At 73.4% G+C, this 229,971-nt stretch carries 205 protein-coding genes and 3 pseudogenes (2 of these 208 running past the window's edge); 127 read left to right on the top strand and 81 right to left on the bottom strand.

Annotated features, from left to right (window positions below):
• A protein-coding gene (locus OG335_RS04455; protein ID WP_405009664.1) for an aldo/keto reductase crosses the window boundary here: on the top strand, positions 1-199 show its 3' end. It extends 848 nt beyond the left edge of the window; 199 of the gene's 1,047 nt are visible here — the last part of the coding sequence; its start codon lies beyond the left edge, outside the window; the stop codon is at positions 197-199.
• Between the two features lie 130 nt (positions 200-329).
• On the opposite strand, the gene OG335_RS04450 is transcribed toward OG335_RS04455, so the two are convergent.
• The gene (locus OG335_RS04450; protein WP_405009663.1) at positions 330-983 is read right to left on the bottom strand and encodes a DUF1326 domain-containing protein; all 654 of its coding nucleotides are present in this window, start codon (positions 981-983) and stop codon (positions 330-332) included.
• Between the two features lie 250 nt (positions 984-1,233).
• Here OG335_RS04450 and OG335_RS04445 point away from each other — a divergent pair, with 250 nt between their 5' ends.
• Positions 1,234-2,034 carry a DUF2182 domain-containing protein gene (locus tag OG335_RS04445; RefSeq protein ID WP_405009662.1) on the top strand — a complete coding sequence of 267 codons (801 nt, stop codon included), beginning with the start codon at positions 1,234-1,236 and terminating at the stop codon, positions 2,032-2,034.
• Between the two features lie 506 nt (positions 2,035-2,540).
• Here the strand turns inward: OG335_RS04445 and OG335_RS04440 are convergent.
• From OG335_RS04440 to OG335_RS04425, 4 genes and pseudogenes are all read right to left on the bottom strand, one after another.
• Positions 2,541-2,712 (bottom strand): annotated as a pseudogene (locus OG335_RS04440) (pirin family protein); the annotation flags it as partial.
• Between the two features lie 56 nt (positions 2,713-2,768).
• Entirely contained in the window at positions 2,769-3,599 is an 831-nt protein-coding gene (locus tag OG335_RS04435; protein WP_405009661.1) for an SCO6745 family protein, read from the bottom strand.
• Positions 3,596-4,138, bottom strand: coding sequence for a YbhB/YbcL family Raf kinase inhibitor-like protein (locus OG335_RS04430; protein WP_405009660.1), 543 nt, complete (start codon positions 4,136-4,138; stop codon positions 3,596-3,598). The genes OG335_RS04435 and OG335_RS04430 overlap by 4 nt, the downstream gene beginning before the upstream one ends.
• A gap of 97 nt (positions 4,139-4,235) precedes the next feature.
• A pseudogene (locus OG335_RS04425) lies at positions 4,236-4,954 on the bottom strand (IS5/IS1182 family transposase).
• Positions 4,955-5,083: 129 nt separating this feature from the next.
• Between OG335_RS04425 and OG335_RS04420 the strand changes: the two are divergent.
• From OG335_RS04420 to OG335_RS04375, 10 genes are all read left to right on the top strand, one after another.
• Entirely contained in the window at positions 5,084-5,773 is a 690-nt protein-coding gene (locus OG335_RS04420) for a GntR family transcriptional regulator (RefSeq protein WP_405015305.1), read from the top strand.
• Between the two features lie 296 nt (positions 5,774-6,069).
• The gene (locus OG335_RS04415; RefSeq protein ID WP_405009659.1) at positions 6,070-6,639 is read left to right on the top strand and encodes a GNAT family N-acetyltransferase; all 570 of its coding nucleotides are present in this window, start codon (positions 6,070-6,072) and stop codon (positions 6,637-6,639) included.
• 45 nt (positions 6,640-6,684) lie between these two features.
• On the top strand, positions 6,685-8,814 hold the full coding sequence (locus OG335_RS04410) for a WD40 repeat domain-containing protein (RefSeq protein WP_405009658.1): 2,130 nt from the start codon (positions 6,685-6,687) through the stop codon (positions 8,812-8,814).
• A 346-nt stretch (positions 8,815-9,160) separates the two neighbouring features.
• On the top strand, positions 9,161-9,862 hold the full coding sequence (locus tag OG335_RS04405; RefSeq protein ID WP_405009657.1) for a WXG100 family type VII secretion target: 702 nt from the start codon (positions 9,161-9,163) through the stop codon (positions 9,860-9,862).
• Positions 9,863-10,002: 140 nt separating this feature from the next.
• A complete protein-coding gene (locus OG335_RS04400) occupies positions 10,003-12,096 on the top strand; it encodes a hypothetical protein (RefSeq protein ID WP_405009656.1) in 2,094 nt (697 codons plus the stop codon).
• A gap of 39 nt (positions 12,097-12,135) precedes the next feature.
• The gene (locus tag OG335_RS04395) at positions 12,136-12,867 is read left to right on the top strand and encodes a hypothetical protein (RefSeq protein ID WP_405009655.1); all 732 of its coding nucleotides are present in this window, start codon (positions 12,136-12,138) and stop codon (positions 12,865-12,867) included.
• A 4-nt stretch (positions 12,868-12,871) separates the two neighbouring features.
• Positions 12,872-21,478 carry a hypothetical protein gene (locus OG335_RS04390; RefSeq protein WP_405009654.1) on the top strand — a complete coding sequence of 2,869 codons (8,607 nt, stop codon included), beginning with the start codon at positions 12,872-12,874 and terminating at the stop codon, positions 21,476-21,478.
• 53 nt (positions 21,479-21,531) lie between these two features.
• Positions 21,532-21,837 (top strand): transposase, encoded by a 306-nt coding sequence (locus OG335_RS04385; RefSeq protein ID WP_405009653.1) that lies wholly within the window; start codon positions 21,532-21,534, stop codon positions 21,835-21,837.
• Positions 21,750-22,745 (top strand): IS3 family transposase, encoded by a 996-nt coding sequence (locus OG335_RS04380; protein WP_405015304.1) that lies wholly within the window; start codon positions 21,750-21,752, stop codon positions 22,743-22,745. The genes OG335_RS04385 and OG335_RS04380 overlap by 88 nt, the downstream gene beginning before the upstream one ends.
• Before the next feature lie 341 nt (positions 22,746-23,086).
• Complete coding sequence (locus OG335_RS04375; RefSeq protein ID WP_405009652.1) at positions 23,087-30,364, top strand: toxin glutamine deamidase domain-containing protein; 7,278 nt, start codon at positions 23,087-23,089, stop codon at positions 30,362-30,364.
• An 82-nt stretch (positions 30,365-30,446) separates the two neighbouring features.
• Here OG335_RS04375 and OG335_RS04370 read toward each other — a convergent pair whose 3' ends face one another.
• Positions 30,447-30,851 (bottom strand): integrase core domain-containing protein, encoded by a 405-nt coding sequence (locus tag OG335_RS04370; protein ID WP_405009651.1) that lies wholly within the window; start codon positions 30,849-30,851, stop codon positions 30,447-30,449.
• 611 nt (positions 30,852-31,462) lie between these two features.
• Between OG335_RS04370 and OG335_RS04365 the strand changes: the two genes are divergently transcribed.
• Positions 31,463-32,140, top strand: a complete 678-nt coding sequence (locus OG335_RS04365; RefSeq protein ID WP_405009650.1) for a DUF4232 domain-containing protein — start codon at positions 31,463-31,465, stop codon at positions 32,138-32,140.
• A gap of 336 nt (positions 32,141-32,476) precedes the next feature.
• Here the strand turns inward: OG335_RS04365 and OG335_RS04360 are convergent, their stop codons facing one another.
• The 11 genes from OG335_RS04360 to OG335_RS04310 all read right to left on the bottom strand — a co-directional run bounded on the left by OG335_RS04360 (position 32,477) and on the right by OG335_RS04310 (position 40,987).
• Positions 32,477-33,436 (bottom strand): pirin family protein, encoded by a 960-nt coding sequence (locus OG335_RS04360; protein ID WP_405009649.1) that lies wholly within the window; start codon positions 33,434-33,436, stop codon positions 32,477-32,479.
• Positions 33,429-33,974 carry an OsmC family protein gene (locus OG335_RS04355; RefSeq protein ID WP_405009648.1) on the bottom strand — a complete coding sequence of 182 codons (546 nt, stop codon included), beginning with the start codon at positions 33,972-33,974 and terminating at the stop codon, positions 33,429-33,431. Before OG335_RS04355 ends, OG335_RS04360 begins: the two co-directional genes overlap by 8 nt.
• Before the next feature lie 21 nt (positions 33,975-33,995).
• Complete coding sequence (locus OG335_RS04350; protein ID WP_405009647.1) at positions 33,996-34,301, bottom strand: GNAT family N-acetyltransferase; 306 nt, start codon at positions 34,299-34,301, stop codon at positions 33,996-33,998.
• Between the two features lie 63 nt (positions 34,302-34,364).
• Positions 34,365-34,931: a flavoprotein gene (locus tag OG335_RS04345; protein WP_405009646.1), complete on the bottom strand. Its 567-nt coding sequence runs from the start codon at positions 34,929-34,931 to the stop codon at positions 34,365-34,367.
• Between the two features lie 251 nt (positions 34,932-35,182).
• Positions 35,183-35,629 (bottom strand): nitroreductase family deazaflavin-dependent oxidoreductase, encoded by a 447-nt coding sequence (locus OG335_RS04340; protein ID WP_405009645.1) that lies wholly within the window; start codon positions 35,627-35,629, stop codon positions 35,183-35,185.
• Between the two features lie 228 nt (positions 35,630-35,857).
• Positions 35,858-36,862 (bottom strand): YdcF family protein, encoded by a 1,005-nt coding sequence (locus tag OG335_RS04335; RefSeq protein ID WP_405009644.1) that lies wholly within the window; start codon positions 36,860-36,862, stop codon positions 35,858-35,860.
• A 63-nt stretch (positions 36,863-36,925) separates the two neighbouring features.
• Positions 36,926-37,162, bottom strand: a complete 237-nt coding sequence (locus OG335_RS04330; RefSeq protein ID WP_405009643.1) for a hypothetical protein — start codon at positions 37,160-37,162, stop codon at positions 36,926-36,928.
• Between the two features lie 146 nt (positions 37,163-37,308).
• Complete coding sequence (locus OG335_RS04325; protein WP_405009642.1) at positions 37,309-37,623, bottom strand: hypothetical protein; 315 nt, start codon at positions 37,621-37,623, stop codon at positions 37,309-37,311.
• A 71-nt stretch (positions 37,624-37,694) separates the two neighbouring features.
• On the bottom strand, positions 37,695-38,390 hold the full coding sequence (locus OG335_RS04320; RefSeq protein WP_405009641.1) for a VanZ family protein: 696 nt from the start codon (positions 38,388-38,390) through the stop codon (positions 37,695-37,697).
• A gap of 66 nt (positions 38,391-38,456) precedes the next feature.
• Positions 38,457-39,284, bottom strand: a complete 828-nt coding sequence (locus OG335_RS04315) for a hypothetical protein (protein WP_405009640.1) — start codon at positions 39,282-39,284, stop codon at positions 38,457-38,459.
• A gap of 239 nt (positions 39,285-39,523) precedes the next feature.
• Positions 39,524-40,987, bottom strand: coding sequence for an MFS transporter (locus OG335_RS04310; protein WP_405009639.1), 1,464 nt, complete (start codon positions 40,985-40,987; stop codon positions 39,524-39,526).
• A gap of 209 nt (positions 40,988-41,196) precedes the next feature.
• On the opposite strand from OG335_RS04310, the gene OG335_RS04305 reads away from it, so the two are divergent.
• Positions 41,197-41,913, top strand: coding sequence for a TetR/AcrR family transcriptional regulator (locus tag OG335_RS04305; protein WP_405009638.1), 717 nt, complete (start codon positions 41,197-41,199; stop codon positions 41,911-41,913).
• 105 nt (positions 41,914-42,018) lie between these two features.
• Here OG335_RS04305 and OG335_RS04300 read toward each other — a convergent pair whose 3' ends face one another.
• The gene (locus tag OG335_RS04300) at positions 42,019-42,429 is read right to left on the bottom strand and encodes a hypothetical protein (RefSeq protein ID WP_405009637.1); all 411 of its coding nucleotides are present in this window, start codon (positions 42,427-42,429) and stop codon (positions 42,019-42,021) included.
• A 172-nt stretch (positions 42,430-42,601) separates the two neighbouring features.
• On the opposite strand from OG335_RS04300, the gene OG335_RS04295 reads away from it, so the two are divergent.
• Positions 42,602-43,261: an HAD family hydrolase gene (locus OG335_RS04295; RefSeq protein WP_405009636.1), complete on the top strand. Its 660-nt coding sequence runs from the start codon at positions 42,602-42,604 to the stop codon at positions 43,259-43,261.
• Positions 43,262-43,429: 168 nt separating this feature from the next.
• A complete protein-coding gene (locus OG335_RS04290) occupies positions 43,430-44,632 on the top strand; it encodes a saccharopine dehydrogenase family protein (RefSeq protein WP_405009635.1) in 1,203 nt (400 codons plus the stop codon).
• 35 nt (positions 44,633-44,667) lie between these two features.
• Here OG335_RS04290 and OG335_RS04285 read toward each other — a convergent pair whose 3' ends face one another.
• Positions 44,668-45,363 carry a peptidoglycan-binding protein gene (locus OG335_RS04285; RefSeq protein ID WP_405009634.1) on the bottom strand — a complete coding sequence of 232 codons (696 nt, stop codon included), beginning with the start codon at positions 45,361-45,363 and terminating at the stop codon, positions 44,668-44,670.
• A gap of 310 nt (positions 45,364-45,673) precedes the next feature.
• Here OG335_RS04285 and OG335_RS04280 point away from each other — a divergent pair, with 310 nt between their 5' ends.
• Positions 45,674-47,005 (top strand): hypothetical protein, encoded by a 1,332-nt coding sequence (locus tag OG335_RS04280; RefSeq protein ID WP_405009633.1) that lies wholly within the window; start codon positions 45,674-45,676, stop codon positions 47,003-47,005.
• A 57-nt stretch (positions 47,006-47,062) separates the two neighbouring features.
• Here the strand turns inward: OG335_RS04280 and OG335_RS04275 are convergent, their stop codons facing one another.
• Positions 47,063-47,329, bottom strand: coding sequence for a hypothetical protein (locus OG335_RS04275; protein WP_405009632.1), 267 nt, complete (start codon positions 47,327-47,329; stop codon positions 47,063-47,065).
• A gap of 255 nt (positions 47,330-47,584) precedes the next feature.
• Between OG335_RS04275 and OG335_RS04270 the strand changes: the two genes are divergently transcribed.
• The 3 genes from OG335_RS04270 (at position 47,585) to OG335_RS04260 (ending at position 49,628) form a co-directional block, all read left to right on the top strand.
• On the top strand, positions 47,585-48,100 hold the full coding sequence (locus tag OG335_RS04270) for a hypothetical protein (protein WP_405009631.1): 516 nt from the start codon (positions 47,585-47,587) through the stop codon (positions 48,098-48,100).
• Positions 48,101-48,246: 146 nt separating this feature from the next.
• A complete protein-coding gene (locus tag OG335_RS04265) occupies positions 48,247-48,708 on the top strand; it encodes a hypothetical protein (RefSeq protein WP_405009630.1) in 462 nt (153 codons plus the stop codon).
• Between the two features lie 176 nt (positions 48,709-48,884).
• On the top strand, positions 48,885-49,628 hold the full coding sequence (locus tag OG335_RS04260; RefSeq protein WP_405009629.1) for a class I SAM-dependent methyltransferase: 744 nt from the start codon (positions 48,885-48,887) through the stop codon (positions 49,626-49,628).
• 385 nt (positions 49,629-50,013) lie between these two features.
• Here the strand turns inward: OG335_RS04260 and OG335_RS04255 are convergent.
• Positions 50,014-50,475: pseudogene (locus OG335_RS04255) on the bottom strand (SRPBCC family protein); the annotation flags it as partial.
• 161 nt (positions 50,476-50,636) lie between these two features.
• On the bottom strand, positions 50,637-53,909 hold the full coding sequence (locus OG335_RS04250) for a LamG-like jellyroll fold domain-containing protein (RefSeq protein ID WP_405009628.1): 3,273 nt from the start codon (positions 53,907-53,909) through the stop codon (positions 50,637-50,639).
• A 1,052-nt stretch (positions 53,910-54,961) separates the two neighbouring features.
• Here OG335_RS04250 and OG335_RS04245 point away from each other — a divergent pair.
• The 9 genes from OG335_RS04245 (at position 54,962) to OG335_RS04205 (ending at position 63,993) form a co-directional block, all read left to right on the top strand.
• On the top strand, positions 54,962-56,053 hold the full coding sequence (locus OG335_RS04245) for an ABC transporter substrate-binding protein (RefSeq protein WP_405009627.1): 1,092 nt from the start codon (positions 54,962-54,964) through the stop codon (positions 56,051-56,053).
• A 92-nt stretch (positions 56,054-56,145) separates the two neighbouring features.
• Positions 56,146-57,786 carry a sugar ABC transporter ATP-binding protein gene (locus OG335_RS04240; protein ID WP_405009626.1) on the top strand — a complete coding sequence of 547 codons (1,641 nt, stop codon included), beginning with the start codon at positions 56,146-56,148 and terminating at the stop codon, positions 57,784-57,786.
• Positions 57,783-58,751, top strand: coding sequence for an ABC transporter permease (locus OG335_RS04235; RefSeq protein ID WP_405009625.1), 969 nt, complete (start codon positions 57,783-57,785; stop codon positions 58,749-58,751). Before OG335_RS04240 ends, OG335_RS04235 begins: the two co-directional genes overlap by 4 nt.
• Positions 58,748-59,803 (top strand): ABC transporter permease, encoded by a 1,056-nt coding sequence (locus tag OG335_RS04230; RefSeq protein WP_405009624.1) that lies wholly within the window; start codon positions 58,748-58,750, stop codon positions 59,801-59,803. Before OG335_RS04235 ends, OG335_RS04230 begins: the two co-directional genes overlap by 4 nt.
• Positions 59,804-59,899: 96 nt before the next feature.
• A complete protein-coding gene (locus OG335_RS04225; RefSeq protein ID WP_405009623.1) occupies positions 59,900-60,916 on the top strand; it encodes a LacI family DNA-binding transcriptional regulator in 1,017 nt (338 codons plus the stop codon).
• Positions 60,917-61,022: 106 nt separating this feature from the next.
• Positions 61,023-62,093, top strand: coding sequence for an aldose epimerase family protein (locus tag OG335_RS04220; protein WP_405009622.1), 1,071 nt, complete (start codon positions 61,023-61,025; stop codon positions 62,091-62,093).
• Between the two features lie 166 nt (positions 62,094-62,259).
• On the top strand, positions 62,260-62,550 hold the full coding sequence (locus OG335_RS04215) for a hypothetical protein (protein ID WP_405009621.1): 291 nt from the start codon (positions 62,260-62,262) through the stop codon (positions 62,548-62,550).
• Positions 62,547-62,939, top strand: coding sequence for a hypothetical protein (locus OG335_RS04210; protein ID WP_405009620.1), 393 nt, complete (start codon positions 62,547-62,549; stop codon positions 62,937-62,939). The genes OG335_RS04215 and OG335_RS04210 overlap by 4 nt, the downstream gene beginning before the upstream one ends.
• 277 nt (positions 62,940-63,216) lie before the next feature.
• Entirely contained in the window at positions 63,217-63,993 is a 777-nt protein-coding gene (locus OG335_RS04205) for a DUF6585 family protein (protein ID WP_405009619.1), read from the top strand.
• Between the two features lie 119 nt (positions 63,994-64,112).
• Here the strand turns inward: OG335_RS04205 and OG335_RS04200 are convergent, their stop codons facing one another.
• The 8 genes from OG335_RS04200 to OG335_RS04165 all read right to left on the bottom strand — a co-directional run bounded on the left by OG335_RS04200 (position 64,113) and on the right by OG335_RS04165 (position 73,380).
• Positions 64,113-65,360 carry a hypothetical protein gene (locus OG335_RS04200; protein ID WP_405009618.1) on the bottom strand — a complete coding sequence of 416 codons (1,248 nt, stop codon included), beginning with the start codon at positions 65,358-65,360 and terminating at the stop codon, positions 64,113-64,115.
• A gap of 260 nt (positions 65,361-65,620) precedes the next feature.
• Entirely contained in the window at positions 65,621-67,777 is a 2,157-nt protein-coding gene (locus OG335_RS04195) for an FUSC family protein (RefSeq protein ID WP_405009617.1), read from the bottom strand.
• Positions 67,778-67,872: 95 nt separating this feature from the next.
• Positions 67,873-68,259 (bottom strand): hypothetical protein, encoded by a 387-nt coding sequence (locus tag OG335_RS04190; protein WP_405009616.1) that lies wholly within the window; start codon positions 68,257-68,259, stop codon positions 67,873-67,875.
• Positions 68,256-68,570: a hypothetical protein gene (locus OG335_RS04185; protein ID WP_405009615.1), complete on the bottom strand. Its 315-nt coding sequence runs from the start codon at positions 68,568-68,570 to the stop codon at positions 68,256-68,258. Before OG335_RS04185 ends, OG335_RS04190 begins: the two co-directional genes overlap by 4 nt.
• 337 nt (positions 68,571-68,907) lie before the next feature.
• Positions 68,908-69,699: a GNAT family N-acetyltransferase gene (locus OG335_RS04180; RefSeq protein ID WP_405009614.1), complete on the bottom strand. Its 792-nt coding sequence runs from the start codon at positions 69,697-69,699 to the stop codon at positions 68,908-68,910.
• 91 nt (positions 69,700-69,790) lie between these two features.
• Positions 69,791-70,636 carry a phosphatase PAP2 family protein gene (locus tag OG335_RS04175; protein WP_405009613.1) on the bottom strand — a complete coding sequence of 282 codons (846 nt, stop codon included), beginning with the start codon at positions 70,634-70,636 and terminating at the stop codon, positions 69,791-69,793.
• A 30-nt stretch (positions 70,637-70,666) separates the two neighbouring features.
• Positions 70,667-71,617, bottom strand: coding sequence for a YihY/virulence factor BrkB family protein (locus OG335_RS04170; RefSeq protein ID WP_405009612.1), 951 nt, complete (start codon positions 71,615-71,617; stop codon positions 70,667-70,669).
• Complete coding sequence (locus OG335_RS04165; RefSeq protein ID WP_405009611.1) at positions 71,617-73,380, bottom strand: diacylglycerol kinase family protein; 1,764 nt, start codon at positions 73,378-73,380, stop codon at positions 71,617-71,619. Before OG335_RS04165 ends, OG335_RS04170 begins: the two co-directional genes overlap by 1 nt.
• A 213-nt stretch (positions 73,381-73,593) precedes the next feature.
• On the opposite strand from OG335_RS04165, the gene OG335_RS04160 reads away from it, so the two are divergent.
• A complete protein-coding gene (locus tag OG335_RS04160) occupies positions 73,594-74,118 on the top strand; it encodes a bacterioferritin (RefSeq protein ID WP_405009610.1) in 525 nt (174 codons plus the stop codon).
• Positions 74,119-74,183: 65 nt separating this feature from the next.
• On the opposite strand, the gene OG335_RS04155 is transcribed toward OG335_RS04160, so the two are convergent.
• A complete protein-coding gene (locus OG335_RS04155) occupies positions 74,184-75,188 on the bottom strand; it encodes an aldo/keto reductase family protein (protein ID WP_405009609.1) in 1,005 nt (334 codons plus the stop codon).
• A 161-nt stretch (positions 75,189-75,349) separates the two neighbouring features.
• Here OG335_RS04155 and OG335_RS04150 point away from each other — a divergent pair, with 161 nt between their 5' ends.
• Positions 75,350-75,706, top strand: a complete 357-nt coding sequence (locus tag OG335_RS04150) for a DUF6204 family protein (protein WP_405009608.1) — start codon at positions 75,350-75,352, stop codon at positions 75,704-75,706.
• Positions 75,707-75,878: 172 nt separating this feature from the next.
• Positions 75,879-76,691 carry an alpha/beta fold hydrolase gene (locus OG335_RS04145; RefSeq protein WP_405009607.1) on the top strand — a complete coding sequence of 271 codons (813 nt, stop codon included), beginning with the start codon at positions 75,879-75,881 and terminating at the stop codon, positions 76,689-76,691.
• Positions 76,692-76,952: 261 nt separating this feature from the next.
• Here the strand turns inward: OG335_RS04145 and OG335_RS04140 are convergent, their stop codons facing one another.
• Positions 76,953-78,302 carry an MFS transporter gene (locus OG335_RS04140; protein WP_405009606.1) on the bottom strand — a complete coding sequence of 450 codons (1,350 nt, stop codon included), beginning with the start codon at positions 78,300-78,302 and terminating at the stop codon, positions 76,953-76,955.
• 208 nt (positions 78,303-78,510) lie between these two features.
• On the opposite strand from OG335_RS04140, the gene OG335_RS04135 reads away from it, so the two are divergent.
• Positions 78,511-78,813, top strand: coding sequence for a hypothetical protein (locus OG335_RS04135; protein ID WP_405009605.1), 303 nt, complete (start codon positions 78,511-78,513; stop codon positions 78,811-78,813).
• 53 nt (positions 78,814-78,866) lie between these two features.
• A complete protein-coding gene (locus OG335_RS04130) occupies positions 78,867-79,721 on the top strand; it encodes a hypothetical protein (RefSeq protein ID WP_405009604.1) in 855 nt (284 codons plus the stop codon).
• A gap of 27 nt (positions 79,722-79,748) precedes the next feature.
• Here the strand turns inward: OG335_RS04130 and OG335_RS04125 are convergent, their stop codons facing one another.
• The 3 genes from OG335_RS04125 to OG335_RS04115 all read right to left on the bottom strand — a co-directional run bounded on the left by OG335_RS04125 (position 79,749) and on the right by OG335_RS04115 (position 81,647).
• Positions 79,749-80,312: a YbaK/EbsC family protein gene (locus tag OG335_RS04125; protein WP_405009603.1), complete on the bottom strand. Its 564-nt coding sequence runs from the start codon at positions 80,310-80,312 to the stop codon at positions 79,749-79,751.
• A gap of 247 nt (positions 80,313-80,559) precedes the next feature.
• Positions 80,560-81,159, bottom strand: a complete 600-nt coding sequence (locus tag OG335_RS04120) for a DUF3618 domain-containing protein (protein ID WP_405009602.1) — start codon at positions 81,157-81,159, stop codon at positions 80,560-80,562.
• Positions 81,156-81,647 (bottom strand): phage holin family protein, encoded by a 492-nt coding sequence (locus tag OG335_RS04115; RefSeq protein WP_405009601.1) that lies wholly within the window; start codon positions 81,645-81,647, stop codon positions 81,156-81,158. The genes OG335_RS04120 and OG335_RS04115 overlap by 4 nt, the downstream gene beginning before the upstream one ends.
• 234 nt (positions 81,648-81,881) lie before the next feature.
• Here OG335_RS04115 and OG335_RS04110 point away from each other — a divergent pair, with 234 nt between their 5' ends.
• From OG335_RS04110 to OG335_RS04075, 8 genes are all read left to right on the top strand, one after another.
• The gene (locus OG335_RS04110; protein WP_405009600.1) at positions 81,882-83,042 is read left to right on the top strand and encodes a damage-control phosphatase ARMT1 family protein; all 1,161 of its coding nucleotides are present in this window, start codon (positions 81,882-81,884) and stop codon (positions 83,040-83,042) included.
• Between the two features lie 181 nt (positions 83,043-83,223).
• Positions 83,224-85,821: an ATP-binding protein gene (locus OG335_RS04105; RefSeq protein ID WP_405009599.1), complete on the top strand. Its 2,598-nt coding sequence runs from the start codon at positions 83,224-83,226 to the stop codon at positions 85,819-85,821.
• On the top strand, positions 85,818-86,501 hold the full coding sequence (locus tag OG335_RS04100) for a response regulator (protein ID WP_405009598.1): 684 nt from the start codon (positions 85,818-85,820) through the stop codon (positions 86,499-86,501). The genes OG335_RS04105 and OG335_RS04100 overlap by 4 nt, the downstream gene beginning before the upstream one ends.
• A 219-nt stretch (positions 86,502-86,720) precedes the next feature.
• Positions 86,721-87,656, top strand: coding sequence for an ATP-binding cassette domain-containing protein (locus tag OG335_RS04095; protein ID WP_405009597.1), 936 nt, complete (start codon positions 86,721-86,723; stop codon positions 87,654-87,656).
• Positions 87,653-88,501 carry an ABC transporter permease gene (locus OG335_RS04090; protein WP_405009596.1) on the top strand — a complete coding sequence of 283 codons (849 nt, stop codon included), beginning with the start codon at positions 87,653-87,655 and terminating at the stop codon, positions 88,499-88,501. Before OG335_RS04095 ends, OG335_RS04090 begins: the two co-directional genes overlap by 4 nt.
• A gap of 220 nt (positions 88,502-88,721) precedes the next feature.
• The gene (locus OG335_RS04085; RefSeq protein ID WP_405015303.1) at positions 88,722-90,023 is read left to right on the top strand and encodes a sensor histidine kinase; all 1,302 of its coding nucleotides are present in this window, start codon (positions 88,722-88,724) and stop codon (positions 90,021-90,023) included.
• Positions 90,020-90,694 carry a response regulator gene (locus OG335_RS04080; RefSeq protein ID WP_405009595.1) on the top strand — a complete coding sequence of 225 codons (675 nt, stop codon included), beginning with the start codon at positions 90,020-90,022 and terminating at the stop codon, positions 90,692-90,694. Before OG335_RS04085 ends, OG335_RS04080 begins: the two co-directional genes overlap by 4 nt.
• A 157-nt stretch (positions 90,695-90,851) precedes the next feature.
• The gene (locus OG335_RS04075; RefSeq protein ID WP_405009594.1) at positions 90,852-91,664 is read left to right on the top strand and encodes a phosphatase PAP2 family protein; all 813 of its coding nucleotides are present in this window, start codon (positions 90,852-90,854) and stop codon (positions 91,662-91,664) included.
• On the opposite strand, the gene OG335_RS04070 is transcribed toward OG335_RS04075, so the two are convergent.
• From OG335_RS04070 to OG335_RS04055, 4 genes are all read right to left on the bottom strand, one after another.
• Positions 91,594-92,547 carry a M48 family metalloprotease gene (locus OG335_RS04070; protein ID WP_405009593.1) on the bottom strand — a complete coding sequence of 318 codons (954 nt, stop codon included), beginning with the start codon at positions 92,545-92,547 and terminating at the stop codon, positions 91,594-91,596. The genes OG335_RS04075 and OG335_RS04070 overlap by 71 nt on opposite strands.
• A complete protein-coding gene (locus OG335_RS04065; protein ID WP_405009592.1) occupies positions 92,544-92,933 on the bottom strand; it encodes a BlaI/MecI/CopY family transcriptional regulator in 390 nt (129 codons plus the stop codon). The genes OG335_RS04070 and OG335_RS04065 overlap by 4 nt, the downstream gene beginning before the upstream one ends.
• A gap of 261 nt (positions 92,934-93,194) precedes the next feature.
• Positions 93,195-93,779 (bottom strand): TMEM165/GDT1 family protein, encoded by a 585-nt coding sequence (locus OG335_RS04060; RefSeq protein ID WP_405009591.1) that lies wholly within the window; start codon positions 93,777-93,779, stop codon positions 93,195-93,197.
• 411 nt (positions 93,780-94,190) lie between these two features.
• Positions 94,191-94,595, bottom strand: coding sequence for a DUF5997 family protein (locus tag OG335_RS04055; RefSeq protein WP_405009590.1), 405 nt, complete (start codon positions 94,593-94,595; stop codon positions 94,191-94,193).
• Between the two features lie 58 nt (positions 94,596-94,653).
• Here OG335_RS04055 and OG335_RS04050 point away from each other — a divergent pair, with 58 nt between their 5' ends.
• From OG335_RS04050 to OG335_RS04040, 3 genes are all read left to right on the top strand, one after another.
• Entirely contained in the window at positions 94,654-95,541 is an 888-nt protein-coding gene (locus OG335_RS04050; protein WP_405009589.1) for a LysR substrate-binding domain-containing protein, read from the top strand.
• Positions 95,542-95,697: 156 nt separating this feature from the next.
• A complete protein-coding gene (locus OG335_RS04045; protein ID WP_405009588.1) occupies positions 95,698-96,018 on the top strand; it encodes a hypothetical protein in 321 nt (106 codons plus the stop codon).
• A 194-nt stretch (positions 96,019-96,212) separates the two neighbouring features.
• The gene (locus OG335_RS04040; protein WP_405009587.1) at positions 96,213-96,635 is read left to right on the top strand and encodes a hypothetical protein; all 423 of its coding nucleotides are present in this window, start codon (positions 96,213-96,215) and stop codon (positions 96,633-96,635) included.
• A 42-nt stretch (positions 96,636-96,677) separates the two neighbouring features.
• On the opposite strand, the gene OG335_RS04035 is transcribed toward OG335_RS04040, so the two are convergent.
• Both OG335_RS04035 and OG335_RS04030 read right to left on the bottom strand, forming a co-directional pair.
• Entirely contained in the window at positions 96,678-97,205 is a 528-nt protein-coding gene (locus tag OG335_RS04035; protein ID WP_405009586.1) for an NUDIX domain-containing protein, read from the bottom strand.
• Positions 97,206-97,233: 28 nt separating this feature from the next.
• Positions 97,234-98,526 (bottom strand): helix-turn-helix domain-containing protein, encoded by a 1,293-nt coding sequence (locus tag OG335_RS04030; protein WP_405009585.1) that lies wholly within the window; start codon positions 98,524-98,526, stop codon positions 97,234-97,236.
• 69 nt (positions 98,527-98,595) lie between these two features.
• On the opposite strand from OG335_RS04030, the gene OG335_RS04025 reads away from it, so the two are divergent.
• The 13 genes from OG335_RS04025 (at position 98,596) to OG335_RS03965 (ending at position 108,755) form a co-directional block, all read left to right on the top strand.
• A complete protein-coding gene (locus OG335_RS04025) occupies positions 98,596-99,153 on the top strand; it encodes an ATP-binding protein (protein WP_405009584.1) in 558 nt (185 codons plus the stop codon).
• Positions 99,150-99,377: a hypothetical protein gene (locus OG335_RS04020; RefSeq protein ID WP_405009583.1), complete on the top strand. Its 228-nt coding sequence runs from the start codon at positions 99,150-99,152 to the stop codon at positions 99,375-99,377. The genes OG335_RS04025 and OG335_RS04020 overlap by 4 nt, the downstream gene beginning before the upstream one ends.
• 361 nt (positions 99,378-99,738) lie before the next feature.
• Complete coding sequence (locus tag OG335_RS04015; RefSeq protein ID WP_405009582.1) at positions 99,739-100,776, top strand: hypothetical protein; 1,038 nt, start codon at positions 99,739-99,741, stop codon at positions 100,774-100,776.
• Positions 100,770-102,806 carry a hypothetical protein gene (locus OG335_RS04010; RefSeq protein WP_405009581.1) on the top strand — a complete coding sequence of 679 codons (2,037 nt, stop codon included), beginning with the start codon at positions 100,770-100,772 and terminating at the stop codon, positions 102,804-102,806. Before OG335_RS04015 ends, OG335_RS04010 begins: the two co-directional genes overlap by 7 nt.
• Positions 102,800-103,855, top strand: a complete 1,056-nt coding sequence (locus OG335_RS04005; protein ID WP_405009580.1) for an enolase C-terminal domain-like protein — start codon at positions 102,800-102,802, stop codon at positions 103,853-103,855. Before OG335_RS04010 ends, OG335_RS04005 begins: the two co-directional genes overlap by 7 nt.
• The gene (locus OG335_RS04000) at positions 103,852-104,292 is read left to right on the top strand and encodes a hypothetical protein (RefSeq protein WP_405009579.1); all 441 of its coding nucleotides are present in this window, start codon (positions 103,852-103,854) and stop codon (positions 104,290-104,292) included. Before OG335_RS04005 ends, OG335_RS04000 begins: the two co-directional genes overlap by 4 nt.
• Positions 104,293-104,417: 125 nt before the next feature.
• Positions 104,418-104,954, top strand: a complete 537-nt coding sequence (locus OG335_RS03995; protein WP_405009578.1) for an HAD family hydrolase — start codon at positions 104,418-104,420, stop codon at positions 104,952-104,954.
• The gene (locus tag OG335_RS03990; protein ID WP_405009577.1) at positions 104,951-105,742 is read left to right on the top strand and encodes a class I SAM-dependent methyltransferase; all 792 of its coding nucleotides are present in this window, start codon (positions 104,951-104,953) and stop codon (positions 105,740-105,742) included. Before OG335_RS03995 ends, OG335_RS03990 begins: the two co-directional genes overlap by 4 nt.
• Positions 105,739-106,575 (top strand): creatininase family protein, encoded by an 837-nt coding sequence (locus OG335_RS03985; protein ID WP_405009576.1) that lies wholly within the window; start codon positions 105,739-105,741, stop codon positions 106,573-106,575. The genes OG335_RS03990 and OG335_RS03985 overlap by 4 nt, the downstream gene beginning before the upstream one ends.
• On the top strand, positions 106,556-107,320 hold the full coding sequence (locus tag OG335_RS03980; RefSeq protein WP_405009575.1) for a phytanoyl-CoA dioxygenase family protein: 765 nt from the start codon (positions 106,556-106,558) through the stop codon (positions 107,318-107,320). The genes OG335_RS03985 and OG335_RS03980 overlap by 20 nt, the downstream gene beginning before the upstream one ends.
• 93 nt (positions 107,321-107,413) lie before the next feature.
• Positions 107,414-108,061 carry an L-threonylcarbamoyladenylate synthase gene (locus tag OG335_RS03975; protein WP_405009574.1) on the top strand — a complete coding sequence of 216 codons (648 nt, stop codon included), beginning with the start codon at positions 107,414-107,416 and terminating at the stop codon, positions 108,059-108,061.
• A gap of 171 nt (positions 108,062-108,232) precedes the next feature.
• Positions 108,233-108,397 carry a 50S ribosomal protein L33 gene (gene rpmG, locus OG335_RS03970; protein WP_405009573.1) on the top strand — a complete coding sequence of 55 codons (165 nt, stop codon included), beginning with the start codon at positions 108,233-108,235 and terminating at the stop codon, positions 108,395-108,397.
• 58 nt (positions 108,398-108,455) lie between these two features.
• A complete protein-coding gene (locus OG335_RS03965) occupies positions 108,456-108,755 on the top strand; it encodes a type B 50S ribosomal protein L31 (RefSeq protein ID WP_405009572.1) in 300 nt (99 codons plus the stop codon).
• 183 nt (positions 108,756-108,938) lie between these two features.
• On the opposite strand, the gene OG335_RS03960 is transcribed toward OG335_RS03965, so the two are convergent.
• The 4 genes from OG335_RS03960 to OG335_RS03945 form a co-directional block, all read right to left on the bottom strand.
• The gene (locus tag OG335_RS03960; protein WP_405009571.1) at positions 108,939-109,772 is read right to left on the bottom strand and encodes a serine/threonine-protein kinase; all 834 of its coding nucleotides are present in this window, start codon (positions 109,770-109,772) and stop codon (positions 108,939-108,941) included.
• 219 nt (positions 109,773-109,991) lie between these two features.
• A complete protein-coding gene (locus OG335_RS03955; protein WP_405009570.1) occupies positions 109,992-110,681 on the bottom strand; it encodes a response regulator in 690 nt (229 codons plus the stop codon).
• Positions 110,678-111,949, bottom strand: a complete 1,272-nt coding sequence (locus OG335_RS03950) for a sensor histidine kinase (protein WP_405009569.1) — start codon at positions 111,947-111,949, stop codon at positions 110,678-110,680. Before OG335_RS03950 ends, OG335_RS03955 begins: the two co-directional genes overlap by 4 nt.
• A gap of 88 nt (positions 111,950-112,037) precedes the next feature.
• Entirely contained in the window at positions 112,038-114,236 is a 2,199-nt protein-coding gene (locus tag OG335_RS03945; RefSeq protein ID WP_405009568.1) for an MMPL family transporter, read from the bottom strand.
• 445 nt (positions 114,237-114,681) lie between these two features.
• On the opposite strand from OG335_RS03945, the gene OG335_RS03940 reads away from it, so the two are divergent.
• Complete coding sequence (locus OG335_RS03940) at positions 114,682-115,287, top strand: SGNH/GDSL hydrolase family protein (protein WP_405009567.1); 606 nt, start codon at positions 114,682-114,684, stop codon at positions 115,285-115,287.
• A gap of 130 nt (positions 115,288-115,417) precedes the next feature.
• Here the strand turns inward: OG335_RS03940 and OG335_RS03935 are convergent, their stop codons facing one another.
• Positions 115,418-116,101 (bottom strand): NADPH-dependent F420 reductase, encoded by a 684-nt coding sequence (locus OG335_RS03935; protein WP_405009566.1) that lies wholly within the window; start codon positions 116,099-116,101, stop codon positions 115,418-115,420.
• A 197-nt stretch (positions 116,102-116,298) separates the two neighbouring features.
• Between OG335_RS03935 and mgrA the strand changes: the two genes are divergently transcribed.
• The 9 genes from mgrA (at position 116,299) to OG335_RS03890 (ending at position 123,041) form a co-directional block, all read left to right on the top strand.
• Positions 116,299-117,339 carry an L-glyceraldehyde 3-phosphate reductase gene (mgrA, locus tag OG335_RS03930; protein WP_405009565.1) on the top strand — a complete coding sequence of 347 codons (1,041 nt, stop codon included), beginning with the start codon at positions 116,299-116,301 and terminating at the stop codon, positions 117,337-117,339.
• A 221-nt stretch (positions 117,340-117,560) separates the two neighbouring features.
• Positions 117,561-117,803: a chaplin gene (locus OG335_RS03925; protein WP_405009564.1), complete on the top strand. Its 243-nt coding sequence runs from the start codon at positions 117,561-117,563 to the stop codon at positions 117,801-117,803.
• Positions 117,804-117,870: 67 nt separating this feature from the next.
• Positions 117,871-118,419, top strand: coding sequence for a hypothetical protein (locus OG335_RS03920; protein ID WP_405009563.1), 549 nt, complete (start codon positions 117,871-117,873; stop codon positions 118,417-118,419).
• A 210-nt stretch (positions 118,420-118,629) separates the two neighbouring features.
• Positions 118,630-119,004, top strand: a complete 375-nt coding sequence (locus OG335_RS03915) for a hypothetical protein (RefSeq protein ID WP_405009562.1) — start codon at positions 118,630-118,632, stop codon at positions 119,002-119,004.
• 135 nt (positions 119,005-119,139) lie between these two features.
• Entirely contained in the window at positions 119,140-119,676 is a 537-nt protein-coding gene (locus tag OG335_RS03910) for an ATP-binding protein (protein ID WP_405009561.1), read from the top strand.
• A gap of 88 nt (positions 119,677-119,764) precedes the next feature.
• The gene (locus OG335_RS03905) at positions 119,765-120,058 is read left to right on the top strand and encodes a fasciclin domain-containing protein (protein ID WP_405009560.1); all 294 of its coding nucleotides are present in this window, start codon (positions 119,765-119,767) and stop codon (positions 120,056-120,058) included.
• A gap of 393 nt (positions 120,059-120,451) precedes the next feature.
• Positions 120,452-121,375: an ABC transporter substrate-binding protein gene (locus OG335_RS03900; protein ID WP_405009559.1), complete on the top strand. Its 924-nt coding sequence runs from the start codon at positions 120,452-120,454 to the stop codon at positions 121,373-121,375.
• Positions 121,372-122,268 (top strand): amino acid ABC transporter permease, encoded by an 897-nt coding sequence (locus OG335_RS03895; RefSeq protein ID WP_405009558.1) that lies wholly within the window; start codon positions 121,372-121,374, stop codon positions 122,266-122,268. Before OG335_RS03900 ends, OG335_RS03895 begins: the two co-directional genes overlap by 4 nt.
• Positions 122,265-123,041 carry an amino acid ABC transporter ATP-binding protein gene (locus tag OG335_RS03890; protein ID WP_405009557.1) on the top strand — a complete coding sequence of 259 codons (777 nt, stop codon included), beginning with the start codon at positions 122,265-122,267 and terminating at the stop codon, positions 123,039-123,041. Before OG335_RS03895 ends, OG335_RS03890 begins: the two co-directional genes overlap by 4 nt.
• A 111-nt stretch (positions 123,042-123,152) precedes the next feature.
• On the opposite strand, the gene OG335_RS03885 is transcribed toward OG335_RS03890, so the two are convergent.
• From OG335_RS03885 to OG335_RS03875, 3 genes are all read right to left on the bottom strand, one after another.
• The gene (locus OG335_RS03885) at positions 123,153-124,823 is read right to left on the bottom strand and encodes a SpoIIE family protein phosphatase (protein ID WP_405009556.1); all 1,671 of its coding nucleotides are present in this window, start codon (positions 124,821-124,823) and stop codon (positions 123,153-123,155) included.
• A 415-nt stretch (positions 124,824-125,238) separates the two neighbouring features.
• Entirely contained in the window at positions 125,239-125,799 is a 561-nt protein-coding gene (locus OG335_RS03880) for a cysteine hydrolase family protein (protein ID WP_405009555.1), read from the bottom strand.
• A gap of 110 nt (positions 125,800-125,909) precedes the next feature.
• Complete coding sequence (locus OG335_RS03875; RefSeq protein ID WP_405015302.1) at positions 125,910-127,328, bottom strand: amidohydrolase family protein; 1,419 nt, start codon at positions 127,326-127,328, stop codon at positions 125,910-125,912.
• 483 nt (positions 127,329-127,811) lie between these two features.
• On the opposite strand from OG335_RS03875, the gene OG335_RS03870 reads away from it, so the two are divergent.
• From OG335_RS03870 to OG335_RS03845, 6 genes are all read left to right on the top strand, one after another.
• The gene (locus OG335_RS03870; protein ID WP_405009554.1) at positions 127,812-130,400 is read left to right on the top strand and encodes a bifunctional FO biosynthesis protein CofGH; all 2,589 of its coding nucleotides are present in this window, start codon (positions 127,812-127,814) and stop codon (positions 130,398-130,400) included.
• A 143-nt stretch (positions 130,401-130,543) separates the two neighbouring features.
• The gene (locus OG335_RS03865) at positions 130,544-130,936 is read left to right on the top strand and encodes a hypothetical protein (RefSeq protein ID WP_405009553.1); all 393 of its coding nucleotides are present in this window, start codon (positions 130,544-130,546) and stop codon (positions 130,934-130,936) included.
• 31 nt (positions 130,937-130,967) lie between these two features.
• Entirely contained in the window at positions 130,968-131,606 is a 639-nt protein-coding gene (locus OG335_RS03860; RefSeq protein ID WP_405009552.1) for a class F sortase, read from the top strand.
• A gap of 185 nt (positions 131,607-131,791) precedes the next feature.
• The gene (locus OG335_RS03855) at positions 131,792-132,637 is read left to right on the top strand and encodes a hypothetical protein (protein WP_405009551.1); all 846 of its coding nucleotides are present in this window, start codon (positions 131,792-131,794) and stop codon (positions 132,635-132,637) included.
• Positions 132,634-133,362 (top strand): two-component system response regulator CseB, encoded by a 729-nt coding sequence (gene cseB, locus OG335_RS03850; RefSeq protein WP_405009550.1) that lies wholly within the window; start codon positions 132,634-132,636, stop codon positions 133,360-133,362. The genes OG335_RS03855 and cseB overlap by 4 nt, the downstream gene beginning before the upstream one ends.
• The gene (locus tag OG335_RS03845) at positions 133,359-134,588 is read left to right on the top strand and encodes a sensor histidine kinase (protein ID WP_405009549.1); all 1,230 of its coding nucleotides are present in this window, start codon (positions 133,359-133,361) and stop codon (positions 134,586-134,588) included. The genes cseB and OG335_RS03845 overlap by 4 nt, the downstream gene beginning before the upstream one ends.
• A gap of 198 nt (positions 134,589-134,786) precedes the next feature.
• On the opposite strand, the gene OG335_RS03840 is transcribed toward OG335_RS03845, so the two are convergent.
• The 4 genes from OG335_RS03840 to OG335_RS03825 all read right to left on the bottom strand — a co-directional run bounded on the left by OG335_RS03840 (position 134,787) and on the right by OG335_RS03825 (position 143,206).
• On the bottom strand, positions 134,787-138,167 hold the full coding sequence (locus OG335_RS03840; protein WP_405009548.1) for a CARDB domain-containing protein: 3,381 nt from the start codon (positions 138,165-138,167) through the stop codon (positions 134,787-134,789).
• Positions 138,168-138,922: 755 nt separating this feature from the next.
• On the bottom strand, positions 138,923-139,417 hold the full coding sequence (locus OG335_RS03835; protein WP_405009547.1) for a peptidylprolyl isomerase: 495 nt from the start codon (positions 139,415-139,417) through the stop codon (positions 138,923-138,925).
• Between the two features lie 97 nt (positions 139,418-139,514).
• Entirely contained in the window at positions 139,515-142,229 is a 2,715-nt protein-coding gene (locus tag OG335_RS03830) for a cation-translocating P-type ATPase (protein WP_405009546.1), read from the bottom strand.
• A gap of 20 nt (positions 142,230-142,249) precedes the next feature.
• Positions 142,250-143,206, bottom strand: coding sequence for a polyphosphate kinase 2 family protein (locus tag OG335_RS03825; RefSeq protein ID WP_405009545.1), 957 nt, complete (start codon positions 143,204-143,206; stop codon positions 142,250-142,252).
• 530 nt (positions 143,207-143,736) lie between these two features.
• On the opposite strand from OG335_RS03825, the gene OG335_RS03820 reads away from it, so the two are divergent.
• On the top strand, positions 143,737-144,075 hold the full coding sequence (locus tag OG335_RS03820) for a carboxymuconolactone decarboxylase family protein (RefSeq protein ID WP_405009544.1): 339 nt from the start codon (positions 143,737-143,739) through the stop codon (positions 144,073-144,075).
• Between the two features lie 139 nt (positions 144,076-144,214).
• On the opposite strand, the gene OG335_RS03815 is transcribed toward OG335_RS03820, so the two are convergent.
• From OG335_RS03815 to OG335_RS03805, 3 genes are all read right to left on the bottom strand, one after another.
• On the bottom strand, positions 144,215-144,538 hold the full coding sequence (locus OG335_RS03815; RefSeq protein ID WP_405009543.1) for a plasmid stabilization protein: 324 nt from the start codon (positions 144,536-144,538) through the stop codon (positions 144,215-144,217).
• Positions 144,539-144,581: 43 nt separating this feature from the next.
• Positions 144,582-144,824 (bottom strand): hypothetical protein, encoded by a 243-nt coding sequence (locus OG335_RS03810; RefSeq protein ID WP_405009542.1) that lies wholly within the window; start codon positions 144,822-144,824, stop codon positions 144,582-144,584.
• A 237-nt stretch (positions 144,825-145,061) separates the two neighbouring features.
• Positions 145,062-145,532 (bottom strand): ATP-binding protein, encoded by a 471-nt coding sequence (locus OG335_RS03805; protein ID WP_405009541.1) that lies wholly within the window; start codon positions 145,530-145,532, stop codon positions 145,062-145,064.
• A gap of 273 nt (positions 145,533-145,805) precedes the next feature.
• Between OG335_RS03805 and OG335_RS03800 the strand changes: the two genes are divergently transcribed.
• On the top strand, positions 145,806-147,059 hold the full coding sequence (locus OG335_RS03800) for a PP2C family protein-serine/threonine phosphatase (protein ID WP_405009540.1): 1,254 nt from the start codon (positions 145,806-145,808) through the stop codon (positions 147,057-147,059).
• Positions 147,060-147,208: 149 nt separating this feature from the next.
• On the opposite strand, the gene OG335_RS03795 is transcribed toward OG335_RS03800, so the two are convergent.
• Positions 147,209-147,886 (bottom strand): macro domain-containing protein, encoded by a 678-nt coding sequence (locus OG335_RS03795; protein WP_405009539.1) that lies wholly within the window; start codon positions 147,884-147,886, stop codon positions 147,209-147,211.
• 231 nt (positions 147,887-148,117) lie between these two features.
• On the opposite strand from OG335_RS03795, the gene OG335_RS03790 reads away from it, so the two are divergent.
• Positions 148,118-149,734: an ADP-ribosyltransferase domain-containing protein gene (locus tag OG335_RS03790; RefSeq protein WP_405009538.1), complete on the top strand. Its 1,617-nt coding sequence runs from the start codon at positions 148,118-148,120 to the stop codon at positions 149,732-149,734.
• Between the two features lie 112 nt (positions 149,735-149,846).
• On the opposite strand, the gene OG335_RS03785 is transcribed toward OG335_RS03790, so the two are convergent.
• The 4 genes from OG335_RS03785 to OG335_RS03770 form a co-directional block, all read right to left on the bottom strand.
• Positions 149,847-150,287: an SRPBCC domain-containing protein gene (locus tag OG335_RS03785; protein ID WP_405009537.1), complete on the bottom strand. Its 441-nt coding sequence runs from the start codon at positions 150,285-150,287 to the stop codon at positions 149,847-149,849.
• A gap of 129 nt (positions 150,288-150,416) precedes the next feature.
• A complete protein-coding gene (locus OG335_RS03780; RefSeq protein WP_405009536.1) occupies positions 150,417-150,755 on the bottom strand; it encodes an ArsR/SmtB family transcription factor in 339 nt (112 codons plus the stop codon).
• Complete coding sequence (locus OG335_RS03775) at positions 150,752-151,216, bottom strand: SRPBCC family protein (protein WP_405009535.1); 465 nt, start codon at positions 151,214-151,216, stop codon at positions 150,752-150,754. The genes OG335_RS03780 and OG335_RS03775 overlap by 4 nt, the downstream gene beginning before the upstream one ends.
• Before the next feature lie 219 nt (positions 151,217-151,435).
• Positions 151,436-152,089, bottom strand: coding sequence for a TetR/AcrR family transcriptional regulator (locus tag OG335_RS03770; protein ID WP_405009534.1), 654 nt, complete (start codon positions 152,087-152,089; stop codon positions 151,436-151,438).
• Between the two features lie 85 nt (positions 152,090-152,174).
• Here OG335_RS03770 and OG335_RS03765 point away from each other — a divergent pair, with 85 nt between their 5' ends.
• The 4 genes from OG335_RS03765 (at position 152,175) to OG335_RS03750 (ending at position 154,670) form a co-directional block, all read left to right on the top strand.
• On the top strand, positions 152,175-153,116 hold the full coding sequence (locus OG335_RS03765; RefSeq protein ID WP_405009533.1) for an aldo/keto reductase: 942 nt from the start codon (positions 152,175-152,177) through the stop codon (positions 153,114-153,116).
• A gap of 75 nt (positions 153,117-153,191) precedes the next feature.
• Entirely contained in the window at positions 153,192-153,506 is a 315-nt protein-coding gene (locus tag OG335_RS03760) for a DUF2316 family protein (RefSeq protein ID WP_405009532.1), read from the top strand.
• 212 nt (positions 153,507-153,718) lie between these two features.
• Positions 153,719-154,279, top strand: coding sequence for a hypothetical protein (locus OG335_RS03755; protein WP_405009531.1), 561 nt, complete (start codon positions 153,719-153,721; stop codon positions 154,277-154,279).
• Positions 154,280-154,382: 103 nt separating this feature from the next.
• Positions 154,383-154,670: a DUF1905 domain-containing protein gene (locus OG335_RS03750; RefSeq protein ID WP_405009530.1), complete on the top strand. Its 288-nt coding sequence runs from the start codon at positions 154,383-154,385 to the stop codon at positions 154,668-154,670.
• Between the two features lie 106 nt (positions 154,671-154,776).
• Here OG335_RS03750 and OG335_RS03745 read toward each other — a convergent pair whose 3' ends face one another.
• Together OG335_RS03745 and OG335_RS03740 are read right to left on the bottom strand one after the other, a co-directional pair.
• Positions 154,777-155,424: a dihydrofolate reductase family protein gene (locus OG335_RS03745; protein WP_405009529.1), complete on the bottom strand. Its 648-nt coding sequence runs from the start codon at positions 155,422-155,424 to the stop codon at positions 154,777-154,779.
• Positions 155,425-155,629: 205 nt separating this feature from the next.
• Positions 155,630-156,433, bottom strand: a complete 804-nt coding sequence (locus tag OG335_RS03740; protein WP_405009528.1) for an exodeoxyribonuclease III — start codon at positions 156,431-156,433, stop codon at positions 155,630-155,632.
• A gap of 261 nt (positions 156,434-156,694) precedes the next feature.
• Here OG335_RS03740 and OG335_RS03735 point away from each other — a divergent pair, with 261 nt between their 5' ends.
• A complete protein-coding gene (locus OG335_RS03735) occupies positions 156,695-157,471 on the top strand; it encodes a GntR family transcriptional regulator (RefSeq protein ID WP_405009527.1) in 777 nt (258 codons plus the stop codon).
• Positions 157,472-157,582: 111 nt separating this feature from the next.
• Here OG335_RS03735 and OG335_RS03730 read toward each other — a convergent pair whose 3' ends face one another.
• On the bottom strand, positions 157,583-158,743 hold the full coding sequence (locus OG335_RS03730; RefSeq protein ID WP_405009526.1) for an ROK family protein: 1,161 nt from the start codon (positions 158,741-158,743) through the stop codon (positions 157,583-157,585).
• A 335-nt stretch (positions 158,744-159,078) separates the two neighbouring features.
• A complete protein-coding gene (locus OG335_RS03725) occupies positions 159,079-159,750 on the bottom strand; it encodes an enoyl-CoA hydratase-related protein (RefSeq protein ID WP_405009525.1) in 672 nt (223 codons plus the stop codon).
• 354 nt (positions 159,751-160,104) lie between these two features.
• Between OG335_RS03725 and OG335_RS03720 the strand changes: the two genes are divergently transcribed.
• From OG335_RS03720 to OG335_RS03700, 5 genes are all read left to right on the top strand, one after another.
• On the top strand, positions 160,105-161,028 hold the full coding sequence (locus OG335_RS03720; protein ID WP_405015301.1) for an NADP-dependent oxidoreductase: 924 nt from the start codon (positions 160,105-160,107) through the stop codon (positions 161,026-161,028).
• Between the two features lie 458 nt (positions 161,029-161,486).
• A complete protein-coding gene (locus OG335_RS03715; RefSeq protein ID WP_405015300.1) occupies positions 161,487-162,869 on the top strand; it encodes an alpha-amylase family protein in 1,383 nt (460 codons plus the stop codon).
• Between the two features lie 323 nt (positions 162,870-163,192).
• A complete protein-coding gene (locus OG335_RS03710) occupies positions 163,193-165,328 on the top strand; it encodes an MMPL family transporter (protein WP_405009524.1) in 2,136 nt (711 codons plus the stop codon).
• Between the two features lie 205 nt (positions 165,329-165,533).
• A complete protein-coding gene (locus OG335_RS03705) occupies positions 165,534-165,824 on the top strand; it encodes a hypothetical protein (protein ID WP_405009523.1) in 291 nt (96 codons plus the stop codon).
• Between the two features lie 84 nt (positions 165,825-165,908).
• Positions 165,909-166,628 carry a class I SAM-dependent methyltransferase gene (locus OG335_RS03700; protein WP_405009522.1) on the top strand — a complete coding sequence of 240 codons (720 nt, stop codon included), beginning with the start codon at positions 165,909-165,911 and terminating at the stop codon, positions 166,626-166,628.
• Between the two features lie 71 nt (positions 166,629-166,699).
• Here the strand turns inward: OG335_RS03700 and OG335_RS03695 are convergent, their stop codons facing one another.
• Positions 166,700-167,872: an RNA-guided endonuclease InsQ/TnpB family protein gene (locus OG335_RS03695; protein WP_405009521.1), complete on the bottom strand. Its 1,173-nt coding sequence runs from the start codon at positions 167,870-167,872 to the stop codon at positions 166,700-166,702.
• 11 nt (positions 167,873-167,883) lie between these two features.
• On the opposite strand from OG335_RS03695, the gene tnpA reads away from it, so the two are divergent.
• Together tnpA and OG335_RS03685 are read left to right on the top strand one after the other, a co-directional pair.
• On the top strand, positions 167,884-168,312 hold the full coding sequence (gene tnpA, locus OG335_RS03690; protein ID WP_405009520.1) for an IS200/IS605 family transposase: 429 nt from the start codon (positions 167,884-167,886) through the stop codon (positions 168,310-168,312).
• Positions 168,313-168,460: 148 nt separating this feature from the next.
• Positions 168,461-168,964, top strand: a complete 504-nt coding sequence (locus OG335_RS03685; protein WP_405009519.1) for a GNAT family N-acetyltransferase — start codon at positions 168,461-168,463, stop codon at positions 168,962-168,964.
• A 13-nt stretch (positions 168,965-168,977) separates the two neighbouring features.
• Here OG335_RS03685 and OG335_RS03680 read toward each other — a convergent pair whose 3' ends face one another.
• Complete coding sequence (locus OG335_RS03680; protein WP_405015299.1) at positions 168,978-169,460, bottom strand: helix-turn-helix domain-containing protein; 483 nt, start codon at positions 169,458-169,460, stop codon at positions 168,978-168,980.
• Between the two features lie 169 nt (positions 169,461-169,629).
• Here OG335_RS03680 and OG335_RS03675 point away from each other — a divergent pair, with 169 nt between their 5' ends.
• Both OG335_RS03675 and OG335_RS03670 read left to right on the top strand, forming a co-directional pair.
• Complete coding sequence (locus tag OG335_RS03675) at positions 169,630-170,346, top strand: AzlC family ABC transporter permease (protein ID WP_405009518.1); 717 nt, start codon at positions 169,630-169,632, stop codon at positions 170,344-170,346.
• The gene (locus OG335_RS03670; protein ID WP_405009517.1) at positions 170,346-170,654 is read left to right on the top strand and encodes an AzlD domain-containing protein; all 309 of its coding nucleotides are present in this window, start codon (positions 170,346-170,348) and stop codon (positions 170,652-170,654) included. Before OG335_RS03675 ends, OG335_RS03670 begins: the two co-directional genes overlap by 1 nt.
• Before the next feature lie 16 nt (positions 170,655-170,670).
• Here the strand turns inward: OG335_RS03670 and bioD are convergent, their stop codons facing one another.
• Genes bioD through bioB form a run of 3 tightly spaced genes read right to left on the bottom strand, consistent with a single transcriptional unit; the run spans position 170,671 to position 173,956 of the window.
• Positions 170,671-171,411: a dethiobiotin synthase gene (gene bioD / locus OG335_RS03665; protein WP_405009516.1), complete on the bottom strand. Its 741-nt coding sequence runs from the start codon at positions 171,409-171,411 to the stop codon at positions 170,671-170,673.
• The gene (locus OG335_RS03660; protein WP_405009515.1) at positions 171,408-172,703 is read right to left on the bottom strand and encodes an adenosylmethionine--8-amino-7-oxononanoate transaminase; all 1,296 of its coding nucleotides are present in this window, start codon (positions 172,701-172,703) and stop codon (positions 171,408-171,410) included. Before OG335_RS03660 ends, bioD begins: the two co-directional genes overlap by 4 nt.
• The gene (bioB, locus tag OG335_RS03655; protein ID WP_405009514.1) at positions 172,703-173,956 is read right to left on the bottom strand and encodes a biotin synthase BioB; all 1,254 of its coding nucleotides are present in this window, start codon (positions 173,954-173,956) and stop codon (positions 172,703-172,705) included. The genes OG335_RS03660 and bioB overlap by 1 nt, the downstream gene beginning before the upstream one ends.
• Positions 173,957-174,165: 209 nt before the next feature.
• Between bioB and OG335_RS03650 the strand changes: the two genes are divergently transcribed.
• On the top strand, positions 174,166-175,035 hold the full coding sequence (locus tag OG335_RS03650; protein ID WP_405009513.1) for a hypothetical protein: 870 nt from the start codon (positions 174,166-174,168) through the stop codon (positions 175,033-175,035).
• 193 nt (positions 175,036-175,228) lie between these two features.
• On the opposite strand, the gene OG335_RS03645 is transcribed toward OG335_RS03650, so the two are convergent.
• The gene (locus OG335_RS03645; RefSeq protein ID WP_405015298.1) at positions 175,229-177,727 is read right to left on the bottom strand and encodes a DEAD/DEAH box helicase; all 2,499 of its coding nucleotides are present in this window, start codon (positions 177,725-177,727) and stop codon (positions 175,229-175,231) included.
• Between the two features lie 325 nt (positions 177,728-178,052).
• Here OG335_RS03645 and OG335_RS03640 point away from each other — a divergent pair, with 325 nt between their 5' ends.
• From OG335_RS03640 to OG335_RS03625, 4 genes are all read left to right on the top strand, one after another.
• Entirely contained in the window at positions 178,053-178,895 is an 843-nt protein-coding gene (locus tag OG335_RS03640) for a nitrilase-related carbon-nitrogen hydrolase (RefSeq protein ID WP_405009512.1), read from the top strand.
• A 14-nt stretch (positions 178,896-178,909) separates the two neighbouring features.
• Positions 178,910-180,313 (top strand): dihydropyrimidinase, encoded by a 1,404-nt coding sequence (hydA, locus tag OG335_RS03635; protein WP_405009511.1) that lies wholly within the window; start codon positions 178,910-178,912, stop codon positions 180,311-180,313.
• Between the two features lie 8 nt (positions 180,314-180,321).
• Positions 180,322-181,338, top strand: coding sequence for a TIGR03842 family LLM class F420-dependent oxidoreductase (locus tag OG335_RS03630; RefSeq protein WP_405009510.1), 1,017 nt, complete (start codon positions 180,322-180,324; stop codon positions 181,336-181,338).
• 101 nt (positions 181,339-181,439) lie between these two features.
• Positions 181,440-182,933 (top strand): NCS1 family nucleobase:cation symporter-1, encoded by a 1,494-nt coding sequence (locus OG335_RS03625; RefSeq protein WP_405009509.1) that lies wholly within the window; start codon positions 181,440-181,442, stop codon positions 182,931-182,933.
• 333 nt (positions 182,934-183,266) lie between these two features.
• Here OG335_RS03625 and OG335_RS03620 read toward each other — a convergent pair whose 3' ends face one another.
• A complete protein-coding gene (locus OG335_RS03620; protein ID WP_405009508.1) occupies positions 183,267-184,781 on the bottom strand; it encodes a glycoside hydrolase family 43 protein in 1,515 nt (504 codons plus the stop codon).
• 611 nt (positions 184,782-185,392) lie between these two features.
• On the opposite strand from OG335_RS03620, the gene OG335_RS03615 reads away from it, so the two are divergent.
• The 8 genes from OG335_RS03615 to OG335_RS03580 all read left to right on the top strand — a co-directional run bounded on the left by OG335_RS03615 (position 185,393) and on the right by OG335_RS03580 (position 194,097).
• The gene (locus OG335_RS03615; RefSeq protein WP_405009507.1) at positions 185,393-185,887 is read left to right on the top strand and encodes a MarR family winged helix-turn-helix transcriptional regulator; all 495 of its coding nucleotides are present in this window, start codon (positions 185,393-185,395) and stop codon (positions 185,885-185,887) included.
• Complete coding sequence (locus tag OG335_RS03610) at positions 185,884-186,333, top strand: MarR family transcriptional regulator (RefSeq protein WP_405009506.1); 450 nt, start codon at positions 185,884-185,886, stop codon at positions 186,331-186,333. The genes OG335_RS03615 and OG335_RS03610 overlap by 4 nt, the downstream gene beginning before the upstream one ends.
• 565 nt (positions 186,334-186,898) lie before the next feature.
• Positions 186,899-188,311, top strand: coding sequence for a family 2B encapsulin nanocompartment shell protein (locus OG335_RS03605; RefSeq protein ID WP_405009505.1), 1,413 nt, complete (start codon positions 186,899-186,901; stop codon positions 188,309-188,311).
• Between the two features lie 324 nt (positions 188,312-188,635).
• Entirely contained in the window at positions 188,636-189,985 is a 1,350-nt protein-coding gene (locus tag OG335_RS03600) for a family 2 encapsulin nanocompartment cargo protein terpene cyclase (RefSeq protein WP_405009504.1), read from the top strand.
• Positions 189,986-189,999: 14 nt separating this feature from the next.
• Positions 190,000-190,881 (top strand): geranyl diphosphate 2-C-methyltransferase, encoded by an 882-nt coding sequence (locus OG335_RS03595; RefSeq protein ID WP_405009503.1) that lies wholly within the window; start codon positions 190,000-190,002, stop codon positions 190,879-190,881.
• 448 nt (positions 190,882-191,329) lie between these two features.
• Positions 191,330-192,421 (top strand): vWA domain-containing protein, encoded by a 1,092-nt coding sequence (locus OG335_RS03590; RefSeq protein WP_405009502.1) that lies wholly within the window; start codon positions 191,330-191,332, stop codon positions 192,419-192,421.
• 224 nt (positions 192,422-192,645) lie between these two features.
• A complete protein-coding gene (locus OG335_RS03585) occupies positions 192,646-193,293 on the top strand; it encodes a class I SAM-dependent methyltransferase (RefSeq protein ID WP_405009501.1) in 648 nt (215 codons plus the stop codon).
• Positions 193,294-193,395: 102 nt separating this feature from the next.
• Entirely contained in the window at positions 193,396-194,097 is a 702-nt protein-coding gene (locus OG335_RS03580) for a 2-phosphosulfolactate phosphatase (RefSeq protein ID WP_405009500.1), read from the top strand.
• An 84-nt stretch (positions 194,098-194,181) separates the two neighbouring features.
• On the opposite strand, the gene OG335_RS03575 is transcribed toward OG335_RS03580, so the two are convergent.
• On the bottom strand, positions 194,182-195,297 hold the full coding sequence (locus OG335_RS03575; RefSeq protein WP_405009499.1) for a hypothetical protein: 1,116 nt from the start codon (positions 195,295-195,297) through the stop codon (positions 194,182-194,184).
• A gap of 197 nt (positions 195,298-195,494) precedes the next feature.
• On the bottom strand, positions 195,495-196,610 hold the full coding sequence (locus OG335_RS03570; RefSeq protein ID WP_405009498.1) for a hypothetical protein: 1,116 nt from the start codon (positions 196,608-196,610) through the stop codon (positions 195,495-195,497).
• A 682-nt stretch (positions 196,611-197,292) separates the two neighbouring features.
• Here OG335_RS03570 and OG335_RS03565 point away from each other — a divergent pair.
• The 3 genes from OG335_RS03565 (at position 197,293) to OG335_RS03555 (ending at position 200,003) form a co-directional block, all read left to right on the top strand.
• Entirely contained in the window at positions 197,293-197,496 is a 204-nt protein-coding gene (locus OG335_RS03565; RefSeq protein WP_030918248.1) for a cold-shock protein, read from the top strand.
• A 361-nt stretch (positions 197,497-197,857) separates the two neighbouring features.
• On the top strand, positions 197,858-199,447 hold the full coding sequence (locus OG335_RS03560) for a DEAD/DEAH box helicase (RefSeq protein WP_405009497.1): 1,590 nt from the start codon (positions 197,858-197,860) through the stop codon (positions 199,445-199,447).
• A gap of 163 nt (positions 199,448-199,610) precedes the next feature.
• Positions 199,611-200,003 (top strand): CBS domain-containing protein, encoded by a 393-nt coding sequence (locus tag OG335_RS03555; protein WP_405009496.1) that lies wholly within the window; start codon positions 199,611-199,613, stop codon positions 200,001-200,003.
• A 660-nt stretch (positions 200,004-200,663) separates the two neighbouring features.
• Here the strand turns inward: OG335_RS03555 and OG335_RS03550 are convergent.
• The 3 genes from OG335_RS03550 to OG335_RS03540 all read right to left on the bottom strand — a co-directional run bounded on the left by OG335_RS03550 (position 200,664) and on the right by OG335_RS03540 (position 203,474).
• Positions 200,664-202,355, bottom strand: a complete 1,692-nt coding sequence (locus OG335_RS03550; RefSeq protein ID WP_405015297.1) for a dolichyl-phosphate-mannose--protein mannosyltransferase — start codon at positions 202,353-202,355, stop codon at positions 200,664-200,666.
• Between the two features lie 175 nt (positions 202,356-202,530).
• The gene (locus tag OG335_RS03545; protein WP_405009495.1) at positions 202,531-202,938 is read right to left on the bottom strand and encodes a cellulase; all 408 of its coding nucleotides are present in this window, start codon (positions 202,936-202,938) and stop codon (positions 202,531-202,533) included.
• Positions 202,939-202,949: 11 nt separating this feature from the next.
• The gene (locus tag OG335_RS03540; protein ID WP_405009494.1) at positions 202,950-203,474 is read right to left on the bottom strand and encodes a SigE family RNA polymerase sigma factor; all 525 of its coding nucleotides are present in this window, start codon (positions 203,472-203,474) and stop codon (positions 202,950-202,952) included.
• 536 nt (positions 203,475-204,010) lie between these two features.
• Here OG335_RS03540 and OG335_RS03535 point away from each other — a divergent pair.
• From OG335_RS03535 to OG335_RS03460, 16 genes are all read left to right on the top strand, one after another.
• Entirely contained in the window at positions 204,011-204,691 is a 681-nt protein-coding gene (locus OG335_RS03535) for a GntR family transcriptional regulator (protein ID WP_405009493.1), read from the top strand.
• 601 nt (positions 204,692-205,292) lie between these two features.
• Entirely contained in the window at positions 205,293-205,868 is a 576-nt protein-coding gene (locus OG335_RS03530) for a VOC family protein (RefSeq protein WP_405009492.1), read from the top strand.
• 13 nt (positions 205,869-205,881) lie between these two features.
• A complete protein-coding gene (locus tag OG335_RS03525) occupies positions 205,882-206,841 on the top strand; it encodes a dihydrodipicolinate synthase family protein (protein ID WP_405009491.1) in 960 nt (319 codons plus the stop codon).
• A 97-nt stretch (positions 206,842-206,938) separates the two neighbouring features.
• Entirely contained in the window at positions 206,939-207,478 is a 540-nt protein-coding gene (locus tag OG335_RS03520) for a flavin reductase family protein (RefSeq protein WP_405009490.1), read from the top strand.
• Between the two features lie 28 nt (positions 207,479-207,506).
• Positions 207,507-208,718 (top strand): acyl-CoA dehydrogenase family protein, encoded by a 1,212-nt coding sequence (locus tag OG335_RS03515; RefSeq protein WP_405009489.1) that lies wholly within the window; start codon positions 207,507-207,509, stop codon positions 208,716-208,718.
• Positions 208,719-208,879: 161 nt separating this feature from the next.
• Positions 208,880-210,493 (top strand): sugar ABC transporter ATP-binding protein, encoded by a 1,614-nt coding sequence (locus OG335_RS03510; protein ID WP_405009488.1) that lies wholly within the window; start codon positions 208,880-208,882, stop codon positions 210,491-210,493.
• Positions 210,494-210,536: 43 nt separating this feature from the next.
• Entirely contained in the window at positions 210,537-211,595 is a 1,059-nt protein-coding gene (locus OG335_RS03505; RefSeq protein WP_405009487.1) for an ABC transporter permease, read from the top strand.
• A 67-nt stretch (positions 211,596-211,662) separates the two neighbouring features.
• Positions 211,663-212,871, top strand: coding sequence for a sugar ABC transporter substrate-binding protein (locus OG335_RS03500; protein WP_405009486.1), 1,209 nt, complete (start codon positions 211,663-211,665; stop codon positions 212,869-212,871).
• A gap of 110 nt (positions 212,872-212,981) precedes the next feature.
• Complete coding sequence (locus OG335_RS03495; RefSeq protein WP_405009485.1) at positions 212,982-213,836, top strand: oxidoreductase; 855 nt, start codon at positions 212,982-212,984, stop codon at positions 213,834-213,836.
• 75 nt (positions 213,837-213,911) lie between these two features.
• Positions 213,912-214,472 carry a VOC family protein gene (locus OG335_RS03490; protein WP_405009484.1) on the top strand — a complete coding sequence of 187 codons (561 nt, stop codon included), beginning with the start codon at positions 213,912-213,914 and terminating at the stop codon, positions 214,470-214,472.
• 179 nt (positions 214,473-214,651) lie between these two features.
• Positions 214,652-215,497, top strand: coding sequence for a fumarylacetoacetate hydrolase family protein (locus OG335_RS03485; protein WP_405009483.1), 846 nt, complete (start codon positions 214,652-214,654; stop codon positions 215,495-215,497).
• Positions 215,498-215,585: 88 nt separating this feature from the next.
• Complete coding sequence (locus tag OG335_RS03480) at positions 215,586-216,047, top strand: hypothetical protein (RefSeq protein WP_405009482.1); 462 nt, start codon at positions 215,586-215,588, stop codon at positions 216,045-216,047.
• A gap of 97 nt (positions 216,048-216,144) precedes the next feature.
• Complete coding sequence (locus OG335_RS03475; protein ID WP_405009481.1) at positions 216,145-216,789, top strand: NAD(P)-dependent oxidoreductase; 645 nt, start codon at positions 216,145-216,147, stop codon at positions 216,787-216,789.
• Between the two features lie 123 nt (positions 216,790-216,912).
• Positions 216,913-217,776, top strand: coding sequence for an SDR family oxidoreductase (locus OG335_RS03470; protein WP_405009480.1), 864 nt, complete (start codon positions 216,913-216,915; stop codon positions 217,774-217,776).
• Positions 217,777-218,009: 233 nt separating this feature from the next.
• Entirely contained in the window at positions 218,010-219,218 is a 1,209-nt protein-coding gene (locus tag OG335_RS03465) for an acyl-CoA dehydrogenase family protein (protein WP_405009479.1), read from the top strand.
• Between the two features lie 173 nt (positions 219,219-219,391).
• Entirely contained in the window at positions 219,392-220,249 is an 858-nt protein-coding gene (locus OG335_RS03460; RefSeq protein ID WP_405009478.1) for an SDR family oxidoreductase, read from the top strand.
• Between the two features lie 81 nt (positions 220,250-220,330).
• Here OG335_RS03460 and OG335_RS03455 read toward each other — a convergent pair whose 3' ends face one another.
• A complete protein-coding gene (locus tag OG335_RS03455; protein WP_405009477.1) occupies positions 220,331-221,029 on the bottom strand; it encodes a GntR family transcriptional regulator in 699 nt (232 codons plus the stop codon).
• A 385-nt stretch (positions 221,030-221,414) separates the two neighbouring features.
• On the opposite strand from OG335_RS03455, the gene OG335_RS03450 reads away from it, so the two are divergent.
• The 3 genes from OG335_RS03450 (at position 221,415) to OG335_RS03440 (ending at position 225,338) form a co-directional block, all read left to right on the top strand.
• Positions 221,415-221,993 carry an NADPH-dependent FMN reductase gene (locus tag OG335_RS03450; protein ID WP_405009476.1) on the top strand — a complete coding sequence of 193 codons (579 nt, stop codon included), beginning with the start codon at positions 221,415-221,417 and terminating at the stop codon, positions 221,991-221,993.
• Positions 221,994-222,156: 163 nt separating this feature from the next.
• Positions 222,157-222,795 (top strand): nuclear transport factor 2 family protein, encoded by a 639-nt coding sequence (locus OG335_RS03445; protein WP_405009475.1) that lies wholly within the window; start codon positions 222,157-222,159, stop codon positions 222,793-222,795.
• Positions 222,796-223,013: 218 nt separating this feature from the next.
• Positions 223,014-225,338, top strand: coding sequence for a SpoIIE family protein phosphatase (locus OG335_RS03440; protein WP_405015296.1), 2,325 nt, complete (start codon positions 223,014-223,016; stop codon positions 225,336-225,338).
• A gap of 175 nt (positions 225,339-225,513) precedes the next feature.
• Here the strand turns inward: OG335_RS03440 and OG335_RS03435 are convergent, their stop codons facing one another.
• The 3 genes from OG335_RS03435 to OG335_RS03425 all read right to left on the bottom strand — a co-directional run bounded on the left by OG335_RS03435 (position 225,514) and on the right by OG335_RS03425 (position 228,976).
• Positions 225,514-226,149 carry a CoA transferase subunit B gene (locus OG335_RS03435; RefSeq protein WP_405009474.1) on the bottom strand — a complete coding sequence of 212 codons (636 nt, stop codon included), beginning with the start codon at positions 226,147-226,149 and terminating at the stop codon, positions 225,514-225,516.
• Positions 226,149-226,928, bottom strand: coding sequence for a CoA transferase subunit A (locus OG335_RS03430; RefSeq protein ID WP_405009473.1), 780 nt, complete (start codon positions 226,926-226,928; stop codon positions 226,149-226,151). Before OG335_RS03430 ends, OG335_RS03435 begins: the two co-directional genes overlap by 1 nt.
• Before the next feature lie 1,526 nt (positions 226,929-228,454).
• Positions 228,455-228,976 (bottom strand): Lrp/AsnC family transcriptional regulator, encoded by a 522-nt coding sequence (locus OG335_RS03425; protein ID WP_405015295.1) that lies wholly within the window; start codon positions 228,974-228,976, stop codon positions 228,455-228,457.
• A 159-nt stretch (positions 228,977-229,135) separates the two neighbouring features.
• Here OG335_RS03425 and OG335_RS03420 point away from each other — a divergent pair, with 159 nt between their 5' ends.
• A protein-coding gene (locus tag OG335_RS03420) for a transketolase-like TK C-terminal-containing protein (protein ID WP_405009472.1) crosses the window boundary here: on the top strand, positions 229,136-229,971 show its 5' portion. Its footprint extends 1,507 nt past the window's final position; 836 of the gene's 2,343 nt are visible here — the first part of the coding sequence; its start codon is at positions 229,136-229,138; the stop codon falls past the right edge of the window.

Below are 229,971 nucleotides of genomic sequence, written 5' to 3'. Positions count from 1 at the left end.
CCCCGGCACCCGATCCGTCGCGCACCTGCGGGAGAACCTGTCCACGCTCCACCTCGACCTGCCCGGCGAGGTCCTCGACGCGGCAGGCCGGCTGCTGAACGCCGCGACCGTCCACGGGGCGCGCTACAACGAGGCCACCCTGGCCGAGATCGACACGGAGCGGTGCGTGCCGGGTACGGCCGACGGCTCCGGCCCGTGATCGGTGGTGACCGACCCCGTGATCGGCGGTGACCGACGGTGGCGGCTTTCGCCGGCCTGGCGTGCGCGACGTCAGGGGGTGGTTCCGCCGGTGAGTCCGCGGGGCGAATCCAGCCGTACAAGTCGGCGGTTCAGTCAGGGCCGATCCAGTCGAACGGGAAATGCTTGCTGGATCTGCCGCTGCGGTTCCAGCTGAAGCCGAAGGCGTCGGCACGGTCGGTGGTGGCGCGACCCCAGGTGGCGATCCGGCCCGGCCCGACCTCGGCACCGGGGGCGTTGTGGACCTGCACGCGTCCGCCCTCGGGGGTGGTGGGGCCGGTGAGGGCTTCGGCGCGGGCGGTGACCCGGCCGGGGATCTCGACGCTCCACGCCCCGAGGTCGTCACTGATCTCAACGGTGATGGGGGCGACATCCATGCCGCGCACCTCGGTCGTGGTGAGCTCGCCGAACCGCTTCGGCCACCCGCCCACCTGACCGCTGAAGATCGTGCCGAGTGCGGCGCGCTGTTGGTCGTCGGCGCGCTCGTCGATGAAGAAGGCGGCACGCGAGTCCGTGGCGGCACCCGCCCAGATGTTGCCGGTGAAGGACCCGAGCATCACGAAGTTCAACCCGTCGAGCGGGACGTCCCCGTACCGGCCCTCACGGATGTGCCAGACGAGCACGCCCTCGCAGTCGCCCTCGGTCGGGGGCTGGGCGAAGGTGCAGGGGCAGGGTATGGCGCACTTGCAGGTGTCGAACCAGTCGCCGACCAGGTGCCAGGCCGGGCTGGTGGTCACGTCGGTCATCTCTCCGACCTCCTCACCCCCCGTTGTCGCACGGTTCCAGGAGTGACGGGGCTGTCCGCACGAAAGCCCGCAGGCCACGTCGGCGGAGCGGCCTCATCTCCAGCGTGCACCAATTCGGCATCGCCCGGTATCCCTGCGCGGCCCGCCGCCCGTGATCGGTGCTGTCCCGTGTGTCGCCGCGCGGGATCGCGACCGGGTTTTGCCGTCGGCGCACGTGTGCTGTCCTGGAAGGACCAGGCAGGAGAGCAGCATGCGTACCGTCACCGTGGAGAAGCAGCCGCTGCGCACCGGGGTGCTGATGCCCGTCAGGGATCTGGCCCTCGCCTGGGGCCTGATCGTGGTGATCGCGGCCCTGGCCTGGCTGTTCACGGTCGGGCAGGCCCGGGGCATGGGGATCGAGCCCGGCACGATGGGGATGGCGCTGCCGCTGTTCCTGGTGCTGTGGCTGGCGATGACGGCCGCGATGATGCTGCCCTCGGTGGCTCCGGTGGCGGTGACCTGGGCCCGCGCCATCGGCCGGCGGTCGAGCGGCGCCGAGCGGGTGGTACGCACGACGGAGTTCCTCGGCGGCTATCTGCTGGTGTGGACGGCGTTCGGGCTGCTCGCGTATGCCGGCCTCGCGCTCACCGGCCACCTGGTCGAGCGCGATCCGGACGCCGGGAAGTGGATCGGCGCGGCGGCGTTCGCCCTGGCCGGGCTGTACCAGCTGGGCCCGCTGAAGTACGTGTGCCTGCGGCACTGCCGCAGCCCGATGGCGCAGCTGATGCGCTACGCGGGTTACCGGCCGCCGCTGCGGGACCTGCGGGTCGGGCTGCACCACGGCGGGTACTGCCTGGGCTGCTGCTGGGCGCTGATGGTGGTGCTGGTGCCGCTCGGCGTGATGAACGTGGCGGCGATGGCGGGGATCGCGGTGGTGATCTTCCTGGAGAAGCTGTGGCGACGCGGGCCGCTGCTGGCCCGGGTCGCCGGGGTGGCGTTCCTCGTGCTCGCCGTGCTGGCGCTGTTCCAGAGCTGGCTGCTGCCCGGGCTCACCCCGAGCGACATGATGTAGCGCTCACGGCCGGAGGGGCGGGCGCCGTAGAAACCGGCGCGGGAGACACGGAACGGCGCCAGGCGGTGCACCGGCGCCGCCCTGCTGGTTCCTGGGCCGGGCGTCCCTCGGCGTCGAGCCGCCGAGGCGTTCCGCCTTCCCGAGCACGCTGCCCGGCGTGCCCGGCGTGCCCGGCGGGGAGATCGCCGGCGTGGTCGGCCGTCCGGGCGGTGCCGCCGTCGCGCGCGCGGACCTTCGGACCCGGGCGGTGCCACTCGGCGCTCGTGGGGGAGGTTGGCGGGGCCGCCGTAGCGGCCGGCTCCCTCCATATGGGGGTGGAGGTCAGCACTGATACAGCCGGACCCTGTGAAACCCGGTCACACGTGAGACCGGACGCGCCTTGCGGGGTACGCGTCTCAGTCAGGCTGCGGGGTCGTAGGGCGGTCGGCGCGGCCATCGTGCGGTGCTTCCTGGCCGGTCGTTCCTGCGACCCTTCACGCGTACCTCGATGGGGGAGTACTTGCAGGTCAGCGCGCCCGTCCGCGCGGTTTCAGGGAGCGGGGGGAGCTCGGGGGCGGCGAGGCGGTGGCCGTCGTAGCCGTGGACGTCGCCGAAGTGGTCGCCCTGCCTCCAGTCGCGGCGGGCCTCGGCGATCTCGTCGTGGGTGCGGCCGATGAAGTTCCACCACATCGAGAGCTCGCCACCTTCCCGGTGTTCGATCGCCGTGGCGCCCACTTCTCGCGGATGGATCGTGATCAGCTCAGTTGCGCGTAGGTCCCGGCCGCAGTGAACGCCTCGTCGATGGGCTTGAGGAGCTCGGCCAGGCGGCGGGCGCCGGTCGCGCCGATCGGCGCCCAGAGCCCGGCGCAGTGTTCGTCGGTCTCGACCTCGATCCGCTCGCGCGCCGCGGTGCCCGCGTCGGTCGCGGTCCCGTCGGTCTCCAGCCAGCCGCGGGTGACGAGGCGTTCGGTGGCCGCTGCCCATTCCCCGTCGTCCCATTGCCGGGTGGCGCGCACGATCGGCGTCGGGAGCCGGCCGGTGGCGGTGTGGATGACGTTGCAGTCGCACGGTCCGAGGCGGTTGCCGGCGAGGACGACGAGGTGCGCGTCTCCGCGCCACTCGCGCAGCACGGTGACCTGCTGCCACAGTGCGGTCAGCGGGTGGGATGGCAGGGGGACGGATGCGTTGGCCGCGGCCAGCGGTTTGCCGGCGTAGTCGGCGGCGGTGACGACGGGGTCGATCAGCGATCGCGCCTCGGCTATCTGATCGCTCGTCAGGTCCACTCCGGCGCGCCGTAGCGCGTGCTCGGCGGCCGTGTAGCGGGCGGCCTGCCACCGCTCGGGCGGCGCGGCGTCCCATACGCCTGTCATCGATCGCACCGCCCGAGGGCTGAAGTTGTAGAAGGTCGCGAGAGTGACCTGCCACGCGACCGCGCCCATCGGTGCCGAGCGGAACGCGAAGTAGGCCGGTGCGCGGTCGGTCACGCCGAGATCGGCGGCCTGCTGGGCGGATTCCGGGACGAGGTAGATGAACCGGTGGGCCGCGTTGACGGCGAGGCTGATCTCGCGGACAGCTGTGATGTTCATGTGTACGGCTCTCGGCTCGGGGGTTCGGCGGTGGCGGTCGGCATCGTCCGGCCGAGGGCGTGGCCGGACATCGTGAAGCCCGGATGGGCCGGTGTGGATTCGGCCGGGATGCCGATGTGTTCGAGGTCCGGCGCGTGCGCCACGACGAAGTAGCGGTGCGGGCCGTGGCCGGCGGGCGTTGCGGTGCAGAGGAGGCGGGCCGCGCGGGCGTCGTCCGGCAGCCGGATGGCGCCTTCGGGAAGGCCCGAACCGGCATCGTCGCCGGCGCTTTCCGGGAGCCCGGCGACTGTGGCGGGGATGCCGGCCGCGGCCCGATGCCAGAAGCCGGTCGGGGCGTCCGGGGCGTGGACGGTCGCGGCGAAGATTCCGGTGCCCCCGGGGGCACCGCTCCAGGACGGCTGCGGGCATGCGTCCTTGCCGCCGGGGAGACGGGCGGACATCTGCCCGGGGCGCAGGGCCGCACCCTCGGGCACGATCGTGCTGGTGACGGTGAAGTTCGCCGCCCCGGGGCGGCGGGCGAACGGGTCGTTGACGCTCATCGATCATTCCCCTTCACTGGGGCAGGCTCCTCAGATATTAGATCATAGCAAGGATAATCGATTATCTTGCTTTCAGGTGGACCGACCGACAAATGGATCACGTGAGGCGTCGGGTGGTGGAGCGGCCGTCCCGGCGGTAGCGGCTCGTCGAACGCCTGATGAGCGTGCGGAGCGTGACGAGGTGGCGGCGAGGCGGAGGTGGAAGTCCACGACCTCGCCGTTTCTCCCAATGCGGCGCCGGAGCTTGCCGTAGTCGTTCATCCATGAGTGCGTTCGATCGCCCAGCGCTTGCCGGCCTGCTCCCCGGCCACTACCGGGGTGGGGCCGAGCCGAGCAGTGGTGAGCCGTGGCAGTGCACGCCGTCGGACACGATCCCCAGCGGGACCCCGCATGCGTCGGAGGCGGCCGAGCGCTTCAGCCCCTGCTCGCCCGGTCGACGGGCGAGCGTCCTGCCTTCTCCCCGCCGGACGGAGCCTTGGTGATGCAGCCGTCGACCGGGATGTCGCCGAGGTCGAGACCGATCACGCGGTCGGAAGCCCTCAGGTCGATCCGGTGCAGACTCCGCGTCATTCCCATCTGAGCCCAGAGTTTGACGTGGTGCCTGATGGCGCGGTCGGAGCATCCGGGCGAGGAGATCCGCTCGTACCCGGAGCCGTGGACCAGCGCCTGGACGACGCGGTCGAACACGACATGGTCCGGGATGCGCTGCCGATGGCAGCCGAGCGGATGGCCGGGGTCGAACTCGGTCCGACCGGGCAGCAGGGCCCTGAACCGGCCCCAGGCGGGTTCGAGCAGGCAAGAAGGCAGCGCGGGCACAGTCGTCCTTCGAGATCACAGAGCGTAGGGAGCTCAATGATCACGCGGGCCCTGGGCCCGTTCTGCCGCCACTTTCCGTCATGGCCGCCCCCCGCGCCCACTGCCGGTCGCTCATAGACTGTAGCCGTGATGCAGACGACCGATGGCCCCGACCGGGCGGGCAAGCAGATGCTTTCCGAACGGGTTTACGACCGGCTTCGCAAGGACGTGCTGCACGGGGTGTTCGCTCCCGGGGATCCCCTCAAGCCGCAGGAGTTGGCGAAGCAGCAGGGTGTCAGCCTGGCCGTGGTGCGGGAAGTCCTGGTTCGACTGGTCGGGGAGGGGCTCGCCACCCGGCTGCCCAACCGCGGCTTCGCTACACCGGCCCTCTCCGACCGCCGCTGGCAGCAGCTCACCGAGGCCCGCTTGACCGTCGAACCGGACATGCTGCGCATGGCGATCGAGCGCGGCGACCTCGAATGGGAGACTCGCGTGCGCGCCGCGCACCACAGACTGGCGCGAACCGCGGAATTCGACCCCGAACAGGGCGAGTACTACAGCGACGCCTGGGCCGAGGCCCACCGTGGCTTCCACCGCACGCTGCTGGAAGGCTGCGGAAACTCCATCCTGCTGGAGACCTTCGACCGGTTGTGGACGGCGAGCGAGATGGCCCGCCGTCTGGCCAGCCACCACACCCCCGACCGCTCGGCTCCTGATGAACACGGAGACCTGGAGCAGGCCGCCCTCGCCCGCGACCCCGCCGCTGCCACCGACACGCTGGTTCGGCACCTGAGCCGCACCATAGCGGCCCTGTCTCCGGCCACGGGCACCTCGATCTGACACGCACGGATTCGCCATGGGTCACAAGCCGCTGCCCGGGCTGCTCCCCGCACCGCCGCACCGCCGCACGGCCGCACCACGAGGAGTACGCGAACGAGCGGGCCGGGTGGGCGGCGGACGTGGAGCGGCGAACCCCGCGACAGAGTCTGCGCGGCCCCGCCCACGGTCGGCCGGCGTCCCGCTGACGTGCACGAACGCCCGACGCCCATGGTTGACTTGACGGACGGTCGAGCGGCGGGGGAGGGTACGCCCGGCGGCCCGGGGAGGGCGGTCCGAGCAGACGGACAGGGGGAGCGATGCTGGCGCTCGCCGGAGTGCGGGACGAACCGATGGCGGCCGACGGGCTGGTGCTGCGGAGACCGCGCCCCACCGACGCGGCCCTCGTGCACCGTGGCACCCACGACCCGCTGGTACGGGAGTTCCTGCAGGCCGTGGTCCCGCACCGGGACACCGCCGCCGCCGAACAGTGGCTGGCCGAGATCCCGTCGATGCTGTGGGAGACCGGCCGCGCCGCGTACTTCACCGTCGAAGCCGCGGACGCGGGCGAGCCCGTCGGGTGGGCCGAGCTGGTCAACCTCGACCCGGAGCAGGAGCGTGCCGAGGTCGCCATCTGGCTGCTGCCCGAACACCGCAGGCTGCGCACCGCCAAAGCGGCCCTGCGGCTGGTCTGCCGCTTCGGCTTCGAACGGATCGGCCTGCGCCGGATCGACGCCTACGCCGCCGCCGACAACATGCCCAGCCAGCTCACAGGCGCCGCGATCGGCTTCCGCCGGGCCGGCTACCGCCCCGCGCTGTTCCGCAGCTCCCGCACCCACCGGCTGCACGACGCCGTGCACGCGACCCTCGTACCGGAAGACCTCTGCTGATCCACGAGGCTCCCAATCTCCCTGCACCGAAATAGGAGTGACGACATGTCAGGAACCGTACGGCTGGAAGACGGCAGCGGCGCCGAACTGCTGATCACCGCCGACGGCGGGTTCCGCGCCACCCGGGAGGACCGGGAGCGGACCGGGCGGATCGACCCGGCGCTGATCCGCCGGGTGCTCGGCGGGACCGGACCGGCCGCCACCCCCGTCGAGACCTCCGCCGGCGCGCGCCGGCTCACCGTCCAGGGCCAGCCCGGCCAGGCCGACCGGCAGTGGACCGACGGCACCGCCGAGCCCGTCCCGGCCTCCGCCGCCGTGCTCGGCGCTCTGCTCGACCAGGTCCTCGGCGAGCCCGGCGACCCCGCCGCGCTGGCCACCGCGCTCGCCCGCACCGACCCGTCGGCCGGGACCGCCCGCAGCGCCGCCGCCGTCGGCACCGTCGCCGGCCGGGCCGCGTATGCGCTTGTCGAGGCCGACGGCGCGTTCGGCCTCACCGCGCTGGACGACGCCGCCCCGCTCGGCGGCTCGGACGCCGACGCCGGGCTGGCCCCCACCGCGGTCGCCCTCGGCGAGGCCGGCGGGCGCTCGCTGTTCGCGGTCGGCAGCACCGACGGCTCGGTGCAGGTCTGGGACGCCGCCACCGGCCACGTGGTGCACGGCACCACCGGCGGCGAGGGCACCCAGGCCGTCGCCGCGCTGGTCTGCCGGGACATCCCGGTGGTGTTCTCGGCCGGCCAGTCCGGCGACCTGCGGGCCGTCCGTGCCGACGACGGCCGGGTGCTGGGCACCCTGTCCATCGGCGGCCACGGCGCCACCGCGCTGCGCGCCGCGCACTGCGCCGGCGTCGACCTGCTGGCCGCGGCGTCCCCCGACGGCACCGTCCGGGTCTGGGACGCGGGCACCGGCGAGCAGCTGCACCTGCTGGTCGGCCACCGCGGCGAGGTGCAGGCCCTGGCCGTGCTCACCGTCGAGAACCAGGCCGTCCTCGCCTCCGCCGGCCAGGACCGCCGGATCCGCCTGTGGGACCTCGCCACCGGCCAGTCGGTCGCCGAACTCGACGGCCACACCGGCACCGTGACCGGCCTCGCCTTCACCACCCTCGCCGACCGCCCCGTGCTGGCCTCCTGCGCGCTCGACGGCACCGTCCGCACCTGGGACGTCTACGACGGCCGCCCGCTGCACGGCTGGCCGGCCGGCGAGTGGCTCACCGCCCTCGCCGCCATCGAGGACGTGCTGTACACCGGCGACGAGACCGGCCGGATCACCGTCTGGGAGGCCGCCACCGGCAAGCCCGCCGCCACGGCGGTGCCGGCCGGGCGCCCCGGCAGCCCGCTCACCGCGCTCGCCGCCGGCCCGCTGCACGGCCGCCCGGTGCTGGTGGCCGGGTTCGGCGACGGCGTCGTCGCCGGGTGGGACGCCGCGACGGGCGGCCAACTCCTCGACCTGGCCGGCGAGGGCGGCCCCGTCCACACCCTCGACCTCACCGCCGACCTGCTGGTGTGCGGCACCGCCGCGGGCGCCGTCCGCAGTCACCGCCTCGCCGACGGCACCGCCCACCCGCTGCCCGTCCCGCACGCCGGGCCGGTCGCCGGGATCGCCTTCACCCCCGGCGAGCAGCCGCTGCTGGCCTCCGCCGGACGGGACGGCGTGCTCGCCGTGCGCGACGCCGCCACCGGCGCCGGCCACCGCCGCTTCGCCACCGGCCGGGGCCCGTTCACCGCGCTGGCCGCGACCGTGGCGAGCGGCCAGCCGATCCTGGCCACCGCCGGCGAGGACCTGACGGTCCGTCTGTGGCACGCCGGCAGCGGTGCGGCCGGCCCGGTCTGCGCCGGCCTCCCGGGCCCCGCCGAGGTGCTGTCCTTCGCCCAGATCGGCGGCCGCCCGATGGTGATCGCGGGCGCCGCCGACGGCACCGTGCTGCTCTGGGACGTCCAGGACGGCAGCCGCACTGCGGAGTTGACCGGCGGCGGGGCGGCCGTCCGGGCGGTGGTCGGCCGCGAGTTCGACGGCGAGGCGCTGCTCGCCGCCGGGGACGCCGCCGGCACCCTGCGGCTGTGGCACCTGTCCAGTGCGACTCTGCTCAACGAGGCAGTGCTGGACGGGACTCCGCTGGCGATCGAGCTCGACGACGCGGGCCTGCGGATCGTCACTCCGACCGGGGCGGTCACGCTCTGACGCGGATTATCCGCAGAGCATTCACGATCGACCCGGACTGGACACTTCCGTTCTTCACTCCCCTTACGGGTTCATGCCGTGAATTTACCTGATGCATGCTTTCCGGTCCCTGTCGCGACTTGATGCTCCGTGAAAATGGTGCCGGGGTGACGCATCGTCGCCCCGGCACGCCCGCGCCGGTGGGAGCGCTCCCAGCAGCGAGTTAGGGTGGCTACGACATGGGCCGGTGCGGGCATGGCACGGCGTGTCCGGGCTGCCTCGGCCCCGGGACCTCGGCGTGCCCGGTGCGGGCCGCCGGTGCAAGGGCGCGCCGACCGGGGGCAGTGGAGTGCGGGAGGGTGTGCAGGTGGCGGACCAGACGGTATGGATCGACCTCGGCGAGGTCGAGGCGGCGGCCAAGAAGATCCTCGGACTACTGGGTGAACTGAAAGGGCCGGCCAACAAGTTGTCGGCCGCGGTCAAGCAGGTGCAGGAATCCGTCTACGGAACCGACCTGCTCGGCAAGGCACTCCAGGGCAGCGGATCCTCCGTCGGCGGCCTCGCCCAACACCAGGAACAGGTCCTCGAAGGCATCCGGACCCTGCTGCAGAACGCCACCGCGGTGGGGGAGAACCTGCAGAGCATGGTCGCCCGGCACCGCACCAACGACGACGAACATGCCACCTCGATCGGCCGGATCGCCGACACCGGCACCATGCCTGTCGGCCCCCAACTGGCCGGCCTGACCACCGGCGGAACGGCGCAGGCCACGCCGGCGTACGCGGTGCACGGGCGACTTCTCGGGACGGAGCCGATGGAGGAGCTCAGGCCGCGAATGATGGAGGGGCGACGTCTCGAGCCGCAGCCGATGGTGCAGGCCACGCCGCAGCACATCGGGCACCGGCCCATCGAGGACCCGTCCGTCCTGGCCCCGCCGCCCGCCGTCGAGCCGCTCGGCAACACCGACCCCGGCGTCGAGTACCACGACCCGGACGCGCCCACGCTCGACTACAACCCGCCGAACCCGTTCGTCGGACCGGACGGGGTCTGGATCGGGCCGATGGTCTGACGGCCCCGGCCCGCCGGCACCGCGCGTCAGCACCGCTCCGCACCAAGGCCGCCCGGCCACCGGCTGCGCCACCCCGACTGTCCGGTGGCGCCGGCCATCTGCTCCGAACCCGACTGCCTTTCTCCGGAGACCCTCCCGTCATGATCGAGCTGCCTGCCGACCTCGCCGAAGTCCTCAAGACCCTCCAGAGCAACGAGAGCGGCGGGGACATCCTCTTCCCCGACGGCGACGAGGACCTGCTCGCCGAGCTCGCCGCCTCCTGGCAAGCCTGGAACGAGGTGGCCGAGACCCACGTCAAGGCGATCGTCGAGGCCGCCAACCTGGCGCTGGCCAGCATGTCAGGCCCTGCCGCCGACAGCTTCCAGCAGTACCTGCAGAAGTTCGCCGGCGGGGACGGCTCGCACGTCACCACCACGCTGTTGTCCGGACGTGCCGTCGCCGAATCGCTGGGCGGCGCCGCCAACTCGGTGACCAACACCAAGACCGAGATGGTGCGCGAACTCCAATACGCCAAGGACTACATGGAGCAGAACCCGGCGGGCAAGCACGACGACATCGCGGAGTCCGAAGGTGTCAAGCAGGCCGTCACCCTGTACCACCAGTACATCGGGCAGGTCGGCAACAACATCGACACCATGCTCCGGAAGAGCGCCGGGAACATCACCGACATGGCCGGCATGGGTCAGACCTGCGCGCTCAACGGGACCTCCGCGAACGGCGGTTCGGGCGTGGGCGGGGTTCCCGGCGCGATGTCCGGGACCGCTGGGGCGGTGCCGGGCGGCCTGCTCGGCCCGGTGGGCGCCAATGGTGGTGCGCTCGGCGGTGTTCCGGGCGGCGCGCTCGGCGGTGTTCCGGGCGGTGCGCTCGGCGGCTCCGCCGACCCGTCCGCCTTCTCGCTGCCCGGCGTGGACGGCAGCGGCGTCGGGCTCGCGGGCGGTGCGGACGGCGCCGGCGGTACGGGATCCTTCGGCGGGATCGGGCCGGTCGGTGCGCCCGGCGCCTCGGGCGGCAGCGGATCGTTCGGCGGGGCCGGGTCGTTCGGCGGCTTCGGACCGGTCGGCGGCGTCGACGGGTTCTCGGGTTCCGGCGGCAGCGCGGGCGGGAGCGGCGGCGGCTCCGGCCTGGCGCCCTTCACACCGTTCACCCCTAGCATGCCCGACTTCGGCTCGGGTTCGGGTTCGGGCTCCGGTGGGGGCAGCGGCGCCGTGTTCACCCCGCTCTCCACCGGCTCCGGCAGCTCGCTCAGCCTGGCCGGCCTCGGCGACCTCGGCACCGGCGTGTCGGGCGGCGGCTACACCCCGAGCACCAACATCGGTTCCGGTCTCGGCGTCGGCCTCGGCAGCGGCGGTGGCCCCGGCGGCAGCTCGACCGGCAGCCTGGGCAGCGCCCTGGGCTCGCTCGGCATCGCCGGGGGGAGCGCCGCCCACGGCAGCCTCGCCCCGTTCGGCGGGACGGGCAGCAGCCCGTTCGGCCTCGGCACCGCGAGCGGACGCGGCGTAGGTGGCGTGGGCGGCGGCGCCGGCGGAACGGCCGGTCGCAGCGGCGCCACCGGCACCGCGGGCATGGGCGCCGGCGGCCACATGCCCGGTATGGGCGGCGCGGGCCGCGGCGGTGGCGGCAAGGAGGGCAAGAACGGCCACCGCTTCGTCCGCCCCACCCGGTTCGGCGGCGAGGGCGAGGACGAAGAGGAGCTGTACGGCGACGCGGGCATCCTCGGCCAGGCCACCGACGTCGACCCGCGCGACCGTCACTGGCACCGGGCCCGCCGCCGCTGGCTCGACAACGCCCACGCCGACGGCACCTTCGCCGGGCCCGAGCCCGTCGCCGCCCAGGCGGCCCCCGCCGGCCCCGCGAGCGAGAACGAGGTCATCAGCCAGTTGGCCGGCGTCCTGCTCGGCGGTGGCGCGGCGGCCGACACCGGCACCGGCACCGGCACTGCGAGTGCCGACACCACGACGACGGCCGGGTCGACGATCCGTCAGGACACCTCCACCGCAACGACGGAGACGCCCGCCGGCACGGACGACGCCTACCTGGAGCGTTCGCGCAGCGCCGCCGCCCGGCGCGGGCACGGCGACGTCCCCGAGGCCGCACCGGACGCCGCGGCATCCGCCGCGGGCGGCGAGGCGGCGGCGCCGCAGCGGGCCCCGCTGCGCGAAGAGGGCGGCTTCCAGGTGCCCAGCCCGTTCCTGCGCGCCGCCCTCTCCCGGCTGGCCGCCCCCGCCGCGGACTGACCGCGCGCAGCCGTCGCCCCGTACTGACGAAGGAACCCGATGAGCAACGACGAGCAGGCCTCGTACGAGACCGAGGCGCGGACCGAACCCGTCCACGCCGCACACCTGGTGACCGAGAGCGTTCCGCTGGAGCCGATGGAACGCGGCATCCCGATGCAGCAGGCGACGGCCGACATCCCCGTCGAACCGTTGCAGGCGGGGCAGGTGTTTGAGCGGCCGACGGCGGGCATTCCTGTCGAACCGTTGCAGGCGGCGTCGGTGATGAGGCGCGGCGTGGCAGCCGCGCCGTCGGAGCGGACCGCGGCGACGGTCCACAAGAGAAGTGCGGACGGCGGCGGTTCGGGGAACGCCGGGTCGGGCTTCCAGGTGAATCCTTCGCAGTACCAGGCGGCGGTGTCGCCGATGCTGGCCGCGTCGGAGCAGGTGGGCAATCTGTACCGGTCGTTGAGTGCCTTCCTGCCGTCGCTGGAGGCGCAGCACCCGTGGGGCAATGACGAGTCGGGCAAGAAGTTCGCCGAGGGCGACAAGGGCTACCTGAAGTACAGCAAGGACACCCTTGAGGTTCTGAAGGGCCTGCCGGAGGCGTTGAAGGGAATCGCCGACGGTCTGAAGGCGATGGCGCAGAGCTACCAGAACGCGGACGAGAGCGTGATCGCGGACCTGAACGGGATCGACGAGGGCCAGGCGCCGATGCCTCTCGCGCCGGTGATGCCGTCCAGTCCCGTGCACGTCCCGATGACCCCGCGGATCACCCAGAGCGGAAGGCACTGACCCGATGGCTGTCGAACTCCCGGAGCCGCTCCAGTGGGTCCTGCTCCTGCTCGCCGGAACACGTTGGCCCGAGGCCGACGAGGACCAGCTGCGCGACATGGCCGACCGCTGCCGCAGGACAGCCGAAGGCCTCAAGGACGCCGCGCAGAGTGCCGATGCCACGATGAAGCGCGCGCTGGACGGTCAGAAGGGCACCGCCGCCGAGGCGTTGGGGAAGTACTGGGAGAAGTACTCGGTAGGCAAGGGCACCGAGCAGGACCCCGGATACCTGCCCGGTGCGATCAACTCGCTCAACGGCATGGGCGACATGCTGGAGCAGGTCGCCAACTCCGCGGAGACTGCGAAGATCCAGATTATCGCGCAACTCGGCATCCTGGCTTTTGAGTTGGCGACCGCAGAGGCCGAGGCCCCGTTCACGGCGGGCGCCTCGCTGCTGCAGGTCCCCGTGATGATCGGGGCGAGCAGGCTGGTCGTCTCGCAGCTGTTGAAGCAGCTGATGAAGGAAATGGTCGAGATGGCGGTCAAGCAGGCCGCGCAGATGGCCGCGATCAACCTGCTCGCCCAGGGCATCGAGTTGGCCGAGGGCCACCGCAAGAGCATCGACATGAAGGAGCTCGGGCAGAACGCGCTGGGCGGTGCGGTCGGCGGCGCGTCGGCGCATCTGATCGGCAAGAGCATCGGCGCGGCCGGGAAGAAGATCGGCGCGGAGAACGCGCTCAACACCACCGCCGGCAAGATGGCCAGCGGTGCGGCCGTCGGTGTCGGCGCGGACGTCTCCACCCAGCTGATCACCACCGGCAAGGTCGACGGCGACTCCCTGCTCGGCTCCGGCCTGTCCGGCGGCGCGGGCGCGGGTCTGCACGCCGGCGCCTCGGCGTTGAAGGGCCACGCGGCCGCTCCCACGCCGGCCGAGCCCCCGAAGCTCGACCTCCCCTCCACCTCCACCGCGGGCGGCCACGACGGCCCGTCCACGTTCACCAAGTCCGACACCGCCTCCGGCGACAGCGCCTACCACGGCCCGTCCGGGACGACTTCCGGCGGCAGCGGCAGCGGTGGCGCGGCGACCGGGACCGCCGGAACCGGCACGAGGACCGGGAGCGGCGCGGACTCCGCGGGCGGCGCGGGCTCGTCGGTCGGGCACGCCTCCGCGACGGGCGCGGGCGAGTCGAAGGTGAACGGCCTGACACCGTTCGGCTCCGGCCGCAGCACCGGAACCGAGACCACGGCCGACACCACGGCCGGGGCCACCGCGCACGGGACGACCGCGCACGGGACGACCGCTCCGCCGGTCCAGGAACAGGCGGGGACGCACGTCCAGGAGAACATCGCGCCCCACGCCGACTCGCGGACGGCCGCACCCAGGACCGAGACCGAGCCGACGATGGTGCGCTCGGAGCGCCCGGCGACGCCGCTGGCCAACGAGACGACGCCGCCGGCCAACGAGACGACGGTGCAGGCCCACGAGTCGGCGGTGCCGCGTCAGGAGCCGGTGTCGACCGGCCCGACGCCGGAGCGCAGTGCTCCGCAGGTGCACGAGTCCGCCGCGCCGCGCGTGGAGCCCGTCACCGTGCAGCCGCGCGAGTCGGCCGCCCCGGTTTCGGAGCACGTCACTGCGCAGCCGCACGAGAATGTGGTGCCGCGTCAGGAGCCCGCAGCGCAGGTGCACGAGAGCGTGACGCCACGTCAGGAGCCCGCGGCGGCGCCCTTGCACGAGTCGGCGGTGCCGCGGCAGGAGCCGGTGTCGACCGGCCCGACGCCGGAGCGCAGTGCTCCGCAGGTGCACGAGTCCGCCGCGCCGCGCGTGGAGCCCGTCACCGTGCAGCCGCGCGAGTCGGCCGCCCCGGTTTCGGAGCACGTCACTGCGCAGCCGCACGAGAATGTGGTGCCGCGTCAGGAGCCCGCAGCGCAGGTGCACGAGAGCGTGACGCCACGTCAGGAGCCCGCGGCGGCGCCCTTGCACGAGTCGGCGGTGCCGCGGCAGGAGAGTCCTGCGTCTACGAGCGAGACCGTCGCTCCGAGGGCGGCGGAGCAGGCTGCCGGGTCCATGGCTGCGCAGCAGTCCGCGGTGCCGAACCTGTCGGGTGTGGTCGGCAACGCCGCAAGCCTGGCCGGTGCCGGCGGCACCCACCTGGACGGCGGCACCCGGGCGGCGGCCGCCCCGGCACCGGCGCGTCCGGTCGGGCCTGAGCAGATGCCCGGCCAGGTGTTGCCGGACGCGGTCCCGGACGCCACGCCGTCGTCGACCGCCACGCCGAACCCGATGACGGGCGGCGGGTACATGCCCGCTGCGGCGACCGGTGGTGCGGGCACCGCCGGACGCGGCGGGGCCGGAGCGTCCGGCCGCACGACGCCGCCAGGGACCGTCCCGCAGCAGGTCGGAGGCCGGGAGGCCCCGGCGGCCGGTCCGGTCCGCACCGAGTCCGGTGGCGGCACCATCCGCTCCGGCGCGGGCCGTACGTCCGACACTCATGTGCCGTCCCCGCCCCCGCCGCCGCAGCACCAGGCGGTCGGCACCTCGCGGACCCTCGGCGATCCGAACGGTTCCGCACCCTCCACGTCCCGCACCGGCCGGACCGGAGACGAGCACCTGCCGCCGCCTCCGCCGCCTGCGAACACGCGGCTCCGCCCGATCGACGAGCCGCCGACCGCCGCCGAGTTGGCGCAGTTGCACCAGCACCCGGGCGGCCCGGCACTGATCCACCCGCCTGCGGCGGATCCGGCGGCACTGCGCCGGTACAAGGACGACAACAAGTTCACCTTCCGGCTGACGGGGGAGCTGGGGACGGCGGCCAACTCCCTTCCGCACAGCTCGTGGGGGCGGCACGACTCGGGCAGCCGGTTGCCGGACGGCAGGCCGGACGTCAAGGTCAGCCCGTACTCCCAGTCGTTCAAGTCGCACCTCGACCCGCTGACCCTCAAGGCCTTGCACCCGCTGGCCGCCAACGTCATCACCCCGCCCCTGCGCAACGAGCTCGGTCCGGAGGCCATGGCCTTCCAGGGCAACCAGGTGCTGGAGGCGGCGGGCAGCCTGGACTTCCGTACGCAGGAGCACTTCCAGCAGCAGGAGGTTCGCCGGAACGTGCTGGAGCGGCTGGCCCGCCAGGATTCGGAGCAGGCCTGGCAGCCGGTCGGCGCGCAGCGGGTGGCGGACCACCTGGACGGCTCGACGTCCGCGATGGACGGCGTGAACCGGCTGTTGGGCGGGCATGACGGCCGCCCCGGCTTCGACGGGATCGTGCTGGGCGAGGCGCACAGCCAGTCGCCCAGCTGGGGCTTCCTCAACGAGAACATGCACGAGCTCAAGGCCGCGGGCGTGGACCGGATCTACGTCGAGTCGCTCCGCGACGACGCCTTCCAGCGGGACCTGGACGCCTACCAGCGCCCCGGCGGCACCATGTCCCCGAACCTGGAGACCATGCTCCGCACGTACGACCGTAACCTGAACTCCCCGGCCGGCAACGGCCTGTACGAAACCGTTGTGCGGGCGAAGGCCGAGGGGGTGACGGTCCACGCGGTGGACGGCTACCCGGCGCGGCGGCCGCACGAGCCCGGTCCGCAGGCCTTGCAGGAGCGCGCGCGTCTGCTCAACTCCTACATGAACCACGCCATTTCGAGCGGCGGGTCCGGCAAGTACGTGCTGGTCACCGGAAAGGCGCATGTCCACGAGCATGCGACGAGCTCCGAGCACCGGATCCCCGGTGTGGCCGAGATGCTGGGTGCCCCGGCCGTGCGGCTGACCGACGCCGGTCGGCCGAACCCGAACGGTGCGCCGCACGACGCGTCCACCGCCACCGACTCCGGGAACCTGCGCCTTGGCCATCTCCCCCCGGAGCCGACCGGACACAATCCGGCGAACGCGGCCCAGCACCGCGGCGACGACACTCCGTCCGTGCCGCACCTGGGCGAGGGCAGCCCGGCGCAGTCGACCCGGAGCCTCGGGGGCGACGACCCGTTGGCCCCGCCCGTCCCGCCGACCCGGCACAGCCCGGCCGGGACCCCGCAGTCCGGTGGCCGACCTGCGGCCCCCACGACGCCGGGCACCGACCACAACACGCCGTCGACCGCCGGTCACGACAAGCCGTCCGGCACCGGCTCCAACGCACCGGCGACCAGCGCGCACGACCGGATCCCCGGCCGGCAGGAACAGGCGCGGGACACGGAACTGCGGCCGGTGACCGGCGAGTCTCCGGCGTACGACGCGGTGGATCAGCCGGGTCACGAGCAGTCGGCGGTGGCGGTGCCGCCGGCCGGTGCCGACCGGCTACGGCAGGACCTGCCCGGGATGTCGCCGGAGCAGCGGGCCCAGGAGCTGGCCAACCTGTCGCCGGAGAACCGGCGTTGGCTGGCCCGCGACCCGCAGACCGTGGACTCGTTGAAGGCGGGGCTGCCGCCGCGCGAGTTCGCCGACACGGCCGCCCAGCTGATCGTGCACGTCGATCCGCGGGCGGAGCAGGCCGCGTCCGCGCGGCACGAGGCGCAGCAGCAGGTCGCCCGGCTGCTTCAGGACCCGGACACGGCGGCGCGGCTGCTGAAGAACGGCGCGGACGTCGTGATCGTCCCGAAGGACGTCCGGATGCCCGAGGTCCCGGAGCTGCACAGCCTTCGCGGGGTGCACAACGACGGCGAGGCGGGCAGCGGCCGCGGGTACGACGACATGCGCGGCTCGGGCGGCCGGCACACGGCTGTCACCGAGGAGAACCTGCTCGGCGAGCGGACCCCGATCGGGCAGGTCGGCCACTACCAGGACGGCTACTCCACCACCACGCACGAGTTCAGCCACACCGTGCACCAGTTCGGTCTGGACGCGCACGACCAGACGCTGATCACGGATGTCTTCGACCGGAAGAGCGCGGACCCGGCCGCCAAGTGGCCGGACGGCCCGCTGCGCGGGGCCGACGGCGAGAAGAACTACTCGGCGCGCGACGAGATGGAGTACTTCGCCCAGGTCAGCAACGCATACCTGGGGACGAATCACGGAACCGACCCCTTCACCCACGAGGCCCGCAACAACGGCGCGGCCTGGGTGCGGGCCAACGAGCCCGAACTGCTGCCGCTGCTGCAGAAGTTGTACGGGTCGAACCCGGCCAAGCTGCACGACCGCCAGGCCAACCCGGTGAACGCCACCGACGCCGACAACGCCATGTACGAGGGTCTGCGCGAGTTCACGGAGAACGTCGAGGGCACCACCGGCGTCCGCGAGCAGCCCGCACCCGAGGCTCCGCAGGCCCCCGCTCCGTCCGCTCGACAGCGCGGAGCCGCGCAGGGCGAGCGTCTGCCGCCCACGGCACCGCCCGTCAGCGGCGACGACCACGAGCACAAGATCGATGGCGAGAAGGCCTTCGACACCATCGCCACCTTCCTGGACAACTCTCCCGAGTTCGAGCAGGTCCGCAGCGAACTGGAGGGGTACGACCGGCCCCCGCTGCTGCCGGCCGACACGGACGTGATTCTCGACCAGTACCGCAACGAGAAGTTCCGGCACGTGGATGTGCTCTCGCGAGGCGTGGATCCCGCCCTCGCCAAGGTCGACGGCGAACTGGCCGAGGTGCAGCAGGAGCTGAAGACCGCCCACCCCGATCAGAGGGCCGAACTCGACGACCGGCACGCCAAGTTGCAGGCCTCGCGGGACCTGCTGCAGGAGCAGCGCGACCGGATGGCGATCTTCGAGCACGAGCGGCTGAAGGACCGGCTGACGGGCAACGAACTGGCCGTACGCACCCGGGAGCGCCAGGAAGCGGAGCTCCGGGTGCTGCCGGGCGCCATCAAGCGGATCGAAGCGGAGGAGGCCCGCACCAAGGACCTGCTGGATGAGGCCAAGGCGAAGGACGCGGAGGAGCAGAAGCAGGCGAAGGCCAAGGGAAGGACGCCCTCCAGGGTGTTCTCCGACCGGGTCAAGGATCTCGAGAGCCGTCAGACGGCGTTGGAGGCCGACCGGACGCAGCGTGAGAAGGCCGTGTCGGACGCCGGGGCGGCGGTCGCGCTGCCTGCCCCGGCCGCACAGTCCTCGGCGGGGAAGTCGACGTCGGACCCGATTCCGATGCCCGGCTCGCCCGAGAAGTCCGCTTCGACCGGGAAGTCTTCCGCGTCTCCGAAGAAGAAGACCGGGCAGGACGTCGCCGAGGAGTGGAAGCGCTTCGAGGACAACTACCGCAACGCGTTCGGATACTCCGGCCACTCGCTGATGGAGCAGCAGCCGCACGCTGAGAAGATCGTGCAGCGGCTCGACTCGAAGGGCAACGTCAGGCTGACCGAGGCGTCGGTCAACCGCAACCATGTGATCGCCGACTACATGGTGCACAAGTATGTGACGGCAGCGGTGTTCAAGGCCCGCTCGCTGGACGAGAACAGCCGGGCGGCCGCTTCGGATGCGTTCGGCGACTTCGTCACCGTGATGGCCCCGGACCGCCACCGGATCCTCGACACGTACGGAACCAACGCCGCGGCGCGACTCAAGGCGGGAGGCTCGGAGGAAGCGGTGCTGGTGCGCCGTGACCTCACGGCCACGGCGGCCGACGTCGACCTGAAGGCCACCTACGGCAACGAGGAACTGCCGAAGGCGTTCGACACGGCCGGGGTCGGCGACCGCCGGAGCGCCGACGACGCCAGGGAGAAGCTGGAACGCGAGCTCAAGCGCAACGGCCTGGACGTCCCGGCGCGTGAGCAGCTCGACGCGTTGGCCGCCGCGGTGGGCAACGTGCACCCGGCCGGCCCGACCCGCGAGCAGGTGGAGGCCGTCCACGACGCGATGGGGCAGCTGGAGACGAAGGTCAAGGGGCAGGCGGTCGAGGACCTCGCGCTGGTCAACGGGGTCATCGGTCCGCGGATGCTGGACGACACGGTGTCTGCGCTGCGTGACGCCGCCGTCCGCTCGGACGGGTGGCTGACGCAGGACGACCGGAACCGCCTGGCCGGGCAGCTGGACGACCTCGCCGGCCGCCCGCTGCCCAGCGGCAGCAGGCAGGTGCTCACCGACACGGCGAACGCCTTGCGCGAGAACCGGTCCACCCAGGCCGATCTGAACCGGCTCGCCGATCAACTTCCGGGTGAACGCGCTCAGCTGCGGACGAACGAGATCGATCGGCGGATTGCGGAACTGGGCGACCCGACCAAGGACACCAAGCGGCCGAACACCAAGGCCGACGACGACCGGGCGGCCGCGGAGAAGAAGCGGGACGACCGCGAGAAGGAGCTGGCCGATGCCGTGCTCCAGAAGCCGATAAGGGAAGCCGAGCACGCTCAGGCCAAGCAGCAGGCCGAGACCTCCGCGAAGATCGCCAAGGCGAACCCGACCGACGCCGTCGCGAAGAAGAGGGCCGAGGACGACGCGAAGGCGGAGAAGACCGCCAGGGACGCGGCGAAGAGGGCCCGGGACGAGCCGGAGAAGGCCGAGGCCAGGCTGGTCACCGCCAGACGGGACCTGGAGACCGTCAAGGCGGTCCAGGCGCGGGTGCAGGAGGTGTACGGCCAGGAGCTGCCGGCCAACACGCCGGGCGGCAAGCCGCCGGTCGCGAAGGCGAAGCACGCCGCGGCCCGGGTGGCCTGGACAGTGGCCGACGTGGAACTGGTCGGCAGGCAGTACGGCGGCGTGTACGCACGCGCCGGCGCGGGAGGGAACCACCCGACCGCGATGTTCGACCGGGCGCTGACCGCCAACCTCGACGACGTACCCGCACTGATCGAGGACATCACCGCCGGGCTGTCCAACAGCGGCTCCAACCTGCGCTTCGGCGACGAGACGGTGAACAAGTGGATCCAGAACTTCCTGGACCCGCACATCATCCGCGACCCGGAACTGCTGACCGCCGTCGCCCACGGTCAGCTGCCGCCCGAGGCGCTGTACGCGCCGCACACCGCCGACCTGGTGCAGGCGGTGCGCAGGCTGGAGGCCGGCGGACTGGTGCCGCCGGAGCTGCGCGACATGATGGCTTCCAAGACCCAGGCCGACCTGGAGCCGAAGCCGAACGCGACCCAGAGCCCCAGCTCTCGACTCATCGTCGACGACCTCGCGGTGGTGTCGAATGCCGCCCCTGAGCTGCCGGTGTCCTCCTCCGGAGACTTCGCGGCCCGCGCCGACGCCAACCAGCTGCCGGCCGATCGGTTGGGCCGGCTGGGCGGCGAGGACCTGTACAGGCTCGACCGGGTCCAGCAGCCGGGCGACCACCCGACCGCCGGCGCGACCGCGGACCCGGACGCGATGGTGATCGACTCCAGCCGGCCGTCCTCGCAGCCCGCGCACGCCCCGGACGGGGACACGGTGATGGCCGACGCCTCGGGCGGCACCACGGCGCGTCCCGACCTGAAGCGCGGCCGGGACGAGATGGACCCGGACAGCGACTCCGACTCCGACGGTGGCGCCCGTGTGCCCAAGATCCGCAGGCAGCTGGCCGGCCTCGATCTGAACGGACCGACCCCGCCGCCGCCCCCGCCGCCGTCCACCCCCCACAACGGCGGCACCCGCGGTCTCGGCAGGGTGCTCCCCCCGCCGCCCCCGCCCGTCGCGCACAACAGCGGCACCGGTGGTCTCGGCAGGGTTCTCCCGTCGCCGGCGCCCCCGATCACTTCGGCCGGCGAAACGTCAGCGACGGCCCACGAGATGAGGTTCCCCCGATGACCTGGACAGCCTGATACTGGGACGGATGGTCCCGGAGGAAGCAGTCCAGCGTAGTGAGTAAGCAGAGCAACAGGAGCAAGCGGTACACGTCCGAGTTCAAGCGCGATGCCGTGGAGCTGGCGCTGTCCTCGGAGAAGACCGTCACGGAGGTCGCCCGGGATCTCGGGGTCAGTGCGGAGGGGCTGCGGGGCTGGGTCAAGCAGGCGAGGATCGACCGGGGCCAGGGGCCGGCCGGTGCGCTGACCACGGCTGAGCGTGATGAGCTGGTGCGATTGCGCCGCCAGGTCCGCGAGCTGGAGCAGACCGTGGAGGTCCTGGGAAAAGCGACCGCCTTCTTCGCGAATCGCCGGACGAAGTAGCAGCGCGCTACGCGTTCATCGACGCGGAGAAGGCCGACGGGACGAATCCGGACGGGTACAGCGTGGCCTTCCTCTGTCGCACGCTGGGCATCTCCCGCTCCGCCTACTATGCGCGCCGGGCCGCTGAACCGGTCCGGCGCGTCCGCCGCCGGGCGGAGGACCTGCTGGTCAGCGAGATCCGGGTGCTGCATGCCGGCTCGCGCGGCGCTTACGGGGCACCGCGGGTCCACGCTGCGTTGGTGCGGGCCGGGCGGGTCGTGAACCGCAAGAGGGTGGAGCGGCTGATGCGGGAGAACGACATCGTGGGGGTCACGCGTCGCAGGCGGCGGGGGCTGACCCGGCAGGCGAAGCGGGCGGTGTTCGCCGCGGACCTGATCGGCCGGGACTTCACCGCTCCTCGGCCGGGTGTGCGGCTGGTCGGCGACATGACCGAACTCGTCACTCTGGAAGGGAAGTTGTATCTGGCGACCTGCATCGACCTGGCGACCCGCGAGGTGATCGGTTGGGCGATGGCGGACCACCACCGCGCCGAGCTGCCGGTGACGGCGCTGCGGATGGCGGCCGGGCGCGGGCAGCTGGAGGTCGGCTGCATCATGCACACCGATCGCGGCAGCGAATACACCAGCGGTCAATTCCGGCAGGCGATAAGGGAGTTGCGGATGAGACAGTCGATGGGAAGAGTCGGCTCCTGTTACGATAACGCCGCGGCGGAGAGTTGGTTCGCCCTGCTCAAGGCCGAGATCGGCACCAGCGTGTGGGCCACCCGGGCCGAGGCCCGTGCCGACGTCTTCCGCTTCATCGAAGTCGAGTACAACCGCACCAGGCTCCGCAGGCACCCCGAGCTCGGATACCTCACCCCGCTCGAAACCCGGGCCAGACTGCGGCACGACTTCACCCCCGCAGCGTAGAAACCCGCTGTCCAGCATCAGGGGGGAACTTCAAGACGCCCGTTCACGAGCAGTTTTCGCCGGGGTCGCAGCCGCATGTCGATCCGTCGTTGCCGCCGGTCGACTCCGGTGGCGTTCCGCAGATGGTCGAGGGCGAGGTTGCTGCGGCACAGGTTCCGTTGCCGCCTTCTCGGCCGGAGAGTCCGTCGGTAGGGGATGGCGGTCCCGTCGTGCCTGTCGTCGAGCGGGAGAGCGTCCCCGCGGCGTCGCACGACGGCGTCCGCCAGGAGGTTTTCCCACAGCATGAGTTGACCGAAAAGCTGGTCACCTATCTCGGTGGGGAAGCAAAGTTGCACCCGCCGATGAGCAACTCTCTTCTGCAGAAGGTCAATCCACACGAGGTGTCGGCGCAGTCCGGCGACGGTATCCGGCCGGGCCAGGACCTGGACGCCCGCCTGGAGAGCGTCGCGGCCTACCGGGACACCCACTACGGGCGACCCCGGGTGGCCGGGCAGCCGGTGCAGGGCGGTGCGGAACCGAACCTCGGCAACCCGCCGGTGAACGGTCCGGACGGGTCCGCTCGGTTCGGTCAAGGACCTGACGCGATCGGGAAGTTGATGGATCAGGTGCGGGCAGGTGGGAAGGGCAGCTTCGCCACTGTGCTCGGCGCCGGTCCGAACGGCGAGGGCCACGCCGTCGCGCTGGTCCACGACCGCGACGGGCAGCTGCGCTGGGCCGACCTGGCGGACCGCAAGGTGACGTCGGCGGCCGGCGGCATGCCGGAGAACTTCCACGCCGACTGGACGGTGTGGGCGTCCGTCAGCGATCCGCACGGAAACATCGTTCCCGGCCGGCACGAGCCGGAGTTCACGGCCACCACCTCCAGCCGGACCGAGACGCTGAACGGGGACCAGAGCAAGGACCCGAAGGACGACTCGTCGCTGCCGAACACCCCCAAGCCGACCGATCAGACGTCCTCCCGCGACAGCCGGTCGGACGAGCCGGAGCCCACCGCGACCGTCCCGGTGACGCCCCGGCCGGGCGACAGCTCCTCCGTCGTCCCGCCCGTCGGCACCCACGGTGGGGGATCGACCCGCCCGCGGTCCGCCTCGGACCCGTCGGGGCTCGGCACGCGCGCCACGGACCCTCGCCCGTCCGACGGCGGCACCAGCTCGTTGAAGCGCAGCGACTCCGCCGGTGCCGCCGCCTCGCATCCGACCACGACGTCGGAGTCGCACCCGGTGACGGCCCAACCGGAGTTGCACCCGGTGACGGTGCCGGAGTCGCACCTGGTCACGACGCCGGAGTTCCCGCCGCTCGGCCGGCGGGTCCCCGTGGAAGGGGATGGTCTCTGCCTGATCCACTCGCTCGAAGCCAGCACGCCCGGCCTGGCCGCTCGGCACCCCGAGGGTCTGCAGAGGGCGGTCGCGGAGCACTTCGGCACCCTGCGTCCGGAGGACTGGCCGACCGAGGTCGTGTCGAACTACCGCAACCACCTGCTCAGCCGGTCGAACCTGGGCGAGAGCGAGCTGCTGGAGTTCCTTCCTCCCGAGAACCGGCCCGCGTTCGCGGGGATGCCCGACGACCAACTGCGGGCGATCATTTCCGATCACCTCGCCGTCAACTCGCCGGCTCCGTCGCCGCGTGAGCAGCAGGCCCTGCTCGGGACGGCCCGGGACTGGGCCGCCCGATGGGGGTCGGACGAGGGCGAGATGCTTCCGGCGGCAGCCGCCCACGCGCTGGACCTGCGCCTGCGGGTGGTCGACCACGACGGCCTCACCCGAGCCGTCTTCGGGCCTGCCGACGGGACGCCGGTGACGGTGTACCACCGCGGGAACCACTACGACGGCAGCGAGCCGCAGCCGGTCACCCCGGCGACCGGTCACACGTCGCCCACCCCCAAGCCGGAGGTGAAGGCTCCGGAGACCGGGCAGCAGCCGAAGCCGGAAGGCGAGCAGCCGCCGTCGAAGGAGACGCCCGAGTTCGAGCAGCAGCAGCCCGAGCCGACTCCGACCCCGGAGGGTGAGCAGCCGCCGTCGCTCATGACCCCCGAGAAGAACGAGCCGAAGCCGTCGAAGCAGGAGACCGTCGTAGAGCCGAAGCCGATCGCGGGCACCGACCTGGTGGTCGGGTTGACCTCGAACGAGGTGGCCGTACGGGAGAAGGTCATCGACATGCTGGCGCGGGCCGTGCCGGGTGACCGGGCGGCGGCCCGGGCGTTCGCGGACGCGAATTTCGGTCCGGCGACGCTGCGTCCGATGCTCAGCGCGCTCTCGCGGGGCGAGGTGTGGACGGCCCCGTTGGAGGGCAACGGCTGGAGTGGCAGCGTCAAACTGCGCGGCGAGATCACCGAGTCGAAGCACGTGGGCCAGAGGAAGATCGAGTTCGAGGACGGTGCCGACCGGACCGTGGCGACCGGTACCAACCGGGACTCGGCGTGGCAGTTCACCATCGGAGCCCAGGCCAGGCAGGCGCGCGGCGTCGGAGAGCCGCAGGAACTCGTCGCCTACTACCACGACCGTGGTCAGGCCGAGGTCAGCATGGACCTCGGCGGCACGGTGGCACGGTCGAAGACGAACGAGGAAGCCGACCTGTTCGAGTCGACGATGCAGCTGAAGCTCGACTTCGACGGCCTGAGCCACTATGGCACTCCGGTGCGCAACGAGTCCGGCGGGCATACCGAGACGGTGGACCTCGGCCTGAGGGTCGCGGTCCCGCAGCGCCCGGCTGTCACGGCGGACGGCGAGCAGCGGGTCCCTCCGCAGCGGCTGCAGGACGGTCGTGTCGGCGGTCAGGAGATCGTGCTCGACCTCACGCCGCGCGGCGCTTCGCTCGACCGTCCGCCGGTGAAGGCGCTGCTCGACAAGGCGGAGGCGGCGGCCAGGGCGGAGTTCGGCGACGAGTGGCCCGCTGTGCGCGACAAGGTCCTCGCCGAGGTCGACTTCGCCCGTCTCCAGCGCGACCTGAAGAGCATGACGGCGGGTGAGCCGGTCTCCGTCACGCTGACCGACCGCCGTGGCAATCCGCTCGGTACGGTCGAAATCACCGCGCGGGTCGGAGAGTTGAAGCAGGTCGGTTCCACCAAGGAGTCCGAGTTCAACATCGGCACCAGCATGCAGCAGGTGCGCAGCACGTCCTCGAACAGCGGCCACGCGGGCCAGCTCGGGTTCTCGTCCGTGGTCAAGCCGGATGCCGGTCTGATCACGCCCCCGGGCGTTGCCGGGCGGCTGGGGCGCGACCACATCTCGATCGTCGGCGAGGCCCGCACCTCCCAGCTGACCAGCAAGTCGAAGGTGCCGGGCGTCGTCTACGACGGCACTGTCCACTTCGACCTGTCGTTCAACGGCAAGCCCGTGGCGAGCGACGCGGGCGCGGCGGATGTCCGGCTGCTGGTCGACCGCGCGGACACGGCACCGGATCCGGCGAAGGCCGAGCCCGTCGCGGCCGAGCCGAAGGACGGGGCCGGACCCGAGCTCGAGGGGCCCGCCCCGAAGGCGGAGGGGTCCACCGAGCCGCAGCTGCACGAGGTCGTCAGCCCGCCTGCCAGCGTCTGGCACAGCGGCGACGACACGGGCGGGCTGGGCGAGACTGTCGTCGTCCGCGACCTGGAGAGCACGAAGGCGCTGCGTCAGGCGGTTGACACCGCCGGACGGGCGAAGTTCGGCAAGGACTGGGACACCGTCCGCGACCAGGTCCTGCGCGGGTTCAGCCAGCCGAACCTGGCCGCCCGGCTGACCGGCATGACCCGTGGCGAGCCGCTGGAGATCAAGATCCCCGGCCGGGAGGATCTCGTCGTCACCGCCGTCGCCAGGGTCGAGACGATGACCTACCGCCGGGAGGACAAGAACGCCGAACTCAATGCGGTGAACGAGACCAGCTCGTTCACCATGGACCGTCGGCTGGGCGCGCGTACGACCATCGAGCAGGGCTATGCGGGCGGCACACCTGTCAAGGGCGCGCCGGGCTTCGACCTGATTGCCACCGCGGCCGCCGAGCAGCGCCGGCGCGCCGGTGGGCAGGGCCGGCAGGCCGACCGGGTGTACGCCAGCGGCAAGTACAGTGCGCCGCAGGTCATTTACGGCACCCAGTTGGTCATGGACATCCACGTCGGCAGGCCCGGGGAGGCGAGCGGTCGGCCTGACGCGTCGGTGCCGGTCCGCGCCGAGGTGGGTATGGACGCCCGGGAGACCGTCAAGGTCCAGGCGCCCCGTACCGAGGACGGCGTGATCGACTTCAAGCGGCCCGCGGCGGACCCGGCGAACGGCACTCCGCCGAAGCCGGACGCGACCACCGGCACTCCGCCGAAGCCGGACGCGACCCACCATGCGCCGCCCCGGATGCGCGAGCAGCACGAGCTGAACGCGTCCTACGTGGTGCACAGCCTGAGCGGTGCCGACAAGGTGCGTTCGGCGGTGGAGGACGCGGTGCGCTCGAAGCACGGCGCGCCGTCGGAGGAGGTGAAGCAGCGGATCAACGCGAGCTTCGACCGGGTCGCGCTCAAGACCAAGCTCTCCCAGCTCACCCGCGGCGGGAAGATCACCGAGACGGTCTCCGGCAAGACCTGGTCGGCCGAGATCACCGTCCGGGCCCGGCTGGGGGACTCCACCCACCACTCCAACGTGGACAAGTACGAGTTCGAGTCCGGCACCCGGGCGTCGAGCGGCCAGGGCAACCTGCACGACGGCCGCAACCGGATGGCCGGCGGCGCTCAGGCCAAGATCAAGGCGCCGTTCGTCGACATCCCGGCCGGCTACGCGTACCGGGTGGAGCGCACCTACGGCCAGACGACGGAGACGATCGGCTCGGCCTCGAACCGCGGCAAGCACGTCGAGAAGGCCGTGTTCTTCGACGTCAACACGGCCTACGACGTCGAGGTCAAGTTCACCCAGCTGGGCATGTCCCACGGGACTGTCACCCGCCAGGTGGACACGGTGGCGCGGGTGGCCGTTCCGGAGCGTGACGCCGAGCCGGTGGGCGGACAGGTCGAGCGGCCCACGACGAAGCAGCCGAAGAGCTTCGTGGATCACAAGCGCCTGGACTCGTCGGCGATCGTCACCGACGTCCACGCGCTGCCCGACCCGACGTCGACCCCGGCACCGGCGAACGGCGCTGCGAACAGCGCGGCGAACGGTTCCACCGGGACGAAGTCCCCTCGCCGGACCCTCGGCGAGTCGATCCTGTCCCAGGTGGAGTCCGGCTGGAAGCCCGGCGACCTGCGCCTGCCGGGCAGGACGCCGAAGGGGCAACCCCGGTTGGAGAGCAACCCGTTCGGCAGCGACTGGAAGGGCATCCGCCGCGAGCTGGACAAGGAACTCACCCCTGACAAACTCCAGTCCAGGCTCAAGGGCATGACGGCCGGCGACGAGATCGTGGTGCGGCACGGGCGGACCACCGTCCGGGTCCGCGCCGTCCTCCGCAACGAGATGACGTACCTGGGCGACTCGGGCACCACCGAGTTCAACGCCGGTACCGACGTGCAGCGGAACTTCGCCACCACCGACGGCACCGGCACCACCCACCAGGGCGTGTTCGGGGCGGTGGCCTCCGTCCCGCTTCCGCAGGCGCCCGCCGTCTCGGTGACGGGCGGCGTGATCGGCACCGGAGGACGGGGCCACAACCAGGTGGACATCCAGACCCGGAGCACCACGGCCGGTACCGCCACCAAGACCAAGACGGACGGCAGCGCCTACAGGGGCGAGGCCGAGCTCCAGTTCACGATCACCCGGAAGCCGTGGGGCGGCACCCAGGTCTACCAGCGGCGCACCGCGGCGATCGGCTTCGAGACCATCGTCGAGTCCGGCGAGACCGTGCCGGTCACGCCGAAGCCCGACGCCGCCACCGCCGCCACCACCAGTGGGCGGCCCGACACCGACGCGCCGACCGTCGATCAGCAGCAGCGGCCTGCGACGGACGCGACCGCCGGCGACAAGCAGCCGCAGACCGTCTCGCTCCAGCCGCCCGCGTCGGAGACCGTCCAGGTCCCGCCGAACCGGATCTGGGAGACCGGCCTGCGCGACACCGACATCCTGCGCTGGCTCGGCGACGTCGGCGGCGTCCAGGACCTGGTGCGGCTGCGCGGACCGCAGTACTTCGGCGCGTCGACCTGGGAGAAGATGGAGCCCCAGGTCGGAAAGATCACCTCGCACAGCCACCTCTCGGCGCTGTTCGGCAGCGCGAGTCAGGGCGCGGAGGTGGCGGCGACGGTCCCGTCCAACAAGGTCACGTTCAGTGGCGGGAAGGGGGTGGAGGTCGCTGTGAAGGTCGTCTCCCTCGAGAACGGGTCGAACGGCAAGGCCGATGTGGCCCCGGCCAACACGCTCTCCTCCGGCAACACGCGGTACGACCTCACGGCGAACAACGCGGGCGCCCAGGGCCAGGTCGGAGCCAAGGTCACCGGTGCCCCGACCTCCAACAGCCCGTCGCTCATCGGCGGGGCGACCCGGTTCTGGCGTGACGGCGGCGCGCACGGCGACTCGGGCCAGGTGATCTCCAACGCCAAGTACCCCGAAGACCTGGCGCGTTACACCGGCTACGCCGAGGTCGACGTGACGTTCTTCAACGGGAACAAGGAACGGGTCACGGAGAAGGGAATCGTCCCTTTCACCGTCGACATCCCCGCAGCGGAGACCACGGCGAAGGGCGTGCCGGGGGACCACTACGTGGCGTTCACCCCGGAGCAGAGGGGAGGAGAGTCGCGCCTCACCGAAGGCGGGTGGCGGCTCTCCGAGGTCGAGCGGGCCATGACGCCGGACGACGGCGAGCAGACGACCGGCCGCACCTCGTCCGCCCCCACCCCGGCCCCCGCCCCCACTCCGGCCCCCGCCCCCACTCCGGCCCTCACCCCCGCCCAGTACGAGCAGCTGATGGGCACTGTGCGGCTCGGGCAGGCGTTCGCCAACGAGGAGTTCACCTCCAGGACCGACACCGGCGCCGCCCGCATCAGGGCGGCCCACCGGCTGGTCGAGCTGGCCGGCGGCACCACGGCCGGCACCTCCGCCCTGCTCGGGGACCTGCTCCAGCCGGCCGAGGGGGCCCCGCTGAAGGCGGAGGAGGTGCGCAAGGTGATCGACTACGTCGCGCGGAAGAGCACCGCGGGGCCGATCACGCTGGACGACCTGGTCGCCGGAGCGCAGGACCGCTGGCCCGACCACGAGCCGTACGAGATCCACCGCGGCACGTGGACCGACACAGGCCCGGCCAGCGAACTGGTCACAGCCGCCATGGCGACCGTCGCGGACGCCGCCCGCCCGCTGCTCCAGAACGGGGCGCCCACCCCCGGGCAACTGCACCTCACCGTGGCCGGCGAAGGCCCCGAACTGCCGCTGCACCGGGTGTTCGACCTGGACGGCGGCCCGGCGGCTGAGCAGATCCGGAAGATCGAGGAGGAGACCTACCTCAAGCCGGGCACCCGGCCGAGCGAGGCCACCGTCCGGCTGACCGGCAAGCCCGGCGCGGGCCAGGACTGGGACTACCGGGTCACCACCCGGTCGGACCGCAGCCACGAACTGATGATCCGTCAGCTCAGGCCGGAGGAGGGGCAGCAGCGCGACCCGCAGGCCCAGGCCCGGGCCGACGCCCGCTCCGCCGGGCTCACCCGGTTCGTCGCGGACCGCACCGGAGCATCGGAGGGAGACACCTGAGCCGTCCGGGGGCCGCCGCGCCAGCGGGCGCGGCGGCCCCCGGCGGTCCGACCTGTGGGGCTCGGAAAGTCATCGCCGTTGGTCAAGTTGCGTACCGGTACTCGTTGATGACACCGCCGAGAACGCGGGTGCGCCGGAGTCTGCGGCCCTCGAGGTCGTCCACGGCGGTGGTCTGCTCGTGGGCGTCGGGTGGTAGCCGGTTGCGGGCGCGATGGGGACGGTGCTCGTTGTAGTGCCGCTGGTAGGCGGCCGGGACTTGCCGGGCGTGGGCCTCGTTCATGATGAGGACATGGTCCAAGGCCTCGCGCCGGATGCTGCCGATCACCCGTTCGCAGTGGGCGTTCATCCGGGGAACTCGCGGTGCGCGCTTGAGGATCTCCATCTCCTCGGCCTCGAAGGCGGCGTCGAAGGTCTGTCCGTACTTGTCGTCGCGGTCACGCAGCAGGAAGCGCAGGGACCCCGTGCGCCTGCCGAGGTCGGTGGCCATGTTCCGGGCCTGTTGCACCGCCCGGTACCGGGTGGGGCTGAAGGGCCGACAGGTCTCGATCACAGGCAGTAGCCGTGGCAGGGTGCTGGGGGGTCAAGGGGTCGCAGGTTCAAATCCTGTCGTTCAGACCAGTGGTTTCGCAGGTCGGAGGCCATTCTCATCCGAAGATGGGGGCGGCCTTCTTGTGCGTGTCTCAAGGGAGTGGTCGCAGGGTGGTCGCATCTCGTCCGGCCGCGGAGCGCAGCCGGGTGCGGGCTGACCTGTGCGCTCGAACCTCAACGCCGGCCGAAGTGCCGAAACCCTCTCGGCTCGGTCTCGGTCGTCCACCGGGCTCGAAGAACCGCCGTCCGGTGAACCGTTATGACGTGGGCCTGCTCTTGGTCACCGGCGAGCGCTACCGCCGACCGGCTCACCACGAGGTCGGCACCAAACCACGCCGCACCGGATAGATCTCAAGGTCAGGGCAATGGGTCACAACAGTCTCGTGACAGGATCCGGACCTCATCCGCAGTCAGTTGTCACATCCATCGTGATAAAAATTGTTTCGACCACAGGAACGAATGTTTCGACCGCAAGCACCATACGCACCACACCAGTTACGGGGAAGCGTCATGAAGAACCACACCCGCCGCACCAGCGCGTTCGCGGCCCTCGGCGTCGCTGCCGCCCTCTCGCTCACTGCCTGCGCCGGTGACGAATCGGGCAAGGACACCGCCGGCAAGGGAAGCGTCCCGCCCGCCTCCTCCCAGCCCTCGGACCCCGCGAAGGCCGGCCCGTCCCCGAGCGGCGGCACTGCGGACAAGGGGAAATCTCAGACCGCGAAGCCGAGTTCCGGCAGCACGGCGTCCGGCAGCAGCGGGGACAGTGCACCCCAGGGCGGTCAGAACGTCGAGCCCTGCAAGACCCGGAACCTGACCGTCGAAGCCAAGAACGCCTCGCCCGACGCGAGCACCGGCACCATCGACATCACCATGACCAACCGGGGCACCACCACCTGCTCGGCAACAGGCTTCGCCGGTATCGGCATCACCGACCAGGACACCACCACGAACCCCATCGAGCGGGGCAAGGCCGAACCCCGCATCACCGACCTGAAGCCTGGCGAAGCCGCAATCTTCAATCTCTCGTACGAGATCGACAACAGCGGCAACAGCCTCACCCGCCCGACCGGGATCCAGGTGACGCCCCCGAACCAGACCAGCCACGTGAACGTGAAGTGGCCCGCCGGCGCGGGCAACATCAAGGGCTTCTACACCGACGTCAAGGTCTACCCCACGCACAACAAGTAGCAGCAGGCCCTGTTGCGGTAGGTCCGGCGCTGCGATGGTGACTGGCTGTTACTGGGGTCGACCGCTGCAACGTGGGGTGATGTGCATCCGTGCACGCCGCACAGGTGTAGACCGATCGACTGACGTGCCGTCAGGAAGGTCGCCAAAAGGTCGGCACTGATGCAGCCGGACCCTGTGAAACCCGGGTCACACATGAGACCGGACGCGCCTCGCGGACACGCGTTTCAGTCGGGCCCGCGGGGTCGCAGGGCGGTCGGCGCGGCCATTGTGCGGTGCTTCCTGGCCGGTCGTTCCTGCGACCCTTCACGCGTATCTCGATGGGGACGTACTTGCAGGTCAGCGCACCCGTCCGCGCGGTTTCAGGGGGAGCGGCGGGAGCTCGGGGGCGGCGAGGCGGTGGCCGTCGTAGCCGTGGACGTCGCCGAAGCGGTCGCCCTGCATCCAGTCGCGGCGGGCCTCGGCGATCTCGTCGTGGGTGCGGCCGATGAAGTTCCACCACATGACGAGCTGTTCGCGGAAGGGCTCGCCGCCGAGGAGCAGCAGGGACGCGTCGGAGTGGGCGTGGAGCGGGAGGTGGCGGCGGCCGGTGCCGAGGTAGAGCATCGAGCCGGGTTCGAGGCGGACGCCGTCGACCTCGGTGAGGCCGCTCATGGTGAGCACGGCGTACTCGAAGTGCTCGTCGAGGGGCACCTGGTGGCGGCTGCCCTCGTGCAGGGTGAGGTCGGCGCCGACGATCGGGGTGTGGGCGGTGCCGGGGGAGGTGGCGCCGTCGAGGGTGCCGAGGATGACGCGGGCGTCGAGGCCGGGGGCGGTGACGCGGGGCAGGTCCGGGTGGTGTTCGAAGGCGGGGGCGCCGTGCCGGTGGCTGTCGGGCAGGGCGACCCAGAGCTGGGCGCCGTGCAGGAGCGGGGCGTGCGGCCGGGGGGACTCCTCGGAGTGGGAGATGGCCCGGCCGGAGGTCATGAGGCCGAGTTCGTAGGGCCGGACGGTCTGCAGGCTGCCGAGGCTGTCGCGGTGGAGGACCTCGCCCTGGTGGAGCCAGCTGACGGTCTGCAGGCCCATGTGGGGGTGCGGGGGCACCTGCATGCCGGGTTCGTCGGCGATGTCGTCGGGCCCGTAGTGGTCGACGAAGCACCAGGCGCCGACCATGCGCCGGCCGAGGGACGGCAGCAGCCGCCGGACGACGGTCGAGCCGCCGAGGGCGGTCTCGCGCGGTGGCAGGAGGTCGCGGACGGGCCCTTCGGTGGCCTGGCCGCCGCAGCGGGCGGCGGTGGGGTGCAGGTCGAGGTCACTCATGGCCGTCGTGCTCCTTCGCGTCCGCGTCCGCGTCCGTGTCCGCGTCCGCGTCCGTGTCCGCGTCCGCGTCCGTGTCCGCGTTCGCGTTCGCGGGTGCGGCGGGCCGCGGGCCGGCCGCGACGATCGGGGTGCCGCCGCTGACGGCGCGGGTGACGGGGGTCCGGTCGGCGATGTCCAGGAGACGGGCGCGCTGGGTGTCGTCGAGGTCGCCGAGGAGGTCGATGCGGCGGGTGATGCGGGCCGTGGCGTCCGGCCCCTTCTCGTAGCCGAGGTGGACGCGGACGGTCTCCAGCGGCCAGCCCTTGCGTCCGGCGTACATGCGCAGCGTGATGGCGGTGCAGGAGCCGACGGCGGAGAGCAGCAGGCCGACCGGGGTGGTGGCGGTGTCGCCGCCGCCGGACTGCTCGGGTTCGTCGGCGGCGAGGAGGTGGTGGCCGCTGCGGATGTCGACGTGGTAGTCGTCGCCGGCGCTGGTGGCGACGGCCGCGGCGGAGCGGACGAAGCGCGGCGCCTCTGTGGTCGTGGTGGTGGTGTCCATCGGTTTCGCCTCCGGGGCGGGTCAGAGGCCGAAGCGCTCGTGCTGGTCGGCGGGGACGAGGTCGGCGTACTCGGGGTGCTTGACGATCCAGCCGCGGATGAAGGGGCAGTAGGGCAGCACGGTGAGGTCCTGCTCCCGGGCGGTGTCGAGGGCGGCGCGGGCGAGGTGTCCGCCGAGGCCGAGGCCGCCGAAGCGGGGGTCGATCTCGGTGTGGATGAAGGCGATCTCGTTCTCGTGCCGGTTGTACTCGGCGAAGCCCGCGAGGTCGTCGTTCTCGAAGATCTCGAAACGCGAGCCGTCCTGGTTGTCCGTCACGTGGATGCCCATCGTGGTGCCTCTCCTCTTCGTCGTCGGGGCGGCCGGTGGCCGCGCATATAGTTTAGTGTTCAATTACTTGTGGATCAAGTCCTCGCCGCGAGGCCGCTGCGGCGGTCCGAGCGAGCCGAGCGCCGCCGCCCACGGGTAGGTCGCCGGGTCGCCCTCGCCAGGGGCGGCGGGCACGTACAGGCCGGGCCCGAGGAGCACGCGGACTCCGGCGCCGCGGAGGGTGTCGACGGACCGGCCGAACTGCGGGTGCGCGGTGAGCGCCGTGTTGGTGCACGGCATGACCGACACCGGGATTCCCTTGCCGACGGCCTCGGCCGCGTACCCGACCACCCAGGACGTCGTGATGCCGAGCGCGAGGCTGTTGACGCTGTTCAGCGTCGCCGGGGCGAACAGGACCGCGTCCGCGGGCGGCAGCACGTCCGGATCCCCGGGGCGCCGGTACCTCGACTTCACGGGATGCCCGGTCAGCTCCTCCAGGCCGGCCAGGTCGTCGGCGAGCCAGTCCGCCGCCGTCGGGGTCAGGCCCAGCACCACGTCCCATCCGGAGGCCTGCCCCAGGCGGACGGCCCCGGCGGCGTCGAGGACGGGCGCGGCGGCGGAGCCCAGCAGGTACAGCACACGTTTCGGCATGCCGACCAGCCAAGCCGCACCACCCGGGCGGAGGCAAGCGGCGGAGGCCGGCCGCGGAGGCCCGCAACGGCTGCGGACGGCGGCGGCGGGCGACGTGCGGCCCGGGCGACGGCGGTCGGCGGCGACGGAAGACCCCCGGCAACTCGCGCGGAGTCGCCGGGGGTTCACGTGAGGCGGGAGGTCAGGGGCGGGTCGCCCGGCGGCGTGCGTACTGATGCGTGCCGGTGCGTCCCGGTGCGGTGCGGTGCGGCTCAGTGCGGTGCGGGCGCGGGCCGCAGCACGAAGACGGGGATGACGCGGTCGGTCTTCTCCTGGTACTCGGCGTAGTCCGGGTACGCCGCGACCGCGCGCTCCCACCACACGTCCCGCTCCTCGCCGGTGACCTCGCGGGCCGTCATGTCCTGCCGGACCGGGCCGTCCTGGAGCTCGACCCGCGGGTCGGCGACCAGGTTGTGGTACCAGACCGGGTGGGTGGGCGCGCCGCCCTGGGAGGCGACGACGGCGTAGGCGCCGTCGTGCTCGACGCGCATGAGCGGGGTCTTGCGGACCTTCCCGCTCCTGGCGCCCAGGGTGGTGAGGACGATGACGGGCATGTCCCGCATGGTCGTGCCCTCGGTGCCTCCGGAGCTCTCGTACTGCTCCACCTGGTCGCGGACCCACTTGGTCGGGCTCGGCTCGTACTCGCCCTTGAGCGGCATGTCGCCCCACTTCCGTTCGTGCCTGGCTGGTGTCGGGGCGGGCGGTCGCCCGCCCCGACCATGCATACCACCGCGGCCTCGGGCGGCCGGAGTTGCCGGGGTGTCCCGGCGTGGCGGGCCCGCGGGCGGTACGCCCGGGGCGGGGCCGGGGCGTGCGGGAGGCCGACGGGTGTCAGCGGCCGGCCGCGCCGTGCTGCTGCGCGGCAGCGGCCGGCCCCTGCCCGGGGGTCAGCTCGGCCGTCCGGCCTCCACTCCCAGGGCCACCAGCAGAACGCCCATGGTGGCGTTGGTCGCCGGGTACGACACGAGCACCGCCGCGAACTCCCGCAGCACGGCGCTCGGCCAGTAGTAGCCCGCGGTCGGTGCGCCGATCACCTGGCCGGTGACGCCCGCCCGGCGGGTCGCGAGGGCGGCGCGCAGCACGTGGAAGGTGTTGGTGACGACCACGCAGCGGTAGTCGGGCAGTTCGGCGGCCATCAGGGCGGCGCTGTACTCCATGTTCTGCGCGGTGTTCTCCGAGCGGTCCTCCAGACGGACGGCCCCGGGCGGCAGGCCGCGGGCCGCGAGGTGGCGGGCCATCGCCTCGGCCTCCGACACCTGCTCGTCGTCGCCCTTGCCGCCGGAGACGACCACCACCGGTGCCCGGCCCCGGGCGGCCTGCTCCTCGTACACGCCGAGCGCCGTGTCGAGCCGGGCGGCGAGCAGCGGCGGCACCCGGTCGCCGTTCAGCAGGCCCGCGCCCAGCACGACGACGAAGTCGACGTCGCGGCGGGTGCCGAGGCGGCGGTAGAGGAAGGCGTAGCCGAGGAAGCAGAGCAGCAGGAACGACAGGTAGCCGGCCAGCAGCAGGGCGCTCGCGGCGACGGCGTGCAGGACGGGCGAGTCGACGCGTACGGCGGCCCACAGCACGCCGATCAGGGCGAACACGGCCAGCCCGGCGAGCAGGGAGAGCAGGTTCGCGGGTCGGCCGCCCTCCTGGCGGATCATGTGCACGCCGTTGGCCAGCAGGAGCACCCCGGTGGCGACGGCACCGAGCAGGGCGGCGGCGGGCAGGGCGGTCGTGGCGGCGTCGACCACCTGGTCGGGCAGCCGGTCGAGCTCGCCGGCGAGGCCCACGGCCGCGAGGACGGCGGCCAGGCCGAGCAGCACGGCGTTGCTGAACCTCCGGCGGTCACGGCGTACCCCGACGACGAACAGCACGAGCATCAGTGCGGCGAGCAGGTAGGCGACCATGGGCCCGATCGTAGGGCGGCGGACCGGCGGCCCGAACGCGCCGTCCTGCCGTGCCGGGCCGGTTCAGCCCTCCCGGGCGTCCAGCCAGTTCAGCAGGACGGTGCGTTCGGCGGGCCCCAGCGGGCCGGACTCGGGGCCCGTCGCCCAGGCCCGCAGCCGGTCGACGGTGGCGGGTTCAAGGTCGCAGTACAGGCGCCAGACCGCGTGGGCGTGGCCCTGCGGGCCGGCCGGCCTGTCGCGGTTCCCGCAGTGCGTGAAGAAGGCGTCCACGAGGCGGTGGGCGTTCATCGCGTCGGTCACGGCGGGAGGTGGCCCTTCGTCCGGGTGCGGTGGGGTCGGCGGGGGATCACCCCACCGGTCCATCGTCCCGGACATGCCGTCCCGCCGCGCCGGGGCGGAAGGCCCGGCGCGGCGGGACGAAGGTCCCGGATCCGCGAATCCGCCGCCTACCCGACGTCGATGCCGGTGATCGCGGGCCGTCCGGTGGCCACGTCGTCACCGGTGAAGCCGACCGCGGCGAACGCGTCCCGGGCGAGCCGCAGGGCCTCGTCGCCGGCGGCGGTGCGGTCCGCCGCCTCCACCTCCAGGCGCAGGACGAAGGTGCCCTCGGGCTCGCCGACGGTCAGCACGTCGAGGTCGGGCACCTCGGCCCCGACCTGCTCGGGGTCCACGCCGCGGAGTCCGGCGACGAGGCTTCTCCGGGCACCGTCGTCGAGCGGCCGGTGGAGTGTGCCGGGGATGGTGATCACGTAGCTGCCCATGTCTTCCTTCTCGCCGCAGGCGGCGCCGGGAAACCTCCGGGCGGCCTGCGGCACGTGGCGGGGTGGTGCGGTCAGACCTCGGCCGGGCCGCGGGGACGGGAGCGGGAGCGGTACAGCGCCTTCGACAGGTGGCGGCCCACGAGGAGGTAGAGGAGCAGGGCTCCGCCGGTGTTGAGGATGACGTCGTCGACGTCGAACGCGCGCCCTGGCACCAGGGCGGCCTGCGCGACCTCCACGGTGGCCATGGTCAGTACGGTGAGGCCGGTGACCCGCAGCAGACCTCCGGCGCGCCGGGAGAGCAGCGGCAGCAGCACTCCGAAGGGGGCGCCGAGCAGGATGTTGCCGCCCACCTGGCGGGCGGCCTCGCGGACGGCCGGCCGGTCGAGGTAGGCCCTGAGCGAGGCGCCGGGATGAAGGTTGGTGTGCGCGATGCCGCGTGAGGCGGGGGAGGGCGAGAGCGTGGCACGGGCCAGCGCGACCGCGAACAGCACGGTCAGCGCGACGGCGACCAGGAGCACCACCGCGCGCAGCACCGCGGCGAGCGGCCCGCGACGCTGCAGCAGCGGGGGCCTCATCCCGGTGGGCCCGGGCGTGGCGGGCCCGGGGGCGGTGGGATCGAGCTTGGCGGGCTCGGTGGCGGTGCGGCGGGAGCGCCACGTGCGGCCGGGCCTGCGGCCGGGTGCGGTTCCCTCCGGCGCCGGGCCGCCCCCGCCGCCCGCCTCGCCGACCGCCGCCTCCACCGGTCTCGCCGTGCGGAATGCCGTCATGACCCCTCCTCGTCTGCGCCCGCGCCTCCTCCGGGCGCCCGGGCCGTGTACCCGGCGCGGGGCCGTTCACACGCGGCCCGGCTGCCGGGCCTCCTCCTCGTGCTCGGTGCGGCGCAGCGAGCGGGTCAGGACGACACCGCCCGCGACGAGGGCGATGCCGACCCAGGCCGGGCCGTCGTCGGCGGCGAGCAGCACGATGCCCACCGGCACGAGGTAGCCGGCGAGCGGCAGGAGGAAGGCGCGGACGGTCGGCACCGGGACGTCGTCGCCGCGGGCCCGGGCCGCCCTGGCGCGGACGACGTCCGGGTACCACCCGGTGAAGCGCACCGCGGCGATGATCGCGCCGATCTGGATGATCCAGCCGGTCCACAGGTTGTTCGGGTTGTGCAGCACGAGGTCGCCGTACAGGCCGGCGAGGGCCGCGACGAGGAAGGCGGCGCCCCACACACCGGTCAGCAGGTAGTTGGTGCGGACGAACTCGGGCGTGTGCCAGAAGTTGCGGGGCGTCTGCTCGCGGGCGTACTGCAGGGTGAAGGGCGTGCCGACGGCCATCGACCCGAACGCGATCACCACCAGGGCGATGTTGGAGACCTCCCCGGCGTACGTCTCCAGCCAGGTGAGCGTGCCCGCCGAGGCGAGCGCGCCGATCACGGTGAGGCCGGCGAAGAAGACCACGTCGGACACTTCGAGGATCTTCCACGAGCTGCCCGGTGCGCGGATGCGGCCGATCACGACGAGGGCCGCCGCGAGCGCGAGGGCCGCGCCGACGGCGATCTCGAACCGGCCCGGACCCACGACGACCGAGAAGAGGATCCACGGCGACATCCCGACGATCGGGCTGTCCAGTAAGCCTCCGGCGCTGCGGCCGGTCCGGGTCTCGGTGGCGGTGTTCACGAGGATCTCCTCCCGCTCGGCAAGGCTCCTTCCAGCATCCGCCCGCCTGCCCGGCGCCCGCCACCGAGCCCGGCCCAGCCCGCCCCTGGGACGCCACCGGGCCCGGGCCCGCCGCGCGGCCGGTGCGGCCGTGCAGCGGGCCCGGGCCCGGTGGTGCTCCCCGCGGTACTCCCCGTCGTGCTCCGCGGTACGCGGTGGAGCCGCGCGGTGCGGGGAGGGAGCGGCGGGGTGCGCCGGTGTCAGGCCGGGACCTTCTCGGTGCCGGTCTCGGCGGCGGTCCCGGTCTCCGCGGCCTCGTCGTCCTGCGGCCGGGCGTGCTTCGGCAGGAGGAAGACGGCGAGGAAGACCACCGCGAGCATGGCGATCTCGACGCCGAGCGTGAACTGCTCGGCGTGGACGAAGCTGGCGCTCTTGACCTGCTCGAAGAAGACCGTGCCGAGGATCGCCGTGCCGAGGGCGGCACCGAGCTGCTGCACGGAGGTGAGGGTGCCGGAGGCCGAGCCGGTCTCGTGCGGCTCGACCGAGGCGAGCACCGTGTCGAAGAACGGCGCCATGACGAAGCCCATGCCGAGGCCGGTGACCGCAAGGGCGGGGGCGAGCTGCCACGGCGTGACGCTCTCCCCGGCCTGGCCGAGGGTGAGGATGAGGCCGCCGACGCCCGCGGCCATGCCGATCAGGCCGCCGTGCATGACCTTGCGGCCGAACTTCACCAGGCCCTGCGAGGCGACGAACGCGACGACCATGCCGATCGAGGACGGGATGCCCGCCAGGCCCGCCTTGGTCGGCGAGTAGTGCAGGCCGATCTGGGTGTAGAGGCTGAAGGTCAGCCAGAAGCCGGTCATCGCGGAGAAGAAGAACAGGCCGAGCACCATGCCGCCGCTGAAGCCGCGCTTGCGGAACAGGCTCGGCTCGACGAGCGGGTCGCGGCCGGAGCTGCTGATGCGCTTCTCGTACCAGGCGAAGACGGCGAAGACGGCGAGGGCGAGGCCGATCAGGGCGAACGCCCAGGCGGGCCAGCCGTGCTCGCGGCCCTGCACCAGCGGGAAGATGATCATCGCTGCGCCGGCGGCGGCGAGCAGGGCGCCGACGAGGTCGAGCCGGACGGCACGGGCGCTCTTCCACTCGGGCAGGAACGCCAGGCCGCCCGCGACGGCGAACAGGCCGAGCGGGATGTTGATCAGGAAGATCATGCGCCAGCCGGTGCCCCAGAGGTCGGCGTCGACGAGCCAGCCGGCGAGGATCGGGCCGCCGACCGTGGAGAGCCCCATGACCGGGCCGAACAGGCCGAAGGCGGTACCCTGCTCCTTCTCCGAGAAGATCTCCTTCAGCATGCCGAGCCCCTGCGGCAGCATGATCGCGCCCAGCAGGCCCTGGAAGGCGCGCGCGGCGATCAGCTGCTCGGGGCCCTGGGCGAGGCCGCAGGCGATGGAGCCGAGGGTGAAGCCGACGGCGCCGACGAGGTACATGCGGCGGCGGCCGAAGATGTCACCGAGGCGGCCGCCGGTGATGAGGCCGATCGCCATGGCGAGGGTGTAGGCCGCGCCGAGCCACTGGATGGTGCTCTCGCCGCCGCCGACGTCGGCCCGGATGGCCGGCGCGGCGACGTTGGTGACCAGCGAGTCGAGGAGGTCCATGACCTCGGCGGCGAGGATCACGAAGAGCGCGGCCCACCGCCATCGGTAGGGCGCGGACGGGTCGGTCATGAGGGGCTCCGAGTCTGGAACGGTGTTTGATTGACGAACACTGTTCTACGGAGCGATCCTCGTTCCGTCAAGCCTGCAGGTCGACGCCCCGAACACTGTTCGCCACGGGTACGATGTTCGTCGCCCACCGTGACAGCCCGGGTTCACCCGGCACGCGCCGGGCGACCACGCCCGCCCGCACCCGCCCGTACCCGACGAAGGAGGCGCGCATGACCTCGGACGGCCACGCGGACATGCCCGCCGTGCCCTGGCACAAGCCGCGCCGCACGGACCCGCGTCAGCCCCTCACCCGGGACGCCATCGTCGAGGTCGGCATCCGCATCCTCGACGCCGAGGGCATGGCCGGCGTCACCATGCGGCGCGTCGCCCAGGAGCTCGGCACCGGCCCCGCCTCGCTCTACGCCCACGTCTCCAACAAGGACGAGCTCCTGGAGCTCATGCTGGAGGAGATCTCCGGCGAGATCACCCTGCCCGACCACCCCGAACCGGACCGCTGGAAGGAGCAGATCCTGCAGCTCTGCCTCGACGCCCAGCACGTGTACACCCGGCACCGGGACATCACCGTCGTCTCGCTCGGCAGCATGCCCGTGGGCCCCAACAAGCTCCTCCCGGCCGAGTTCATGCTCGACCTGATGATCCGCGCCGGCATCCCCGGGCAGGTCGCCGCCTGGGCGCTCGACGGACTCGGCCAGATGATCGACGTCGACGCCTACGAGGCCTTCGTCTACGGGATGAAGGCCGGCAGCGGCATCGACCTGGAGGCCTACTTCGACGAGGTCGGCCAGTACTTCCGCCGACTGCCCAAGGACAGGTTCCCCCGCATCAGCGCGATGGCGGAGACCATGACGACCGGCGACGGCGACGACCGCTTCCGCTTCAAGGTCGAGGTCTTCCTGCGCGGCCTGGAGTCGTACATCGAACACTGAGCCGTCTGTCCGTTGTCCGTTGCCCGTTGCCCGTTGCCCGTTGCCCGTTGCCCGTTGCCCGTCTGCCCGCCTGGCGTCTGTGCGGCGGGCTGCGCGGTCGGCCCGTCACGGGGACCCCAGGCGGCGCTGCCACCAGGCGCCGGGCGGTGCGAACGGATCGGGCAGTGTGCGGCGTTCGAACTCCTCGTCGAGCCGGGCCACCACGCTCCGCAGATCACGGCGGGCAAGCCGGGGCATCGATCGGAGGAAGGCCTCCACGCCGTCGCGGTCGCCCATCGGGTCGTGGCACGGACAGTCCGCCGACTCGACGTACAGCCACCGGCCGGGCCGGCGCAGCGCGCCCTCGTACCCCCGGAGGGACGCGGCGAGGAACCCGGGCCCGAAACGGCGGGCCTCCAGGCGCCGCACCGCGGAGCGCGCCCGCCGGGGCAGGCCCCGCACCTCGCTGAACGGCCTCGACGGGCCCGGCGTCCTCGACATCACGGCGCGCACGGCGCCGGGCGGCCTACGCGGCATCGCCCTTTCTGAGCATCGTCATGGCGCCATCCTGGCAGAGTGGTGCAGATCCGCCGAGCCGTTTTCCTGCCCCCCGCCCGTCTGCCCGTCCCCCGGCCGTTCGCCCGTCGGTCCGTCACCTCCGCCGCGGCCGGGACTGACGGTCCGGTTGCGACGTGGCTACGCTCCCCGCATGACGATCAAGGCTGTGGTGTTCGACGTCGGTGAATGCCTGGTGGACGAGACCCGCGAGTACGGCACGTGGGCCGACTGGCTCGGTGTGCCGAGACACACCTTCGTCGCGCAGTTCGGCGCCACCATCGCCCGGGGCCTGGACTACCGCGAGACGTTCCACGTGTTCCGGCCCGGGTTCGACCTGTACGAGGAGCGAGAGAAGCGCGCGGCTGCCGGGCGGCCGGAGACCTTCGGGGAGGAAGACCTCTACCCGGACGTCCGCCGCTCGCTCCTGCGACTCAGGGCGGACGGCCTCTGGCTGGCCATCGCCGGGAACCAGACCGTTCGCGCCGGGCGGATCCTGCGTGAGCTGTTCGAGGACGACGTCGATCTGATCGGCACCTCGGACGACTGGGGTGCGTCGAAGCCCGACCTGCTGTTCTTCGAGCGTGTCGTCGTGGCCACTCCGGTCGAGCCGCACGAGATCCTGTACGTCGGCGACCGCCTCGACAACGACGTCCTCCCCGCGCTCGCCTCGGGGATGCGTACCGCGCTGATCCGCCGCGGCCCGTGGGGCTGGATCCAGCAGGACGATCCGGCCGTCGGCCGGTCGACGTTCCGCATCGACAGCCTGGCCGAGCTGCCCGAGCTCATCGCGAAGTTCAACGCAGGGAGCTGATCCCCCGTCGCCCTCCGCTTCCCGGGTGACGCCGCGGGCCTGGTTGACGGGCGCCGGCGCGGTGGCGGCGTACGGTGCGGGCAGCGCAGGACGGTCCTCCCGCCGGTCGGCCGGCCCCGTCCCGTCCCAGTCCGCTCCGTTCCGTTCCGTTCCGAGGAGAGAAGCACCATGCGAATCCTGCTCGTGGGAGCCGGCGGCGTGGGCGGCGCGGTCACCCGGATCGCCGCCCGCCGGGACTTCTTCGACCACCTGGTCGTCGCCGACCACGACGAGGCCCGCGCGGTCTCCGTGGCCGCCGCCGCCCGTGACCCGCGCTTCACCCCCGCCCGCGTCGACGCCTCCGACCAGCGGGCCGTCGAGGCGCTCCTCGCCGAGCACCGCTGCGACGTGCTCCTCAACGCCACCGACCCGCGGTTCGTCATGCCGCTCTTCCGCGGCGCCCTCGCGGCCGGTGTGCACTACCTCGACATGGCGATGTCGCTGTCGCGCCCGCACCCCGAGCGGCCGCACGAGCTCACCGGCGTCAAGCTCGGCGACGAGCAGTTCGCGCTGGCCGGTGCCTGGGAGGAGTCCGGCAGGCTCGCCCTCGTGGGCATCGGCGTGGAGCCCGGGCTCTCCGACGTGTTCGCCCGCTACGCCGCCGACGAGCTGTTCGACGAGATCGAGGAGATCGGCATCCGCGACGGCGCCGATCTCACCGTGGACGGCTACGACTTCGCGCCCTCGTTCTCCATCTGGACGACCATCGAGGAGTGCCTCAACCCGCCCGTCGTCTATGAGAAGGACCGCGGCTGGTTCACGACCGCGCCCTTCAGCGAGCCGGAGGTCTTCGACTTCCCCGGCGGCATCGGCCCGGTCGAGTGCGTCAACGTGGAGCACGAGGAGGTGCTCCTCGTGCCGCGCTGGATCGACGCGAGGCGTGTCACCTTCAAGTACGGGCTCGGCGGGGAGTTCATCGACGTCCTGCGGACGCTGCACAAGCTGGGCCTCGACGGCACCGAGCCCGTCAGGGTCGGCGACGCCCTCGTCGCGCCCCGCGACGTCGTCGCCGCCTGCCTCCCCGACCCGGCGGGCCTCGGCGACCGCATGCGCGGCCGGACCTGCGCCGGCACCTGGGTGAAGGGCACCAAGGACGGCGCCCCGCGCGAGGTCTACCTCTACCACGTCGCCGACAACGAGGTCACGATGGCCGAGTACGGCTCCCAGGCCGTCGTCTGGCAGACCGCCATCAACCCCGTCGTCGCCCTCGAACTCATCGCCGCCGGCACCTGGACGGGCGCCGGGGTCCTGGGCCCCGAGGCCCTGCCGCCGCGGCCGTTCCTCGACCTGCTCACCGCGTACGGCGCGCCCTGGGGGCTACGCGAGATGTGACCGGCGGGCGTCCCGGACCGGACGGCGGACGGCGGTCAGCCCTCCAGTGAGCGACGGGTCGCGGGCCCGTAGACCCCGGCCGGGTCGCCGGTCAGGCCGCGGTCGTGCTGGAGCTGCGTGACGCCGCGGAGGGTGGCCGCGTCGAAGACCGCGGTGCGCGAGACGTACGTGAAGCCCTGGCCGAAGAGCAGCTGCTGGAGTCGGGCCACCGCAGGCCCGCTGTCGCCCTGCCGCAGGACGCCGTCGGCCGGGGCGGTCGCCGCGCTGGTGGCCGGTGCCGTGCTCGCGACCGTGGTCGTGGCTGTGCCCGCGGCTGTGCCCGGGGCGTCCGAGGTGCTTCCGGTCGGTGCGGGGCTCGCGGTCGCGGCGCCGGGGGAGGCAACGGTGGTGGTGGCGGAGGTCCGTGACGCGGTGGTCGGTGCGGCGCCCGCCGCCGCGGGGAGCGGTCCGTCGGTGGCCGTGGTCGCGCCCGGCGCGGAGGGCTGCGCCTGCGGGCCGGGGGAGTCCTCGCCGGGGAGGAGGAGCAGCGCCAGGCCGGCACAGGCGGCCGCGACGGCGAGCAGGACCGGTAGGAGGTGCCGACGGCTCGGGCGCTGCGCGCGGAGCGGGGCCGCCGCGGGCGGGAGGTCGGCGAAGAGGTCGGCGGCGCCGGTCGGCGGCCCTGCCTCCGGCGACGGCTCGGCGGGGGCCTGCGGTGCGTAGGGCCTGACGAGATCGTCGTGGGGGTGCAATGGCGTTCCTCGTGGTGCGGACGGGCTGGGGCACATCATGCCCTGCGTCGCTCCCGGGCCCGCGCCGGGGTGGGTGGCGTGCGTGCCGGGAGCCCGCGGCTCGCCCGGGCGGGGCACCAACCCGCCGGAGGGCGGGCCGAGTCGGCGCCGTCGGCGCGCGCCGGATGCGGGCCGTGCCCTACCGCCGTTCGGTCGCTCTCTGTGCAAAGATGCATCCGCACCGTGACGGTACCGATATGAACGGACTCCGCCGCGCTGCCTGTCCCCACCCCTGCGCGCCCTGCGCGCCGCCCGAACGAAGGCTCTCACCATGGCTCAGAAGGCCGAGATCCACGTCAACCGCAGCCTGATCGAAGGACTCGCGGAGGCGTCCCCCTCCCAGCTCGCCGAACTCGCCGCAACCCTGCCGCAGCACGTCTGGTTCTCCTCCACCGCACCGGCCGAGGAGGGCGACGCCCCGGAACCCACCTTCACGTGGCCCCTGCACGGTGCCTACTCCCACCAGGGCAAGGTCGCGACGGGCACTGCCCACGTCCACCTCGCACCCGGTCACCGGAACCTCGAACGGCCGCTCATCCTCGCCGACGGCTTCGAGTACGGCCCGAGCGACCTGCCCGCGCTCTGGCAGCACTTCGACGCCGCGGAGGGCGGGCACTTCCTCACCCGGCTCGGCGAGGCGGGCATCGACGTCATCCTGCTCGGGTTCGAGGAGCGCCACACCTACATCCAGGCCAACGCGGGTGTCGCCGCGGCCTGCATCCACCGCGCCGTCGCCGAGCGGATCGGCAGCACCCCGCTCGCCGTCGGCGGGGTCAGCATGGGCGGCATGATCACCCGGTACGCGCTGGCCCGCATGGAGGCCGAGGGGGTGGACCACCAGACCGGCACCTACTTCTCGTGGGACACCCCCCACAACGGCGCCTGGATCCCGCTGATCCTCCAGCAGATGGCCTACTTCTTCGAGGACTTCACCCCGGCCGAGCCGGGCCGGCCCAAGCAGGCCGAGCTCATCCGCAGCGAGGCCGCCCAGCAACTGCTGTGGGCCTGGGTGGAGAACTCGAAGTACGAGGGGCCGGTGGCCACCGCCAGCCAGCTGCGCACCGACTTCCTGGCCGAGCTGGACGCGTACGGGTCCTTCCCGGTGCGGCCGCTGAAGCTGGGCGTCGCCAACGGCCACGGCGAGGGCGTGGGGCTGAAGTTGACCCCCGGCGAGATCGCCTTCGACTGGAAGAACCAGTACAACACCGCGAGCGCCACCGCCCGCGTCCAGCCCGACAAGGGTGCGAAGCAGCCCATCGGCGGCATGCACATCGCGCTGACGGTACGCCGCAGTTCGACCACGGCCGTCCCCGCCCTCGACGGTGCGCCCGGTGGCACCCTGCCCTCGTTCGGGCTGGTGGCGAAGGCCCTCGGCATCGAGGTGGACGAGCGCTTCACCAACACCTGCTTCGTGCCCGCGGTCAGCGCCGTCGCCCTCGACTTCGACCCGGCCGTCTGGGAGGTCGACCTGGAGACCGATCTGACCTCGGTCGACCCGAGCCGCGTCGCCCTGGACGACTTCCTCTGCGACACCGAGAACTCCCCGCACAGCGCACCCCGGCGTGCGCTGACGGACTGGCTGTTCGAGCGCGTCACCCGCTGAACACGGGCCCGCGGCACCGCCGTTCCGGAGGCGGTGCCGCGGGTGGGGCCGACGGGGTCACGCCCACTCGCGCCGCCCGAGGGCGTACGCCACGGCCCCGTACACCACGGCGGGTATGCCGTAGTCGGCGAGGGTGCGCGCGGTGGAACTGTCGGGTGAGAAGAGGCCGCGGGACCAGCCGGACAGCCAGTCGGCGGCGTCGTGGAACCAGTCCGCGATCGGGTTGCCGGGGTTCGCCCCGGACAGGTCCAGGACGATCCAGACGGCCAGAATCAGTGTGGCGACACCTGCGGCGATGCGCAGGACGTGAACGAGTGCTCTCATGGCAGTCGTCTTGCACGATCCGCCGCCGCCAAACGTGGCGGACCGCGCCCGCTCAGGCGTCCGGGGCGCGGCCGACCCCGCGGACGGCCCCATGGGCGGCCCCGCGGGCGGCAGTGCGGCCGACCCCGACGCACCCGTACGCGGCCGCGCGGCCGGGCAACCCTGCGGCGACCGGGGGCACATGGCGGCCCGGGCCGGCGGCCGGGCGGAAGCGGCAGGATAGGGTGATCCGGCTGTCCGGCCGGAGGGGGAGAGATGGCCCGGATCCGTCGTGTCGTCCTGGGAGCCGCCGTGGGCGGGATGCTCGCCGGGCTGACCGGCTGCACGGTCGCCGTGGGGGCGGTCAGCGGCGTCACGGTCACCGCGGACGGCCGCCCGATCGGCATGGTGATGGTCTGTCACCACCGCATCGACGGGGCCACGCTGTACACCGACCAGGGCACGAACGGCACCCGCAGCGTGGGCCGTTGGAAACACGACGGGCCGCTGACCGGGTACGCCCCGCTGCCGCTCGACGGCGGCGACGGCTGGACGGTCGAGCAGCCGCTGCAGCCCCTGGAAGCGGGCCGCGTCTACACGCTCTACGGGTGGACCGAGGACGACTCCTGGTCCGCGGGGTCCGTGTCGTTCACCCTCGCCGACCTGGCCGCCCTCACCCCCGGGCGGGTGCGGTACTTCGTGGGCGCCGAGTACGGCGGGGACGCCGACGGCTGGACGACGACCTCGCTGGAGGAGTTCCAGGCCCACGCCTGCGACAACGTCGGCTCCTGACCCGGCGCGCACCCGGCGCGCACCCGGTGCACACCCGGCGCGCACCCGTGCGCCTGGCGAAAGCCGGGCACCGCGACGGGAGGACGTGGCAGGGTGGGCGCGGCGGCAGGTGCCGTCGCGGCCGGGTCGGGGGAGAGGACGCCGTCGTGCGAAGAGGCGAGCTGAGGCGTGGGCCGGGCGCGCGGTCCGGCCACCGGGTGCCGTCCGGCATTCCGGAGGACGGGCCGGCCCGTGAGATCGGCGACCACCGGGTCCTCCTGTCACGCCCGCACATCGACAGCCGGCTGGTGGTGGCCTGCGAGACCTGCGGGGTGCCGATCCCGTACCGGGTGCTCGGCCGGACGGCGACCCGGGTGTGGCGGTGCGTCTGGCTCGCGCTGGCGCTCGCGGGCACGGTGGTGGCGGTGTACTGCCTCGGCCGGGCGTTCGTCGTCGGCGGCCAGGTGCTGGAGGAGGGGGCGCCCAACCCGCTGGACCGGCTGCTGCCGTCCGTCCTCGGCGCGGTGGTGGTCGCCGTGTTCGGGTGGGTGCGGTGGCGGCGCGAGGACGGTGTGCGGCAGCGCCGCCGTCCGAAGGGGCACCGCGGGCACCGGCTGAGGCGCATCTGACACGGTGTCGTCCCCCCTGCGGTGTGGTCCTCGGCGCGGCCGGTCGCACCGGGCGGCGCTGAGCCGTAGCGTCGGGGGCCTGGACCGTCCACCGCGGGAAGGCGGGTGCGGTGATGGCACCGGCGTCGCCGGCCGACGTGACCGGCCCCCTTCCCGGCCGCGGGTAGGCGCGGCCCGTGACTGCCGGGCAGCCCTCGGGGCACATCCGGTACGGCGTGTCCGCGGAGTTCTACGACCTGCTGCAGGCCGAGGACGACCGCCGGGCCGCCGAGCGCCGCCTCACCGCGGCGGCCCGCGCCGCGAGGACGGGGGTGCTCGACGCGGGTGCCGGCACGGGCATCGTGACCGAGACGCTGGTGAAGGCTGCCACTGCTCCGGTGCACGCCGTCGAGCCGTCGCCCGCCATGCGGATCGCCCTGCTCGCCCGGTTGGCCCGCCTCGGCGCCGACGAGCGGGCCCGCGTCACGCTGCACCCGGAGACCGTGGGTGCCTGCGGCCTGCGGGAGGCCGTCGACCTCGCCGTCGCCTCCAACCTGGTGGCCACCCTGCCGCCCGCGGAACGCCGGGCGACCTGGCGGGCGCTGGCCGCCGCACTCGTACCGGGAGGCCTGCTCCTCTTCGACCCGCCGCCCGTCGGGGTGCCGGGCGGCGAGGAGAGCCGCGAACTCCCGCCCGCCAGGCTCGGCACCGACGTGTACGCCGCCCGGCTGACCCGCACCCCGGACCGCGGGATCATCGCCGTCCGGTACGACTACCGGGTGGAGCGCGGCGGTGTGGTGGTGCGCGAGGAGCACGAGACCTTCCGGCTCTGGCCCGCGGAGCCCGCCGTCCTCGCTGAGGAACTGGCCGAGGCCGGTCTCCTGCCCGCGGACGCTCCGCACTCCGACCTCACCGCCGCCCGGAAGCCGCTCCGCGGGTGACCGGCGGGCCGGCGGAACGCGTCCCCGTACGGGCGCGCAGGCCGGAGGGGGTGCCGTGCGGACACGGCACCCCCTCCGGCTCTGTTCCCGCTCTGTTCCGCTCCGTGCAGCCGTCGCGGACGGCGGCGGCTCAGCCGTGCCGCATGTCGTCCGGGTCGGCCGGGCGCGGCGCGGTCCGGGGGTCGTCCAGCGGCCCGGTGCCGTACGGCCTGCCGCTGCCCGGGTCGGTGCCGTACCGCTCACCGCCGTACGGTTCGCTGCCGTACGTCTCGCCGCCGTACGGGTTGGGCGGCGGGGCTCCCTCGCCGGTCATCCGGGACTGCGGGGTCTCGCGGGGCGGCGCGTCGGGGAGCGCGCCGGTCGTGGCGGGGCCGTCCGTGCCGAGGCCGCCGGGGGAGATCCGGCCGCGCCAGCCGCCGCTCTCGGCGCCGCCGCGTTCCTCGATGAAGCCCTTGAAGCGCTTGAGGTCGCCCTTGACCTGCCGGTCGAGCACGCCGAGCAGGTCGCCGGTGCGCTCGGCCATGCCGTGCGGTTCGAAGTCCATGGCGAGGCTGACCCGGGTGTGGGCGTCGTCCAGCCGCTGGAAGGTGACGACGCCCATCTGCCGGACGTCGCCGCCGATCGTGCGCCAGGAGATCCGCTCGTCGGGCAGCTGGTCGACGATCTCGGTGTCGAACTCGCGCCGGGCGCCGGCGACCTTGGTGCGCCAGTGGCAGTGCCGGTCGTCGGTCTGGCGGACCTCCTCCACGCCCTCCATGAAGCGCGGGAACTCCTCGAACTGGGTCCACTGGTCGTAGACGCTGTGCAGGGGCACGTCGACGTCGATGGATTCCTTCACCATGCTCATGGTGACCTCCTTCGCGTTCCGGGACCGGACGTTCCGGGCCGCCGCGCGCCTGCCCGCCCCTGCGGGCTTCAATCCCCGGGATCGTCCGGAAGGTGTGCCGCCGCCCCCGGCGGGAGGGGATCCTCCCGCCGGGGGCGGCGCGGGGTGGTGCGGGCCGGGCGCTACGCGGGCTGCTCGGCGGTGTGCAGGGCGCTCACCTCCGCCGCGGTCAGCGCCTTGTCGTACGCGTGGACCTGGTCGATCGAGCCGTTCCAGAAGTCCACGTTGCCGCCGTTCCACTTGGCGCGGCCGAGGCTGAGCGGGCCGGTGGAGACGTCGGCGGATCCGGCGGGCACGGTGGCCGCGAGGGTGCCGTCGACGTACAGGGCGATGGTGCCGGCCGCCGCGTCGTGCACGCCGACCAGGTGGTACCAGTGGCCGAGCTGCGGGGTGATCGGCAGCCGGGCCCGGACACCGCCGGGGACGCTGAAGGCGAACGCGCCCTGGCCGTACTGCAGGTAGAACGGGTTCTCGGTGCGGCGGCCGTCCTGGCTGACCACGGTGGCGTAGTTGCCGGGCAGCGCGTCCAGGGTGGCCCAGGCGGAGATCGAGTAGCTCGCGGTGGTGTCGACCACGGGCCCGGCGGTCTGGGCGTACTGCGACTGGCCGTTGAACTTCAGGGCGCTGCCGCTGACACCGGGGGTCCAGGTGGTGCCGTCGGTCAGGGTCATCGAGGCCTTGTTGGGGCCCTGGTCGGCGGCGGTGGTGCCGGTGCCCTCGTCGAGGGACCAGGAGCCGCCGCCCTTGAGCTCGGAGCGGGCGCCAGCCGCGGCGCCGGCCGCGATGACCTTGAGGTTGATGGCGCGGACCTGGGCCGGGTCGACCTTGATCTGCCGGCGGTCGTACGTCCAGAGGCCGTTGAGCTCGTTCTCGAGGTCGGTGACCTGGGTGTAGACCGAGCCGGAGAGCTCGGCGCCGGCGGCGGCGAGGTAGAACGTCTCGGTGTTGTCGACGTACTTCTTGGTGAGCGCGGCCTTGTCGTTCACGCCGCTGTAGATGACGGTCGGGGCGCCGGGCCACATGTGGCCGGGGGCGCGGAGGGTGAAGCCGCCGTGCTCGCCGTCCATGGCGGCGCGCTTGCTGTCCGGGAACGCCGGGTCGTTGTTGCCGTAGTCGTGGTGGTCGATGATGTCGCCCTTGCCGGAGTCACCCTTGGAGGCGCAGCAGTTGACGCCGCTGTGGGCGTTGACGATGCGGGACGGGTCGGCGGCCTTGACGGCGTCGGTGAGCTTGCCGGTCTCCTCGCGGTTCCACTCGCCCCAGCCCTCGTTGAAGACGATCCAGCCGATGAGGGAGGGGGAGTTGTGGAGGAGCTTCATCTCCGCCATGCCCTCGGCGACGAACTCCTGCTGGCCGGCGGTGGTGCGGAAGTCGCCGGAGACGAAGTCCTGCCAGACGAGCAGGCCCAGCTTGTCGGCCTGGTAGTACCAGCGCGGCGACTCGACCTTGATGTGCTTGCGGACGGCGTTGAAGCCGAGGTCCTTCTGCGCCTTGAGGTCGAAGGTGATGGCCGCGTCGGTGGGCGCGGTGTAGAGGCCGTCCGGCCAGAAGCCCTGGTCGAGTTCGGCGAGCGAGAAGATCGGCTTGCCGTTGAGGACGATCTTCTGGTAGCCGCCGACGTCCTGGATGGCGATCTTCCGCATGCCGAAGTAGCTCTTGACCGTGTCGGTCTGCTTGCCGCTGGTCAGCGTGACCTTGAGGTCGTAGAGGTACGGGTCGTCGGGCGTCCACAGGTGCTGGTTGCTCACCGGCAGGTGGAGCAGGGTGTTGGCGGGGCCGCTGATCGAGCCGACCACGTTGCCCTGGGTGTCCTTGGCGACGGCCTTGACGAGCGTGCCGGCGGGGGCGCCGGGGGAGTTGACGGTGACGGAGAGCGTGCCGGAGTCGATGTCCGGGGTGGTGGTGACGCTCTCGACGGAGGTCGCCGCGACGGGCTCCATCCAGACGGTCTGCCAGATGCCGGACGACTGGGTGTAGACGATGCCGCCGGGGTTGGCCGACTGCTTGCCGAGGGGCTGGTCGGGCCCGGCGGTGTCGGTGACCGCGACGACGATCTCCTGCGGGCCGGTGCCCTTGAGGGCGTCGGTGATGTCGGCGGAGAAACCGGTGTAGCCGCCGGTGTGCTCGGCGACCCTCGTGCCGTTGACCCAGACCGTGGCCTTGTTGTCGACGGCGCCGAAGTTCAGCTTGAGGTGCTGGCCGGAGCCGATCTTCCAGCCCTTGGGGACGGTGACCGTCTTCCGGTAGAACATGTGGTCCTCGTGCCGCTCCAGGCCGGAGAGCATCGATTCGACCGGGTACGGCACGATGATCTTCTCGCCGAGGTCCTTGCCGAAGACGGGCTGCTCACCCGCGGCCGCACCGGCGAACTGCCAGGGGCCGTTGAGGTTCAGCCAGTCGTCGCGGACCTGCTGCGGCCGGGGGTACTCGGGCAGCGGGTGGTTCTTGTCGACCTTGTCGGTCCACGGGGTGGTGAGGCGGTGGGTGGAGGCGTTGGCGGCCGTCCGGATGATCTGCGGCACGGTCTCGCCGCCGGAGGTGAGGCCGCCGGCGCCGTCGTACGACACCCGGACCTGCTGGCCCTTCTGGACGGGCTCGGAGAGCTTGACGATCAGGGAGTTCCTGTCTCCCGAGGCGTTCGCGACGGACTTGACCGGCATGGGCGTGGTGTCGGCCTCGATGCGCAGGTGGTCGGCGATGCCCGCGGCGTTGCCGACCCTGCCCTCGAAGGTGGCCTGCACCTTCAGGCCGTCCTCGGCGACGGCCAGCGCGACGGGGTAGACGCTGAACCCGGCGGGCGGGGTGAAGGCGCCCTCCGGCACGATCTGCTTGGGCAGCGCGGGGCTCGACCAGCGCAGGAACATGTTGGCGCCGCCGACGTCCTGGAACATCTCCAGCTTGAAGTCGTGCTTGACGCCCGCGGTGAGGTGGACGGCGGCGCTGGTCTGCTCGCTGTCCCAGTCCGGCACCCAGTGGTCGATGACCGCGACGCCGTCGACGAAGAGGCGGAAGCCGTTGTCGCCCGTGGCGTAGAAGGTGTAGTCGCCGTCGGCGGGGGCCTCGATCTGGCCGGTCCAGCGGGCGGTGGTGTTCTCCTGGCGGCCCGTCATCGCCTCGAAGGTGGACGCCAGGCCCGCCATGTTGATCTGCGGGTCGAGCGCCGTGCCGCCGAGCTCGGCGAAGTCGCGGGCGCCGGGCGCCGACATCCGGTAGTACTCGCCCTTCAGGCCGTGCGCCTGGATGCTGGGATCGGCGGCGGCGAAGGTGGTCGCGGTGTCGGCCGGGGCGGCGGACGAGGTACCGGGGACCAGGCCGACCACCGGCAGCGAGAGGGTCGCTGCCAGCAGCAGCGCCCACGTCCTGCGTCGGTCTCGGGTGGCTGGCTGTCGCGTCATGCGGTGGCTCCTCACACGGGGGAGTAGAGGGTGGTGGGGCATTCCCCGGGCGGCGACCCGCTTGCCCGGGGACGTGGTGGGGGTGTCGCGAAGAGCGACGGTGGTGGCGCGCCGGCGGGAGGGGGCCGGGGCGGTCACGGCACGGTGGTGCCGGGGAGGGGGACGTGCGGGCGCCGGGCCGCCGGGAGGCGGCGCGCCGGGGCCCTGGCCGTTCTGACGAACGGGCCGTCCGGTCGAACGGTCGGGGCAGGGGGTCGGAGCGGTGGCCGGGGTGCCGCGGGCAGCCCGGCGCGGCGCCGTCCGGTGGAGCCGGGGCGGGCCGGTGGGTGGCCGGCGGTGCGGCGGCGAGCGGGGTTCGCGGGCCGGGTGGCGGCCGTTGCACAACGTTGGAAAAGCGGGACAGCGAGAATGACAGCACGACCCTGCGGCCGTGTCCAGCCCCCGACGGGCAGTTCTGTCCGCGGAATCGGCCGCCGGCGGCCGGACGGCCCGTCCGGAGCCTGTCGCCGTGCGGTGCACGGCGGCTGACGGAGCCTCCGCCGACGGGCCCGGGCGGAACGGAACGGGCCACTCCGCGAGGCCGGTGCGCAGCGGCGCCGTACGCCTCCGGGTGCGCCGCGGCCGGGCCGGCCGGCCGGCGGGTGCGGCCTCGACCTGCGGCTTCTCCGGCCCGGGGCGCCGTGGGCAGGGGAGGGCGCGGGCGGCCGCCGCCCGGCAGGGTGAACGGTGAGCACCACTCCGCCAACCCCCGGCACCTCCGGCCGCGTTGGCGCGGAGCCGTCATGGAGGGCCGGTCGGGGAATGAAACGGAAATGCGCGCGCAACACTCTTGCCCGACGGATCGGGCGGCCTATATAACGTTGTAAACAGCGACGCCGAGAGGCCCTGCGGACCTCTTACCGCTCTCTCCTGCACCGGATTTCCCAGCCCCGTGTGCAGGCGTCGGGCGGACCCGGTCGCCGCCGTCCCACCCCGCACCCCCCGCCCCACCGCGTCGTCGGCCCACCCGTCCGGCGCGGTGCGTCTCCCCCTCGCCAAGGAGTGTCCCCGTCATGACCATCACGCGCAGATCCCGCACGCTCGCCGCCGCCTCGCTGCTCGCCGCCGCCGCCCTCGTCGTGTCCGGCTGCGCCAAGTCCGAGACCCCGTCCGCCGGCTCGGGCGACGGACAGGCCGCGCAGGTCGCGGAGAGCCCGGCCGGCTCGGCCACCGCCGCCACCGGGGCCGGCTGCACCCTGCAGAGCACCGGCACCCCGAAGATCGACCTGAAGGACGCGATCGTCGGCTTCTCGCAGTCCGAGAAGGAGGCCAACCCCTTCCGTATCGCCGAGACCCAGTCCATCAAGGACGAGGCCGCGAAGCTGGGCGTGAAGAAGCTCCTCACCACCAACGCGCAGTCGCAGCTCTCCAAGCAGATCAGCGACATCCAGGACATGCTCAACCAGGGCGCACAGCTCCTCATCGTCGCCCCGCTCAACTCCGACGGCCTGCAGCCCGCCCTCGACGCGGCCGCCGCCAAGCACGTGCCGGTCATCACCGTCGACCGCAAGGTCAACGCCACCGCCTGCAAGGACTACCTGACCTTCATCGGCTCGAACTTCGTCGAGCAGGGCAAGCGCGCGGCCGACGCGATGATCGCCGCCACCGGCGGCACCGGCAAGGTCGCCATCCTGCTCGGCGCGTCCGGCAACAACGTCACCACCGACCGCACCAACGGCTTCGTCGACCAGCTGAAGGCCAAGGCGCCCGGCCTGGAGATCGTCGCGCAGCAGACCGGCGAGTTCGCCCGCGACAAGGGCCAGCAGGTCATGGAGCAGCTCATCCAGTCCAAGCCCGAGATCACCGCCGTCTACGCGGAGAACGACGAGATGGGCCTCGGCGCCGTCACCGCGCTCAAGAGCGCCAACAAGAAGCCCGGCAAGGACGTCAAGGTCATCTCCATCGACGGCACCCGCAACGCCGTGCAGGCGCTCGCCGCCGGCGAGTACAACGGCGTCATCGAGTCCAACCCGCGCTTCGGCCCGCTCGCCTTCGCGACCCTGCAGAAGTTCCTCGCGGGCGAGTCGATCGCCGACAGCGTCATCATCACCGACCGCGCCTACGACTCCGCCAACGCCGCCGCCTCCGTCGCCGGCGCGTACTGACCCGCGCCCCCACCCTCCGGGCCCGCCGCGACCTCCCCGACGCGCGGCGGGCCCGGAGACCACCCTCCATCGACCCTCGGAAGGCCAGAACCATGGCACCCCCCGAAGCGGCGGCCACCAGGCCCGCCGGCACCGCCCTCCCCACGGCGACGCCCGTGCTGGAGGCCCGCGGCGTGAGCAAGCGATTCCCCGGCGTGGTGGCCCTCGACGACGTCTCCTTCTCGCTGCGACCCGGCGAGGCCCACGCACTCGTGGGGGAGAACGGGGCGGGCAAGTCCACCCTGATCAAGGTGCTCACCGGCGTGCACCGCCCGGACGACGGCGAACTCCTGCTCTCCGGAAGCCCGGTGAGCTTCGCCCGGCCCTCCGAGGCCCAGCAGGCCGGCATCTCCACCATCTACCAGGAGGTCAACCTCGTCCCGCTCATGAGCGTGGCGCGGAACATCTTCCTCGGCCGCGAACCCGTCAAACGCCTCGGCCTCATCGACTTCCCGCGGATGCACCGCGAGGCCGCCGAACTCCTCGCCGGGTTCGGCATCGACGTCGACCCGCGCCGCCCCCTGCACACCCTCGGCATCGGCACCCAGCAGATGGTGGCCCTCGCCCGCGCCGTCTCCGTCGACGCGCAGGTCGTCGTCATGGACGAACCGACCTCCTCGCTGGAACCGCGCGAGGTGGAGACGCTCTTCCGCGTCGTCGGCGAGCTGCGCGCCCGCGGCATCGCCATCCTCTACGTCAGCCACCGCATGGACGAGCTCTACCGCCTGTGCGAGCGCGTCACCGTGCTCCGCGACGGCAGGCACATCCACACCGGCGACCTCGCCGACCTCGACCGCATGCAACTCGTCTCCATGATGCTCGGCCGCGACATCACCGAGGTCCGCCGCCACGGCGTCACCGGCTTCGGCGACGAAGGGCACGACGTCGCCCGCGAACCCGTCCTCACCGCCGACGGCCTCACCCGCCGCCACCAGCTGGACGACATCTCCCTCGCGCTGCGCCCCGGCGAGGTGCTCGGCCTCGGCGGCCTGCTCGGCTCCGGCCGCAGCGAGACCGCCAAGGCCATCGCCGGGGCCCTCCCGCTCGACGGCGGCACCGTCTCCGTCGGCGGCCGCACCCTGCGCCGCCCCAGCTCCGCGGGCGCCATCCGGGCAGGCATCAGCATGCTCCCCGAGGACCGCAAGGCCGAGGGCATCATCCCCGGCCTGTCGGTACGGGAGAACATCGTGCTGGCCGCCATGCCGCGGCTGTCCCGCGCCGGGATCGTCTCCCGCGCCCGGCAGGACAAGGTCGTCAGGATCTTCATGGAACGCCTGCGGATCAAGGCGTCCAGCCCCGAGCAGAAGGTCTCCGAACTCTCCGGCGGCAACCAGCAGAAGGTGCTCCTCGCCCGCTGGCTCTGCCTCGAACCCACGGTGCTGCTCCTCGACGAGCCGACCCGTGGCATCGACGTCGGCGCCAAGGCCGAGGTGCAGGCCCTCATCGACGAACTCGCCCAGGAGGGACTGGCCGTGCTGCTGATCTCCTCCGACATCGAGGAACTCGTCGAAGGCGCCGACCGCATCGTCGTGCTGCGCAGCGGCGCCGTCGCCGGCGAACTCACCGGCGACCAGGTGGGGGAGAGCGAACTCCTCGCCGTCCTCGCCGACCACGGCGCGCCCGCCGCCGGACCGGCCCCCGCCGCACCCGACCAGCCCCGCCCGGCGAGCGCCGGCAAGGAGGACCCCCGATGACCCAGGCGACCGCCGCCCCCACGCGCGGCCTGACCCGGCTGCCCAGCTCCGCGTGGTTCCAGGAGTACGGCGTCTACGCGGCGCTCGCGGCCCTGGTGGTGTTCAACGCGCTGTTCACCGACCGCTTCCTCACCACCGACAACCTCCGCACCCAGCTCGTGCAGGTCGCCCCCGTGGTGATCGTCGCCCTCGGCATGGCGCTGGTCATCGGCACCGAGGGCGTCGACCTCTCCGTCGGCTCCACCATGGCGCTGGCCTCCGCCCTGCTGCCGCTCTACCTCGGCTACGGCCTGGTGCCGGCCCTGCTGATCGCCCTGCTCGCCGGGGCCGTGGTCGGCGCGATCAACGGCACCCTGGTGTCCGTCGTCGGCCTGCAGCCCATCGTCGCCACCCTCGCCCTGTTCGTCGGCGGCCGCGGCCTGGCCCTCGTCATCGCCGACGGGCAGCTCAAGCAGATCGTCAACCCCGACCTGCTGGCGCTCGGCACCAACAGCGTGCTCGGCATCCCGCTGGTCGTCGTCGTCGCGGGCGTCCTCGCCCTCGCCGTCGCGTTCCTGGTGCAGCGCACCACCTTCGGACGCCAGGTCGTCGCCGTCGGCGGCAACCGGGCCGCGGCCGCCCTCGCCGGACTCCCCGTCAAGCGCCTCCTCATCGGCGTGTACGTGCTGTGCGGCGTGTTCGCCGCGCTCGCGGGCGTGCTCGCCACCGCGCGGCTCACCGCCAGCGACCCGTCCTCGCTCGGCACCCTGATGGAGCTGTCCGCGATCACCGCCGTCGTCGTCGGCGGCACCCCGCTGACCGGCGGCTCCGTCCGCGTGCTCGGCACCGTCGCCGGCGCGCTGCTCATGCAGCTGCTGCGCGCCACCCTCGTCAAGCACGACCTGCCCGACTCCACCGCCCAGATCGCCCAGGCGGCCATCATCCTCGCCGCCGTCTACGTCGCACGGGAGCGCCGATCCCGATGAACCACACCCCCGCACTCGGCCTGCCCGAGCCCGCCGCCGGCCTCTCCGCACCCCCGGCCCCGCCCGCCCGCCCGAGCGGCGCGGCCGCCGGGACGACCGGACGCGAGCGCCTCCTGTCGCTCCTGCAGCGGCAGGGCGTGCTGGCCGTGCTGCTGCTGGTCGTCGTCGTCTCGTCCGTCGTCTACCCGACGTTCGGCACCCTGGACAACGCCCGTGGCGTGACCGTCCAGGCGTCCTTCCTCGCGATCGTCGCCCTCGGCATGACCCTGGTGATCATCACCGGCGGCATCGACCTCTCCGTCGGTTCGGTCTTCGCCCTCGGCGGCGTCCTCGCCGCCTGGGCCTCGCAGTGGGGCATCGTGCCCGCGCTGCTGCTGCCGATCGCCGTCTGCGGCGCCATCGGCGCCGTCAACGGCCTCCTCGTCGCCCGCGCCGGCATGGCACCGTTCATCGTCACGCTCGCCTCGCTGCTCGCCGCCCGCGGCCTGCTGCTCGCCCTCACCGACGAGGGTGCCACCACCTACCTGGTGCCGCGCGGCTCCGCCTTCGCCGAACTCGGCCAGGGCACCGTCTGGGGCTTCGGCTACCCGCTGCTCATCGCCCTCGCGCTGTTCGGCCTCGGCGGTGTGCTGCTGCAGCGCACCTCCTTCGGGCAGACGCTGTTCGCCGTCGGCGGCAGCGCCGACGCGGCCACCCTCATGGGCCTGCCGGTCGCCCGCGCGAAGGTCACGGTCTACCTGCTCAGCGGCCTGCTGGCCGGTCTCGCCGGTGCGCTGAGCGCGGCCCGGCTCTCCTCCGGCGTCACCATCGTCGGCGTCGGCATGGAGCTCGACGCGATCTCCGCGGTCGTCATCGGCGGCACGCTCCTGGTCGGCGGCGCCGGCTCGGTCAGCGGCACCCTGTGGGGCGTCCTGCTGCTCGCCGTCATCCAGAACCTCATCAACCAGATCGGCTCGCTGAACTCCTCCTACCAGTCGGTGGTCAGCGGCGGCTTCCTCATCGTGGTCGTGGTCGCCCAGCGCTACCTCGCCCGCGGCCGCAGAACGACCTGAGCGGCGCCCGGCCGCCCCGGCGGCCGGTGGTGCCCGGAACCGTACGCCGCGTCCCGGGCACCACCGGGGCCCGGTCCCCGTCAACGAAGGAGTGCCGTGGGCGTCAGCCTCAAGGACGTCGCGCAGCGGGCGGGCGTCTCCGTCAAGACCGTCTCCAACGTGGTCAACCACTATCCGCACGTCACCCCGCAGATGCGGGCCAAGGTGCAGAAGGCCATCGACGAGCTCGGCTACCGCCCCAACCTGACCGCCCGCCACCTGCGCAAGGGCCGCACCGGCATCATCGCGCTGGCCGTGCCCGAACTCGGCAACCCGTACTTCGCCGAACTCGCCGGGGCGGTCATCGACGCCGCCGCCCGGCACGAGTACACCGTGCTGGTCGACCACACCGCGGGCCGCCGCGAACGCGAGATCCACGTCAGCGGCGGCTTCAGCTCCCACGTGATCGACGGGCTCATCCTCAGCCCCATCCACCTGGAGACCGAGGACCTGACCGGCCGCGACGAGACCGTGCCGCTCGTGCTGCTCGGCGAGCGCGAGTACGAGGCGCCGTACGACCACATCGCCATCGACAACATCGCCGCCTCCCGCGAGGCCGTCCGGCACCTGCTCTCCCTCGGGCACCGGCGGATCGCCTTCCTCGGCTCCCGCACCGGCCACGAACGCCAGCCCGCCCACATGCGGATGCGCGGCTGGCACGACGAACTGCAGGCCGCCGGCATCGTCCCCGACGAGTCGCTGGTCGTCGTCACCGAGGGCTACGGCCGGGCTGACGGCGCCGCCGCCATGGCCTCCCTCCTCGACCGCGGCGAACGCCCCGACGCGGTGTTCGCCTACAACGACCTCATCGCCATCGGTGCGATGCGCACCCTCACCGAGCGCGGCCTGCGCATCCCCGAGGACGTCGCGGTCGCCGGCTTCGACGACATCGAGGACGGCCGGTTCGCCGCCGTCCCCCTCACCACCATCTCGCCCGACAAGCAGGCCATCGCCCGCCTCGCCGTCGACCGGCTCGTCGCCCGCCTCACCGGCCTGTCGCCCGCCGAACCGCGGCGCGAACGGCCCGGCTACCGCCTCGTCGTCCGCGGCTCCACCGGAGGCCCCGCGACCTGACCCCCCGTGCCCCGATGCGCCGCCGGGCCGCCCGCCGGCCCCGCCCCCGACCACCTGTCGCGTCCGGCCCGCCCGCCGGGCCCCGCCCGCCCCCGAGGGAACGACCATGCCCCGACCCACCGTCCGCCGCCGGCCGTTCGGCACCGCCCCCGGCGGCACCGCCGTCGACGCCTGGCAGCTCGACGCCGGCACCGGTGTGCACGCCGAGATCCTCACCTACGGCGGCATCCTGCACCGGCTCGTCGTCCCCGACACCGCCGGTCACGGCGCGGCCGTCGTCCTGTCCCTCCCCACCGTCGAGCAGTACGCCGAGAAGAGCCCCTACTTCGGCGCCCTCGTCGGCCGCTACGCCAACCGCATCGCCCGCGGCCGCTTCACCCTCGACGGCGGCGCGCACCACATCCCCGTCAACGACCGCGGCCACGCCCTGCACGGCGGCCCGGACGGCTTCGACGCCCGGGTCTGGCACGCCGAACCCGCCGGCGACGGAGACCCCGCCGCCCTGCGGCTCACGCTGCGCAGCCCGCACGGCGACATGGGTTTCCCCGGCACCCTCGACGTCACCGCCACCTACACCCTCACCACCGACGGCACCCTCGCGCTCGACTGGACCGCCACCACCGACCGGCCCACCGTCGTCAACCTCACCAACCACGCCTACTTCACCCTCGCCGACGGCCCCGACGTGCTCGGCCACACCCTGCAGGTCGACGCGCCCGCCTACCTGCCCGTCGACGCCGACGGCATCCCCACCGGCCCGCCCGCACCCGTGGCCGGCACCGCCCTCGACCTCACCGCCCCCCGGCGGATCGGCGACGTCCTCGCCCGCCCCGAACCCCAGCTGCGGACGGCCGGCGGCCTCGACCACTGCTTCGTCCTGCGCACCCCCGGCGAGAGCACCGCGCTCCGCCGCGCCGCCCGCCTCACCGCCCCGCACGGCACCCGCACCCTGGAGGTGTGGACCACCGAACCCGGAGTCCAGGTCTACACCGGAAACCAGCTCGACGGCTCCCTCACCGGACCCGACGGCCGACCCTACGGCCGGCACGCCGCGGTCTGCCTGGAGACCCAGCACTACCCCGACGCACCCAACCACCCGGACTACCCCAGCACCGTGCTGCGGCCCGGCGAGACCCTCACCAGCCGCACCGAGTACCGCTTCCCGCACCTGGCCTGACGGGCCGGCACGTGGCGCCCGCCGGCGTCCGCGACCGGGTGGCGTCCCGGTCGGACGGAACGGACGACACCGTCACCGGGAGGGAGTCGACAGGGTCGGACAGGGCTGATTTCCCGGCCCCCGACACCCGTACACCGCCAGTGTACCGGCGGTGTACGATCGGGGTATGGCTGATGCGACGATCAAGGTCTCCCCTGATACCCGTGACCGTCTGGCCGCCCTCGCGGCAGCCCACGGCACCACGATCGGCGCCCAGGTGGCCCTGCTCGTGGAGCAGCAACCCACCGCGGAGCAGATCGCCGAGCGCGTCGCCGAGGGCCGCCGGCTGCTGCGGGAGCACTTCGGGATGACCCTCCCCGACGCGGAGCTGGACCAAGGCCCGGACATGCTCCAGCGGGTGTACGACATCGCCGCGGCGGACGCGCGCGCCAGGATCGCCCCCCGGCGCAGCGCGTGATCATCCTGGATTCCAGCGCCCTGGCCGCGCTGGCCGCCGGCCACTCGCGCCTGCACCGGATCGTGGACTCCGCGCTGCGGAGCCCGTTCCGGCATCTGCTGGTCCCGGTGCTGTGCCTGGTCGAGGCCGAGATCAAGGACGAGGGTGCCGCGCAGGCGGTCCTGGCGCTGCCCGCGCTGGAGTTCGAGCCCCTGGACGCGAGCACGGCCGTGATGGTGGCGACCATGGTCCGCGACGGGTACGGCGGCCAGGATCTGGCCCACGCCATCACCACGAGCCTGCCCACCCCGGTGCGTCCGCTGCAGCACCTGATCCTGACGGCCCGTGCGGAGCTGTATCCGCCCGGGGTCGCCACCGTCGACATCGACGACCCCCGCCTGGAGCCGTAGGTGCCGCAGGCGGGGTGTTCGGGGACGGGCTGAACCCGGACGAGGACGCGCGCATCCTCGCCGGGGAGATCCTGCCCGCCGGGCGCGGTCACGGCCCTCGTCGGCCTGCACCGCTCCCCGCCGGGCCGCCCGCCGACCTGCCGTACCGAATCGGCCTGCGCTGTCGGTGTGTCAGATGACGTCTTGCGCAAGTCGGTTGTCTGCAGGGAGGCCTGGTGCCGCCGTGCGCCGATCGGACAGACTGAGGGGGTCTGTCACCGACCTGAGGAGCCGCCGCATGGGACGTGCACCGGGATTCCCGCCGGCGCCCTCCGACGGTGCGGCCGGCTGGGGCGCACTCGGCCCTCCGGTCGCGTCCGCCGGGGAACCGACACTGGACCGCGCACCGCGTGCCTCCCGGCTGCTGGTGCCGGCGTTCCTCGTGTACGGCCTCTTCATGGTCGGCGTGCTGAGCGGTCAGCCGCTGCTGATCATCCTCTCCCTCCTCGGTGCCCTGGCGCTGGTCGTGCTGCTCGGGTTCGCCCTCCGGACCCCCGCCAGACGCAAGGGCCTGGCCGATCAGCTCCTCGTGGTGCACACCGGCGGACTCGTCCACAGCATCGGCGGCCGGACCCAGGACGCGCTGCTGTGGGACGACGTCACCGAGATCCGGATCCTCAGCGGGGGCGGGCTCGGCTCCTTCGTGCAGACCTGCCACCTCACCCTGGGCAACGGGCAGCGGACCGTCCTCTCCTCGCAGCGCATCGGGGGTCTCTTCTCCGTGCTCGACCGCATCGAGGAGGGCGTCGCCCGGGCACAGCTGCCCGCCGCCCTCGCCTCGATCGAGGCGGGAACCCCCGTGCGGTTCGGCGCCCTGAGCCTCGGCGCGGACGGCCTCGCCTCCGGCGCCGACCGGCTGCCCTGGGCCGAGGTCCGGATCACCGGCCACCCGACCGACGGCGTCATCCGGATCGACCGGAGTGCGGGCGGCACCTGGCGACGGCAGCAGGCCGCGCAGTTCCCCAACCTGGCGCTGTTCCGCCTGCTGGCGGAGAGGCACACCCCCCGGCCCTGAGACGCCGTCCGGCGGACCCGGCTCGGTGATGGGCGCCCTCAGCGGACGGCGGCGGACCGGAGCCCGTCGCGATCGGGGTGCCGGGGGACGAATCCGCCGGCGCGTTCGCCTCCGGCGTCTCAGCCTTCCCCGTCGCGCTCCCCGTCGCCCCCGCGCCGGCGGAGCACTCGCCCGGCAATCCCGCTGGACAGATTGCCCGTCACCGATCTGGCCCGGACGAAGGTCTCGATACCGATGCGCCTGGCGGCGTCGACGCCCTCCGCTCCCGTCTCGAGTACCTTGTCCCTGGCCTCCGCGGCTGCCTCCGCCCACCGTCGGGCGTCCAACGACTGTTGACCGCGCTCGATCCCCAGCCGTCCGTGGAAGTCGACGACGGCGATCGCGACATGGTTGCTCGAATGCACCACGGCCGGGGACGCGGTCGGGTGCAGCAGCACCTTCGTGTTGGCCGTGCCGACAGCCGCACCCACGCGGGCCATCAGCCGCCCGGTGCTCCGTGAGATGAGCTCCATCCGGTTCTGCCGGGCGGTCCGGAGTGCGAGGCGATGCCGGTCCAGCTCGTCCGGCGACGCGTCCAGCACGCGGTCGAGTTCGAGCACGGAGACCGCGTCGTGCAGCTGGAAGCAACGAGCCAGAACGGCGAGCCACTCCCGGACCGTGACCTCGGCGTCCCTGGACGCCCTGGCGAGATCACCGATCGTGGTCCTCTGCTCGATCTTCTCGGTGAGCACGTCGAGTTGACGCAGCGCGTAGGCCTGGGTCCGCGCGATCGTCATCGACGTGGCCTGCACCTTCGACCACGTGACCTCGGAGACCCGGCCCACCTGCTCCCGGACGGTCAGGGCCTCCTCGATGACGAAGCCCGCTCCGATCATGTCCGCCAGCACCGCGTCCTTCTGGGCGCGGAGCACGTCGTCGACCTTCTCGTCGATCGAGGCGAGGTAGTCGGTGATCTCGTCCATGGTCTGCTGCATCGCGAGTTGCACCATGAGCCCCGCGGCACCGGCCAGGAACGCCGGGTTGGACAGGGACGATCCGGGCTTCGCCAGTTCGAGGAGTCCCTTGATCCTGCCGCCCTCGGTGAGCACGGCGCGGCTGGCACCCGCATGCGAACCCTTCATCAGCCCGTACTTCTTGAGGGCCTGCGCGGACTGCTCGGTCAGCTTCACCCAGCGACCCGAGGCGGCTGCGATGTCGGAACCCGCCTGTGCGGCTCCGGCCACGGCGCCGAGGGTGGACCGGAGCCTCGACAGTCCGAGGTCCCTCGACGGCAGTCTTTCGGAGACGAGGAAGCGTTCGACGGCCGCCGGGTCTCCGATGACGGCCAGGCCGTCGCCGTCGCTGATCAGCTGAAGGTCGTCATCCATCGTCGGCTCCTGAAGGGGCTCTTCGCAGGTGAGGGCGGGGGCGGGGTGCGCGGCGATGGCCGGGCAGGGCCGGGTCCTCCGGCGACGGAAGTCCTCGCACTGCCCGTCCGCAGGACCCGACGGGCCTGACGCTACCTTCGCCCGCCCCGGCCTGACTACGCGTTCCGTCGTCTCCCGCCCACCGGCGCCGCACGGCGAGCGCGCCGTGTGACTGTCGGCGTCGCGGGCCGCACCCCCTGGACAGGACCGGGGCCCGGCACTCAGGTGGAGTTCGCGCCCCCGACGACGATCCGCCCCGCACGCACGGGCTCGTCGGCCGCCGCGAGGTCGTCGAGCAGGCCGTCCAGCCACACCTCGACGTCCACCGCGTGCAGCCCCTCCGGCGCGGACGGGCGGGCGGCCGCCGTCGGCGCGGCGCGGCTCCCGGCCCGGTGGCGCAGCGCCGCGGCCCGCTGCTCGAACGCCGCCGCCACCGCGGCCGCCGGGCCCTCCACCGACCGCGGCACCGAGCCCGGCCCGAGCCGCACGAGCAGCGGCTCGGCGCCGCGCACCGCGTGCTGCCCGGCCAGCAGCACCGCCTGCCAGTCGGGCCCCTCGCCGACCCGGTCGTGCCGCTCCGACCGGTACTGCGCGTACGTCGCCTCGGCGAGGACGGCGCTGCGCCGTGCGCGTCGCAGTGCGCCGGTGGCGGGGGTGCCGGTGGTGAGCACGGCGGCCGTCTCGCGCAGCGCGTCGGCGCAGTCGGTGAGGAGTTCGGCGGTGCGTCGCCGCACCTCGCCGCCGCCTCCGCGGGGCCAGGCGCACGCGCCGGCGAGGACGCCCACGCACGCCCCGGTGACCACGTCGAGCACCCGGGCCTCGGCGAGCTGCCAGCTCGCGGGTGCGAGCTGGCCGAAGACGGTCGCCACCACGACGGTGAAGGTGCCCTGCGCCCAGGCCGGGCCGAGCAGCGGGCCGACCGTGAAGGCGACCAGCATCACGGCGGGCAGCACGGCCGCGTACACCTCCGGACGCTGCCCGGCCGTGACGAGCAGGACGGCCGCGACCGCGGCGCCGAGGGCCGTCCCGGTCAGGGCGGGCCGCAGCGTCGTCCGGGTGTCGGCGGCGCTCGTCCGCATGAGGGTGAGGGTCGCCAGCATCACCCAGAAGCCGTGCGTGAGGTCGAGGGCGCCCGCCGCCAGCCGGGCGGCGGCGAGCGCGAGGGCGGTGCGCACCGCGTTCTGCAGGAAGACCGACCGCGGTGTCAGGTTGGCGCGGAGCCTCGCCCACCACAGCAGGGGCGCCGACCGGTACGCGTACCAGAACGGGCCGGGGCGCAGCGCGGGCGGCGTCGCGTCGGGCGGCAGCGGGACCTTGCGGCTGACCCGGGTGGCGAGGACGAGGAAACGGGCGCCCTCGGCGGCGTCCAGCGCGAGGGCGCCCGGGGCGGCGCCGGTCGGGCTGCCTCCGGCGGTGGTGCGGTGCTGCTCGAAGGCGGTGATGCCGTGCTCGATCCGCCGCGTGTCCGGTACGGGGCCGCCGGGCCGGAGCCCCGCTGCGGCGTCCCGCAGGGCTGCGGCGGCGTCCCGCAGCGGGCCCGCGGCGGCGGGGCACGGCTCGTGCGCCGCCGCCCGGCCGAGCTGCCGGAGTCGGGCGTGGGTGTACCGCAGGGCGGTCGCGCCGTGGCCGAGCGCCCGGTCGACGGCGCTCGCGGAGGCGGGCCGCTCCATGACGGGGATCCGGGAGAACCGCAGCTCGTCGAGGAGGGCGGGGCACGGGTCCGGGGGCAGGCCGGGGGGCGTGTCCGGGAGCGGCCGGGGAGCACCGTCCGTGCAGGCGGCGGCGGTGCGGTCGGCGAGGCCGGCGACCGCCTCCGCGGCCCGGGCCAGCCGGGCCCGGTAGTCGACGGGCGGGCCGGTGGGCCGGAGCAGCAGTTCGGCGGCGGCCAGCAGGACGACGCCGACGGTGAGGCCGCCCAGGCGGTGCGGCAGCGTGCCCGGGTCGTACGGCGGGAAGCACGGCAGGATGTAGAACAGTTGCAGGCCGTTGGCGAGTCCCACCAGGCGCGGCCCGCCGACGGACGCGTACGCGACGGTGAAGCCGACGGCCAGCATGCCGACGGCGGCTGCCCACGACGTGACCGCCAGCAGGGTGCCGAGCGTCACCAGCACGTACGCGGCGGGGAGCGCGGCCAGCAGGGTGCCGGCCCGCTGCCGGGCCCCGCCGCCGAGCCGGGCGAGGATGCCGAACGAGACCGGGCCGAACACCGCGTAGATCGCGGCCACCGGCTGGTGCAGCCCGTACCGGCAGAGGTAGAAACCGCCGCAGGACGCGGCGGTGACCCGGACGGCGTTCCAGGTCGTCCGCAGCTCCGGGTCGCGGGCGCGCAGCCACCGCCCGGGCCCGGTCCGGCCGCGTGTCGGCGTCGTCCTCGCCATGGTCCTCGATCTGCTGCTCGGTGCTCGGTGCTCGGTGCTCGCTGCGTGATGCCCGGTGCCCCTGTTCCGCCCGGCACGTCCAGGCTATCGGCAGGTCAGGGCCTCAGCTGGACGGCCGCGGTGAGGGTGTAGCCGACCAGCGCCCCGAAGAAGGCGACGGCGGTGACGTGCCGGGCGGTGAAGGGCAGGCCGGCCAGCGCCGGGTACAGCAGGACGGCCGCGCCGGCGCAGACGTCGGCCGCGTAGAGGCCGACCGGGGGGAGGACGTGCGTGGTGCGGGCCGCCCAGCCGGTGGCCACCAGGAAGCCCGTGAGCAGGACGAAGCCGGAGAGCAGGCCGGATCCGATCGTCGACAGGACGGAGTGCGGCTCCGGGGCCGGCTCGCCCTCGGGCAGGGCCGGGCGCAGCCGGTGGGCGACGGCCAGCCCGGCGACGGCGACGATCAGCGCGGCGAGGGCGCCGAGCAGGGCGAGCGGGTTCACGTGCGGCTCCGCGGGTGTCGGACGGGATGGATCAGGGCCGCCAGGGCGGCCGGGGCGAGGACGACGATCAGCAGCACGACCGACCACACCACCGGGTCGATCCCCGGGGCGGGCGCGGCGGCCGGCGGGGCGGCGGCGGGCGGGCCGACCGTCGCGGTCGCGGTGACCGGGGCGGCCGGCAGGGGAGCGGGCGGCGGGGCCTGTGCCGTCGCCGACGGCGGCGGGGAGGTGCGTACGGCGGCCGGTGCGGCCGCGTGCGGACGCGGGTGCTGCTGCGGCCGGGGGTGTGCCGCCGGCGCGGCGTGGTGCACGGCCGGTGTCGCGGACGCGCTCGGGCCGGGGGGCGCCGTGGGGGTGGGCGTGGGGCTCGGCGTGGGCGTCGCGGTCGGGGCTGCCGTCGGCGTCTCCGTCGGCGACGGGCACGGCGGGGACGGTGGTGGGGGAGGCGGTGGGGGCGGGCAGGGCGGTGGGGGCGGGCAGTCGGCGTCGTCGTCCACCCGGCCGATTGTGGGCGCGCTCCCGGTGCGGCGGGGGCGGATCCCGGGCGTGATCACACGCACGGGTGACAGGCCTGCGCCCCCGCTGCCGGGAGGGGCGGCGGGGGCGCGGGCGGGTCGGGCGGCGGGCGCGGGTACGGGCGCGGCCCGGTCAGACCGGGGGCGTCCAGACGTACGGCGTGGTCGTGGTGATCGCGGTCAGGCCGAGGCGCTGCAGGATGGGGCTGCTGTCGTCGGAGGCGTCGACGTGCAGGTAGCGGTGGCCGTGCTCCAGGGCGAGCCGGGCGCGGTGCGCCACCAGGGTGCGGTAGACGCCCCGGCCGCGCCATGCGGGGAGCGTCGAACCGCCCCGCAGCCCGGCGAACTCCCGGTCGCGGTCGAGCATCAGCCACGCGGCGGACACGACCTCCCCGCCGGCCTCGGCGACGAGCACGGCCACCTCGTCGGGCCGGGCGGTCAGCAGGCCGAGCAGGTGGTCGGCGAGGAACCCCATGTCCTCGCCCCACACGGCGGTCTCCATGGCGGCGATCCGCGGCAGGTCGGCCGGGTCGGCGGTGCGGCGGACCGTCACCCCGGCGGGCGGCGCCGCGTCGACGGCGAGGTCGGCGGCCCGGCCGACGAGCACCGTCTCGCGCGGCTCGGCGGTGAAGCCCGCGGCGAGCAGGCGGTCGGGCAGGTCGGCCGGCAGGTCGTGGCCGCGGGTCTTCCACTCGAAGGCCTGGCCGTGCGCGGCGAAGTGCGCCGTCTGGCGGGCGATCAGGGCGTCGAGGCCGGCCCCGCGCACCCCGACGTCGCGCGGGGTGCTCACGAACCCGCGGTGGCCGCCGGTCAGGCGCACCACGCAGCCGTCGCGGTCCCGCACGGTGTCGGGTCCCGAGGAGAAGCCCCGCATCTGGTCGTCGTACGCCGCGAGCAGGCGGCTTCTGAGATCGTCGTCGGTCATCGTCCCGAGCCTAGGGACGGCGTCAAGGCGGTTTTCCCGCCCGTATCCCGGCAGGTCGGCGGGGTGCGGCGCAGGTCGGCGGGGTGCGGCCTCAGGCGGCCGGGGGCGGGCCGCCCGGGGCGGTGTCCTCGGGGGGCAGGCCGTCGGTCCGTCCCAGTTCCGGTTCCAGGCCCTCGGCCACCGGCGGCACCCGGCGTCCGGTGTCCAGCCGCCACGCCTCGAAGGCCCACGCGGTGGCGGCCACCAGCGCCAGGCCCAGCAGCCAGCCGCCCAGCACGTCGCTCACCCAGTGCACGCCCAGCGCGACCCGGGTGAACCCCACCCCGGCGACCGACACGGCGGCCACCGCCCAGGCCGCAGGCCTCACCACGCGGGGCATCACCGGCAGGAGGACGAGCAGCAGGATCGCGCAGGAGCTCGCCGCCGTCATCGCGTGGCCGGACGGGAAGGAGTAGCCGGCGGCGTGCGCGACCGGGTCCGGCAGGTTCGGCCGCACCCGGGCCACCACCACCTTCACCAGCAGCCCGACCACCCCGGCCGCCACCGCCGTCGCGGCTGCCCACACGGCCAGCCGCCACGCCCGGCGGGTGAGGAGCCAGCCGACGGCGGCCGCGACGAGCAGGCGCATCGTCCACGGGTCCCAGACCAGGTCGCTGAGGACCCGCAGCAGCCGCAGCAGCGCGGGGTGACCGAGCACGGCGGTGTGCAGTTGCAGGGCGGTGCGCCGGTCGAGGTCGCCCAGCGGTTTCCAGCGCGCCTCGACCAGGGCCAGCAGGACGCCGGCCGGCACGGCCGTCACGGCGAAGGCGACGACCGAGGCGGCCAGCCGTACGCCGAACCTGCGGTCGGCGGGCCAGGACCGCCAGCGGGCCGCGACGCGGCGGCTGCGTGCGGGACGGACGGGCGCGGGACGGGGGGTTCGGGAGGGAGGAGTCATCGGCATTCCGGATACCCCGATCCGACCTCCTCAGGCACCCGGGTCCGGCCGGACGGGTTCCTGCCGTCCGGTGCGGTCCGCCTCCAGCTGCGCGGCGAAGGAGATTCCGAGCAGCAGCGCGAGGGCGGTCAGGTACGCCCACACGAGGAGCGAGAAGAAGACGCTCAGCGGCCCGTACACCGCGTCGAAGGAGCCGCTGAGCCGCAGGTACGCGCCCAGCAGCAGGGTGAGCGCGACCCACAGCACCAGGTGCACGGCGGCGCCGAACGCCAGCCAGCTGTAGCCGGGCTGCTTGCGGCGCGGCGCGCGCCGGAAGATCACGCAGGACGCCAGCAGCGCCGCCAGGAACCCGACGGGCCACCGCAGCACCGCCCACACGGCGGCGACACCCGTGCCGAGGCCGTAGACCTCGGTGACCGAGGCGGCGATCTCGCGCCCGGCCAGCAGCACGACGAAGCCCAGGCCGAGCGGCAGCCCGGCGATCAGGGCCATCAGCAGGCCGCGGCCGTACTTGCGGTGGAACGGCCGGTCGCGTTCGATGCCGTAGATGCGGTTCGCGCCGCGCTCGATCTGGCACATCGCGGTGGCGAGGTTGGCGAGCGAGAACACCGCGCCGAACCAGAGCGCCAGCGTGCCGCCGTCACCGGCCCGCTCACGGCTCCGCCGCAGCAGCTCGTGCACGAGGTCGGAGCTGGGGCCCGCGGCGAGCCGGCCGAGGGTGAGTTCGGTGACCTCGCCGATCTGCTGCGTGTGCAGCGACGACGACAGGCCCACCACGGCGATCACGAACGGCACGATCGCCAGCACGGTCTGGAAGGCGAGCGCCCGGGCATGGCTGAACCCGTCGGCGTAGCGGAACCGGACGAAGGCGTCCACGAGCAGCTGCCGTCGGCCGTGGCCGCGCAGCGTCTCGACGGCCTCGTCGGCGGAGAGCTCCTCGCCGGACGGGCCGCGGCGGCCGACCCGGGTGGCGGTACCCATCAGCCGTTCCTCTCGGTGGGCACGGCGACGGCCGGCCGGGCCACGGCATCGGCGGTCGCTGTGGCGTCGGCGGTCGCGGTGGGAGCGTCGGGGACGGTGGGTCGTCGTGCGGGCTGCGGCGCGTGCACGAGCAGCGCGCCCGGCTCGACGGTCAGGGTGAGGGTGTGTCCGGGGGTCACCGGTTCGCCGTCGAGTTCGCGCGGGCGGTCGGCGTCGAGGTGCAGGGCGATGCGGCGGGCCCGGAAGTGCTCGAACGGCGCGCCGGTGCGGGGGGAGCCGTCGTGCGGCGCCCGGTGGCGGCCCGTCGCCAGTTGCGCGACGGCCGCGAGCCAGCCGCCGGGTCCGCGCGGGTGCAGCAGCACGAGGTCGAGCAGCCCGTCGTCGGGTTCGGCGTCGGGCAGCAGCCGCACCCCGCCCTGCAGCGCGCCCACGTTGCCGACCAGGGCCATGTCGGCGTGGCGGTGCAGCGGCGGGCGGTCGTCGAGGGTGACGGTGACCGCCATCCGCCGGTCGCCGAGGTGCCGGGCGACGGGCAGCAGGTAGGCGGGCCAGCCGAGCCGGCGCTTCGCGGTGCGGCCGGTGTCCGCCATGATCGCCGCGTCGAGGCCGATCCCGGCCATCGCGCTGACGTGGGTGGTGTCGAGCCCGTCGCCCTCGGCGCGCGCGAGGTCGATCCGGCGGGTCCCGGCGGCGAGGGCGGTGTCGAGGGCGCGGCCGGGGTCCGACGGCAGCCGCAGGTTGCGGGCCAGGAGGTTTCCGGTGCCGCAGGGCACGACGGCGAGGGCCGTCGCGGAGCCGGCGAGCGCGCCCGCGCAGGCCGTCACCGTGCCGTCGCCGCCGCAGGCGACGACCAGCGGGACTCCCTCCGCCGCGGCCCGGGCGGCCGCCCCGCGGCCGGGGTCCTCGGCGGAGGTGGCGACGATCCGGGGCCGGTGGTGGCCGTGCCGGGCGAGGACGCGGCAGATCTCGTCGAGGGTCCGGCGGTCGACGAGCTGCGGCTGGTGGACGACGACGGCGGTGGGCCGTCCGTCCGGTGCCACCCCAGGGTCACCGGCGGGCCCGGTCGCACCGGAGGTCGTCGAGGCGTGGGCCGCGGCGGTGCCGGCCCGCTCCTCCCGGCCGTCGAGGAACGCCCGCCACATGATCCACAGGACGCCCGCGCCGTTCAGCAGGCCCGTCAGCACGTCACCCGGGTGGTGCATGCCCCGGTACATCCGGCTCGCCCCGACCAGCAGCGGCACCAGGCCGGCCAGCACGCACAGCGGCACCCGCCACCGGCCCGTGACGCGCAGGGCCGCCAGCACCGCGAGACCGCCGTACAGCGCCATGGCCGCGCCGGTGTGCCCGGAGGGGAAGCTCGACGTGGGCGGCGAGGCGTCGAGCCGCACCACATCGGGCCTGGCGCGCTCCACGCACACCGTCGCCAGCAGGAAGACCAGGGCCTGCGCGGACACCGCGCCGGAGAGGAACGCGGCCTCCCGCCACCGACGCAGCCGGCTCCCGAGCAGCAGCACCGCCACGGTCAGGATCGTCACCGCCACCACGGCCCCGGTGCTGCCCGCCAGGGAGAACCAGGCACTCGCGCGGGTCGCCGCGGGCGTGCGCAGCTCCGCGAGCCGGCCGGTGAGGCCGTCCGCGGCAGGATCCCACCAGCCGTGCGGCGGATGGGTGATCAGCAGGCCCACCAGGACCACCAGGACCGCCTGCGCCAGCAGTGGCAGCGCGATCCGTCTGCCGGCGGTGACCGCCCGTGTCGTCGTCATGCGCCCCGTGTGCCCCGCCGCGGCCGTGCCATCCGTCCCCGGTGCGCCGGGGTTCCGTCGGGTGGCGTCCGGCGTGAGCCCCGCGGGTGCCCGGCGCGTGCTCGGCGCGTGCCGGGCCCGCCCCCGGCCGACCCGGGGCAGGGGTGTTTGCCCCGGCACGCCCCGGGCAGGCGCCCCGCGTCACCTACCGCCCGACCAGGCAGGGAGAACACCATGGCCGAATTCCTGACGGACGTCCACGCGCTCCGCGACCGGGCCCGCTCGGAGATGATGGACGGTCCGGTCACCGCCGCGTACGGCGCCGACCTCCCGCGCGTGATCGAGATGCTCAACACCGCGCTCGCCACCGAGATCGTCTGCACCCTGCGCTACCGCCAGCACCACTACATGGCGAAGGGCCTCAACTCCGAGCCCGTCGCGCAGGAGTTCCTGGAGCACTCGAACGAGGAACAGGGCCACGCCGACCTGCTGGCCGCACGCATCGCGCAGCTCGGGGGCACGCCCGACATGGACCCGGCGCGCGTCGTCGGCCGCTCGCACGCCGAGTACGTACCCGCCGCCGACCTGAAGCAGATGATCCAGGAGAACCTCGTCGCCGAGCGGATCGCGGTCGCCACCTACACCGAGATGATCACCTGGCTCGGTGACGGCGACCCGACCACCAAGCGCGTCCTGGAGACCATCCTCGCCGCCGAGGAGGAGCACGCCGACGACATGCTCGGCTTCCTCGAGAACTGACCCGGCGCACGCCGCGGGCCCCGCGACCCGAGAGGTCGCGGGGCCCGCGGCGCGTACCGGCGCCGTCAGGGGCGGCTCTTCGGGGCGTTCTCCGCCGTCCGGCCCGGGTCGGACTCCGCCACCGGGGCGAGGATCTCGTCCATCGCCTTGAGCAGCCCGGAGTCGAGCGTCACACCGGCGGCCTTCACGTTCTCCGCGACCTGCTCCGGCCGCGACGCACCGATGATCGCCGCGGACACGTTGGTGTTCTGCAGCACCCACGCGACCGCGAGCTGCGCCAGGCTCAGCCCGGCCTGCTCGGCGAGCGGGCGCAGCAGCTGCACCCGCTCCAGCACCTCGGGCCGCATCCAGCGCGCCACGAAGTTCGCGCCGCCCTTGGAGTCGGTCGCCCGCGACCCCGCCGGCGGCTCCGCCCCCGGCAGGTACTTCCCGGTCAGCACACCCTGCGCGATGGGCGACCACACGATCTGCCCGATGCCGAGCTCCTCGCAGGCGGGCACGACCTCGGACTCGATCACCCGCCACAGCGCGCTGTACTGCGGCTGGCTGGAGACGAGCGGCACCCGCAGCTCGCGGGCCAGCGCGTGGCCGGCCCGGATCTGCTCCGCCGTCCACTCCGAGACGCCGATGTACAGCGCCTTCCCGGCCCGGACGACGTCGGCGAACGCCACCATCGTCTCCTCCAGCGGGGTGCTGGTGTCGTACCGGTGCGCCTGGTAGACGTCGACGTAGTCGGTCTGCAACCGGCGCAGCGACCCGTCGATCGACTCCATCACGTGCTTGCGGCCCAGCCCCCGGTCGTTGCGGCCGGGACCGGTCGGCCAGTAGACCTTGGTGAGGATCTCCAGGCCCTCACGGCGCTCGCCCTTCAGCGCCCGGCCGAGCACGGCCTCGGCCCGGGTCTCCGCGTAGACGTCCGCGGTGTCGAAGGTGGTGATGCCCGCGTCGAGGGCGGCGCGGATGCAGGCCGCGGCCGCGTCCTCCTCCACCTGCGAGCCGTGGGTCAGCCAGTTGCCGTAGGCGATCTCGCTGACGATCAGGCCGCTGCGGCCGAGATGGCGGAACTCCATGACGGATCCTCTCCGTGCGCGGGCCGGGCACTGCCGGCCGCTCGTGCGGGTGCTGGGGGTGCCGGCCGGTGCCGACACGTGACCGATCATGCCTCCCGGCGCGCCGTCCGGCGGAGAAAACGCCGTGCGTACGGACGGCACGGCCGCCTACAGTCGGGCGGATGAGCACCCGCACCTTCCGGATCACCGTCCGCGGCGTCTTCGACGGCCTCACCGCGGAGCAGCGCGCCGCCCTCCTCGCCGACGCCGACGCGCACGACGTGCTGCGCGCCGCGTTCACCGCCGAGGGGCACCTCAGCTACGACATCGCCGCCCGCACCGCGTTCACCTTCCGCTTCGCCGACACCGGGGAGACGGACGAGGACCTCCTGACGGCCGCCGCCCGGGCCGAGTCCGCCGCCGAGGCGTGGCTGACCGGTCGCGGGTACGGCTTCAAGAACCTCCGCTCGCAGGCCGAGGACCTCTCGCAGGCACCCCTCGGCAAGCGGCAGCGGCGCGGGGCGGCCGGCGCGGCCTGACCGGGCCGGACTCCCGGCACGCGGCCTGACCGGACCGGGCCGGACTCCCGGCATCCGGGAGGTCCGGGGCCGTCGCCGCCCTCCGCGGGGCGGCGGCGGACGAGGAGAGGCGGACGGCGTGGGAGCGCGGGAACAGGATCGCTGGACGCGGTCAGGGGTCAGGCTGCGCCCGGTGTCGCGGCGCGCGGGGCGATGGAACTGGCTGTTCGTCCCGGGTGGTCCCGGACTGGGGTCCGAGTCCGTGCTGGGCCTGGCGCGGGCGGCTGACGTGCCGGGCACGGTGTGGCTGGTCGACCTGCCGGGGGACGGTTCCAACCGCGGCGTGCCGCAGGTTCCCGACCGCCCCTACGAGCGGTGGCCGGAGGTGCTCGCGGAGGCGGCCGAGGCACTGGACGAGGTGGTCATGGTCGGCCACTCCACCGGCGGGATGTTCATGCTCTCCGTCCCCGAGCTGCAAGGGCGGCTCGCCGGTGCGGTCCTGGTCGGCAGCGCCCCGCACGCGGGCTGGCGGCCGGCCTTCGCCCGGTGGGCCGAGGCCAGTCCGCTCCCCGGCCTGGACACGGCGGCGGGGGAGTACGCCCGGCACCCCGGCGACGAGACCCTGCGCGCGCTGACCGTGGCCGCCGCGGCCTGGAACTTCACGCCCGAGGGGCTGACCGCGGGACGCGCCGTGCTGGAGGGCCTCGCCTACTGCCACGCCGCGGTGGCCTGGGCGGACGCCCACTTCGACGACACGTACCGGGCCCGGTGGACGCCGCAGGACGGCGCGCTGCCGACACTGATCGTGAGCGGTGCCGAGGACCACGTCGTCGACCAGGGCCTCTGGCAGGACGACGCCGCGTTCGGCGGGCCCCACGTCCTGCGGCGCACGATCGACGGCGCCGGCCACTTCCCCTGGATCGAGAATCCGGAGGCGGTCCGCACGGCCTTCGCCGACCTGACCGGTCTCCTCGACGGCGCCTCCCCCGACGGCGCCTCCCGCTGACCGCCCGTTCCCGTCGACCGCCCGCGGGCCCGCATCACCGGGGTTCCGCACCATGCGGTCCTGCGGTAGGCCCGCGTCGACTTTTTCCGGTCGCCGGGGTTTGCCGCCGCCGGGGCGGGTGAGACGGACCGTCAGGCAGGGGCCGAGGCCGCCCCGACGGTATCCCCCCACCGGCCGGTGCGGCCCGTCCCTGCCAGGGGTCCCGCCCGGCCGTCGTGTCTTCCTCCGGCGGCCGGGGGGCACCCCACGGCCCGGCTCCCCTCACGGACGGGTGACGCTCGCACCCGCCGTCCCGGAGCCGTCGGCATCGGTACCGGCCTGCGCGCCGGCGCGGAGCACGGCCCGCCGGGAGGCGACGGTGACGGTCACCGAGGCCGCCGCGGCGAGCGTGATCGCGGTGCCGGGCGTCAGACACTGCGCCAGGCCGCCGGCCACCGCCGCCCCGACGCCCTGCCAGGTCAGCCGGCCGGCCGACTCCACACCCTGGACCTGACCACGCACCGGGGCGGGCGTCAGTGCGAGCAGCCGCTCCTGGAGCGGCAGGGTGGCGGCGAACCCGGCCCCGGCGAGGAACACCGCGGCCACCGCGACCGGCAACGGCGGCCGGAGCACGAACAGCAGGAACGGAGCGGCGAGCAGCAGCCTCAGGGCGAACGCCGACCGGCGCCGCCGCTCCGCGGTCAGCAGCCGCCCGACCACCAGGTCGCCGAGGAGCATGCCGGCCGCCGACGCGGCCAGCAGGACCCCGGCACGGTCGGGCGCGTACGGCACGAACAGCGCCTCGCAGCCGACGACCAGGCCGTTGGGCACCCAGAGGTTCAGCAGCAGGACCCGGCGGCCCGGGTCGGCGAGCAGGGCACGGTTCACCGTCCACGTCCGCCGCAGGCCCGGGCGGCGGGTGAGGCGGATCGAGTGCTCCCGGACGGTCGCCGCCACCACGGACGCGCCGAGCCCCGCCGCGGCGGCGGCGACGAGGAAGACCCCGTGCGGGCCCAGGCGGTGCAGCAGCACCGCGCCCACCGCGTAGCCGAGGACGGCGGTGCCGCCGGCCGTGATGTTCATCAGGGAACGGGCCATCGCATGGGTGGCGTCCGGCACGACCTCGGCGAGCAGCCCCATCCGCGTGCCGGTCGCCAGCGACTGGAAGAAGCCCGGCACCAGCAGCAGGGCGAACCGGGCGGCCAACGGCAGCCCGGGCACCGCCTGCACGGCGGCGCCCGCGAACGCCAGGCACTGGAGCGCGACGAGGGTCCGGCGCGGACGGCGTCCGTCCGCCACCGACATCACCGTCAGCGCGCCGAGCACCATGGCGAACGAGCCGCCGTACATGCTGACGGCCGTCAGGAAGGCGGAGCCGGTGCGGTCGTCGACCAGGGTGCCGAGCGCGAAGCCCGACAGGGTGCTCGCAACGACGGTGAGGGCGAAGCCCGCGTACAGGCCGGCGAACTCGCCGTTGCGGAGCAGGGCGCGGTAGCCGGGGGCCGCCGGACGGCCCGACGCGGATGCGGGCGTGCCAGGAGACGGCGTGGCGGGAAGTGGCGTGGCGGGGGGTGGTGTGGCGACGGGCGCGGAGGCGGACGGGACCGGAGGGTGTACGGGCTGGGAGGGCATGAAAAAAGCCTCCGGGCGCTGATGGCGCGCCGAAGGCCGACACCGTCATTCTACCAGCAGGTGACGCCCGGGCCGGTTCCCGGGCTGGGCCGGATGCGTGACCGGGCGTCAGGCCGCCCGCAGGCCCGCATGACGGCGCCCGCGCTGGGCATGTGTCGGACGATCACGCTGCACGCACGAACGCTGCACGCACGAACGAGGAGGAACGATGACGACCGATCAGGCATCCGCCACGCTGGCCGACGACCTGCGGGCCCGCACGAGCGCCTTCGTCAACCACCACATCGACCTCTGGGTGGCCGTGGAGGAACCCGGCACGCTGGTGCTCGCGGGCAACGACCCGGCGGCGGTCTTCCGCGCGGCCTCGGACTGGCTCGCCGACGACCCCGCGTACACCGTCCTCGACGTGCGGTGGGACCGGCAGGCCGCCGAGCCCGTCCACGCCCTGCGCCTGGTGCTGCGGCGCGGCACCCGCGGCGTCGTCCCGGCCCCCGACACACCTAGGGACTGACCGGGCGTCAGTGGCGGCCGTGTGCCGGGAGACAGACGGGGCAGACGACGGACATGACCGTACCCGCCCCGCCGTCCCGGCCGCCGCAGCCGACCTGGCCGCCCCAGCCCGTCCGTCCGCCGCAGCCCGCCACGGGCCCGCGCCGCCCCGGTGGCCGCGGGCCGTGGTGGCGGGCCGCCGTCGCCGTGGTCTGCCTGGCGGTCGCCGCGTCCGCCGCCGTGCTGCTGACCCGGCCCGACTCCCGCGCCCACCGGGCCGGGGCCGGCAACCCCGACGGGCCGGCCGGGCCGCCGCCCGCCGTCTCCGGGGCACACCCCGGGCCGATCCTCCTGGACGGCGTGTCGGGCCGCCTGGAGATCGCCGCAGGCCCCGGCACCGAGGCCACCGCCACGTACGTGCCGGAGGGCCGGGACACCTTCGGGCACGTCGAGTTCGGCCCCGCCCTGTCGGACGGCGTCCTCCCGGTGCGGTGCGCCACCGACGACGGCGTCCCGCTCGGCCCCTGCCACGGCCTGCTGCAGCTGTCGCTGCCGGCCGGCACCCCGCTGACGGTCCGCCAGTCCTCCGGGGAGATCTCGCTGTCCGGACTCGACGGCGACCTCGACCTCTCCCTCGCGTCCGTCCGCTTCACCGCCGTCGGCCTGCACCCGGAGCGGGCTGCCGTCGCCGTCCGCTCCGGCAGCGCGGACCTCGCCTTCACCACCCCGCCCCGGGCGCTCTCCCTCGAATCGGTGTCCGCCTCCGTGGCCCTGCGCCTGCCCGCCGCGGCCGCCGACGACGCCTACGCCTTCACCTCCGACGCGGTCTCCGCGGACGTCAGGATCGCCCTGCCCGATCGTCCCGGCGCCGCCCACCAGGTGCGGCTGCGCACGGAATCGGCCTCGGTTGCCGTCCTCCCGGCCGGCTGACCCCGGCGGGGCCCGCCAGCGGGCGGGTCAGCCGGCCAGACCCGGGATGACCTCGGCGCGCGGGAGGGCGGCCACCGCCCAGCCGGGGAGGATGAGCTTGCCGCGCCGCCGTCCGCTGCCGACCAGCACGTGCGGGGCCGCGGCCACCGCCGCGTCGACCAGCAGCGGCCAGGCGGCCGGGAGGCCGACGGGGGTGATGCCGCCGTACTCCATGGCGGTCTCCTCGACAGCGGTGTCCATCGGCGCGAACGACGCCTTGCGCGCGCCCAGGTGCGTACGCACCGCCCGGTTGACGTCCAGCCGGGTGTGCGCCAGCACGAGGCCCGCGGCGAGGGTCACCTCGCCCCCGCGCTTGGCGGCCACGACCACGCAGTTCGCCGACACCTCCGGCTGCACGCCGTAGGTCTCGCAGAACACCGCCGTGTCGGCCTTGTCGGGATCGGTGTCGACGTACAGCACGGACTCCGCCGCCGCGCGGTCGTCCCAGTTCTTGAGGGCGTCCGCCACCGGGGGTGCGAGCAGGTCGCAGACCTCCAGCGCCAGGTGGACGGACGGGAAACCGCCGAACGGTGCGTGCACGTGATCGCTCATGGCACGGACTGTAGCGAAACCCGCCCCGCGTCCTCCGACGTGGTTGGTGGCGAAGTTTGTTGTGGTACCCGGCTGCATCACCCGTCGGGTGCGGCGTCAGGCCGTCCCGTGCCGCCCGGTGGCCGACTCGTCCGGTCGGCCACCAGGCATCGTCGCCGTCGGCAGGACGTTCGTCACCCGGATTTCGGCGGGGACGCGCTGTCGGGGCACGTGAGCGCGGCGGGTCCCGCGGGGGAGAGCCGGCCGGTCACCTCCGGTGGCGGGTCAGGGCCAGCACGACGGCGGTGCCGAGCATGACGCCGCCGACCGCGGCGAGCACCGGCCCGCCGTACCGGGCGACCTCCAGAGCCATCTCGCGGGCCGAGCCCTCCGAGTGCTCCCCGACGGCGGCACCGGCCGTGTCGGCGAAGCCGGCGGCGTGCTCCTTCACCCGGGATCCGCCGGCACGCACGCTGTGCGCGGCGCCGCCGACCCGGTCCTCGACGACGTGCCGGGCGTGGTCGGCCGTGTGGCTGACGCGTTCCTTGGCCTGGTCGGTGGTGCGGCCGACGCGTTCCTTGGCCTGGTCGGCCGTGTGGCTGACGCGTTCTTTCGCGTGGTCGGCCGTGTGGCCGACCCGCTCCTTGGCGTGGTCGGCGGTGCGGCCGAACCGCTCCTTGGCCTGGTCGGCCGTGCGGCTGACGCGTTCCTTGGCGTGGTCGGCGGCGTCGCGCACCCGGGCGCCGACGTCGGCCTTGGCCGCGAGCTGCTCGACGGTGTCGGCGAGCCTGTCGCGGGTGTCCGCGATCTGCGAGGTGAGCTCCGCCGCGGTGGGGGCGGCCCCGCCGGTGTTGTGCTTGGAGGTCATCGGTGTGCACGCTCCTTGATCACGTCGATGTCGGTCCTGGTGGTCGCGATCGCCTGCTCGGGAACGGGGGAACCCGCCTTTCTCAGCTGTCCCCGGCCGACCAGGGCGAGGACGGCGGCGATCAGCATCAGGGCACCGCCCGCGACCAGGGCGGCCGCCCACAGCGGCATGACCAGGGCCAGGCCGGCGATGGCGGCCGCGACGAAGGCCTGGAGGCCGATGATCGCGAGCAGCCCTGCGCCGCTGAAGAGCCCGCCGCCGAGGCCGGCCCGCTTGCCCTTCTCGGTGAGTTCCGCCTTGGCGAGCTGCACCTCCTGCCGCACCAGCCGGGAGGCCAGCTCGGTCGCCTCGTGCACCAGCTCGTTCACCGGCCGGGATGCGCCGGTGGCCGGGCCGGCACCGGTGGTGGCACTCGGTCCGGTGCCGCCGACCGTGCCGTTCGGTCGGGCCGCCGTCGCGGGCCGACCGCCGTTCACACTCGTCTTCACGTCGCCGCTTCCCTTCGTCCGGTTCTGCGGGCACCCCCTCCCCGCGCCTGACCGGCCCGGCCCACCACCAAACCCCGTTTCGCACACCGATTCGGCGGACATGCGGGTCCGCACCCCGGCGCACCCCAGCGCACGGCGAATCCCGGCGGCGACGGTCAGGCCCTAGGGTCGGAGCAGCCGTGCCGTACGGCCCGCGGCCGCGGCTGCGGCCGCCCACGAAGGAGGACGCGTCCCATGCCGACCGCACCCGTGATCCGGGCCGACGTGACGGGCTCCTTCGCCTGGGGCGTGTTCCACGAGCGCCATCCGGTGCTCGTCCGGCAGGTGCTCGACGCGCTGCCGTACGGCCCCGCCGAGCGGGCGGCGGTGGAGCGGCTGCTCGCGGAGAGCACGGAGGGCGTCCTGGAACCGCCGGCGGCCGACCTGCACGACCACGCGGAGTGGCTGGCGTGGGGGAGCGGACTGTGGGGCCGGCCGTGGGGCGAGGCGCCGTTCCTGTGGGCGGAGAGCTGGTTCTACCGCCGGCTGCTCGACGCCACCGGCTACTTCCGTCCGGGTACGTGGCAGGGCGTCGACCCGTTCGCGCCGTTCAAGGACGCGGAGCTGGCCGGCGCGGCCGTCGACGGGGAACTCGCCGCGCTGGACGACCTGTCGGCGCTGCCCGACGAGGCCCGCGCGGAGACCCTCCTCGCCTCGGCGCTCTGGGGGAACCGTGCCGACCTGAGCTTCCGCATCACCGCGGGGCCGTCCGGGGCCGCCGGCGGGATGCTCGCCGACGACGGGCCGTTGCTCTGGTCCGCCCTGCGGCGGGCCGACGGCGGGCGCGTCTGCCTGCTCGCCGACAACGCCGGTCCGGAGCTGCTGCCCGACCTGGCGCTGATCGACCACCTCCTGGGCGCCGGGTGGGCCTCCGGGGTGGTCCTCCTCGTGAAGCCGCAGCCCTACTTCGTCTCCGACGCGACCACCGCCGACGTGGTGGCGGCGCTCGGACGGCTGCGCAGCGCCCCGGGCGCGGAGGCGAAGGCCGTCGGCGCACGGCTGTGGCAGGCGATGACGGACGGCCTGCTGGAGGTCCGCACCCACCCGTTCCTCTGCGCGCCGCTGCCGTTCGACGCGATGCCGGACGACCTGCGGGCGGACCTCTCCGGCGCGGCGATGACGATCGTCAAGGGCGACCTCAACTACCGGCGCCTGGTCGGCGACCGGTCGTGGCCGCCGACCACGGCTTTCGCCGACGCGGCCGCCGGCTTCCCGTCCCCGGTCGCCGCGCTGCGCACGCTCAAGTCGGACGTCGCCGTCGGCCTGGACGCGGCGGTGGTGGCCCGCCTGGACGCCGACGGGGAGGCGTGGCGCACCGTCGGCCGCCACGCCGTCGTCCAGGTCCGCGCCCACTGACGCACCCCGCCGGGCCGGACGCGGCGGCCCGGGGCGTGCCGCGCAGCGTCAAGAAGACGCTAGGACGAAAGCCGCAAGTGGGGCGGAAGGGGCGTTGCGGCCGTCCGTGCACCTACGCTCGTACCCGGTGAACACGTGTCCGACCGGGTCGGGCGCGACGGCTCTATCGAGACTGGTGCACATGGGGCGCGGCAGGCTGCGGATCCACCTCGGTGCGGCGCCCGGGGTCGGCAAGACGTACGCCATGCTCGGCGAGGCCCACCGGCGGGCGGAGCGCGGCACCGACGTCGTCGTCGCCCTGGTGGAGGACCACGGCAGGCCGCGCACCGCCGGACTGCTCGACGGCCTGGAGACGGTGCCGCGCAGGCGGCTGGAGCACCGCGGCGCGACCTTCACCGAGATGGACGTCGACGCCGTGCTCGCCCGGCGCCCAGCCCTGGCCCTCGTCGACGAGCTCGCCCACACCAACGTGCCGGGTTCGAGGAACGCCAAGCGCTGGGAGGACGTCGAGGAACTGCTCGCCGCCGGCATCGACGTGCTCTCCACCGTCAACATCCAGCACCTGGAGTCGCTCGGCGACGTCGTCGAGACCATCACGGGTGTGCGGCAGCGGGAGACCGTGCCCGACGAGGTGGTGCGCCGGGCCCACCAGGTCGAACTCGTCGACATGACACCGGAGGCCCTGCGCCGCCGCCTCGCCCACGGCAACGTCTACCCGCCCGACCGCGTCGACGCCGCCCTCTCCCACTACTTCCGCCCCGGCAACCTCGCCGCGCTGCGCGAGCTCGCCCTCCTCTGGACGGCCGACCGTGCCGAGGAGTACCTCAGGCACTACCGCACCGAGCACGCCATCCACGCCACCTGGCCCACCCGGGAGCGCATCGTCGTGGGCCTCACCGGCGGGCCCGAGGGCCGCACGCTCATCCGGCGCGCGGCCAGGATCGCCGCCCGCGGGGCCGGCGGCGAACTGCTGGCCGTCCACGTCGTCCGCCCCGACGCCGCGCCCGCCGCCCCCCTGCCCGAACTCACCGAGCAGCGCAGGCTCGTGGAGGACCTCGGCGGCACCTACCACCCGGTGCTCGGCGACACCGTGCCCACCGCGATCCTCGACTTCGCCCGCGGGGCCGACGCGACGCAGATCGTCCTCGGCACCAGCCGCCGCAAGGCCTGGCGCTACCTCCTCGACCCCGGGGTCGGCGCCACGGTCGCCCGCGAGTGCGGCGACATCGACGTGCACGTCGTCACCCACGAGCACGCCGCCGCGGGCCGGCCCGCCCTGCCCGGGAGGCTGCCCGTCCGGCTGGGCCGGGTGCGCACCCTGGCGGGCTGGCTGCTCGGCTGCGGCGGCGCGGTGCTGCTCACCCTGCTGCTGGTCGGCACCGGCGCCGGTCTCGGGCTGCCCACCGCCATGCTGCTCTTCCTCAGCCTGACGGTCGGCGCCGCCCTGCTCGGCGGGGTCTTCCCGGCGATCGCCTCCGCGCTGGCCGCCTCCCTGCTGCTCAACTACTACTTCGCCCCGCCCACCCACACCTTCACCATCTCCGACCCGGAGAACATCCTGGGGCTGGCGGTCTTCGTCGGTGTCGGCATCTCGGTCGCCTCCGTCGTCGACCTCGCGGCCCGCCGGGCCCAGCTCGCCGCCCGCAGCCGGGCCGAGGCCGAGGTGCTCGCCTTCCTCGCCGGCGGGGCCGAGCCGGACAAGGACACCGTCGCGGCACTGCTCGCCCGGGTGCGCGACACCTTCCAGGCGGAGTCCGCCGCGCTGCTCGAACACACCGGAGACCACGGCTCCTGGCACTGCCTCGCCGCAGCCGGGCCGCACCCGGCGGCATCCCCCGAGGAGGCCGCGGTCGACGTGCCCGCGGGGGAGCGCTTCTCCCTCGTCCTCACCGGCCGGGTGCTGCCCGCCGAGGACCGCCGGATCCTCGCGGCCTTCGCCGCCCAGGCCGCCGCCCGCCTGGAGCACCGCCGTCTCACCGAGGAGGCCGCGGCCTCCCGCCGCCTCGCCGACGCCAACCGCATCCGCACCGCCCTGCTCGCCGCCGTCTCCCACGACCTGCGCACCCCGCTGGCCGCCATCAAGGCCGCCGTCAGTTCGCTGCGCTCCGACGAGGTCGCGTGGGCCCCCGAGGACGAGGCCGAACTCCTCGCCGGCATCGAGGACGGCGCCGACCGGCTCAACCACCTCGTCAACAACCTGCTCGACATGAGCAGGCTGCAGACCGGCAGCGTCACCGCGCTCACCCGCGACATCGACCTCGACGAGGTCGTGCCGCTCGCGCTCGCCGCCGTCCCCGCCGACACCGTGCGCCTGGACGTGCCGGAGGACCTGCCGCTCGTCCCCGCCGACGCGGGCCTGCTGGAGCGCGTCGTCGCCAACCTGGTCGAGAACGCCGTCAAGTACACCCCGCCCGGCGTCCCCGTCACCGTCCGCGCCGAGGTGCTCGACCTGCCCGGCGCCGGGCGCCTCGAACTGCGGGTGGTCGACCGCGGCCCCGGCGTCCCGGAGGATGCCAGGGAACGGATCTTCCAGCCGTTCCAGCGCCACGGCGACGCGCCCCGCGGCAACGGCGTCGGCCTCGGGCTGGCCGTCGCACGCGGCTTCACCGAGGCGATGGGCGGTGAACTCACCGCCGAGGACACCCCCGGCGGCGGCCTCACCATGGTGGTGACCCTCCCCCTGATCCCGGCCGACTCCTCACCGGCCGACTCCGCGCGGCCCGGCTCCGAAGGACCCGGCCCCGCACCGCACCGGCAGAAAGGCGGTCTCCCCTCGTGACCCGCGTCCTCGTGGTCGACGACGAACCCCAGCTCGTCCGCGCCCTGGTGATCAACCTCAAGGCGCGCAAGTACGAGGTGGACGCGGCCCACGACGGTGCCGGGGCGCTCGCCGCGGCAGCCGCGCACCCGCCCGACGTCGTCGTCCTCGACCTCGGCCTGCCCGACATGGACGGCACCGACGTCATCCGCGGCCTGCGCGGCTGGACCCGGGTGCCGATCATCGTGCTCTCCGCCCGGCACGCGTCCGGCGAGAAGGTCGAAGCCCTCGACGCCGGGGCCGACGACTACGTCACCAAGCCGTTCGGCATGGACGAGCTCCTCGCCCGCCTGCGCGCCGCCGTCCGCCGCGCCGAACCGCTGCCCGCGGACGCGGTCGAGGCCGTGCTCACCACCGCGTCGTTCACCGTCGACCTGGCCGCGAAGAAGGTCCACCGCCGGGGCGCCGACGTCCGGCTCACCCCCACCGAGTGGCACCTGCTGGAGGTCCTCGTCCGCAACGCCGGACGCCTCGTCGGGCAGAAGCAGCTGCTCCACGAGGTCTGGGGGCCCGCCTACCGCACCGAGACCAACTACCTGCGCGTCTACATGGCCCAGCTGCGCCGCAAGCTGGAGGACGACCCCTCGCACCCCCGCCACTTCCTCACCGAGGCCGGCATGGGCTACCGCTTCGAACCGTGACCGCGATCCCGACGGCGGCCCTGACAACGGCGCTGACAACGGAGCTGGCGGTGGCCCTCGACGCGGCTCCGCGGTGGACCGTCCGGGGCGGCGTGGTACCGCGGTACCACCCGATCGGCGTGGGTCGCACCCCCGGTACCGCGGTGTGCGGCCGGTACCGGCCCTAGCGTGGGCGGTGGGCCGGCCGGAGCGCCGGGTGGCGAGCGCGAGGGAGCACCGATGATCGAGGCGCAGCAGCTGACGAAGCGGTACGGCGAGAAGACGGCCGTCGACGGTCTGGACTTCACCGTCCGGCCGGGTTCGGTGACCGGCTTCCTCGGGCCGAACGGCGCGGGGAAGTCCACCACGATGCGGATGATCGTCGGCCTGGACGCCCCGACCGCCGGATCGGTCACCGTCAACGGGCGGCGGTACGCCGAGCACACCTCCCCGCTGCAGGAGGTGGGCGCACTGCTGGAGGCACGGTCGATCCACCCCGGCCGGTCGGCCTTCGACCACCTGATGGCGCAGGCCCACACGCACGGGATCCCGCGCCGCCGGGTCGACGAGGTGATCGGGCTGACGGGTCTGCAGAGCGTCGCGAAGAAGCGCGCCGGGGCGTTCTCGCTCGGCATGGGGCAGCGGCTCGGCATCGCGGCGGCGCTGCTGGGCGACCCGGCCACGGTGATGCTCGACGAGCCCGTCAACGGCCTCGACCCCGAGGGCGTCCTGTGGATCCGCAACCTGCTCACCACGCTCGCGGCCGAGGGCCGTACGGTCTTCGTCTCCTCGCACCTGATGAGCGAGGTGGCCCTGGTCGCCGACCACCTGATCGTCGTGGGCCGCGGCCGTCTGCTGGCCGACACCACGGTCTCCGAGCTCGTCCGCCGGGCGGGCGGCGACACGGTGAGGGTGGCGAGCGCCGACCCGGCGCGTCTGCGGGAGGTGCTGTCCGCGCCCGGCGTGGAGATCACCGGCCGGGCCGGGTCGGAGGAGTTGGAGGTGGCGGGGCTGTCCGCCCGTGAGATCGGGCTGGCGGCAGCCGCGCACGGCATCGCCCTGTTCGAACTGACGGCCCGGGCGGTGTCCCTGGAGGAGGCGTTCATGGAGCTGACCAGGGATGCCGTCGAGTACCACGGCACCACCGGCGTCGACACCCCCGGGAGGGCGGCATGAGCACGATTGCCCCGATCCACACCGCCGACCACGCGGCGGCGGCCGGCCCCCGGCCCGTCTACCGGGTCACCGGCCGGCGTGTGCTGCGCGCCGAGTGGGCGAAGCTGTGGTCGCTGCGCTCCACCTGGATCACGCTGGGCCTGGCCCTGCTGTTCGTGGTGGCGTTCGGCATCATCGCCTCCGCGCACTACAAGTCGCGGATCACCTCTGGCGAGCGCCTCGACCGGGACTTCGCCGACGCCACCGCCGTGCAGCTGTCGCTGTTCGGCACGAACTTCGGGCAGCTGGCCCTCGGTGTCCTCGGCGTGCTGGTGACGGCCGGCGAGTACTCGACCGGCATGATCCGCTCCACCCTGGCGGCGGTGCCGCGCCGCCTGCCGGTGCTCTGGTCGAAGGCCGCCGTCTACGGCGTGGTCGCCCTGCTGACCGGGACGGTCGGCGCGTTCGCCGCCTTCCTCGTCGGCAGCGGAATCGTCTCCGGCACACCCGCCGCGCTGACGATCTCCGACCCGGGCGTCGTCCGCAGCCTGCTCGGCGCCGGGCTCTACCTCGGCCTGGTAGGCGTGATCGGCGCCGCCCTCGGCGCGCTGCTGCGGTCGGTGGCGGGCGGCATCTCGGTGCTGGTCGCCGTGCTGATGCTGATCCCCGGCCTGATCGGCCTGCTGCCGAGCTCCTGGCAGGACGACATCAGCCCGTACCTGCCCAGCGCCGCGGGCCAGGCGGCGTTCGCCCTGCACCACTCGGCGGGCACCCTGACGCCGGCGGCCGGCCTGGCGGTCCTCGTCGGCTGGACGGCGCTGGCGCTGGCCGGTGCCGCCTGGCGCCTGGTCCGCACCGACGCCTGACGGGTCCCCGGTGCCACCGCCCGGCCGGGCCCACTCCTGCCCCGGCCGGTGCGCTGCCGACGTCCTGCCCGGGAGGGCGCCACCGTGCGACGCCGGCGTCCGGACGACCCTCGTGGTCGGCCGGCCGCCGGCGTCCGCCCATCATGGACGGGTGACCCCTGTGCGTACCGACCTGCCCGCCGACCCCGTGGTGGCCCTCCCCGCGCTCTCCCCGCCGGGGCTGGAGGCGTTCTCCGCCAACCCCGTGATCGTCCGGCTGGTGGCGGCGGGGCGGCGGCTGCGCAGCCTCGACCGGGAGCGCCCGTGGGTCCTGGACACCCTCGTCGTGGTCGCGGTGTTCGCGATGTTCTGCCTGCCCGACCTCGTGCACGACGGGGCCGGGCGCCACGAAGCGAAACTCAGGTTCACCCGGCTGCCCGTGGCCGGCACGCTGGCGTTCCAGCTCGCCCTGGTGCTGCCGCTGTGGTGGCGACGCCGGGCGCCCACCGGGGCGTTCGCGGTGATCGCCGCCGTCTTCACACTGCAGTGGGCCCTGCTCGTGATGGTCCGCGCGGACGTCGCCCTGCTGATCGCCCTCTACGGTCTCGCCCTGCACGGCCGGCTCCGGCACCTGCCGTGGGCGTGCGCGGTGATGGCCGGGGCGCTGGGTCTCGTCGCCCTGCGGGTGTCCGGTGTGGTGACCGTCGGCGACGCCCTCTTCTTCCTGCTCAGCGCGGCGACCGCGTCGGTCGCCCTGGGGCTGGCGCTGCGGATCCGGCACGCCCACATGGCGGCGCTGCGCGAGCGCGCCGTGCAGCTGGAGGTCGAACGCGACCAGCGCGCCGCGCTCGCCGCCGCGGACGAGCGGGCCCGGGTGGCGCGGGAGATGCACGACATCATCGGCCACAACCTGTCGGTGATCATCGGCCTGGCGGACGGCGGCGCGTACGCGGCCGAGGCCGACCCCGGACGCGGCCGGGAGGCCCTGCGCCTGATCGCCGGCACCGGCCGCGAGGCGCTGGGGGAGATCCGCCGGATGCTCGGCGTGCTGCGGGCCGATCGCGAGGACGGCGCCGTGCTCCGGCCGCAGCCCGGCGTCGCGGACCTCGACGACCTCTGCGAACGCATCCGGGCCGCCGGCCCGACCGTCACCTACCGCACGAGCGGCCCGCTCGACACCCTCGACCTGGGTGCCCAGCTCACGGTGTACCGGATCGCCCAGGAAGCGCTGACCAACACCCTCCAGCACGCCGGCAGCACGACCTCCGCGCAGGTCCGGGTCACCGTCGACGGCCCGACGGTCGGCATTCGCGTCGACGACCGCGGGCCCGTCGGCCCGCAGCTCACCGACCCGCAGCTCACCGACCCGCCCCGCGGCGCCGCACCGCCGCCCGGCGGCGGCCACGGCCTCGTCGGCATGCGGGAGCGCGCCGCCCTCTACGGCGGCACGGTCGCCGCCGGGCCCCGACCCGGCGGCGGCTGGACCGTCGAAGCCCGCCTGATCCTCGACCCGCCCGCCGACCCCGGAGGCAGCACCCCGTGACCACCGTCCTCATCGTGGACGACCAGCCGCTCCAGCGGCTCGGCTTCCGCATGCTGCTCGAAAGCTCACCCGGCACCGCCGTGGCGGGCGAGGCCGCGCACGGCGCGGAGGCGGTGCGCCGCGCCGCCGAGCTGCGCCCGGACGTCGTGCTGATGGACGTGCGGATGCCGGGAATGGACGGCATCGAGGCCACCCGGAGGATCGTCGCCGACGGCGGGCGCTCCCGGGTCCTGGTGCTGACCACCTTCGACATGGACGAGTACGCCCACGCCGCGCTGCGCGCCGGGGCCAGCGGATTCCTGCTGAAGGACGCCCTGCCGGAGGAGCTGCTGGCCGGGATCCGGGCGGTCGCCTCCGGCGACGCGGTGATCGCCCCGAGGCTCACCCGCCGACTGCTGGACGCGTACGCGCACCACCTGCCGGTCCGCGTGGCCGGCACCGAGAGCGACGACCCGCGCTACCGGGCGCTCACGGAACGCGAACGCGAGATCCTCGTGACCATGGCCAGGGGCTGGACGAACGGCGAGATCGCCGAGCGGCTGGTGCTGGCCGAGTCGACGGTGAAGACCCACGTCAGCCGGGTGATGGCGAAGATCGGCGCCCGGGACCGCGTCCAGGCGGTGATCTTCGCGTACGACCTCGGGCTGACGCGCGCCGGCGGTACGGCCTGAGCTCCGGCGGCGGGGGAGTCGCGGCGCCTTCCGGTCGCGCGGCGGGGTGCGGAACCACCGGGCGGCCTCGTCCGTCTACATCGCTGTAGTCTGTCGACAGTGATGTAGACGGTCCAGGGTGCGGCGTGCGCACCTCCAGAGAGAGGCGCTCCCGCCGATGCCCCGGACCACCGGTGGACGGGTGATCCCGCCGCAGGCCGGGCCGCCCGCGGACGACCCGACCCCGCCTGCCCTTGCGCCCGCCCCCGCGCCCGTCCGCTCCGCCGGTGCCGCCCGCGCCGCTCGTGCCGCCGCTCCGGCGGTGCTCCCGCTGCTCCTGTTCGCCGTCGTGACGGCGGCCGCCACCGCGCACGGCGGCGCCCCCTGGGCCGCGGAAAGCTCGGTGCACGCCTGGGTGCTCGCCCACCGGCCGGACGCGGCGGCGCACGCCGTCGGCACCCTCACCCGGCTGGGCACCGGGCTGCCGCCCTACCTGGCGGCGGCCGCCGCCGGAACGCTCGCGGCCCGGGCCGCCCGCACCACCGGATACCGCCTCGCGGCCCTGTGCGCGCCCGTCGCCGTGCTCGCCGCCGGCCAACTGCTGCGCACCGGGCTGATGCTCGCGCTCGCCCGGCCCCGTCCCCCCGCGGCCGACTGGGCAGGCCCGCCACCCGGCGCGCACGCCTACCCCTCCGGGCACGCCTTCACCGCGGCGGTCGCCGCGGGCCTCCTCGCGCACGCGATCGGCCGTACGGTGCCGCGCTCACGGGCGGTGCCCGTGAGCGCCGTGCTGCTCCTCGCGGCGGCGGCCGTCGGCGTGAGCCGCGTGTACCTCGGCGTGCACTGGCCGCTCGACGTCGTGGGCGGCTGGCTTCTCGCGGCGGCCTGGCTGGGCCTGTGGCCGCCGCTGCTCGGGCGGCTCAGCGGCCCCGCACCACCGACCGGGCCTGCTCCACGTACTCGTGCAGCTCGTACGCCGAACCGACGCTGAGCATCACCGAGAGCGCGACCAGGGCCAGCAGCCCGGCGGCCGCGACCCGCAGCGCCCGGCCACGCGGTACCCGCGGCGCGGGGCACAGCAGGGCCCGGACCCGGCGCGGCACCGGCCCGGTGGCTGCCGCGAGCAGCAGCCCCTCCCGTCGGCCGGTGTCCGAGGCGGCCAGCGCCGCCCGGGCCACGGCGGCAGCGGCCAGCCGGCGGTCGCCGACCGCCGCGGCGGCGTCCTCGTCCGCCCACCGCTCCAGATGGAAGGCCAGCGGAGCCCGCAGCCCGCGCAGCGCCGGGTGCGCGGCGCTCGCGATCCGGGCCGCCCGTGAGAGGAGATGGTGCCGCCCGGCGAGGTGGGCCCGCTCGTGAGCGAGCAGGACGTCCCGCTCGCGCCGCCCGAGCGCCTGCAGCATCGGCGCGGTCACCACGACCCGGCCGCGGCGTCCGCGGTGGCCGGGGAGCGCGTAGGCGTCCGCCGCGGCGTCGGGGAGGACCGTCAGGTCGCCGCCCACCGGGTGTGCGTCCACGGCCTCCCAGGTCCGGCGCAGCAGCGCCTGCTGACCGCGCCAGCGGCGGGCCGCCAGCCGGCCCGCGGCGGCCAGCGCGGTACCCGCGGCGAGGGCGGCGGGCACGGCGGCGGGCGACGTCGACACGAGCCAGGGCAGCGACATCCGGCCGGCGGCGGCCATCGGCGGCAGGTGGAGCAGCCCGCCGCCCACCAGGACGGCCAGGGCCAGCGCGGTCGCGCCCGCGAGTGCCACCGCGGCGCCGGCCAGCACGAACCCCGCGGCCTTCGGCGGCAGCAGGTCGGCCAGCCGCCGGGCGGCGGCCACGGCCGGCCACGGGCCGACGAGCGTGAGCACGACGAGGGCGACGAGGAGGTTCACCGCGCGTCGCCGTCCGGGGCCTCCGTGGCGAGCAGCAGCCGGCGCAGCACCACCTCGTCGTCCTCGGACAGCGTCGAGACGAACCGCTCCAGCACGAGGTCGCGGTGGGGTTCGCTGCGCAGCTCGCGGTGCATCCTGCCGGCCGCCAGCCCGGGGGCGTCGTGCACGGGCGCGTACACGAACCCGCGGCCGACGCGGTGCCGGGCCAGGGTGCCCCGCTCGTGGAGGCGGGTGAGGATCGTCGTCACGGTGGTCCTGGCCAGGTCGCCGTCGAGGGCCTCGTTGACCTGGCCGACGGTGAGCGGTTCCCGGGCGGCCCACAGCACGGCGAGTACATCGGCGACGAGTTCGCCCTGCGGGCGCCTGGCGTCCTTCGCGTCGGTCATCTCTCCCCGTTCCGCCGCCGCCCCGCCGGGCGGGTGTCATTCGCTCCGGCCCGTCGACGGCAGTCCCTCCGGAGCGGCCGATCCGCCACCCCGGCGACTACGCAAGTGTAGACGGCCGACGACGGTGGACCGTCGCCTCCCGGCGCTCCCCGGCGCTCCCGCCGACCGCGGCCGGAGACACGAAAGCCCCGGGGGCCCGCCGCGTGAGCGGAGGACCCCCGGGGCCGGCCGCCCCGCGCGAGGGGCGGCGTGGTGCCGCGGTCAGCCGGCGAACGCCTCGATCAGCGACCACAGCGCGAGGACGGCCATGCACCCCGCGCCGATGCGCTGCACGAGGCGCAGCGGGACGCGCTTCGCGATGAACCGGCCCACGACGAGGGCCAGCGCGGAGACGGACATCAGCGCGGCGGCCGAACCGATCGCGGTGGACAGCACGCCGTTGGTCGCGGCGAGGTTCGCGGTGGTGATCTGCGTGAGGTCGCCCCACTCGCTGATGAAGACGGCCGTGAACGCGGTCGTCCAGACCGGCCAGAAGCCGGTGACGGTCTTCCCGGCGCCGTCCGCTCCGTCCTCGTCGTCCCCGCTGCGCAGGAGGACGAACGCACCGAAGGCGAAGAGCGCCGCGGAGACGAGCTTGACGAGCATGCCGGGCAGCAGCCCGATCAGGCTGCCGGCACCGACGGCGATCGCCACGTGCACGATGAAGGCGGCGGAGGTGCCGAGCCACACGTACAGCGGCCGCATGCGGGTGCCCATGGCCAGCGATGCGAACATCGTCTTGTCGGGGAGTTCGGCGAGGAAGATCAGCCCGAAGGCGGTGACGATCGCCAGGGGGTCGAGGGACATCCGGGAGGCTTTCTGCTGGGGCCGGGCCCGGAACCCTGCGCGGAACACCCTCGACGAGGGCTGCGGGAGGACTCTCGGCCCGGCACGACGAAGTCGGCACCCGCAGGATGCGGGCACCGGTCATGCCTTGGCCGAAGGTCTCGTCCACCGCGCCTACCCGGAGGCCTGTGCGGCCCGGCGGCCGGGCCGCCCGCTGGTGTGCGGACGTCCAGTATGTCGACCTGCCGGTGTTTCGGGACTACTCCCCTTCGCAGCTCCAGTGTACCGGCCCCGGGTGCGGAGCCCTGCGCGGGGGCACCGCACCGCCGCGCGCTCCCGTGCCGGCCCGCACCGCCGGGCTCGTACGCCGGGCGGAGCGGTCAGGAGAACTCGGGAGCGGTTGGGGAGAGCCCGGGAGCGGTTCGGGAGGGCTCAGGAACGCGGGCGGCGGGGCTGGTCGGTGCGCTCCGCGGCCTTCTCCTTGATGCGCACGGTCTCCTTGCGGACCTCCGCCTGGGTGGCGCGCTCACGCCGCAGCCACTCGGGGCAGTTCTCCTTCAGTGCGTCGATCTGCTCGGTCGTGAGGGCCTCGGAGACCCCGCCGCGCGCGAGACCGGCGATGGAGATGCCGAGCTTCGCCGCGACCACCGGGCGGGGGTGCGGGCCGGTGCGGCGCAGCTCCTGCAGCCACTCCGGCGGGTCGGACTGCAGCGTGTTCAGCTCGGTGCGCGAGACGACACCCTCCTGGAACTCGGCGGGCGTGGCTTCGAGGTACACGCCGAGCTTCTTCGCCGCGGTCGCGGGCTTCATCGTCTGGGGTGTCTTGTGCGACGTCATGGGTCCAAGGGTATCGAGCGTGTGCACCACCTCCGACCACGACCGGTAACCTGGCGGGGTGACAGGCTCGGAAGCATCCCCTTCGTTCCGGCTGGCGTATGTCCCGGGAGTGACGCCCACGAAGTGGGTGCGGATCTGGAACGAGCGGCTGCCCGACGTCCCCCTCACCCTCGTCCCGGTGACCGCCGCCGACGCGTCCGGAGCGCTGCGCGGCGCCGACGCCGACGCGGGGCTCGTCCGGCTGCCGGTCGACGGCGCGGACCTCAGCGCGATCCCGCTCTACACCGAGACGACCGTGGTCGTGGTCCCGAAGGACCACCTCCTGACCGCCGTCGACGAGGTGTCCGAGGACGACCTCGCCGACGAGATCGTGCTGCACCCGCTCGACGACACCCTCGCCTGGGAGGGCCTGCCGGGCCGCCCCGCGATCGAACGCCCCGAGACCACCGGGGACGCCGTCGAACTCGTCGCCGCCGGCATCGGCGTGCTCCTCGTCCCGCAGTCGCTCGCCCGCCTGCACCACCGCAGGGACCTCACCTACCGGCCGGTGCCGGGCGCCCCCGAGTCGCGCGTCGCCCTGTCGTGGCCCCAGGACGCCACCACGGACCTGGTGGAGCAGTTCATCGGGATCGTCCGCGGGCGCACCGTGAACAGCTCGCGCACCCCTGCCGCGGCGCAGGCACCGGAGCAGTCCGACCGGCGCCGCCCCGACGCGACCGGCGCCCAGCGCAAGCCCGCCGCAGGCAAGGCCGCCGGGGGCAAGCCTGCCGCCGGGAAGTCTGCCGGAGGCAAGGCTGTCGGCGGGAAGTCCGCCGGCGGGAAGTCCGCTTCCGGCCGGTCGGCCGCAGGGAAGTCGGCCGGTGGCAGGACGGCCGGCCGGCCCGTCCGCGGTGGCTCCGGCGCACCCAAGGGCACCAAGCGGGGCAAGCCACGCCGCTCGTCCTGACCTCTCGTCCTGACCGTTCGTCGCGTCCCGCGATTCCACGGCACCTGCGCGTCGATCAGGGTGTGAGCGGATCCCCGCTGCCGCCCGTGGGCGCACTCCCTTCAAGCGGCCCTGAGGGGGGCCCTGTCAGGCCTTCGTGGAAGACTGCGGCGCATCATGAGAACCGAAGTCCGGATCTTTGTCGCCGACGGACCGCTGCCCGACTGGGACTCCGCCGAAGAAGAGATCGACAGACGCGGGCGGCAGCTGGATGCGATCACCAAACCCGTCACCACTGAGGAAGCCCACGCCCTCGCCGGCTGCTTCGGCCCCGACGACTGCTACGGCGTCGGCTGGACACTGATCCACCTCATCGAAACAGCCACCGGGCCCTTGCCCGTCATCCCCCGTCCCGGCCCCGACGCACCCACCTGGGACGTCCCCTGGGGGCGATGGCACTGCCACTACGGCGAGGAAGCCGACGACGAGGGACCGTGAGGCGTCCAAGAAGAAACCGTCGAGACACTCCAGAGCCCCGGCCCGTGACGTCCCGCGTCGGCCGGCCCCGTCCGGACGGCACGGGGAGGCGTCGGCGATATGCGGTTGACGTGCAGGCGCCGGTGCGGCCTCATCGGAGCGGGCCGGGCGACGCGCCGGCCGACGGACGGGCAGGCCGAGCGACGAGGAGCACCGTGATCACCCAGGGCGTGACGGTCACCACCCGATGCACGGAGTGCGGCGGTGTGCTGATGCTCGACATCGGCCAGTTCGTCGAACGCGGCCGGCTGTGCTGGGGCACCGAGGGGTACTGCCTGTCCTGTTCCGTCGCCTGGTGCGATCAGGACAGCGGCGACGAGACGCCGGAGGAGATCCGTCGGGCCCTCCTGGCGGAACACGGACCCGCCCGCCTCCGCTTGACGGACCCGGAGGCACGGATGGTGCCCGTTCTCCGGGCCCTGCGGGAGGTGTACGGCCTGACGCTGCCCCGAGCGCGCGTCCTGGCGACCGAGCTGAGGACGGCCGGCCTCGTGGGCACGTTCGTCGAGATGGAGCTCCTCGCCTCCAGGCTCCGGCACCTCGCCGTCGAGGTGGCGGTCGGCACGGAGTCCGGCTGAACGGTCCGGAGCGGTGGGAGCCCGGACGACCCGCGCTGGGCATCACGTGTGGTGAGTCAAGCCCTGTACCGAGGCGCGGCGAGCCGACCCCGAAGGTGAGAGACGGGGTGTCCCGTGTTCCAGGTAGACGGTCGCCGAACCCGCTCGGGCGCCAAGAGCAGCGTGAACTCGGCGAGCCAAGCGAGGGATGAGGAGCGTGTCGATCTGGTCGGCGGCATGGAAGGCGTACTCGCCGATCTCCACCCCGTCCGGGTTGATCTGAGTTCGCCCCTCTGCAGGGAGGATGCCCCCGTCGAAGACGAAGAGCAGCTTGTCGCCCTCGGTCGGGTGGGGTGCCCAGTCCGCGACGAGGAGCTGGCCGATGGGCGGGGTGATGCCGAGTTCCTCCTTGACCTCGCGGGCCGCGCCTTCGCTGGGGGTCTCGCTGGGGTGGAGGTATCCGCCCGGGATCTCCCAGCCCGGCTTGTATGTGGGCTTGACCAGAAGCACGCGGTCGGCTTCGTCGAAGAACAGCACGCCGGCGGCGGTGCGCGGCTGGGCAACGGCCTCGGGGGCGTCGGAGTCGCTCATGGCAATGACTGTAGTCGTCTGCGCCGGGCTACCCGACGATGCGCAGCCGCTGGGCCACGCCGGCGAGGAGATGGCTCGGCTTGCCGCGTTGCTGCCGGACCCACACGGTCACCAGATGCCGTGGGATGAAGTGGTAATGGACCTGTTCGGGGGCGAGTTCCTCGGCATCCAGGACAAGCGCGAGTGCTTCGTCCATGCGGTTCTGTGCACTGTAGGCGCGGGCGACTTCGAGAGTGTGCCGGACCCGCCGCTCAAGCGGCAGGGTGGAGGAGTCCACGCGAGGTCCCTGGTCTGCGGCCACCTGAATGTCTCCCAGTTCCATGGCCGCTGAGATGCGGTGGATGGCGACGTTGGTCGACCCGAAGGCCGTCCACATGTGGTTGGCGTCGTGACCGAGGCGCTGTGCGGCCTGGTCCGCCTCGGCGAGGAACGCGCTCACTGTGGCTCGGTCTTCGAGCCGAGCCGCGGCCACCGCGCCGACGAGGAAGAGCGACCCGTAGATCGACAGGTAGGTCGGTGAGGCGTCGGGGAGGCCGCTCTCCAGGTATCCCGCCGAGTCTGCCACCAGGTCCCGCGCTGCGGTGAGGCGGCCACCGGCCAGGAGGCAGTGGGAGACCGATCGGAAAAGGGAACCGATGACCACCAGGTCCCCCGACTCCTGCGCGGCAGCCAGACCCCGGTCGGCGGCCATCCACGCGAGATCGGTCTCCCCTGTCTTCGTCAGCACCATGGCCGCGCCCTGGTAGGCCATCGCGAGCAGGGCTCTGGCCTTCGACCGGTCGTCGCCCTCGTGGGCACGGACAGCGCGCTGGGCGTCCGCCAGGATCTCCGGGATGAGCCGGGTGGCCCGCGCGTATCGGGCATCCTGGTAGGCCGACCACGCGGAACCGACCTCGGCTCGAAGGATTTCCAGGTCCGGCGGCGGACCGGTGCTCTCGGACGCCAGTAGCGACGACATGTGCTTGTAGTTCGTGAGGGCTTCCCGCAACTTCGGCACCGCGCCACCCCGGCCGTCGGTACTCCAGTCGATGAGGGACGGCTCGACCAGCAGATCGCCGAGTTGCACGTCGAGGGCGGCGGCCAGCGCTTTGATCACTGAGAGCCGGTCCAGTTCGATGCGGCCGTTCTCCACCTTGCTCAGCCAGTCGGCGGTCCGCCCGACGAGGCCGGCCAGTACCTCCTGCGGGATGCCTCGTCGGCGGCGGTACCAGGCCACGCGTTCCCCGATGCTCAGCGTCTCGATCATTCCTCGCATGCCTCCAGCCTGGCGCTGCTCGGTTTCCTCACCCCGGAAGAATTTTCCGGGTTCCGCCTCGCCCATCCTCCTAGCTTTCTGACTTGTCATCAAACACTGCCTATGGGCTGCCTGTTGCAAGAAGATGGGGGACGAATGGCGATGGAACGTCGCGGCCGTCGGGCCAGTGCATCCACTGCGGAGGCGGCACTGGCGCGTTACCAGGGTTCTGAGCGACCTCGCATCCGGCAGGCACCGGGCGGCCCTGTCCAGAATGGCGGCAACGTGATGACACGGAGCGCCCAGGTCGAAGAAGTCCGCTGTGTGTCAGTGCAGATGCGTTTCGTCCTGTCTGCCAGTTCGGTGCCCCTGGTTCGGACGTCGGTCAGGTGGATCGCGGACGCGTGGGGATTCGACGCCTTGCTGATCGACGATGTCGAGCTGGTGGCCTCCGAACTCTCGGCCAACGTCGTGTTGCACAGCGGCTCGGCGGCCTCCGCCTGCTTCGATGTCCGCCTCGCTCCTTGCATCCGCGGGCTGCGGATCGAGGTCTCGGACGGAAGCCCGGAACTGCCTTGCCTGGAACAGTCCAGGCCGACCTCCGAGCGCGGTCGCGGGCTCTTCCTCGTCGAGGCGGTGTGCCGGCGCTGGGGTGTCGAGGAGAGGGACTCCGGCAAGGTCGTGTGGGCCGAGGTCGGAGCTGATGCGGCTTGAACGCCTACCAGTTGCCGCCTGCTCGACACCGCGGCGCGCGCCACGACCCGTTCGGTGCCGCGCTCGCCTGGCTGTGGGCACTCGGCCACCTGCTCGTACTGACGCTCCTCGGCGTCACGGCACAGCACCAGCTCTGTGCTGATCACCTCGGCCCCACTCTGGCGGCCGACCACGAACCCGACCGCGAAGCACTGCGTGACTCCGCGGTCGAAACCGGGACCTGACAGCAACGCCTGGTCCCGGCGCCATCGCGCACCACCGATCCGAAGGGGGCACAGCCATGACGTCCACCAGCATCGCCTGGAGGCGCCGCGGCCACTGCCGTTACCTCCCCCGCCGACTCCGCAGCCGTCCTACCCGGGCCGGTAGTCGGACGAGAGACCGTGCGGGCCTGTCGGACGAAACCCGGCAGGCCCGCACGGGCCGATCCTCCTGGACGGCGGCCGGGAGGACGGCGCATCCAGCGCGGCGTACAGACGGACGACTCATCCCAGGCCGGATCCAGACACCGACGGAGAGCAGATCATGACGGCAGTCCTCGGAGACTCATCAACAGCGGCACTCACCCTCCCGTACGTCGAACGCATGGCCGATCGCCACGGCGTGCCGGTTGAGGACGCACTGCTCATGGCGATCAACCTGTACGGCATCTCCTCCGTCCACGCCCGCCACCGGGGCCGCGTCTCGGTGCGTCTGGCAACTCGGCCCGAGGTCTCCTGGATGGTGATCGTCCCGCTGAACGCCGAGGCGTCGCCGTTCCGGCTGGAGGGAGACGAGCTCATACTGGCCGCGCACCCCGTCGCCACCGTCGAGCGGGTCACCGCCGACGAGGCGGTCGGCGGGTACTTCCGGGACGGCGGTCGCGCCGCCACGCTCAACCCCAACGCTCGCAGCCGCTGCGTGGGGTGCGCCTTCTGCCCGAACACCCTGGAGGCAGCGGCAGACCCCCGGCTCGCCGAGGAGCGGGAGCTGAGCGAGCTGCTCGCCGCCATGGTCGAGCAGCAGCCCCACCGCGATCTGACCGAGCTGCGCGAGGTCACCGTGTCGACCGGCTGCTTCGAGCGCGAGCGGGCCGCCGTCGACCACCTGATCGGACTGCGTCAGGTGCTCAGTGCGCACGACATCGGCGCCCGGATCGGCTTCCTCACCTCCGTGATCCGGAGCGCCACTGCTTTCGAGGAACTGGCCCAGCACGTCGCGCCTTTCGTGCTCCGGCTGACCGCCGAGTGCTTCGGCCGACGGGACCTGCTACTCAAGGCCAGCAAGGCGGTGCTGACGACCGAGGAGATGCCCGAGGTTCTCCGGCGGGCGATGGCGGCCGGCCACGCCACGTCGTTCACCTACATAGTCGGCTTGGACAGCCTCGCGGAACTTCGCGACGGGGTATCCGAGTTGATGCCGTTCGTCACCGAGTTCCCGAACTTCCAGGTCTACCAGGCGCACAACTCGATCATGGCCGGTCTGAGGGCCGGCGGATCGGAAACCCTGGAGTTCTACCTCCGGGCGCGTCGGGAGATCGAACGGATCGTGGGCCCGGCCGGGCTTCGTCCGGCGGCCTGGGAGTGTTACCGGCCGCTGTGGTACTTCACGTTCGACGGTGAGAGCCTGGTGGCCCCGTGCTGAACCGAGCCGACGTGCTCTGGCGGGCTGCCGTCTACGTGTCGGTGGTGCTGCTGCACCTCGACGGGAACGTGCTCCTGGCGGAGCCGCTGCTCGCCGGCCACATCAAGCGCCGACCGGCGGGCCACTGGGGAACGGTGCCCGGGACCGCGTGGGCCCTTGCCCATACGCTGCTCGCGGCAGGGAAGGCGGCACCTGCCCGGACGCTGGTCCCCGTGCTCGGTGCCGGCCATGCGGGTGTGGTGCAGCTGGCTTTCGGGTGGCTGTCGGGAGAGCTCGCCTCCGTGCGTCCGCAGTACTCCCGCGACGCTGTGGGGCTGGCGCGTCTGGCCCGCGACTTCCCGGAGGTGGACGGTCTCGGGTCGGAGGTTCACCCCCTGCTCGCGGCGGGGGCGGCTCCTGGGGGCTGTCTCGGCGGCGCCTTGGCGTTCAGCCACGGGTTCGCACTGGACTCACCTGATCGGGTCGTTCTCCCGATCATCGGCGACGGCGAGTGCGAGACGCCCACCACGGCGGCCTCCTGGCTTGCCGCGCGAGCGTTGCACGGGAGCACGGTCGTCCCGATCGTTCACGTCAACGGCTTCCGGATGGGCGACCAGTCCCTGCTGGGAGCGATGACGGACGGGGAACTCACCGGATACGCGGCCGGGCTGGGCTGGCAGAGCCGAGTGGTGCACGTGTCCTCCGCCTCCCGCGAGGAGCACGAAACCTTCGCGCAGGCGCTCCTGGAGTCCGTGCGACAGGTCGTGGACGGTGTGCGCACCACCGTCTTCCTGCGGTGCGTGAAAGGCTGGAGCGGACCCGAGCGGGTCGGGGGACTGGCTCTGCTCGGTACGGCCGACACCCACAAGACACCGCTCGGTCTGGCACATGAGGACGCCGGCCAGCGGGAGCTTCTGACGCGCTGGCTCGCCTCGTACCGGCCGGAGGAGTTGTTCGACACCGACGGGGGCCCGACCGGAGAGCTTGCCGACGCGCTCGAAGCGGCAGGACAGCGCCCGGTCTGCGCACCGACCCTGCCCCCGCCGGTCTCCGCGGAGCCCCAGGACGGCAGCGCCTTCGGACAGGCCGTGGGCCAGGTGCTGCGGAGCCATGCCGCCGCAGGGGACTTCCGCGTCTTCAGCCCCGACGAGCTCGCCTCGAACCGCCTCGGTGCGCTGCAGGACGAGCCGTGGGTGTCCGAGGTCCTGGCGGAGGAGGTTCTGCTGGGGTGGCTGACCGGCTGGCTCGCCAGTGGCCGGCGCGGAGCCCTGGTGTCCTATGAGGCGTTCGCGCCGCTCCTCACTTCCGGACTCGTCGGCCACCTCAAGCACCGACGACTCACCGTCGGGACCCCGGCGCCGAGCCTCAACCTGTTGCTGACCTCGTACGGATGGCGCAACGTCTACACGCACGGCGATCCCTCGCTGGCCACCGCCCTGCTGGCGACGTGCGATCCGGCTGTGCGGGTGCTGACACCGGCGGACCCGAAGCGGGCGGCCCTTGCCCTGGACGAGGCCCTGGGGTCGACCGGCCGCGTCAACGTGGTGATCGCCGGCAAGCACGCGGCCGTACGGCAGCCGGACGAGACCGTCGAGCAGGAACTGGCTCGGGGACTGGCCATCTGGCCTCACCTGAGCGATGAGGGCGAGCCCGACCTCACCATCCTGGTCGCAGGTGATCTGCCGGCGGAGGTCGCGACAACAGCGGTGCCCGAGATCCGTGAGCAGTTGGGCTGCCGCGTCCGAGTCGTGGGCGTACTGGACTTGACGGTCCTCGGGGATCCGCAGATCTGGCCGAGGGGGCTGCCGGAGGCCGAGGCGGCAACCTACCTCGGCGAGAACGCCGCGGTGCTCGTGGCCACGTTGGGCCACCCTGCTGCCGTGTGGGGACTGCTCGCCGGGCGGCTCCGCAGTTCCATCGCAGTCATCGGCTGGCGCGAACCCTCCGGGCCGATGGCCCAGGCAAAGCTCACCGATGAGCTCGGCCTCGACCCGGAGGGTCTGCTCCGGGCCGCCCGCAAGTTGACCGTCTCCCGGGAGGGCGCGTGCTGACGGAAGCGACCGTGGACAAGGTGGAGACGGTACTGGTCGAAGCAGATCTCGCTCCCGGGGACGACACCGTCTTCGTCGCCGTGCACGGTGGCGGTCGGATCGGTTGGTACGGCCCCGTCAGTGAACCTGTCGGCCGTGCCGTCGACGTGCTGTCCTACGCTGCGATCGGCCACCTCGTGACGGACCACGAGGGCCGCCGGGCAAGACTGCAGGGCGCGGCCGTCGGACTGGCCCGCGAGGTGGCCGAATGGGCTCTCGGAGCGGTGGACTGTGCTCTGTGGGATCTCCACGGACGTCTGGCCGATCGACCGGTGGCCGATCTGCTGGCTCCCGGGGTGAACCGTTCGCCGGTTCCGGCGTACTCCTCATGGCTCCGTCTGGATCTCAGCGGTCCTCCGGCTCCGGGGGTTCTCTCCCGGGTCGCCGTCGAGGGTTGGGCCTTCACCAAGTGGGGTCTTCGGCGCCGACCGGGTCCCACGACGGCCTCCGAGGCGCGGCGTCTCGTCCGGGCCGTGGAGCAGGCGGCCGAGGTTCTCCACAACGGCTTCGCCGTCGACGCGGTAGGGACGTGGAGCCCTCAGCTCGCCACGGCATTCGCCGAACGGTTCGAGCACTCGGCGCTGACCTGGCTGGAAGACCCCTTGCCCGAGCACCACCTGCGGATCTACCACCGCCTTGCCACTGCCGGCCTGCCCGTGGCCGTCGGTGAGCGGCTGAGGTCGACCGAGGACCTGCCCATGCTGTTCGACCAGGTCAGGCCGAAGGCTCTCACCATCGACGTCGTCGGGTGTGGCGGGCTCACCCGGGCCGTCGAGATCACCGCAGCCGCGCGCAAGGCCGGCGTCCCCGTGTACCCGCATGGCCGCTCGATGGTGCCTGGGATCCACCTGGCGGCGGCCTTCCCCGACGCCGTCCCCGCCGTCGAGTACCGCCGTCAGTGGGAACCCCGCCGCCAGACCATCTACGCCGAACCCTGGATACCCGAACACGGCCACCTCCCGTCGCCCCGGACTCCCGGCCTCGGAACCCAACCACGGAGACCCCAATGACCCGGAGCAGCGAGAGCATCCCCGTCCGCGGTACGACCCGGTATGACGAGCACGGCTCCCTCCTCGTGCTCGAACACCGCCTCGACGGCCACGACACGTTCCTGTCCGGCGAACTCGACCTCGGCGAGGGGCGGGTGCCCGTTCGCATCATCAGCCTCGACGACGTCACGGTCCTGCGACCGATGCACCGTCTGCCGGCGCCGGCACCCACATGGGCTGGCACCCTTCACCTGCCGCACGGACTGCGCCCGCGCACCATCCCGGTGGATCTCGCAGAGGCGGCCCAGATGCACGGGCGCGACCTGGGCGCCCTCGACCAGGCGGAGACGCGGTACGCGCTGACCTTCCTCGGCGAGGCCACAACGGAGCCGATCCGTGCGGCGCGCCTCGAGGCGATCGTGTCCGCCCTCCCCCTCGCCGGAATCGAGGCCGCCTGATGGAGCCCGTCCGACCGCTGGTCAGTCTCGACATCGGAGGCACGCTGGGGAACGCGCAGGGACCAGGTCTCGCTGCCCGCCTGGCTGCTGCCTCACCGCTCGGCCCGAAGCAGGCCCGAAGGGTCATGCGCAACGTCCTGCACACCGCGCCCGAGATCACCGATGCGCTGATCGAACGCGTGTGCCGTGCCCTGGGCGTCGAGCCATCGGTGTTCCCGCGCAATCTTCCGGTGGCCCCGCTCGTGCTGTTCCCGGGGACGGTCGAGGCGCTGCAGGAACTCAGCCGGGAAGCGACCGTCGTGACGCTGTCGAACGTCACCTGTACAGAAGCCGACCCCGAGCGGCTCCTCAAACTCCTCTCCCCCTGGGTCAGCAGCCACTTCCCCTCGTGCCGGACGGGCTACGCCAAACCGGACTACCGGGCCTTCTGGACAGTCGCCGACTCGTACAAGGTGCCGCCGTCGCAGATCGTCCACGTCGGCGACGACTGGGAGTGCGACATCCAAGGGGCCACTACGGCGGGACTGCGCGCCGTCTGGGTGTCCCATGGGCGTACGGTCCCTGACGAACAGTCACTCGTTGAACATGGCGTGCTGGTGGCCGGCGATCTCGCCGATGCCGTGCAGCACGCACGGCAACTACTCGCGCGGAGGCTTCCATGAGTTTGTTCACCGGCACCGTCGGCTACTACCGCCAGTACCGTCCGGGCATCCCGGAGGAGGTCGCGGCCGTCCTCGACCAGGCGGCTCCGACGGGCAGCCCCCGCCGGCTCCTGGACGTCGGCACCGGCACCGGGCTGGTCGCCGAGGCCCTGCTGGGCCGGTTCGACGAGATCATCGCGATCGACAACGACGCCGAGATGCTCGCTGCGGCGGAGTCGGCCCTCCGCCCTGCACTACCGGACGGGACCTCCCTGGCACTCGTCGAGTCCACGGCTGAGGACTTCACGCCGCCGGCGGGCTGGCGCGCCGATCTCGTCACGATCTGCCGGGCCTTCCACTGGCTCGACCAGGCCACGGTCCTCGCGCTCCTCGACGACCAGGTCGCTCCTGGCGGCGCGGTCGCGATCTTCGGGGACAACAGCTTCTGGGCGGCGGAGAGTCCCTGGAAGCAGTCCGTGCGCTCGGTCGTCCAGGACTTTCTCGGAGAAGAGCGCCGGGCCGGCAACAGTACCTTCAAACACCACAACCGGCCCTACAGCGAGATCATGGAGGAGTCCCCGTTCAACCACGTCGAAGAGGTCCGGGTGCCGGTCCAGCGCACCTGGACCACCGAGGGCATCCTCGGCTACCTCTACTCGACCAGCTTCGCCGCACCCCACCTCTTCGGCGACCGTCTCGCCGAGTTCGAGTCGGCGGTGAAGGCCGTCCTCGCCGAGCACACCAACGACGACACCTTCCCCGAGGACAACGAGTTCCTCATCCGGATCGGCCGACGGAGCAGGACATGACCGCCGTCGGGGCGGATGCTCGGCAGTACGGCCGGCTGACCGCTCCGGACGTCGCCGCCGAGCTCGGTCCCGGGTCGGTCCTGTGTCTGCCGATCGGTTCCTTCGAGCAGCACGGCCCCCATCTGCCGTTGAACACGGACACGGTGATCGCGGAGCAGTTCACCGCCCGGCTGGTCGAGCGCTACGGCGACGGCCACGACCTCTGGGCGTTGCCGTCGATCCCGTACGGCCTGTCGCCTGAGCACGCCTGGGCGCCCGGAACGGTCTCACTGCGCGTGGCGAGCTTCATGTCGCTGCTCGACACGGTCGTCGGCGACTACGTCCGAGCCACCCCCGCCCGATCCCTTCTGATCGTCAACGGCCACGGCGGCAACCGCGGCATTCTGGAGGCCGCGCTCTACGAGCTGCAGGAGCGGTACGCTCTCGCCGCCTGCGTGGTCCACCCGGGTTCGCTGTCGGCCTTCCGAACCGAGAGCGGGCTGCCGGAGATCCACGCCGGCCTTCACGAGACCTCTCTCATGCTCGCCCTCACTCCCGAGGACGTCCATCTCGACCGGCTCCCAGCAGACTTCGGCGCCGACCGCGAGCGCCTCCAGGAGATCAACCGGTTGGTGCTCGACCGTGGGGCGACCTGGCCGTGGAACTCCGGCGACACCACCATCGCGTCCTCCGGGGTGATCGGCGGCGATCCGCGGGCAGCCTCCGCCGACGTCGGCCGCTCGATCATCGAGAGCGCTCTGGACGCAGCTGCCGACGTTCTCATCCGGCTCCCCCTCCACCGTCCGCAGACGCCCGCCTTCGTCAGGGGATCCCATGGCCCTCACCACTGCTGAAAAGAGCGACTTCGTACGCCACGGCCTGGTCATCAGGCGCGGCGCCGTCGCCTCCGGGCTCGTCGCCCGCGCTCGCGCGCTCGTCGATGACTGGTGCCGAAAGTCGATGGACCCCTCCCTCATCAACTCCTACACACAGCGCAGTTTCGCCCCCGAGCTCGGCAGCCACCCCGATCTGTTGGGCCTCTTCGCCCACTCCGGGGCGGCCACCCTCGCCAGTGAGCTGGTAGGAGAGTTTGAGCCCGTCTCAACCATACAGATCCAGATCCGCATCCCCGAGTCACAGCTCCCCAACGCGCAGCCCGAGAAGGCGATGCACGTCGACGGCGTCGCCTGCCCGCACCTCGATCCCGACGAACTACGGACCTTCTCGCTGCTCGTGGGAGTGGTGCTCTCCGACATCACGGACCCGGACGGCGGCGCGCTGCGCTACCAGCCCGGCGGACACCTGACCATGTCCGAGTGGTTCCGCGACCAGTGGTTCCTCGGCATCACCGACCAGGTCCCTCCGGAGGTCGACGGACGGACGGGCACGCCGTTCCTCGGGGCGCCCGGAGATGTCCTCCTCATGCACCACCTCGTGCCGCACGCTGTGGGTCGCAACCGCACTCAGGAGCCCCGCGTCATGGCGTACTTCCGCGTATCGAATGTCTCCCACGCCGATCGCCGACTCCAAGCTCTGCAGGATCCGTGGCTGGACTACCCCGGTCTTGCCGATCTGTACCCGGCCAAGGCGCCCTTGTAAGAACACCTCGCCTCGTCCTCCTGGCCGGCCCTGCGACAAGGCTCCTCGTTCAAGTCGGCGGTCCAACTCACCGATCTCGAAACCGGAGTGTCCATGCAGCCGATTCCACCTGACCAGCTCAACCGAGCGGCCCGCGCGCTTGAAGCCGGCGAGCTGGTCATCGTCCCCACCTCGCGCTGGTACATGATCTGTGCCGACGCGACAAACACCCGCGCCTGCAGAACCATCTTCGAGGGCAAGCAGAGGTCCCCTGGAAAGTCCCTCGTCCTCGTCACCCCGTCCCTGGCGGACTGCGAGCAATGCTTCGTGCTCTCCGACGAAGCCCGCGGGCTTGCCGACGCCTTCTGGCCCGGCGATCTGGCGCTCCTTCTGCCCTGGCGTGACCTCGACGAGGGCGCCCGGTACTCCGCTGTCGGGTCTCCCGCCCTCGTCACCAACGCCCGCGGTGCACTGGGGGCACTGGCATCGTTGACCCGTACGCCAGTCGCCGCGACCACCGTCAACATCTCCGGAGACGCGGGCATCGACGCGCGCGGGCCGGCGATCTCGCCGGAGGAGGTCGCCGACTTCCTGGGCCTCACGGGCGTGAAGGCCACCGTGATCTTGGACGGCGGGGTCTGCCCGGCAGCCAACCACCTGACGATCATCGACTGCTCGACAGCCCATGCCCGCCTCATCCGGACCGGCCTCGTTCACGAACGTGCCATAGCAGCGGCGCTCGGGCGCGGGATCCCTGCCTGAGCGAAGTTGGCGATAGGCCGGCGTGGCTGCAGCTCTCGCCGTCGAGGTGGCGGTCGGCACGGAGTCCGCGGGTCCACGAGGTCCGCGGCGTCCGCGCCGGAATGAAAACGAAAACCGTTCTGTTGATGCCCGTGTATGACGAACGACACGACGGCAACAGAAGGAGTCACCGTGGCCCGCAGCGACCTGCGTCCGATCGTGAAGCTCCGCTCCACCGCGGGGACCGGCTACACCTACGCCACCCGCAAGAACCGCCGGCAGGACCCAGACCGGCTCGTGCTGCGCAAGTACGACCCGACCGTCCGGCGGCACGTCGAGTTCCGCGAGGAGCGCTGAACCCGGCAACCGTCCCCGTCCCCGCCCCCGTCCCCTCCGACGACCCGAGGAGCGCACCATGAAGACCGGCATCCACCCCGCGTACCGCCCCGTCGTCTTCCGCGACAAGGCGAGCGGCTACGCCTTCCTGACCCGCTCGACGGCCGCGGGCCGCGACGCGGATACGGCCGCCCGGACCGTGCTGTGGGAGGACGGTCGCACCTACCCCGTCGTCGACGTCGAGGTCTCGTCGGCCGGACACCCCTTCTACACCGGTGAGGCCCGCGTGCTGGACACGGCAGGCCGGGTCGAACGGTTCCACCGCCGGTACGGCCTCGCGGGCGGACCCGCCCGTACGGCGGCGCCGAACGGCACCTGACCGTCGCCCGGCCGCCCGCCGTCACGAGCAGACGCAGCCGCGGCCGGTGCACCGGTCCGTACCGCCCGGCGGCGATCCCCTCGGGGACCGTCGCCGGGCGGCCGCTCGTCGGGGCGGTGCAGTGCTGGGCGGAGGGGCCGGTGACCGGCGACCGGCGACCGGCGACCGGTGACCAGCGACCGGTCACCGGCCCGAGGCCCGGACGGCGCGGAGGCGCTGCGCCACCACTCGCCCGTCGCTGGGCCGCTCGGCGGGCTCCTTGGCCAGCAGGTCGCCGATCAGGGCGGACAGCTCCTGCGGGACGTCGTCGCGGTGGCTGCGGACCGACCGGGGCCGCTCCTCCAGGTGCCGTCGGCGGAGTTCGGTGAACGTGCCGTTGAACGGTGGCGCGCCCGTGAGCAGGGCGTAGAGGGTGCAGCCCAGCGCGTACAGGTCGGTGCGGGGGTCGGTCCGCCGGTCGGCGAACTGCTCTGGCGCCATGAAGCGCGGTGTGCCCATCAAGCCGAAGTGGTCGGCGAGCCCCGCGGTCGAGCCGGCCATCTGGGCGGTGCCGAAGTCGCAGATCTTCACTCCGCCGTCCTCGGTGACGATGATGTTGGCGGGTTTGACGTCCCGGTGCACGATGCCGGCCTCGTGGGCCGCCGCCAGGCTCTCGGAGATCCGGATGCCGTAGCCGATCACCGTCCGGACCTCCAGGCCCAGCGGGTGGCGTCCGCTGACGGTCTGGAGATCGCTGCCGGGCAGCAACTCCATGACGAGGTACAGGCACCCGTCGTGGTCGCCGACGTCGAACACCGTCGCGATCGACGGGTGCCGGTGCTCGTTCAGCCAGGTGATGATCCGGCCCTCCCTGCGGAGGCGGGCCGTCAGATCCTCCCGCGACGCGTCCGGCACGACTTTCACGGCGACCGGCCGGTCCAGGTCCAGATCCCGCCCGCCCCAGACGTGCCCCATTCCGCCCTGGCCCAGCATTGCTTCCAGCCGGTAGCGCCCGGCCAGAACCTGCCCCTGCCGCACGGCGTTCTCCCTCGGATCGTTGCCCCGACCCCTGACGTTCCGGCATTGCACCACACAGCCGCCGCCGCGCGGGGGCGGTGGGCCACATCGGTGACGGATCGACACCTGCCGCCCTCACCTGCATTGATGACGTACCGTCAAGAACGGTTGACGAGGGGTGGGCTCGGCGGGCGGCCGCGCCGGGCGGCCGCCCGAGTCGGCGTCCGGGCAGGCGCTGCGTCAGCCGGTCTCGGCCTGCCTGCCGTTGCCCGGACGGACCAGACCGCTCTCGTATGCGATCACCACGACCTGGGCGCGGTCGCGGGCGCCGAGCTTGGCCATCGCCCGGTTCACGTGGGTCTTCGCGGTCAGCGGTGTCACGAAGAGCCGCTCGGCGATGTCGTCGTTGGAGAGCCCGGCGGCGACCAGGGCGACGACCTCCTGTTCGCGGGCGGTGAGCACGTCGAGGCGGGGGAGGGCGCTGCGGTCCCGCGGTGCGGGCTGGGAGAGGAAGCGGCCGATCAGGGCCTTCGTCGCCGCCGGTGAGAGCAGGGCGTCGCCCGCGGCGACCACCCGGATCGCCTCCAGCAGCTCCTCCGGGTTGATGCCCTTGCCGAGGAAGCCGCTCGCCCCGGCCCGCAGGGCCTCGGCGACGTACTCGTCACTCTCGAAGGTGGTCAGCACCAGCACCTTGACCCCGGCGAGGTCGTCGTCCTCGGTGATCAGCCGGGTGGCGGCCAGGCCGTCCAGTTCGGGCATCCGGATGTCCATCAGGACGAGGTCGGCACGGGCACTGCGGGCCAGGTCGACGGCCTCCCGGCCGGTTCCGGCCTCGGCGACCACCTCCAGGTCGGGTGCCGAGTCGATGAGCAGCCGGAAGGTGCCCCGCAGCAGGGCCTGGTCGTCGGCGAGCAGGACGCGGATCGTCATGGGCGGCAGACCTTCCGGCCGGTGTCGGTGGGCAGCGGGAGTTCGGCGTCGACCCGGAAGCCCCCGCCTGGGCGGTGGCCGGCGGCGAGGGTGCCGCCGACCGCGCGGGCGCGTTCGTGCATCCCGATCATGCCGTGCCCGGTGCCGGTGCCGGTGCCGATACCCGCGCCACCGGCGGTACCGGTGGTACCGGTGACGGCACCCTGGCCGGCGGGCCCGCCCGGGCGGCCGCGCGTGCCGTCGGCGGGCTTGCGCCCGTCGTCCTCGATCGTGAGCCGCAGCGTGTCGGTGCCGAAGTCGAGACGGACGTGCGCGGTGACGGCACCCGCGTGCTTGTGGGTGTTGGTGAGGGCCTCCTGGATGATCCGGTAGGCCGTCAGGTCGGTGATCTGCGGAAGTTCCACGGGAGTGCCGGTGCGCTCCAGCGCCACCGACAGGCCGGAGTGCCGGAAGGAGTCGAGCAGGTCGTCGAGGCCGGCCAGCCCGGGGGCGGGCTCGCGCGGTGCGGCCTGGTCGCCGCTGTACCGGAGCAGGCCGACGGTGGCGCGCAGCTCGTCCAGGGCGGCCCGGCTGGTGTCGCGGATCCGTTCCAGGGCCTGGTAGGCGTGTTCCGGGTCGGTGCGCATCAGGTGGTGGGCGACACCGGCCTGGGCGTTGACGAGGGTGATGTGGTGGGCGACCACGTCGTGCAGCTCGCGGGCGATCCGCATCCGCTCCTCGGTGACCCGACGGCGGGCCTCCTCCTCCCGGGTGCGCTCGGCCCGCTCCGCGCGTTCCATCACGGAGGCCAGCAGCTCGCGGCGGCTGCGGACGGCGTCGCCGATGGCGACCGACAGGAACGTCCAGGCGATCAGGCCGAGGTTCTGCGGCAGGTCCTCGACGCCGGGGCTGGTGATCACCGAGGCGGTGGTGAGGGCGACGGCCGCCCAGATGCCGGTCCGCCAGGCGGTCCGCCGGTCGGTGCGGCTCGCCACCGCGTACAGGGCGACGCCGACCGCCACGGGCGGTGGACCGGCCACCGGGATCACGGCGTACTCGACCACACCGATGACCACCGTCGTGGCCACGACGCCCACCGGCCACCGGTGGAGGACGAGGAGCGGGACGCAGGACACCGCGAGCAGCACCAGGTACAGCGTGATCGAGGCGTCCTGGTGGTAGGCCGTGGCGGCGGTGACCGGCGCGACCAGCACGAAGCATCCCAGCGCCAGGGCCAGGCCGTTCATCAGCGGCCGCGCGTGGAGCCACCCTCTGATCGTGTCGGCCATCTGCACTCCTTCACCGTACGCAGTCGGGGCCCGGACCGGCGGTGTGCCGGTCCGGGCCCCGGCGTGCGACGGGGACGTCGGGACGTGGTCAGCGGGTGACGGCCGGTATCGGCTCGCGCTCCGGGTCGGGGACGGGCGCCGGGTCGGGCTCACCCTCCACCGACACGTGGGGCAGCAGCCGGTCGAGCCAGCGGGGCAGCCACCAGTTGGCCCGGCCGAAGCGGTGCATCAGCGCGGGGACGAGCACCATGCGCAGCACGAGGACGTCGAGCAGGACGGCCAGCGCCAGGCCCATGCCGAACTCCGCGATCATGCGCTGCCCGGCGAAGACGAAGGCGGCGAAGACGCACGCCATGATGACCGCGGCCGCCGTGATGACCTGCCCGGTCTCGCCGTGGCCGACGCGGACGGCCCGCCGGTTGTCCCGGGTGTGGGTCCACTCCTCGTGCATCCGGCTGATCAGGAAGACCTGGTAGTCCATCGAGAGACCGAACAGGATCGCGATGATCATCACCGGGGCGAAGGCCTCCACCGGGCCGGCCGCGCCGACACCGAGCGCCTCGGAGCCCCAGCCCCACTGGAACACCGCGACGATCGCGCCGAACGCCACGCCCATGGTGAGCAGGTTCATCGCCACGCCGATCAGCGGCACCAGCACGCTGCGGAAGGCGATCATCATCAGCAGGCAGCCCAGCCCCACGATGATGCCGATGAACAGCGGCAGCTTGCCGATCAGGACGTCCGCGAAGTCGGCCGCGGTCGCGGTCGCACCGCCGACGTACACCTTGAGGCCGGTGCCCGCCTCGGCCTGCGGGATCACCCGGTCCCGCAGGTCGGTGATCAGCTCGGAGGTCTCCGCGGACTGCGGCGAGGTGGTCGGCACCACGCTGACGGTCGCGATCTGCTTGCCGTCCGGCACCGGGGCCGCGGCGACCTGGGCCACCCCGTCCACGCCCTTCAGCTCGGCGACGAGCCCGTCCAGGGCCGCGCGCTCCTGCGGTCCGGGTGTCTCGGCGACCAGCAGCAGCGGGCCGTTCGAACCGGGACCGAAGCCGTCGGCCATCAGGTCGTACGCCTGCCGGCTGGTCGTGGACCGCGGGTTGTTGCCCGCGTCGGAGGTGCCGAGGCGCAGCGAGAACACCGGCAGCGACACCGCCACCATCACGAGCAGCGCCACCAACGCCTTGCCGACCGGGCGCGCCTGCACCCGCAGTGCCCAGCGGGCCCAGAAGCCGGAGGTCGGCAGCGCGGACGGCCCCTCCTCGGCCAGCCGGCGGCGCTGGGCCCGGCTCAGCACGCGCAGCTTCAGCAGACCGAGCATGGCCGGCAGCAGGGTGACCGCGGCGAGGACGGTCATCGCGACGGTGAGCGCGGCGGAGATCGCCATGCCGTTGAGGAAACCGATGCCCAGGATCAGCATGCCCAGCAGTGCGATCACCACGGTCAGGCCGGCGAACAGCACCGCCCGGCCGGAGGTGTTCAGCGCCTTGACCACCGACTCCTGCACGCTCAGGCCCGCCATCAGGCCCTTGCGGTGGCGGTTGACGATGAACAGCGCGTAGTCGATGCCGACGCCCAGCCCCACCAGGACGCCCAGCGTCGGCGCGACCGAGGCGACGCTCATGCCGTGGCTCAGAAGCCCGGTGCCGATGACACCGGTGCCGACCCCGGCCACCGCCGTGAGGATCGGCAGCGCGGCCGCCCAGAGCGAACGGAACACCAGCGTCATCACGATCAGGGCGGCGACGATGCCGATGAGCTCGCTGGCCCCGCCCATCTCGCTCTCGGTGTTCTGGATCGCCTGCCCGCCGAGCTGGACGTCCAGGCCGTCCGTCCGGGCGTCCTTCGCGAGGTCGACCACGTGGTCGACGTCGGCCACCGGGATGTCCCGGGCGTCCTTCGTGAAGGTGATCTGGGCGTACGCGGTCGACCCGTCCGCGCTGATCTGCCGGGCGCCCTGCGGGTCGTACGGGCCGACGACGGAGGCGACGGACGGACTGGTGGCGATCGCCTCCAGCGTCTTCGTCATCCGCTCCTCGGTCGCCGGGTCCTTCACCGACCCGTGGTCCGTGTGCCAGACGACCGTGTCGGTGTCGCCCGCGGCGGCGGGCATGTCGGCCCTGAGGAGTTCCAGGGCCTTGCTCGACTCGGTGGCCGGCATCGACATGCTGTCGCTGTACTTGGTGCCCACCGCGCCCGAGGCTGCGCCCAGGCCCACGAGCAGGCCCACCCACAGGAGGACGGTGACGAGCCGGTGCCGGTGGCACCAGCGGGCAAGCGCGGACATCGGGACTCCAGGTTCTCGGGCCCGCTGCCGGGCCGGCCGCATGCCCGTCCGGCGGACGCGGCGCGCGCCACCGGGACGGGCGGTGCGGGCCGGTCCCGGTACGACGGGCACGGTCGAATGCCGGGGTCGGGTGCTGACGGAGGTGTTCCGTCCCGGCCCGTGAGGGCCGCGGGCCCTCTCCCCGGTGTACTCAACCCTGCCGTCCGGCAGGTCCGTTGTCGTCAGCCGTCCGCAGACACTCGGTGTACCGCACCCGCAGTAGGCCGCCGGCGCCGGATACCGCGGGTGCGGGTGCGGGTGCGGAGGCTGGGTGCCGCCCGGGCCCCGCGCGCTGGGCCGGGCCCCGCTGCGGAGCGGACCGCGGGCCATGATCGAATATGCACCCCGGTCGAGGACCGACCGGACTACGGAACCAGCGGAACTCAGCGGAACACGGGGAGACCACATGATCGAGCTGCCGGACCGGCCGATGACCTGGGTGGCGACCGGGGACAGCATCACCCAGGCCGTCCTGCACACGTACGGTGCGCGAGGGTGGGTCGAGCACGTCCACGAGCGCATCCGCTGGCAGCTCGACCGGCTGACCGACATCGTCGTGAACACCGGCGTCTCGGGCTGGCGCGCCGTCGACGTCCTCGGCTCGTACGACCACCTGGTCGGCCGGTTCGCCCCCGACGTGCTGTCCGTCTCGCTCGGCACCAACGACGCCCGCGCAGGCCTGGCCGGGCTGCCCGAGTTCCACGACGCCATGCGCGCGATCGTCGACCGGACGGCCGGCGCCCGGATCGTTCTGCACACCCCCGTCCTGACCAGCCTCGCCGGGCGGCCGGCCCGGTCGGAACTGCCCGCCTACTGCGAGGCCGTCCGCGAGATCGCCCGCGACACCGGAGCCCTGCTGGTCGACCACGAGGCCCACTGGCGCGCCCGTTTCGGCGACGCCGACCCGATCTCCTGGCTGGACGACCCCGCCCACCCCAACGCCGTCGGTCACCTCCAGATGGCCGACCACACGCTGCGCACCCTGGGTCTGGGGGAGATGACCGACCTGTGAACCGGTACGCCCGGCGTCTGCTGCCGCCGGGCGCGCACGGGACGCGGCCGTCAGCCCCTGTCGCGGCGCCCGGCCGGCACCGCGCCCCGGTACGCGGTGCCGCCAGGACGCGCGGGCGGTGTCGGCGGTGTCAGGCGGTGGCCGCCGCGAGCGCCTCCCGGACGGTCGAAGCGGCTGCGGGGCTGCCCGGGTCGGTGGACAGGTCACCGGCCGGGTCCTTCAGGTACGGCAGGCCGTAGGCCGGTGTGCCGGGCTGGAAACGCCGGCCCTCCGGGAGCGGCCCCGCGTCGACGGTGTCGAAGCCGAGGGCGTCCAGCAGCGCAGCCGCGCGCGCCTTGGCCCCGGCGTCGTCGCCGGCGACGGGCAGCGCGGTACGGTCCGGCGCGCCGGCCGGCCGTGCGAGCGAGGCCAGGTGCCCGAAGTAGATGTTGTTGAACGCCTTGACCACGTGCGCGCCGACCAGGTGCTCCTGCAGGAGCCCGCTGCTGGTGGTCTCGCCCGCGTCGAGCCGTGCGATCCGGCCGTCACGCTGCGGGTAGTAGTTGTTGGTGTCGAGCACGGTGCGGCCGGCCAGCGGTTCGACCGGCACCTGGAGGTAGTTCTTCAGCGGCACCGTCACCACCACCCAGTCACCGGCGGCGGCCGCCTCGGCCGGTGTCGCGGCGCGGGCCCGCGGGCCGAGCTCCGCGACCAGGCCGGCGAGGGTCTCCGGACCGCGTGAGTTGCTGAGGACGACGTCGAGCCCGGCCGCGACGGCGAGCCGGGCCAGGGTGCCGCCGATGTTGCCGCTTCCGATCAATCCGAGAGTAGCCATACCCGCCACAGTGCCGGACGGTAGGAAGGTATTCCCGTTCGGCGCCGCCTCACCCCTTCGGATGACTGCCTCGGGGGCACCCGCCCGGTCGAGGGGGCGCACGGCACGGTGGGTCCGCCCCGGTGGCATGGCCCCCGCGCCGCAGATCCCACGCGTCCGGGCGCACCCGGCCGCGGACCCTCCCAGGAGGTCACCAGATGACCAGCTCGCCGTACCGGGCCGCCGAGAGCCGCTACGACGGCTCCATGCGCTACCGCCGCACCGGCCGGAGCGGACTCCGCCTCCCGGAGATCTCGCTCGGTCTGTGGCACAACTTCGGTGACGACCGCAGCTTCGCGTCGCAGCGCGCCATCCTGCGCCGCGCCTTCGACCTCGGCGTGACCCACTTCGACCTCGCCAACAACTACGGCCCGCCGTACGGCGCAGCCGAGGCCAACTTCGGCCGCCACCTCGCGGCGGACTTCCGCCCGTACCGCGACGAGCTCGTCATCTCGACCAAGGCCGGCTACGACATGTGGCCCGGCCCGTACGGCGAGTGGGGCTCGCGCAAGTACCTCACCGCCAGCCTCGACCAGTCGCTCCGGCGGATGGGCCTGGAGTACGTGGACATCTTCTACTCCCACCGCTTCGACCCCGACACCCCCGTCGAGGAGACGATGGGCGCCCTCGCCGCGGCGGTGCAGCAGGGCAAGGCCCTCTACGCGGGCATCTCCTCGTACAGCGCCGACCGGACGCGCCGGGCGGCGGAGGTCCTCCGCGGCCTCGGGGTGCCGCTGCTCATCCACCAGCCGTCGTACTCGATGCTCAACCGCTGGATCGAGGACGACGGGCTGCTCGACGTGCTGGCGGCCGAGGGGGCCGGCTGCATCGGCTTCGCCCCGCTGGCGCAGGGCATCCTGACGGACCGCTACCTGGACGGCGTCCCGGCCGGATCACGCGCCTCCCGCGGCACCTCGCTCGACCCGTCGAGCATCACGGAGGAGACCCTGGGCAAACTCCGCGGGCTGAACGGGATCGCGTCCGGCCGCGGCCAGTCCCTCGCCCAGCTCGCCCTGACCTGGCTGCTGCGCGACCCGCGGATGACGTCCGCCCTGATCGGCGCCTCGTCGGTGGGCCAGCTGGAGAACAACGTCGCGGCGGTCCGCGCCGAACCGCTCACCACGGAGGAACTCACGGAGATCGACCGCTACGCCACCGACGCCGGCCTCAACCTCTGGGCGAGGTCCACCGAGAGCTGACCCGGCCGCGGCGGCCCGCACCGACCCCCGCGGCGCGCGGGCCGCGGGGGCCGCGGGGGCCGCGCTCACGGCTCCACCCCCGGCCGGCGGGCTCCCCGCCTGGGCCGATCGGGTGGATCCGGGGGCGGGCACCGAACCGCGGACCGGCAGGCCGCGAACCACCCGTGTCAGCGGAACGGCTGACGATCCGTCCGATCCGTCTCGCACAAGGGAGTTCCACCATGGCCTTCGTCCGTACCTCGTGTGCCGTCGCCGGGTTCGCCGCCGGTGCCGTCCTGCTCGCCGCGGGCGCCGCGTCGGCGAGCGCGGGAGCCTCCGGGCTCGCCGCGGGCTCGCCCGGCGTGCTGTCGGGCAACCTGGTCCAGGTGCCCGTCCACGTGCCCGTGAACGCCTGCGGCAACACCGTCGGCGTCGTCGGCCTGCTCAGCCCGGCCTTCGGCAACGCCTGCGCCAACCTCGGCTGACGACCGGACGGCCCGGTGGGGCCCGCGAGCCGCCCCGCGGGCCCCACCGGCAGGAGAAGGAGACGCTGTGAGCCTCGCCGTACCGCAGGGCCGCGGCAGCCTCCTGCCGCCGGGTGTCCGGCGATGGTTCCGCGCCTGGCACGGACGCGGCCTGACGGCCCGGCGGGTACGGCGGCCCCGCCACGGTCCCGCCGCCCGCCGGGCGGACGCCCGGACCCGCCGGCACCACGCGCTGACCGCGGCCGCCGCGGCGCTGGGCGAATGCGGTCTCGTGTGCGGCTGGGACGACTGGTTCGTCATCACCACGGCCTGCCGGCGCGACCGCCGGTTCGCGAGCCCCTCGGTGTTCGCCATGACGGCGCTCGGCGAGCACCTGGTGGACATCCCGCAGGACGGCAGCAGCATCGGCGCGATCCTCGACGGGCTGCGCCGCGCGGCGGCCCGCCGGTTCGCCGCCGCCCCGGACCGGCGCCGGGCCGCCGACCTCTACCGTGCGACCGCCACGGCCCTGGTCGCCGCAGGCCGGGGCCCCGGCGCGCGGAGCGGTACCGCCGGTCCCGCTCGCGCCGCAGGCGCGGCCGAAGCCGCGCGGCCGGTCCTGGAACTGCGCCCGTGAGCAGGATCGTGAGCGGTGACCGTAGGACGTCCGACGGTTGAAGAATTGACCGTACTTTCCCGCCGATCGCCCCGTCCGCGCCGGGCCCGCGTGCGAATCAAGGTCATGGAACGCACCTCGGCCCACAGCGTGACGACCGGCGCACTCCGCGCCGGACCCACCGGGTCGGGTGACGGACGGTCAGGAAGGATGGGCAGGACGATGCATGCCATGCGAACGAAGCGGTCGTTGGCGGTCGCGGCGACCTGCGTGATGCTCGGAGGCGGTGCCGCAGTGGCGACGTCCGCGGCGTCGGCCTCGGCGACGACCACGGCGTCGGCGCCGACCGTGTCCGCGGTCTCGCACGACAAGGAGTGCCGCTGGTACCCGGCCCACTGGGAGAACCAGCACGTGGCCGGCCACTGGCAGAAGGTCTGGCACGCGGGCTACTGGCAGAACCAGTGGCACCCGGGCTGGTGGGACTCCCACCACCACTTCCACCACGGGTACTGGCACAAGGTGTGGCACAAGGCCGGGTGGGAGCACAAGTGGATCCCGGCGCACTGGGAGAAGACGTGGGTCGCGGCCGGCTGGTACTGCCGCTGACCACCGTCACCGACGGAAGCACGACGGCCCGGCGCCCCGAGGCGCCGGGCCCTCCCCCGCCGGACGGGCGCCCGACCCGTCCGGCGCCGCACCGGGGCGGATGACCCCGCCCCGACGTCACGGAGGCGTCCGGCCATGACCACCGCACAGCCCCGACCACCAGCCCGCTCGCCCGCCCCCGCCCTCGCTGCGGCACCGGCACCTGCACCTGCACCGGCGCGGCCGACGGCCGACCCCGAGACCACCGGCTGGAGCGAGCACTTCACCGACCGGCCCCAGTGCGTGCGCGGTCTGCGGGACCATGCCCGCGCCTACCTCACCCGGGCCCACCTGCCCCGCCCGCTGCGCGACGACGCCCTGCTCGTCATCAGCGAACTCGTCACCAACTCGATCCGCCACACCCACGGTCCGGGCAGCCTCCGGCTGGCCGGCGGCCCCCACGGCCTCGACGTGTCCGTCAGCGACGGCGGCCGCGAGCTGCCGGTGCGCCGCCACGCCGACGCCCGCACCGCCACGGACGGCCGGGGCCTGACGCTGGTCGCCGCCCTCTGCGACACGGTGACCATCACCCTCGACACCGGCACCGGCAAGACCGTGACCGCCCACCTCGTACCCGCGGCCCCCGCCCGGCCCGCGGCCCCGCCGCTCCCCGGCCGCACCCGCCGCTGGTGACGGTGGTCCCCGGACCCGTCCGTGGCCGGCCGCTGGAGCGCCGACGACATCCCGGCCCGACACCCTGAACTCGGCGGGGGACGTCACCGTGTTCGCGCCGACCGACGCGGCCTTCGCGAAGATCCCGAAGGTCGACCCGGACGCCCTGCTCGCCGACGCGGCCGAGCCCACCGAGGTGCTGACGTGCCGCGTGGTGCCGGAGCGACTCGCCCCCGCCGCCCTGCCCGGGGACCACGCCGGCCTGGAGGGCGGCAGGGGCACGGTGACCGGCTCCGATGAGGGCCTCATCGTCAACGGCACCGCCACGGTGCTCTGCGGCAACGTGCAGACCGCCGATGCGAACGTGCAGATCGTCGACACCGTGCCGATGCCGCCCCGGTGAGGTCCGAGGGTCCGAGGGCGCCCGGCCCGACGGCGGGGGGAACGCTGCGGCGGCTGCGACAGGCTGTCCGGAATGTGGACAGAATCCGGACGCTTCTGGACAGGCGTGCGCTCGGGGTGCGAACCTCCCGCCATGCTCCCGGCCCTTCAGCGGGCGGCGATCCGCCGCGCCGAACCGATCCGGGTGCCCTCCTGTCGTCGCACCGGCCGCTGTCCGGGCTTCTGACGCTGCATCGGGGGCACCGCGGACGCGCTGCCCCCGCCCCGCCCCGCCCCCGGCGGCGGCATCCGGCCGCCGGGCCGGCCCCGCGCGCCGCCCTCACCGCGCCCACCAGTGTCCCGACCTGCGGACCGGTGCGCGCGGCCCTCCCTCCCCTCCCTCTGGAGTCCCGACATGACTTCCGCTTTCGCGAGCCGCCCGACCGGCCCCACGAGCCGCCCGACCGGCCCCGCGTCGCTGGCCGCTCTCCTGCTCGCCGCCTCGGTGCTCGCCGCCTGCGCGCCGCAGGACGCGGCCACCTCCGGCCCGGCCGCCGCGAGCGGGGCCGGTCAGGGGTCGGCCGCCACCTGCGCGAAGGGCGCGCTGGCCACCCACAAGGCCGGCACCCTGACGGTCGGCACCGACAAGCCCGCCTACGCACCCTGGTTCGCCGACGACGCCCCGGCGAACGGCAAGGGCTTCGAGTCCGCCGTCGCGTACGCGGTCGCCGACCGGCTCGGCTACCCGCAGGACAAGGTCACCTGGACGGTCAGCCCGTTCGACAAGGCGTTCGCCCCCGGTGCCAAGGACTTCGACTTCGACATCAACCAGGTGTCGATCAACGACGACCGCAAGAAGTCGGTCGACTTCTCCTCCGGCTACTACGACGTCCGCCAGGCCGTCGTCGCGCTCAAGGGCACCAAGGCCGCCTCGGCGAAGAGCCTCGCCGACCTCAAGGGCGTCAAGCTGGGCGCGCAGGTGGGCTCCACCAGCCTGACCGCCGTCACCGGCCAGATCGCCCCCACCACGCAGCCGGCCGTCTTCGACAGCAACGACCTCGCCAAGACCGCGCTGAAGAACGGTCAGATCGACGCGCTGGTGCTCGACCTGCCGACCGCCTTCTACGTCACCGGCGCGGAGGTCACCGACGCCCGGGTGGTCGGCCAGTTGCCGAACGCCGGCGGCGGCACCGAGCAGTTCGGCCTCGTGCTGGACAAGGGCAGTGCGCTGACCGGCTGCGTCACCGCCGCGGTGGACGCGTTGCGCGCCGACGGCACCCTGGCCCGCCTGGAGAAGCAGTGGCTGTCCGACGCGGTCTCCGCGCCGGTCCTCGGGTGAGCGCCGCCACGGCCGGGGGCGTGCCGCCGGCGGCCGGTGCGGAGGCCCCGTACCGGCCGTCCGCCCGGCGGCTCGCCCGTGAGGCGTACCGCCGGCGGCAGGCCCGCCGCTCGGCGCTGATCGCCGCCGTCAGCACGGCGGTGACGGCGGTCGTGCTGTACCTCGTCGTCGTCGGCTCGCCCGGCTGGCAGCGCACCCGGGAGACGTTCTTCGACGCCTCCTACGCGCGGCAGGCCCTGCCGGAGGTGCTCCGCGGCCTGCGGGTCAACCTGGAGCTGATGGCCGTCTGCGGCGTGCTGATCCTGGTGCTCGGCCTGGTGCTGGCCCTGCTGCGCACCCTGCGGGGGCCGGTGTTCCTGCCGGTGCGGCTCCTGGTGACGGCGTACGTGGACTTCTTCCTCGGCCTGCCGATGATCATCTGCCTGCTCGTCATGATCACCGGTGTGCCCGCGCTGCGGCTGACCGGCGTCACCACCGACCCGCTGCTGCTCGGCGGTGCCGCGCTCGTCCTGACGTACTCGGCGTACGTGTCCGAGGTGTTCCGGGCCGGCATCCAGTCCGTCCACCCGAGCCAGCGGGCCGCCGCCCGGTCCCTGGGCCTGACCAACGCCCAGGCCATGCGGTACGTCGTCCTGCCGCAGGCGGTGCGGCGGGTCGTGCCACCGCTGCTCAACAACCTGGTCTCGCTGCAGAAGGACACCGGCCTGGTGTCGATCGGCGGCGTCATCGACGCCGTCTTCGCGGCGAAGATCATCACGGCCCAGACCTTCAACTACACGCCCTACCTCGTCTCGGCGCTCGTCTTCATCCTGCTGACCGTGCCGCTCACGCGCTTCACGGACTGGGTGACGGCCCGCGCCGACGGGCGGCGCCACCAAGGAGGTGCGGTGTGACGGCGGTGGATCCGACCGTGCCCGTGCTGGCCCTGCAGGAGGTCCGCAAGGCCTTCGGCGACCACGTCGTGCTGCGGAGCGTCGACCTGGCCGTGCCCGCGCACTCCGTGACCGTGCTCATCGGCGCCTCCGGCTCCGGCAAGTCGACGCTGATGCGCTGCGTCAACCTGCTGGAGGAGATCGACGACGGCGCCGTCCTGCTGGACGGCGAGGAGATCACCGACCCGGCGGCCGACCAGGACGCCGTCCGGCGGCGCATCGGCGTGGTGTTCCAGCAGTACAACCTCTTCCCCCACATGACGGTCCTGGAGAACGTCACCCTTGCCCCCCGCCGGGTGCACCGGGTCGCCCGGGCCGAGGCGGAGACGCGTGCGCTGGACCTGCTCGGCCGGCTCGGGCTCGCGGACAAGGCCCGTGAGTACCCCGACCGGCTGTCCGGCGGCCAGCAGCAGCGGGTCGCGATCGTCCGCGCGCTGGCCACCGGGCCGAGGCTGCTGCTGCTCGACGAGATCACCGCGGCCCTCGACCCGGAACTCGTCGGCGAGGTGCTCGCGGTCGTCCGCGACCTCAAGGAGCAGGGCCTGACCATGGTGGTCTCGACCCACGAGATGGGCTTCGCCCGCGAGGTCGCCGACCAGGTGTGCTTCCTCGACGCCGGTGCGATCGTCGAACGGGGCACCCCCGAGCAGGTCTTCGGCGACCCCCGGCACGACCGCACCCGCCGGTTCCTGCGGCGGATCACCGAGGCCGGACGGTTCGTGCCGGGATCGTGACCCGGACGGGCCCGCCGCCGTTCGGACGGGCCCCGCGGCCCTCCGGACGGCCCCCGGCGGCTCCGGGCGCGGCCGTGCCCGGCGGGCCGGGGAAGGGGCGCCGGGAGCCGCTCAGGCGTCCGGGGAACCGTCGAGCTGGAGCATCAGCAGGGCCGCGTCGTCCTCGGCGTCGATCCGTTCGGTGAGGCTGTCACGGAGGTGGTCGGCCAGGGCGTCCAGGTCGGCGGGGCCGGCCGAGAGGACCGCCGCGAGCCGGGCGAGTCCCTGGTCGAGGTCCTCGCCGGGGCGTTCCACGAGACCGTCGCTGTAGAGGACGAGTGTGTCGCCGGGCCGGAGGCGGAAGCGGCTGTGCGGGTAGACCGCGGCGCCCCACTCGACGGGCAGGCCGAGCGGCGGGCCCCCGGCGACCTCCCACCAGGTGACCGTGCCGTCGGCGTGCCGGACCAGCGGCGGCAGATGGCCCGCGTTCGCGGCCCGGACCGTACCGGTGGCGGGCGCGACGTGCACGTACAGGCAGGTCGCGAAGCGTTCGGCGTCCATCTCGGCGAGGAAGGCGGAGGCCTTCGCGAGCACGCTCTCGCAGGGATGGCCCTCGCGGGCGTACGCCGTCATCGCGATGCGCAGCTGGCCCATGATGGCGGCGGCCTCGGTGTCGTGGCCCTGGACGTCGCCGATGGCCAGGCCCACGCTGCGGTCGGCGAGCAGGACGGCGTCGTACCAGTCCCCGCCGATCCAGATGCCCTCGCGGGCGGTGCGGTAGCGCACGGCGATCCGTCCGCCGGGGACGTCCGGGATGCGGCGCGGCAGCATCACGTTCTGCAGCCCCGTGGCGATCTCCCGGGACCTGTCCAGCAGCATGGCCCGCTGCAGGGACTGCGCGATGGCGCTCGACCAGGCGGTCAGCAGGGTGCGGTCCTCAGCGGAGAACGAGCGCTTGCCCTCGTAGACCATCGACATGGCGCCGATCGCCCGGCCCTGCGCGATCAGCGGCAGGAACGCGGCGGCGGTCGCGCGGGTGCCCGCGACGTACCGGGCCAGCCGCGGGTAGCGGTCGATGAACGTCTCCAGGGAGGTGAAGAACAGCGGCTCGCCGGACCGCACGGCGTCGTTCAGGGGCCACGGCTCGGCGAGGCGGGCCCGCTGGAGCTCCTTGACCTGGGCGTTGGTGGTGCCGACCGCCGCGACCAGGCGGATGCGGCCCTGCTCGACGACGCCGAGCGAGACGCCCTGCGTGCCGAGGCGGCGCATGCTCTGGTCGCCGGTGAGGACGTCGACGACGTCGGCGACGCTCATCGCCTCCGCGAGCGCGTGCGCGACCTCGCGCATGGCGTCCTCCTGGCGGCGCCGGTCGCTCTCCGCGAGCAGCCGCAGCGCCGAGTGGGAGAGCTCCTGGGTGGCGTCCCGGAGCACTCCGACCACCCGGACCGCCCCGTACGCGGGGTGCCGCACGACCTGCCCCTGGGTGTGGGTCCAGCGGGTGCCGCCGCCGCGCAGCCTGATGCGGAAGTACGTGCTGTAGGAGTCGGCGCGGCCGGCCACGATGTCCGCGACCAGCGCGGTCAGGCGCGCCGACTCGTCCTCCGGGATGCGCTGGCCGAGGTCGTCCGCCTGGCCGTTGTACTCCTCCGGCAGCAGGTCGAAGACGGCCAGGCCGTTGTCGTCGAGGGTGAAGCGGCCGCTGGCGGGCTCCCACTCGAAGCAGCCGATGCCGTTGGCCGCCAGGGCCTCGGCCTGCTCGACCCGGGCGGCGGCGCCGCCCGGGGGAGCCGTGTCCCGGCTCAACGCGGCCGGCTCCCGGCGCGGCGCGTGGCCGCGGCCCCGCGCGTGGCCGCCACGGCGAGGCCGGGCCCGGTCGTGCGTGTGCACCCACCAGCCATTCGGACCTCCCGGGAGAACGGGTCGATGTCCAGAATCTACCGCTGTGTTCCGTATCGGGTGGTTGCGAGGAGGAACACCACGCGCCCGATCAGCCGTCCGCGGGGCAGGCGTGCGGGTCGTGGGCCGTCGTTCCGTCCGGTCGTCCCGGTGCTGGTGCTGGTGCCAGGACCGGTGCCGCCCGGTGACCGGGTGGGCAGGCCGTCCAGCGGGGCGGCCCCGAAACCGATGCAGGGCGAGGGCGAGGGCGGCGCCGGGGTGCGCGGCACGTCCGTGCCGGGGCACGGGCGGGCGGGGAGGCGCCCGGCCGCCGGCGCCGGGTTCAGGACGGCCCTGCGAAGTCGACGTCCGCGGTGGCGACCGTCCCGGCCGTCCGTCCCGGGGCCGTCTGGTAGGACCAGTACAGGTTCGTGTGCGCGACGACCTGCTCCGGCGGCGGTGCGCCCCAGGCCGTCTGGTCCTCGGTGGTGTGCGCGTCGCGGACGAGCGTCGCGTCGTACCCCCGGACGAGTGCGCCGTGCAGCGTCGAGCGGATGCACACGTCGGTCTGCGCGCCGACGACGACGAGCCGCCCGACCTCCAGGTCCGCGAGCACCTGCTCCAGCGAGGTGGCCTCGAAGGAGTCGCCGTAGTTCTTCTCGACGAGGGGTTCGGTGTCGCCCGGCACGAGTTCGGGCACGATCCGCCACTCCTCGCTGCCCCGCACGAGCCCCTCGTCGGAGTGCTGCACCCACACGACCGGCACGTGTTCACGCCGGGCCCGGGCGACCAGGCTGCCGACGTTCGCGACGACCGCGTCGCGCGCGTGGGCGCCCTCGACCACGCCGTTCTGCACGTCGACGACGAGCAGGGCGGTGCGCGGCCTGTTGCCGAGTGTGGTCATGGTCTTCCCCTGCCCGTGGTGGATCTCCGTGTCCCCCCGCACGATAGACCGGGGCGCCGACAACCGGGCCGACAACCGGGCCGGACCCGGGATCCGCCGGCCGGGTGGCGTCAGCCGGGTGCCGCCTCCCGGGTGAGCAGGGAGCCGCCGACCGGCCGTCCCCCGATCAGGGTCAGGCGTACGAGCGCCGTGTCCAGCCGCCGCAGCACCTCGCCGAGCGGCGCGCCCAGCAGGACGAGGTCGGCGGCGACCCCCACCCGCACCCGCCGCACCGGCCCGCCCGGGAACGCGGCGGGGGAGAGGTAGCCCGCCAGGGCCCGTCCGACCGCCAGGCGCTCCCCGGCCGCGACCGTCCCGCCCGAGCGGGTGCGCCGCAGCACCGCCGCCCGCATCACCGCCCACGGGTCGAGCGGACCGTACGGGGCGTCGCTGGAGAGACCGAGCGACACCCCCGCCGCGACGAGCGAGGCGCCGCGGTGCACGTCCGGCAGCCGGGCCGGGGGGACCGACCGCAGGTAGTCGTCACCGAGGTCGGCGATCAGCCCGGGCCGGCCGACGACCCGGAGGCCGAGCCTGCCGATCTCCGGCACCGCCGCCGCGGGCACCAGCAGGGGGTGGTCGATCCGGTCGCCGGGCAGCACCCCGGCCTCCTCGACCGCCGCGAGGAACGACAGCACGGCCTCCCCGGTCGCGCAGTGCGCCGCCACCGGCCGTCCCACCCGGTGCGCCGCCGCGATCCGCGCGGTCAGCGCGGCGTGCCCCGGCAGTCCGCCGCCGGGGAGCCCGATGCGCCACGGGCCCGCCACCGGGCCCGGGTCCGGCAGCGGCACCCCGAGCGGGGCGCCGAGCAGCAGCACCCGCTGCGGCAGGTCGCCCCGGGCCGTCGCCGCGGCGACGGCGTCCACCGCCGCGGGGTCGAGCGCCGGACCGGCGTCGGTGACGGCGGTGATGCCGTGGTCGGCGAGCTGCCGTCCCAGGGCCGCCGGCAGGAGCGGCCCGGCGGCGGGCAGCCGGTCGGCCAGCCAGGCGTCGGCCTGCCGCAGCCGGCCGGTCGGGCGGCCCGCCGCGTCGCGCTCGACCCCGGGGCGGTCCGCCGTGTCGAGGCCGACGGCCGCCACGGCCGGGCCGTTCAGCACCCACAGGGCGCCGCTGCGGTGCCGGACCCGCACCGGAACGTCGCCGCGCAGCCGGTCCAGCCCGGCCGCGTCGAGGTCGCCCGCCACCGACACGTCGTAGCGCACGCCCCGCACCCAGCCGTGCGCGTCGGGCGCCGCCCGGTGCAGAGCCGCGGACAGCGCGGCCGCGTCGGGTACGGCGGACGGCGCGCACAGCACCGCACCCGACTCGGCCGCGGTCGCGAACAGGTGCAGGTGATGGTCGGTCAGGCCCGGCAGCAGCGCGCCGCCCCCGGCGGCGACGACCGCCTCGGTCCCCTCCCGCGGCAGCGCCGGTGCGATCGCGGTGACCAGCCCGTGCCGGATCCGCACGTCCACGGGCAGGCCGTCGACCTCCGCCCCGCGGATCAGCATCCCGCTCACGGCGTCGGCATCCCGGCCCGCCCGGGCCGCGCGGGCCGCCGCGTCCCGGTCGGCTGCCGGGCCCCGGCGGTGGTGCCGCCGTACGCACCGGTGCACGCCCGGCCGGGCACCGGACCGGTGCGACGTCCCCTCCATGCTCCTGCCATGTCCAGGATGCTAGGGCAGGACCTCACCGGCCCCCGTGACCCGCACCCCGCGTCCGTACCCGCGTCCGTGTCCGCCCCCGTGACCCGCACCCCGCGTTCGTCCCCGCGTCCGTGTCCGCCCCCGTGACCCGCACCCCGCGTTCGTCCCCGCGTTCGTCCCCGTGCCCGGCGCGGCCGCCGCACCGGCCCGGTCCGCCCCCGCTGCCGCAACACGCCCGCCATCTGCCGCAGTACGCCCGCAGCACCCCCGAAACACGCTCGTAGGACTACCGCGGACGTGACGCACGCCGCGCGCCGGGCCGCGGACGGCGGCGGATATCGTCTGGACATGAATGCCGTCGAACCATTCGCGAACGCGCCCGTCCCCACCACCTCTTCCATGCGTCGCGCGTTGCGCCGGGCCCGTGACGGGGTCGCGCTCGACCGCGCCGAGGCGGCGGTGCTGCTGCAGGCGCGCGGTGACGATCTGAGCGACCTGTGCGGCTCGGCGGCGCGGGTACGGGACGCGGGACTGGCCGAGGCCGGACGGCCGGGTGTGGTCACGTACTCCCGCAAGGTGTTCATCCCGCTGACACGTCTGTGCCGGGACCGCTGCCACTACTGCACGTTCGTCACCGTGCCGGGCAAGCTGCGGCGGGCCGGGGAGGGCATGTTCCTGTCGCCGGACGAGGTGCTGGACATCGCCCGCGCCGGTGCGGCGCAGGGCTGCAAGGAGGCGTTGTTCACGCTCGGCGACCGGCCCGAGGACCGCTGGCCGGAGGCCCGCGAGTGGCTGGACGCGCACGGCTACGACGACACCCTCTCGTACGTACGGGCCATGGCCGTGCGGGTGTTGGAGGAGACCGGCCTGCTGCCGCACCTCAACCCGGGCGTGCTGTCGTGGACGGACCTGCAGCGGCTGAAGCCCGTCGCGCCGTCGATGGGGATGATGCTGGAGACCACCGCGGAGCGGCTCTGGTCCGACCCGTCCGGGCCGCACCACGGCTCGCCCGACAAGGAACCCGCCGTCCGGCTGCGGGTGCTGGAGGACGCGGGCCGTTCGTCGGTGCCGTTCACCACCGGTGTGCTGATCGGCATCGGCGAGTCCTTCGGGGAGCGGGCCGACGCGCTGTTCGAGATCCGGCGGGTGGCACGGGAGTTCAGGGGCGTGCAGGAGGTCATCGTGCAGAACTTCCGTGCCAAGCCCGACACCGCGATGCGCGGCATGCCCGACGCCGAACTGGAGGAGCTCGCGGCGGCCATCGCGGTCGCCCGGCTCGTGCTCGGCCCGTCGGTACGGCTCCAGGCGCCGCCCAACCTCGTGGACGGCGAGTACGCGCTGATGATCGGCGCGGGCATCGACGACTGGGGTGGGGTCTCGCCCCTGACGCCGGACCACGTCAACCCGGAACGCCCCTGGCCGCACATCGACGACCTGGCCGCCCGGACGGCCGCCGCAGGCTTCACGCTGCGCGAACGCCTCACCATCTACCCGGAGTACGTGCGCCGCGGCGAACCGTGGCTCGACCCCCGGCTGCTGCCGCACGTCGCGGCGCTCGCCGACCCGGAGACCGGGCTGGCCCGCGAGGGGGTGCTGCCGGTCGGGCTGCCGTGGCAGGAGCCCGAGGAGCCGCAGACCGGTTCGGGCCGCACCGAGCTCTTCCGCACCATCGACACCGACGGCCGCACCGGCGACCGCCGGGCCGACTTCGAGGAGGTGTACGGCGACTGGGAGGTGCTCCGCGAGCGCGTGGGGAACGCGGTGCCGGAACGGCTGCCGACGGGCGTGCGGGCCGCGCTCGCCGTCGCGGCGGACGCCCCGGAGAAACTGACGGACGATCAGGCACTCGCGCTGTTCGGCGCGGAGGGCCCGGCGCTCGACGCGCTGTGCGCGATCGCCGACGCGGTGCGCCGCGACACCGTCGGCGACACCGTGACCTACTGCGTCACCCGGAACATCAACTTCACCAACGTCTGCTACACCGGCTGCCGGTTCTGCGCGTTCGCGCAGCGCCGCACCGACGCCGACGCCTACACGCTCTCGCTGGAGCAGGTCGCCGAACGCGCCGCGCAGGCCTGGGAGGTGGGCGCGACCGAGGTCTGCATGCAGGGCGGCATCCACCCCGACCTCCCCGGCACCGCCTACTTCGACATCGCGCGGGCGGTGAAGGAACGGGTCCCCGGGATCCACGTGCACGCCTTCTCGCCGATGGAGGTCGTCAACGGCGCCACCCGCACCGGCCTGTCGATCCGCGACTGGCTGCAGCGGGCCAAGGAGTCCGGCCTCGACAGCATCCCCGGCACGGCCGCGGAGATCCTCGACGACGACGTCCGCTGGGTGCTCACCAAGGGCAAACTCCCCGCCTCCGCCTGGGTCGACGTCGTGACCACCGCGCACGAGCTGGGCATCCGCTCCTCCTCGACCATGATGTACGGCCACGTCGACACCCCCCGCCACTGGCTCGGACACCTGCGGCTGCTCGCGGAGATCCAGCAGCGGACCGGCGGCTTCACGGAGTTCGTGACCCTGCCCTTCGTGCACACCAACGCCCCGGTCTACCTCGCGGGCGTCGCCCGGCCCGGGCCCACGGCCCGCGACAACCGGGCGGTGGTCGCGATGGCGAGGCTGCTGCTGCACCCGCACATCCCCAACATCCAGACCTCGTGGGTCAAGCTCGGCGCCGACGGCGCCGCGGACATGCTCCGCTCGGGCGCCAACGACCTCGGCGGCACCCTGATGGAGGAGACCATCTCCCGCATGGCCGGCTCCTCGTACGGAAGTTACAAGTCCGTCCGCGACCTGGAGGCGATCGCGGAGGCCGCCGGGCGGCCGGCCCGGCAGCGCACCACGACCTACGGCGAGGTGCCGGCCGAACGCCGCGCCGCCGCCCTGGCGTCGGACGGCCACCTGCCGGAACTGCTCCCCGTCCTGGACTGAACGCCTGCGGCCGCAGGTCTGTTACAGGACCGCGCGGCGGCCGTTACACGGACGGCGGTGGACCGTGAGGAGGGCTTCCTAGCGTGGTGCCACCAGCCCCCGTTCACCGGAACGGGGGTGGTGAGCAGTTCGGAGGAAGTCCCATGTCACGCACCTCGTCCGTGCGCCGTTCCGCACGGTACGCACTGGTCGTCGCCGGAGTGGCCGGAGCCGTCGTGCTGTCCGGCGGGGCGGCGATGGCCGACGGCCCGTCGGCCTCCCCGGCCCCCGTGACCCGCACCCCCGCGGCCAGTGCCGCGCCCACCGCCCCGACCAGCGCCCCGCCCGCCACGAAGATCCCGGCCAGCCCCGTCCCGTCCGTCACGGCGCCCGGCGCCGCGCCTGCGCGGCCCGTGCCCCGCGGCGGCGCCCAGACCGGCGAGGCGGAGCGCGGCGGGTCGCCGACGGCCGTGCTGCTCGGCGGGGCGGTGGCCCTGGCCGGGGTGGCCGGCGTCGGCACCGCCGTCGTCCGCCGCCGTGCCGGCGCCCGCGGCTAGCCGGAACCGGCGCGGCCGGCGCCCCTCGTGGGTGCCGGCCGCGTCGGTCGGCGCGCTGGCCCTCGTCCTCGGCCTCGGGACGGTCGCGCTCGGCGAGGCCCCGGACCGCACCCCGGTCCGGATCACCGGCACCGACAACGGCACCGGCAACGGCGCGGACCCGGCCCGCGCCGCGGCCCCGCCGGACCCGGCCGCCACCCCCCGGCCCGGACTCCCGGCCTCGCCGCCGGTGCGCCTGCTGATCCCCCGGATCGGCGTGGACGCGGAAGTCGGCTCCGTCGGCCTGAACACCGACGGCACCGTCGAGGTGCCACCGCTGGACCGGCCCGCCCTGGTCGGCTGGTACCGCGACGGTGCCGCGCCGGGCAGCCGCGGCCCGGCCGTCCTGCTCGGCCACTACGACACCCGCAAGGGCCCCGCGGTGTTCCACCGCATCCCGGAGCTGCACCCCGGCGACCGCATCGACGTCGTCCGCCGGGACGGCCGCACCGTCTCCTACCGGGTGCGGTCGAGCGGGCAGTTCAGGAAGACGGCGTTCCCCACCGAGCTGGTGTACGGGGACACCCCCGACCCGCAGCTCAGGCTGATCACCTGCGGGGGCACGCTGGGCGGCGACGGGCACTACAGCGACAACATCGTCGTGCTGGCGGACCTGGCCGGGACGGTGTGAGCGGGCGGCGGGCGAGCGCCCGCCGCCCGTGGTGCAGACTGACAGCCGACCCCGCCAAGCCGCTGACCCACCACCCTGCCGACCCGCCAGACCGCCGACCCCGCCAGACCGCCGACCCCGCCGCCCTGCCGACCCGCCACCCCTGCCGCCCCTCCGGTGCGGCCGACCGAAAGGCCCCGCTCCGCGTGAGGACACGGACCCGCCCCACCGCCCTCGCGCGGTACACGGCCCGCACCGCCGCGGCCGTCGCCGCCGCCCTCGCCACCGCCGTGCTGCTCACCGGCTGCGGCACCCCCGGCCCGCTGCACGACGCCGGCCCCGCCCGGCCGATCGCCGCGCACCCGAGCCCGCTGGCGCTGTGGCCGGCCGCCGCCACGTCCGCCCAGGCCACCCCGCAGCCCACGGCGGACCGGCCGCCGCCGGAGCCGCTGCCCTCCCTCACCGCCCCGGCCGGGGGCCTCGGCGCGCTCGGCGCGCCCGCCGTCCTCGCGCACGACCCCGGGCTCACCGACCTCGAACACCGTGCGCTGAGCGGCAGTTGCACCGGCTGCACGGTCCAGCCCGCCCAGTACCGCGACCTCAGCGGCGACGGCCGCCCCGAACTCATCACCGCCGTGGTCATGCCCGACCGCGACTCCGGCGAGGGCCAGGCCGTCCTCCACGTCTACACCGAACGCGGCGGCGGCATCGTGCCCGTGCTGTCGGTCACGGCCCTCGCCGGCTTCACCGCCGACACCGTCGGCCGCGACCTCGTCGTCCACGAGCCGACCGGGCCGCTCGCCCGGACCAGCAGCACCTACCGCTGGAACGCGGTCCGGATGGCGTTCGCCGACCGCCGGATCACCTCCACCGGCCCCGACGACGGCGCACCCGCCTGCCCCACCGCCGTTCCGGAGCCGCGGCCGGCCGCCCCGGCCGGGAAGACCGCCGCACCCAGCGCCCGGCCCGCCGCCGGCCCCGGCGCGACGGAGCCGCCCGGCCGCGCGGAGTCCTCCGTCCTCGTCGTGCCGACCGCGACGGGGCGCCGATGACCGCCGCGCCCCCGCCGATGCCGCGCATCCTGCTCGTCGAGGACGACGAGGTGATCCGCGAAGCCACCCAGATGGCCCTCGAACGCTACGGCTTCCCCGTCGACACCGCCGCCGACGGACTGGAGGGCCTGGAGGCCTTCCGCACCCGGCAGCCCGACCTGATGCTGATCGACGTCATGCTCCCCCTCCTCGACGGGGTCGGCCTGTGCCGCCGCGTCCGGGAGGAGAGCCCGCTGCCGGTCCTCATGATGTCGGCGCGCACCGAACCCGTCGACGTCGTCTCCGGGCTGGAGGCCGGCGCGGACGACTACGTGGTCAAGCCGTTCGAGATCGCCGTGCTGGTGGCCAGGATCCGCACCGTCCTGCGCCGCACCGGGCCCGCCGCCGGGCCCGCCCCGGACACCGCGTCCGCCGCCGGGCAGCCCCACCGGTCCGCGGTGCGGGTGATCGACGACCTGGAGGTCGACACCGACGCCATGGAGGTCCGGGTGGCCGGCCTGCCGGTGCCGCTCACCCCGACGGAGCTCCGGCTCCTGCTGGAGTTCACCGCCGCACCCGGCGTCCTGATGGAGCGTCAGACCCTGCTCTCCCGCGTGTGGGACTACGCCTGGGACGCGGACAGCCGCGTCGTGGACGTCCACGTGCAGCGCCTCCGCGCCAAGATCGGCACCGGCCGGATCGAGACCGTCCGGGGATTCGGCTACCGCCTGCGGCGCGTCCCGTGACGCTCCGCCGCCAGATCGCGGCCGTCATCGCCCTCGTGTCGTGCCTCGTCGCCCTCACCGTCGCCCTCCTGGTCCACCGGGCCTCCGTGCGCCAGCACACCGACCAGGCCCGCACCTCCGCCGAGGCCGCCCTCGACGCGGCCCTCACCGGCTACGACCGCACCGGCGAACTCGTCGGAGGCTGGCACGCGGCGCTGGACGACCCGGCCGTCCCCGCCGACCTGCGCGCCCTCGCGGAGCGCGGCCGACAGGGATCCACCCTCGGCCCCGGCCCGGACGGCACCGCCCTGTGGGCCGCGGCCCGCGCGGACGGCCACACCGTCTCCGTCCGGATCGACTTCGCCGGGGACGAGCGGGCCGTCGCCGAACTCGACCGCGCCGTGCAGATCGCCGCCGCGCTGTCCGTCGCCGTCACCGTGCTCGCCGGCGTCCTCGCCGCCGACCGGATCAGCGCACGGCTGCGCACCGCGGCCCGCACCGCCCGCACCATCGCGGGCGGCGACCTCGACGCCCGGATCGGCCCGCTCGGCCGCCCCCGCGACGAGGTCGCCGAACTGGCCGCCGCCGTCGACTCCATGGCCGCCGCGCTACGGCGCAGACTGGAGGGCGAGCAGCGCTTCACCGCGGACGTCGCCCATGAGCTGCGCACCCCGCTGACCGGTCTCCTCACCGCCTCCGAACTCCTGCCGGACGGCCGTCCCACCGAGCTGGTGCGCGACCGGGTCCGCGCGCTGCGCGACCTCACCGAGGACCTGCTGGAGGTCTCCCGCCTGGACGCGCGCGCGGACCCGCCCGACCTCGCCGACCTTCCGCTGGCCCCGCTGGTGGCCCGGACGGCGGCGGCCGCCGCGCGGCCGGTCGCGGTCGACGTCACGGTGGACGCGGTGGTGACCACCGACCCGCGCCGCCTCGACCGGGTGCTGGCCAACCTCGTGGCCAACGCCCACCGGCACGGCCTGCCGCCGGTCGCGGTGCGGGTGGACGGGCCGGTCGTCACCGTCCGCGACCACGGGCCGGGGTACCCGGAGGGGATCCTGCAGGACGGCCCGCAGCGCTTCCGTACCGGTGCGCGGGAACGCGGCCGCGGGCACGGGCTGGGCCTGACCATCGCCCAGGGCCACGCGGAGTCCCTCGGCATCGACCTGGTGCTGCGCAACCATCCCGACGGCGGGGCGGTCGCCGAACTCCGGCTGCCGGAGCCGCGGTCGGACCGCATGCCGCGCTGACCGGGGTACCGCGCCGACCGGGGGCCGGACTGCCGCGCTGACCGGACCGCCGTCCGCCGGGAACGCCGCGGGCCCCCGCGGCCGTGGGTGGGAGTACCACGGTCGCGGGGGCCCGGTCCGTCCGGTGCCGGACTGCGGGGTGTCCCGGCGGCCGTGGCGGCCGGGACGGTGGTGCCGGTGCCGGTGCCGGTGCCGGTGCTAGGGGTTCGGCGTCCCGGTGATCACGAACTGGGATCCGGGCTCGATCAGCACGTTGCCCTGGGCCGAGTTGGTGATGGTGACGTTGGTCAGCGTGGCGGAGCCGCGGGCGCCGCCGTGGGCGAGGATGCCCGATCCGTTGAGGGACCGGTCGATGCGGACGTTGCTGACCTGGACGTTCGGCATGGAGCCGCCGCCGGTCTTGAACTGGATGCCGTCGTAGGTGGAGTCGTAGATGTCGGTGTCGCGGATGGTGACGCCGGTGATGTCCTGCGAGGAGGCGAACAGGGTGATGGCCCCGAACTCCTGCTGCTCGCCCCAGAAGGCGCCGCCCGTGCGGTACAGGGCGTTGTTGGCGATGAGCGTCTGCCCGGAGAAGGGCAGCGGGTCGTGGTCGGTCGCCAGCATGATGCCCGGGTAGTTCATCGTGTCGGAGACGATGTTGTTCTCGATGGTGTTGCCGTAACCGCCGTACACCGCGATGCCGTTGGCGCGCCACGGCAGCTGGATCGTGTTGTTGCGGAAGTGGTTGTCGTGACCGATGTCGACCGACTGGTCCTTCACGGCCTTGTTGGACCAGACGGCGAGCGAGTCGTCGCCGGTGGTGCGGAAGGAGGAGTTGAAGACGGTCGAGTTGCGCGTGCTGTTGGCGAAGTTGATGCCGTCGGCGTAGGTGTCGCGGATGCGCATGCCGGTGAACTCGAGGCCGTCGGCCGGGCCCCAGAGCGCGGGGATGTTGTCGTAGTCGCGGCCGACCCAGACGGCGACGTTGGCGTGCTCGATCCAGACGTTGCTGATCTTCGTGTTCTTGCCGAACCGGCCGTTGAGGCCGACACCGCCCTCGGCGTTGCCGTCACCGCCGCGGATCGTGCCCGAGCCGAAGATCGCGATGTCGGAGATCTGGGTGTTGTCGTCGATGTCGAAGCCGAAGTTGCCCTCGTGCGGGTGGTTGATGCCGCCCGCGTCCTGCGGCGCGGTCAGCGTGTAGAGCTGGGTGTGCCACATGCCCGCGCCGCGGATCGTCACGTCGCGGATGCCGACCTGGTTGAACTGGCCGCGGTTCAGCGGGTCGTCGGTCAGGATCTTCTGCTCCTGCCGCCACTGGCCGGCGGGGATCCACACGCAGCCGATCTCGCCCTTCTGGTCGGCCGTCACGGCCCGCTGGATGGCGTCCGTGTCGTCGAGGCCGTCGTTGGGCACGGCGCCGTACGCGGTGATCGAGGTGCAGCCGGCCGGCTGGGAGAGCGCCGGGGCGACCTGCTCCAGGTCGACGAGGTCGATGATGTAGAAGGCGGCGCTGTCACCGGCGTCCCGCTGGAGGCGGAACTTCGTGCCCGCCGGGTACGACTGCGGCAGCAGGGCGTTGGACTCGTCGAACAGCCGACGGGCGTCGCCGCCCGGCGTGTTGGTGAGGCCCTCGGGGCTGTCGGTGCTGCCGTACAGCCAGCTGTGCTTGGAGGACAGCGTCAGCTTCCGGTTGAAGGTGCCGTTGACGTAGAGGCTGATCGTCGCCGACTGGCCGCCGCCGTTCGCGGCGTCCGGGATCGAGTTGCGCACGACGATCGAGTTGGCGGCGTTGGTGGAGGTGAACTCCACGTACTGGCCGGAGGAGTTGAGCTGCACCGACCGGCGGCCGGACGACTCGGTCGCGAAGTTGGTGTGGCCGAACGTGCGCTTCTGGTCCGACTGCAGCAGGACACCGTTGTACTGGGCGTCCTCCGCCTCGTACTCGGTGTACGGCAGCGCGGCACCGCGGCCGACGACGACCGAGCGGGCGAACACGTTGTTGTTCTCGTTGGTCTCGGCGACGACGCCGGTCGCGTCCGCGGTGGCGGTGAGCGTGGCGCCACCGCTGGCGGCGGTCCAGGTGCCGGTGATCGGCACCTGGGCGGTCGCACCGGCGGCGATGGCGCCCGTGGTGCCGTTCAGCGTGGTGGTGCCCACGACCAGGCGGGTGACCGAACCGGCGGCGACACCGGTGGTGCCGCGGTTCTGCACGGCCACGGTGAAGCCGACGGACGCCCCCACGGCCGGGGAGGCCGGGTTGGTGGCGATGCCGGTGACCGTCAGGTCGGGGCCGGGACTCTGGGAGACGGCGAGCTTCGCGGAGCCCGTCCGGCTGTTGTTGGAGTTGTCCTGCTCGGTGACGGTGTCGGTGGGGTCGACGACCGCGGAGACGGTGTAGCTGCCCATCGGGCGCTTGCCGACGGCGACCGCGACGGTCGTCGAGGCGCCGGCGGCCAGGGCGCCCACGGAGGCCGAGCCGGCGACGACGCCTTCGAGGCTGACGTTGACGGTCGTCGCCGGGGAGGCGGCGGTGCCGGCGTTGCGCACCGTCGCGTTGACGGTGACGTCGTCCGCCTCGGTCGGGGCGGTGGGCGACCACACGAGGTCGGTGACGGTGAGATCCGGGTTGGGGGCCGCGGACCCGATCACCTGGAGCTCGGCGACCTGCGCGCCGGGCGCACCGGTGTTGGAGAAGAACGTGAGCCGGACGTCGGCGTAGCGGCCGGTCGCCGGGATCGTCACGGTGTTCTGGCCGCCCGGGCTGAACACGTAGTCGGCCCGTGCGCGCAGCGAGGTGAAGGCGGTCGCGGACTGCTCCCGGCCCTCGACCTGGATCGCCTGCGTCCTGGCACCCCAGGCGGGGTCGGGGTTGAGCTTGACGACCACGCCCTCGACGTCGGCGTTGGAGCCGAGCTTCACGGTGAGCGTCGACGGGAACCCTGCGGACTCCCAGTACGTGCTGACGCTGTCGTCGACGGCGTTGGCCGCGGTGTAGGTCTGCGTGGTCGACGAGGCCTCGATCGGCTTGTTGCGCGCCAGGTTCGAGCCGTTGACCGGCGGGTCGACCGGGCCCCCGCCGCCGCCCGTGCCGTAGATCTCCACCTCGGAGAGCTGGGCGGCGTTCCAGCCGGTGTTGCCGGTCACCTGGATCCGGACGTACCGGACGGTGGAGGCGGTGAACGGCAGGCTGACGGTGTTGGTGGCGGCCGGGTCGAACGTGCGGGCGGCCGACCCGGCGAGGGTGCCGAAGGTGCTGCCGTCGGTGCTGCCGAGCACGCTGAGCGTCTCGTTGCGGGCTCCCCACGAGGACGGCAGCTTCAGGGCCACCTCGTTGACGGCGACGCTGCTGCCGAGGTCGACCTGCAGCCACTGCGGGAACGCGCCCGTGGGGCTCTCCCAGTAGGACGCCTGGCTGCCGTCGGTGACGTTGCCGGCCGGGTAGCCGCCGTTGGCCCCGCTGGCGGTGACGGGCTTACCGAGAGCGAGGTTGGGTCCCTGCGCCGCGGCGGCGTTCGCGGGTACCAGTCCCACCGCGAGCAGTCCGGCGACCACCGTGCCGGCGATCAGCCGCCAGCCCTGGTGTTTCCAACTCATCAGATCCTCTTGTTCGTGATCGGGGGCATCCGGACGCGGTTCGGCGCCCGCAGCCCGACGGCGCACGGGGCGACGGGGGAGCGGGGCAGTCGGGGCGCGTACCGGTTGCGCCGAGGACGGTGGCGGGTCTCGCCGGCCGCCTGACACGGATGTGGCGAGGATCGGCAGTCCATGTGAAAGTCTTTTGCATGACTTGGTCGATCTTTTGCACTGCCGAGCTGGAATGTTTCTACGGGGTGACGACTTTGTCAACGGTCCTGACCTGACAGGTACTTGGCGGCGGCGGTCCGCGCCGCTGACGGCCCGTCGGACCCGCCCCACGTCGGCGGTGGTCCGGCGCGGGGGGACAGGGCTCCCGACCTGCACGTACGGCAGGCGGGCAGGGCGACCGGGGCGGTGACGGCGGGCACGGGGACCGCCGCGGCGCGGGCCGTCGGCGGATCGGACGCGGTTCCGGGGGAGTTGGCCCGGCGACGGGGCCGGGGCGGCCGGGCGCCAGGGCGGCCGCACCGCCCGCTGCAGGGGCCCTACGGGTCGTGTCCGGACTGTTCATCGGCACTCGATGACGTACCCGACCGGTGGACGTGACCGCACCGGCCCGGCCGAACCGCGGCCCCGCGGAAGGTGGCACGCGGGGACACACGGGGACACACGTGACTCCCGCACCGCGCGGGGGTCTTCACCGCGCGGGAGTCTTCACCGCGCGGGGACGGAGCCGCCGTGCCCGGGGAGATCCCCGGGCACGGGCGGGAGGATCAGCTCTCGACGACGCCGGAAGCGCCGACCTCGATGGTGGCCGAGGTGGCGCCGGACTGCGAACCGAGCGACTCGATCTTCTGGACGAGGTCGCTGCCCTCGACGACCTCGCCGAAGACGACGTGCTTGCCGTCGAGCCACGAGGTGACGACGGTGGTGATGAAGAACTGCGAGCCGTTGGTGTTGCGGCCCGCGTTCGCCATCGACAGCAGGAACGGGCGGTCGTGCTTCAGCTGGAAGTTCTCGTCCTTGAACTTCTCGCCGTAGATGCTCTTGCCGCCCGTGCCGTTGCGGCGGGTGAAGTCGCCGCCCTGAAGCATGAAGCCGGGGATGACGCGGTGGAAGGGCGAGCCGGCGTAGCCGAAGCCGTGCTGGCCGGTGGCGAGCTCGCGGAAGTTCCGGGCGGTGTCGGGTACGACGTCGTCGAAGAGCTTGAAGACGATGCGACCGGCGGCCTCGCCGTTGATGGTGATGTCGAAGTAGACGTTGTTCATGACCCCCATCCTGTCACTTCCGGCGGCCCGGGCCGAACCCGGGAGGGCGCGGGCCGACGCACGGCGGACCCTCCGACGGCGCGGTGTGCGGCGCCGCTCACGCCGCCGCCGGGCGTCGCGCCAGGTACTTGCCGGTTTCCCAGAGCACCAGCAGCACCACGGCGGCGAGCAGCGCCCAGCCGAACTGCTGGACGGTCAGCCGGGTGGTGCCCAGGATGTGGCGGAGTGCGTCCGTCTGGGTCACCAGTACGGCCAGCACGAACTCGCCGAGGGCTGCCCGGTTCATCTGCTTGCTGTCGAAGGTCGTCGGCGTCAGCGCGGACGCGGTGTCGCTGCGGCACTCGAACGCGGCCACGATCAGGCAGAGCGCGAACGCCGTGAACGCGATCGAGTTGCCCACCGGGGCACTGTCGTAGCGCCACTCGCCCAGCTTGATCAGCCCGATCAGGAGGGCCGTCACGACGATCCCGCTCAGCGCGACCGTGGTCACGACCGGCCTCGTCAGGACGGACTCGCCGCGCGGGCGCGGAGTGCGCCGCATGAGGCCCGGGCTCTCCTGGTCGAAGCCGAGCGCGAAGCCGAACGGCGCGTTCACCACGAAGTGGATCCACAGCACCTGCGGCGGCGTGAAGGGCTCGCCGGCCGCGATGTTGAGAATCGTCGCGCCGAGGAACGTCAGCACGAACGTGACCAGCAGCAGCAGGACGAACCGGATGTACTTGGTGAGGTTGTCGTAGAGCTTCCGGCCCTCCGCCACGGCGTAGACGATCGTGGCGAAGTTGTCGTCCGAGAGGACCATCCGGGCGGCGTTCTTCGCGACGTCCGTGCCGCTGCCCATGGCGATGCCGATGTCGGCGGCCTTGATGGCGGGCGCGTCGTTGACACCGTCGCCGGTCATCGCCACGACCTCGCCCTTCTTCTTCAGCGTCGCCGCGAGGAGCACCTTGTGCTCGGGCGCGACCCGGCCGACCACGCCGATGCCGTCGATCCGGGCCAGCTGCTCGGCCTCCGACATGGCCGCGAAGTCGGCGCCGAGCACGGCCTCCCCCGGGATGCCGAGCTGACGGGCGATGGCCTCGCCGGTCGTGACGTCGTCGCCGGTCACCATCCGGACCCGGATGTTCGCCGCCTGCGCGCTCTCCACCGCGGCCTTCGACTCCGCCCGCGGCGGGTCGACCATGCCGACCAGGCTGGTCATCCGCAGGTCGGTGACCAGGGCGAGCAGGTCGCCGTCCGGGTCGAACACGGCCGGATCCAGGTCCCGGAAGGCCGCGGCCATCACCCGGCGGCCCTCCCCGCCCATCCGCTCGCTCTGCTCTGCGGCGCGCCGGCTCGGCTCGCCCTCCCACGGCACGGCCGCTCCCGCGGCGAGCGCGGTCGTCGCCCGGGCCGTCACCGCGGGGGCCGCACCCTTGACGAAGCAGCGCACCACCGGGCGGCCCGCGTCGTCCACGGCGGAGTTGAAGGTGGCCATCAGCTTGTAGTCGGGGTCGAACGGCAGGGTGGCCAGGCGTGGGAACCGCTCGCGGGTGCCCTCGATGTCCAGGCCGGCCTTGTGGCAGAGCACCAGCAGCGCCCCCTCGGTGGGATCGCCGACGACCCGGCCGTCCACCAGTTTCGTGTCGCTCGCGATCAGGTACGGCAGCACCGCGTCCTCGATGCCGCCCGCGGTGCCCGCCGCGTGGTGGACCTTGCCCTCCAGGCCGTAGCCGGTGCCGGAGACGGTGTACCGGTCCGTGGGGCTCAGCACCTCCACGACGGTCACCTGGTTCATCGTCAGGGTGCCGGTCTTGTCGGAGTTGATCGCCGAGGTGAACCCCAGCGTCTCGACCGACGGCAGCTCCTTGACGATCGCGTTCCGCTTCGCCAGGTTGAGGCTGCCGAACGAGAGGATCACCTGCGTGACGGTGGGCAGCGCCTCCGGGATGGCCGCGATGGCCAGCGACACCGCGCTGACGAACAGGGCGTCCCAGGCCTGTCCGCGGGACCGGCCGAGGACGAACATCACGACCATGGTCAGTCCGGCCGCCCCGGCGATCCACAGGGTCAGGGTGTTGAGCTCGCGGGTGAGCGGCGACTCCTCCTTCTCGGTGGCCGACAGCATCCCCGCGATCCGGCCCAGCTCGGTGCCGGAGCCGGTGGCGGTGACGACCAGCACCGCGCTGCCGTGGGTGACCGGCGTGTTCATGAACGCCATGTTCGACTGGTCGCCGGGTCCCGCATCCGCAACGGTCAGCGTGGCGGTGTCCTTCGCGGCCGGGACGCTCTCCCCGGTCAGCGCCGACTCGTCGATCTGCAGGGCGCTCGCTGCGACGATCCGCCCGTCCGCGGGCACCTGGTCACCGGCGGCGACCAGCACCACGTCGCCCACCACCAGCTGCTCCGCCGGGATCTCCGACTCGACGCCGTCGCGCCGCACCCGGGCGGTCGCCTTCATCATCGACCTGAGCGCGTTCATCGCGCTCTCCGCCTTGCCCTCCTGACGCAGCCCGACCACCGCGTTGAGCAGGGTCAGGAGGACGAGCAGGATCCCGGTGCTCCACTGCCCGATCGCCATCGACACCACGGCCGCGGCCACCAGGATGATCTGCATGTAGCTGCGGTACTGCTCCAGGAAGCGCCGCCAGCCCGGCGGCGGCTCCTCCTCCGGCAGCACGTTCGGCCCGTCCGCCGCCAGCAGCTCGGCGGCCCGCACGGCGGGCAGCCCGACGGCCGGGTCGACACCCAGCCGCGCGGCGACGTCCTCCGGGGTCCGCGTGCACCACGCCTCCCGGGCGGGCCGTCCACCCGCCGGATCCGGCTCCGCCGTCATCCCGGTACCTCCGCCGTCCGTCACCGGCGTCGCCGGCTCTCCGGGTGGCCGGCCGCGTACGGGTCGGCCGCGGCGCCCACGGGCGCCTGCTTCTCGAGTTCGCGCCGGGCGGCCCGCAGTTCCTTGCGCGCCCGCTCGTCCACCGTCGGGTACTGCGGGTCGATCGTCATCAGCGTGCGGGCCAGGATCGCCGCGGCGCCGATCCGCGCGAACCACTTGCGGTCCGCGGGCACGACGTACCACGGCGCCCAGGCGGTGCTGGTCGCCGACAGCATCTCGGAGAACGCCTCCCGGTAGTCGTCCCAGCGGCGCCGTTCGCGGATGTCGGCCGCGGAGAACTTCCAGTTCTTCTCCGGCAGGTCGAGCCGCTTCATGAAGCGGGTGCGCTGCTCCTCCTGCGACAGGTTCAGGAAGATCTTGACCACCGCGAACCCGTTGTCGGTGAGGTGGCGCTCCCAGTCGTTGATCTCCCGGTACCGGCGCTCCCAGATCCCGGGCCCCCGGCTCTCCGGGGGCAGCCGCTGCCGGTCGAGGTTCTCGGGGTGCACCCGCACCACCAGCACCTCCTCGTAGTGCGAGCGGTTGAAGATCCCGATCTCGCCGCGGGCCGGCACCCGGCAGGCGTACCGCCACAGGTAGTCGTGGTCGAGCTCCTCGGCGGAGGGCACCTTGAAACTGCTGACGTGGACGCCCTGCGGGTTCACCCCGCTCATCACGTGACGGATCGTCCCGTCCTTGCCGCCGGCGTCGATGGCCTGGAGGCAGAGCAGCACCCCGTGGGTGTTCTGCGCGGCCAGCCGGGCCTGGTACTCGGCGAGCAGCGAGACGCCGGTCTGCAGGAGTTCGGCGCTGTCGCGCTTCCTCAGGTCGCCCCGGTACCGGGGGTCGAAATCCCGCTCCAGGTCGACCTCGGAGCCGGGCTCCACGCGCAGCGGCCGGATGAACTTCTCCAGCCGCTTGGCCCGCTTGTCCGCCATCGCCGACCACGTCCTCTCGCACTGCACCGCGGCGCGCCCGGACACCCGGGAACGGCGCCGACCGCAGGCCGCCCGGGGCCGGGGCGGGGCCCGCCCCGACGGCCGGGTGGTACCCGCTACGGTCCGCCCGGCCGGCACGGCCGTCAAACGGACCGGGAGGCCGGCAGGTCCGCCGAAGCGCCGGCGCGGCCCGCGGAACGCCCCCTGAGGGCCCGTCGCCGCCGGGTGACGATCCGGGTCCGGCACCCGAACAGCCCAGTCCGCGGAAACCGCGCCGGACTCCGTCCCGGGAGCGGGCGTCATGACCCGGGAAGGCCCGGAGGTGCGGGGCGGCACCGCCGCCGGGAGGCCGTGCCGCCCGGCTCGGCACCGCCCCGACGGTGCCACCGCCGCCGCGCGCGCCCCGGGCGGCGGGCGGCCGCCGGGCGGCCGCCGGGGATGGCTCCTACGGTGAGCGAAGTGTCCGGCGCCTACGGACGGGCCCTAGCGGTCCCGGGCGCCGGCAGCCTGCTACCAGGAGGTCGTTCGACATGTCCACCGCATCTGACACCCCTGTCCTGGACACCCTCGCCGCCATGACCATCGACTCGATCGAGCGGTGCGGGCTGTCCCCGGACATGCTCATCCTGACCCGGATCGCCGCGCTCGCCGCCTCGGACGCCCCGCCGATCTCCTACCTTGCCCACATCGACCCCGCCCTCCGCGCCGGCCTGACCTCCGCGCAGCTGCAGGACGTCCTGGTGGCCGTGGCCCCCATCGTCGGCACCGCGCGGGTCATGACGGCCGCCGGCAACATCGCCTCCGCACTCGGCATCGCGATCGCCGTCGCCGACGCGGAGATCGAGGCCGAGGCCGAAGCCCAGGGCTGACACCCGCCCGGCCCCGTCGCGGGCACGGGCAGGCTCCACGGCACGCGGTGGCGGCCGGAGGCTCCGGGAGGAGCCTCCGGCCGCCACGTGCCGTGCCGGCCCCGACGGACGCAGGCGGCGGTCGGGGCGACCGGTGCGGTCAGTGCCCCAGGGCCCGGGCGAGCTGCTGCTTGTTCATCGTGGAGCGGCCCCTGACGTTGCGTTGCCTGGCCTCGTTGTAGAGCTGCTCGTAGGTCGGCCCCTGCGCCCCGGAGTGCGAGCGCAGGCCGCCCCGGCGGCCGGAGGAGATGTCCTCGACCGAGCTGCGGCTCGCGGTCCGCGACTCGCCGTGCCGGGCCCGCTCCTTGTTGACCGTCCGGGCGGCGATCTCCTCCGCCCGCTGCTCGCTCTCGCCCCGGCCGAGGGCGCTGTCCCTGATGTGCTCGTACTGCCGTTCCCGCTTCGCACTCGATCCGCGTGGCATGACGGCTCCTCCTTCCGTGCAGGCCGTGCAGGTTCCTCCGGCGCTACGACGCCCGGCGCGATCCCGTTCCGTCGCCGGTGTTCCCCGGGGTGCGGGGCGCCGACCCGTCGTCCGGCCGGGGCGTCCGCCAGGGACGGTCCCCGGGGCCGGTACCGGCAGCCCCGGGCACCGGCACCGGTGGCGGCTCCTTGCTCCTGCGGCGCTGGCCTGCCACGAACGCCGTGATCAGGAAGGCGGTGACCGCCACTCCGGCGGCCACCGCCAGGGCGAGCTCGAATCCCGACATCGACTCCACTCCTTCCGTCCCGGATCGGATCCGGCGGGCCCGGCCGGGAATCTCCCGCTGCCGGGCGCACGACCGCGTCTACCCGCACGCGCGGTCCGGACACCGGCCGGAGCGGTACCGGGACGGACGGGTCGGGCGGGGGTGATGGAGCGGCGAAGCGGCGGGACTGCGGGACTGCGGGGCTGTGGGGCGGGGTGGGACGGGCGTACAGAACCGTGCCCGGCGGCCGCGCCCGGCTCAGGACGGCGGCGGTCGGCCGGACCCGCCCGCGGCGCCCCGCGGACCGGTCACCGGGATCTCGGCCCAGACGGTCTTCCCGCCCGGGAGCGGCATCGTGCCCCAGTGGTCGGTGAGCGCACCGATGATGTGCAGGCCGCGCCCGCCGGTACGGGACGCGCCGTGATGCCGGTACGGCACCGGACGGGCGGTGCTCCGGTCGGTCACGGTGATCCGCAGCAGACCGTGGCGGTGGTCCAGGTCGAGGCACCGCGGGCCGGCCGCGTGCTCGATGGCGTTCGTGACCAGCTCCGCGGTCACCAGGACCGCGTCGTGCGCGGTGGTGCTCTCCGCCTCCGAGGCCGGGGGCAGGTGCCACTCGGCCAGCGTCTCCCGGACGAAGTCGAGAGCGGCAGGCAGGTGCTGGGGCCCGGCACGCTGCGGAAAGCTGAGGCTGCGGTGCAGCGGGGCCGTGGCGACGGGACTGTTCATGGCGTTCCCCGGGCGGCCGACGACGGTGATCTCCCCCAGAGGGCCTTCCCGCCCTGCGGGCCTCCCACACGACACGGACGGAATTCGTCGAGGTCGCGGGGGGAGGTTGCAGGGGGCGGGGGAGGCCGCGGGGGAGGCCGCGGGGGAGGAGCGACCGCGCGCACCGCCGCCCCCGTACGCGGGCCTCCCCTGCGCGGAGGCCCGCGGCGACGTAGCGTCGCCGGAGGGCGCCGCACGGGCGGCGCCGTGGGACCGGCACCCGGAGGTGGGCGGATGGGCGGACCGGCCCAGGGCACCGCGGGTCCCGCCGCGGACGGCGCCGACCCCGGCCGCGGTGACGGCCTGCTCGGCGCGGTGCTGGCCACCGCCCTGGAGGCCTCGCACCAGGCCGCACCGCAGGACCTTCCCGGGCTGGTGGCCGCGTGGGGCCGGGCGCTCGGCCTGACCGGCGCCGAGGTGTTCCTCGCGGACCTCCAGCAGCGGCTGCTGGTGCCCCTGCCGGCCCCGGAACTGCGCGTGCCGGCGGAGGCCATGGACGTGGACGGCACCCTCGCCGGCCGCGCCTACCGCACCGAGCACACCCGGATCGCTCCCGGTCCGCCCCCGGCGGCCTGGATCCCGCTGATCGACGGCATCGAGCGCATCGGCGTGCTCCGCGTCGGCTTCACCGGGCCTGCCGGGGCGCCGGCCGGCGTGCTGATGGAGCGCGCCCGCGCGCTGGCGTCCCTCGTGACGCTGATCCTGGTCTCCAAGGGCACCTTCGGCGACGTGATCGTCCGTACCGTCCGCACCCGCCCGATGACCCTGCAGGCCGAACTGCTGTGGGCGTTCGTGCCGCCCCGCACCATCGGCACCCGGCACGTCACCTCCAGCGCGGTACTCGAACCCGCCTACGACGTGGCCGGTGACGCCTTCGACCACAGCCTGGCCGGCGACACGCTCCACCTGGCCGTCGTCGACGCCATGGGACACGACCTCGCCTCCGGCGGTGCCAGCGCCGCCGCCCTCGCCGCCTGCCGCTCCACCCGGCGGGCGGACGGCTCGCTCGCCGACATCGCCGAGGCGATCGACACCACCCTCGCCCGCTGGATCCCCGACCGGCTGCTCACCGCCGTCCTCGCGGACCTCGACACCGCCACCGGCCGACTCACCTGGGTCAACTGCGGCCACCCGCCGCCGCTGCTGATCAGGGAGGGCCGCGTCGTCCCCGCCGCGCTGGAACGCGCCGCCCACCTGCCGCTCGGCATCGGCGAGCACCGGCGCGCGCCCGTCCACCGGGCACGGCTCCAGCCCGGCGACCGGGTCCTGATCCACACCGACGGCGTCACCGAGGCCCGGTCCGCCGGCGGAGACCTCTTCGGCGAGCAGCGCCTCGTCGACAGCATCGTCCGGACGACCGCGGCGGGCGATCCCGCCCCCGAGGCGCTGCGCCGCCTCGTGCACGCCCTCCTCACCCACCGCGACCACCGGCTGCGGGACGACGCGACCGTCCTCCTCGTCGAGTGGCACCCCGACCGTGAGCCGTGAGCCGTGAGCCGTGAGCCGTGAGCCGTGCCTCGCCGGCAGGGCGGTGCGGCACGGTGCGGTGCATCGGCGCCGCGGAACCGTACGTCGCCCTGCGGGCGATCCGGCCGGCGGAGCGCAGGGGCCGACCCGCCGAGGGGTGAACCCCGCGGTCAGCGCCGGGAGGTGCGGCCCGTCGGCGGGGCGATGCGGACCCGCTTCGCGACGGGTGCGCTCTCGATGTCGTCGAGCTGCGCACGGATCGTGCTGCGCAGGTCGTCGTCGTCCTCGAAGACGTGGTCGTTGAACAGCGTGTAGCCCGTCCACATGAGGTTGGCGCAGACCCGCGCCGGCACCCGGCCGGTCCGGGCGCCCATGCCGACCAGGGCCACCGACCCGATGCTGCCCGGCACCTGCCGGTTCTGCCGGTGGATCGCCTGGAACGCGGCGGCGCACGCCAGGGCCACGTTCAGGGTCTCGCTGACGTTCTGCGAGGACTCCTGCATCGTCGGGGCCGAGATCAGGAACCTCGGCGTCACGGCTCCGGACGGGACGCACACGGCGCTTCCCACCGGGAGCCGTCCCGCGTACCGGTCGCGGATCGCCCGCTGCACCCGCAGCTGGATGCCCGCCCCGAGATGCCGCTTGACGACCGCGTCGACCCCGCCGTCCATCCGGCCACGGGAGTTGGTCGGGCTGACCCAGGCGTCGACGTCCTGGTCGAGGATGGAACCCCGGCGGATCTCGATGCCGGGAGTGTCGGCGAACGCCGCCCGCCACGCCTCCACCACCGGCGCGTCGATGTCGGTCAGCACGACCCTGAGCGGCGGCTGCACGCGGTCTTCGGTCATGGTCCACTCCGATCGGGAAACTGTCTCCTTGCCGATCACGAAGCTATCGGTGCCCGCTGACAGGACGTCCGCCGTCGGGTGGGCCCGTTCCCTGGGAGGGCCGTCCGGTCGGCCGGCCCGGGCCGCGGGTTGTCACACGCGGCCGGTATTCCTGTGGGTACCGCCGGACGATCGGCCGCCCGGCGGTCATGCCCTTCCCCGTACGGTTCGACATCTCGGAGCCCCTCCACCATGAGCGATGCCAGCACCCCCGCCACCCCCGACCCGAACGACCCGCTCGCGCTCGCGGAACTCTTCGCGGGCGGCGGCGAACCGTGGCTCCCGCTGCTGAAGCCGGTCATCGAGGCGCAGCCGGACGCGGCCTCGTTCATCGGCCCCGGCCGAGGCCCGTCGGTCGTCCCGGTGCGCGAGTTGACGTTCCAGGCGCTCAAGCCCCATGCGCCGCACCGGTGGAAGGTCGTCGTCTTCGGCCAGAACCCGTATCCGCGGCCGGAGAGCGCCACCGGCATCGCGATGTTCGACAACACCTTCCACGACTGGAAGGACAGCCAGTTCGGCAGGGTCGTCAGCATCCGCTGCATCATCAAGGCGGCGGCGATGTGGAAGTACGGCATCCCCAGGAAGACCCCGATCGCCGAGGTGCGTGCGCTGCTGAGGAAGCAGGACACCGTGCAGCCGCCGGAGTGGTTCCAGGCGATGCTGACGCAGGGCGTGCTGCTGCTCAACGCGGCCCTCACCGCCGACAGCGACGGGGCGGTGGGGCCCGACCGGCACACCGCGTTCTGGCGGCCGGTCGCCGAGCGGATCGTCGAGGAGATCCTCAGGGCCAAGCAGGACGCCGGGGAGGAGGACCGCGGTGTCGTCTTCGCCTGGTGGGGTGCGCACGCACGCAGCCTGAAGGCGGTCGTCCTCCGGCTCCAGAAGAAGTACCCCGACGTCGAGGTCCGGCACATCGACCACCCCAACCCCGCGGCGCAGGGCGACGTCTTCTGCGAGGGCGACCACTTCGGGACGGTCAACGCGGCCCTCGCCTCGCTGGGCGCCGACGAGATCGACTGGCTGCCGAGCACGGGGTGGAACGCGCGCGCGGCGGAGAGCGGCGGTGCGGGCGACGGGACCGCCGAACGGATGGGCGCGTTCATCGCGTCCACCATGGAGTTGCACCAGCTCTACCTCGAACGGCTCGCGAGCGTCAAGGACGAGGGACTCGTCCTCCCACCGATCACCGGCGTGTTCGACACCGCGCTCATGGACTTCCGCGCCGCCGTCTCGCCGGTCGCCGACCTGCTGCCCGGTCTGGGCCGACACGTCGACCGCTCGTACGAGTTCGGCAAGCGGCGCGCGGACGAGACGCCCGGCGGCCTGTCCGCCGACGCGATCTCCGCCCTCTACCTCTACACCTGCGAGTCCGCGTTCTACCGGGAGATCAACGCCGTCCTGCGCTCCCCGGACCGGACCAGGGTCGTCCCCTACCTCCCGTACCTGCGGCTGCTGTTCGCGGCGGTGTCGCAGCTCCCCGCCCGGACGGAGCCGCTGTGGCGCGGGGTGTCGCTGGACCTGCGGGCGCAGTACCCGCTCGGGCGGACGGTCACCTGGTGGGGCGTGTCCTCGTGCACGTCCGAGCCCGGTGTGGCCCGGTCGTTCCTCGGCAGCCGCGGCCGGCGGACGTTCTTCGAGGTGCGTCCCCTCCGGGCCACGGGCATCCGGAACTTCTCCGCGTTCACCGGCGAGGAGGAGTTCATCCTGCTGCCCGGCACGCAGCTGAAGGTGACGGACGTCAGGAGCGAGCGCGGCGGTCTGTGCACCGTGACGCTGACGGAGGTGGAGGAGCAGGCGGTCGTGTCCTGAGCGGGTGCCGGTCGGGCCGGTGAGGCCTTGTCGGGCGGCCTGCCGCGCCGACGCCCCGGACGGCCGCCCGCATGCACGCGGGCGGCCGTCCGGGGTGTCACGGCCGGTGTGGCTAGTGCCAGTTGCTGATCTGGACGTCGTGGGGCGAGGGCTCGCCCCTGCCGGTCTCGACCAGCTTCTTGAGGCTCATCAGGTAGATCGCCCACTTGGTGCTGCAGTGGTGCATGAACTCCACCGGCTCCCGCCAGCCCTCGTGCCGGAACAGGACGATCGTGTAGTCGTCCTCCTGCTTGAGCTCGAAGGCGACCTGCGTGCCGATCCACTCCTCGGGGCCCTCGACGACCTCCCAGAGCACGCGCTCCGAGGGCTCGGTCTCCAGCACCTTCATGTCGAACCCGCCGGGCAGGAAGCGGAATCGGACGATGCCTCCGGGGCTCGCGTCACCTTCCGTGTCCTCCGTCCACCAGCCCGCCAGGCCTTCGACGGTCGTCAGGGCCGCGTAGACGTCCTCGGGGGACGATGTGATGCCGATCCTGTGCAGGATGTCCACCATCTCGGTACCTCTCCCTGGTGCAGGCGCCCGCAGGCGGGCGCGGTTCGCCGGCGCCACCACGGTGGTGGCGACGTTCTGTTCGGTCTGTCTGTGTGTCTGTGGGGCGTTCGTGACGTGCGGGGTGCGGGGTCAGCCCTCCTGGCGGCGCTGGATCGCCTCGGCGATCCGCTTGATGCGGTGCAGCCGGGCGTCCCAGGCGGCTCCGACCGCGGACAGCTGGGCGACCGCACGGGCGAGTTGGGCCTCGTCGACCTCGTAACGGCGCTCGCGGCCGGACGGTGTGCCGTGGACCAGCCCCACCCGGTCGAGGACGCCGAGGTGTTTGGCGACCGCCTGCCGGGTGACCGGCAGTTGCTCGCTCAGCGTGGTCGCCGTCCCGCCGCCGCCGGTCAGCAGCAGGTCGAGCATCCGCCGTCGTATGGGATCGCCCACCGCGGACCAGAGTTCGTCGTCGACGGTGACGCTCACGGCGTCGACACCAGCCGGGCGACGTACGTGACGAGGCGGGGCAGGAAGTAGTCCCAGCCGTTGACGTGGTCGCGGTACTGCTCCTCCAGGACGGCGGCCTCCCAGCCCTTCTCCCGGAACCCCGTCTCGGTGAAGCGCAGCAGCGTGCCCGCGCCGGACGGGACCAGGTCGAAGATGACCAGGAGCGAGTTGGCCGGGGTCGCGGCCTCGTCCCGGTCGTAGACCCACCGGAAGGAGAACCGCCGGGGAGGATCGGCCTCGACCACGGTGAGCGGCACGACCGTCGCGTCCGGTGCGGACCGGTCTCCGAAGGTGACGACCCCGGTGGCACCGGGCACGGGCTTCAGCTCCGCCTCGTCCGGCCACCACTCCTGGAGGTGTTCGGGGGCGCTGACCACCTCGTAGACCACCTCGGGCGTGGCGTCGATGTGGATCTCCCGCTCGATGCTGCCGTACTCCATCGTGCCCCTCCGTCCTCTCGCAACCTTTGGTTGCGTATTACGGTAGACCGCTCCGCGGCCATGTGCAACCTTTGGTTGCTCAAGGGGTGGGCCGGATCGGCGGCCGGGGCGGACGCGCCGGGGCGACGGCGCAGGTGGAGGCCGCCGCGGGCGCCTGCCGGGTGCTGTCGAGCCCCACCCTCGGCACTGCGGCGGGGCGGGTGCCGGGCGGGCGCGTTCCTACCGGCCGGGGCGCGGCTGCAGTGCGTCGACGACGAGGTCGAGCAGCCGTGCGGTCCGCCCGGTGGCGCCGTCGGCGGCCGTCGACAGTGCGACCCCGAGCAGCATCGCGGTGACGTCCGCGGGGTCGACGTCGCCGCGGAGCGAGCCCGTCTTCGCGCCCGCCGCGAGGATCGTCGCGATCTCGGTGGTGATCCGCTCCCTGGTGGGCGGCGTGATCCGCCCCGCGGCCCAGCCGGTGCGGAGGGTGTCGATCATCCCGTGCTTCGCCGCGGCGAAGCGGGCGTACCGGCCCATCCACGCGCGCAGCGCCTCCTCGGGCGGGAGTTCTGCGAGCAGGCCGGGTGCGCTGGTGGTGACCTCGGTGAGTTCGACGGCGTAGACCGCCTCGACGAGCGCCTCGCGGGTGGGGAAGTGGCGGTACAGGGTGCCGATGCCGACCCCGGCCTCGCGGGCGATGTTCTCCAGCGGGACGGTGTCGTCGGCGGCGGCGAAGGAGGCCCGTGCGACGGCGACGAGCCTGTCGCGGTTGCGTCGCGCGTCGGCGCGCAGCGGGCGTTCGGCGGGGGAGGGTGCGCCGCCGGGGGTGCGGTCGGGGGTGTGGTCGAGAGCGCAGTCGGGGGCGCCTGCGGGGGTCGGGTCCGGGAGATTCAAAACGGAGGCACCTCCGGTAGTGCTACAGTCGAAAGACGGAGGCTCCTCCGCTTCCCTCATCCTCCCACACGGCAGGAGATCTGCGATGCCCACCGACACCCGCTCCCCCCACACCACGGCCACCGGCGCCCCGCGCCCCGGAGGCCCCGGCCTCCTCGGCGACCGCACCGTCTCCCGCGTCGGCTACGGCGCGATGCAGCTCGCCCGCCTGCGCGACGACCGCGGCGCGGCCGTCGCGCTCGTCCGCCGCGCGGTCGAGCTCGGCGTCGACCACATCGACACCGCCCAGTTCTACGGCGGCGGCCTCGTCAACGACCTCCTCCGCGAGGCGCTGCGCCCCGAGGACGACGTCCTCGTCGTGAGCAAGGTCGGCGCGGAGCCCGACCCGGTCGGCCCCCACCCGTTCCGCCCCGCGCAGCGCCCCGAGCAGCTGCGCGCAGGCGTCGAGGACAACCTCCGCGGCCTCGGCGTCGACCGGATCCCGGTCGTGAACCTCCGCCGCATCGACACCGGCCCCGGCCTGCGCGCCGAGGGCGACCAGGCGGTGGACCTCGACGACCAGCTCGCGGTCATGACCGCGATGCGCGACGAGGGCAAGATCGGCGCGATCGGCCTGAGCAGCGTGACCCTCGACGGGCTGCGCCGAGCGCTGCCCGCAGGCATCGTGTGCGTGCAGAACGCCTACAGCCTCGTCGCCCGCGACGACGAGGACATGCTCCGACTGTGCGCCGCCGAAGGCATCGCCTGGGTGCCGTACTTCCCCCTCGGCAGCGCCGTACCCAGCCTGCCGAAGGTGACCGACGAGTCGGCCGTCCGCGCCGCGGCGGAATCCCTGGGCTGCACGCCGTCGCAGGTCGGGCTCGCCTGGCTGCTCCGGCACGACCCGAACCTCCTCCTCATCCCCGGCACCGTGACCCCCGACCACCTGGAAGCGAACGTCGCCGCCGGCACGGTCACCCTCGACGACGCGACGCTCGCCGCGCTCGACGCCGTCCCGTCGCGTCCGGCGGTCATCGCCCGCGGCTGACCCGCCGGGGCGCGCCCGTCACGCGACCCGGGCCGTCGGGCCGCACCGCCGAACCTCCACCGAAGCGAGGCCGACATGACCCTGAATGCTGCCGAACGCCGCCGTACGAGCGAGGAGTTGGCGCAGAACCTCGCACTGTCCGGCCTGACGCCGCAGCAGGTGGCCCAGGACCTTCACCTCACGCCCCGGCAACTGCAGGCCGCACTCGACCTCGACCCCGCCGCCGGTCCGGTCGACGTGTGGTACCTGCGCGACCACCTCGAACAGGCGGTCCGTGACGCCGGCCGCGAGCCCGTCGCCCACACCGTCCTGACCGGGGAGGCCCGCCTCCTCGCCACCCGGTGGTTCCCGCTGCGCGAAGCACCCCGCCGCCCGCCCGCCGCGTCCTGACGCCCGGGCGGTCCTGACCCCACGCGCCCTGACCCCACGCGTCCCGACGCGGGGCCGTCCTGGGCCCGCACCATCCGGACCCACCATCCGGACCCCACCATCCGTCCTGACCCCGCCTCGTCCTGACCCCGGGCCGGGCGGCGCCCCCGTCGCGGCCGCGCCGGGTCCGCCCGGGGACTCCGCACGCCCGCACCCGACCGAAAGGCAGCTCCGTGCCCGACGCACGCGACATCCACCTCGGATTCAGGACGCTCGCCATCCTGCCGATCGTGCTGTTCCTCCCCACCCTCGTGTCCTTCGCCGTCGCCGAGCACGGCGTCGTCTGGCCCGAGTACACCGGCGTGCTCTTCCACCTCGCGATCCTCTTCCTGATCGCACGGATGGAGGCGCCGGTCTGGGCCAAGGCCGCCGGCTACAGCTGGATCGCGCTCGACGTCCTCACCGGCATCCTCGCCATCAACGGCGTCACCCACGACCTCACCTGGCCGATCCGGCTGGGCGGCCACGTCTTCGCCGGGATCTGGATCGCGGTCAGCTCCGCCTTCGCGCACCGGCCGGTGATCCGCGTCCTCGGGGCCCTCACCGGCGTGTGGCTCGCCGGCTACTCCTTCGTCGGCAACGTCGCGCCCGAGGAGGCCCTGTACCCCGCAGGTCTGCTCATCGTCGTCTGGTTCGGGGCCCTCGCCCTGCGGTACGAGCCCGCCGGCCGGCCGCCGGACACCTCCGCGGACCTCCACCTGCTCGACGCCCGCCGGATCCCCGACCACCCGTAGGGCGTTCCGGACCCGTCGCGGGCGGACCGCCGGCCCGTCCGTCCCGCGGCAACGCCTGTAGCCTGAGCCGGATCCGAGCCCCATCGAGAAGCGGACCGACCCCATGCGCCTCGTCTTCGACGGCCACGTCATCGAATGGCGTGGGCCCTCCCCGTACTACTTCGTCCCCGTGCCGGAGGAGCAGTCCGCGGACATCCGCGAGGTGGCGTCGAGGGCCACGTACGGCTGGGGCGTCGTGCCGGTCGAGGCCGGCATCGCCGGGACGGCCTTCACCACGTCCCTCATCCCGAGGGACGGCGGCTACCTGCTGCCGATCAAGGACGCCGTGCGCAAGCCGCTGGAGCTCCTGCCGGGCGACGCGGTCGCCGTGGAGATGACCGTCCGCCTCTGACCGCCCCGGGCGACGGCCCCGTAGCCGTACGGCTGCGGCTCTCGTACCCGGGCGCGGGCGCCGCCGGGCGGCGTCCGCGACGGTCGGCCGGTCGGCCGGTCGGGCCTCACTTCCGCCAGAAGAGGTGGTGCGTCACGCCGCTCGGGCTGGGCACGACGTCCTGGTGGAACCGGTCGAGCAGCTCATCGGGGGACTCCCACAGGCGGGTTCCGGACCCGAGCGCCGCCGGCACGACCGCCACGTGCAGGGTGTCGACGAGGTCGGCATCGAGGAACTGCCGGATGATCGTGGCCCCGCCGCCGAGCCGGACGTCCCGGCCCTGCGCCGCCTCCTTCGCCTGCGCGAGCACCGCGGCCGGGTCGCCGTCGACGAAGTGGAAGGTGGTGTCGGAGAGCGTGAACGACGGGCGGCCGTGGTGCGTCATGACGAACACCGGCGTGTGGAACGGGGGCTCGTCACCCCACCACCCCTGCCACTCGTGGTCCTGCCAGGGCCCGCGCTGCGGACCGAACTTGTTGCGGCCCATGATCTCGGCGCCGATGTTGCGGGCGTAGTCCCGCGTGATGTAGTCGTCGAGACCCCGGCTGCCACCGGGTCCGGAGCGGTCGACGGGCGGGTGGTCGGTGGCGATGGCCCAGGCGAACATGCTCCCCGGGTCGGCATGGCCGAACGGCCTCTCCAGGCTCTGGCCCTCGCCGGCACCGAACCCGTCGCTCGACACGGTGAAGTTCTGGACCCGCAGCAACTGGCTCATCCCGTTCCTCCTGCTTCGCGCTCGCTGCTCACCTGACGAACGGTAGACCGGCCGGGCCGGGAAAACCCGCCGCCGCATCGTGAAGCAGGTGCACGGTGACGGAGGGATCCCGGCCGTTCACCGGCGTCCGCCGGGTCCGCACCGACCCGACCCGACCGCCGGGGAGGTGGCCACGGGCAGCGCGGCCGTTCCGGCCGCGCTGCCGTCAGACCTTGTCGTCGTACGCCACGGTGACCGGCGCGTGGTCGGACCAGCGCTCGTCGTGGGTCGCGGCGCGCTCGGTCTCCGCCCAGAGCGCCCGTGCGGCCAGGCCGGGGGTGGTGATGTGGTAGTCGATGCGCCAGCCCGAGTCGTTGTCGAACGCCCGGCCGCGGTAGGACCACCACGAGTACGGGCCGGGCCGGTCGGGGTGGAGGCGGCGGACGACGTCGACGTAGCCGACCTCGTCGAAGAGGCGGGTGAGCCAGGCGCGCTCCTGGGGGAGGAAGCCGGCGTTCTTCTGGTTGGCGCGCCAGTTCTTGAGGTCGTCCTCGCGGTGGGCGATGTTCCAGTCGCCGCAGACGAGCACCTCGCGGCCGTCCTCGGCGGCCCGGCGCCGCAGGTCGTCGAGGTGGACGAGGAACTCCGCCATGAAGCGTTCCTTCTCGTCCTGGCGCTCGGTGCCGACCTCGCCGGACGGCAGGTAGAGGCTGGCGACGGTGAGGCCGGGCAGGTCGATCTCGGCGTACCGGCCGGAGCCGTCGAACTCGGTGGAGCCGAACCCGACGGCGGTGCGCTCGGGCGCGCGGCGGGATAGCACGGCGACCCCCGCGCGCCCCTTGGTCGCCGCGGGTGCCCACACGGCGTGCCAGCCGTCGAGGTCGCGGATCTCCGGGGGGAGCTGGCCGGGTTCGGCGCGGACCTCCTGCAGGCAGACCACGTCGGCCTTGGTGTCGGCGAGCCAGCCGACGAGGCCCTTCTTGGCGGCTGCACGGATGCCGTTGACGTTGACGGTTGAAACCACGATCACCCCGGGAGGGTACCGGGCGGCGGCCCGGATCGCCGAAGCGGCAGGCCCCGGGTGTGGCGGGGCCCACGAACGGCCGGGCCGCGGCAGGGGTCGGTCGGCGGCCCGTCATTGGTCTTGACCATGTCCTTCGGCACCCCCTAAGGTCACATACTGCAAAGACCTTTAATAAAGAAGGACGGATAAAGCCCACCCTCCCCACCTGCCGAAACAGGGGAGTGGTGGGCGGCCCACACCTTCAGGACCTTCAGGGTGGAGGACACGGTGGCGCAAGGACAGCTCACGGCGGCCCCGGAGCCGAAGTACTGGCACCTGCGCACCGTGTTGGTGCGCACCATCGACTCGGAGTTCTCCACGGGGCAGGTGCTGCCCAACGAGCGTGAGCTGGCAGCGCGCTTCGGGGTGGCCCGGGCGACACTGCGGCAGGCCCTCGACCAGCTGGAGCTGGAGGGCCGGCTCGTCCGCCGCCGCGGCATCGGCACCCTGATCGCCGCCCCGCGGGTCGGTGTGCCGGTGAGCAGTAGCGAGGAAGGCTGGCCGAGTGCCTCGCGCAGCCAGGCCTGGCGGGTGGTGGACTGCACGAGTGCCCCCGCCGCCGAGCGGCTCGCCGCCGAACTGGGCATCCCCCAGGGCGAGATCGTGCACACCGTGCGCCGGCTGCGGCTGGTGCAGGGCCGCGTGATGGCGACGGAGTCGCTGCACGTGCCCGACTCCGCGGTGCCGCACCTGCCCGCACTCCCGCAGCTCGTCGGTTCGACGGCCGAGGGCGAGCGCGCCCGTTCGGTGCTGCGCCAGCTGGAGCGGTGCGGGGTCGACGGGGAGTCGCGCACCGTGGAACTGGGCGTCGCCGAGGCCGAGCAGGCGGTCCTGCTGGAGCGTCCCCCGGGCACGCCGGTGCTGATCGTCACCACGCAGTACGCCGCGGCCGGCCGCCGGATCGCCCGTGCGGTCTGCACCTACCGTGCGGACACCTGCAAGCTCACGTTCGGCGAGGCCGGGGCCGTCGAGGTCACCCCGGTCGAGGCGGTCCGCTCCGCCTGAGCCCGCCCGCACCACCCGTACGCGGCGCCGGTCCCTTCGGGGGCGGGCGCCGCTGCACGTGGTGGCGGGCCGGGGCTGCACGTGGTGGCCGGCCGGGCCGCCGACGGCCGGTCAGCGGCTGCCGGTGCCGGGCGGGTCGACGGCGAAGAGCTGCACCTCGACGTGGTCGAGAGCGACCCGCAGCGCGCCCGTCGCCACGACCTCCGTGCCGAGCGTGGCGAGCGACACCTCGGGTGCGCGCAGCGTGAACTGCGCGAGCCGCTCGCGCAGCGGCTCCAGCACGCCGTCCAGCCCGGCCGCCCAGCCGCCGACCACGACCAGCTCCGGGTCGAGGGCGAGCACGAGCGCGGCGACGTCGTGGACGAGCCGTCGCATGAAGCGGTCCATCGCGACCTGGGCGACCTCGTCGCCCTCGCGGGCCAGCCGCAGCACGCGGGCCACGGCGGCCTCGTCCAGCGGGTCGAGGGGTTTGCCGGTGGTCGACAACAGCCGTTCGGGGGTGGCCTCCTGGCCGAGCAGGTGCAGGGCGCCGATCTCGCCGGCCGCGCCGCCGTAGCCGCGGTGCAGCCGCCCGTTGATCAGGGAGCCCGCACCCGGGCTGAGCCCGGCCATGACGAAGACGACGTCGCCCTTGCCGACGGCTGCGCCCTTCCAGTGCTCGGCGATCGCGGCGAGGTTGGCGTCGTTCTCGATGGTGACGGTGCAGCGGAACGAGCGGCGCAGCCGGGCGCCGAGGTCGAGGCCGGTCCAGCCGGGCATGGCGGTGCTGAGCTGCACGGTGCCCTCGCCGTCGACGATGCCGGGCGTGCCGACGGCGACCGCCCACAGGCTGTCGCGCGAGACACCGGCCTTGCGGAGCACCTCGGCGACCGTCGTGCGCATGACGCCGAGCCGCTCCTCGGCGTCGAGCGTCTCGTGAACGGGCTTGGCGTGGCTCGCGAGGATCTCGCCGGCGAGGTCGGCCAGCACCACGCGGACGTCGTGCACGCCGATCTCGATGCCCAGCACGTGGCCGGCCTCGGCACGGAAGCGGAACCAGCGGGCGGGGCGGCCGCGGCGGCCTCCGCCGTCCTGGCCGTTCTCGACCTCGGCGACGAGCCCGGCCTCCAACAGTCCCTCGATGACGCCCTCGACGGTGGGCCGGGAGAGCCCGGTGTCGCCGACCAGCCGGGTCAGGGTCACGGAGTGCCCGTCCCGCAGCGCCCGCAGGGTGACTGCCGCGTTGATACGACGCAGCAGTGAGGAGTCCCCGCCGGTGAGCCGATCCGTCAAGTCGCTGCCTTTCCCGCGTTCGCGCGACAGCTCTGGCGCGCGGTGCCGAGTGCGCGGTGACCTCCGTTGCCCCGCGAGAGCCCGCCGTCGGGCCGGTGCGGCACGTGGCCTCCCGGCGCCCTGGGCGTCAGCCGGATGGTACTCGGGCGCCCGTTCGGCCGCGAGCGTTTCCGCAGCTCATCATGGCTTCGGTATGGAAACGGTACTTAGCCGGTGATGCTCCCGTGCGTCCGCCGACCGGGAGGCGGGGGCTCCGGCGGCGGCCGGGTCCGGCGGGCCCGGCGACCGGGGTGGGAGGTCGACCGCCGGGTCCGGGCCGGGACGGTCCGGCGGCGTCAGCCGAGGGGGTTGTCCTCGGAGCGCAGGGTCTCCAGGGTGGTCGCGTACATGCGGGCCTTGATGGTGCCGAGCGTGGGGCCGGCCTTGGCGGCCTGGGCCCGTGCGATGCCGACGGCGGTCGGGCGTACGGCGTCCTCGCCCACCGCGTGGTCGACGACGGCGGCGGCCAGGGCGTCCGTGCCGCCGTAGCGCCGCGCGGTGGTCATGGCCTCGTGGGCGACCTGCGGTGCCAGCCGTGCCTGGATCAGGGCGGACATGCCGGGGGTGAAGGGGATGTCGATGTCGGCCTCGGGCAGGCACCAGAAGCCGCGGTCGGCGCGCATCACCCGGAAGTCGTGGGCGAGGGAGAGCATGGCTCCGGCGGCGTAGGTGTGCCCCTGGAGGGCGGCGACGGTGACCACGGGCAGCGACAGCATGCGGGCGAACAGCCGGTGCACCGACACGACGTACTCCTCGTACCGGTCCGCATTGGCGTAGAGCCACTCCAGGTCGAGGCCGTTGGAGTAGAACTTGCCGGTGGCGGCGGTCACGAGGGCGCGGGCCCCATCGGTCTTCTCCACCTCGTCGAGGGCGGCGTCGGCGGAGGCGATCCAGTCGGGGTGGAAGCGGTTCTCGCCGTCGCCGAGGTCGAGGACGAACACGTCGTCGTGGCGGTCGAGCACGGGCATGGTGGCTCCTTCGGCGGGGCGGACGGCGGGCCGGGGTGTGCGGCCCGGTCACGGGCCCTGCGGACACCGGGCACCGGGACCCTCACCTACCAGTCGGTAACATATGGCGCGCGACCGCGTGCGTGCAAGGTCCGCGGAGCGCCGTCCTGCGGGGCCCGGTTCGCGCGGGCGCCGACCCGGGGCGCCGACCCGGGGCGCGCGGGCGACCTCCGGCGGGGTGGCCCCTCGGCCGTGCGGTCGCCCGCCGCCCGCCCGTCGTGGTCCGATGGTGGTCGAGCCGGGCGTGGCGTCCCGCCCCGCCCACGAGCGCGCACGTGGAGGTTCACCATGGCCGGATCGTCCGACGCCGGGGTGATGAGAGCGGTCGCTTACCGCGAGTACGGCGGCAACGAGGTCCTTGCGACGACCACCCTGCCCCGCCCGAAGGTGGGGCCCGGCGAGGTGCTGATCAGGGTGCGGAGCGCCGCGGTCAACCCGGTCGACTGGAAGGTGATGGCGGGAGGGCTGGACGGGCTGATGGACATCGCCTTCCCGGCCGTGCCCGGCTGGGACGTCGCCGGCGTCGTGGAGCAGGTCGGTCTGGACACCCCCGAGTTCGCGCCCGGTGACGAGGTCTGCTCCTACGCCCGCCGCGATCACGTGCACGGCGGCACCTTCGCCGAGTTCGTGACGGTGGCCGCCCGCGACGTGGCCCTCAAGCCGGCCTCGCTCGGGTGGGACGAGGCCGCGGGCCTGCCGCTGGCCGGGCTGACGGCCCACCAGACGCTCACCCGGCTCGGGACGGGACCGGACGACGTCGTGCTGGTGCACGGCGCCGCGGGCGGCGTCGGGACGTTCGCCGTGCAGATCGCGGTGGCGCTGGGCGCCCGGGTGATCGGCACCGCGTCGCCGGCCAACCACGAGCGCCTGAGGGCGCTGGGTGCCGAGCCGGTGGCGTACGGCGAGGGCCTGGCGGAGCGGGTCCGCGGGCTGGCGCCGTCGGGGGTGACGGTCGTCGCGGACTACGTCGGCGGCGTCCTCGACACCACGCTGGCCGTGCTGCGGGAGGGCGGTCGGCACGCCTCGATCGCCGACGACCGGGTGGTCGGCGCGGGCGGGCAGTGGATGTGGGTGCGCCCGGACGGCGACGGACTGCGGGCGCTGGCCGTGCTGGTCGACGAGGGGCGGCTCGTGGTGCCGGTGGCGGCGGTGCTGCCGCTGGAGCGGACGGGCGAGGCGTTCGACCTGAGCCGCGAGGGCCACACCCACGGCAAGATCGTCATCCGGGTGTCCGACTGACCGCGGGCGCCTGCGGGCAGTCGTGCGCGGCCGGTGGGCCGCGGCGGCGCGGATCGCAGGGCATCTGACCCGCGACGCTGACGCCCCCGTCGCTTTCCGGCTCCGCGCCGGGTCGCGGCGGGGACGTCGCCGTGCCGTGCGGCGTCCGGCGCGGGCCGGAGCGGGGTGCGCTCCAGGGGTGTTCAGCAGCGTTCCCCGCGCGAAGTCTTGACGGCGATTCATCAAAACCGTACGTTCTGGGCTCGGAAAGTTTCCAGCAAATTTCAGGACTGTTTCGGAAATTCTCCGAATGACTTTGCATGCCCCTGTGTGCCCATGCGCCCCAGCCCAGCTCCCCGAGCTGCCCCCACCCGCAAGGAGACGCCGTGGACCGATCCGTACGCGAGCCGCAGCGCAGACGCGAGCCCCGGCGCGGGCACCGCAGGCCGCGCACCGCGGGCGTGCTCGCCACCGCCGCCGTGCTGAGCCTCCCGCTCGGCGCGGGCCTCGCCCAGGCCCCCGCCGCGCACGCCACCCCGCCCGGTGCCAGGACGGTGACCGCCACGCTGTTCGAGTGGACGTTCGCCTCGGTCGCCAAGGAGTGCACCGCCACGCTCGGCCCGAAGGGCTACGGCTACGTCGAGGTCTCCCCGCCCCAGGAGCACGTCCAGGGGGCGCAGTGGTGGACCTCCTACCAGCCCGTCGGCTACCGGATCGCCGGCCGGCTCGGTGACGCCACCGCCTTCAAGGCCATGGTGAACACCTGCCACGCGGCGGGCGTCAAGGTCGTCGCCGACGCGGTGGTGAACCACATGAGCGCAGGGTCCGGCACCGGCACCGGCGGCACCGCCTACACCAAGTACAACTACCCCGGCTACTACCAGACCCAGGACTTCCACTCCTGCCGCACGAACATCAGCGACTACGGCAACCGCGGCAACGTGCAGAACTGCGAGCTCTCCGGGCTGGCCGACCTCGACACCGGCAGCGACTACGTGCGCTCCACGATCGCGGCCTACCTCAACACGCTGATCGCCGCGGGCGTGGACGGCTTCCGCATCGACGCCGCCAAGCACATGGCCGCGGCCGATCTGGCGGCGATCAAGGCCAAGTTGAGCAAGCCGGGCATCTACTGGGTCCAGGAGGTGATCTACGGCTCCGGCGAGGCCGTCCAGCCGGGGGAGTACACCGGCACCGGGGACGTGGACGCGTTCCAGGGCGCGTACGACCTCAAGCGGATCTTCACCTCCGAGAAGCTCGCCTACCTGAGCAACTGGAACGACTCCTGGGGCGCGGGCTACCTGCCGGGCGCCAGCGCCCGTACCTTCACGGACAACTGGGACACCGAGCGCAACGGCTCCACGCTCAACTACACGTACGGCTCCACCTACACCCTCGCCAACGTCTACATGCTGGCCTGGCCGTACGGCTCGCCCAACGTCCACTCCGGCTACGAGTTCTCGAACGCCGACGCCGGCCCGCCCAACGGCGGCACCGTCAACGCCTGCTTCTCCGACGGCTGGAAGTGTCAGCACAAGTGGCGGCAGATCGCCAACATGGTGGGCTTCCGCAACGCCGTCGCGGGCGCCTCGGTGACGAACTGGTGGTCCAACGGCAACAACGCCATCGCCTTCGGCCGCGGCGGCAAGGGGTACGTCGCCGTCAACCGCGAGTCGGGCGCGATCAGCCGGACGTTCCAGACCTCGCTGCCGGCCGGCACCTACTGCGACGTCCAGCACGGCGACCCGACCGCCGGCGGCGGCTGCACCGGACCCACCTACACCGTCGGCTCGACCGGCACCTTCACCGCCACCGTCGGGGCGGGTGACGCGGTGGCGCTCTACGTCGGGGCCACGGCGTAGCGCCGACCCCGGAGCCGTGACCGCGGGGTCCGGTGCGCGCTGTGCGAGCAGCGCGGACCGGGCCCCGCGGCGCAGGCGGGGCGGCGGGCCCGGCGGTGGCTGGGTGGCAGCGGGCGGCGGTGGCGGCGAGGAGGCCGGATCATTCGATGCACGATCGATGCGACACCGGTGTGAGGCGCATTCGGTCCAGGATCGCGGGCAGACGGGGCGGGTGTCGGCGTCCGCGGGTCCCCGGTGCTGTGGTTCACCGATAAAGACTCTCAATCATTGAGATACCATCGGCCGTCCGGTCTTTCACAGCACGCCCGAAGGGCTCCTTCGCCATGCTCGCCAACCGACGTCGCCTCAGACTCCTCCTGCCCCTCGCCCTCCTGATCACCTGGCTCGCCCTGGGCGGCGCGTTCGGCTCCTACGCCGGAAAACTGTCCGAGGTCGCGACCAACGACAACGCCGCGTTCCTCCCCCGGAGCGCCGAGTCCACCGAGGTCGTCCGCCTCGACAAGGGATTCCAGGCCGACTCCACCCTCCCCGTGATCGTCATCTGGGAACACAGCGGCGGCGGCGCCCTGGAGCCCGCCCAGCAGGAGGCCGCAGGCCGCGCGATCGAGTCCGCCGCCTCCGTGCCCGGCGCCGTCGGCCGACCGTCGCCGGTCATCCCGTCGTCCGACGGCAAGGCCGCCGAGGCGATCCTCCAGCTCCGCGCCGACCTCGGCACCGCCACCCCGGACAGCGTGGACGCGATCCGCGGCCTGGCCGAGAAGGTGCCCGGCACCACCGTCGCCATCGCCGGACCGGCAGCCATCCAGGCCGACCTCTCCGGGGCCTTCGCCGGCATCGACGGCCTGCTCCTCGGCGTCGCCCTCGGCGTCGTGCTGATCATCCTGCTCGCCGTCTACCGCAGCGTCCTGCTGCCCTTCCTCGTCATCCTCGGCGCCGTCTTCGCCCTCGGCGTCTCCTGCGCCGTCGTCTACGTGCTCGCCGACCACGGCATCGTCCGCGTCGACGGGCAGGTCCAGGGCCTGCTGTCGATCCTGGTCATCGGCGCCGCCACGGACTACGCGCTGCTCCTCTCCGCGCGGTTCCGGGAGGAGCTCCAGCAGCACGGCGACCGCTTCACCGCCATGCGCATCGCCTGGCGGCAGTCGCTCGAACCCATCGCCGCGTCCGGCATGACCGTGGCCCTCGGCCTGCTCGTCCTGCTGCTCTCCGACCTCACCAACAACCGCGCCCTCGGCCCGGTCGGCGCCATCGGCATCGTGTGCTCCGTCCTGTCGGCCCTCACCTTCCTGCCCGCCGCGCTGGTGCTGCTCGGCCGCGCCGCCTACTGGCCCGCCCGTCCGCCCGCCGACGGCACCGCCCCGGTGCACGGCATCTGGCGCAGGGTCGCCGCGATCGTCGGCCGCCGCCCCCGTACCACCTGGGCGGCCAGCCTCGTCGTCCTCACCGCCCTGGCCGCGTTCGCCCCCGCGCTCGACAGCAGCGGCGTGCCGCAGACCGAGCTCTTCATCAAGGAGCAGCCCTCCGTCACCGCGCAGAAGGTCCTGTCGGCGCACTTCCCCGGCGGCTCCGGCAACCCGGCGGTGATCGTCACCTCCGTCGGCGGCGCCGACGCCGTCGCCGCGGCCGCCCGCACGGTGCCCGGCGTGACCTCCGTCCGCCCGTACACCGGCGGCGACCCGTCCGCCCCCGCGAAGACGGTCGACGGCAGGGTCCGCCTGGACGCGACGCTGAACGACCCGGCCGACAGCGACGCCGCCGTCGCCACCGTGCAGCGGCTGCGCGCCGCCGTGCACGCGGTGCCCGGCTCCGACGCCCGCGTCGGCGGCTACACCGCCCAGCAGTACGACACCCGGACCACCGCCCGGCACGACCGTGCGGTCATCATCCCGGTCGTCCTCGTCTGCATCCTCGCCGTCCTCGTGCTGCTGCTGCGCTCCCTGCTCGCGCCCGTGCTGCTCGCCGCGACCGTGGCCCTCTCCTACCTGGCCACGCTCGGCGTCTCGGCGATCGTCTTCCCGCACGTCTTCGGCTTCAGCGCGACGGACCCCTCCGTGCCGCTGTACGGCTTCGTCTTCCTCGTCGCCCTCGGCGTCGACTACAACATCTTCCTGATGACCCGGGTCCGCGAGGAGGCCCTCCGGCACGGCACCCGGGAGGGCGTGCTGCGCGGCCTCACCGCGACCGGCGGCGTGATCACCTCGGCGGGCGTCGTGCTCGCGGCGACGTTCGCCGCCCTGGGCGTCATCCCGCTCGCGTTCCTCGCCCAGATCGCGTTCATCGTCGCCTTCGGCGTCCTGCTCGACACGCTGCTCGTGCGCTCGCTCCTCGTCCCCGCGCTCGTGCACGACCTCGGCGACCGCGTCTGGTGGCCCGCACGCCTGCCCGCCCCGGCCGCCGCCCGCACGGGCCCGGACGACACGGCGGACTCCGCCGGGCTCCCCGAGGACGCCCACCGGTAGCCGAACCCGCCGCCGGCGTGCTGCCCCGGCCCTGCCCGCGCACCGGACCGACCGGTGCGCGGGCAGGGCCGTCCGCGCGTCCGGCACCGGTCCCGTCCGGCCCGGCTCCCGCTGCGCAGGCGGAGCGGGAGTGCCCGGGTCCAGAGTGGAAGGTGGCTCCCGGCAGCACACGGGGGAGCGGTCCCGACGGAAGGCGGCCCCGACGATGGCCAGGATCGTGGTGATGCTGGAGATCGAGGAGCTCGACGCCGCGCGCGACCTCGGTGGCGGCGAGCACCCCACGCCGGGCAGGGCCGCGCTGGTCGTCCACGCGGCCGGGCCCGCAGCCGACCCGTCCCGGGCAGGGCCGCGGACCTTCTGCGGGCTGGACACGGCCGGGCTGCAGCGCGACCCGGCGCAGCCCGACGACGCCGACGGCGAGTGGTACCCGGCGCGCTGGGCCCAGCGGGTCTGCGACGACTGCGCCGCGGCCGTGCACCACCTCACCGCATACTGAACCCGGCAGCCGTCGGCCTCCGCCGACGGCTCCGGGCGTCGGCGGCGGCGCTCCGGCCGGTCGCCGGCCCTCTATGCTGCGGGCATGCCGAACGAGACCCCCACCCTTCCGGACCGGGCCGCTCCCGTGGACGCGGCCTTCGTCCGCAGGGAGACCAGCCCGGCGCTCGTTCCCTTCGTGCCCGAGGTCAGCCTGCACATGGCGGACGACGCCATCACGCTGTGGGAGACCACGGAGTCGGCGCGCGGCGAGGTCGGCCTGCCGCCGCCGTTCTGGGCGTTCGCCTGGGCGGGCGGTGTGGCGGTGGCCCGGTACGTCCTCGACCACCCCGGGCTGGTGCGGGGCCGGACGGTCCTCGACGTGGCGGCCGGCTCCGGTCTGGTGGGCATCGCGGCGGCGCTGGCCGGTGCCGCGGCGGTGCGTGCCGCGGAGATCGACGCCTACGCGGTGGCGGCGGTCGGGATCAACGCCGAGGCGAACGGCGTGCACGTCGACGCGGCCGTCGAGGACCTCCTCGACGGCGATGGCGGACCCGCCGAGGTCGTGCTCGCCGGGGACGTCTTCTACGAGCGCGCGATGGCGGCGCGCTTCCTGCCGTTCCTGGAGCGCGCCCTGGCCCGCGGTGCCGTCGTCGTGGTCGGCGACCCGGGCCGGGCCTACCTGCCGCGGGAGCGGTTCACGGAACTGGCCTCGTACGAGGTGCCGGTCGTGGCGGATCTGGAGGACACGGCGCTCAAGCGCACCACCGTCTGGCAGCTCGTGCCCCTCGCCGCCGGCGGGGCGGCGTCCGAGCGGTCAACTTGACCTGGCCGTGAGCGGCCGGGTTTGTGGGTAGGGCGCGACTGGCTGTCGCGTGGCCTCCCACGTCTGAGCACCTATACGGGTGCTGGGACGCGTGACTCACGCCCCGCTGTCCACATAATCTCGCCCTTGCGAGCGATGTTGCGGGACGCGTTGTCGTCCGCGTGTGCCATGAACCCGCAGGCCAGGCAGGCGAACTCGGATTGCTTCGACCGGTTCTTCCGGTCGATGTGTCCGCATTGGGAACACTGCTGGCTGGTGTACGCCGGGTCGACATACACCAGCGGCACCCCAACCCGGCGCGCCTTGTACTCCACGAAGGCAGCGAGCTGGTGGAAGCTCCACGAGTGCAGCGAGGTCCGCTGGTCCTTTCGGAGCCGTACCCGGCTTCGGATGCCCGTGAGGTCTTCCAGGGCGATCCCGTGGCCGGTGCGTTCAGCGGTCGTGACGATGGTCTTCGAGACGATGTGGTTGACGTTCGCGGTGTGCCGGGCCTCGGCGCGGCGGCGCCTCTTGAGCAGCCGCTTCGCGGACTTGGTGTCCTTGGCCTGCAACTTCTTCCGCAGGTCGAGTTGCCGTGTGCGACGGCGGTTCAGGCCGCGTCCGGTGGCCCGGTATCCGGTGCTGGTGGTGGCGATGTTGGCGATCCCGAGATCCACACCGACGAATCCGGTCGGCGTCCCGTTTGGAGGCGCCTCGGGGACGTCGCAGGTCGCGATCAGGTAGAACGACCCGTCACGCTCGATCAGATCCGACTCACCCTGACGGTAGTCGCGCAGCATCTTCAACGCGTCCGGCGAGCACGTGAACCGAACGCCCTTCAACCGGCCGCCCGTCGTCCACAGTGACACCGTCTTCGCATCCAACTGCCATGACAGACAGCGATCGTCATAGGGCTGAGCGGCCTTCAGCCGGAACGCGATCGGCTTGGACTCCGCCTTGGTCCGACGTTTCGAACCCGGCTTCCCGAGGTTCCCGGCCTTGATGTTGGCCTTCAACGTCGCATAGGCATGGCACGTCTTCCTGATCACGTGCTGTGCGACCTGAGCCCCGAGCCCACGCGCCTTCAACTCCGCGTAGGTGTGCTTGCGCAGCTCGTACTCACGAGGGACACCGCGCTCGAACGCCACGGACGACACCCAGCACGCCGCATCGTTGACCGCGCGCAGGGTGGAGCGCAGCGCGGCGACCTGGTCGGCCTCCGGCAACAGCTTCACCTGCGTCACGATCTTCACGAGCAAGACCATAGCATTGATCTATGTCACCACGATGGGAACCAAACCCCAGCATCCGCAGGGGTCGTAGCGTCGTCTACACCCTGCACGCTCATTTGGTCTTCACCCCGAAATATCGACGCGGACCGTTCACCGACGAGATCCTGACGCGCTGCGAAGAGGTCATGCGCGCCGTGTGCGCGGACTTCGAAACCGAGCTGGTCGAGTTCAACGGCGAACGTGATCACGTACATCTGCTGGTTCACTACCCGCCGAAGGTCGCCTTGTCACGACTGGTCGGATCACTCAAGGGCGTATCCGCGCGCCGACTGCGCCAGGAGTATCCCGACCACATCCGCCGGTACCTGTGGGGAACGCACTTCTGGTCACCGTCCTACTTCGCCGCATCCTGCGGTGGCGCACCCCTGAGCATCATCAAGGAGTACATCGAGAACCAGAAGCAGCCCGTCTAACCGTCACTACGGAGGCGCACAACACTCCGGCGCTCCGCGCCTCCGAGCCCAGAAAGCGATTCCTCCCGGCCATGAACGGCCGGAGTTCCTCGCTAGATCCCGCTGAAAACGCCGGGCCGCCGGGCGGTGCGGCTGCTAGACAGTCCGCATGAACGAGAGCCCCGCGGCGGACGCCCGGACCCAGGACCGCAGCGCCACCGACCCGGCCGACCCGGTCGGCCCGGACGGCCGTGCCGTGCGGATCCGGGCTGCGGTGTCGGCGGACGTCCCCGCCCTGCTGGAGTTCTGGGCCCGGGCGGCGGAGGGCGCGAGCATCACCGACGACACGGCGGGCGTCGCCGGTCTGGTCGCGCGCGACCCGGAGGCCCTGCTGGTCGCGGAGGTCGGCGGGGTGCTCGCGGGCACCGTGATCGCCGGGTTCGACGGCTGGCGCTGCCACCTCTACCGCCTCGCGGTCGCCCCGGACCTGCGGCGCCGCGGCGTCGGGGCGGCCCTGGTGGCGGCGGCCGAGCGGCGGTTCGCGGCACTGGGCGGGCGCCGAGCGGATGCCATGGTGCTGCAGCACAACGACCTCGGCCGCCGTGCGTGGGAGGCCGCGGGCTACCGGCCCGAGGAGCAGTGGCGGCGCTGGGTGAAGCCCCTGGAGGGCTGACCGCCGCCGGCCGTCAGACGTGCTCCATGACGATCACCGCCGCGGTGCCGGGCGCGAGCGCCTCGAAGACGTGCAGGGCGTCGCCCGGGTAGGTGACGTAGTCGCCGGGGCCGAGCTCGACCGGTGCCTCGACCGGGCCGACCAGTGCGCGCCCGGCGCCGAGCACGAGGTGCTCGACCGAGCCCGGGATGTGCGGATCGGAGATCCGGGGCTCGCCGGGCTCGGCGGTGATCCGGTAGATGTCGCGGCGGGCGCCGGGCGGGCAGGAGGCGAGCAGGGTCGCCGCGTAGTCGGCGCGCTCGGCGTAGGTGACCGGCCCCTCCCCGGCGCGGATGACCCGCACGTGGGGTCGCGGCGGGTCGACGAGCCGGCTGAACGGCACCTCCAGTGCGGCGCCCAGCGCCCACAGGGTCTCCACGCTGGGGTTGCCCGCGCCCGACTCCAGCTGGGAGAGCGTCGACTTGGCGATCCCGGCCCGCCGGGCCAGCTCGGCCATGGAGAGTCCGGCCCGCTCGCGCTCCCGGCGGATCGAGGCGGAGATCAGGGCGATGAGGTCGAGCGAGGAACGGTGTCCGCCCGCTGCCGACGCGTTGTCCACGTGTTCGCTCCAGACTGCCGATCGTTCGACTTGACGAACGGCGGTGATGCTGTTCATTCTAATGGACATGCGTTCGGTATTGCGAACACTCGATCGCGGCACGCTCCGCGACATCGCCCTCGTCTGTCTCGCCGACGCCCTCGTGGGGGCGTCCTTCGGCGCGATCGCGGTCTCCGGCGGCCTGCCGCCGTGGGTGCCGGTCGTGATGTCCCTGCTGGTCTTCGCCGGCGGCTCGCAGTTCGCCGCGGTCGGCGTGGTGCTGGCCGGCGGCGGCCCGGTCGCCGCCGTCGTGACCGGCCTGGTGCTGAACGCCCGCCTCCTGCCGTTCGGCTTCGCGGTCGGTGACGTCCTCGGCGGCCGGTGGCGCGACCGCCTGCTCGGCAGCCACCTGCTGACCGACGAGTCCACCGCCTTCACCCTGCTCCAGCGCGACCCGGCCGCCCGCCGCGCCGCCTACTGGATATCCGGCGCGGCGCTGTTCGCCTTCTGGAACATCGCCGTCCTGCTCGGTGCGCTGGCCGGCGGCGTCATCGGCGACACCGACGCCCTCGGGCTGGACGCGGCCTTCCCGGCCGTCCTCCTCGCCCTCGTCCTGCCCTCGCTCGGCGACCGCTCGGTCCGCAACCCGGCCCTCCTCGGCGCGGTGCTCGCGGTCGGCGCGACACCGTTCCTGCCTGCCGGACTGCCGGTGCTGTGCGCACTGCTCGCGCTCCTGCCCGCCGTCCGCTCGGCACTCCGGGCCGCACCCGCCCGGGCCGTCGCCACCGCGGGGGAGGCCCGCTGATGCCGCTGCCCGCCATCCTCCTGCTCGCCCTCGGCACGTACGGCCTGCGGCTGGCCGGGCCGCTGCTCCGCGACCGGCTCCGGCTCTCCGCCGGCCTGGAGCAGCTGTTGTCGACGGCCACCGCCGTCCTGCTCATCGCCCTGGTGGCCACCGCGGCCCTCACCCAGGCGCAGGGCTTCGCCGGCTGGGCCCGCCCGGCCGGGGTGCTCGTCGCCGGGGTCCTCGTGCTGCGCCGGGCGCCGTTCCCGCTGGTGGTGGTGGCCGCGGCGGCGACCACGGCGCTGCTCCGGCTCGGCGGGGTGCCGTGACCCCGGGCCCGTCCCGCTACCGCCCCGGTGCGGCCACCGCGTGCGCGGCGGTGAACGCCGCCGCGTCCCAGGTGCCGCCCAGCGCGGGCGCCAGTGCCGTGCGGGCCGCTGCGGTGAACGGCGCGCCGCCGACCGCCGCCGCACCCAGCGGGAGCGCGCCGAGCAGGGGTGCACCCGCCGCGGTCGGCAGGTCGGCCAGGTTGCAGCGCATCGCGAGGTCCGGCTCGGCGGGCCAGGAACCGATCACCACGCCGCGCAGGTCCAGCCCGCGCGCCCGCAGCGCCTCCGCGGTCAGCGCGGTGGTGTTGAGGGTGCCGAGGCCCGCCGAGGCGACCAGCAGCACGGCCGGCGCCAGACCCAGCGCGGCGGCCGCCCGGGCCATGTCGGCGAGGGTGCGGCCCTCGTCGTCGTAGCGGACGAGCAGCCCGCCCGCGCCCTCCACCAGCACCAGCGCGTGCTCCGCGGCGAGTTCGGCCACGGCCTCGGCGACCTGCCCGGGGCCGACGGGCGGCAGGCCGGAGCGCCGGGCCGCCGTGTCGGGGGCCAGGGGCTCGGGGTAGCGGGCGAGTTCGCGCACGGTGAGCTCGCGGCCCGTCAGCCGGAGCACCTCGGCGACGTCACCGGGCTCGCCCGGGGCGACACCGGTCTGCCCCGGCTTCAGGACGGCCACCGGGCCGTCCGCGAGGGCGGCGACCGCCGCGGTGGCGACGGTCTTGCCGACCTCCGTCCCGGTGCCGGTCACGAAGAGCACGGTCATCCGGCCACCGCCGCCGCGGTCACCCCGGCGGTGATCCGCGCCAGGTCGTCGTCGCCGGTCACGTACGGCGGCATGGTGTAGACGAGGTCGCGGAACGGCCGCAGCCACACGCCCTCCCGGGCGGCGGCCTCGGTGGCGGCCCGCATGTCGACCGGGTGGTCGAGCTGGACGACGCCGATCGCGCCGAGCACCCGCACGTCGCGGACGCCCGGTGCCCCGGCGAGCGGGGCGAGGCCCGCGACCAGGCCGGCCCCGATCCGCTTGACCTCCTGTGCCCAGTCCTGGCCGAGGAGCAGGTCGAGGGAGGCGTTGGCGGCGGCCGCGGCCAGCGGGTTGCCCATGAAGGTCGGGCCGTGGGCGAGTACCGGCACCTCGCCGCGGCTGATCCCGTCCGCGATCTCGGCGGTGCACAGGGTCGCCGCCATCGTCAGGTACCCGCCGGTGAGGGCCTTGCCCAGGCACATGACGTCGGGCGACACCGCGGCGTGGTCGGCGGCGAAGAGCGCGCCGCTGCGGCCGAAGCCGGTCGCGATCTCGTCGAACACGAGCAGCACGCCGTGCGCGTCGCACAGCTCGCGCAGCAGGCGCAGGTACGCGGGGGAGTGGAAGCGCATGCCGCCCGCGCCCTGCACGACCGGCTCGACGATGACGGCGGCGAGCTCGTCGGCGTGCCGCTCGACCAGGTCGGCGAGCGAGGCGGCGTACGCCTCGTCGACGGGGGCGTCGAACCCGGCGGGCGGCTCGCCGGCGAAGAGCTGCCGCGGCAGCACCCCGCCCCACAGCTGGTGCATGCCGCCCTCGGGGTCGCACACCGACATGGGGTGGAAGGTGTCGCCGTGGTAGCCGCCGCGCCAGGTCAGCACCCGGCGCTTGGCCGGCCGGCCCACCGACCGCCAGTACTGCAGGCACATCTTCAGCGCGACCTCGACGGCCACCGACCCGGAGTCCGCCAGGAAGACGTGCTGCAGCGGCGCAGGCGTGATCTCCACGAGCCTGGCCGCCAGCCGGACGGCGGGCTCGTGGGTGAGGCCGCCGAACATGACGTGGCTCATCCGGCCGAGCTGGTCGCGCACGGCCTCGTCGAGCACGGGGTGCCGGTAGCCGTGGATCGCGGCCCACCAGGACGACATGCCGTCGACGAGTTCGCGGTGCCCGGCGACCGGCTCGGCGAGCCGCAGCCGCACCCCGGACGCGGACTCCACCACGTACGGGGTGACGGTGCCGGGCATCGGCCCGTACGGGTGCCAGACGTGCGCCCGGTCGAGGTCGAGCAGCTGGTGCACGTCGCCCATCAGGCGTTCGGCGCCAGCTCGGTGCCGGCGCCGCGCCGGCGCACCCGGACGAGGTCGGTGCGGGCCTCGTCGGCCTCCTCCCCGGCCGGGGCGGGGACGTGTCCGCCGCAGGGGCCGCAGCCGCCGCTGCCGCAGGCGTGCCCGCCGTCCGCGGCGTCCGCCGCCGTACCGGCCCCGGACGCCGCGGAGCCGCAGCCGCCCGGGGTGGCGGTGCCGCAGCCGTGCTCGCTCGCCGCAGCGGCGGCGTCGGCCCGGTGCCGGGGCAGGGTGGCCTCGCCCGCGCCCTCGACGGTGAAGCCGGCGTCCTTGATCATGTCGAGGTCGGCCTGCCCGGCCTGGCCCTCACTGGTGAGGTAGTCGCCGAGGAAGATCGAGTTGGCGATCTCCAGGCCGAGCGGCTGCAGGCTGCGCAGGTGCACCTCGCGGCCGCCGGCGATCCGCACCTCGACGTCGGGGCAGACGAAGCGGACCATCGCCAGGATGCGCAGGCAGCGCTGAGGGGTGAGGTTCCACTCCTGGGCGAGCGGCGTTCCCTCGAACGGGATCAGGAAGTTGACCGGCACGGAGTCCGAGCCGATCTCGCGCAGCGCGAAGACCACGTCGACGAGGTCGGCGTCGCTCTCGCCCATGCCCGCGATGAGGCCCGAGCACGCCGACAGGCCCGCGCCGTGTGCCTTGGCGACGGTGTCGACGCGGTCCGCGTAGGTGTGGGTGGTGGTGATGTCGCCGTACGTCGCCTCGGAGGTGTTGAGGTTGTGGTTGTAGGCGTCGGCACCGGCCGCCTTCAGGCGCTCGGCCTGGTTGTCGGAGAGCAGGCCCAGGCAGGCGCACACCTCGACCTGCTCGTCGGCGTCCTTGATGGCGGCGATGGTGTCGCTGACCCGGTCGATGTCGCGGTCCGTCGGGCCGCGCCCGCTGGCGACCAGGCAGACCCGCTTGGCGCCGCCCGCCACGCCCGCCCTGGCGGCCTCGGCGGCCTGCTCCGGCTTCAGCCAGGTGTACTTGAGGATCTCCGCCTTCGAGCCGAGCCGCTGCGAACAGTAGGAGCAGTCCTCCGGGCAGAGGCCGCTCTTGAGGTTCACCAGGTAGTTGAGCTTGACGCGCCGTCCGAACCACTGGCGGCGCACCTTGCCGGCGGCCGAGACGACGTCGAGCAGTTCGTCGTCGGTGGTGGCGAGGACGGCCAGGGCCTCCTCCCGGGTGGGGAGTTCCCGGCGCAGGCCCTTGGCGGTGAGGGTGTCGAGCAGATCCATGCGCTCGATCCTGCCCGGGGCACGTCGCGTTCCGCCAGAGGGAACCCGCCAGAAGATCGGCGCGGCGGTGTGCGAGTTGTCACAGTGCCGCCGCACAGGGTAGTGGCGCAGGGTGGTGCGCAGCTCACGCGCGCCCCCCGGCCGCGTCCGGCGCCCTTCTCCGGGCCCTCCCTCCGGGCCCGACTGATCATCTGCTTACAATCACCCGCATGACTTCGCAGGGGGAGCCCGACCAGTCCGCCGCAGGCCAGGAGGGCGGGACGCCCGCCGCCGACCGCCGCGGGCGGCGCTTCGGACGCCGCCGCACCGCGCTGTGGTGCGCCCTGGTGGTGGCCGCCGCCGCCGTCGGCTTCGTCGTCAGCCTGCCGCACCCGGGCGACCTCATACCCGGGCTCGGCTCCACCGCGGGCGGCCCGAAGGCCCAGCCCGCACCCGGCCTCGACTCGCAGCAGCCCCTGACGGAAGCCCAGGTGTTCACCGCCGACCACTACTTCCCGGGCGACCGGACGGTCGACCAGGACGGCGTGCAGGCACGCCGCACCGCGGCCGCCGGCGGCGGCGACTGCGCGGAGACCCTCCTCGACCGCGCCCACGACCCGCTGCACGACACCGGCTGCCAGGCGTACGTCGGAGTCGCCTTCGACCACGTGGACCAGAAGGTGGTCAGCAGCGTCACGGTGTTCCGCTTCGCCGACGAGGAGGGCGCGCGGAAGGCCCGGCAGGCGCTCACCGACCCCGGCGCGCTGCTCTTCCGGACCTCCGCCCCCGCGACACCCTCCCCGACGACCGGCTCGACGGCGAGCCCCGGGGCCGGCACCGCGAGCGCGTCGCCCGGCGCACCGGCCGGCACGGCCCCGTCCACCCAGACCGCGGCCACCGCCCAGCCCGGCGCGTCCGCCACGCAGCCCGCGCCGAAGCCCGTGACCGCGGTGCGGGTCGAGCCCGTGGGCCGCTACCTGACGGTCACCGTCTCCCGCTACGCGGACGGGCGCACCACGACGCCGCCCGACGACCGCACGCTCGACCACGCGGCCCGGGCGCTCTCCTACGTCGTCCGCGCACCGTTCCTCTGGATGTAGCCCCGGCATGTAGCCCCGACCGGGAACGGCTCGCGCCCTCCCGTTCCCTCGCCGACCGGACGCCGGGCGCCAGCCGCCGGCCGTCGGACGCCCTGCGGGCCCGGTGCGGGAGGCACCGGGCCCGCAGGGTCCGTCACGGCAGGTCAGGCCCGCCCGGTCAGCCCGGTCAGCCCGGCAGGCCGGGCCTGCCGGATCAGCCGCCGAGCCGGTTCACCCCGGTCACCCGCAGCACCGCCCGGCCCTCCTCGTCGGAGCCGAACAGGTCGACCTCGGCGCTGATGCCCCAGTCGCGGTCGCCCGCCGGGTCGTCGAAGATCTGCCGGACCCGCCACAGACCCTCGTCCTCGACCTCCTCGATGAGCAGCATCTTCGGGCCGCGGGCGTCGGGGCCGGTACCGAGGTCGTCGTACTCCTCCCAGTACCCGTCCAGAGCGTCCGCCCACCGGTCGGAGTCCCAGCCGTCCTCGCCGTCGAGCTCGCCCAGCGCGTGGTAGTTCTCCAGCGCGGCCAGCTCGACACGGCGGAACATCTCGTTGCGCACCAGCACGCGGAAGGCGCGGGCGTTCGCGGTGACGGGCGCCGGCTTGTCGTCGAGCCGCACCTCGGCCGACTGCGGGTCGGTCGGGTTGGCGAGCTGCTCCCACTCGTCGAGCAGCGAGGAGTCGACCTGCCGCACCAGCTCTCCGAGCCAGGCGATGACGTCCTTGAGGTCGTCGGTCTTGATGTGCTCGGGGACGGTCTGCTCCAGCGCCTTGTACGCGCTCGCGAGGTAGCGCAGCACGATGCCCTCGGTGCGCGCCAGGTCGTAGTGGCCGACGAAGTCGCTGAAGGTCATCGCCCGCTCGTACAGGTCGCGGACGATGGACTTCGGCCGCAGCGGGTGGTCGCCGATCCACGGGTGCGCCCGCTGGTAGACCTCGTACGCGTGGCCGAGCAGTTCCTCCAGCGGCCGGGGGTACGTGATGTCCTGGAGCCGGGCCATCCGCTCCTCGTACTCGACGCCGTCGCGCTTCATCTCGCCGATGGCCTCGCCGCGGGCCTTGTTCTCCTGCGAGGCGAGGATCTGCCGCGGGTCGTCGAGGGTGGCCTCGACGACGGAGACGACGTCCAGCGCGTAGCCGGGGGACTCCGGGTCGAGGAGGTCGAAGGTGGCGAGGGCGAAGGTGGAGAGCGGCTGGTTGAGCGCGAAGTTCTCCTGCAGGTCGAGGGTGAGGCGCACGATGCGGCCCTCGGCGTCCGGCTCCTCCAGGCGCTCCACGACGCCGCCCTCCAGCAGCGAGCGGTAGATCGCGATGGTGGAACGGATGTGCCGGCGCTGCGCGGGACGGTCCTCGTGATTGTCGGTGAGCAGCTTGCGCATCGCCTCGAAGGCGTTGCCGGGCCGGCCGATCACCGACAGGAGCATCGCGTGGCTGACCTTGAAGCGGCTGACCAGCGGCTCCGGATCGGCGCCGATGAGCCGCTCGAAGGTCTCCTCCGACCAGCCGACGAAGCCCTCCGGCGCCTTCTTGCGGACGACCTTGCGGCGCTTCTTCGGGTCGTCGCCGGCCTTGGCGAGCGCCTTGTCGTTCTCGACGACGTGCTCGGGCGCCTGCGCGACGACCTGGCCGACGGTGTCGAACCCGGCCCGGCCCGCGCGGCCCGCGATCTGGTGGAACTCACGGGCGCGCAGCACCCGCACCCGCTGGCCGTCGTACTTCGAGAGGGCGGTGAAGAGCACCGTGCGGATCGGCACGTTGACGCCCACGCCGAGGGTGTCGGTGCCGCAGATGACCTTGAGCAGGCCGGCCTGGGCGAGGCGCTCCACCAGGCGGCGGTACTTCGGCAGCATGCCGGCGTGGTGCACGCCGATGCCGTGCCGCACGAAGCGGGAGAGGTTGCGGCCGAACTTCGTGGTGAAGCGGAAGCCGCCGATCAGGTCGGCGATGGCGTCCTTCTCGGCCTTGGTGCACATGTTGATGCTCATCAGCGACTGCGCCCGCTCCACCGCCTCCTTCTGGGTGAAGTGCACGACGTAGACCGGCGCCTGGCCGGTCGTCAGCAGCTCCTCCAGGGTGTCGTGGATGTTCGTCCGGCGGTACTCGTAGAACAGCGGCACCGGGCGGGTCGCGGAGCGGACGACGGTGGTGGGCCGGCCGGTGCGGCGGGTGAGGTCGTCCTCGAAGCGGCGGACGTCGCCGAGGGTGGCCGACATCAGCAGGAACTGCACGTGCGGCAGCTCCAGCAGCGGGATCTGCCAGGCCCAGCCGCGGTCGGGCTCGGCGTAGAAGTGGAACTCGTCCATCACGACCTGGCCGATGTCGGCCCGCTCGCCGTCGTGCAGCGCGATCTGGGCGAGCACCTCCGCGGTGCAGCAGATGATCGGCGCGGTCGGGTTGACGCTCGCGTCGCCCGTCATCATGCCGACCTGCTCGGTGCCGAAGATCTTGCAGAGGTCGAAGAACTTCTCGGACACCAGCGCCTTGATCGGCGCGGTGTAGAACGTCCGCTTGCCCTCGGCCAGCGCGGCGAAGTGCGCACCCGCCGCGACGAGGCTCTTCCCGGAGCCGGTGGGGGTCGCCAGGACGACGTTGTTCCCCGAGACCAGCTCGATCAGCGCCTCCTCCTGGGCGGGGTAGAGGGTGATGCCGCGCTCCATCGCCCACTCGGCGAAGGTCTCGAACAGGGCGTCGGGGGTGGCGGGCTTCGGCATCAGGTCCAGGAGGGTCACCGGCCCATCTTGCCTGGCCGGGATCACCGGGGGCAAAGCCCGGGCCGGAGCCGGGCCGCGGACCCGCCGCGGCACGGCTCGTACACGCCCCGCACGGGGGGTGGTTCGAATTAACCGAGTATCCCCGTTCGAAACGCCGGTGTAACCCGTCGGGCGGTACTCCGTTATCCGCATCGGATTTACATCCGATCATGGTTTCGCGACGGAACGCAAAACGCCGGAGAGCGTTACAGCGTGGTACTGCACCTTCCGCCGGGAAACTCCTAATGTCAGCGGTCTACCACCGACTTCCGCAAGGAGTTGAGCGATGAGCCGAGTCGTCAGGGCCGCCCTCTTCCAGACCGCCTGGACGGGCGACAAGGAAACCATGGTCGCCGCCCACGAAAAGGCCGCCCGCGACGCGGCCGCGCAGGGCGCCCAGATCATCGGATTCCAGGAGGTCTTCAACGCCCCGTACTTCTGCCAGGTGCAGGAGCCGGAGCACTACGCCTGGGCCGAACCCGTCCCCGACGGCCCCACCGTGCAACGCATGCAGGCCCTCGCCCGCGAGCTGGGCATCGTGATCGTCGTCCCGGTGTACGAGGTCGAGCAGTCCGGCTTCTACTACAACACCGCCGCCGTCATCGACGCCGACGGCAGCTACCTCGGGAAGTACCGCAAGCACCACATCCCGCAGGTGAAGGGATTCTGGGAGAAGTACTACTTCAAGCCCGGAAACGTCGGCTGGCCCGTCTTCGACACCGCCGTCGGCAAGGTCGGCGTCTACATCTGCTACGACCGGCACTTCCCCGAGGGCTGGCGCGCACTCGGCCTCGCCGGCGCCGAGATCGTCTACAACCCCTCCGCCACCAGCCGCGGCCTCTCCGCCTACCTCTGGCAGCTGGAGCAGCCCGCCGCCGCCGTCGCCAACGAGTACTACATCGCCGCCATCAACCGCGTCGGCGTCGAGGAGTACGGCGACAACGACTTCTACGGCACCAGCTACTTCGTCGACCCGCGCGGCCAGTTCGTCGGCGAGGTCGCCTCCGACAAGGACGAGGAGCTCGTCGTCCGCGACCTCGACCTCGACGTCATCGAGGAGGTCCGCCAGCAGTGGGCCTTCTACCGCGACCGCCGGCCCGAGGCCTACGGCCCGCTCACCGAGGCCTGAGAGGAGAACGGCCCATGACCCGTACGGTCATCCGCGGCGGCCTCGTCGTCACCGCCGCCGAGGAGCTCCACGCCGACGTCCTGATCGAGGACGAACGGATCGTCGCCCTCGCCACCACCGGCAGCACCGTCGCCGACGGCTGGACGGCCGACCGCACCCTCGACGCCACGGGGACGTACGTCATCCCCGGCGGCGTCGACGCCCACACCCACATGGAGCTGCCCTTCGGCGGCACCGCCGCCTCCGACACCTTCGAGACCGGCACCCGCGCCGCCGCCTGGGGCGGCACCACCACCATCGTCGACTTCGCCGTCCAGGGCGTCGGCGCCTCCCTGCGCGAGGGACTCGACGCCTGGCACGCCAAGGCCGAGGGCAACTGCGCGATCGACTACGGCTTCCACATGATCCTCGCCGACGTCAACGAGGGCAGCCTCAAGGAGATGGACCTGCTCGTGGGGGAGGGCGTCACCTCCTTCAAGCTGTTCATGGCCTACCCCGGCGTCTTCTACAGCGACGACGGCAAGATCCTGCGGGCCATGCAGCGCGGCGCCGACAACGGCGGCCTGATCATGATGCACGCCGAGAACGGCATCGCCATCGACGTCCTCGTCGAACAGGCCCTCGCCGCCGGGAAGACCGACCCCCGCCACCACGGCGAGGTCCGCCGCGAGCTCCTGGAGGCCGAGGCCACCCACCGCGCGATCAAACTCGCCCAGGTCGCCGGCTCCCCGCTGTACGTCGTGCACGTCTCCGCGGCCTCCGCCGTCGCCGAGATCGCCACCGCCCGCGACGCCGGCCTCCCCGTCTTCGGCGAGACCTGCCCGCAGTACCTCTTCCTCTCCACCGACAACCTCGCCGAGCCCGGCTTCGAAGGCGCCAAGTACGTCTGCTCCACCCCGCTGCGCCCCAGGGAGCACCAGGCCGAGCTGTGGAAGGGCCTGCGCACCAACGACCTCCAGGTCGTCTCCACCGACCACTGCCCGTTCTGCTTCAGCGGCCAGAAGGAACTCGGCCGCGGCGACTTCTCGAAGATCCCCAACGGCCTGCCCGGCGTCGAGAACCGCATGGACCTCCTCCACCAGGCCGTCGTCGAGGGCCGCATCAGCCGCCGCCGCTGGATCGAGATCGCCTGCGCCACCCCGGCCCGGATGTTCGGCCTCTACCCCCGCAAGGGCACCATCGCCCCCGGCGCCGACGCCGACATCGTGGTCTACGACCCGAACGCCGTCCAGACGATCTCCGCCGACACCCACCACATGAACGTCGACTACTCCGCGTACGAGGGCAAGCAGATCACCGGCAAGGTCCGCACCGTGCTCTCCCGCGGCACCGTCGTCATCGACGGCGACACCTACCTCGGCCGCGCCGGCCACGGCCGCTACCAGCCGCGCGCCACCTGCCAGTACCTCGACCGATAGGAAACACCGTGGACATCGGCCTCGTCCTCCAGACCGACCCGCCCGCCCAGCTGCTCATCGACCGGATGAAGCGTGCCGAGGCCGCCGGCTTCACCCACGGGTGGACGTTCGACTCCGTCGTGCTCTGGCAGGAGCCCTTCGTCATCTACAGCCGCATCCTCGCCGAGACCGAGCGCATGACCGTCGGCCCGATGGTGACCAACCCCGTCACCCGCACCTGGGAGGTCACCGCCTCCCTCTTCGCCACCCTCAACGACATGTACGGCAACCGGACGGTCTGCGGCATCGGCCGCGGCGACTCCGCACAGCGCGTCGCCGGCCGCCGGCCCGCCGGCCTCGCCACGCTCGGCGAGGCCATCCACGCCATCCGGGACCTCGCCGAGGGCCGCACCGTCGAGATCGACGGCACCGAGATCCACATCCCGTGGGTCAGGGAGGGCGCCCGGCTGCCCGTCTGGATGGGCGCCTACGGCCCCAAGGCCCTGAACCTCACCGGGCAGGCCGCCGACGGGTTCATCCTCCAGCTCGCCGACCCCTACCTCACCGAGTGGATGGTCAAGGCCGTCCGCGACGCCGCCGCCGAGGCCGGCCGCGACCCCGCGTCCGTCACCATCTGCGTCGCCGCACCGGCCTACGTCACCGCCGACGACTCGCCCGAGGCCCTCGCCCACGCCCGCGAGCAGTGCCGCTGGTTCGGCGGCATGGTCGGCAACCACGTCGCCGACCTCGTCTCGCGCTACGGCGAGCACTCCGCCATGGTGCCCGAGGAGCTCACCGCCTACATCAAGGACCGGCACGGCTACGACTACAGCCACCACGGCCGCGCCGGAAACCCCGACACCGCCTTCGTGCCCGACGAGATCGTCGACCGCTTCTGCCTGATCGGCCCGCCCGAGCAGCAGCTCGCCAAGCTCGAACACCTCCGCTCCCTCGGCGTCGACCAGTTCGCCGTCTACGCCATGCACGACGCCATCGAGCAGACCATCGACGCCTACGGCAAGAGCGTCATCCCCGCGCTCTCCTGACGGATCGTCAGTCTTCCTCCGCCTCTCCCCCCGACCCACCGTCGCCACGGAGGCCACCCCGCCGGGGTGGCCTCCGCCCGTCCCCCACAAGGCGGTCGCCCATGTCGATAACCCAGAGCCCGCACCCCGACGGCAGAGTCGAACTCGCCGCCGACGCCGACCTCTCCGACCCCCGCTTCGCCAACGCGGACCTCAACCCCGTCCCCGTCGCACAACGCCGCTGGACGACCTACAACTTCCTCGCCCTCTGGGTCGGCATGGCCCACAACATCCCGTCCTGGACGCTCGCTTCGGGTCTGGTGGCGCTCGGCATGGACTGGAAGCAGGCCGTCCTCACCATCGCGCTGGCGAACCTGATCGTGCTGGTGCCGATGCTGCTCACCGGGCACGCGGGCACCAAGTACGGGATCCCGTTCCCGGTGTTCGCGCGGGCCTCGTTCGGGCTGCGCGGGGCGAACCTGCCCGCGATGATCCGGGCGGCGGTGGCGTGCGCGTGGTTCGGCATCCAGACCTGGATCGGCGGCGAGGGCATCTTCCTCCTCGCCGGCAAACTGCTGGGCTCCGGCTGGCAGACCGCCGGTGAGATCGGCGGCTACCCGTGGACGCAGTGGCTGTCGTTCCTGATCTTCTGGGTCATCGAGATGGCCATCATCGCGCGGGGGATGGAGACCCTGCGGCGCTTCGAGAACTGGGCCGCGCCGTTCGTCATCGTCGGCGCGCTCGCGCTGCTGGTGTGGATCACCGTGAAGGCGGGCGGCTTCGGGCCGCTGCTGGACCAGCCCTCGAAGCTGGGCTGGGACGGCGACTTCTGGAAGGTCTTCTTCCCGGCGCTGATGGGCATGATCGGCTTCTGGTCGACCCTGTCGCTCAACATCCCGGACTTCACCCGCTTCGGCGGCTCCCAGAAGGCCCAGATCCGCGGCCAGGCCCTCGGCCTGCCCACCACCATGACCCTCTTCGCGCTGCTGTCCGTGCTCGTCACCTCCGGCTCGCAGGCCGTCTACGGCGAGCCGATCTGGGACCCGATCGCACTCGCCGCGAAGATGGACTCCACCGCGGGCATCCTCTTCGCGCTGTTCACCGTGCTGATCGCCACGCTGTCGGTCAACATCGCGGCCAACGTCGTCTCCCCGGCGTACGACCTCGCCAACCTGCTGCCGAAGCGGGTCACCTTCCGCACCGGCGCGTTCATCACCGGCGTCGTCGGGGTCGTCATCATGCCGTGGAAGCTGATCTCCGACCCGCACGTCTACATCTTCACCTGGCTCGGCGTCGTCGGCGGCCTGCTCGGCACCGTCGCCGGCATCCTCATCGCCGACTACTGGCTCCTGCGCCGCACCCGCCTCGACCTCGCCGACCTCTACCGCGCAGGCGGCCGCTACTGGTACGCGGGCGGCTGGAACTGGCGCGCCGTCACCGCCCTGCTCGTGGGCGGCCTCCTCGCCGTCGGCGGCTCCTACGGCGGCCCCTTCCCCGCCGACGGCCTCATCCCGTTCCTCAAGCCCCTCGCCGACTACGGCTGGGCCGTCGGCGTCACCTCCTCCCTCGCCCTCTACCTCGCCCTCAGCGCCGGCACCCGCCGTACGGCCGCGTGACCGTGGGGCGGGGGCCGCCGGACTACCGGTGGCCCCCGCCCTCGCCGCCGCCGACCAGAGCGACCAGACCGGCCGGCCCACTGCCACGGCCACGCCGTCGGCCGGTGCCACCGGGGACAGCATGGGCCGGCAGTAGGCGGCACTGCCTGCTCCCCGGCACGCACAACGGCCCGCCGTTCACACCGCCGGCGGCCCGCCGACGGCCGGGCCCGGCGGGAAGTCCCGCTGCCCGTCGGCGAGTTCCTCCCGTCCGGCACGCCCGCCGCCGGGCCGCCGCCGTGACTCGTGTGCGGGCCAGGGCGGTTGTCGGAGGGGCGAGGAGCACGGTTCTCGTCAGCGGTGACCGGGGAGGTAGTCGAACCAGTCGAAGTGCACGGCGCCCTCGGTGGCGTACAGGCCGACGACCCGGCCGGTGAAGCCTCCGGCGACTTCGGTCGAGAGGTAGCGGCCGTCCAGAGAGGCCATGTCCGTCATCGTCCCGTCGGACGCCTCGACACCGAAGATCAGGGTGTCGGGGCCGGTGCGCGCGTCATGGGGCTCGGGGGCCCTGCCGGTGTGCACGGTCAGGACGACGGGCCCCGTGGGCAGTGGCAGTTCCGCTGCCACGGTGCGCAGCGATCCGATCCGGGCGATCACCCGGGCGGTGCCGTCGGGCCGGGCCTCGACGGCGTAGTGGTGCCGGTCGTCGAGGCGGACGGCGAGGCCGCCACTGCCTTCGGCGGGGTCGATCAGGGTGCGTGCCCGGAAGGTGAGGTGCTGCTGGCGTCGTCCCAGCAGGACGGCATCGGGTTCGTCCAGGGATGCGCCGCGGGCACGCAGGGTGAGCCAGCCGGGGCGCTCCCGGGTGCTGTAGTGCTCGGCGGGGCGGTCGAGCAGGGAGATCCAGGAGTGCCGCAGTTCGGTGGAGGCGAAGTCGTCGCGCTCGGCGGACGGCGGTGTCGGCACCAGAGGCCAGGGCATGGTGGGGAGTTCGGGTCCGACCTCGCCGACGACGGGCCAGCCGTCGACCCACGAGACGGGGGCCAGGAAGGTCTCCCTGCCCAGGACGTGCCAGCCGGGGGTGCCGCCCTGCGGGCGGACGCCGAGCAGCACCATCCACCAGGAGCCGTCCACGGCCTGGACGAGGTCGGCGTGACCGGTGTTCTGGACGGGCCCGCTGGTGCTGCGGCGGGTCAGGATCGGGTTGGCCGGACAGGGCTCGAACGGGCCGTCGGGCGAGGGGCCGCGGGCGACGGAGACACAGTGGCCGCGTTCGGTGCCGCCTTCGGCGATCAGCAGGTACCAGTGGTCGCCGATGCGGTACAGGTGCGGGGCCTCGGGGGCGGCGGCGCCCGGGGTGCCGGACCACACGGGCCGCAACTCGCCGAAGGTCTCACCCGTGCCGGGGTCGATGCGGATCTGGGAGACCCCGGCGACGGTGCACCAGCAGGTGCCGTCCTCGTCCCAGGCCAGGTCGGGATCGATGCCGGGGACGCCGGGGAGGCGTACCGGGTCGGACCACGGGCCGGCGGGGTCCGTCGCGGTGACGATCAGATTGCCCTCGCCCGGCGTGACGTTGGTGACGATCAGCCAGAACCGCCCGTCGTGATGGCGCAGGGTGGGCGCGTACAGGCCCCCGGAGGAGGGGGTGTCCCGGGGCAGGCGGAGCTGGCCGGGCCGGTCCAGGGCGTTGCCGATCTGTACCCAGTTGACCAGATCCCGGCTGTGGAACACGGGGATGCCCGGGAAGTACTCGAAGCTGGAGCAGGCGAGGTAGTAGTCCTCGCCGACGCGGCAGATGCTGGGGTCCGGATGGAACCCCGGGATCACCGGGTTGGCGGCGGGCACCGGTGCGTACTCGTCGGACACCTCTGCAGGTCCTTTCGGCAGGATGGTTCGGTTCGGCGCTCCCCGGGTGCGGCCGGGTACACGTACATGCAGGCGGGAAGTCCCTTGCAGAGCCGGTGCCCGTGCGGCGGTCGCCACAGCCTCTCGACGCCGTTGGTGAAGCGCTTCGACGCTGGCAGGCATCCACCCCCGTGTCAAGAGATGGGCTCGCGAAAACGTCGGTGACCACCGGAGTTGGTGTCTCCCCGCACGGCTCCCGCGTGGTGGTGGGGCCGCGCCTGACCTCGTCCACCCCTGCCGGATGTCTCGACAGTCGAAGCGCTTCGAAAGGTGGGTGACGGCCCTTCTGTCGGCCGGTGTTCCGGGCCGTGGGCATCGCCGGTCCGCGGTGCCTGCCGTGGCGGGCCTCGCTGTCGGCATCCCGAGGGGTCCCTGTGTCGCCCGCCTCCTCCGCCGTGTCCGATGTCGCGTTCGGGGTCGGCGGTGCGTCGGTGAGTCGGCGAACGTGGCGGTCGTGGGGCGGTCGCTCCGGGCGGCCTGCGCGGCCGTGCGGCTGCGGCGATCACGTGCGCCGGTACGGGGCTGCCTGAAAATAGTAGCCATGGATATAATAGCCATGTAATGTGTCGGGCATGAGCAAGGCTTCCCCGGGCCCCACGCCCGGTTTCCTGGTGTGGCGGCTCGCCAACAAGTGGCGCGTCGCGGTCGATCGTGCGATGGCTCCGCTGGGCCTCACCCATGCGCAGTACTCGCTGGTCGCGTCGCTGTACGGCATGCAGCGCGCCGGCGAGCGGCCCAGCCAGCGCCGGCTCGCCGACCACACGGGCATGGAGGCGCTGTACGTCTCGAAGCTGGCGCGCGCCCTGGAGTCGGCCGGCCTGATCGAGCGCACCCGCGACCCCCGCGATCCGCGCGCGGTGCAGCTCGCCCTCACCGAGCAGGGCCAGGCCGTCACGCGGCAGGCCCTCGCGGTGGTCCAGGACCTGCTCCAGCAGTTGCTGGAGCCCCTCGGCGGCCTCGACGCCCCGCGGGCACGCGCGTTCACCGACGAGCTGACGGCCCTGCTCGACGCACCTCTCGCTCCATCCGTACCGAACGACGAGAACACTCAGGGGGCAACACCATGACCGGTACCGCAGCCGCACCCGCACCCGCCGACGCCCGCGCGCTCGGCCTGGCCCACTACGCCGCCCGCGGCGTCCTGGAGCACGTCCTGGCCCGGCACGGCGTCACGTTCCAGCAACAGGTCGCCCTGCGCGCGGTCGTCACGGCCGACGCCCCGCAGACGCCGGACGACCTCGTCGCCCAGGTCCGGGGCTCCCTCAAGGCGGATCCGGCCGACATCCGCGCCACGTTCGACGAACTGCTGGCCCGACGGCTGCTCGTCGCGGACGGCGCGCGCCTTCACCCCACCGACGCGGGGCGCGAACTGCTCGCCGCCGCCGCTGCGGAGTCCGCCCCCGTCTCCGCCCGCATCTGGGGCGGGATACCCGACGAGGACCTCGCCGCCGCTGGCCGCGTCCTCGCCCTGGTCACCGAACGGGCCAACGCGGAGCTCGCAAAGCTGACCTGACCGCCCGCCATGGCCGGGTGGCCGGTCGTGACCGGCCACCCGGTACCGGATCATGGCGATCGGACAGGTCGCTCGGGCGCCACAGGTCCGTCCGCCGCAGTCGTACGAACGCAGGGCCGGGCCGAGACGGTCGGGACCTGCAACCGGTGGGGCGCGTGATGTCACCGCGCAGCCGGGCGCCGTTGCCGGTACCGCAGAGGTTCGCCCAGCACCTTGATGTCGCAGGTCAGGGCATACCTCCCGTGGCCGCGCGCCGCCCGTGCGGCCCGGCCGGCAGGGTGACCGTCCGCGCTGCGGCGGCCGCCCGCGGGAAACCCCGGCGGCGCAGGGCGCAGCCCTGGCTCCCTGAAGGGTGATCGCAAACACCGGTCCCGAAAAGATCACTGCATCGGGCTAAACCCATGGGTTTACGGGGCCGATCGGCCCTGCCGACGGCTAACTTCCTTCTGGAGACGAGCGGATCGCGTGGTTTGCGCGAATTGCGCGGGCATCCGCCTGTTCATCCCCGGTCACAGAGGACATGGACGTGTGCCGGGCACCGTTCCTATGAAGGAGAGCCCGCCCGATGACGGTGGACACCAGCCAGCACGTGCAGTCGGAGCCGACCAGGCAGAGCAGCCTGGGCACGGCGGCTGCGCGCAACCTTGCCACCACCACCAAGTCCGCTCCGCAGATGCAGGAGATCACCTCCCGCTGGCTGCTGCGGATGCTCCCCTGGGTGGAGACCAAGGGCGGCACCTACCGGGTGAACCGACGGCTGACCTACACCGTCGGGGACGGGCGCATCGACTTCGTCCAGGACGGCGCCCGCGTCCGGGTGATCCCCCGCGAGCTCGGCGAACTCGCGCTGCTGCGCGGCTTCGAGGACGTCGCCGTACTGACCGCGCTCGCCGACCGCTGCGTCCAGCGCGAGTTCCGTGCGGGCGAGGTGCTCGCCGAGCGGGGCACTCCCGCCGAGTCGATCCAGCTGATCGCCCACGGCCGGGTCGGCCAGACCTCCGAAGGCCGTTACGGTGACGTGGTGGCGGTCGGCGTGCTGGCCGACGGCAGCCACTTCGGCGAGAACGCCCTGCTGGACGCCGACGCGAGGTGGGAGTCCACCGTCACGGCCGAGACCGCCGGCACCCTGCTCACCCTCTCGCGCGCCGACTTCCACGCCGTGCTGTCCACGGCGCCGGGCCTCCGGGCCCACCTGGAGCGGTTCGCCGAGATTCCGCTCCAGCGGCAGAACCGGCACGGCGAGGCCGAGATCGCCATGTCGGCCGGCCACACCGGCGAAGCCGAACTGCCCGGCGCGTTCGTCGACTACGAACTCAACCCGCGCGAGTACGAGCTGTCCATCGCCCAGACCGTGCTGCGGGTCCACACGAGGGTCGCGGACCTCTACAACGAGCCGATGAACCAGACCGAGGAGCAGCTCAGGCTCACCATCGAGGCGCTGCGCGAGCGCCAGGAGTACGAGCTGATCAACAACCCCGAGTTCGGGCTGCTCCACAACGCCGCCTTCAAGCAGCGGATCCAGACCTACTCGGGTGCGCCGACCCCGGACGACCTCGACGAACTGCTCTGCCGCCGACGTGGGTCCCGGTTCTTCCTCGCCCACCCCCGGGCGATCGCGGCCATCGGCCGTGAGTTCAACTCCCGCGGACTCTACCCGGACCACGTCGACCTCGGCGGACAGCAGGTCCCCGCCTGGCGCGGGGTCCCGATCCTGCCCTGCAGCAAGATCCCGATCAGCAAGGAGAACACCACCTCGATCCTCGTGATGCGGACCGGGGAGGACAAGCAGGGCGTCATCGGCCTGCACCAGACCGGCCTGGCGGAGGAGTACGAGCCGGGCCTGTCGGTCCGGTTCATGGGGATCGACGAGCGGTCGATCATCTCCTACCTCGTCAGCACCTACTACTCCGCGGCGATCTTGGTGCCCGACGCGCTCGGCGTGCTGGAGGACGTGCAGATCGGCCGCAGGCACGGCTAGACCGCCTCTGCCAGGGCTGCCAGGTCTGCCCGGCCGCGCACGCAGCGTGCGGTGTCGTTCGCCGCGGGGCGCCGGACCCCGACCGGGCGTCGGGCCCGGTCGGCTGCCGGGCCTGCCCCGGAGCCGTGGCCATCCGGCGGGGCGCGGGGCGCCGAGGCACAGCCGGCCCGGCCCGGGCGTCATGGTCCGGGAGAACCGGTCCGGAAGAGCCGGTCCGGGAGACGGCCGGACGGGCCCGCCCGATGAAACCGCAGCACACACCCCTCGGTCCGGCCCGGCGTGCCCGGGGTCCGCGACGTCCCACCACTCACCCAGGAGCTACCGATGCCCGTACCTGCGCCTCCCCCCGCGCAGTCGAGGCCGCCGTCCGCCCCGGGCCCCGGGCCCCTCACGCACGGCCGCGGCGCCGGTTCCGTCCCCGGAACCGGGGGTGGCGGCCTCCCCGGACCGCCCTCGCTGCCCTTCTCCGCCCCGGCAGCCGCCCCTGTCTCCGTCCCCGCCCCCGTCTCCGTGACCGTCGACGAGCCGGGCGTCGGTCCGGCGGTGAACCCCGTGCCGCAGGGTGCTGCCGCGGTGCGGACAGCACCGAGCCCCGTGCTCGAACGGATCCTCCGCGGCCCGAGCGGTCTCGGTACGGCGGGGCTGTACATGACCCGTCACGAGGAGCCGCCCGCGCCCGCGCAACCGGCAGCGGCGGGCAATCCGGTTCCGGGTCTCTACCACCACCCGGTGGCCGAACCCGACCCCGTGCGGGTGGAGGAGGTCGGCCGTCGGATCAAGGCCTGGGCGGTGGACGAGGTCGAGCTGTTCCCGCCGGACTGGGAGGACCAGTTCGACGGCTTCTCGCTGGGGCGCTACATGGTCGCCTGCCATCCCGATGCCCCCACCGTCGACCACCTGATGATCGCCACCCGGTTGATGGCGGCGGAGAACGCCCTGGACGACGTCTACTGCGAGGACCACGGCGGCTCGCCCGTCGGGCTCGGCGGCCGTCTGCTGCTGGCCCACACCGCGCTCGACCCGCTCCACACGACGACCGAGTACCAACCGGAGTGGGCGGCATCGCTCCACGCGGACGCGCCGCGGCGCGCCTACCGCTCGGCCATGCAGTACTTCGTCCAGGAGGCCGGCCACGCCCAGGCCGACAGGTACCGGCACGACATGGCCCGGTTGCACCTGGGCTACCTCGCGGAGGCGGCCTGGGCCGAGACGGACCACGTGCCGGAGGTGTGGGAGTACCTGGCGATGCGGCAGTTCAACAACTTCCGCCCCTGCCCCACCATCACCGACACCGTCGGCGGCTACGAACTCCCCGCGGACGTGCACGCCCTGCCCGCCATGCAACGGGTCATCGCGCTCGCCGGGAACGCCACCACCATCGTCAACGACCTGTACTCGTACACCAAGGAACTCGCCAGTCCCGGTCGGCACCTGAACCTTCCGGTGGTGATCGCCGAACGCGAGGACTGCTCCGTCCGCGACGCCTACCTGAAGGCCGTCGAGGTCCACAACGACCTGATGCGCGCCTTCGAGGCCGAGGCCGCCGACCTGGCCGTCAGCTGCCCGGCCCCGAACGTGCTCCGCTTCCTGCGGGGCGTCGCCGTGTGGGTCGACGGCAACCACTACTGGCACCGGACCAACACCTACCGCTACAGCCTGCCCGATTTCTGGTAAGAACGGATTCACCTGTGACCAGCACTGACCTCACCACCGCGACCACCCCGGCGTTCATCCCCGGCCCGGCGACGCCCTACCAGGGTGACATCGCCCGGTACTGGGACCACGAGGCCCGGCCCGTGAACTTGCGCCTGGGCGACGTCGACGGTCTGTACCACCACCACTACGGCATCGGCGACATCGACCACGCCGCCCTCGGCGACACCGAGGACAGCACGTACGAGAAGAAGCTGGTCGCCGAACTCCACCGCCTGGAGTCGGCACAGGCCGAGGTCCTCCTGGACCACCTCGGGGCCGTCGGGCCCGGTGACACCCTCGTGGACGCCGGCTGCGGCCGCGGGGGCTCGATGGTGATGGCCCACCAGCGCTTCGGCAGCAAGGTCGAGGGCGTCACCCTGTCGGCCAAGCAGGCCGACTTCGCGAACCGGCGCGCCCACGAACTGGGCATCGACGACTCGGTGCGCGCCCGCGTCTGCAACATGCTCGCCATGCCCTTCGAGACCGGCCGGGCCGCGGCGTCGTGGAACAACGAGTCGAGCATGTACGTCGACCTGGAGGACCTCTTCGCCGAGCACTCCCGGATCCTCGGCGTCGGCGGTCGCTACGTGACCATCACCGGTTGCTGGAACCCCCGTTACGGCCAGCCGTCGAAGTGGGTCTCCCAGATCAACGCGCACTTCGAATGCAACATCCACTCCCGCCGGGAGTACATGCGGGCCATGGCCGACAACCGCCTCGTTCCGCAGGCCGTCATCGACCTGACCCCGGCGACCCTGCCGTACTGGGAGCTGCGGGCCACGTCCTCGCTGGTCACCGGCATCGAGGAGGCGTTCATCAACTCGTACAAGGACGGCTCGTTCCAGTACCTGCTGATCGCAGCCGACCGCGTCTGACCACCAGGGGCGGGCGCCGCATCCGCCGCGGAGCATGCCGCGTCGGAGCGTGCCGACCGGCCGTCGCCCGACGGCCGGTCGGTGAGCCCGGTGGTCACGCCCCGGCAGGTCCACCCGGACGTCGGGAGTTCCGCGGACGGCGCGCGCGTCGGCAGCGCGCAGCCCTGCGAAGGTGAACCGTCACGCCGCGGGGGGTTCCGGTGGGGGCAGGCGCTCAGAACCTCCTGAGCCATGGACGTGCGCCTTCGGGCAAACGGCCGGGGCGGAATTCCCGGCGACCGCAGTGATCCGACCGCCCGTCAATTCCCGACCCTCCGGGAGATGAGCGGTCAGGGTCTGTGAAACCCCAGGTCAGGAAGGACTGTCAGTGTCCCACCGTAGTGTGGGAACAACGTCGGAGGGGACGCCGGAAATGGCGTCGAAAGGGCGTTGGAAAAGGGGTATGGCCATGTCTGCGAAGAGGATCAACCACAAGGTCAACCACGTCTCGCTCGTGGTCGACAAGTCGGGCTCGATGCGCCAGCACGAGGCGCAGCTCGTCCGCGTGGTGGACGAGTTCGTGAAGGGCCTCCAGGAGGAGTCCGACCGGCTCGGGCACGAGACCCGCATCAGCCTCTACGCGTTCGACCACGAGGTGCAGAACCTCGTCTGGGACATGGACGTCAAGCACCTGCCCTCCCTGAAGGGCCTGTACAAGGTCGACAACGGTGCGACCGCGCTCATCGAGGCGGCCGTCAAGTCCATCGACGACCTGAAGAACATCTGGGAGGGCTACGGCGAGCACTCCTTCCTCCAGGTCGTCGTCACCGACGGCCAGGAGAACGCCTCCGGCTGCTCGGAGACCGGCCAGATGCACACCCGCCTGGGCGGCGCCCGGGGCACCGCCGTCCTGCGCACGTGGATGGACCGCATCCAGAGCGGCATGGACAACCTCCCCGACCACTGGACGTCGGCGATCCTGGTCCCGAACTCCCTGGCCAAGCGCACCGCCCAGGAGTACGGCTTCCCCGCGGGCAACATCGCGATCTGGGACGCGGACTCCAGCAAGGGGGTCGAGGAGGCCATCGGCACCGTCAAGTCGGCGGCGACCAGCTTCCTGCGGGGCCGCGAGCAGGGCGTGCGCGGCACCCGGAACCTGTTCGCCATGGGCCAGGACCTGAACACCGCCGAGGTCAGGGCCAACCTCGACGCCCTGGACACCGGCAGGTACATCCTGGTCCCGGTCGACCAGCCGATGCCGATCCGCGACTTCGTCACCAGCGCCGGGCACCCGTACAAGACCGGCTGCGCCTACTACGAACTGTCCAAGCGCGAGAAGGTCCAGGGTGGCAAGCAGCTCGCCGTGGCGGAGAAGGACCCGGCCACCGGCCGGATGACGGGCAGGGTCTTCTCCGGCCCGGCGGCCCGCCAACTGCTCGGCCTGCCGCAGTCGGAGGCCACGGTCAAGCCGGGCGACAACCCGTCGTACACCGTGTTCGTCCAGTCGACCTCCGTCAACCGGAAGCTGGTGCAGGGCACCAAGCTGCTCGTCCTCCTGTAGCCGGCATCCGCCGGGTCGGCGACCGCAGGACGGCGGTCCACCTCCCGGGCCCCGGGCCACGAGGTCGGTGCGGACCCCGGCGGCGAGGCCAGGCAGGCCGTGGACGATCCCGACGAGTCGGGGCCGCAGGTGCGGGTCCGGCCGAAGGGCCGGACAGGAGCGGAGATCGTGAATTCCCGGCCCGCCCCGGCGTCGGGCCCGCGCCGGGAACTACTGTCGCGAGCATGGTCGAACACGATGCCCTCCGTGCCACCCGCGAGGCCTACGACGCCGCTGCCGACACCTACGCACAGCTGTTCCGCGACACGCTGCACGACAGGCCCCTGGATCGCGCGATCATCAGCGCCTTCGCCGAGGTCGCACGGACGAGCGGGGACGGTCGGGTCGCGGATCTGGGGTGCGGACCCGGCTACGTCACCGCCCATCTCGACGGGTTGGGGCTCTCGGCGTTCGGCGTCGACGCCTCTCCCGCGATGATCGAGCTGGCCCGACAGGCCTATCCCGGTCTGCAGTTCGACGTGGGGTCGATGGCCGCGTTGGACATCGCCGACGGCGTCCTCGGCGGCGTATTCTCACGCTGGTCCATCATCCACACCCCGCCGCAGGAACTCCCCGTCATCCTGGCGGAGTTCCACCGCGTGCTCGCACCCGGCGGTCACCTGCTGCTCGGCTTCTCGGCGAGCGACGACGCGTCCCACCCGACACAGGTCTTCGATCACGCGGTCGCGCCGGCCTATCGATGGTGGCCGGACCACCTCGCCGCACTGCTGCGCACGTCCGGGCTGGCCGAGGTGGCCCGGATGGTTCGTGAGCCTCAGCCCACCGACCGGCGTCAGTTCCGGGAGATTCACCTGCTCGCCCGCAAAGCCTAGGCAGGGCCGGTCGTTGGCGTTGCCGTCCTCGAACTCCCGGGAGCTCCGCCCCCGGGGAGAGGTGCCGCCGCCGCAGGCCCGGGCATGCGCGATCATGGTCGGATGGACTCTCGATTCCTCGGTATCCCTGATCTGGTCGAAGCGCCGACCGTGGCGGTCGTGGTCGACGTCATGCGGGCGTTCACCGTGGCCGCCTGGGCGTTCGCCCGGGGGGCGGAAAAGATCGTGCTGGCCGGGTCGCTGGACGAAGCGCTCGCACTCAAGGCCCGCCATCCGGACTGGGTGGCGCTGAAGGACGGTCCGCCCGCACCCGGGTTCGACGCGGTCAACTCGCCGGCCCTGCTGCGGTCCGTCGACCTCGGCGGACGGACCGTCGTGCAGAAGACCACGGCAGGCACGGTCGGCGCCCTCGCGGTCAAGGAGGCGTCGCTGGTGCTGTGCGCCGGGTTCGTGGTGGCGGAGGCGACGGCCCGGCTCCTGCGGGCACGCGAGTGCGGCAGTGTCACGTTCGTGGTGACAGGCGAGGACGGGCGCGCCGAGGAAGACCTGGCGTGCGCCCAGTACATCGCTCGGAGGGCCGCCGGGGCGGAGGCGGATGCCGCCGAGTTCCTCCGCCGCGCCGGCGGGTCGCTCGCCGCCACCGAGTTGGCGGAGGGCGTGCGTCAAGGAGCCCACCCGGATGACGTCGCGCTCTGCCTTGAGCTCGACCGGTTCCCGTTCGCCATGGTGGCGACCTTGGAGGACTCGCTGATGGTCCTCCGTCCGTGCCCCGCGCCTTCGCCGACCGGCGCGGTCTCGACCTGATCGCCGGCTGAGGTCCGACCGCCCCCGCGCCGATACGCCGGCCGGCACATCGGCAGATCGGCGCGGGGGCCCGGCCGCGGGCGGCTACTTCCGGTCGGTGGTCTCCGGGGTGATCGTGTAGATCTCCACCTCGCCGAGGTAGAGCAGGTCCTCGACGTACTCGTCGAGGTCGTCGTACAGCAGGTTCTCCGTCCAGGTGCGGTGCTCCATGATCCACGCGGCCAGGGCCGTCCGGTCCCCGGCGGCGAGCAGTCGGTCGAGCGCGGTCTGTGCGGAGAGGGCCTGGTCAGGGGTGATCGACTGGTGCTTGCCGGCCGCCGCGTGCTTGAGCGTGACGTCGATCTCGTCGCCGTAGCGCAGTACGGTCTGCAGTGCGAGCGCGTGCTTCATGGCCGCGGCCGACAGGATGCCGAACGGGTGCGAGGCGTACGTCCCGTCGGGCAGCTTGACGGTGTTCTCCCGTTCGAAGTCGGTGCCCGCGGACTGCGGATCGGCGTTGACGAACGCCACCCGGCTGCCCGGGGGAGCGGACCGCAGCAGCTTCTGCTCGTTTACGTCGGCGACGGGCTCCTGGGCCTTGACGCGGTCGGTGGCGGGGGTGCGCAGCCGGTACTCGGAACCCTGCGACTCCCTGAACCAGAGCTTGTGGTGGGTCAGCCCGGTGGAGGCGTGATCCTTGAGGTTGAACGGCCGCTTGACCGACTGGTCGAACGTCTCCTTGCCGACCGCCGCGGCCCACGCGCCGAGCTGGACGGCCTGCACGAACGTGGCGCAGTCCAGCGTCCAGGCACCGGAGTTGTCCGCCAGCTCGCGCACCGCGTCGTACGGCGACCGGTCGTTGCGCAGTTGCAGGAAGGCGTCGTCACCCTGCCCCTGCTGCGCCCAGTTCAGCTTGTTGTACGCCTTCGCCCGCCCGGTGTTCTCGAACACCGGTTTCCCGGCGAGGATCCTGCGCGCGGTGAGGTCCACCTGCGCCCGGTACGCGTACGCGTAGACGCTGCGGCCGGTGAGGCACCCGCCGAGGCTCAGCAGGACGGCGTCCACCGAGGTGAACACCGTCCGCCCGGCCTCTGCCAGCTCCGGCAGCGCGGCGACGTACCCGTCGTGCCAGACGACGCCGCTCTCCTTGTCGGCGGCCAGCGCCCCCAGTTTTGCGAGAAGTTCCTGTCCCGTGTACTGCTGACCCGCAACGGTGAACACCGATGGTCCCCCCATCCGCTTCGAACCTGACGGTTCCCCTGCGGTCAACACTAGTGACTCTCCGTCACCACGTCCATGGATTCTGCACAACGGCACCCCGCCCTCGCACCCCCGCATCCCGCTCCGCACGGAGCGCCGACCTGCGGCCCCCGACCCCCGGCAGGGCCGGCCGGGCCGGGTCGGTGGCGGGCGTCCGGTCAGAGCCAGTCGATCAGGGCGGGGGAGGGGCCGGTGAGGGTCTCGCCGGTGACGGGGACGCGGTGGGGCGTGCCGCCCGTGGCGGGGACGGTGAACAGCTCGTGCGGGAGGCCCGACGTGCCGGACGACGAGCCGTCGGCCTCGCTGAGGAAGGCGACCGTGGTGGCGGACGGATCGGCGATGGGGCTCCAGACGGTGCGGTTGGTCTCCGGGATGAGCTTCGTGCCGTCGGTGCCCCAGTCCATGAGGTCGGTGTCCTTCTCCGCCTTGAACGGCGAGCGGTAGACCATGTGGTTGCCGCTGTCGGTGGACAGGTAGGCGTCGTGGCCGAGGAAACCGGTGACCCGGAACGCCCCCTTGTCCTGTCCCGCGGGTCGGGAGAAGGGCGCGCATCCGGCGCACAGGCCGGTGATCCGCGACGGGGCGTCGACGGTGTAGTTGACCTCGTCGACACGGGCCGCCTCGCGGGCCGCGGCCGGATCGGAGCCCTCCAGGCGCCAGACGGCGGGCGGCTGCTTCCAGGCCCCGTCGCTCGGGCGGTGTGCGAAGTAGAAGGCGCCGTCGGGACCGAAAGCCGGGCTGTCGTCGGTGGTGGTGGAGGCGAAGTCGGCGCCGGCCGGTTCTGCGGCGGTGACGTCGGTGAAGGCGCCGGAGCGGTCGATCCACCCGACGTGCCCGGTTCCGTCGGGCAGGGTGCGCTTCGCGACGGCACGGGTGAGGTCGGCGGAGAACAGGTGGCGCTGGGCGATGGGCCCGTTGTCGTTCATGGCGGCGTACTCGGCGTCCAGGCGGACGTCGTCGTCCGCGGGGGTGAAGGAGGCCAGGAGGGTGGACGTGCCGGTGCCGGGGTCGACGACGGCCAGGCGCCAGCTGCCGCCCTGGAGCGAGGAGTACACGATGCCGGACGGGCGCGGTTCGGTGGTGGGGGAGGGGGAGGCGGATCCGGAAACCCGGGCGGAGGCGGAGTCGTCCGCCCGGGGTCCGCCCGGCGTCGCCGTGTCGGCGGCAGGGCCACCGGCCTGACCGCACGCCGTGAGGAGGGCCGCCGCCGACGCGAGGACGGCCCGGGTACCGCGTCCTGTGGGGCGGTGGGATCCGGCTGGGTGGATGCGCATGGGTGGGCCTCTCCGACTCTCCCCCGGGCAAGGGGGCGGGCGGGGCCCGTCGGCCCCGGCCGTGTTCTCCGTCTGTGTGCTGCACGCTCCGTGTGCCGACGACGCCGACGGCGGGCCGGGGACCGGACGGCGACCCCGTCGCCGCACCTCTCCGTTCCCGACCGGGCGTCACCGACCGCTCCGTCGGAGGGTATGCACGGGGGTCGGCGCCTGTGCGCTGCCTTCCGGTACCCGGGTTTTCCCGGGCTTCCCGTGGTAGGGAGCGGTTCACTCCTGCACGCCTCGTGGCGGCCATGGGCCGGTCGGATCGGCACGAGATCCCATAATCAGGGCACCGACCCACATTCGCGACACCGCGCGCGGGCCACTTTCGGCCGGGCAGGAACCTGCCCTGTGATCGACAACTCCCCTGGGGGAGCGACCTGTTGTCCGTGGTGGCCCCGCGGCGTCATCGCCCCGGAAAGGGTGTCGGCAGTTCCGGGGGCCACACATCCCACTGCTGCGGGCCGGGACCTGCTAAAGTCTACGTAGTTGCAGTAGTGGTTCCCATGAACTTGTGTGCGCCTGCTGATGTGTCGCAGGCGCATTTCTGTTTCCCGGCTCTTCCCCGGGTGGGTCATCATCGCGGCACTCGGGGTTCGCACGGTGCGGACTTCGGACAGCCCCTTGAAGGAGATTTTTTATGGCTAATGGCACTGTGAAGTGGTTCAACGCGGAAAAGGGCTTCGGCTTCATCGAGCAGGAGGGTGGCGGCCCGGACGTCTTCGCCCACTACTCGAACATCAACGCCAACGGCTTCCGCGAGCTGCTCGAGGGCCAGAAGGTCGAGTTCGACGTCACGCAGGGCCAGAAGGGCCCGCAGGCCGAGAACATTCGTCCGCTGTAGTTTTCGCCAGGGCACCCGCCTGGCAACAGGGGCCCGCACCGCGTACACGTACGGTGCGGGTCCCTGTGCATTGCGCCCGACGCGCCCTTCCCGGCCGCCCGGGCCCCTTGGCTCCGCCACCGGTGCCGCCCCCACGCGAGACACACAGTGCCGCGTCCGGATCGGCGCCCTGCCGTGACATCTCACGGTTCGAGGCTCTTCGCTCCCGCACGTCGGTGAGCGCCGACCGTAGGTGACGTGCCGCACGGTTCTACCGTCCACGCCCCGCTCTTCACACTTCTGGCCCGTTCCTTGCGATCTCCGCCGGCGCCCACGCCGCGGAGTCCTCCTCGCGACGTGCCGCCCTGAGGAAGGTTTTCGCATGAACCGCTCCAGTCGCTCCTCGTACCAGAACGCCAACTCGCGCTCCGCCGGAGGCTCACGCGCCGGCGGCAGCGCCTACGGCTCCCGCTTCGGCAGTGGCAGTGGCAGTGGCTCGGGTTCCCGCTTCGGCGGTGGCTCGGGCTCCGGCTCCGGCTCCGGCTCGCGCTACGGCGGCGCATCGCGCTCCTCCGGTTCGTCCCGGCGTCAGGGCTCGTCCGTCCAGGGCGAGTTCGCGATGCCGGTGAGCACCACGCCGTCGCTGCCCGCCGTCGAGTCCTTCGACGAGCTGGACATGCCGAAGGCGCTGCTGCAGACGCTGACCCGGCAGGGCGTCACCTCGCCGTTCCCGATCCAGGCCGCGACGCTGCCGAACTCGCTGGCCGGCCGCGACGTCCTCGGGCGTGGCCGCACCGGCTCCGGCAAGACCATCGCCTTCGGCCTCGCCGTGCTGGCGCGTACCGCCGGTCAGCGGGCCGAGCCCCGCCGCCCGCTGGCCCTGGTGCTGGTGCCGACGCGCGAGCTGGCCCAGCAGGTCACCGAGGCCCTCACGCCCTACGCCCACGCGGTCCGGCTGCGCCTGGCGACCGTGGTCGGCGGGATGTCGATCGGCCGTCAGGCCCAGGCGCTGAACCGCGGTGCGGAGGTCGTGGTGGCCACGCCCGGCCGACTGAAGGACCTGATCCAGCGCGGTGACTGCCAGCTCGACGGGGTGGGCATCGCGGTGCTCGACGAGGCCGACCAGATGGCCGACATGGGCTTCCTGCCGCAGGTCACCGAGCTGCTCGAACAGGTCGCCACCGGCTGCCAGACGATGCTGTTCTCGGCCACCCTGGACCGCAACGTCGACCGGCTGGTGCGCCGCTTCCTGGAGGACCCGGTCACCCACTCCGTGGACCCGTCCGCCGCGACGGTCAGCACCATGGAGCACCACGTGCTGCACGTGCAGAACCGCGACAAGGACGCCGCGATCGCGCACATCGCCTCCCGCGAGGGCGGCGTGATCATGTTCACCGACACCAAGCACGGCGCCGACCGCCTGGTGCAGGACCTGCTCGCGAACGGCGTCAAGGCCGCGGCGCTGCACGGCGGCAAGTCCCAGCCGCAGCGCACCCGCACCCTGGAGCAGTTCCGCACCGGCCAGGTGACCGCGCTGATCGCGACCAACGTCGCCGCCCGCGGCATCCACGTCGACGGGCTCGACCTGGTCGTCAACCTCGACCCGCCGGCCGACCACAAGGACTACCTGCACCGCGGCGGACGCACCGCCCGGGCCGGCGAGTCCGGCCGGGTCGTCACCCTGGTGCTCCCCAACCAGCGGCGCGAGATGGCCCGGATGATGGCCACCGCCGGCATCACCCCGACCTCCGCCCAGGTGCACTCCAGCGACGAGGAGCTGGCCCGCATCACCGGCGCCCGCGTCCCCACCGGCGTGCCCGTCGTCGTCGCCGCCCCGGTGGTCGAGCGTCCCCGCCGCAGTGCCTCCGCCGGCCGCAACCGCCGCAGCCGGCCCTCCTTCACCGGCCGCACCCCGCAGACCGGCACCGGCTCCCGCAGCGCCGCACCGAGGCGCGACGCCCTCTCCGCCTGAGCACCGCGTGGGCCCGGCCCGATCCACGGGCCGGGCCCACGCAGGGCACCGAGCACCAGAAACCGGTTCCACGACGACGGCCCGCCGGACCACCCGCCCGCCAGTGCCCGCCCGCCAGTGCCGCCCGCCGGTCCCGGCGGGACCACCGCGAAGGAGCTCGCCCATGACCATCGTTCTCGAACAGCCCACTGCCACGGTCGGCGACCTGATGAAGCACCCGGAACTCCAGATCGGCGACGACGTCACGGTCGACACGGCGATGGACATCCTGCTGAGCTCCGGAGCGGACCACGCCCTGGTCCGTGACGAGGAGGGCCGCTGTGCCGGACTGCTGACCCGCCTGCACCTCGCGCCCTTCCAGGCCCGGTCCTGGTACACCGAGCGCACCCCGGTGCGCAACATCGTGCACGACCGCGCCCCGTTCGCGACCGTCGGCATGCCCGCCACCGTCGCGGCCGACGCCATGCGCTCCCGCGGCCTGGACACCTGGCCGGTCGTCGACGAGGACGGCCATGTCGTCGGCCTCATCAGCGCCTACGGCCTGTCCGAGAACTGATCGCGTCGCCCCGACGGGCACGGTCCCTCCGGCCGGCCCGGATGCGGCGGGCCTGATCCGCGAGGTCGCCCCGGACGAGGACCGTGCCGACCTCGGCACCGGGACGGCTGCCGGGCCCGGCGCTCGGCACGGTCGAACGGGCGCCGTCGAGCAGCGCCGGCCGGTGTCGGCTGATCCCGGCGGGCCCTGCGGAAGGCGCGGAGCCCGCCCGGGTCGGATGTCGGTGTCACGCCGTCCAGTACGTCCGCGCCTCTCACCGGTGTGAGAGGGCGAGATCCTGCCCTCCCCGGTGACCACCTCCAGGTCGGGAGGAAGCCCCGTCGAGCCTGCTCCGGGGTAGGTGGCGCGTGCCGTCCGCCCGCCGCGCCCGCGGGCCGGGCCCGGTCAGAGCAGGCTGCCGCACCACACGTTCCGGGCGAGCCATTCGTCGTGGCCGAACGCCGCCCGCCCGGTCCTCACGGGCTTCCCGGACCGTTCGCGCGAGGAGCGCACCTCCGGTGGAACGTCCGCCCGACACCCACAAGGGAGACCTTCCACGACCCGCGGCAGCGTGACCTTCGACGCCTTCCCCGCAGTCGACCAGGCTGACCGCGTTCCTCACGGACGGCCCGCCCGGCGGGGCCTGGCCCGACACCTGTCGAGCCGGTGGTGCGGCCGGGCTCAGACCCAGGTGGTGAACCACATCCGGGCGTGCCAGTCGGCGTACGGGATCGCCTGTCCGGTGTAGACCGGGAGGAAGTAGAGGAAGTTCACGACGATGAGCAGGACGAGTGTCCCGGCGGCCGTCACACCGCGTACGCGGCGCCGCTCGGACGCTCCCGGCGGGCCCAGCGCGGCCGCCAGCATCATCGTGACGGCCAGGCACAGGTAGGGCACGAGGACGACCGCGTAGAAGGAGAAGATCGTGCGGTCCTGGTACAGGAACCACGGCAGGTAGCCGGCGCCCACCGCGCAGAGGACGGCGCCGGCCCGCCAGTCGCGGCGGAGCGCCCACCGGTACAGCAGGTACACGAGGGCGGCGCAGGCCGACCACCACAGGAGCGGAGTTCCGAGCGCGAGGATCGACTGCGGGCAGTCGGCCGTGGCATGGCAGCCGTCCGTCCCGGGCTTCGCCGTCGTGTAGTGGAACAGCACGGGCCGCCCGAGGACCAGCCAGCTCCAGGGGTTCGACTGGTAGGTGTGCGGGCTGTGCAGCCCCACGTTGAACTGGTACACCCCGTACTCGTAGTGCCACAGGCTGCGGAGCGGGGCGGGGATCCACGACCAGGTGCCGCCGCGGCCGTCGGCCCAGTGGCGTCCGTAGGCGTGGTCGGAGAGGAACCAGCCGGTCCAGGTCGCCAGGTACGTCACGGCGGCGACCGGGCCGAGGGCCAGCAGCGACCCGCCGAGGTCCCTGCGCAGCACCGCACGGTAGGGACGGTGCGCCCCCGCCGCGCGGCGCGCGCCGACGTCCCACAGCAGGGTGAGGGCCGCGAAGAAGACGAGGAAGTACAGGCCGTTCCACTTGGTCGAGGCCGACAGTCCCAGGCAGACGCCGGCGGCGAGCCGCCAGGGGCGCACCCCCGTCCCGGCACGGTCGCCGGGGTGCCGGTCCGGGCGCGCTCGGCCGTCCCCGCCGGCCGGCAGGGCCGCCGCGAGCCGGGCCCGCGCACCGTCCCGGTCGACGAGCAGGCATCCGAACGCCGCCAGCACGAAGAACATGACGACGAGGTCGAGCAGGGCGGTGCGGCTCAGCACGAAGTGCAGGCCGTCCACCGCCATCAGTGCTCCGGCCACGCAGCCCAGGAGCGTCGAACGGAACAGGCGGCGTCCGATGCGGCACAGCATCAGCACCGACAGTGTGCCGAGGACGGCCGTCACGAAGCGCCAGCCGAACGGGGTGAGGCCGAACATCCACTCCCCGAGGGCGATCACCCACTTGCCCGCCGGCGGATGAGCGACGAAGGCCCCCGCGTCGGAGAGCGGGACCACCTGGGGACGGGCCAGGATCTGCGGGTCGGAGACCGTGCGGTCCGGCCAGCTGCTCTCGTAGCCGAGCCGCAGCAGGGACCAGGCGTCCTTGGCGTAGTACGTCTCGTCGAACACGACGGCCCGCGGGCTGCCCAGGTGCCGGAAGCGCAGCAGTCCGGCGAAGAGCGCGACCAGCAGCGGACCGCCCCAGCCCGACCACCGCGCCGGCAGGCCCGCCACTGCCGCGGGCAGCCGGGGCCCGCGGCACGTCCGCGACCCGGGCCCGGGAAACGGCACGACCAGGCGGTCGGTCACGGACGTCTGCGGGCGCTCGACGTGGCCGACGGTTCGCAGCCGCTCCTCCCAGGAGGTCGGCCGGCTCTCCGCCGGCTCGTGCGGCACGTCGACGGACGAGGGCGCGTTCTCATGCACCACGTGGTGACTCTCTGCTCGTGGACGACAGGACGTACGGGGACGCGACGGCGCACCGCCGACGGTCACGCGGACGCGGTCGGCGTGCGGCGGTGGTCATACGGGCCCGGTCGGCGTGCGGCGGTGAGGCGGGCCCGGCCGGCCCTCAGCCGGCGGGACTGCTCGAACCCGGCCGGGGCGCCGCCACCCCGGTGACCGAGATCCGGGTCGGCACGGTGGCCGGTCCGGGCGCCGACCGACGGAACGGCATCGGCGCGCCCTCGGCCGTGGACACGGGGCGGACCGTCGACGGCATCGGGGCGGACCCGGTGGAGGCGAGCGGACGGGGCTGCGGACCGCTCGGCCCGCCCTGGGTGAAGGCGCCGGTCAGGACCACCAGCCCGACCCCGAGCCCGGTCACGGCCAGCACCGACCCGGTGGCCGTCCAGGCCGTCCGGGCCCGCTGCCGGGCGCGGACGCCGACGCGCAGCCGGTCCCGGTGCCGGGCCTCGTACGGCGTGTCCTCCTGCCCGTCACGCATCATCCGTGCGAGTTCCTGCTCGAACTGATCCATGGTTCCCCTCCTCACACGACCGGCTCGACGGCCTCGGCCAGAAGCTTCCGCAACCGCGCGACGCCGCGCGCCGTGAGCGAACGGGCGGTACCCACCGGACACCGCAGCACCTCCGCGACGTACTGCTCGGGCAGGTCCTGGTAGTAGCGCAGCACCACCGCGGTCCGCTGCCGCACCGGCAGCAGCGCCAACATGGCCTCCAGCCGGGTCCGTTCGTCCACGGCGGCGGTCTCGTCGTCCACCCCGGGCGGGTCGGGCAGCCGGTCGACAGGGTGCTCGCCCCACCAGCGCCGCCGTGCCGAACGGGCCGCGGCCCGGGCCAGGATCGTGCGCACGTACGCCTCGGGGGCCTGCTCGGCGACCTTCGGCCAGACGAACCACAGCTTGACCAGTGACTCCTGCAGCAGATCCTCGGCCCGGTGGCGGTCCCCGCCGGTGAGCAGCCGCGCCAGGTGGAGCAGCGCCGACCACCGGTCCGCGACGAACCGGTCGAACGCGTCGGCCCGCGCCTGCCCCGTCAACGCCACCCCCTCCATCTCCCCTCGTCCCCCCGCGCCCGCGCCGGACCTGCCTGCGGTCCGGTCGGACCGCAGGGCGGTGCACGCGTCGTCGACCACGTACGCGCTGCCGCGCGACCGCGGACACGCCCTCACCCTTACCAAGGCACCGGCCCCCGCCCCGCTATGCACCTCCGCCCTGTGCCCTGGGTCACATCTGCCGCCCAGTGCCGTCCGGTGGCGTTCGTGCCCCCGTCCGGCGCCCCCGTCCCGGGACCGGCGGGCCGTCACCGTCCCCGCGAGCCGCCGCCCCCGCGCCGCCCTCCTCCCACCGCCGTGCGGTGCGGCTCCCGGCCACGTACGAGGGGTCAGTTGTCCCGCAGTGCAATGGCCTTGTGGAATCGTCGGCGCGCCCGCCCGCCGCAGGTGTCCCGCATCGGACGCTCGTCTACCGCACCGCCCCGCTCCCCGTGGTCGTTGCGTCATGACCGGGACACTGCTGTGATATGTCTGATAACATCTGGGCGCTGGCGGTGCTTGTGGAGCTGCCTAGAGGGGGGGCCAACGTGGCAGGTGTGAGCACGACCGGCGTACGCCGCGTGCAGCCACTGTCGGTGGTGGATCAGGTGACCAAGGAGATCCGGCGGTCCATCCTCGCCGGTGACCTGCCGCCCGGGCAGGAGTTCTCCCTGCGCGAGATCGCAGGCCGCCTCGGTGTCAGCATCATCCCCGTCCGCGAGTCCCTGCGTCACCTCGAAGGCCAGGGCCTCGTCATCACCGAGCGAGGGAAGAGCGCCACCGTCGCCCCGCTCAGCCACGACGACCTGCGCGCCGTCTACCGGCTGCGCCGGCAGATCGAACCGGAGCTCGTCGGACGGGCGTGCCTCCTGCTGACCGACCGCGACCATGCCCGGCTCATGTCCCACCTGGCCATCTTCGGCAACGAGCGCCTCGGACTCGACGAGATCTACGAAGTCCACCACGAGTTCCACCTCGACCTGCTGCGCCCGGCGGCCACCGACTGGGACCTCCGCATGCTCAACATGCTCTGGCACGCGGCCGAACGCTACGTCCGGCTCGCCTTCGGCGGCCGTGACAACGACCCCGACGAGCCCCACCGCCGGGAAGCCGCGCACGCGCAGCTCCTCGCCGCGGTGGCGGAACGCGATCCGGGCCGCGCCGCCCAGGCCGTCATGGTCCACCTCGACACGAACGAGCGGATCGCCCAGCAGGGCATCGCGGCCATCGCGGACTGACGGTTCCCTGCCCGCCGCCGCACCTGTTCGGTGCACCCGCGGCGTTCCTCCGGGCGCGCTGCGGCCGTGCTCTGAGCACGGGGCCCGGGGCCCGTGCGTCGCGATGCCGGTGATGCCGCCCGGCCCGGCGTGACGACCCCGCCCTCCCGCCGCGTGCGTGCACCCCTGCGGCACCTGCCCGCCCCACTCCTCCGCGCCGGCCGTCCGCCTCTCCTCCGCGCCGGCCGTCCGCCTCTCCTCCGCGCCGGCCGTCCGCCTCTCCGGAGCGCCGCTCCCGGCCGCGGGTGAGGGGGCCGCGGGGGCCTGCTGCCCGCGCCCGGGCCGGACGACGCCGGGGTCCGACTCCCCGAAGGCGTCCGTCGGCGACCACGTCTGTGCAGGTCACAGCCGTTCGGTCCACTGCTGCGCGCCGCGCCGACCGTCGGCGTTCGATGCCGTGCCGTCCTGCATGAAGGCCTCGATCCGGGGAAAGAACCCGCCCGGAGGGTTCCTGTTATCACATATCACCGCTAGGGTGAGGCGCACGACAGGCCATCGAAGCGCCCGGAGCGACATCGGCGCCGCCTGTCCGAGTCCGACGGAAGAGCCAGGGAGATCCGCCATGCCCGCGAGCCCGAAGTTCGCCCACGTCGTCTTCCAGACGGCCCAGCCGCAAGAGATGCGCGACTGGTACTGCACCGTCCTCGACGGCCACGTCGTCTACCGCGACGACGCCCTCTCGTTCATCACGTTCGACGAGGAACACCACCGGGTCGCCCTGATCCACCCGCCCGTCCCGCTGAAGCGCAGGACACCCGACACGGCCGCGATGCACCACGTCGCGTACACGTTCGACTCCATCGACGACCTGCTCGCCAGGTACGTCCTGCTGCGCGACCGGGGTGTGCTGCCCACGGTCTGCATCGCGCACGGCGTCACCACCTCGATGTACTACCGCGACCCCGACGGGAACATGGTCGAGATGCAGATCGACCGGTTCGCGGAGCCGGACGACGCCACCGCCTACATGAAGGGGCCGGAGTACGCGGCCGACTCCGTCGGGCCCTCCTTCGACCCGGAAGCACTGCTCGACGCCCGCTCCAACGGCGCCACGGCGGAGCAGCTCTCCGACCGCGCCTGGGCGCTCGACTCCCACCTGCCCGACCCGATGCCCATACTCATGGGCGGAGGCAACTGAGGGAAACAGACGCATGATTCGAGAGCAACGGACGGCCGACCGGCCGCCCGGCCTCCCCGCCGGTTCCTACGTGATGGGACTGACCCCGTTCAACCGGGACGGCGACCTCGACGAAGGCGCGCTCCGCGCCCACGTGCAGTGGATGGCCCGCGAGAACGTCGGCTTCTGGCCGGCGAGCCCCGCCACCGGCGAGGGCGCGCAGATGAGCGACACGGAGATCCTCCGGGTCGTGGAGATCGTGTCCGAGGAGGCGGCGGGCCGCAGCCCGGTGGTCGCGGGCAACCGGGAGTTCCCGACGGCGGCGCAGAACGTCCGCTTCGCCGCCGAGGCACAGGCGCGCGGCGCCGACGCCGTGCAGCTCTACCCGCCGACCCTGGGCCACTCGTTCTCCCCGACCGCCGGGATGCTCCGGCAGTTCTACGACGAGGTCCTCTCGGCGGTCGAGGTGCCGGTCGTCCTGTCCAGCAACTTCATGACCGGGTTCGAGGTGCCGGCGTCCGTCTTCGACCGGCCGCTGGCCGACCACCCCCACGTGGTCGGGATCTTCAAGCACCACCCCGACCAGCACAACGTCGCCGAGTTCGTCGCACGGTTCGCGCCGCGCACGACGGTGCTGACGATGACGCAGAAGCTGATGTTCTCCTTCGCGGCCGGGGCGGCCGGGGAGCTGGACAACCTGCAGAACGTGGCCCCGCGCCTGTGCCGCAGCCTTCACGACGCGCTGCACCGGGGAGACCTCTCCGCAGCGGGGGAGACCTACCGCACCGTGACCCGGCTGTGGAGCGGGATCTCCGGTTTCGCCGCCGAGTTCTCCGCGCCGCGGGTCGTCGTCTACAAGGCGATGCTGCGCATCCTGGGCCTTCCCGGGGGCCACGCCCGCAAGCCGTACCTCGAACTGGGCGAGGACGCCACCAAGGCCCTCGCCCTGATGATCGACGCTGTCGGCCTTCGAGACCTCGAAGGCCTGGGATGAGGCCGCACCGCACCGCGGCCGCCGGCGCGGTCGCGCCGCGACCGGCCGGCCGCCCGGTGGGACACGGGGACAGCAGGCCCACGCAGAGGAGCACATGATGACGACCGAGAGCCGCAGCGTTGCGCCGCAGGTCTTCCGCGACATGATGGCGGGCGTCTGCGCGCCGGTCACCGTGGTCACGACGGCCGGCGACGGAGGACCGGCGGGCGCGACGGTGAGTTCCTTCGCCTCGCTCTCGCTCGATCCGCCGCTCGTGACCGTGGCCTTCGACCGCGGATCGCGGGTCCTGGCGCAGATCCTCGCCGAGGGCCGGTTCGGTGTGAACCTGCTCGGCCACGCCCAGGCCGATCTCGCGATGCTGTTCGCCTCGCGCAACGTCGACCGGTTCGCACGGATCGACTGGCACCTCGACCACGGCCTGCCCCGCCTCGACGGGGCCGCCGGATGGCTCGAATGCGACCTGCACGAGGCGGTGGAGGGCGGTGACCACCTGCTCCTCCTCGGGCACGTCGTCGGCGCGAGCCGGGCGGAACTCCCCCCGCTCGTCTACGCGTACCGCACCTTCGGCACCCACTCCCGCTACGACGAGCGGCGCCGGCCGGCGATCACCGATTCCCTCGCCGCCCTGGCCCGCTGACGACCACCGATACGAGAAGGAACGCACCATGGCATCCGCAACCACCGAAGCGCCGACCGTAGGCACCGCACCCGGCACCGAGGAACTGGTGACCCGGATCAGGGAGCTCCACCCCCTGCTGGAGAGGAACGCGGCGCAGGGAGAGCAGGACCGCCGCGTGGTGGAGGAGAGCATTCAGGCCCTCACGGAGGCCGGCGTCTTCAGGATCGCCCAGCCCAAGCGGTACGGCGGCTACGAGATGCCGGTGCGCGCGCAGATCGAGGCGTCCGCAGCCGTCGCCGAGGCGGACGGCGGCACCGCGTGGGTCGTGACCCTCTGCAACCAGTGCGCCTGGATGACGGGGCTGTTCCCCGAGCAGGCCCAGGACGACGTCTGGAAGACCAACCCCGACGCCAAGATCTCCGGCGTCGTGACCCCGAGCTCGGAGTCCGTCAAGGTGGACGGCGGGTTCGTGGTGAACGGCCGCTGGTACTACAACTCCGGCTCCTGGCACGCCGACTGGGCGGTGCTCGGGATGCCGGTCGTGAACGAGGCCGGCGAGGCCGTCGACCACGGCATCGCGCTCATCCCGCGGGCCGACCTCGACTTCGAGGAGACGTGGTTCGTGGCCGGCATGAAGTCGTCGGGCTCCAACTGCCTCATCGCCAGGGACGTCTTCGTCCCCGACCACCGCATCATCTCGGCACCGAAGGCCTGGCAGGGCGAGGTGGCCACCGAGCACACCGACGAGGCGCTCTACCGCAGTGCCTTCACGCCGGTCCTGGCACTGGGCATCGCCGCCCCCCAGCTGGGCATGGGACGCAAGGTGCTCGACCTGGTGCGGGCGAAGGCGGCCGTCAAGCCGCTCACCTTCACCTTCTACCCGACGCAGGCGGACTCGCCGGTCTTCCGGCACCAGATCGCCGAGGCGGCGATGCTGATCGACACCGCCCACCTGCACGCCTACCGCGCCGTCGACGAGATCGACCGGGCCGCCCGCGAGGGCGATTTCCCCGACGAGCTCATGCGGGCCCGCGCGCGGGCCGACGCCGGCTGGGTGGTCGAGAACATCACCAAGGCGATCAACCTCCTGCTCTTCGCCCACGGTGCGGCCGGCTTCGCGGAGAACAACGTGATCCAGCGGCACTGGCGCGACTCGGCGGTGGCGGGCCGGCACGCGTACATCGTGCCCGGGGTGAGCCTGGAGATGTACGGCACGGCGATGCTGGCCCGCGACGCGAACATCACCCCGATGCTCTGAGGCCGCGCCCTCGCGCCGCCCGGACCGGCCCACCCGAAATTCCCGGCCGGGGACCACTGCAAAGTCTGCTGTTATCACATATATTTGCTTATGCCTGAGAGTGACGCCAGTCACTGCACATCGAGCCCCGGGTCAGTGCTGACCCGGAGGCAGGAGAACTGATGCGGAGCAGAAAGGCACAGGTCCGTCGAGAACCCGCCCGAGTCGGCGACGACGCCTGGAGCCGCGGATCGACCGGCGCGGCGCCCCACCCGAAGGGCTCGCGCGGCCGCGAGGCGGTGGAGATCAGGGGCCTCACGAAACGCTTCGGGCGCGCGACCGTCCTCAGCGACGTCGACCTGACCGTCGCACCGGGCGAGATCCACGCCCTGGTGGGCCAGAACGGATCGGGGAAGTCCACCCTGATCAAGATCCTCTCCGGTGTCCACACCGCCGACGCCGGGCAGATCCGCGTAGGGGGCCAGGCCCTCTCCACCCCCGTCCGCCCGGCCGACCTCCGGGAGCACAACCTCGCGTTCGTCCACCAGGACCTCGGCCTGGTCGACGACCTGACCGTCGTGGAGAACGTGCGCGTGGGCCAGTACAGGCCCGGCCGCGTCCTCCGGAACATCGCCTGGGACCAGGAACGCCGCCTCGCGGAGGAGTCCTTCGCGCGACTCAACGCGTCGATCCCCATGGACGCCCGGATGGGGTCGCTGCCCGCGGGGCAGCGGGCGGTCGTCGCGATCGCACGAGCCGTCCAGGGCCGTCACCCCGGCACCGGCTGCATCGTGTTCGACGAGTCCACCCAGTCGCTGCCGCGCGAGACCCTGCCCGAGTTCTACGACATCCTGCGCACCATCGCGCGCTCCGGCACCGGGATCCTGATCGTCAGCCACCGCCTCGACGAGGTGATGAGCCTCGCCGACCGGGTGACCGTGCTCCGAGACGGCCGGGCGGTCGCCGAAGGCGTTCCCGTCACGGACCTCAGCGAGGCCGAGCTGAGCCGGCTGATCCTGGGCCGCGAGCTGGCGAGCGGCCGCATCGGGGCCGTCGTCGACCCCCACGCCGTCAAGCCCGACATCGCCCTCGACGTCGCAGGCGTCTCCGGCAGGACCCTCCGCGCGCTCGACATGCGGGTGCACGGCGGCGAGGTCGTCGGCATCACCGGCGCCGGCGACTGCGGTCTGGACGAGATCGCCGACATCATCGGCGGGAACAGCCGCGCCTGCGGCGGCCGGCTCAGGGTCGGCGGCCGGGAGTTCGCCCTGCCGGTCACGAACCGCGAGGCCCTCCACGAGGCCGGGCTCGCCGTCATCCCCCAGAACCGCATGGAGGACGGACTCGCCGCCGAGGTGAGCGCGATGGCGAACGTGACCCTCCCCCGCGTGACCGGACGGGGCCGCCTCTTCCTCGGCCGCGGCTGGCAGCAGAAGGAGTTCAGGGCCGCGGTCGAGTCCTTCGGCATCAGGCCGGCGCTGCCGAACGCCCCGGTCGGCTCCTTCAGCGGCGGCAACCAGCAGAAGCTCCTGATCTCCAAGTGGCTCCTGAACGCGCCACAGGTCCTGATGGCCTGCGAGCCGACGCAGGCCGTCGACGTCGGCGCCCGCCTCGACATCCTGCGGGCCCTCCGCGGAGCCGCCAACGAGGGCAAGGCCGTCGTGATCTGCTCGATCGAGGTGCAGGACCTCGCGGCCGTGTGCGACCGGGTGATCGTCCTGCGCGCCGGCCGGGACCACCTGGAGCTGGGTGACGACGTCACCGCCGAAGCGATCACCAGGGCCACCTATGCCTGACCCGGTTCACCCGCCGGCTGCGCACGACCAAGGAGACACCACCATGACACCGAACGAGAGCGCCACTTCCACCACCCACGTGCGGCGCACGCCGGCCGCCGACCCCGGCCGGGGGGAGGGGCCCGCACCGGCCCCCCCGGGCCGCCGGCGGAAGACGGCGGCGGCGGACCTGTCGCGCCGGGGCAGCCTGATCCTCGTCTGGATCGCCCTGTTCATCGTGTTCGGACTGCTCGCCCCCGACCAGTTCCCCACCACCGGTACGCTCCAGACGATCTTCGGCTCCCAGCAGGCCCTGGTGTTCATCGCCCTCGGTGCCCTCTGCGCCTTCTCGGTGGGGGAGTTCGACTTCTCGGTGGCGGCGGTCGCCGGGCTCTCCGCGACCCTGGTCGCCGTGCTCGTCAGCGAGCAGGGCCTGAACGTGTGGCTCGCGGCGATCGTGGCCGTGGCGGTCGCGGTGGGGGTCGGCGCCTTCAACGCGCTGCTCATCATCAAGATCGGCATCAACCCGATCGTGACGACACTGGGCGTGGCCACCCTCCTCACCGGCGTGTCCTCGCGGATCTCCAACGGCGGCAGCGTCTTCCTCGACAGCCCGTCGCTCTACAAGGTCGCCGCGACGAAGGTGCTCGGCCTGCCGGTCAGCTTCTTCTACGGACTCGCGGTGGCCGCCGTCTTCACCTACGTGATGACGTCCACCCCGCTCGGCCGCCACATGCTGTTCGTCGGCTCCAACCGCAACGTCGCACGGCTCGCCATGGTGCGGGTCAACCGGATCCGGGTCGGCGCGTACATCTCGTCCTCGCTGCTCTGCGGCGTCGGCGGCGTGCTGCTCGTCGGCACCGTCGGCGGCTTCGACCCGGCGAGCGCCTCCTCCTACCTCCTCCCCGCCCTGTCGGCGACGTTCCTCGGCACGGCCGTCATCCAGCCCGGCAGGTTCAACCCCGCCGGCAGCATGATCGCCATCTACTTCCTGGCGACCGGCATCGTCGGGCTCCAGCTGCTCGGCTTCGCGGGCTGGATCAGCGACGTCTTCTACGGCTCGGCACTCATCATCGCCATCGTCCTCTCCACCCTGTTCCGTCGGGACAGGCGGCACTCCTGACCAGTACGGCCGGCAGCCACCGTGCCGCGGTGGCGGTCATCACCCACCCGTGAACCGAGGGAACCGAATGAGAACCATGCTGAACACCGGATCGTCGAGCGCAGGCCGCAGACCGGCCCGCACCACCTGGACCGCCGTCGCGGTCGCCGCCCTCACGGCCGCCGGCCTGAGCGCCTGCGGCAGCTCGGCCACCTCCGGCGGGTCCGACGGCGGCGTGACGAACGCCAAGGGCGTCGAGCTCGCCACGGCAGCGGTCGAGAGCCACGTGCGGGTCCTCGACTCGTTCAAGGCTCCGGGCGGTGAGATCACCGGCCTCGACAAGTTCAGGGGCGGCACCATCGCCTACGTCCCCATCACCCTGAAGGCGACGTACTTCCAGGCCCAGCTCGAACAGATCACCGCGGCCGCCGCCCTGCTCGGCATGAAGGTCCAGGTCTGCGACGCCCAGGCGCAGCCCACCGTGGCGACCCAGTGCCTCAACCAGGCCGTCGCGGCCAAGTCGGCCGGCATCATCACGGACTCGCTCCCGTTCGCCCTGGCCAGGAACGCCTACACGGCGGCGGCCGACGCCGGCATCCCGGTCGTCGCCTCCGACGTCTCCGACCCGCTGCCCCCGGCGCTCGCGGGCAAGGTCGTCACCACGGACAACGGCCAGGACGTCGGGGCCCGGCTGATGGCGGACGCGATCATCGCCGACTCGGGCGGCGACGCGAACGTGCTCTTCGTGAACACCACGTCGACCAGCACCACGAAGAGGTCGTCCGACGCGGTCCTCGACGAGTTCAAGACCCAGTGCCCCGGCTGCAAGGTGACCACGGCGGCCTGGGAGAGCACCGCCGTCCAGAAGGTCCCGACCACCGTCAGCGTCGCGCTCAACTCGCACCCGGAGATCGACTACGTCTTCGTGAGCTACGACCAGCCGGCCAGCCCGCCCGCCATCCAGGGCATGCAGCTCTCCGGCCGGGCCGACAAGCTGAAGCTGGTCGGCTACGGGTCGGACGTCACGGCGATGCAGCGGCTCGCGAACGGGACCCAGCTGGCGGACGTCGCCGTCGACCCGGCACTCGTGGCGTGGAACAACACCGACCGCCTGCTGCGCATGATGGCGGGGACGGAGATCCCGGAGCAGACCGCCTACACCATCCCGCGGCGCATCTTCAACAAGAGCAACATCAACTCCGTGAACGGCCGGAGCGTCGACGACTTCAAGAGCGGGGCGTGGTTCACCGACGGCTCGTTCCGGAAGACCTACGCGCAGCTGTGGGGGGCGAACTGACCACCGGTCGCACTCCACGGCCCGACACGGGACCGCGCGGGAGCGGCGCCGCACGAGCCGGCGCCGCCACGCAGCCAGCATCCACCCCAGGAACACCAGGAGCACCCGACATGCCGCACACCGTCCCCGGAGGCACCTACGTCCTCGGCGGCGACCTCACCGTCACCCGGATGGGCTACGGCGCCATGCAGCTCACCGGCCCGGGGGCGTTCGGGCCCCCCGCCGACCGGGCCGCCGCGGTCGCCGTCGTCCGCGAGGTCGTCGAACTCGGCATCACGCACATCGACACCAGCGACTACTACGGTCCGCACGTCACCAACGGCATCCTCCGCGAGGCCCTCCACCCGTACCCCGGCGACCTCCACGTCGTCACCAAGGTCGGATTCGCCCGCGACGCGGCGGGCGGCTGGCCGCAGGCCGCCGAGCCGGCCCAGCTGCGCCAGGCCGTCCAGGACAACCTGACCAACCTGGGCCTGGACGCCCTCGACGTCGTGAACCTCCGCATGGGCGGGCCGGCCGAGTCGGTGGCCAAGCCCTTCACCGTCCTCGCCGAGCTGCAGCAGCAGGGCCTGATCAGGCACCTCGGGCTCAGCACCGTGAGTGCCGAGCAGGTCGCCGAGGCCCGGACCATCGCGCCCGTCGTGTGCGTGCAGAACATGTACAACATCGCGAACCGCGGCGACGACGCCCTGATCGACGGTCTCGCGGAGCAGGGCATCGCCTACGTGCCCTACTTCCCGCTCGGCGGGTTCTCCCCGGTGCAGTCCGGGGTGCTCGACGACGTCGCGGCCCGCCTGGGATCGACCCCCAAGGCCGTCGCGCTGGCGTGGCTCCTGCGGCGCTCGCCCAACATCCTGCTGATCCCGGGCACCTCCTCGATCGGGCACCTGCGCGAGAACGTCGCCGGTGCCGGGCTCGACCTGCCCGACGACGCCGTCGCCGAACTCGACGCCATCGCGGGGTGACGCGGCCGGGCGCCCCCGCGGGGGCGCCCGTGCCACCGGCCCGACCGCCCACCACCCCGCAGAGGAGACACGAGCATGACCTCCACCCCCAGGTTCGCCCACGTCGTGTTCCAGACGTCCCAACCCGACGTGATGCGCGAGTGGTACTGCGCGCTGCTGGGCGCCCACGTCGTCTACGAGGGTCACGGCCTGACCTTCCTGACCTTCGACGACGAGCACCACCGCATCGCCCTCGCCCACATCCCCGGCCTGGAGCGCAAGTCGCCGAAGGCGGCGATCGTGAACCACGTCGCGTACACCTTCGACTCGCTCGACGAGCTGCTCGACCGCTACCAGGAGCTCCTGGCCAAGGGCATCGAGCCGTGGAAGCCCGTCCAGCACGGGGTCACGACGTCGCTGTACTACGAGGACCCCGACGGCAACCACGTGGAGATGCAGGTCGACAACTTCGCCACGGCGGACGAGGCCACCGCCTACATGGAGGGCCCGGAGTACGACGCCGATCCGATCGGCGTGCGGTACAGGCCCGAGCTGATGGTGGAGGCGCGCCGGGCCGGCGTGGCGGCCGCCGAGCTGCAGACCCGGGAGTGGGCGCTCAGGACGAGCCCCGAGCTCCCGCACCCGATGGCCGACTGAGACGGCCTTCCCCGGCCCCGGCACCGCCGGGGCCGGGCGGCCCGGTGCCGAACCGGATCCACGGAGCACCGGGCTTGCCAAAGACCAAGTGTTATCACATATATTGAAGTCCGCTGTTGTGGCGGCCGATCGGTGTCTCCCGGGGCTGTCCCGGAGAGCGCCGAGATGAGGAGTGACCTATGCGGATCGTCAACGTGGCGGGCAGGCCGGGCCTGCTCGTCGGCGACGGAGTCGTCGACATCGCCGAGGCGAGCGGCGGCCTGTTCCCGCCGGACGTCCACGCGGTCTACGACCGGTGGCCGGAGTTCACCGCCTGGGCGGCCGAAGCGGACGACGCGCCGGTGAAGCCCCTGGACGAGGCGCAGTTGGGCTCGCCGGCCCCGCGCCCCGGGCAGGTCTTCGCGATCGGGCTCAACTACCTCGACCACGCGGAGGAGGCCGGACTCGACGCCTCCACCGACGCCATGGTGGTCTTCGCGAAGTTCCGCTCCTCGATCACCGGCCCGTTCGCCGAGGTCGAACTGCCCCGTGGCTCGGTCGACTTCGAGGCCGAGCTCGTGATCGTCATGGGCCGACACGCCCACCGGATCGACGCCTCCCAGGCCTGGGACCACGTCGCCGGGCTGACCGTGGGGCAGGACCTCTCCGAGCGGGAGCTGCAACTCCGTCCGCCGACGCCGCAGTTCAGCATGGGCAAGTCCTTCCCCGGCTTCGCGCCGATGGGGCCCGCCCTCGTCTCCGTCGACGAGTTCGAGAACCCGGACGACCTCGCGATCGGCTGCACCCTGAACGGCGCGTCGATGCAGCAGTCCCGCACGAAGCTCATGATCTTCCCGGTCGCCGAGATCATCGCGCGGCTCTCCGCGACCGTGCCCCTGGCGCCCGGCGACGTCATCTTCACCGGCACGCCCTCCGGCATCGGCTTCGCGCGCGACCCCAAGGTGCTGATCCGGCCGGGCGACGAGCTCGTCACCGGCATCGAGGGCATCGGATCGATCCGCACGCGCTTCGTCGCCGGCAGCTGACGGCAGCCCCGTCCCCGATCGAGCCGCGCGTCCGACCGTCCCCCTTACGACCGTCCCCCGTACGACCCCGAAGCGAATGGATGTACCCATGGAACCGAACTGCCAGATCTGCGGACTCGAGAATTCCGAGGAGTCCCATGTGGTCTTCCGCGACGAGCTCTGGGCCGGCGAGATCGTCCCCGGCTACGACGTCCCCGGGTGGTTCTTCCTGCGCGCCCGCCGCCACGCGGAGCGGATCACCGGCCTGAGCGAGGAGGAGCAGGAGACCTTCGGCCGGCGCGCCAGGGACCTGGTCGAGGCCGTCACCCGGGCCACCGGGGCCGAGGCCACGTACATGCTGATGTTCGGGGAGGCCTTCCCGCACTTCCACGTCCTGATCACGGCGCGCACCGCCGACGTGCCCGCCGACCGTCGCTCCGGGGAGATCCTCAAGCTCCGGGCCGAGCAGTCCGACCCCGAGGCCGCCAGGGCGCTCGTCCCGGCCGTCCGGGAGGCCTACGCGGCGATCACGGCAGGGGCGCTCGCGGCCTCGGCAGCAGAGGGCAGCTGAGCCGGACGCGGGGCCGGCACACCGGTTACCTCCGGGTGCCGCGGCAGTGCAGTGCACGTCGGGGAGACGCCCCGGCGCAGATCAGTTGGGAGTCCTCATGGCCCGCATCACCGTTCTCGGCGGCACCGGCTACGCCGGCAGCGCCATCGTCCGCGAGGCAGCCGCGCGCGGACACGAGGTCGTCGCCTTCAGCCGCAAGGCGGCCGACGAGGCGATCGACGGGGTCGTCTCCGTCACCGGGTCCGCGCAGAGCCGGGCCGATCTCGAACGCGCGACGGCGGGCGCGGAGGTGATCGTCGTCGCGCTGGCGCCGAGCGGGGAGCTCCAGGACGGCTTCGTGGAGCTGAACGCGGAGATCGCCGAGCTCGCCCGCAGCCGGGGCGCCCGCCTCGGCGTCGTCGGCGGGGCCGGATCCCTGCTGCTCACGGCGGACGGCCCGGTGGTCTACGAGGCGCCGGAGTTCCCCGAGCAGTTCCGGGGCTACGCGCGCATCGGCGACACCGTCCTGCAGGCACTCCGCGGCAGCGACCCGGGCCTCGACTGGTTCGTGCTGAGCCCGCCCCGGGGCTTCGGGCACTACGCGCCCGGCGAGGCGACGGGGACGTTCCGGGTCGGCGGCGAGGTCATGCTCACCGACGAGCAGGGCCGCTCGGAGATCTCCGGGGCGGACTTCGCCACGGCCTTCGTCGACGAGATCGAGCGTCCCGTCCACCGCCGCGCGCGGTTCACGGTCGCCTACTGACAGGCACTTCCGCCGTTCGTCGGCCGGGCCCGTCCCCGGTGGCGACCGGACGGCACGTGCAAGAACCCAGCATTCCTGCTGGCCCGCCCGGTCACGGGCGGGCCAGGCAATCCGGAGGTCCCCATGATCCTGGTAACAGCGGCCGGCGGCCGCACCGGCCGCAGTCTGGTCCGCGCGCTGGTGCGCGAGGGCAAGGAGGTGCGGGCGGCGGACATCGCGCCCTCGGTGCACGAGGTCCGTGAGCTCGGAGCGGCCGAGTCCGTGGTGGCCGATCTCCTGGAGCCGGCCGATCTGCGCAAGGCGATGGAGGGCGTCGAGTCGGTCGTCCACATCGGTCCGCTGTTCCACCACCGTGAGGCCGACATCGGCCGTGCCGTGGTGGCGGAGGCGCGGCGTCACGACGTGCGGCACTTCGTGCAGTTCTCGGTGGTGCACCCGCAGATCGAGGCGCTGCTGAACCACCAGGCCAAGCTGGCGGTGGAGCGCGCGGTGGTCGAGTCGCCGATCCCGTTCACGATCCTGCAGCCGATGCACTACCTGCAGAACATCAACGTCGTCGAGACCGTCCGGTCGGGGGTCCACCGCAAGCCGTTCTCCCACGACACCCGGCTGGCGCAGGTCGACATCGAAGACGTCACCGAGGTGGCCGCGAAGGTCGTCGGCGACCCGTCCCACCACCACGCCACCTACGAACTGTGCGGGTCCGACTACGTGAACGGCCACGAGATCGCGGCCGCCATCGGCGAGGTCGCCGGTCGCACCATCACGACCGAGCTCCAGGCGATCGGCGACTTCGCGAGCAGCGAGCGCCGGCAGCACCAGGAGGACGAGTTCCCGTACGACGTGATGTACCGGCTGTGGGGCCACTACAGCCGGTACGGCATCACCGGCAACCCGAACGTGCTGGGCTGGCTGCTCGGCCGCCCCCCGACGACGCTCCGCGCGTACGTGGCGCGGGAACTCGCCGCCGCGGCCGCCACGGCCTGAACAGCGGCTGGCGGCCCGGCGGCTGCCCCGCCGGGCCCACCGCCCCGTTCCGCGGAGCGGTACACACTGGAATGACCGGGTGATCCCGGCCGTCGCCGTCGTACGGACGACGCCGTGACCAGGGATCGACCCGGAGCGAGGAGCGCGGGACCGGGCGCCACCGCCGACCGGCCACCCGCACGTCCGCAGACACCACGCGCCCTCGCGGCGCACCGAACTTCGAGGGACAACGCATGACCACGTCGTTTGACACACACACCCTCACCGGCGACCTCGACGCGGCCGCCCTCGTCGCCCGTGCCAGGGAACTCCGGCCGCTGCTGCGCGCGAACTCGGCGCAGGGCGAGCAGGACCGCCGCGTGGTGGAGGAGAGCATCCAGGCGCTCCAGAAGGCCGGGCTGTTCAAGCTCCTCCAGCCGAAGCGCTACGGCGGGTTCGAGACCTCGATGCGCACCCTGGTCGACGTCTCCGCCGCCGTGGGCGAGGCGGACGGCGGCACGGCATGGGTGGTCTCGCTGCTCAACTCGGGCGCGTGGCTGGCCGGCTGTTTCCCCGCGCAGGCCCAGGACGACGTCTGGGCGGCGAACCCCGGGGCGCTCGTGTCGGGTGTCTTCTCGCCGCTCGTCGAGTCGACGAAGGTGACCGGGGGCTTCCGGGTCACCGGCAAGTGGTTCTACAACTCCGGCTCCTGGCACGCCGACTGGGCCGTGCTCAGCGTGCCCGTCACCAACGACGCCGGCGAGGTCGTCGACATGGCGATGGCCCTGGTCCCGCGGAGCGACCTCGACCTTCAGGAGACCTGGTTCGTCGCCGGCATGCGCGCCTCGGGATCCAACTGCCTCATCGCCACCGACGTGTTCGTCCCGGAGCACCGGCTGATGTCCGTCGGCCCGGCGATCGAGGGCAACTTCCCGACGGAGTACACCGAGGAACTCCTCTACCGCTCGCCGCTCGGGCCGTTCTTCGCCGTGGGCATGGTCGGGCCGCAGCTCGGTCTGGGCCGGGCCGCGCTGGAGATCGTGAAGGAGAAGGCGGCCACCAAGGGCGTCGCCAACACCGTCTACGCGCGGCAGGCAGACTCGGTGGCGTTCCAGATCCAGCTGGCGCAGGCGACCATGCTGCTCGACACCGCCCACTTCCACGCCCACCGGGTGACCGACGACCTCGACACGGCCGCGGCCGAGGGCGGCAAGCTCGAATTCCTCGACCGGGCACGGATCCGGGCGGACATCGGCTACGCGATCGAGAACGTCGTGAAGGCGATCGACGTCCTGCTCTACGCGCACGGCTCGGGCAGCTTCGCCGAGGCCAACCCGCTGCAGCGGATCTGGCGGGACTCCGAGGTGGCCTCGCGCCATGCGGGCATCCTGCCGATGGTCTGCTACGAGATCTACGGCAAGGCGCTCGTCGGCTCCGAGGAGCGGATCACCCCCATGATCTAGGCCCCGCACGGCGGGTCACCGCCGGAGCAGCCGGAGCAGCCGTGGCGGTCGCGGGGCGCGGGTGCGGGAGAGGGGGCGCCCGGTGTCCCGTGCCCCGCGCAGGAACGACCCGCCACGGCCGCCGGCAGCACGTTCATTTTCTGCTCGACCTGAGTCGATCGTCTGGAGACATCGTGATCCTGGTAACTGCAGCAAGCGGCCGGACCGGCCGCAGCCTGATTCGCGCGTTGGTGCGGGAGGGCAAGGAGGTGCGGGCGGCGGACATCGCGCCGTCGGTGCACGAGGTCCGTGAGCTGGGTGCGGCCGAGTCGGTGGTGGCGGACCTGCTGGAGCCGGCGGATCTGCGGAAGGCGATGGAGGGGGTGGAGTCGGTGGTTCACATCGGTCCGCTGTTCCACCACCGTGAGGCCGACATCGGTCGTGCGGTCGTCGCGGAGGCGCGGCGTCACGACGTGCGGCACTTCGTGCAGTTCTCGGTGGTGCACCCGCAGATCGAGGCGCTCCTGAACCACCAGGCCAAGCTGGCGGTGGAGCGGGCCGTGATCGAGTCGCCGATCCCGTTCACGATCCTGCAGCCGATGCACTACCTGCAGAACATCGACGTCGTCGGCACCGTCGCGTCGGGCGTGTACGGCAAGCCGCACTCGGCCGACTCCCGCCTCGCGCACGTCGACCTGGAGGACGTCACCGAGGTGGCCGCGAAGGTGGTGGGGGATCCGGGTCACCACTACGCGACGTACGAGCTGTGCGGGTCCGACTACGTGAGCGGCCACGAGATCGCCGGCGTCCTCGCCGAGCTGTCGGGCCGGCCGGTCGTCGCCGAGGTCGAGGCGCTCGCCGACCTGGTGAGCCCCGAGCGTCAGCGGCTGGCGGAGGCCGAGTTCCCGTACGACATCATGTACCGCCTCTTCGGGCACTACAGCCGCTACGGCATCACGGGCAACCCGAACGTGCTGACCTGGCTGCTGGGCCGCGCCCCGACGACGCTCCGCGCGTACGTCCTGCGCGAGCTCGGGGCAGCGAACGCCTGACGGCGGGTCGGCCCGCGCCGGCCGCCGCCGGACGGCCCGCGGGCGGGTCGCTCCGACCGCGGGCCGGCGGCGGGCGGTCCGTCAGGAGCCCCCGGCCGCCTTCGCGTCGGTGACGACGGCGAGCGCGCGCAGCGCCGTCTCCTCGTTCCGGGTGAGGTGGACCAGCACGGCCTCCGCGGCGGCGTCGGGATCGCGCCGGCGGAACGCTTCGAGGAGGACCTCGTGGGCGTGCCGGCGCCGCAGCTTGTCCTCGGGTGCGGGGTCGATCCGGCCGAAGCCGATCCGGATGTAGCGTTCGGCGGCGCGCCAGAGCATGTTCAGGACCCGCATCTCCCACGTGCCGGCCGCCGGTGCGAGCAGGGCGGCGTGGAACTCGTGGTGCGAGTCGTAGACCGTCTGGATGGTGTGCTGGGGATCCCCGAAGTCCTCGACTTGGGTCTGGAGCCGGTCCAGCTCGGCGTCGGAGATCAACAGGCAGGAGCGGCCGGCGAGCTCGGGTTCGAGGTTGCGGCGGATCCGGTAGATCCCCTGGAGGTCGTCGAGGTCGAGCGGTGCCACGCAGGCGCTGCGGCCGGGCCGGGTGATCACGAGGCCCTCGCCCTCCAGGTTGCGCAGGGCCTCCCGTACCGGGATGAAGCTGACGTCGAGCATGGCGGCGATCTTGCGAAGCGAGAACGTCTCGCCGGGTGCGAGGTCTCCCGAGACGATCGAGCGCCGCAGTTCGGCGGTCACCAGATCCGGGACCGACCGGGTCTCGATCGGCTGGACGGGGGGCTTCATCAGTGTTCCTGCTTTCGCGCTCAACGTGATGACCAGGGTAGCGCCGACGGTGCCCGCCGGGCGGGGGTGGTGCGACCGCACCATCTCCGTCATATGATATAACACTTGTACGGTCCGAGAGTGGAACTCTCCACGACGTCCGCCGCCCTCACCCTCCCGTTCCGGCCCACTCCCGGCCCGGGCGCCACCGGGCGGGACCCCGCCCCCGCGACCCCGGCGGGCGGCCGCGGCCGCCTTCCGGCACCGCCGGCCCGCCGCCCGCACACCCGCCGCAGCGGCAGCCCGGGGCACGGCCGGACGCCTCCGGGCACATCGCGGCGCGGCCCGTGCGGACGCGACCGACGGACGATCCCTCCCACCCGACAGTCAAACCGTGAGGAACAGCATGTCGACCACCGCACGTCCCCTCCTGCAGATCCACGTCGGAAGCACGCGGCCCAACCGGATCGCCCCGGCCTTCGCCGCGTGGTTCGCCGAGGCGGCCGAGAAGCACGCGGGCTTCGAGGTCGAGGTCGTCGACCTCGCCGAGGTGGGCCTGCCGCTCCTGGACGAGCCGAACCACCCCAGGCTCCGGCAGTACGTCCACCAGCACACCAAGGACTGGAGCGCGATCGTCGACCGCGCCGACGCCTTCGTGCTGGTGACCCCCGAGTACAACTACGGCTACAGCGCCGTCACGAAGAACGCCCTGGACTACCTGTGCCAGGAGTGGGCGGACAAGGCGGTCGGCTTCGTCAGCTACGGCGGCGTCGGCGCGGGCGTCCGGGCGGTCCAGCAGCTCAAGCAGGTCGTGACCACGCTGCGGATGGTGCCCGTGCTGGAGGCGGTCAACATCCCGTTCGCCTGGGACAGGCTCACCGCCGAGGGCGGGGTCACCCCGGACGCGATCCTGGACAACGCCGCCGCCCTCATGCTCGGCGAGCTGGCCCGGCTGACCGGGAAGCTGCGGCCGACGGGCCACTGAACCGACCCCGACGGCGCCGGACGGCGCCCGACGCTCCTCCCCGTGTCCGGCAGCGAGGAGCACAGTTGACGACAGGCGGCAGGCGGGGAGGACCGGACACCTCCCGACCCGCCGCACCGCGCCCGGCGAACGACGGGCGCCCCGCCGGCAGCAGGAGGATCGCATGGGAACGACAGACATCGGCGTCGGTGCACGGGGGGCGAACCCCGCCGGGAGCGGCGGCGACGTCGCGCTCGTCACCCAGGTCGTCCTGGCCGAGCGCCAGGGGCGCGACCGCGGCTGGTGGGAGCAGATGGCCGCCCTGTACTGGCCGGACTCCACGGTCCACCTCAGCTGGTACAACGGCGACGGATCCGGCTTCGTGGCGGGCTCCGCGGCGATGGCCCGGCGCGGAGCCGTGGCCCTGCACCACATGTCCGCGCCGGTCGTCCACGTCCGCGGCACCAGGGCCTACGTCGAGGCGTCCGTCGCCATGCGGTTCCAGGTGGAGATCGACGGCGTACCGGGCGACCTCGTCTCCCACACCCGTCTGAACTACCGCCTGGAACGACGGGCCGACGTCTGGGGCATCCTCTCCCTGGACGCCGTCTACGAATACGCCACCCTCACCCCGTCGGTGCCGGGCCAGAGCATCGTGATCCCCCCCGAGGACCTCACCGGGTACCGGTCCAGCTACGCGGTGCTCGCGTGGAACATCGCCCGGGAGGGCCGCACCCCCGGCCACGACGAACTCGGCGACGACCGTCCCGAGGAGCTCGCCGCCTTCTACGCCGCCGTCTGGAGCTGGCTGGACGCCGAGTAGCCGCGCCGGCCCGGCCCCGCGCGCCGTCCGCGGGGCCGGGCGGAGCCGCCCGGGGGCCCGCCCCGCGCACCGGGGAGGCCCGTCGGTGACGCCTGCGGAACGACACGAAGGCGTACATTGACGGTAGGTGCCCCGAGCGGTTGGTGAGGGCCAGCGTGGAAACCTCCGACGGTCACGACGACGGCGGCCCCGACCGGGGCGACGACGCCCTGACGGATGTGGCGGCCGCCCTGATCGACGGTCACGGCACGGTCAGGGAGTGGTCCGAGGCCGCCGCGGACCTGCTGGGACGGCCCGCCGAGGAGGTCTGCGGCCGACCCGTCTCCGGCCTGCTCGCCGACCCGGCGGAGCCGGACGCCGACCTGGCGGCGCTCCCGCCCGGAACCACGGTGCTGCTGCGCCACGCCCGCGGACACGCCGTCGCCGTCCGGTGCCGCCTGCTGCCGCTGGACGGGACCGCGCACCGGCTGCTGCTCGCCGTCCCCGCCGACCGTGCGGAGGAGTTCGAACAGGGAGCGGCGCTCGTGCGCGCCCTGTTCGAACAGCAGCGCGTCGGCGTCGTCCTCCGGAACACCGACCTGTCCGTCGCACGCACCAACCTCACCTCTCCCGTCCGGTGGTCCCTGCCACTGGGCAGCACACCGGCGGACGTGATGGCGGTCCCGGACGCCGTCGCCACGGAAGCCGGACTGCGCGCCGTGCTGGAGACCGGCGTGCCGATCGTGGACCGGGCCCAGCACGTACGCAGCCTGACCGACCCGGCACGCGAGTGGTCGTTCTCGGTGACGGCGCTGCGCACCACCGACCGCCGCGGTCACCCCACGGGCGTCACGGTCCTGCTGACGGACGCGACCTCCGAGTGGCTCGCCGGCCGGCGGCTGCGGCTGCGGCACCAGGCCGCCATCCGGATCGGCCCCTCGCTGGACGTGAGACGCACCGCCCAGGACATCGTCGACGTCCTCGTGCCCGACTTCGCGGACCTCGCCGCCGTCGACCTCGCCGAGGCCGTCCTGGTCGGCGACGAGCCGCCCAAGGGGTTCGTCGGCGGCGACCTCCACCTGCACCGGATGGCGGCCCGGGCGGAGGGCGGCTGGCCGGCCGGCCTCCTCGAACCCGGGAACGCCTTCCCCGAGCTCCCGGACCGGACCATGGTCCGGATCCTCCACGAAGGGCGCACGTTCGTCGCCGACCGCGCCACCCTCGAACAGGCCGTCGGCGAGGGCGCGCTGGGCAGACTGCTCATCCCCGAGGGCGGCCGCTACATGGCCGTCGCCCCGCTGTTCGCCCGCGGGCTGGTCCTCGGCATGATCGGCGCCTGGCGCATCGACCGCGACGAACCCTTCGACCCGCAGGACGCGGACCTGCTCACCGAGATCGCCGCACACGCCTCGCTCAGCATCGACAACGCCCGCCGCTACACCCGCGAACACCGCGCCGCCGTCGCCCTGCAGCGCCGCCTGCTGCCCGCCTCCACCACGCACACCCCGGTCGTGGAGGCCGTCGGCCGGTACCTGCCCGCGGCCGACGGCGCGGAGATCGGCGGCGACTGGTTCGACGTGATCCCGCTGCCCTCCCTGCGGGTGGCCATGATCGTCGGGGACGTGGTCGGACACGGACTGCACGCGGCAGCCACCATGGGACGGCTGCGCACCGCCGTCCAGACCCTGGCCGACCTCGAACTTGCCCCGGACGAACTGCTCACCCGGCTCGACGAACTGGTCACCCGGCTCGCCGCCGAAGCCGGCCCGGCCGAACGCGACACCGTGGGCGCCACGTGCCTGGTCGCGCTGTACGACCCCGTCACCCAGCGGTGCACCGTCGCCAGCGCAGGGCACCCGCCACCCATCGTCGCCGAACCCGACGGCACCGCCCGGCCCGTCCGCGTACGGCCCGGCCCGCCCCTGGGCGTGGGCGGCCTGCCCTTCGAGACGTCCACCGTCCACCTGCGCCCCGGCAGCTGGCTCGCCCTCTACACCGACGGCCTCCTCGGCCGCCCCGCCGAGGGAATCGACGTGGCCGTGGGCCGCCTCGCCGACCGCGTCACCGAACTCCACCGGTCGGGATGCCCCCTGGAGACGGCCGGCCACCTCCTGACCACCGAACAGGCGGGCCTCCCGGCGGCCGACGACACCGCCCTGCTGCTCGCCCGCATCCGGCCGCTGCGCGTCGACGCCATCGCCGAGTGGGAGTTCCCGGCGGATCCCGCCACGGTCGCCGACGCCAGGGCCGTGGCCGGCGGCAAGGTCCGCGAATGGGGGATCGGCGATCTCGACTTCGCCGTCGAGCTGATCGTGAGCGAGCTGGTCACCAACGCGATCCGCTACGCGGGCGGCCCGATCGGCCTCCGGCTCATCCACGACTCCGTGCTGGTCTGCGAGGTCAACGACCCGAGCAACTCCCAGCCCCGGCTGCGCCGCGCCTCCCTCGGCGACGAGGGAGGCCGCGGGCTCTTCCTCGTCGCCCAGATGAGCAGCCGCTGGGGCAGCAGGTACGGGAGGTCGGGAAAGACCATCTGGGCGGAGCTGGAGACCTCGGCCGACTGACCCGCCCCCTCCGGGAACGGGCCCGCCAGGTGCCACTTCCCGGCCCGTCCTTCCCGGCCCGTCCCACCGGCGGATCCGCCCCGCCGATCCGCCCGGCCGGGGTGCCGGACGGCATGCCGCGCGACCCGGTGCCGCCGGCACCGGGTCGCGTCGTCGGAAGCGCCGCCCGCCGCGCCTACGACCGGACGGTCACCGGGGCGTCGGTGCGGGCGATGACCTCTTCGGGGGTGACGCCGGGGGCGGTCTCCACCAGGGTGAGTCCGTCGGTCCCGACGTCGAGGACGGCGAGGTCGGTGATGATGCGGTGGACGCAGGCCCGGCCGGTGAGGGGGAGGGTGCACTCCCGGAGGATCTTGGGGGTGCCGTCCTTGGCGGTGTGCTCCGTCAGGACGATGACGCGGCGGGCGCCGTGGACGAGGTCCATGGCGCCGCCCATGCCCTTGACCATCTTTCCGGGGATCATCCAGTTGGCGAGGTCGCCGGTGGCGGAGACCTGCATGGCGCCGAGGATCGCGGTGTCGATGTGGCCGCCGCGGATCATGCCGAAGGAGAGCGCGGAGTCGAAGAAGGCCGCGCCGGGCAGCACGGTGACGGTCTCCTTGCCGGCGTTGACGAGGTCGGGGTCGACCTCGTCCTCGGCCGGGTACGGGCCGACGCCGAGGATGCCGTTCTCCGACTGCAGCACCACCTGCACGCCGGCGGGCACGTGGTTCGGCACGAGGGTCGGCAGGCCGATGCCGAGGTTGACGTAGGCGCCGTCGTGCAGCTCCGCCGCCGCCCGTGCGGCCATCTCGTCGCGGGTCCAGGCCATCAGTCCACCGTCCCTCGGGTCGCGGGCACGGAGACCGTGCGCCGTTCGATCTGCTTGTCGGCGGCCTGCCGGGAGGTGAGGGGAACGACCCGCTGGACGAAGACGCCCGGCACGTGGATCTCGTCGGGGTCGAGTTCGCCGGGTTCGACGAGTTCCTCGACCTCGGCGATCGTGATGCGGCCGGCCATCGCGGCGAGCGGGTTGAAGTTGCGGGCGGACCTGTCGAAGACGAGGTTGCCGTGCCGGTCGCCCCGGGCCGCCCGGACCAGCGCGAAGTCGGTGGTGATGCCGTGCTCCAGCACGTGGTCGAGGCCGTCGAAGGCCCGCACCTCCTTGCGGGGAGAGGTGACGACGACACCGCCGGAGGCGTCGTGACGCCAGGGGATGCCGCCCTCCGCGACCTGGGTGCCCACGCCGGCGGGCGTGTAGAAGGCGGGGATGCCGCAGCCGCCGGCCCGCAGCCGCTCCGCCAGGGTGCCCTGGGGCACGAGCTCCACCTCCACCTCGCCCGTGAGGTACTGCCGGGCGAACTCCTTGTTCTCGCCGACGTAGGAGCCGGTGATCCGGGCGATCCGCCCGGCGGCGAGCAGCACGCCCAGGCCGTGCCCGTCGGTGCCGCAGTTGTTGGAGACCACGCCCAGGCGGGTGGTGCCGCACCGGTGCAGGGCGGAGATCAGGGCGGACGGTATGCCGCACAGCCCGAACCCGCCCACGGCCAGGGTGGCGCCGTCGCGGATGTCGGCGACCGCCAGGTCGGCGTGGATGATCGTCTTGTCCATGGAACCCTTCATGTCATCGAAGCGGTGGAGGCGGGGCGGCCCGGCGGCCGCTGCGGCACCGGGCACGGAGTGGTCGGCTGCCACCGCGGCGGGGTGCCCGGCCCGAGGGCCGTCCGGAGCCGGGCGAGCAGGTGCTGAGCCTCCGTCACCGGAGGTGCGGGCGGCGGCGCGGGCGGGAACGGCCTCGACGTGGCGGGGCCGTCGAGCCCCGGCCGTACGGGTGGGACCGCACCCCGCGGGCGTGCCCGGCCCTGCCGGGCGTCGGAGCACGGGGCGCAGACGGGGAGCGCGGAGAGGGGGTCCACGGGGGCGTCCGGGCCCGGGAAGGCCGTGTGGGCGCAGACGAGGAGGTGGTCGTGCCCGGAGGGGGCGCACTGGCAGGTGCATTCGGTGTACATGGCGATGGTTTCCTGGTGGGCTGAGCGCCTTCGCGGCGGTGCGGCGGCAGGCGCGGGCCGTGGCGTGCGGTGGTGTGCGGTGGTGTGCACGACCGGGCCCGGTCGGCGGGGAGCCGGCGCGGCCCGCGGTGGTGCGGGCGGTGCGGCCGGTCCCTCCCTGACGGGAGCTCACCCTCCCGGTGCGGAACGGTTCCGGTGCCACCCGGTGGTGGCCGGTTGCGTGTCGCAGGGAAGGAAAGTCGTTGCGGACGAGAACAGCACCGCGCCGCGGCCCGCACAAGCACCCGCGAAGAATTCGCGCAGTATGCGCAATCCCGGGCCTCCGGGCTTTCGGGGAGTGTGCATTGTGCTCAGGCCGGAGCGGATCCTGCGGCAGGCATCCGGACGGTCCCCGTCGAATTGACGTCGTATTGACGGGGGTGCGGATTCGGAACCCCCGGCCGGGACGGGGGAGCTGACCGTCTGTGGTGCGGTTTTCGGTGAGGGGGATGTGGCGGGCGCCATACGGCCGTACCCTCCGCCCCTGCCCGAACCTGCTCCGACCTGCGGTGGAGCCGGATGACCCGGCTCGGCCCCGGATGCCTTCCGGCCTGGTCCGTATGGTCGGGCGCCGCACTTCCCTTGCTGTTATAACAGTGACCGCTTACAGTGGCTGCCACGCAGGGCGCGGCGCATTCACCCTCAGCGGGTGCGTGCAGCCGGGTGGCGATCGCCGTTACGCCCCCGGCCGGTTCCGGAGCCGTCGACCTTCCTTTCGGTCCGGTTTCGGGACCGTGCGCGGACACCCGGAAACTGCCGCGCCCTGCCATTGTCCGATCGTGTGCAACAGCCGTGAATCGAGGCGGTCATGAATGCTCTGGGCGGGGTGCGCCGACAATGGTCCGGCGCACCGGCTTCTCCGAGGCGGCTGTCGTCGCCCGTCAATTCCGGGCAGCTCGCGGTGGGCGGCCGGATCGGCCTGGTCGCACCCGGCGCGGTCGAACCCGAGCCGCCCGAGCCGGCCGGGTCGCCCCCGGACGGCCCGGACCGGGCGGCCTGAGCACAGGCCGTCCTCCGGCCGGGGCTCGCCGGGCCGGACGACTCGCCGGGTCGTCCGGAACGCCGCGGCAGGCGCCGCCGCGCGAGCGGTCAGCGTGCCGGGTGCCGGTTCCCCGCCGGGCGGCGGGAGGGCTCGACCCCGGCGACCCGCTGCAGCAGCGGCGTGAGCCGGTGCGGCACCAACTCCCGCATCGCGAGAGCGGTGTTGGTGCGCTCCACGCCGGGGCTGGCGAGGATCTGCCCGGCGATCCGGTAGAGGTCCTCGGCGTCGGCGGCGACCACCCGGGCGAGCAGGTCCGTCCCGCCGCTGAGACCGACGACCTCGACCACCTCCGGGATGGCCGCGAGGGCGTCGGACACCTCGGCGAGCCGGTGCTGGTCCACCTGCATGGTCACGAAGGCGGTGAGCGGATAGCCCAGCGCGCTGGGCAGCACCCAGCGTTCGCCGGAGCCGAGGGCGCCGCCGTGCTCCAGTCTCGCCAGCCGTGCCTGGACGGTGTTGCGGGACAGCTCCAGGCGCTGGGCCAGGGCCAGGACCGTGGCCCGCGGCTCTTCCGCCAGGGCGAGAAGGATCCGGGCGTCGGTGGCGTCGACGGTCCGGCCACTGTTCACGGTGTTCAAGCGGGCACCCCTCGTCAGCTTGATCATTGAGCACATTGCTCAACAATTTGAGCATGTGTTGTCCATATGAAGCGTGCCCTGTGTACTTGCGAAGCACAAAGTTGATTCTACGCGGCAGGCGCGCAGATGAGGTATCGGAGGTGTCGGACCATGGTCATGAGTGCCGCGTCGACTGGATCGGAGACGCCGGGCCGCTCCCGGCAGGACGTGCTGGAGACCCTTCGAGCGGTCGAGGACCGCGTGCTGTGGCTGTCGACGGCGATCATCGACCGGGCGAACCGGGTGCGCCCCAACCCGGAAGGGCTCAAGGTCGGCGGCCATCAGGCGTCCAGCGCCTCCATGGCGTCCATCATGACGGCGCTCTGGTTCCACCACCTCGGCGCGGACGACCGCGTCTCCGTGAAGCCGCACGCCTCGCCCGTGCTGCACGCGATCAACTACCTGCTCGGCGAACTCGACGAGTCGTACCTCGGCACGCTGCGCGCCCTCGGGGGCCTGCAGAGCTACCCCAGCCGCACCAAGGACCCGGACCCGGTGGACTACTCCACCGGATCGGTCGGCATCGGTGCCACGGCTCCGATCTGGGGGGCGATCGCCCGCCGCTACGTGGACGGCCGCTTCGGACAGGCCGGCCACGGCCGCCAGTTCTCGCTGCTCGGTGACGCCGAACTCGACGAAGGCGCGATCTGGGAGGCCGTGCACGACCCGATGGTCGCCGGCCTCGGCGAGATCGTGTGGGTCGTCGACCTCAACCGGCAGTCCCTCGACCGGGTGGTCCCCGACATCGCCGCCGACCGGCTGCAGGGCGCGTTCGCCGCCGCCGGATGGCAGGTGCTCACCCTCAAGTACGGGCAGCAGCTCCAGGACCTCTTCACCCGCCCCGGCGGCGACGCCCTGAGGGTGCGTCTGGACGCCATGGGCAACCCCGAGTACCAGCGGCTGCTGCGCTGCACCCCCGAGCAGCTGCGCGACCGCCTGCCCGGCAC

Source organism: Kitasatospora sp. NBC_01539 (assembly GCF_045040525.1).
GTDB lineage: Bacteria > Actinomycetota > Actinomycetes > Streptomycetales > Streptomycetaceae > Kitasatospora.
Note: the sequence above shows the minus strand (reverse complement) of the source record. Positions and strands in the feature narration are given on the sequence as shown.

Coding starts and splice junctions, on each gene's coding strand:
- OG335_RS04450 (WP_405009663.1), bottom strand. CDS start 983: ATGACCGACGTGACCACCAGCCCGGCCTGGCACCTGGTCGGCGACTGG.
- OG335_RS04445 (WP_405009662.1), top strand. CDS start 1,234: ATGCGTACCGTCACCGTGGAGAAGCAGCCGCTGCGCACCGGGGTGCTG.
- OG335_RS04435 (WP_405009661.1), bottom strand. CDS start 3,599: ATGAACATCACAGCTGTCCGCGAGATCAGCCTCGCCGTCAACGCGGCC.
- OG335_RS04430 (WP_405009660.1), bottom strand. CDS start 4,138: ATGAGCGTCAACGACCCGTTCGCCCGCCGCCCCGGGGCGGCGAACTTC.
- OG335_RS04420 (WP_405015305.1), top strand. CDS start 5,084: ATGCAGACGACCGATGGCCCCGACCGGGCGGGCAAGCAGATGCTTTCC.
- OG335_RS04415 (WP_405009659.1), top strand. CDS start 6,070: ATGCTGGCGCTCGCCGGAGTGCGGGACGAACCGATGGCGGCCGACGGG.
- OG335_RS04410 (WP_405009658.1), top strand. CDS start 6,685: ATGTCAGGAACCGTACGGCTGGAAGACGGCAGCGGCGCCGAACTGCTG.
- OG335_RS04400 (WP_405009656.1), top strand. CDS start 10,003: ATGATCGAGCTGCCTGCCGACCTCGCCGAAGTCCTCAAGACCCTCCAG.
- OG335_RS04395 (WP_405009655.1), top strand. CDS start 12,136: ATGAGCAACGACGAGCAGGCCTCGTACGAGACCGAGGCGCGGACCGAA.
- OG335_RS04390 (WP_405009654.1), top strand. CDS start 12,872: ATGGCTGTCGAACTCCCGGAGCCGCTCCAGTGGGTCCTGCTCCTGCTC.
- OG335_RS04375 (WP_405009652.1), top strand. CDS start 23,087: ATGAGCAACTCTCTTCTGCAGAAGGTCAATCCACACGAGGTGTCGGCG.
- OG335_RS04370 (WP_405009651.1), bottom strand. CDS start 30,851: ATGGCCACCGACCTCGGCAGGCGCACGGGGTCCCTGCGCTTCCTGCTG.
- OG335_RS04365 (WP_405009650.1), top strand. CDS start 31,463: ATGAAGAACCACACCCGCCGCACCAGCGCGTTCGCGGCCCTCGGCGTC.
- OG335_RS04360 (WP_405009649.1), bottom strand. CDS start 33,436: ATGAGTGACCTCGACCTGCACCCCACCGCCGCCCGCTGCGGCGGCCAG.
- OG335_RS04355 (WP_405009648.1), bottom strand. CDS start 33,974: ATGGACACCACCACCACGACCACAGAGGCGCCGCGCTTCGTCCGCTCC.
- OG335_RS04350 (WP_405009647.1), bottom strand. CDS start 34,301: ATGGGCATCCACGTGACGGACAACCAGGACGGCTCGCGTTTCGAGATC.
- OG335_RS04345 (WP_405009646.1), bottom strand. CDS start 34,931: ATGCCGAAACGTGTGCTGTACCTGCTGGGCTCCGCCGCCGCGCCCGTC.
- OG335_RS04340 (WP_405009645.1), bottom strand. CDS start 35,629: ATGCCGCTCAAGGGCGAGTACGAGCCGAGCCCGACCAAGTGGGTCCGC.
- OG335_RS04335 (WP_405009644.1), bottom strand. CDS start 36,862: ATGGTCGCCTACCTGCTCGCCGCACTGATGCTCGTGCTGTTCGTCGTC.
- OG335_RS04325 (WP_405009642.1), bottom strand. CDS start 37,623: ATGGGCAGCTACGTGATCACCATCCCCGGCACACTCCACCGGCCGCTC.
- OG335_RS04320 (WP_405009641.1), bottom strand. CDS start 38,390: ATGACGGCATTCCGCACGGCGAGACCGGTGGAGGCGGCGGTCGGCGAG.
- OG335_RS04310 (WP_405009639.1), bottom strand. CDS start 40,987: ATGACCGACCCGTCCGCGCCCTACCGATGGCGGTGGGCCGCGCTCTTC.
- OG335_RS04305 (WP_405009638.1), top strand. CDS start 41,197: ATGACCTCGGACGGCCACGCGGACATGCCCGCCGTGCCCTGGCACAAG.
- OG335_RS04300 (WP_405009637.1), bottom strand. CDS start 42,429: ATGCCGCGTAGGCCGCCCGGCGCCGTGCGCGCCGTGATGTCGAGGACG.
- OG335_RS04295 (WP_405009636.1), top strand. CDS start 42,602: ATGACGATCAAGGCTGTGGTGTTCGACGTCGGTGAATGCCTGGTGGAC.
- OG335_RS04290 (WP_405009635.1), top strand. CDS start 43,430: ATGCGAATCCTGCTCGTGGGAGCCGGCGGCGTGGGCGGCGCGGTCACC.
- OG335_RS04280 (WP_405009633.1), top strand. CDS start 45,674: ATGGCTCAGAAGGCCGAGATCCACGTCAACCGCAGCCTGATCGAAGGA.
- OG335_RS04275 (WP_405009632.1), bottom strand. CDS start 47,329: ATGAGAGCACTCGTTCACGTCCTGCGCATCGCCGCAGGTGTCGCCACA.
- OG335_RS04270 (WP_405009631.1), top strand. CDS start 47,585: ATGGCCCGGATCCGTCGTGTCGTCCTGGGAGCCGCCGTGGGCGGGATG.
- OG335_RS04250 (WP_405009628.1), bottom strand. CDS start 53,909: ATGACGCGACAGCCAGCCACCCGAGACCGACGCAGGACGTGGGCGCTG.
- OG335_RS04245 (WP_405009627.1), top strand. CDS start 54,962: ATGACCATCACGCGCAGATCCCGCACGCTCGCCGCCGCCTCGCTGCTC.
- OG335_RS04240 (WP_405009626.1), top strand. CDS start 56,146: ATGGCACCCCCCGAAGCGGCGGCCACCAGGCCCGCCGGCACCGCCCTC.
- OG335_RS04235 (WP_405009625.1), top strand. CDS start 57,783: ATGACCCAGGCGACCGCCGCCCCCACGCGCGGCCTGACCCGGCTGCCC.
- OG335_RS04230 (WP_405009624.1), top strand. CDS start 58,748: ATGAACCACACCCCCGCACTCGGCCTGCCCGAGCCCGCCGCCGGCCTC.
- OG335_RS04220 (WP_405009622.1), top strand. CDS start 61,023: ATGCCCCGACCCACCGTCCGCCGCCGGCCGTTCGGCACCGCCCCCGGC.
- OG335_RS04215 (WP_405009621.1), top strand. CDS start 62,260: ATGGCTGATGCGACGATCAAGGTCTCCCCTGATACCCGTGACCGTCTG.
- OG335_RS04205 (WP_405009619.1), top strand. CDS start 63,217: ATGGGACGTGCACCGGGATTCCCGCCGGCGCCCTCCGACGGTGCGGCC.
- OG335_RS04200 (WP_405009618.1), bottom strand. CDS start 65,360: ATGGATGACGACCTTCAGCTGATCAGCGACGGCGACGGCCTGGCCGTC.
- OG335_RS04195 (WP_405009617.1), bottom strand. CDS start 67,777: ATGGCGAGGACGACGCCGACACGCGGCCGGACCGGGCCCGGGCGGTGG.
- OG335_RS04180 (WP_405009614.1), bottom strand. CDS start 69,699: ATGACCGACGACGATCTCAGAAGCCGCCTGCTCGCGGCGTACGACGAC.
- OG335_RS04175 (WP_405009613.1), bottom strand. CDS start 70,636: ATGACTCCTCCCTCCCGAACCCCCCGTCCCGCGCCCGTCCGTCCCGCA.
- OG335_RS04170 (WP_405009612.1), bottom strand. CDS start 71,617: ATGGGTACCGCCACCCGGGTCGGCCGCCGCGGCCCGTCCGGCGAGGAG.
- OG335_RS04165 (WP_405009611.1), bottom strand. CDS start 73,380: ATGACGACGACACGGGCGGTCACCGCCGGCAGACGGATCGCGCTGCCA.
- OG335_RS04160 (WP_405009610.1), top strand. CDS start 73,594: ATGGCCGAATTCCTGACGGACGTCCACGCGCTCCGCGACCGGGCCCGC.
- OG335_RS04155 (WP_405009609.1), bottom strand. CDS start 75,188: ATGGAGTTCCGCCATCTCGGCCGCAGCGGCCTGATCGTCAGCGAGATC.
- OG335_RS04150 (WP_405009608.1), top strand. CDS start 75,350: ATGAGCACCCGCACCTTCCGGATCACCGTCCGCGGCGTCTTCGACGGC.
- OG335_RS04140 (WP_405009606.1), bottom strand. CDS start 78,302: ATGCCCTCCCAGCCCGTACACCCTCCGGTCCCGTCCGCCTCCGCGCCC.
- OG335_RS04135 (WP_405009605.1), top strand. CDS start 78,511: ATGACGACCGATCAGGCATCCGCCACGCTGGCCGACGACCTGCGGGCC.
- OG335_RS04130 (WP_405009604.1), top strand. CDS start 78,867: ATGACCGTACCCGCCCCGCCGTCCCGGCCGCCGCAGCCGACCTGGCCG.
- OG335_RS04125 (WP_405009603.1), bottom strand. CDS start 80,312: ATGAGCGATCACGTGCACGCACCGTTCGGCGGTTTCCCGTCCGTCCAC.
- OG335_RS04120 (WP_405009602.1), bottom strand. CDS start 81,159: ATGACCTCCAAGCACAACACCGGCGGGGCCGCCCCCACCGCGGCGGAG.
- OG335_RS04110 (WP_405009600.1), top strand. CDS start 81,882: ATGCCGACCGCACCCGTGATCCGGGCCGACGTGACGGGCTCCTTCGCC.
- OG335_RS04105 (WP_405009599.1), top strand. CDS start 83,224: ATGGGGCGCGGCAGGCTGCGGATCCACCTCGGTGCGGCGCCCGGGGTC.
- OG335_RS04095 (WP_405009597.1), top strand. CDS start 86,721: ATGATCGAGGCGCAGCAGCTGACGAAGCGGTACGGCGAGAAGACGGCC.
- OG335_RS04090 (WP_405009596.1), top strand. CDS start 87,653: ATGAGCACGATTGCCCCGATCCACACCGCCGACCACGCGGCGGCGGCC.
- OG335_RS04075 (WP_405009594.1), top strand. CDS start 90,852: ATGCCCCGGACCACCGGTGGACGGGTGATCCCGCCGCAGGCCGGGCCG.
- OG335_RS04065 (WP_405009592.1), bottom strand. CDS start 92,933: ATGACCGACGCGAAGGACGCCAGGCGCCCGCAGGGCGAACTCGTCGCC.
- OG335_RS04060 (WP_405009591.1), bottom strand. CDS start 93,779: ATGTCCCTCGACCCCCTGGCGATCGTCACCGCCTTCGGGCTGATCTTC.
- OG335_RS04055 (WP_405009590.1), bottom strand. CDS start 94,595: ATGACGTCGCACAAGACACCCCAGACGATGAAGCCCGCGACCGCGGCG.
- OG335_RS04045 (WP_405009588.1), top strand. CDS start 95,698: ATGAGAACCGAAGTCCGGATCTTTGTCGCCGACGGACCGCTGCCCGAC.
- OG335_RS04035 (WP_405009586.1), bottom strand. CDS start 97,205: ATGAGCGACTCCGACGCCCCCGAGGCCGTTGCCCAGCCGCGCACCGCC.
- OG335_RS04030 (WP_405009585.1), bottom strand. CDS start 98,526: ATGGGCGAGGCGGAACCCGGAAAATTCTTCCGGGGTGAGGAAACCGAG.
- OG335_RS04025 (WP_405009584.1), top strand. CDS start 98,596: ATGGCGATGGAACGTCGCGGCCGTCGGGCCAGTGCATCCACTGCGGAG.
- OG335_RS04015 (WP_405009582.1), top strand. CDS start 99,739: ATGGCCGATCGCCACGGCGTGCCGGTTGAGGACGCACTGCTCATGGCG.
- OG335_RS04000 (WP_405009579.1), top strand. CDS start 103,852: ATGACCCGGAGCAGCGAGAGCATCCCCGTCCGCGGTACGACCCGGTAT.
- OG335_RS03995 (WP_405009578.1), top strand. CDS start 104,418: ATGCGCAACGTCCTGCACACCGCGCCCGAGATCACCGATGCGCTGATC.
- OG335_RS03990 (WP_405009577.1), top strand. CDS start 104,951: ATGAGTTTGTTCACCGGCACCGTCGGCTACTACCGCCAGTACCGTCCG.
- OG335_RS03985 (WP_405009576.1), top strand. CDS start 105,739: ATGACCGCCGTCGGGGCGGATGCTCGGCAGTACGGCCGGCTGACCGCT.
- OG335_RS03980 (WP_405009575.1), top strand. CDS start 106,556: ATGGCCCTCACCACTGCTGAAAAGAGCGACTTCGTACGCCACGGCCTG.
- OG335_RS03975 (WP_405009574.1), top strand. CDS start 107,414: ATGCAGCCGATTCCACCTGACCAGCTCAACCGAGCGGCCCGCGCGCTT.
- OG335_RS03965 (WP_405009572.1), top strand. CDS start 108,456: ATGAAGACCGGCATCCACCCCGCGTACCGCCCCGTCGTCTTCCGCGAC.
- OG335_RS03955 (WP_405009570.1), bottom strand. CDS start 110,681: ATGACGATCCGCGTCCTGCTCGCCGACGACCAGGCCCTGCTGCGGGGC.
- OG335_RS03950 (WP_405009569.1), bottom strand. CDS start 111,949: ATGGCCGACACGATCAGAGGGTGGCTCCACGCGCGGCCGCTGATGAAC.
- OG335_RS03945 (WP_405009568.1), bottom strand. CDS start 114,236: ATGTCCGCGCTTGCCCGCTGGTGCCACCGGCACCGGCTCGTCACCGTC.
- OG335_RS03940 (WP_405009567.1), top strand. CDS start 114,682: ATGATCGAGCTGCCGGACCGGCCGATGACCTGGGTGGCGACCGGGGAC.
- OG335_RS03935 (WP_405009566.1), bottom strand. CDS start 116,101: ATGGCTACTCTCGGATTGATCGGAAGCGGCAACATCGGCGGCACCCTG.
- mgrA (WP_405009565.1), top strand. CDS start 116,299: ATGACCAGCTCGCCGTACCGGGCCGCCGAGAGCCGCTACGACGGCTCC.
- OG335_RS03925 (WP_405009564.1), top strand. CDS start 117,561: ATGGCCTTCGTCCGTACCTCGTGTGCCGTCGCCGGGTTCGCCGCCGGT.
- OG335_RS03915 (WP_405009562.1), top strand. CDS start 118,630: ATGCGAACGAAGCGGTCGTTGGCGGTCGCGGCGACCTGCGTGATGCTC.
- OG335_RS03910 (WP_405009561.1), top strand. CDS start 119,140: ATGACCACCGCACAGCCCCGACCACCAGCCCGCTCGCCCGCCCCCGCC.
- OG335_RS03900 (WP_405009559.1), top strand. CDS start 120,452: ATGACTTCCGCTTTCGCGAGCCGCCCGACCGGCCCCACGAGCCGCCCG.
- OG335_RS03880 (WP_405009555.1), bottom strand. CDS start 125,799: ATGACCACACTCGGCAACAGGCCGCGCACCGCCCTGCTCGTCGTCGAC.
- OG335_RS03875 (WP_405015302.1), bottom strand. CDS start 127,328: ATGCTGATCCGCGGGGCGGAGGTCGACGGCCTGCCCGTGGACGTGCGG.
- OG335_RS03870 (WP_405009554.1), top strand. CDS start 127,812: ATGAATGCCGTCGAACCATTCGCGAACGCGCCCGTCCCCACCACCTCT.
- OG335_RS03865 (WP_405009553.1), top strand. CDS start 130,544: ATGTCACGCACCTCGTCCGTGCGCCGTTCCGCACGGTACGCACTGGTC.
- cseB (WP_405009550.1), top strand. CDS start 132,634: ATGACCGCCGCGCCCCCGCCGATGCCGCGCATCCTGCTCGTCGAGGAC.
- OG335_RS03840 (WP_405009548.1), bottom strand. CDS start 138,167: ATGAGTTGGAAACACCAGGGCTGGCGGCTGATCGCCGGCACGGTGGTC.
- OG335_RS03835 (WP_405009547.1), bottom strand. CDS start 139,417: ATGAACAACGTCTACTTCGACATCACCATCAACGGCGAGGCCGCCGGT.
- OG335_RS03830 (WP_405009546.1), bottom strand. CDS start 142,229: ATGACGGCGGAGCCGGATCCGGCGGGTGGACGGCCCGCCCGGGAGGCG.
- OG335_RS03825 (WP_405009545.1), bottom strand. CDS start 143,206: ATGGCGGACAAGCGGGCCAAGCGGCTGGAGAAGTTCATCCGGCCGCTG.
- OG335_RS03820 (WP_405009544.1), top strand. CDS start 143,737: ATGTCCACCGCATCTGACACCCCTGTCCTGGACACCCTCGCCGCCATG.
- OG335_RS03815 (WP_405009543.1), bottom strand. CDS start 144,538: ATGCCACGCGGATCGAGTGCGAAGCGGGAACGGCAGTACGAGCACATC.
- OG335_RS03810 (WP_405009542.1), bottom strand. CDS start 144,824: ATGTCGGGATTCGAGCTCGCCCTGGCGGTGGCCGCCGGAGTGGCGGTC.
- OG335_RS03805 (WP_405009541.1), bottom strand. CDS start 145,532: ATGAACAGTCCCGTCGCCACGGCCCCGCTGCACCGCAGCCTCAGCTTT.
- OG335_RS03800 (WP_405009540.1), top strand. CDS start 145,806: ATGGGCGGACCGGCCCAGGGCACCGCGGGTCCCGCCGCGGACGGCGCC.
- OG335_RS03795 (WP_405009539.1), bottom strand. CDS start 147,886: ATGACCGAAGACCGCGTGCAGCCGCCGCTCAGGGTCGTGCTGACCGAC.
- OG335_RS03790 (WP_405009538.1), top strand. CDS start 148,118: ATGAGCGATGCCAGCACCCCCGCCACCCCCGACCCGAACGACCCGCTC.
- OG335_RS03785 (WP_405009537.1), bottom strand. CDS start 150,287: ATGGTGGACATCCTGCACAGGATCGGCATCACATCGTCCCCCGAGGAC.
- OG335_RS03775 (WP_405009535.1), bottom strand. CDS start 151,216: ATGGAGTACGGCAGCATCGAGCGGGAGATCCACATCGACGCCACGCCC.
- OG335_RS03765 (WP_405009533.1), top strand. CDS start 152,175: ATGCCCACCGACACCCGCTCCCCCCACACCACGGCCACCGGCGCCCCG.
- OG335_RS03760 (WP_405009532.1), top strand. CDS start 153,192: ATGACCCTGAATGCTGCCGAACGCCGCCGTACGAGCGAGGAGTTGGCG.
- OG335_RS03750 (WP_405009530.1), top strand. CDS start 154,383: ATGCGCCTCGTCTTCGACGGCCACGTCATCGAATGGCGTGGGCCCTCC.
- OG335_RS03745 (WP_405009529.1), bottom strand. CDS start 155,424: ATGAGCCAGTTGCTGCGGGTCCAGAACTTCACCGTGTCGAGCGACGGG.
- OG335_RS03725 (WP_405009525.1), bottom strand. CDS start 159,750: ATGCCCGTGCTCGACCGCCACGACGACGTGTTCGTCCTCGACCTCGGC.
- OG335_RS03720 (WP_405015301.1), top strand. CDS start 160,105: ATGAGAGCGGTCGCTTACCGCGAGTACGGCGGCAACGAGGTCCTTGCG.
- OG335_RS03710 (WP_405009524.1), top strand. CDS start 163,193: ATGCTCGCCAACCGACGTCGCCTCAGACTCCTCCTGCCCCTCGCCCTC.
- OG335_RS03705 (WP_405009523.1), top strand. CDS start 165,534: ATGGCCAGGATCGTGGTGATGCTGGAGATCGAGGAGCTCGACGCCGCG.
- OG335_RS03700 (WP_405009522.1), top strand. CDS start 165,909: ATGCCGAACGAGACCCCCACCCTTCCGGACCGGGCCGCTCCCGTGGAC.
- OG335_RS03695 (WP_405009521.1), bottom strand. CDS start 167,872: ATGGTCTTGCTCGTGAAGATCGTGACGCAGGTGAAGCTGTTGCCGGAG.
- tnpA (WP_405009520.1), top strand. CDS start 167,884: ATGTCACCACGATGGGAACCAAACCCCAGCATCCGCAGGGGTCGTAGC.
- OG335_RS03685 (WP_405009519.1), top strand. CDS start 168,461: ATGAACGAGAGCCCCGCGGCGGACGCCCGGACCCAGGACCGCAGCGCC.
- OG335_RS03680 (WP_405015299.1), bottom strand. CDS start 169,460: ATGGCCGAGCTGGCCCGGCGGGCCGGGATCGCCAAGTCGACGCTCTCC.
- OG335_RS03675 (WP_405009518.1), top strand. CDS start 169,630: ATGCGTTCGGTATTGCGAACACTCGATCGCGGCACGCTCCGCGACATC.
- OG335_RS03670 (WP_405009517.1), top strand. CDS start 170,346: ATGCCGCTGCCCGCCATCCTCCTGCTCGCCCTCGGCACGTACGGCCTG.
- bioD (WP_405009516.1), bottom strand. CDS start 171,411: ATGACCGTGCTCTTCGTGACCGGCACCGGGACGGAGGTCGGCAAGACC.
- OG335_RS03660 (WP_405009515.1), bottom strand. CDS start 172,703: ATGGGCGACGTGCACCAGCTGCTCGACCTCGACCGGGCGCACGTCTGG.
- bioB (WP_405009514.1), bottom strand. CDS start 173,956: ATGGATCTGCTCGACACCCTCACCGCCAAGGGCCTGCGCCGGGAACTC.
- OG335_RS03650 (WP_405009513.1), top strand. CDS start 174,166: ATGACTTCGCAGGGGGAGCCCGACCAGTCCGCCGCAGGCCAGGAGGGC.
- OG335_RS03645 (WP_405015298.1), bottom strand. CDS start 177,727: ATGCCGAAGCCCGCCACCCCCGACGCCCTGTTCGAGACCTTCGCCGAG.
- OG335_RS03640 (WP_405009512.1), top strand. CDS start 178,053: ATGAGCCGAGTCGTCAGGGCCGCCCTCTTCCAGACCGCCTGGACGGGC.
- hydA (WP_405009511.1), top strand. CDS start 178,910: ATGACCCGTACGGTCATCCGCGGCGGCCTCGTCGTCACCGCCGCCGAG.
- OG335_RS03625 (WP_405009509.1), top strand. CDS start 181,440: ATGTCGATAACCCAGAGCCCGCACCCCGACGGCAGAGTCGAACTCGCC.
- OG335_RS03615 (WP_405009507.1), top strand. CDS start 185,393: ATGAGCAAGGCTTCCCCGGGCCCCACGCCCGGTTTCCTGGTGTGGCGG.
- OG335_RS03610 (WP_405009506.1), top strand. CDS start 185,884: ATGACCGGTACCGCAGCCGCACCCGCACCCGCCGACGCCCGCGCGCTC.
- OG335_RS03605 (WP_405009505.1), top strand. CDS start 186,899: ATGACGGTGGACACCAGCCAGCACGTGCAGTCGGAGCCGACCAGGCAG.
- OG335_RS03600 (WP_405009504.1), top strand. CDS start 188,636: ATGCCCGTACCTGCGCCTCCCCCCGCGCAGTCGAGGCCGCCGTCCGCC.
- OG335_RS03590 (WP_405009502.1), top strand. CDS start 191,330: ATGTCTGCGAAGAGGATCAACCACAAGGTCAACCACGTCTCGCTCGTG.
- OG335_RS03585 (WP_405009501.1), top strand. CDS start 192,646: ATGGTCGAACACGATGCCCTCCGTGCCACCCGCGAGGCCTACGACGCC.
- OG335_RS03580 (WP_405009500.1), top strand. CDS start 193,396: ATGGACTCTCGATTCCTCGGTATCCCTGATCTGGTCGAAGCGCCGACC.
- OG335_RS03570 (WP_405009498.1), bottom strand. CDS start 196,610: ATGCGCATCCACCCAGCCGGATCCCACCGCCCCACAGGACGCGGTACC.
- OG335_RS03565 (WP_030918248.1), top strand. CDS start 197,293: ATGGCTAATGGCACTGTGAAGTGGTTCAACGCGGAAAAGGGCTTCGGC.
- OG335_RS03560 (WP_405009497.1), top strand. CDS start 197,858: ATGAACCGCTCCAGTCGCTCCTCGTACCAGAACGCCAACTCGCGCTCC.
- OG335_RS03555 (WP_405009496.1), top strand. CDS start 199,611: ATGACCATCGTTCTCGAACAGCCCACTGCCACGGTCGGCGACCTGATG.
- OG335_RS03545 (WP_405009495.1), bottom strand. CDS start 202,938: ATGGATCAGTTCGAGCAGGAACTCGCACGGATGATGCGTGACGGGCAG.
- OG335_RS03540 (WP_405009494.1), bottom strand. CDS start 203,474: ATGGAGGGGGTGGCGTTGACGGGGCAGGCGCGGGCCGACGCGTTCGAC.
- OG335_RS03530 (WP_405009492.1), top strand. CDS start 205,293: ATGCCCGCGAGCCCGAAGTTCGCCCACGTCGTCTTCCAGACGGCCCAG.
- OG335_RS03525 (WP_405009491.1), top strand. CDS start 205,882: ATGATTCGAGAGCAACGGACGGCCGACCGGCCGCCCGGCCTCCCCGCC.
- OG335_RS03520 (WP_405009490.1), top strand. CDS start 206,939: ATGACGACCGAGAGCCGCAGCGTTGCGCCGCAGGTCTTCCGCGACATG.
- OG335_RS03515 (WP_405009489.1), top strand. CDS start 207,507: ATGGCATCCGCAACCACCGAAGCGCCGACCGTAGGCACCGCACCCGGC.
- OG335_RS03510 (WP_405009488.1), top strand. CDS start 208,880: ATGCGGAGCAGAAAGGCACAGGTCCGTCGAGAACCCGCCCGAGTCGGC.
- OG335_RS03505 (WP_405009487.1), top strand. CDS start 210,537: ATGACACCGAACGAGAGCGCCACTTCCACCACCCACGTGCGGCGCACG.
- OG335_RS03500 (WP_405009486.1), top strand. CDS start 211,663: ATGAGAACCATGCTGAACACCGGATCGTCGAGCGCAGGCCGCAGACCG.
- OG335_RS03495 (WP_405009485.1), top strand. CDS start 212,982: ATGCCGCACACCGTCCCCGGAGGCACCTACGTCCTCGGCGGCGACCTC.
- OG335_RS03490 (WP_405009484.1), top strand. CDS start 213,912: ATGACCTCCACCCCCAGGTTCGCCCACGTCGTGTTCCAGACGTCCCAA.
- OG335_RS03485 (WP_405009483.1), top strand. CDS start 214,652: ATGCGGATCGTCAACGTGGCGGGCAGGCCGGGCCTGCTCGTCGGCGAC.
- OG335_RS03480 (WP_405009482.1), top strand. CDS start 215,586: ATGGAACCGAACTGCCAGATCTGCGGACTCGAGAATTCCGAGGAGTCC.
- OG335_RS03475 (WP_405009481.1), top strand. CDS start 216,145: ATGGCCCGCATCACCGTTCTCGGCGGCACCGGCTACGCCGGCAGCGCC.
- OG335_RS03470 (WP_405009480.1), top strand. CDS start 216,913: ATGATCCTGGTAACAGCGGCCGGCGGCCGCACCGGCCGCAGTCTGGTC.
- OG335_RS03465 (WP_405009479.1), top strand. CDS start 218,010: ATGACCACGTCGTTTGACACACACACCCTCACCGGCGACCTCGACGCG.
- OG335_RS03455 (WP_405009477.1), bottom strand. CDS start 221,029: ATGAAGCCCCCCGTCCAGCCGATCGAGACCCGGTCGGTCCCGGATCTG.
- OG335_RS03450 (WP_405009476.1), top strand. CDS start 221,415: ATGTCGACCACCGCACGTCCCCTCCTGCAGATCCACGTCGGAAGCACG.
- OG335_RS03445 (WP_405009475.1), top strand. CDS start 222,157: ATGGGAACGACAGACATCGGCGTCGGTGCACGGGGGGCGAACCCCGCC.
- OG335_RS03435 (WP_405009474.1), bottom strand. CDS start 226,149: ATGGCCTGGACCCGCGACGAGATGGCCGCACGGGCGGCGGCGGAGCTG.
- OG335_RS03430 (WP_405009473.1), bottom strand. CDS start 226,928: ATGGACAAGACGATCATCCACGCCGACCTGGCGGTCGCCGACATCCGC.